The organism is Tardiphaga sp. OK245, from assembly GCF_900108575.1.
GTDB classification, from domain to species: Bacteria; Pseudomonadota; Alphaproteobacteria; order Rhizobiales; family Xanthobacteraceae; genus Tardiphaga; species Tardiphaga robiniae.
On record NZ_FNWZ01000006.1, the window covers coordinates 53,446 to 245,230 of the forward strand.

The 191,785-nt window shown below is 62.1% G+C and carries 190 protein-coding genes, 1 tRNA gene and 3 pseudogenes (1 of these 194 cut by a window edge); 115 read left to right on the forward strand and 79 right to left on the reverse strand.

Features of this window, described 5'->3' with window-relative positions:
• On the forward strand, window positions 1-329 hold the 3' end of the coding sequence (locus tag BLW80_RS26705) for a DnaJ domain-containing protein (RefSeq protein ID WP_093761279.1). Its footprint begins 397 nt before the window's first position; only the last 329 of its 726 coding nucleotides appear in the window; its start codon lies beyond the left edge, outside the window; it ends in the stop codon at window positions 327-329.
• Between the two features lie 217 nt (window positions 330-546).
• Here the strand turns inward: BLW80_RS26705 and BLW80_RS26710 are convergent, their stop codons facing one another.
• Window positions 547-2,370 carry a D-alanyl-D-alanine carboxypeptidase gene (locus tag BLW80_RS26710; protein WP_093761281.1) on the reverse strand — a complete coding sequence of 608 codons (1,824 nt, stop codon included), beginning with the start codon at window positions 2,368-2,370 and terminating at the stop codon, window positions 547-549.
• 398 nt (window positions 2,371-2,768) lie between these two features.
• Between BLW80_RS26710 and BLW80_RS26715 the strand changes: the two genes are divergently transcribed.
• Entirely contained in the window at window positions 2,769-3,104 is a 336-nt protein-coding gene (locus BLW80_RS26715) for a phasin family protein (protein WP_093761283.1), read from the forward strand.
• 71 nt (window positions 3,105-3,175) lie between these two features.
• Here the strand turns inward: BLW80_RS26715 and BLW80_RS26720 are convergent, their stop codons facing one another.
• On the reverse strand, window positions 3,176-4,543 hold the full coding sequence (locus BLW80_RS26720) for a TadE/TadG family type IV pilus assembly protein (RefSeq protein WP_093761285.1): 1,368 nt from the start codon (window positions 4,541-4,543) through the stop codon (window positions 3,176-3,178).
• A gap of 522 nt (window positions 4,544-5,065) precedes the next feature.
• On the opposite strand from BLW80_RS26720, the gene clpS reads away from it, so the two are divergent.
• Both clpS and clpA read left to right on the forward strand, forming a co-directional pair.
• The gene (gene clpS / locus BLW80_RS26725) at window positions 5,066-5,398 is read left to right on the forward strand and encodes an ATP-dependent Clp protease adapter ClpS (RefSeq protein ID WP_068734422.1); all 333 of its coding nucleotides are present in this window, start codon (window positions 5,066-5,068) and stop codon (window positions 5,396-5,398) included.
• 252 nt (window positions 5,399-5,650) lie between these two features.
• Window positions 5,651-8,050 carry an ATP-dependent Clp protease ATP-binding subunit ClpA gene (clpA, locus tag BLW80_RS26730; RefSeq protein ID WP_089263729.1) on the forward strand — a complete coding sequence of 800 codons (2,400 nt, stop codon included), beginning with the start codon at window positions 5,651-5,653 and terminating at the stop codon, window positions 8,048-8,050.
• A 213-nt stretch (window positions 8,051-8,263) separates the two neighbouring features.
• On the opposite strand, the gene BLW80_RS26735 is transcribed toward clpA, so the two are convergent.
• Window positions 8,264-8,614, reverse strand: coding sequence for a PilZ domain-containing protein (locus BLW80_RS26735; RefSeq protein WP_068734400.1), 351 nt, complete (start codon window positions 8,612-8,614; stop codon window positions 8,264-8,266).
• Window positions 8,615-8,753: 139 nt separating this feature from the next.
• The gene (locus tag BLW80_RS26740; protein ID WP_093761287.1) at window positions 8,754-9,689 is read right to left on the reverse strand and encodes a glycine/sarcosine/betaine reductase selenoprotein B family protein; all 936 of its coding nucleotides are present in this window, start codon (window positions 9,687-9,689) and stop codon (window positions 8,754-8,756) included.
• A gap of 89 nt (window positions 9,690-9,778) precedes the next feature.
• Between BLW80_RS26740 and BLW80_RS26745 the strand changes: the two genes are divergently transcribed.
• The 5 genes from BLW80_RS26745 to tsaA all read left to right on the forward strand — a co-directional run bounded on the left by BLW80_RS26745 (window position 9,779) and on the right by tsaA (window position 13,513).
• Window positions 9,779-10,750, forward strand: coding sequence for a lytic transglycosylase domain-containing protein (locus BLW80_RS26745; RefSeq protein WP_093761289.1), 972 nt, complete (start codon window positions 9,779-9,781; stop codon window positions 10,748-10,750).
• 91 nt (window positions 10,751-10,841) lie between these two features.
• A complete protein-coding gene (locus BLW80_RS26750) occupies window positions 10,842-11,576 on the forward strand; it encodes an AzlC family ABC transporter permease (RefSeq protein ID WP_170849813.1) in 735 nt (244 codons plus the stop codon).
• The gene (locus BLW80_RS26755; protein ID WP_093761293.1) at window positions 11,573-11,917 is read left to right on the forward strand and encodes an AzlD domain-containing protein; all 345 of its coding nucleotides are present in this window, start codon (window positions 11,573-11,575) and stop codon (window positions 11,915-11,917) included. Before BLW80_RS26750 ends, BLW80_RS26755 begins: the two co-directional genes overlap by 4 nt.
• Before the next feature lie 91 nt (window positions 11,918-12,008).
• Window positions 12,009-12,995: a Bug family tripartite tricarboxylate transporter substrate binding protein gene (locus BLW80_RS26760; protein ID WP_244528457.1), complete on the forward strand. Its 987-nt coding sequence runs from the start codon at window positions 12,009-12,011 to the stop codon at window positions 12,993-12,995.
• Window positions 12,996-13,021: 26 nt separating this feature from the next.
• Window positions 13,022-13,513: a tRNA (N6-threonylcarbamoyladenosine(37)-N6)-methyltransferase TrmO gene (tsaA, locus tag BLW80_RS26765; protein ID WP_092144388.1), complete on the forward strand. Its 492-nt coding sequence runs from the start codon at window positions 13,022-13,024 to the stop codon at window positions 13,511-13,513.
• Between the two features lie 60 nt (window positions 13,514-13,573).
• On the opposite strand, the gene BLW80_RS26770 is transcribed toward tsaA, so the two are convergent.
• The 4 genes from BLW80_RS26770 to BLW80_RS26785 form a co-directional block, all read right to left on the reverse strand.
• Entirely contained in the window at window positions 13,574-14,002 is a 429-nt protein-coding gene (locus BLW80_RS26770; RefSeq protein WP_089263737.1) for an HIT family protein, read from the reverse strand.
• A 59-nt stretch (window positions 14,003-14,061) separates the two neighbouring features.
• Window positions 14,062-15,297 (reverse strand): GNAT family N-acetyltransferase, encoded by a 1,236-nt coding sequence (locus tag BLW80_RS26775; protein WP_170849814.1) that lies wholly within the window; start codon window positions 15,295-15,297, stop codon window positions 14,062-14,064.
• Window positions 15,298-15,399: 102 nt separating this feature from the next.
• A complete protein-coding gene (locus BLW80_RS26780) occupies window positions 15,400-16,146 on the reverse strand; it encodes a glycerophosphodiester phosphodiesterase (protein WP_093761297.1) in 747 nt (248 codons plus the stop codon).
• A gap of 78 nt (window positions 16,147-16,224) precedes the next feature.
• A complete protein-coding gene (locus BLW80_RS26785; protein ID WP_089263740.1) occupies window positions 16,225-16,692 on the reverse strand; it encodes a RidA family protein in 468 nt (155 codons plus the stop codon).
• A 252-nt stretch (window positions 16,693-16,944) separates the two neighbouring features.
• On the opposite strand from BLW80_RS26785, the gene BLW80_RS26790 reads away from it, so the two are divergent.
• Window positions 16,945-17,820: a cell envelope integrity EipB family protein gene (locus BLW80_RS26790; RefSeq protein ID WP_093761299.1), complete on the forward strand. Its 876-nt coding sequence runs from the start codon at window positions 16,945-16,947 to the stop codon at window positions 17,818-17,820.
• A gap of 191 nt (window positions 17,821-18,011) precedes the next feature.
• Here the strand turns inward: BLW80_RS26790 and BLW80_RS26795 are convergent, their stop codons facing one another.
• Window positions 18,012-19,391 carry a malonyl-CoA decarboxylase gene (locus BLW80_RS26795; RefSeq protein WP_093761301.1) on the reverse strand — a complete coding sequence of 460 codons (1,380 nt, stop codon included), beginning with the start codon at window positions 19,389-19,391 and terminating at the stop codon, window positions 18,012-18,014.
• Window positions 19,392-19,565: 174 nt separating this feature from the next.
• Here BLW80_RS26795 and BLW80_RS26800 point away from each other — a divergent pair, with 174 nt between their 5' ends.
• Window positions 19,566-20,552, forward strand: a complete 987-nt coding sequence (locus BLW80_RS26800) for an ABC transporter substrate-binding protein (RefSeq protein WP_068732554.1) — start codon at window positions 19,566-19,568, stop codon at window positions 20,550-20,552.
• 190 nt (window positions 20,553-20,742) lie between these two features.
• Here BLW80_RS26800 and BLW80_RS26805 read toward each other — a convergent pair whose 3' ends face one another.
• Window positions 20,743-21,744, reverse strand: a complete 1,002-nt coding sequence (locus BLW80_RS26805; RefSeq protein WP_093761303.1) for a flavin reductase — start codon at window positions 21,742-21,744, stop codon at window positions 20,743-20,745.
• Window positions 21,745-21,884: 140 nt separating this feature from the next.
• Here BLW80_RS26805 and BLW80_RS26810 point away from each other — a divergent pair, with 140 nt between their 5' ends.
• Complete coding sequence (locus BLW80_RS26810) at window positions 21,885-22,931, forward strand: 2,5-dihydroxypyridine 5,6-dioxygenase NicX family protein (protein WP_093761305.1); 1,047 nt, start codon at window positions 21,885-21,887, stop codon at window positions 22,929-22,931.
• Between the two features lie 28 nt (window positions 22,932-22,959).
• On the opposite strand, the gene BLW80_RS26815 is transcribed toward BLW80_RS26810, so the two are convergent.
• The 6 genes from BLW80_RS26815 to BLW80_RS26840 all read right to left on the reverse strand — a co-directional run bounded on the left by BLW80_RS26815 (window position 22,960) and on the right by BLW80_RS26840 (window position 30,036).
• Window positions 22,960-26,115, reverse strand: a complete 3,156-nt coding sequence (locus BLW80_RS26815; protein ID WP_093761307.1) for an efflux RND transporter permease subunit — start codon at window positions 26,113-26,115, stop codon at window positions 22,960-22,962.
• The gene (locus BLW80_RS26820; RefSeq protein ID WP_093761309.1) at window positions 26,112-27,527 is read right to left on the reverse strand and encodes an efflux RND transporter periplasmic adaptor subunit; all 1,416 of its coding nucleotides are present in this window, start codon (window positions 27,525-27,527) and stop codon (window positions 26,112-26,114) included. Before BLW80_RS26820 ends, BLW80_RS26815 begins: the two co-directional genes overlap by 4 nt.
• Complete coding sequence (locus BLW80_RS26825; RefSeq protein ID WP_093761311.1) at window positions 27,524-27,931, reverse strand: FixH family protein; 408 nt, start codon at window positions 27,929-27,931, stop codon at window positions 27,524-27,526. Before BLW80_RS26825 ends, BLW80_RS26820 begins: the two co-directional genes overlap by 4 nt.
• Before the next feature lie 94 nt (window positions 27,932-28,025).
• Entirely contained in the window at window positions 28,026-28,379 is a 354-nt protein-coding gene (locus BLW80_RS26830; protein ID WP_093761313.1) for a hypothetical protein, read from the reverse strand.
• A 71-nt stretch (window positions 28,380-28,450) separates the two neighbouring features.
• A complete protein-coding gene (locus BLW80_RS26835; protein WP_093761315.1) occupies window positions 28,451-29,746 on the reverse strand; it encodes a DNA polymerase IV in 1,296 nt (431 codons plus the stop codon).
• Window positions 29,743-30,036 carry a DUF3572 domain-containing protein gene (locus BLW80_RS26840; protein WP_089263750.1) on the reverse strand — a complete coding sequence of 98 codons (294 nt, stop codon included), beginning with the start codon at window positions 30,034-30,036 and terminating at the stop codon, window positions 29,743-29,745. The genes BLW80_RS26835 and BLW80_RS26840 overlap by 4 nt, the downstream gene beginning before the upstream one ends.
• A gap of 221 nt (window positions 30,037-30,257) precedes the next feature.
• Between BLW80_RS26840 and BLW80_RS26845 the strand changes: the two genes are divergently transcribed.
• Window positions 30,258-30,623: a response regulator gene (locus BLW80_RS26845; RefSeq protein ID WP_068732379.1), complete on the forward strand. Its 366-nt coding sequence runs from the start codon at window positions 30,258-30,260 to the stop codon at window positions 30,621-30,623.
• A 10-nt stretch (window positions 30,624-30,633) separates the two neighbouring features.
• Window positions 30,634-32,007, forward strand: a complete 1,374-nt coding sequence (locus tag BLW80_RS26850) for a PleD family two-component system response regulator (protein ID WP_089263751.1) — start codon at window positions 30,634-30,636, stop codon at window positions 32,005-32,007.
• Between the two features lie 7 nt (window positions 32,008-32,014).
• On the opposite strand, the gene BLW80_RS26855 is transcribed toward BLW80_RS26850, so the two are convergent.
• The 5 genes from BLW80_RS26855 to BLW80_RS26875 form a co-directional block, all read right to left on the reverse strand.
• Window positions 32,015-32,788, reverse strand: coding sequence for an MBT domain-containing protein (locus BLW80_RS26855; protein WP_093761317.1), 774 nt, complete (start codon window positions 32,786-32,788; stop codon window positions 32,015-32,017).
• Window positions 32,789-33,026: 238 nt separating this feature from the next.
• Window positions 33,027-33,194: a 50S ribosomal protein L33 gene (gene rpmG / locus BLW80_RS26860; RefSeq protein ID WP_068732385.1), complete on the reverse strand. Its 168-nt coding sequence runs from the start codon at window positions 33,192-33,194 to the stop codon at window positions 33,027-33,029.
• 186 nt (window positions 33,195-33,380) lie between these two features.
• On the reverse strand, window positions 33,381-33,905 hold the full coding sequence (locus BLW80_RS26865; protein ID WP_093761319.1) for a GNAT family N-acetyltransferase: 525 nt from the start codon (window positions 33,903-33,905) through the stop codon (window positions 33,381-33,383).
• 69 nt (window positions 33,906-33,974) lie between these two features.
• Window positions 33,975-35,306 (reverse strand): LLM class flavin-dependent oxidoreductase, encoded by a 1,332-nt coding sequence (locus BLW80_RS26870; protein WP_093761321.1) that lies wholly within the window; start codon window positions 35,304-35,306, stop codon window positions 33,975-33,977.
• Between the two features lie 123 nt (window positions 35,307-35,429).
• Window positions 35,430-36,317, reverse strand: coding sequence for an SDR family NAD(P)-dependent oxidoreductase (locus tag BLW80_RS26875; RefSeq protein WP_170849815.1), 888 nt, complete (start codon window positions 36,315-36,317; stop codon window positions 35,430-35,432).
• A gap of 124 nt (window positions 36,318-36,441) precedes the next feature.
• Here BLW80_RS26875 and BLW80_RS26880 point away from each other — a divergent pair, with 124 nt between their 5' ends.
• On the forward strand, window positions 36,442-37,035 hold the full coding sequence (locus BLW80_RS26880) for a TetR/AcrR family transcriptional regulator (RefSeq protein ID WP_210185358.1): 594 nt from the start codon (window positions 36,442-36,444) through the stop codon (window positions 37,033-37,035).
• A gap of 5 nt (window positions 37,036-37,040) precedes the next feature.
• Here BLW80_RS26880 and BLW80_RS26885 read toward each other — a convergent pair whose 3' ends face one another.
• Entirely contained in the window at window positions 37,041-37,955 is a 915-nt protein-coding gene (locus BLW80_RS26885) for a LysR family transcriptional regulator (protein WP_093761325.1), read from the reverse strand.
• Window positions 37,956-38,072: 117 nt separating this feature from the next.
• Here BLW80_RS26885 and BLW80_RS26890 point away from each other — a divergent pair, with 117 nt between their 5' ends.
• Window positions 38,073-38,810, forward strand: coding sequence for an SDR family oxidoreductase (locus tag BLW80_RS26890; RefSeq protein WP_089264610.1), 738 nt, complete (start codon window positions 38,073-38,075; stop codon window positions 38,808-38,810).
• A 51-nt stretch (window positions 38,811-38,861) separates the two neighbouring features.
• Here the strand turns inward: BLW80_RS26890 and BLW80_RS26895 are convergent, their stop codons facing one another.
• The 5 genes from BLW80_RS26895 to topA all read right to left on the reverse strand — a co-directional run bounded on the left by BLW80_RS26895 (window position 38,862) and on the right by topA (window position 45,578).
• Entirely contained in the window at window positions 38,862-39,089 is a 228-nt protein-coding gene (locus BLW80_RS26895; protein WP_092144352.1) for a hypothetical protein, read from the reverse strand.
• A 117-nt stretch (window positions 39,090-39,206) separates the two neighbouring features.
• A complete protein-coding gene (locus tag BLW80_RS26900) occupies window positions 39,207-39,944 on the reverse strand; it encodes an NUDIX hydrolase (protein WP_093761328.1) in 738 nt (245 codons plus the stop codon).
• Window positions 39,945-39,998: 54 nt separating this feature from the next.
• Entirely contained in the window at window positions 39,999-40,421 is a 423-nt protein-coding gene (locus tag BLW80_RS26905; protein ID WP_089263757.1) for a DUF983 domain-containing protein, read from the reverse strand.
• A 4-nt stretch (window positions 40,422-40,425) separates the two neighbouring features.
• Window positions 40,426-42,822 (reverse strand): ribonuclease R, encoded by a 2,397-nt coding sequence (rnr, locus tag BLW80_RS26910; protein ID WP_093761330.1) that lies wholly within the window; start codon window positions 42,820-42,822, stop codon window positions 40,426-40,428.
• Between the two features lie 11 nt (window positions 42,823-42,833).
• Window positions 42,834-45,578, reverse strand: a complete 2,745-nt coding sequence (gene topA / locus BLW80_RS26915; protein WP_089263759.1) for a type I DNA topoisomerase — start codon at window positions 45,576-45,578, stop codon at window positions 42,834-42,836.
• A gap of 232 nt (window positions 45,579-45,810) precedes the next feature.
• Between topA and BLW80_RS26920 the strand changes: the two genes are divergently transcribed.
• A complete protein-coding gene (locus BLW80_RS26920; protein WP_244528458.1) occupies window positions 45,811-46,017 on the forward strand; it encodes a hypothetical protein in 207 nt (68 codons plus the stop codon).
• Here the strand turns inward: BLW80_RS26920 and BLW80_RS26925 are convergent.
• A complete protein-coding gene (locus tag BLW80_RS26925) occupies window positions 46,006-46,455 on the reverse strand; it encodes a winged helix-turn-helix transcriptional regulator (RefSeq protein WP_093761332.1) in 450 nt (149 codons plus the stop codon). The two genes, BLW80_RS26920 and BLW80_RS26925, sit on opposite strands and share 12 nt — an antisense overlap.
• 126 nt (window positions 46,456-46,581) lie before the next feature.
• Between BLW80_RS26925 and BLW80_RS26930 the strand changes: the two genes are divergently transcribed.
• Entirely contained in the window at window positions 46,582-47,355 is a 774-nt protein-coding gene (locus tag BLW80_RS26930; RefSeq protein WP_093761334.1) for a glucose 1-dehydrogenase, read from the forward strand.
• 149 nt (window positions 47,356-47,504) lie between these two features.
• A complete protein-coding gene (locus BLW80_RS30535; RefSeq protein ID WP_170849816.1) occupies window positions 47,505-47,660 on the forward strand; it encodes a hypothetical protein in 156 nt (51 codons plus the stop codon).
• A gap of 71 nt (window positions 47,661-47,731) precedes the next feature.
• Here the strand turns inward: BLW80_RS30535 and BLW80_RS26935 are convergent, their stop codons facing one another.
• On the reverse strand, window positions 47,732-48,340 hold the full coding sequence (locus BLW80_RS26935; RefSeq protein ID WP_093761336.1) for an FMN-dependent NADH-azoreductase: 609 nt from the start codon (window positions 48,338-48,340) through the stop codon (window positions 47,732-47,734).
• A gap of 97 nt (window positions 48,341-48,437) precedes the next feature.
• Between BLW80_RS26935 and BLW80_RS26940 the strand changes: the two genes are divergently transcribed.
• Complete coding sequence (locus BLW80_RS26940) at window positions 48,438-48,818, forward strand: winged helix-turn-helix transcriptional regulator (protein ID WP_244528459.1); 381 nt, start codon at window positions 48,438-48,440, stop codon at window positions 48,816-48,818.
• A gap of 4 nt (window positions 48,819-48,822) precedes the next feature.
• Here the strand turns inward: BLW80_RS26940 and dprA are convergent, their stop codons facing one another.
• The gene (dprA, locus tag BLW80_RS26945; RefSeq protein WP_093761340.1) at window positions 48,823-49,941 is read right to left on the reverse strand and encodes a DNA-processing protein DprA; all 1,119 of its coding nucleotides are present in this window, start codon (window positions 49,939-49,941) and stop codon (window positions 48,823-48,825) included.
• Between the two features lie 108 nt (window positions 49,942-50,049).
• Between dprA and BLW80_RS26950 the strand changes: the two genes are divergently transcribed.
• Entirely contained in the window at window positions 50,050-50,514 is a 465-nt protein-coding gene (locus tag BLW80_RS26950; RefSeq protein WP_081421847.1) for a hypothetical protein, read from the forward strand.
• A 28-nt stretch (window positions 50,515-50,542) separates the two neighbouring features.
• Here BLW80_RS26950 and BLW80_RS26955 read toward each other — a convergent pair whose 3' ends face one another.
• The 5 genes from BLW80_RS26955 to BLW80_RS26975 form a co-directional block, all read right to left on the reverse strand.
• The gene (locus BLW80_RS26955; protein WP_093761342.1) at window positions 50,543-51,739 is read right to left on the reverse strand and encodes a carboxymuconolactone decarboxylase family protein; all 1,197 of its coding nucleotides are present in this window, start codon (window positions 51,737-51,739) and stop codon (window positions 50,543-50,545) included.
• 151 nt (window positions 51,740-51,890) lie between these two features.
• A complete protein-coding gene (locus BLW80_RS26960; protein WP_093761344.1) occupies window positions 51,891-52,322 on the reverse strand; it encodes a MerR family transcriptional regulator in 432 nt (143 codons plus the stop codon).
• Window positions 52,323-52,535: 213 nt separating this feature from the next.
• Complete coding sequence (plsY, locus tag BLW80_RS26965; protein ID WP_093761346.1) at window positions 52,536-53,126, reverse strand: glycerol-3-phosphate 1-O-acyltransferase PlsY; 591 nt, start codon at window positions 53,124-53,126, stop codon at window positions 52,536-52,538.
• A 58-nt stretch (window positions 53,127-53,184) separates the two neighbouring features.
• On the reverse strand, window positions 53,185-54,486 hold the full coding sequence (locus BLW80_RS26970) for a dihydroorotase (protein ID WP_093761348.1): 1,302 nt from the start codon (window positions 54,484-54,486) through the stop codon (window positions 53,185-53,187).
• A 5-nt stretch (window positions 54,487-54,491) separates the two neighbouring features.
• Entirely contained in the window at window positions 54,492-55,445 is a 954-nt protein-coding gene (locus BLW80_RS26975; RefSeq protein ID WP_089263769.1) for an aspartate carbamoyltransferase catalytic subunit, read from the reverse strand.
• A 148-nt stretch (window positions 55,446-55,593) separates the two neighbouring features.
• Between BLW80_RS26975 and BLW80_RS26980 the strand changes: the two genes are divergently transcribed.
• The 3 genes from BLW80_RS26980 (at window position 55,594) to BLW80_RS26990 (ending at window position 58,871) form a co-directional block, all read left to right on the forward strand.
• A complete protein-coding gene (locus BLW80_RS26980) occupies window positions 55,594-56,367 on the forward strand; it encodes a M15 family metallopeptidase (RefSeq protein WP_244528460.1) in 774 nt (257 codons plus the stop codon).
• Window positions 56,368-56,433: 66 nt separating this feature from the next.
• Window positions 56,434-58,080, forward strand: a complete 1,647-nt coding sequence (locus BLW80_RS26985) for an acyl-CoA dehydrogenase family protein (RefSeq protein WP_093761350.1) — start codon at window positions 56,434-56,436, stop codon at window positions 58,078-58,080.
• Complete coding sequence (locus tag BLW80_RS26990) at window positions 58,077-58,871, forward strand: CPBP family intramembrane glutamic endopeptidase (RefSeq protein WP_244528461.1); 795 nt, start codon at window positions 58,077-58,079, stop codon at window positions 58,869-58,871. Before BLW80_RS26985 ends, BLW80_RS26990 begins: the two co-directional genes overlap by 4 nt.
• 62 nt (window positions 58,872-58,933) lie before the next feature.
• On the opposite strand, the gene BLW80_RS26995 is transcribed toward BLW80_RS26990, so the two are convergent.
• The 3 genes from BLW80_RS26995 to BLW80_RS27005 are packed head-to-tail and all read right to left on the reverse strand — an operon-like array spanning window position 58,934 to window position 60,961.
• On the reverse strand, window positions 58,934-59,860 hold the full coding sequence (locus BLW80_RS26995) for an AEC family transporter (RefSeq protein WP_093761352.1): 927 nt from the start codon (window positions 59,858-59,860) through the stop codon (window positions 58,934-58,936).
• 4 nt (window positions 59,861-59,864) lie between these two features.
• Complete coding sequence (gene ruvX / locus BLW80_RS27000; RefSeq protein ID WP_170849818.1) at window positions 59,865-60,356, reverse strand: Holliday junction resolvase RuvX; 492 nt, start codon at window positions 60,354-60,356, stop codon at window positions 59,865-59,867.
• A gap of 47 nt (window positions 60,357-60,403) precedes the next feature.
• Complete coding sequence (locus BLW80_RS27005; protein ID WP_093761356.1) at window positions 60,404-60,961, reverse strand: GNAT family N-acetyltransferase; 558 nt, start codon at window positions 60,959-60,961, stop codon at window positions 60,404-60,406.
• 80 nt (window positions 60,962-61,041) lie between these two features.
• On the opposite strand from BLW80_RS27005, the gene BLW80_RS27010 reads away from it, so the two are divergent.
• The 7 genes from BLW80_RS27010 (at window position 61,042) to BLW80_RS27040 (ending at window position 67,387) form a co-directional block, all read left to right on the forward strand.
• The gene (locus BLW80_RS27010) at window positions 61,042-61,266 is read left to right on the forward strand and encodes a hypothetical protein (protein WP_093761358.1); all 225 of its coding nucleotides are present in this window, start codon (window positions 61,042-61,044) and stop codon (window positions 61,264-61,266) included.
• Window positions 61,267-61,413: 147 nt separating this feature from the next.
• The gene (locus tag BLW80_RS27015) at window positions 61,414-62,490 is read left to right on the forward strand and encodes an NAD(P)H-dependent flavin oxidoreductase (protein WP_093761360.1); all 1,077 of its coding nucleotides are present in this window, start codon (window positions 61,414-61,416) and stop codon (window positions 62,488-62,490) included.
• A 90-nt stretch (window positions 62,491-62,580) separates the two neighbouring features.
• Window positions 62,581-62,868, forward strand: a complete 288-nt coding sequence (gatC, locus tag BLW80_RS27020) for an Asp-tRNA(Asn)/Glu-tRNA(Gln) amidotransferase subunit GatC (RefSeq protein ID WP_093761362.1) — start codon at window positions 62,581-62,583, stop codon at window positions 62,866-62,868.
• Between the two features lie 31 nt (window positions 62,869-62,899).
• On the forward strand, window positions 62,900-63,133 hold the full coding sequence (locus BLW80_RS27025; protein WP_068732436.1) for a hypothetical protein: 234 nt from the start codon (window positions 62,900-62,902) through the stop codon (window positions 63,131-63,133).
• On the forward strand, window positions 63,134-64,612 hold the full coding sequence (gene gatA, locus BLW80_RS27030) for an Asp-tRNA(Asn)/Glu-tRNA(Gln) amidotransferase subunit GatA (RefSeq protein ID WP_093761364.1): 1,479 nt from the start codon (window positions 63,134-63,136) through the stop codon (window positions 64,610-64,612).
• A gap of 87 nt (window positions 64,613-64,699) precedes the next feature.
• Window positions 64,700-65,797 carry a sensor histidine kinase gene (locus tag BLW80_RS27035; protein ID WP_093761366.1) on the forward strand — a complete coding sequence of 366 codons (1,098 nt, stop codon included), beginning with the start codon at window positions 64,700-64,702 and terminating at the stop codon, window positions 65,795-65,797.
• 201 nt (window positions 65,798-65,998) lie between these two features.
• A complete protein-coding gene (locus BLW80_RS27040) occupies window positions 65,999-67,387 on the forward strand; it encodes a patatin-like phospholipase family protein (protein ID WP_170849819.1) in 1,389 nt (462 codons plus the stop codon).
• Window positions 67,388-67,449: 62 nt separating this feature from the next.
• On the opposite strand, the gene BLW80_RS27045 is transcribed toward BLW80_RS27040, so the two are convergent.
• Window positions 67,450-68,334, reverse strand: coding sequence for an aliphatic sulfonate ABC transporter substrate-binding protein (locus BLW80_RS27045; protein WP_093761368.1), 885 nt, complete (start codon window positions 68,332-68,334; stop codon window positions 67,450-67,452).
• 127 nt (window positions 68,335-68,461) lie between these two features.
• On the opposite strand from BLW80_RS27045, the gene BLW80_RS27050 reads away from it, so the two are divergent.
• The 6 genes from BLW80_RS27050 (at window position 68,462) to BLW80_RS27075 (ending at window position 75,525) form a co-directional block, all read left to right on the forward strand.
• Complete coding sequence (locus BLW80_RS27050; RefSeq protein ID WP_170849820.1) at window positions 68,462-69,520, forward strand: ABC transporter substrate-binding protein; 1,059 nt, start codon at window positions 68,462-68,464, stop codon at window positions 69,518-69,520.
• 15 nt (window positions 69,521-69,535) lie between these two features.
• Window positions 69,536-70,654, forward strand: a complete 1,119-nt coding sequence (locus BLW80_RS27055) for an LLM class flavin-dependent oxidoreductase (protein WP_093761370.1) — start codon at window positions 69,536-69,538, stop codon at window positions 70,652-70,654.
• Between the two features lie 2 nt (window positions 70,655-70,656).
• Complete coding sequence (locus BLW80_RS27060; RefSeq protein ID WP_093761372.1) at window positions 70,657-71,625, forward strand: aliphatic sulfonate ABC transporter substrate-binding protein; 969 nt, start codon at window positions 70,657-70,659, stop codon at window positions 71,623-71,625.
• Window positions 71,626-71,720: 95 nt separating this feature from the next.
• A complete protein-coding gene (gatB, locus tag BLW80_RS27065) occupies window positions 71,721-73,205 on the forward strand; it encodes an Asp-tRNA(Asn)/Glu-tRNA(Gln) amidotransferase subunit GatB (RefSeq protein WP_093761374.1) in 1,485 nt (494 codons plus the stop codon).
• A 1,092-nt stretch (window positions 73,206-74,297) separates the two neighbouring features.
• The gene (locus tag BLW80_RS27070) at window positions 74,298-74,915 is read left to right on the forward strand and encodes a GNAT family N-acetyltransferase (protein ID WP_093761376.1); all 618 of its coding nucleotides are present in this window, start codon (window positions 74,298-74,300) and stop codon (window positions 74,913-74,915) included.
• A gap of 340 nt (window positions 74,916-75,255) precedes the next feature.
• Complete coding sequence (locus BLW80_RS27075; protein WP_068732448.1) at window positions 75,256-75,525, forward strand: hypothetical protein; 270 nt, start codon at window positions 75,256-75,258, stop codon at window positions 75,523-75,525.
• Between the two features lie 165 nt (window positions 75,526-75,690).
• On the opposite strand, the gene BLW80_RS27080 is transcribed toward BLW80_RS27075, so the two are convergent.
• Window positions 75,691-76,083 carry an AprI/Inh family metalloprotease inhibitor gene (locus tag BLW80_RS27080; RefSeq protein WP_093761378.1) on the reverse strand — a complete coding sequence of 131 codons (393 nt, stop codon included), beginning with the start codon at window positions 76,081-76,083 and terminating at the stop codon, window positions 75,691-75,693.
• 153 nt (window positions 76,084-76,236) lie between these two features.
• Between BLW80_RS27080 and BLW80_RS27085 the strand changes: the two genes are divergently transcribed.
• Window positions 76,237-76,545, forward strand: coding sequence for a hypothetical protein (locus BLW80_RS27085; protein WP_139285958.1), 309 nt, complete (start codon window positions 76,237-76,239; stop codon window positions 76,543-76,545).
• Window positions 76,546-76,742: 197 nt separating this feature from the next.
• Here BLW80_RS27085 and BLW80_RS30540 read toward each other — a convergent pair whose 3' ends face one another.
• Window positions 76,743-77,066: a DUF4145 domain-containing protein gene (locus tag BLW80_RS30540; protein WP_170849821.1), complete on the reverse strand. Its 324-nt coding sequence runs from the start codon at window positions 77,064-77,066 to the stop codon at window positions 76,743-76,745.
• Between the two features lie 459 nt (window positions 77,067-77,525).
• Window positions 77,526-77,616, reverse strand: a tRNA-Ser gene (locus tag BLW80_RS27095).
• Window positions 77,617-78,288: 672 nt separating this feature from the next.
• Between BLW80_RS27095 and BLW80_RS27100 the strand changes: the two genes are divergently transcribed.
• Complete coding sequence (locus tag BLW80_RS27100; RefSeq protein ID WP_093761384.1) at window positions 78,289-79,815, forward strand: porin; 1,527 nt, start codon at window positions 78,289-78,291, stop codon at window positions 79,813-79,815.
• A gap of 173 nt (window positions 79,816-79,988) precedes the next feature.
• Here BLW80_RS27100 and BLW80_RS27105 read toward each other — a convergent pair whose 3' ends face one another.
• Window positions 79,989-82,148, reverse strand: coding sequence for a lytic transglycosylase domain-containing protein (locus tag BLW80_RS27105; RefSeq protein WP_441232211.1), 2,160 nt, complete (start codon window positions 82,146-82,148; stop codon window positions 79,989-79,991).
• Between the two features lie 336 nt (window positions 82,149-82,484).
• On the opposite strand from BLW80_RS27105, the gene dapA reads away from it, so the two are divergent.
• The 4 genes from dapA (at window position 82,485) to BLW80_RS27125 (ending at window position 85,051) form a co-directional block, all read left to right on the forward strand.
• The gene (dapA, locus tag BLW80_RS27110; protein ID WP_093761388.1) at window positions 82,485-83,378 is read left to right on the forward strand and encodes a 4-hydroxy-tetrahydrodipicolinate synthase; all 894 of its coding nucleotides are present in this window, start codon (window positions 82,485-82,487) and stop codon (window positions 83,376-83,378) included.
• Window positions 83,379-83,481: 103 nt separating this feature from the next.
• Window positions 83,482-83,898 (forward strand): large conductance mechanosensitive channel protein MscL, encoded by a 417-nt coding sequence (gene mscL / locus BLW80_RS27115; protein WP_089263809.1) that lies wholly within the window; start codon window positions 83,482-83,484, stop codon window positions 83,896-83,898.
• Window positions 83,899-83,963: 65 nt separating this feature from the next.
• Window positions 83,964-84,437, forward strand: a complete 474-nt coding sequence (gene smpB, locus BLW80_RS27120; protein ID WP_068732465.1) for an SsrA-binding protein SmpB — start codon at window positions 83,964-83,966, stop codon at window positions 84,435-84,437.
• A gap of 38 nt (window positions 84,438-84,475) precedes the next feature.
• The gene (locus tag BLW80_RS27125) at window positions 84,476-85,051 is read left to right on the forward strand and encodes a peroxiredoxin (protein ID WP_093761390.1); all 576 of its coding nucleotides are present in this window, start codon (window positions 84,476-84,478) and stop codon (window positions 85,049-85,051) included.
• A gap of 6 nt (window positions 85,052-85,057) precedes the next feature.
• Here BLW80_RS27125 and BLW80_RS27130 read toward each other — a convergent pair whose 3' ends face one another.
• On the reverse strand, window positions 85,058-85,942 hold the full coding sequence (locus BLW80_RS27130) for an NmrA family NAD(P)-binding protein (protein WP_093761392.1): 885 nt from the start codon (window positions 85,940-85,942) through the stop codon (window positions 85,058-85,060).
• 110 nt (window positions 85,943-86,052) lie between these two features.
• On the opposite strand from BLW80_RS27130, the gene BLW80_RS27135 reads away from it, so the two are divergent.
• Window positions 86,053-86,946, forward strand: coding sequence for a LysR family transcriptional regulator (locus BLW80_RS27135; protein ID WP_093761394.1), 894 nt, complete (start codon window positions 86,053-86,055; stop codon window positions 86,944-86,946).
• A 1-nt stretch (window position 86,947) separates the two neighbouring features.
• On the opposite strand, the gene BLW80_RS27140 is transcribed toward BLW80_RS27135, so the two are convergent.
• Together BLW80_RS27140 and BLW80_RS27145 are read right to left on the reverse strand one after the other, a co-directional pair.
• Window positions 86,948-87,655 (reverse strand): uracil-DNA glycosylase, encoded by a 708-nt coding sequence (locus tag BLW80_RS27140; RefSeq protein WP_093761396.1) that lies wholly within the window; start codon window positions 87,653-87,655, stop codon window positions 86,948-86,950.
• Window positions 87,636-88,262 carry a LabA-like NYN domain-containing protein gene (locus tag BLW80_RS27145; RefSeq protein WP_068732474.1) on the reverse strand — a complete coding sequence of 209 codons (627 nt, stop codon included), beginning with the start codon at window positions 88,260-88,262 and terminating at the stop codon, window positions 87,636-87,638. Before BLW80_RS27145 ends, BLW80_RS27140 begins: the two co-directional genes overlap by 20 nt.
• Before the next feature lie 369 nt (window positions 88,263-88,631).
• On the opposite strand from BLW80_RS27145, the gene rpoZ reads away from it, so the two are divergent.
• The 16 genes from rpoZ (at window position 88,632) to parC (ending at window position 103,851) form a co-directional block, all read left to right on the forward strand.
• Window positions 88,632-89,024 carry a DNA-directed RNA polymerase subunit omega gene (rpoZ, locus tag BLW80_RS27150; protein WP_068732476.1) on the forward strand — a complete coding sequence of 131 codons (393 nt, stop codon included), beginning with the start codon at window positions 88,632-88,634 and terminating at the stop codon, window positions 89,022-89,024.
• A gap of 153 nt (window positions 89,025-89,177) precedes the next feature.
• Window positions 89,178-91,499, forward strand: a complete 2,322-nt coding sequence (locus BLW80_RS27155) for a RelA/SpoT family protein (RefSeq protein ID WP_093761398.1) — start codon at window positions 89,178-89,180, stop codon at window positions 91,497-91,499.
• A 32-nt stretch (window positions 91,500-91,531) separates the two neighbouring features.
• Window positions 91,532-92,296, forward strand: coding sequence for a pyridoxine 5'-phosphate synthase (locus BLW80_RS27160; protein WP_089263815.1), 765 nt, complete (start codon window positions 91,532-91,534; stop codon window positions 92,294-92,296).
• On the forward strand, window positions 92,293-92,712 hold the full coding sequence (gene acpS, locus BLW80_RS27165) for a holo-ACP synthase (RefSeq protein ID WP_093761400.1): 420 nt from the start codon (window positions 92,293-92,295) through the stop codon (window positions 92,710-92,712). The genes BLW80_RS27160 and acpS overlap by 4 nt, the downstream gene beginning before the upstream one ends.
• A gap of 285 nt (window positions 92,713-92,997) precedes the next feature.
• Window positions 92,998-93,756, forward strand: coding sequence for a signal peptidase I (gene lepB / locus BLW80_RS27170; protein WP_089264616.1), 759 nt, complete (start codon window positions 92,998-93,000; stop codon window positions 93,754-93,756).
• Complete coding sequence (rnc, locus tag BLW80_RS27175; protein WP_089263817.1) at window positions 93,753-94,574, forward strand: ribonuclease III; 822 nt, start codon at window positions 93,753-93,755, stop codon at window positions 94,572-94,574. Before lepB ends, rnc begins: the two co-directional genes overlap by 4 nt.
• On the forward strand, window positions 94,564-95,517 hold the full coding sequence (gene era, locus BLW80_RS27180) for a GTPase Era (RefSeq protein WP_089263818.1): 954 nt from the start codon (window positions 94,564-94,566) through the stop codon (window positions 95,515-95,517). Before rnc ends, era begins: the two co-directional genes overlap by 11 nt.
• Before the next feature lie 33 nt (window positions 95,518-95,550).
• Window positions 95,551-95,943 carry a hypothetical protein gene (locus BLW80_RS27185; protein ID WP_089263819.1) on the forward strand — a complete coding sequence of 131 codons (393 nt, stop codon included), beginning with the start codon at window positions 95,551-95,553 and terminating at the stop codon, window positions 95,941-95,943.
• Between the two features lie 44 nt (window positions 95,944-95,987).
• On the forward strand, window positions 95,988-96,737 hold the full coding sequence (gene recO, locus BLW80_RS27190) for a DNA repair protein RecO (protein WP_093761402.1): 750 nt from the start codon (window positions 95,988-95,990) through the stop codon (window positions 96,735-96,737).
• Window positions 96,738-96,818: 81 nt separating this feature from the next.
• Window positions 96,819-97,307: a hypothetical protein gene (locus tag BLW80_RS27195; protein ID WP_093761404.1), complete on the forward strand. Its 489-nt coding sequence runs from the start codon at window positions 96,819-96,821 to the stop codon at window positions 97,305-97,307.
• Window positions 97,308-97,384: 77 nt separating this feature from the next.
• Window positions 97,385-97,678 carry a hypothetical protein gene (locus tag BLW80_RS27200; RefSeq protein ID WP_093761406.1) on the forward strand — a complete coding sequence of 98 codons (294 nt, stop codon included), beginning with the start codon at window positions 97,385-97,387 and terminating at the stop codon, window positions 97,676-97,678.
• A gap of 9 nt (window positions 97,679-97,687) precedes the next feature.
• Window positions 97,688-99,154 (forward strand): TolC family protein, encoded by a 1,467-nt coding sequence (locus tag BLW80_RS27205; RefSeq protein ID WP_093761408.1) that lies wholly within the window; start codon window positions 97,688-97,690, stop codon window positions 99,152-99,154.
• A gap of 13 nt (window positions 99,155-99,167) precedes the next feature.
• On the forward strand, window positions 99,168-100,553 hold the full coding sequence (locus BLW80_RS27210) for a multicopper oxidase family protein (protein ID WP_093761553.1): 1,386 nt from the start codon (window positions 99,168-99,170) through the stop codon (window positions 100,551-100,553).
• A 53-nt stretch (window positions 100,554-100,606) separates the two neighbouring features.
• On the forward strand, window positions 100,607-101,068 hold the full coding sequence (locus tag BLW80_RS27215) for a cupredoxin domain-containing protein (RefSeq protein WP_093761410.1): 462 nt from the start codon (window positions 100,607-100,609) through the stop codon (window positions 101,066-101,068).
• 39 nt (window positions 101,069-101,107) lie between these two features.
• Window positions 101,108-101,410: a copper-binding protein gene (locus tag BLW80_RS27220; RefSeq protein ID WP_093761412.1), complete on the forward strand. Its 303-nt coding sequence runs from the start codon at window positions 101,108-101,110 to the stop codon at window positions 101,408-101,410.
• Between the two features lie 182 nt (window positions 101,411-101,592).
• On the forward strand, window positions 101,593-103,851 hold the full coding sequence (gene parC / locus BLW80_RS27225) for a DNA topoisomerase IV subunit A (RefSeq protein ID WP_093761414.1): 2,259 nt from the start codon (window positions 101,593-101,595) through the stop codon (window positions 103,849-103,851).
• Window positions 103,852-103,927: 76 nt separating this feature from the next.
• On the opposite strand, the gene BLW80_RS27230 is transcribed toward parC, so the two are convergent.
• Entirely contained in the window at window positions 103,928-105,229 is a 1,302-nt protein-coding gene (locus BLW80_RS27230; protein WP_093761416.1) for a hemolysin family protein, read from the reverse strand.
• Between the two features lie 328 nt (window positions 105,230-105,557).
• Here BLW80_RS27230 and BLW80_RS27235 point away from each other — a divergent pair, with 328 nt between their 5' ends.
• The 5 genes from BLW80_RS27235 (at window position 105,558) to BLW80_RS27255 (ending at window position 114,080) form a co-directional block, all read left to right on the forward strand.
• Complete coding sequence (locus tag BLW80_RS27235; RefSeq protein WP_170849822.1) at window positions 105,558-106,916, forward strand: DUF4403 family protein; 1,359 nt, start codon at window positions 105,558-105,560, stop codon at window positions 106,914-106,916.
• A gap of 56 nt (window positions 106,917-106,972) precedes the next feature.
• Window positions 106,973-108,151 carry an alpha/beta fold hydrolase gene (locus BLW80_RS27240; RefSeq protein WP_093761420.1) on the forward strand — a complete coding sequence of 393 codons (1,179 nt, stop codon included), beginning with the start codon at window positions 106,973-106,975 and terminating at the stop codon, window positions 108,149-108,151.
• Between the two features lie 302 nt (window positions 108,152-108,453).
• Window positions 108,454-109,602 carry an efflux RND transporter periplasmic adaptor subunit gene (locus tag BLW80_RS27245; RefSeq protein ID WP_502688639.1) on the forward strand — a complete coding sequence of 383 codons (1,149 nt, stop codon included), beginning with the start codon at window positions 108,454-108,456 and terminating at the stop codon, window positions 109,600-109,602.
• A complete protein-coding gene (locus BLW80_RS27250) occupies window positions 109,599-112,766 on the forward strand; it encodes an efflux RND transporter permease subunit (protein ID WP_093761422.1) in 3,168 nt (1,055 codons plus the stop codon). The genes BLW80_RS27245 and BLW80_RS27250 overlap by 4 nt, the downstream gene beginning before the upstream one ends.
• 51 nt (window positions 112,767-112,817) lie before the next feature.
• On the forward strand, window positions 112,818-114,080 hold the full coding sequence (locus tag BLW80_RS27255) for an adenylate/guanylate cyclase domain-containing protein (protein WP_093761424.1): 1,263 nt from the start codon (window positions 112,818-112,820) through the stop codon (window positions 114,078-114,080).
• On the opposite strand, the gene BLW80_RS27260 is transcribed toward BLW80_RS27255, so the two are convergent.
• The 5 genes from BLW80_RS27260 to BLW80_RS27280 all read right to left on the reverse strand — a co-directional run bounded on the left by BLW80_RS27260 (window position 114,077) and on the right by BLW80_RS27280 (window position 120,670).
• Window positions 114,077-115,303, reverse strand: a complete 1,227-nt coding sequence (locus BLW80_RS27260) for a multidrug effflux MFS transporter (protein ID WP_093761426.1) — start codon at window positions 115,301-115,303, stop codon at window positions 114,077-114,079. The genes BLW80_RS27255 and BLW80_RS27260 overlap by 4 nt on opposite strands.
• A 122-nt stretch (window positions 115,304-115,425) precedes the next feature.
• Window positions 115,426-117,282 carry a TRAP transporter large permease gene (locus BLW80_RS27265; protein WP_093761428.1) on the reverse strand — a complete coding sequence of 619 codons (1,857 nt, stop codon included), beginning with the start codon at window positions 117,280-117,282 and terminating at the stop codon, window positions 115,426-115,428.
• Complete coding sequence (locus BLW80_RS27270) at window positions 117,279-117,947, reverse strand: TRAP transporter small permease subunit (protein WP_093761430.1); 669 nt, start codon at window positions 117,945-117,947, stop codon at window positions 117,279-117,281. Before BLW80_RS27270 ends, BLW80_RS27265 begins: the two co-directional genes overlap by 4 nt.
• Window positions 117,948-118,078: 131 nt before the next feature.
• On the reverse strand, window positions 118,079-119,212 hold the full coding sequence (locus BLW80_RS27275) for a TRAP transporter substrate-binding protein (RefSeq protein WP_093761432.1): 1,134 nt from the start codon (window positions 119,210-119,212) through the stop codon (window positions 118,079-118,081).
• Window positions 119,213-119,410: 198 nt separating this feature from the next.
• Window positions 119,411-120,670 carry an MFS transporter gene (locus tag BLW80_RS27280; protein WP_093761434.1) on the reverse strand — a complete coding sequence of 420 codons (1,260 nt, stop codon included), beginning with the start codon at window positions 120,668-120,670 and terminating at the stop codon, window positions 119,411-119,413.
• 154 nt (window positions 120,671-120,824) lie between these two features.
• Between BLW80_RS27280 and BLW80_RS27285 the strand changes: the two genes are divergently transcribed.
• Entirely contained in the window at window positions 120,825-122,219 is a 1,395-nt protein-coding gene (locus BLW80_RS27285; protein ID WP_093761436.1) for an Nramp family divalent metal transporter, read from the forward strand.
• A gap of 348 nt (window positions 122,220-122,567) precedes the next feature.
• Here the strand turns inward: BLW80_RS27285 and BLW80_RS27295 are convergent, their stop codons facing one another.
• The gene (locus BLW80_RS27295; RefSeq protein WP_089263840.1) at window positions 122,568-123,248 is read right to left on the reverse strand and encodes a peroxiredoxin-like family protein; all 681 of its coding nucleotides are present in this window, start codon (window positions 123,246-123,248) and stop codon (window positions 122,568-122,570) included.
• 19 nt (window positions 123,249-123,267) lie between these two features.
• Window positions 123,268-126,594, reverse strand: a complete 3,327-nt coding sequence (locus tag BLW80_RS27300; RefSeq protein ID WP_093761438.1) for an adenylate/guanylate cyclase domain-containing protein — start codon at window positions 126,592-126,594, stop codon at window positions 123,268-123,270.
• A 340-nt stretch (window positions 126,595-126,934) separates the two neighbouring features.
• Between BLW80_RS27300 and BLW80_RS27305 the strand changes: the two are divergent.
• A pseudogene (locus BLW80_RS27305) lies at window positions 126,935-127,394 on the forward strand (divalent metal cation transporter); the annotation flags it as partial.
• 59 nt (window positions 127,395-127,453) lie between these two features.
• On the opposite strand, the gene BLW80_RS27310 reads toward BLW80_RS27305, so the two are convergent.
• From BLW80_RS27310 to hemB, 3 genes are all read right to left on the reverse strand, one after another.
• Complete coding sequence (locus BLW80_RS27310; protein ID WP_089263842.1) at window positions 127,454-128,230, reverse strand: arginyltransferase; 777 nt, start codon at window positions 128,228-128,230, stop codon at window positions 127,454-127,456.
• Window positions 128,231-128,329: 99 nt separating this feature from the next.
• Window positions 128,330-128,911 carry an RDD family protein gene (locus BLW80_RS27315; RefSeq protein WP_093761440.1) on the reverse strand — a complete coding sequence of 194 codons (582 nt, stop codon included), beginning with the start codon at window positions 128,909-128,911 and terminating at the stop codon, window positions 128,330-128,332.
• A 143-nt stretch (window positions 128,912-129,054) separates the two neighbouring features.
• The gene (hemB, locus tag BLW80_RS27320; RefSeq protein WP_093761442.1) at window positions 129,055-130,116 is read right to left on the reverse strand and encodes a porphobilinogen synthase; all 1,062 of its coding nucleotides are present in this window, start codon (window positions 130,114-130,116) and stop codon (window positions 129,055-129,057) included.
• Between the two features lie 230 nt (window positions 130,117-130,346).
• Here hemB and BLW80_RS27325 point away from each other — a divergent pair, with 230 nt between their 5' ends.
• The 6 genes from BLW80_RS27325 to BLW80_RS27350 all read left to right on the forward strand — a co-directional run bounded on the left by BLW80_RS27325 (window position 130,347) and on the right by BLW80_RS27350 (window position 134,545).
• Window positions 130,347-130,826, forward strand: a complete 480-nt coding sequence (locus BLW80_RS27325) for a DUF6163 family protein (protein ID WP_089263845.1) — start codon at window positions 130,347-130,349, stop codon at window positions 130,824-130,826.
• A 55-nt stretch (window positions 130,827-130,881) separates the two neighbouring features.
• Complete coding sequence (locus BLW80_RS27330; RefSeq protein ID WP_093761444.1) at window positions 130,882-132,447, forward strand: AMP-binding protein; 1,566 nt, start codon at window positions 130,882-130,884, stop codon at window positions 132,445-132,447.
• Window positions 132,448-132,786: 339 nt separating this feature from the next.
• Entirely contained in the window at window positions 132,787-133,299 is a 513-nt protein-coding gene (ldtR, locus tag BLW80_RS27335) for a transcriptional regulator LdtR (protein ID WP_068732529.1), read from the forward strand.
• A gap of 201 nt (window positions 133,300-133,500) precedes the next feature.
• Window positions 133,501-133,857: a hypothetical protein gene (locus BLW80_RS27340; protein WP_093761446.1), complete on the forward strand. Its 357-nt coding sequence runs from the start codon at window positions 133,501-133,503 to the stop codon at window positions 133,855-133,857.
• A gap of 200 nt (window positions 133,858-134,057) precedes the next feature.
• Entirely contained in the window at window positions 134,058-134,288 is a 231-nt protein-coding gene (locus BLW80_RS27345) for a hypothetical protein (protein WP_093761448.1), read from the forward strand.
• Between the two features lie 35 nt (window positions 134,289-134,323).
• A complete protein-coding gene (locus BLW80_RS27350; protein ID WP_068732570.1) occupies window positions 134,324-134,545 on the forward strand; it encodes a hypothetical protein in 222 nt (73 codons plus the stop codon).
• Between the two features lie 923 nt (window positions 134,546-135,468).
• Here the strand turns inward: BLW80_RS27350 and BLW80_RS27355 are convergent.
• Window positions 135,469-135,837, reverse strand: coding sequence for a nuclear transport factor 2 family protein (locus BLW80_RS27355; RefSeq protein ID WP_093761450.1), 369 nt, complete (start codon window positions 135,835-135,837; stop codon window positions 135,469-135,471).
• A 220-nt stretch (window positions 135,838-136,057) separates the two neighbouring features.
• Between BLW80_RS27355 and BLW80_RS27360 the strand changes: the two genes are divergently transcribed.
• From BLW80_RS27360 to BLW80_RS27415, 12 genes are all read left to right on the forward strand, one after another.
• Window positions 136,058-136,684, forward strand: coding sequence for a glutathione S-transferase family protein (locus BLW80_RS27360; RefSeq protein WP_093761452.1), 627 nt, complete (start codon window positions 136,058-136,060; stop codon window positions 136,682-136,684).
• A gap of 54 nt (window positions 136,685-136,738) precedes the next feature.
• Window positions 136,739-136,999: a BrnT family toxin gene (locus BLW80_RS27365; RefSeq protein ID WP_093761454.1), complete on the forward strand. Its 261-nt coding sequence runs from the start codon at window positions 136,739-136,741 to the stop codon at window positions 136,997-136,999.
• The gene (locus tag BLW80_RS27370) at window positions 136,989-137,273 is read left to right on the forward strand and encodes a BrnA antitoxin family protein (RefSeq protein ID WP_093761456.1); all 285 of its coding nucleotides are present in this window, start codon (window positions 136,989-136,991) and stop codon (window positions 137,271-137,273) included. The genes BLW80_RS27365 and BLW80_RS27370 overlap by 11 nt, the downstream gene beginning before the upstream one ends.
• A 202-nt stretch (window positions 137,274-137,475) precedes the next feature.
• Window positions 137,476-138,777: a serine hydroxymethyltransferase gene (glyA, locus tag BLW80_RS27375; RefSeq protein WP_089263852.1), complete on the forward strand. Its 1,302-nt coding sequence runs from the start codon at window positions 137,476-137,478 to the stop codon at window positions 138,775-138,777.
• A 72-nt stretch (window positions 138,778-138,849) separates the two neighbouring features.
• Window positions 138,850-139,332, forward strand: a complete 483-nt coding sequence (gene nrdR / locus BLW80_RS27380; protein ID WP_068732542.1) for a transcriptional regulator NrdR — start codon at window positions 138,850-138,852, stop codon at window positions 139,330-139,332.
• A complete protein-coding gene (ribD, locus tag BLW80_RS27385; protein WP_093761458.1) occupies window positions 139,329-140,483 on the forward strand; it encodes a bifunctional diaminohydroxyphosphoribosylaminopyrimidine deaminase/5-amino-6-(5-phosphoribosylamino)uracil reductase RibD in 1,155 nt (384 codons plus the stop codon). Before nrdR ends, ribD begins: the two co-directional genes overlap by 4 nt.
• Window positions 140,483-141,097, forward strand: coding sequence for a riboflavin synthase (locus BLW80_RS27390; RefSeq protein ID WP_093761460.1), 615 nt, complete (start codon window positions 140,483-140,485; stop codon window positions 141,095-141,097). Before ribD ends, BLW80_RS27390 begins: the two co-directional genes overlap by 1 nt.
• 211 nt (window positions 141,098-141,308) lie before the next feature.
• On the forward strand, window positions 141,309-141,800 hold the full coding sequence (ribH, locus tag BLW80_RS27395; protein WP_089263855.1) for a 6,7-dimethyl-8-ribityllumazine synthase: 492 nt from the start codon (window positions 141,309-141,311) through the stop codon (window positions 141,798-141,800).
• A gap of 4 nt (window positions 141,801-141,804) precedes the next feature.
• Window positions 141,805-142,347, forward strand: coding sequence for a transcription antitermination factor NusB (nusB, locus tag BLW80_RS27400; RefSeq protein ID WP_093761462.1), 543 nt, complete (start codon window positions 141,805-141,807; stop codon window positions 142,345-142,347).
• 2 nt (window positions 142,348-142,349) lie between these two features.
• A complete protein-coding gene (gene thiL / locus BLW80_RS27405; protein WP_093761464.1) occupies window positions 142,350-143,348 on the forward strand; it encodes a thiamine-phosphate kinase in 999 nt (332 codons plus the stop codon).
• A gap of 400 nt (window positions 143,349-143,748) precedes the next feature.
• Window positions 143,749-145,869, forward strand: coding sequence for a sodium-translocating pyrophosphatase (locus tag BLW80_RS27410; RefSeq protein WP_093761466.1), 2,121 nt, complete (start codon window positions 143,749-143,751; stop codon window positions 145,867-145,869).
• A gap of 80 nt (window positions 145,870-145,949) precedes the next feature.
• Window positions 145,950-146,393 (forward strand): hypothetical protein, encoded by a 444-nt coding sequence (locus BLW80_RS27415; RefSeq protein ID WP_244528463.1) that lies wholly within the window; start codon window positions 145,950-145,952, stop codon window positions 146,391-146,393.
• 88 nt (window positions 146,394-146,481) lie between these two features.
• Here the strand turns inward: BLW80_RS27415 and BLW80_RS27420 are convergent, their stop codons facing one another.
• Window positions 146,482-148,854 carry a xanthine dehydrogenase family protein molybdopterin-binding subunit gene (locus BLW80_RS27420; RefSeq protein WP_093761468.1) on the reverse strand — a complete coding sequence of 791 codons (2,373 nt, stop codon included), beginning with the start codon at window positions 148,852-148,854 and terminating at the stop codon, window positions 146,482-146,484.
• A gap of 217 nt (window positions 148,855-149,071) precedes the next feature.
• Between BLW80_RS27420 and BLW80_RS27425 the strand changes: the two genes are divergently transcribed.
• Together BLW80_RS27425 and BLW80_RS27430 are read left to right on the forward strand one after the other, a co-directional pair.
• Window positions 149,072-150,136 (forward strand): Ppx/GppA phosphatase family protein, encoded by a 1,065-nt coding sequence (locus BLW80_RS27425; protein WP_093761470.1) that lies wholly within the window; start codon window positions 149,072-149,074, stop codon window positions 150,134-150,136.
• A 90-nt stretch (window positions 150,137-150,226) separates the two neighbouring features.
• A complete protein-coding gene (locus BLW80_RS27430; protein ID WP_068730972.1) occupies window positions 150,227-150,937 on the forward strand; it encodes an RlmE family RNA methyltransferase in 711 nt (236 codons plus the stop codon).
• Between the two features lie 21 nt (window positions 150,938-150,958).
• On the opposite strand, the gene BLW80_RS27435 is transcribed toward BLW80_RS27430, so the two are convergent.
• The 4 genes from BLW80_RS27435 to BLW80_RS27450 all read right to left on the reverse strand — a co-directional run bounded on the left by BLW80_RS27435 (window position 150,959) and on the right by BLW80_RS27450 (window position 154,375).
• Window positions 150,959-151,825: a DMT family transporter gene (locus BLW80_RS27435; RefSeq protein ID WP_093761559.1), complete on the reverse strand. Its 867-nt coding sequence runs from the start codon at window positions 151,823-151,825 to the stop codon at window positions 150,959-150,961.
• A gap of 66 nt (window positions 151,826-151,891) precedes the next feature.
• Complete coding sequence (locus tag BLW80_RS27440; protein ID WP_244528464.1) at window positions 151,892-152,428, reverse strand: TetR/AcrR family transcriptional regulator; 537 nt, start codon at window positions 152,426-152,428, stop codon at window positions 151,892-151,894.
• Window positions 152,429-152,632: 204 nt separating this feature from the next.
• A complete protein-coding gene (locus tag BLW80_RS27445; protein ID WP_093761472.1) occupies window positions 152,633-152,896 on the reverse strand; it encodes a hypothetical protein in 264 nt (87 codons plus the stop codon).
• 3 nt (window positions 152,897-152,899) lie between these two features.
• A complete protein-coding gene (locus BLW80_RS27450) occupies window positions 152,900-154,375 on the reverse strand; it encodes an MFS transporter (protein ID WP_093761474.1) in 1,476 nt (491 codons plus the stop codon).
• Between the two features lie 310 nt (window positions 154,376-154,685).
• On the opposite strand from BLW80_RS27450, the gene guaB reads away from it, so the two are divergent.
• The 3 genes from guaB to curA all read left to right on the forward strand — a co-directional run bounded on the left by guaB (window position 154,686) and on the right by curA (window position 158,156).
• Window positions 154,686-156,173, forward strand: coding sequence for an IMP dehydrogenase (gene guaB, locus BLW80_RS27455; RefSeq protein WP_089263865.1), 1,488 nt, complete (start codon window positions 154,686-154,688; stop codon window positions 156,171-156,173).
• Between the two features lie 246 nt (window positions 156,174-156,419).
• Entirely contained in the window at window positions 156,420-157,046 is a 627-nt protein-coding gene (locus BLW80_RS27460) for a hypothetical protein (protein WP_093761476.1), read from the forward strand.
• Between the two features lie 87 nt (window positions 157,047-157,133).
• Entirely contained in the window at window positions 157,134-158,156 is a 1,023-nt protein-coding gene (gene curA, locus BLW80_RS27465; RefSeq protein WP_093761564.1) for an NADPH-dependent curcumin/dihydrocurcumin reductase, read from the forward strand.
• A gap of 24 nt (window positions 158,157-158,180) precedes the next feature.
• Here curA and BLW80_RS30975 read toward each other — a convergent pair whose 3' ends face one another.
• From BLW80_RS30975 to BLW80_RS27475, 3 genes and pseudogenes are all read right to left on the reverse strand, one after another.
• The gene (locus BLW80_RS30975; protein ID WP_349633313.1) at window positions 158,181-158,393 is read right to left on the reverse strand and encodes a hypothetical protein; all 213 of its coding nucleotides are present in this window, start codon (window positions 158,391-158,393) and stop codon (window positions 158,181-158,183) included.
• A gap of 74 nt (window positions 158,394-158,467) precedes the next feature.
• Window positions 158,468-159,064: pseudogene (locus BLW80_RS27470) on the reverse strand (metallophosphoesterase family protein); the annotation flags it as partial.
• A gap of 37 nt (window positions 159,065-159,101) precedes the next feature.
• A complete protein-coding gene (locus tag BLW80_RS27475; RefSeq protein ID WP_244528465.1) occupies window positions 159,102-159,755 on the reverse strand; it encodes an acriflavin resistance protein in 654 nt (217 codons plus the stop codon).
• A gap of 208 nt (window positions 159,756-159,963) precedes the next feature.
• Here BLW80_RS27475 and BLW80_RS27480 point away from each other — a divergent pair, with 208 nt between their 5' ends.
• From BLW80_RS27480 to BLW80_RS27500, 5 genes are all read left to right on the forward strand, one after another.
• A complete protein-coding gene (locus tag BLW80_RS27480; RefSeq protein WP_093761480.1) occupies window positions 159,964-160,314 on the forward strand; it encodes a hypothetical protein in 351 nt (116 codons plus the stop codon).
• Between the two features lie 40 nt (window positions 160,315-160,354).
• Window positions 160,355-161,662 (forward strand): RsmB/NOP family class I SAM-dependent RNA methyltransferase, encoded by a 1,308-nt coding sequence (locus BLW80_RS27485; RefSeq protein ID WP_093761482.1) that lies wholly within the window; start codon window positions 160,355-160,357, stop codon window positions 161,660-161,662.
• A gap of 172 nt (window positions 161,663-161,834) precedes the next feature.
• A complete protein-coding gene (guaA, locus tag BLW80_RS27490) occupies window positions 161,835-163,442 on the forward strand; it encodes a glutamine-hydrolyzing GMP synthase (protein ID WP_093761484.1) in 1,608 nt (535 codons plus the stop codon).
• Between the two features lie 39 nt (window positions 163,443-163,481).
• Window positions 163,482-164,069 (forward strand): hypothetical protein, encoded by a 588-nt coding sequence (locus BLW80_RS27495; protein WP_093761486.1) that lies wholly within the window; start codon window positions 163,482-163,484, stop codon window positions 164,067-164,069.
• Window positions 164,070-164,108: 39 nt separating this feature from the next.
• Window positions 164,109-164,801, forward strand: a complete 693-nt coding sequence (locus BLW80_RS27500; RefSeq protein ID WP_093761488.1) for a hypothetical protein — start codon at window positions 164,109-164,111, stop codon at window positions 164,799-164,801.
• A 204-nt stretch (window positions 164,802-165,005) separates the two neighbouring features.
• On the opposite strand, the gene BLW80_RS27505 is transcribed toward BLW80_RS27500, so the two are convergent.
• Both BLW80_RS27505 and BLW80_RS27510 read right to left on the reverse strand, forming a co-directional pair.
• Window positions 165,006-165,605, reverse strand: coding sequence for an NADPH-dependent F420 reductase (locus tag BLW80_RS27505; RefSeq protein WP_170849824.1), 600 nt, complete (start codon window positions 165,603-165,605; stop codon window positions 165,006-165,008).
• 108 nt (window positions 165,606-165,713) lie between these two features.
• Window positions 165,714-166,448 carry an SDR family NAD(P)-dependent oxidoreductase gene (locus BLW80_RS27510; protein WP_093761492.1) on the reverse strand — a complete coding sequence of 245 codons (735 nt, stop codon included), beginning with the start codon at window positions 166,446-166,448 and terminating at the stop codon, window positions 165,714-165,716.
• 274 nt (window positions 166,449-166,722) lie between these two features.
• Between BLW80_RS27510 and BLW80_RS27515 the strand changes: the two genes are divergently transcribed.
• The 3 genes and pseudogenes from BLW80_RS27515 to BLW80_RS31040 all read left to right on the forward strand — a co-directional run.
• The gene (locus BLW80_RS27515) at window positions 166,723-167,619 is read left to right on the forward strand and encodes a LysR family transcriptional regulator (RefSeq protein WP_093761494.1); all 897 of its coding nucleotides are present in this window, start codon (window positions 166,723-166,725) and stop codon (window positions 167,617-167,619) included.
• 312 nt (window positions 167,620-167,931) lie between these two features.
• On the forward strand, window positions 167,932-170,718 hold the full coding sequence (locus tag BLW80_RS27520) for a bifunctional aconitate hydratase 2/2-methylisocitrate dehydratase (RefSeq protein ID WP_093761566.1): 2,787 nt from the start codon (window positions 167,932-167,934) through the stop codon (window positions 170,716-170,718).
• A 76-nt stretch (window positions 170,719-170,794) separates the two neighbouring features.
• A pseudogene (locus BLW80_RS31040) lies at window positions 170,795-170,857 on the forward strand (GMP synthase (glutamine-hydrolyzing)); the annotation flags it as partial.
• Between the two features lie 2 nt (window positions 170,858-170,859).
• Here the strand turns inward: BLW80_RS31040 and BLW80_RS27530 are convergent.
• Complete coding sequence (locus BLW80_RS27530; protein WP_093761496.1) at window positions 170,860-171,705, reverse strand: toll/interleukin-1 receptor domain-containing protein; 846 nt, start codon at window positions 171,703-171,705, stop codon at window positions 170,860-170,862.
• Window positions 171,706-172,042: 337 nt separating this feature from the next.
• A complete protein-coding gene (locus tag BLW80_RS27535; protein ID WP_093761498.1) occupies window positions 172,043-172,696 on the reverse strand; it encodes a glutathione S-transferase family protein in 654 nt (217 codons plus the stop codon).
• A gap of 371 nt (window positions 172,697-173,067) precedes the next feature.
• Between BLW80_RS27535 and BLW80_RS27540 the strand changes: the two genes are divergently transcribed.
• The 9 genes from BLW80_RS27540 to BLW80_RS27580 all read left to right on the forward strand — a co-directional run bounded on the left by BLW80_RS27540 (window position 173,068) and on the right by BLW80_RS27580 (window position 179,227).
• Window positions 173,068-174,321 (forward strand): serine hydrolase domain-containing protein, encoded by a 1,254-nt coding sequence (locus BLW80_RS27540; protein ID WP_093761500.1) that lies wholly within the window; start codon window positions 173,068-173,070, stop codon window positions 174,319-174,321.
• A 121-nt stretch (window positions 174,322-174,442) separates the two neighbouring features.
• Window positions 174,443-175,087: a hypothetical protein gene (locus BLW80_RS30645; RefSeq protein ID WP_210185359.1), complete on the forward strand. Its 645-nt coding sequence runs from the start codon at window positions 174,443-174,445 to the stop codon at window positions 175,085-175,087.
• 107 nt (window positions 175,088-175,194) lie between these two features.
• Window positions 175,195-176,352 (forward strand): substrate-binding protein, encoded by a 1,158-nt coding sequence (locus BLW80_RS27550; RefSeq protein ID WP_170849825.1) that lies wholly within the window; start codon window positions 175,195-175,197, stop codon window positions 176,350-176,352.
• Between the two features lie 91 nt (window positions 176,353-176,443).
• On the forward strand, window positions 176,444-176,788 hold the full coding sequence (locus BLW80_RS27555; RefSeq protein WP_089263881.1) for a Lin0512 family protein: 345 nt from the start codon (window positions 176,444-176,446) through the stop codon (window positions 176,786-176,788).
• Window positions 176,789-176,918: 130 nt separating this feature from the next.
• Entirely contained in the window at window positions 176,919-177,242 is a 324-nt protein-coding gene (locus BLW80_RS27560) for an ArsR/SmtB family transcription factor (RefSeq protein ID WP_093761570.1), read from the forward strand.
• Window positions 177,239-177,649, forward strand: coding sequence for an SRPBCC family protein (locus BLW80_RS27565; protein WP_093761504.1), 411 nt, complete (start codon window positions 177,239-177,241; stop codon window positions 177,647-177,649). Before BLW80_RS27560 ends, BLW80_RS27565 begins: the two co-directional genes overlap by 4 nt.
• 56 nt (window positions 177,650-177,705) lie before the next feature.
• Window positions 177,706-177,933 (forward strand): hypothetical protein, encoded by a 228-nt coding sequence (locus tag BLW80_RS27570; protein WP_093761506.1) that lies wholly within the window; start codon window positions 177,706-177,708, stop codon window positions 177,931-177,933.
• 12 nt (window positions 177,934-177,945) lie between these two features.
• Window positions 177,946-178,605: a TenA family protein gene (locus BLW80_RS27575; RefSeq protein WP_170849826.1), complete on the forward strand. Its 660-nt coding sequence runs from the start codon at window positions 177,946-177,948 to the stop codon at window positions 178,603-178,605.
• A gap of 22 nt (window positions 178,606-178,627) precedes the next feature.
• Window positions 178,628-179,227: a YdeI/OmpD-associated family protein gene (locus BLW80_RS27580; protein WP_093761510.1), complete on the forward strand. Its 600-nt coding sequence runs from the start codon at window positions 178,628-178,630 to the stop codon at window positions 179,225-179,227.
• A 21-nt stretch (window positions 179,228-179,248) separates the two neighbouring features.
• On the opposite strand, the gene BLW80_RS27585 is transcribed toward BLW80_RS27580, so the two are convergent.
• Both BLW80_RS27585 and BLW80_RS27590 read right to left on the reverse strand, forming a co-directional pair.
• The gene (locus BLW80_RS27585) at window positions 179,249-179,887 is read right to left on the reverse strand and encodes a Vgb family protein (RefSeq protein WP_093761512.1); all 639 of its coding nucleotides are present in this window, start codon (window positions 179,885-179,887) and stop codon (window positions 179,249-179,251) included.
• A gap of 30 nt (window positions 179,888-179,917) precedes the next feature.
• A complete protein-coding gene (locus BLW80_RS27590) occupies window positions 179,918-181,138 on the reverse strand; it encodes a winged helix-turn-helix domain-containing protein (protein WP_093761514.1) in 1,221 nt (406 codons plus the stop codon).
• A gap of 122 nt (window positions 181,139-181,260) precedes the next feature.
• On the opposite strand from BLW80_RS27590, the gene BLW80_RS27595 reads away from it, so the two are divergent.
• Together BLW80_RS27595 and BLW80_RS27600 are read left to right on the forward strand one after the other, a co-directional pair.
• Window positions 181,261-182,010 carry a DUF899 domain-containing protein gene (locus BLW80_RS27595; protein WP_093761572.1) on the forward strand — a complete coding sequence of 250 codons (750 nt, stop codon included), beginning with the start codon at window positions 181,261-181,263 and terminating at the stop codon, window positions 182,008-182,010.
• Window positions 182,003-182,296 carry a hypothetical protein gene (locus BLW80_RS27600; protein WP_502688640.1) on the forward strand — a complete coding sequence of 98 codons (294 nt, stop codon included), beginning with the start codon at window positions 182,003-182,005 and terminating at the stop codon, window positions 182,294-182,296. The genes BLW80_RS27595 and BLW80_RS27600 overlap by 8 nt, the downstream gene beginning before the upstream one ends.
• A 15-nt stretch (window positions 182,297-182,311) precedes the next feature.
• On the opposite strand, the gene BLW80_RS27605 is transcribed toward BLW80_RS27600, so the two are convergent.
• Together BLW80_RS27605 and BLW80_RS27610 are read right to left on the reverse strand one after the other, a co-directional pair.
• Window positions 182,312-182,809 (reverse strand): peptide deformylase, encoded by a 498-nt coding sequence (locus BLW80_RS27605; protein ID WP_093761516.1) that lies wholly within the window; start codon window positions 182,807-182,809, stop codon window positions 182,312-182,314.
• Window positions 182,806-184,386 carry a winged helix-turn-helix domain-containing tetratricopeptide repeat protein gene (locus BLW80_RS27610; RefSeq protein ID WP_093761518.1) on the reverse strand — a complete coding sequence of 527 codons (1,581 nt, stop codon included), beginning with the start codon at window positions 184,384-184,386 and terminating at the stop codon, window positions 182,806-182,808. The genes BLW80_RS27605 and BLW80_RS27610 overlap by 4 nt, the downstream gene beginning before the upstream one ends.
• Before the next feature lie 255 nt (window positions 184,387-184,641).
• Here BLW80_RS27610 and BLW80_RS27615 point away from each other — a divergent pair, with 255 nt between their 5' ends.
• Window positions 184,642-185,646 (forward strand): alpha/beta fold hydrolase, encoded by a 1,005-nt coding sequence (locus tag BLW80_RS27615; RefSeq protein ID WP_244528472.1) that lies wholly within the window; start codon window positions 184,642-184,644, stop codon window positions 185,644-185,646.
• Window positions 185,647-185,658: 12 nt separating this feature from the next.
• Window positions 185,659-186,165, forward strand: coding sequence for a cytochrome P460 family protein (locus BLW80_RS27620; RefSeq protein WP_093761520.1), 507 nt, complete (start codon window positions 185,659-185,661; stop codon window positions 186,163-186,165).
• Window positions 186,166-186,174: 9 nt separating this feature from the next.
• On the opposite strand, the gene BLW80_RS27625 is transcribed toward BLW80_RS27620, so the two are convergent.
• The gene (locus tag BLW80_RS27625; protein ID WP_093761522.1) at window positions 186,175-186,837 is read right to left on the reverse strand and encodes an HD domain-containing protein; all 663 of its coding nucleotides are present in this window, start codon (window positions 186,835-186,837) and stop codon (window positions 186,175-186,177) included.
• 140 nt (window positions 186,838-186,977) lie between these two features.
• Between BLW80_RS27625 and BLW80_RS30105 the strand changes: the two genes are divergently transcribed.
• Window positions 186,978-187,706, forward strand: coding sequence for an SIR2 family protein (locus BLW80_RS30105; RefSeq protein WP_139285960.1), 729 nt, complete (start codon window positions 186,978-186,980; stop codon window positions 187,704-187,706).
• A 239-nt stretch (window positions 187,707-187,945) separates the two neighbouring features.
• Here BLW80_RS30105 and BLW80_RS27635 read toward each other — a convergent pair whose 3' ends face one another.
• The 3 genes from BLW80_RS27635 to BLW80_RS27640 all read right to left on the reverse strand — a co-directional run bounded on the left by BLW80_RS27635 (window position 187,946) and on the right by BLW80_RS27640 (window position 189,221).
• Window positions 187,946-188,494, reverse strand: a complete 549-nt coding sequence (locus BLW80_RS27635) for a disulfide bond formation protein B (protein ID WP_093761526.1) — start codon at window positions 188,492-188,494, stop codon at window positions 187,946-187,948.
• A gap of 7 nt (window positions 188,495-188,501) precedes the next feature.
• Window positions 188,502-188,660, reverse strand: a complete 159-nt coding sequence (locus BLW80_RS30545) for a DUF5993 family protein (protein WP_170849827.1) — start codon at window positions 188,658-188,660, stop codon at window positions 188,502-188,504.
• A 72-nt stretch (window positions 188,661-188,732) separates the two neighbouring features.
• A complete protein-coding gene (locus BLW80_RS27640) occupies window positions 188,733-189,221 on the reverse strand; it encodes a MarR family winged helix-turn-helix transcriptional regulator (protein WP_420878644.1) in 489 nt (162 codons plus the stop codon).
• Between the two features lie 165 nt (window positions 189,222-189,386).
• On the opposite strand from BLW80_RS27640, the gene BLW80_RS27645 reads away from it, so the two are divergent.
• Both BLW80_RS27645 and BLW80_RS27650 read left to right on the forward strand, forming a co-directional pair.
• Window positions 189,387-189,962 carry a DUF308 domain-containing protein gene (locus tag BLW80_RS27645; RefSeq protein ID WP_093761580.1) on the forward strand — a complete coding sequence of 192 codons (576 nt, stop codon included), beginning with the start codon at window positions 189,387-189,389 and terminating at the stop codon, window positions 189,960-189,962.
• Window positions 189,963-190,105: 143 nt separating this feature from the next.
• Window positions 190,106-190,453, forward strand: coding sequence for an ArsC family reductase (locus tag BLW80_RS27650; protein WP_093761528.1), 348 nt, complete (start codon window positions 190,106-190,108; stop codon window positions 190,451-190,453).
• A 3-nt stretch (window positions 190,454-190,456) separates the two neighbouring features.
• Here BLW80_RS27650 and BLW80_RS27655 read toward each other — a convergent pair whose 3' ends face one another.
• The gene (locus BLW80_RS27655; protein WP_093761530.1) at window positions 190,457-191,059 is read right to left on the reverse strand and encodes a PAS domain-containing protein; all 603 of its coding nucleotides are present in this window, start codon (window positions 191,057-191,059) and stop codon (window positions 190,457-190,459) included.
• Between the two features lie 403 nt (window positions 191,060-191,462).
• Here BLW80_RS27655 and BLW80_RS27660 point away from each other — a divergent pair.
• Window positions 191,463-191,785 (forward strand): ATP-binding cassette domain-containing protein (locus BLW80_RS27660; protein ID WP_139285961.1); only part of this gene is annotated, 323 nt, incomplete at its 3' end.

A 191,785-nucleotide genomic window follows, 5' to 3' on the forward strand; every position in this document is an offset into this window, starting at 1 on the left:
TGCCGCAACTGGCGGCGATGATGGCCGGCTTCGATGCGGAGAGCGTGGCGCTACTTGAAAGTTATCTTGACCGCCGGTTTCCCGCTTGGCGTCAGAACGCGCAGGGCGATACGGCAGGGCGGCACGACCGCGCGGCGTCTGGCAGTAAAATGACGGAAGAGGAGGCTTATCAGATCCTTGGCGTGAAGCCGGGTGCGACCCGCGACGAGATCAGCCGCGCGCACCGATCCCTCATGAAGAAACTGCATCCCGACCAGGGGGGCTCGACGTACCTGGCGGCCCGTGTCAACGAGGCCAAGGACACTCTGCTTCGCACGCATCGTAGCTAACTCCAGCACGCTTTTACGCTACAACTGCGAGCAGCTTCCGTTTCTCTGAGAACGCCCCGTCGCCCGCCGTTGCCCGGCGTGGTCGATCAATCCCCTGTCTGAATTTGTACCGGCTAAGTCTTGACGAGAAGTTGTCGCCACGGGGATTTATGGTGACCAAAAGCAAAATGGCCGGGACAATGTCCCGGCCATTTGCGTATCTGACGGTATCAGTCGATCAGTTCTTGATGGTGATGCAGGAGATCTCGGAACGCTTCAGCGTCTTGCAGACGGCTTCGGCTTTTTCGCGGTCGAGGCCGGCGAAGCGGGCACGGTAGAGTTTCCTGTCGCCCTTGCCGACGACGGCTTCAGTGAACGGGTCGGCCTTGCCGAGCAGGCCGCGGGCCTGTTCACGCGCGGCGTCGAGGCGGATCCGTGCTTCGCTCTCGCTCTCGAGGGCACCGACCTGAATGATCCAGCCGGTGTGGATCGCGGCGGGTTTGATGGCGCCGCCCTGTTGTACCGTCTGCGGAGCGGGAGCCTGAGGGGCTGGCACGTTACGCGGGGCAGGGTCGGCATAGGCCATCTGGGTGCCGCTCTGAGCGCTTCCCTGGGCCGGCAAGACGCCGAGAAGCCCATTGCCGGTCCCGAAGCCCGCCGGCTGGCGCGGCATCTCCGAGCGGGCATAGAGCGAATTGGTGGTCTCGGGCGAGCGGGCGGTGGGCTCAGAGCGCGCCGTGATGGCATTGGTGGCGGCCGGAGGGGCGGGCTGCTCGCCGCCGGCGGAGGCCAGCTTGTACTGGCCGGACTTGACCTGAACGGTACGGACCCGAACCGGCTTCATCGGCTCTGACGAGCCTGGAATGGTCGAGATGGGCTCGGACTGGATGACGCCGCTGTTGAGCGGGCCGGGCTCGGGCTTGCGGGCCTGCGGCATCGGCGCTGCCGGGGGCAGCGCTGCGGTGGCGGCGGCGAAGACCGATGGGCGCGCCGCTGGCGCAGCGGGACGAGCCGGCGGTTCGGAGATCGGTTCAGCGGCGACCGGCGTTGCAGCAGCCACCTGGATGGCGCCGTTGACCTGTTTGGTGTCGATCGGACGCGCCTGGGCCTCGGCTTCGGCGACCTCGGTTGCGGATTCGGATGGATTGCGCTCGGTGATCGCGGCCACGGTACGGCGGGTGGCACCCTTGTCCAGGTTCTCGGCGAGCAGGTTGCGCATGGCGGCGTCACGGGCGCCGCCGCTGCGGCCGCCGAGTACGACGCCGACCAGATGGCGGTTGCCGCGCTTCATCGACGAGACGAGGTTGAAGCCGGAGGCGCGGGTATAACCGGTCTTGATGCCGTCGACGCCTTCGACACTACCGACCAGGCGGTTGTGGTTGCGGATGTTGCGGCCGCGATAGTTGAAGGAGGCGGTGGCAAAGTAGCGGTAGTAGCGCGGGAAGCGATCCTGGATGGCGCGGCCGAGTACCGACTGGTCGCGCGCGGTGGTCACCTGCGCATCGTCAGGGAGGCCGGAGGCATTGCGATACACCGTGCGGCTCATGCCGAGCGCGCGGGCCTTCTTGGTCATCAGCTTGGCGAAATCGTCTTCATCGCCGGCAATGGCCTCGGCGATCACAACGGCGGCGTCGTTGGCGGAGCGGGTCACCAGCGCCTTGATGGCATCTTCGACACGCAACGTCTGACCGGGGCGCAGGCCCAGTTTGGTCGGAGCCTGCACGGAGGCGTGCTGCGAGACGTCCATTTCGCTGTCCAGCGTGAGCTTGCCGGATTCCAGCTTCTCGAACAGCATGTACAGCGTCATGATCTTGGTCAGCGACGCCGGATGCCGCGAGCCATCGGGATTGTTGGACGAAAGGACCGCACCGGAATTGCCGTCGACGATGATCGAGGAGAACGCGGGATTGTAACTGGAGACGCGCGCGACGTGGCTTCGCGATTTATGTCGCCGGCGGGCATCCGCACTGTCAGTCGTAAAGATGACCGCGATGCTGAGAGTTGCCAGCCCAAGAGCGCACACCCGCAAGGTGCGCGACGAAGCAAACGTTGTGCGAAGCATGGACTTCCCCGTCAGATCAGTCTCATTCCCCGGATCGTGAGGCTAAATTATGCCCAACAACCGGGGATGTGTCTCAGTTTTAAGCGTCAGCCTGAGCGGTTCTCTCGGCGGGATGGCAGAAGCATACGCGGCCATTCTGGCTAAGAGTATGTACTCATGCAGTTTTTGGGCTTTTTGGCCCCAACGCACCAATGCAAGAAATCAGGGTAGGTCCGGCGAGTTTCCAAAAGGTTAAGCAACCCTTGCCAGTTACCCGTGCATTTATCGCCAATGGTAAAAATTGTGCATCGCACAGGATTCTTGACGTCATTGTGCACCGCACGATAGATGGGCAGGTCAGATCAGACCGGGGTCCACCCGGCCGCGGCTGACCCGTCCAATCCGGGAAAGGATTTGCAGTGATCAAGGTCGAAGACATCCAGCAGTACGGCAAGGAGCAGTTCGAGAGTGCAGTCGCATCGGCGGCCACGCTTCAGAACGGTGCACAGGCTATCGCTGTCGCGGTTGGCGACTACACCAAGAAGTCGTTCGAGGACAGCAATGCCTTCGTGACCAAGCTGTCCGGCGTGCAGTCGCTCGACAAGGTGCTCGAAGTGCAGACCGAATACGCCAAGTCGGCCTATGAATCCTTCGTCGCTGAATCGCACAAGATCAGCGAACTCTATGTCGATCTCGCCAAGCAGGCCTACAAGCCGTTCGAAGGCTTCGTCGCCAGGATGACCCCGGCGCGCTAAGCGATCCGGTTTTCAAACAAAACGCCCGGCCTGATGGCCGGGCGTTTTTGTTTGAAGGTGTCGCCGCCGCTTTACTTTGACACGCGCAATGCGTTGAGCGAGTTGCCGATTGCCTTGAAGGCGTCGGCGATGCCGGCGTTGGTGCTTGTAGGAAAGAAATTGCCGGGATCGGCGCAGGATTTCAGAACTGCGGACTCCGGATCGCCGCCCGTGTTGACCTGGATCGTATAGATCACGGTGTCCTGCTTGTTGGTCACCGGGTTCAGCTTTTTGATATTGGCACACAGTAACTTCTGTCGATCGTCAACCAGTGTCGACCAATTGGCGCCGTCACCGTACCATCGGTCCTTGGTATTCATGCCGTCCGACAAGATGATAAGTGCATCTGTGTATTTGTAGTTCGAATCCTTGGCCGGTGCCGGGAATGGATCGCTACCGATCTGTAAGGTGCGCCAGGCCCAGGCCATGCCGATCGGCTGGTTGGTGCCGCCATTCGCCGACAGGGCATCGATCTTGCCTGTCAGCGTCTTAACGTTGTCAGCACCATAAGCCGATGTCATCCCAAGAATGGCTGAGGGGCATGCATTGTACTGGTAGGCCGGATAACGTGCTGTGCCCGACGGGGCTTCGTTGGTGGTGTCGTAAGGCTGATCACGGTCAGTGACGCAGCCATTCCAGGCGTTCTTGTTGGAGCTCGCGTTCCAGGTTTGGCCAGCCGCTTGGCACTCGGCTTTGGTGTCGTAGTACGGATAGCTGCAGGATCCATATTCGTCCCATTTGAGCCAGGTCGCGTTCTTGTTCGACGCGCCGACATTGACCATCTGCGCAAACGGGATGATCGAGATATAGGTGTCCTCGGTCATACGCGAGTTGGCGCTCAGCGTCTTGATGAGACCCGTTGCTGCGTCCTGCATCGCCTTCAATTTGCCGGTCCCCATACCCATCGACCCGGTGACGTCGAGCGCCATGGCGACGCGCATGCGCGTCGAGCCCCAGGTCGTGGTCGAGCCGCTGCCGATCCCCAGTTGCGGGAGGCCGACCATCTTCATGAAATCGGTTGCGACGGCGCCGGAGCCGTTGACCGTGACCGTGGAGCCGTCCTTGGTGTTGGTCGTGTAGCTCGCCGTCACCGTGATCTGGCCGGCATTCGTGTTGGTGTACAGCGCGTTGAAATAGGCCTTCGCCTTGTCGGTGACATCGGTCGCCGACATGGTCGGATTGGCGGACAGGTCCTTCGAAACCATCAAGGCTGCAGAGTCGAGCGCCGCTTGCATCGCCGAGCGGGCCGCGTTGGCACGGGAGTAGTCGACGGCGGCGCCCACGAAGCCGAGCAGGGGCACCAGAGCGACGGCGAAGGTCATCGCGATATTGCCGCCATCGTGGCGTGCAAATCGGGATGCGATGCGCTTCGCCTGGCTCAAAATCGATTGAATAAACATCGTGACCGCCAATCGTGGGTTTCTGGCGGCCATGTCGACGCCTGCGGCTAAACAGGTGGTAAAGGTGTCCTCAGAAAATAGGTAAAAGGCCAACTATTGGCGTGCCGCTGCGTCAGCGCCCGGTATTATCGTGAACGACGGTTAAATGGCTCGTTTGCTTATCCGGTCAAATCGAGCACGATCGGTTAACCCCTGACCGGACCGGGGGCCATCAGGCGGGGCGCGGCGAGCCATTCCAGGTGCTTGCAGTGTGCTTGCGAGAACGGCCACAGGAACCCATATTGGCTCCATCGGTCCTGTAACGGACAGCGTCGCACCCATGCGGCGACCCGGGGCGCCTCTGTGCCCGAGGCGTCCGGCAGCACGTCGTGGCTGGGGACGCTGTCAATTCGGGGCTGGCCAATATCGGCTAGGGACTTTTATACAGGCGCTATGTTCCAGAAACCTTCGAAATTCATGCCTGACGGCATCCTGATGCCTGTGGCCGGCGCCCTCGACGATCGCCGCCGGCGGCCGCGTGGCATGGCAGAGGACGACAACCGGTCCAATGCGCCCGGTGGGCCGGCCACCTCGGTCATCACCAAGGTCAAACCGAAGACCAAGCGTCCCAACCTCTATCGCGTGCTGATCCTCAACGACGATTACACGCCGATGGAATTCGTCGTCCATGTGCTGGAAAAGTTCTTCCAGAAGGACGCCGAGGCGGCGACGCAGATCATGCTCCACGTTCATCATCACGGGATCGGGGAATGCGGCGTTTTCACCTATGAGATCGCCGAAACCAAAGTGACGCAGGTGATGGATTTTGCGCGCAAGCACCAGCACCCTTTGCAATGCGTGATGGAAAAGAAGTAGCCTCTCGTGAATTCCCGGAAACTGGGAACGGGTCTTGCATTGAACTGATGTGAGTCGAACGCGGTCGTTCGGCTGCGTCAACAGCGCATGTGACAATGCGCTGGAATGAACAGACGTGCTCTGCGGACGCGTCACAACAAGCAGCGGGAACCAGCCTTTCACCACGATCAGACATCACTATATGTGAGAAAGGTTCTTGTTGCCTGACCCGGCAACGACGATCATGATGGTGGGGGCCAACGAGGACGCGGAATGCCAACTTTTTCTCAAAGCCTTGAACAATCGCTGCATCGGGCGCTCTCGATTGCGAACGAGCGGCACCACCAATATGCGACGCTGGAGCATCTCCTGCTGTCGCTGGTGGATGACAGCGACGCAGCGGCAGTGATGCGGGCGTGCAGCGTCGATCTCGACAAGCTGCGCGGCAGTCTGGTCAATTATCTCGAAACCGAATTCGAAAACCTGGTGACGGATGGCGCAGATGACGCCAAGCCGACCGCCGGTTTCCAGCGCGTGATTCAGCGCGCCGTCATTCATGTGCAGTCGTCGGGTCGCGAAGAAGTGACCGGCGCCAATGTGTTGATCGCGATCTTCGCCGAGCGCGAAAGCCATGCCGCGTATTTCCTGCAGGAGCAGGACATGACGCGTTACGACGCGGTGAATTACATCAGCCACGGCATTGCCAAGCGGCCGGGCGTTTCCGAGGCGCGGCCGGTGCGCGGCGTTGACGAAGAGACCGAGACCAAAAACGGCGACGACGCCAAGAAGAAGGGTGAGGCGCTCGATACCTATTGCGTCAATCTCAACAAGAAGGCGCGTGACGGCAAGATCGATCCGGTGATCGGGCGTACGGCCGAGATCAACCGTGCGATCCAGGTCCTGTGCCGCCGTCAGAAGAACAATCCGCTGTTCGTCGGCGAAGCCGGCGTCGGCAAGACGGCGATTGCCGAAGGTCTGGCCAAGCGCATCGTGGACAGCGACGTGCCGGAAGTGCTGTCCGCGGCCACCGTGTTCTCGCTGGACATGGGCACGCTGCTGGCCGGCACGCGCTATCGCGGTGACTTCGAGGAACGCCTGAAGCAGGTGCTCAAGGAGCTCGAAGCGCATCCGAATGCGATCCTGTTCATCGACGAAATCCATACGGTGATCGGCGCCGGCGCCACCTCGGGCGGCGCGATGGATGCTTCGAATCTGCTCAAGCCCGCGCTGGCTTCGGGGGCGATCCGTTGCATGGGCTCGACCACCTACAAGGAATATCGCCAGCACTTCGAGAAGGACCGCGCATTGGTGCGCCGGTTCCAGAAGATCGACGTCAACGAACCGACTGTTGAAGATGCGATCTCGATCCTGAAGGGCCTCAAGCCGTATTTCGAGGATTACCACAAGCTCAAATACACCAACGAGGCCATCGAGGCGGCGGTGCAGCTCTCGTCGCGCTACATCCACGACCGCAAGCTGCCGGACAAGGCGATCGACGTGATCGACGAGTCGGGTGCGGCGCAGATGCTGGTGGCCGAGAGCAAGCGCAAGAAGACAATCGGCATCAAGGAAATCGAGACCACGATCGCGACCATGGCGCGGATCCCGCCCAAGAGCGTGTCGAAGGACGATGCCGAGGTGCTGCGGCATCTTGAGTCGACTTTGAAGCGCGTGGTGTTCGGGCAGGACAAGGCGATCGAAGCCTTGGCGGCATCGATCAAGCTGGCGCGTGCCGGCTTGCGCGAGCCGGAGAAGCCGATTGGCAGCTACCTGTTCTCGGGCCCCACCGGCGTCGGCAAGACCGAAGTGGCGAAGCAGCTGGCGTCGTCGCTGGGTGTCGAGCTGATTCGGTTCGACATGTCCGAATATATGGAGCGGCACACCGTGTCGCGCCTGATCGGCGCGCCTCCCGGCTATGTTGGCTTCGATCAGGGCGGTCTGCTCACCGATGGCGTGGACCAGCATCCGCATTGCGTGGTGCTGCTCGACGAAATCGAGAAGGCGCATCCGGATCTGTACAACGTGCTGCTGCAGGTGATGGATCACGGCCGGCTGACCGACCATAACGGCAAGCAGGTCTCGTTCCGCAACGTGATCCTGATCATGACAACCAATGCCGGCGCCGCCGACATGGCACGTGCGGCCTTCGGCTTCACCCGCGGCAAGCGGGAAGGCGAGGATCAGGAGGCGATCAACCGGCAGTTCGCGCCGGAATTCCGCAACCGCCTCGATGCGGTCGTGTCCTTCGCACATCTGAATTCGGATGTGATCGGCATGGTGGTGGAGAAGTTCGTGCTGCAGCTGGAAGCCCAGCTCGCAGATCGCGACGTCACCATCGAACTGTCCGATCCCGCCAAGGCCTGGCTGATCCAGCACGGCTATGACGAGCAGATGGGTGCGCGCCCGATGGGCCGCGTGATCCAGGAGCACATCAAGAAGCCGCTGGCCGACGAACTGCTGTTCGGCAAGCTCAAGAATGGCGGCCATGTCCGCGTCATCCTGAAGAAGGACGAGGCGGTGCTCGGTGTCGAGCAGGAAAGCATCGGCTTCGAATTCGTCGACGGTCCCGTGACACCGAAGCCGGAGAAGCTGCCGGCGAAGCGCGGCGCGGCGAAGAAGCCGAAGTCGGGTAAGGGCTCGGGTTCGGCCAAGGGACCGCTGGAGAAGGCGTAAGCCATCGGGCAATTGAACAAATGAAAACGGCCGGTGAGAAATCACCGGCCGTTTTTGTTTTGGGGGATACGCTCTCTGTCCTCATGGTGAGGAGGCGCCTCTTCGGCGCCGTCTCGAACCATGAATGCATATGCACCCATCCTTCGAGACGCGCGCAAGCGCGCTCCTCAGGATGAGGGCTGAGTTTGCGGTTTTGTTATTTGGCCAAACGCCTTACTGCCCCAGCAGTTTCTGAATCTGCTTTTGCAATTCGCGCTTTTTCTTCTCGCTCTTGCGCAGGCGCTCTTCGATGTCGGAGCTTTCCTTGCTCTCCACCGGCGGATCGGTGAAGGCGACGCCGACGATGTTGTCGCGCCACCAGACGATCCTGGCGAGGAACGAACGGCCCTTTCGCGCGATGTTGAGCGTCAGCTCATCCTTTGGCAGTCGCGCGCCGCTGCCAAATTCGATGCGGGCGCCGTCTTCGGAAATGTCGCGCACGACACATTCCTTGGCCTTCTGGTCCTTGGACGCGACAGCACCGTAGATCACCTTGTCCCTGACGTTCTTGCGCCGCTCGTCCATGTCCTGAGGTCCCCTGATGTTGCAGGCGGGACTGTACGCAGTTCCATCCGGCGGGGAAGGCTCTCGCGCGGATTGAGCGGATTTAACGTAAACCAAAGTTAAGGGCGATCGCCGAAAGACGGGGTGATCGGCCTCGGGCTCAGGCCGCCGTCTCGCGCAATCCGCGGGCAATGTCCTTCTGCTTGTCGAACTCGGCCCGTCGGCGCGCCAGTTCCTCGGCGCTGAGCAGGGCGACATTATTGTAGTCGCGCTTCCAGACCGCGTCCCTTGCCCAGCGCTGCGGCGATTGCAGGGTGGTCTGCGGACCCACGGCGGATTCCAGCAGGCGCAGGGCCAATTCCAGGGTTTGCGCCTGCGAGGCCTTGTCATGCGGCTTGCCGGCGGAATTGCCGAGCGGGAAGTCGCTGAACAGGAAACGGGGCACGGCAGCGTGTTCGACGATGTCCTTGGCGCAGCCCGCTACCACAGTGGAGATGCCGTTGGCCTCCAGTTCGCGGGCGACGAGACTGATGGTCTGGTGGCAGACCGGGCAATTCGGCGCCAGGACGGCGACATCAACACCATCGGCTTTGGCGCGCTTGACGATCTCCGGCGCATCGGTCTCAAGGGTCACGCGATGGCTGCGATTGGTTGGCGCGCCATAGAAGCGCGGCGCGACACTACCGATGCGGCCAGATGCGGCGAGTGTGCGCAGCGCGGGCAGGGGAAACCAAGTGCCGCTGTCGTCCGCCCTCGTGTGCACGCGATCATAGGCGATGTGCGAGATGCGCAGGTCATGATCGACCGACGTATCGCCGTCATAGACCTGATAGAACTTGGCGCCGCCGTTATAGAGCGCGCCCGGACCCTGATCGCCCTTGGCGGGATCGAAGGGGGCTGCGGTGGTGACGATGGCGACGCGCGACTGCGCCAGCGGCTTCTTCAGCGGCTGGAACGGCGCGTCGATGTGATGGGCCCAGCGATAGGGAACATCATAGCCGATCGCCTGATAATAGGCGCGGGTGCGGGCCATATACTGGATCGGAACATCGTCGTCGCTGGCAAAGCCGGATGTGTCGTCGCGCGCGTCGGCCATTGTTTGCACTCCCGCTTTTGCCGTCTTTCATTCATAGCTAGCTGCTGGGGTCCCGCTGTCAAGGCGCGGGGAATCCGCGTGGATCAGGCATGGCGTTCGGAAGCATCATCGGCCGGATAATTTGCCTCGCGGCGCTGTTGCTTGCGCCGGTCGCGGGCGTGCGCGCCGAAGAGCTGCCGGTCAGCGAATTGGCGAAGCCCGGCGCGGACCGGATGATACCAATGGCGGCGCCGTCGAAGCCAAATCTGGCACGTGACAGTGACGCACGCGAGTCGATGTGTCTGATGATCGAGTCCGCAGCGCGGGCCAACGACCTGCCGCTGGAATTCTTTGCCCGTGTGATCTGGCAGGAGAGCCGGTTTCAGCCCGATGCCGTGGGTCCCGTGACGCGCAATGGCCAGCGCGCGCAGGGCATTGCGCAATTCATGCCGGGCACGGCCAATGAGCGGCGTCTGCTCGATCCGTTCGATCCGGTGCAGGCGCTGCCGAAATCGGCGGAGTTTCTCAGCGAGCTGCGCAACCAGTTCGGCAATCTCGGCCTCGCGGCTGCGGCCTATAATGCAGGACCGCGCCGCGTGCAGGACTGGCTCGACGGCAAGGGATACATGCCCGGTGAGACCCGCAACTACGTCTCCGCGATCACCGGGGCGACGGTCGAGGACTGGCAGGCTGCGGGCCGCAACGGCAGGACGCCGCCGCGTGCCGCGACGTCGAGCTGCCGCGAACTGATGGCGCTGCTGCAGCGCGCGCCCAATCCCTTCGTCACGCAACTGGAAGCGCGCGTGAAGCTCGGCGAAGCACGGCCATGGGGTGTGCAACTGGCGGCAGGCTTCAATCGTGATCGTGCTCTGATGTCCTATGCGCGCGTGATGCTGCGCTTGCGCACGGTGGTCGGCGAACGCGATCCCAACCTGCTGAGTTCGCTGTTCCGAAGCCGTGGTACGCGAACCTTCTACCAGGTGCGGATCGGGACCGACACGCGTGACGAGGCCAACGATCTCTGCGGCAAGATCCGCCGGGCCGGGCAGGGCTGTCTGGTGCTGCGCAACGGCAGAGCGTGACTGCTGGCACCCCATGCATTGGCGCCTCTTGACGCCGGCGGCTTTCGGCAGCCTATGGCACGTCGGATCAACCAAGAAGAAACAAACACACGTGTCGCTTCCTGCACTGGATTCACCGAGATGGCAGGGCAGTGCGGCGGCCTTCCTTTACGGCATGCGGTCGATCACCACGACCATCCTGACGCTGGTACTGTTCGCGACCTATATCGGCATCGGCGCGCTGGCTCATGACACGCATTTCAGCCTGTTCTGGGCGCTGGCCAGCACATTGTTCGTCTGGGCCGGTCCCGCACAGATTATTCTTCTCGTCGCGCTCGGCTCCGGCGCCACGGTGATCCAGGCGGCGCTCGCGGTGACCGTAAGCGCGATCCGTCTGTTTCCCATGGTGGTGTCGGTGCTACCGATGCTGCGCATGCCGGATACCAAAAAGCGGCAATTGATCCTGCCATCGCATTTCATCGCAGTGACGCTGTGGGTGGAGTGTTTCCGGTTGATGCCGCTGGTCCCGCGCGAGCGGCGCATCGCCTTCGTCAACGGGCTCGGCCTCGGACTTGTGTTGTCTTCGCTGACCGCGACGTTCATTGGCTATCACCTCGCGGCCAACCTGCCGCCGCTGTTCGGCGCGGCGATCCTTTTGCTGACGCCGCTGGCATTTCTGCTGTCGACGGCGCGCAACTGCAAGCAGCTCGCCGATATCGTGGCGCTCGTGCTCGGTCTCGCGCTGTTTCCTGTCGTGTCGCTCTTCAACACCGGCGTCGACATCCTGATATCGGGCGTCTCCGCCGGGACGATCGCCTATGGCGTGCATCGCTGGAGGCGGCGATGAGCGACTTCATCGGCGACTGGCATGCGCTCGTCGTACTGCTGCTGGCGGGTTTTCTGCCCAATGAAGTCTGGCGCATGCTTGGCCTGTGGCTCGGCGGCGGTGTCGATGAAGAGTCCGAGATACTGATCTGGGTGAGGGCCGTGGCCACCGCGATCCTCGCCGGCGTCATTGCGCAGATTCTGGTCGTGCCGCCCGGCGCATTGGCGAGCGTTCCGCCGCCGCTGCGCTATGGTGCGGTCGCTGTCGGACTTGTCGTCTTTGTCGCTTTCCGGCGCTCGATCTTTCTCGGCGTCGCGTGCGGCGAGCTGGTGATGGTCACCGGCAAATACATCCTCGGTTGATAGACGACAGTGTCAGGCTGTATCGGCCTTGTATGACTGCGTGAACGCGATAGTCTTCGCCCAACTTAAAAACAATGCGTTGGGAGACGATATGAGATTTCGCGTGCATTCCGCCCTCGTGTCCGGCCTTGTCATCGCGGCGATGGCCGTCACTGCGCCGCTTGCCCGCGCGGCGGAATATCCGACGCGTGTGATCAAACTCGTTGTGCCCTATGCGGCAGGAGGCCCCACCGATGTGCTTGCGCGTCTGGTGGCGGATTATCTCGGGCGCGATCTGAAGCAGACGACCATCGTCGAGAACAAGCCGGGCGCACAAGGCGCCATCGCGGCCGAAGCGGTCGCGCGTGCAGAACCCGATGGCTACACGCTGTTTGTCACGGCTGCATCCATCATGGTGCTTAACCCGCTGCTCTACAAAAAGCTGTCCTACGATCCGCAGAAGGATTTGCGGATGCTGACGGTGGTGACCGATCTGCCTGTGGTGATGGAAGTGCATCCCTCCGTGCCGGCCAAGACGGTGAAGGAGTTCGTGGCTTACGCGAAGGCCAATCCGGGCAAGCTGAATTTTGGTTCGGCCGGCACCGGCGGCACCATTCATCTCGCCGGCGAAATGTTCAAGCAGATCGCTGGCGTCGACATGACCCATGTGCCTTACAAGGGCGCAGGTCCCGCGCTGACCGATCTGCTCTCCGGCAATATCCAGGTGATGTTCGATACGCTCTCCACCGCGCTGCCGCCCGTGAAGGCCGGGTTGCTGCGCCCGCTTGGCGTCAGTTCGAAAGAACGTAGTCCCGATCTGCCTGACGTGCCGACCGTCATCGAGAGCGGCTATCCTGACTATCAGGTCGGCGTCTGGTTCGGTCTGGCGGGGTCGTCGAAACTGCCGGACGATGTCGTGAAGACGGTGATGGCCAGCATGGACCGCGCCTTGAACGACACTGCGTTCCGCGCATCGCTGGAAAAGATCGGCTTCCCCGTACTGCGACCGAAGACGGTCAAGGAGATCAACGAATTCGTTGACGAAGACCGGGCGCGGTGGTCGAAGGTGATCAAGGCGCAGGGTATCTCGCTGGATTGATCGACAGGATGCAAGAACGGTGACCAATGGTTCGTGAGAGTGAAATCCGCGCCGGCGAACTCGCCGTCGATGCACCGAAGCCGAACCATGCGGGCCTCGTCTATATCGGACGCATCCGCACGCCCTGGACGTCGCGGCTGGAAACGCCGCGGCAGGGTCGCCATGACGGTCCGGTGTGCCGGCTCGAAATCTTCGAGCCGTGGGTGCCGGGGCTGAAGGACCTCGACCTCTACAAGCATCTCGAAGTGATCTACTGGCTGCATCTGTCGCGCCGCGACCTCGTACTGCAGAGCCCGAAGAACGACGGCAATGCGCGCGGCATCTTCTCGTTGCGGACGCCGGTGCGGCCGAACCCGCTCGGCACGTCCATGGTCAAGCTGGTGGGGATCGAGGGATCGACCGTGCTAGTGCGCGGGCTCGATTGCCTCGACGAGACGCCGCTGCTGGACGTGAAACCCGATCGCTGCGAATTCACGCCGCTGGCGCCGCCGCAGCCGGGCGATTTCCAGACGGAATAGGGGACGTTACCTCTCCCCGCGCAGAGCGGAGAGAGAGAGAGTGCACGGCCGGTGCGTAGCCTATAGCGCCGCCAGTGCCGCGATCAGCTTCGTCGCGTTGTCTTCCAGCACCTTCGGATCTTCCTTGCGCGACGCCGGCGGCAGCAGGCCGACATTGTCGTGGCGCGGCATCACATGCATGTGCAGGTGAAACACTACCTGGCCGCCGGCGGCCTCGGAATATTGTGCGACGGTCATGCCGTCGGCCTTGAAGGCCTGTTTGCAGGCGGCGGCGATCTTGTGGGCGGCGCGGATGACATGGGCGTAGTCGTCCGGCGTGATGTCGAAGATGTTGCGCGCGGGCGCCTTGGGGATCACCAGCGTATGGCCCGGGGAGCGCGGCATGATGTCGAGGAACGCCAGCACGTGGTCGTTCTCATAGACCTTGTAGCAGGGGAATTCGCCGCGCAGGATCTTGGCGAAGATGTTGTTCGGGTCATACGCGGTCATGGAATCCTCCGGAGAATTTGGGCGACTGTCGCCGCCAGAGGGGAGCCGGTCAAGACGGCTTAATCCTGCTCGTCGCTCTTCCTGAACGGGCCGGCCTCGGTCAATTCGCGGACGGCCTCCGCGACATATTCACGCTCGCGCTGAAGATATTCGCCGACCGCCTGACGCAGTCCGCGATCGGCGATGTAATGCGCCGAATAGGTGGTCTGCGGCAGATAGCCCCGTGCGATCTTGTGTTCGCCCTGGGCGCCGGCCTCGACACGCTTCAGCCCGCGGCGGATGGCGAAGTCGATGGCCTGATAATAGCAGACCTCGAAATGCAGGAACGGGTGATGTTCGATGGCGCCCCAGTGACGACCGAACAGCGTGTCCGAGCCGATGAAGTTGATGGCACCCGCGATCCACTTGCCGTCGCGTTTGGCCATGATCAGCACGACGTCATCGCTCATGCTGTCGCCAATCAACTTGTAGAACTCGCGCGTGAGATACGGCCGGCCCCACTTGCGCGAGCCGGTTTCCATGTAGAAGGCGAAAAACGCGTCCCACGCTTCTTCGGTAATGTCGCTGCCGGTGAGGGGATGGATGGTGATGCCAGCGGCCAGCGCATCGCGGCGCTCGCGCTTGATCGCCTTGCGATGGCGCGAATTCAGCGTCGCCAGGAAATCGTCGAAACTGTTGTAGCCGTCATTGTGAAAATGAAACTGCTGGTCGGTCCGCTGCAGGAAGCCGCGCGCGGCGAGAAATTGCCATTCGCTTTCGCGCGCGAAAGTGACATGGACAGACGATGCATCGGTGGCCTCGCAGAGACCGACGAGACCGCCGGCCAGCGCCGCGCCGACGCGTTCCACATCGACGCCGTCGCGGATCAGCAGGCGCGGGCCGGTGGCGGGCGTGAACGGAACCGAGGCCTGCAGCTTCGGGTAATACTGCCCGCCGGCACGCTCATAGGCATCGGCCCAGCCGCGGTCGAACACGTATTCGCCCTGCGAGTGCGATTTCAGATAACAGGGCACGACACCGACGATGCGGCCATCACTCTTGGCGATCAGATGGCGCGGTCCCCAGCCGGTGCGGGCGCAGGCCGAATTCGACTTCTCGACGGCCGTGAAAAAGGCATGGGACACGAACGGGTTGTAATTGGCTTTCGAGGCGCAACCATTGGCCGCTGGGGCCAGCGTATCGAGGCTCTCAATGCCACCGAGATCGGCATGACCGGTGGCGCAGGCATCCCAGTCCGTGGCCGGAATCTGGCTGATGGACGCCACTGCTTCGAGCGTAATTTCCGATGACGTCATCAATCACTTGAACCGGTCATATGCGATCAACCGTCGCGGTGACCGCTCCTAAGATTGTGCATCGCGCCGGACACTTCAAGTCCCGGCCGCAACGCCTTCAGTTTACGGCACAAAGCCCTCGAAGGTCATCTGGTCGGCATAGCGGGCGGTGATGGCGCGCTGTTCCGGCGTGCGCACGGTCCAGGTCAGGAGCGCGCAGCCGAACAGGTTGCGGGCGATCCAGGGCGCCGGGGCCGGCAGTTCCTTGACCCAGTAGGAGACGAAATGGGGGCGGGTGCGGAAGGCATGGCGGAGATGGCGCATGCCGTCGCGCTGGGCCTGCGTCAGTGTCAGCCACTCGCCGTCGTCATAGCTGCGCTGGGCGGTGATGCCGCGCGGGATCTCGGGGGCGATCTCGCGCATCGCGAGAACCTGATCGGGATCGAACGACATCCAGGCAACCGGCCCGCGATAGGTTTTGAGAATCTCGGCGACGCGGGTGACCAGTTTGCGGTTGCCGTCGAAATGGCTCTTGATCTCGATCACGAGCCCGACGCGGCCATCGATCAGAGCGAGCAGATCGCCGAGCGACATCATGCGCTCAGGCGTGTCCTTGAAGGCTATTTGCTTGAGTTCGGTGGAGGTCTTCGCGAGCAGGGGACCGGAGCCTTCGGTCAGGCGTCCCAACTCATCGTCATGATGCACCATCGCCTCGCCATCGGCGGTGAGTTGCACATCGGTCTCGATGCTGAAATTGCCTGATATGGCGGCGTGCATGGCGCCGGGCATGTTCTCGATAATGCCGCGGGTGCGATCGTGCAGGCCACGATGCGCGACCGGCCGGGCGATAAGCCAGTCAGGTGCGCGCATCGGGATTGTCCTGAATCAGAGCGTTTTCAAGCGAAGTGGATACCGGTTCGCGTGAAGAAAACGCGTCAAAACGAAAAGCTAGATGACTTCGAACACCGCATCGATCTCGACCGCGCAATCGGCGGGCAGCGAGGCGACGCCGACAGCGGCGCGGGAGTGCCGGCCCTTGTCGCCGAAGGCGGCGACCATCAGGTCCGATGCGCCATTGATGATTTTCGGCGCGTCAATGAAATCGGGCGTCGAATTGACGAAGCCGCCGAGACGGACGACGCGGGCCACCTTGTCGAGATCGCCGAGCGCAGCCTTGACCTGGGCCAGGATATTGATGGCGCAGCCGCGCGCGGCATTGACGCCCTGTTCGAGCGTGACGCCGGCGCCGAGCTTGCCCTTGGCGATCAGCTGGCCGTCGGCGCCCATGCAGATCTGACCGGAGACGAACAGCAGATTGCCCGTGCGGACGAAGCCGACATAGTTCGCTACCGGGCTCACCGGCTCGTGAAGCTTGACCCCCAGATCCGCAAGTTTCTGCTCGACCGTTCCTGCCATCGTGATTCCCCAAACAATTGATGATGTGCCTGAACAAAAGTCCCCAAAGGGTTCAGGCACTGTCTGTTTCACCCATACCGCGTCGCCGCGCAAGTGACGATCCGGCGACACCGGGTCGCCGCTGCAACTGTGCGGATTTAGCAAGATTCGCTGCAGAATATGGCATTTCCGCAGTGCGAATCCGGCGTGGCCGTAGTTGCGACGCAATAGGACGCTCTCTATTGTTGTAGTTCCAGAATCCAGGGAAAACCCATGCGCCGCATTTCCTCCGTTTCGCGCCTCCAGGCCGCTTCGCTGGCACTGACCATTGCGACCTTCGTAGCGCCGGTGTCGGCATTCGCGGCTCCGCCTGCTGCGGGCACGCCGTTCGTCGCGCATCAGGCGCTGTATGAGCTGAAGCTGTTGAAGTCGCGGGGCAATGCCAGCGTCAACAGCGCCAGCGGCCGCATCCTCTATAATTTTACCGGCAGTGCCTGCGAAGGCTACACGTCGGACTTCCGTCAGGTCTCGGAGCTGAACAGCGGCGAGGACAAGACCACGCTGAGCGATCTGCGCTCCACCAGCTGGGAAGCCGGCGACGGCAAGAGCTATCGCTTCAAGATCGACACCCGGATGAATGACGGTGATGCCAGCGCCGTCGACGGCATGGCGGAGCGCGAGGGCGATCACGTCACCGTCAAGCTGAAGCAGCCGGTGGCGAAGACCTTCACGCTGGAGGGCTCCACGGTGTTTCCGACCGAGCAGATCCATCGCATCATTGCCGCCGCACGCGAAGGCAAGTCGGTGCTGGAACTGAATGTCTATGACGGGTCGGATACAGGCGAGAAAGTCTACAGCACGCTCACGGTGATCGGGCAGGCGATCCCCGGGGATCGCAAGGTCAGCGAACCCGATCCTTCGACGGGCGATGACGGGATGAAGAAGCTGACGCGCTGGCCGGTCACCGTCAGCTATTACGACAAATCGGCCAAATCCTCCGACGGCGGCGAGCAGACGCCGGTCTATGCGATGTCGTTCGAACTCTATGAGAACGGCGTCTCGCGGTCGCTGATGCTGGACTACAATGACTTCGTCATCGGCGGCGCCATGAGCAAGTTCAATGTGAAGGACAGCAAGCCTTGTAAGTGAGGGATGCCCCTCGCCCCGCCGGGCGAAGCTTTGCTTTGCAAGGCGGGGAGAGGGTGACGCGGACGAAGTCCGCGACGGGTGAGGGGGACTCTCCGAGAGCTGAGCAGGTGGAGAGTCCCCCTCACCCGACTTCCACGCGCTTCGCGCGATTCAGTCGACCTCTCCCCGCAAGCGGGGAGAGGTGAAGTTCGTCACTCCGCCCGCGACAGCCGCATGCTGTCCAGCAAACGCAGGCCACCGCCGCTTTCACTCTTCAGCAGCTTCTTCACCGCGCTCGATGCCGCGATCTCATAATGGTCGGCATAGGCTTCGTGGTTCTTCTCGATATCGTCGAGACGATACAGATAGTTCACCATCAGACTGGCGGACTCGCGCAGGCCCTTGGCTGAGGTGTCGCCGAGCCAGTCGATGCGCTCGAGCCGTGCGCCGTTGCCGAGATGGAAGCGGGCAACGGAATCGATCGGACCGCCGCGCGGGCTCTTGGCTCTCAGGAAGTAATGCGCGGCGAGCTGCTCCATTACGGGCTTGAGCTGCGCCGTCAGCGCTGTGTCGTTGACCCATAGCGGATCGGCGAGCATATCGACCAGCGCCTGGTCTTCATTGGACAGGTTGAGGTCATCGGCCTTCTTGAGCCACTTCATGAAACCCGGCACCGGTGACAGCGTCACGAACGTATCGAGCTTCGGCAATTCGCGGCGCAGTTCCTCGACCACCTGCTTGATCAGGAAGTTGCCGAACGAAATACCGCCGAGACCGCGCTGGCAGTTGGAGATCGAATAGAACACCGCGGTGCGTGCGCGCTCGATCGGCACCGGCTGGCGATCGACGGCGAGCAGCGGCGCGATGGCGCCCGGAATGGTTTCGGTGAGGGCGACCTCGACGAAGATCAGCGGTTCATCGACAAGGGCCGGGTGGAAGAACGCGTAGCAGCGGCGATCCACGGGATCGATGCGGCGGCGCAGATCGTCCCAGTCGTGGATCTCATGCACCGCTTCATATTTGATGACTTTTTCGAGCACATTGGCGGGCGTGGACCAGTCGATCTTGCGCAGCACCAGAAATCCCCTGTTGAACCAGGATGCCAAGAGATGAACGACGTCGCGATCGACGGCGTTGAGGTCTTTGTTACCATTCTTCAGATCGAGAAGATCTTCACGCATCTTCACGAGTTCGCTGGTCGCGTTCGGCGCGCGGTTCAGCCGGCGAAACAGCTCCTGCCGCTGTGGCTCGGATGCGAAATGCAATTCGCCGGAGACGTCGCCGGTCGGCTTGGCACGCCATGCTTCGATGGCCTTCTCAAGCTTGTCACGATCGGGACCGTAATTCTGTGCGAGGTTCTCGAAGAAGGTGAGACGACCGGCCTCGTCGAGACTCTTGTAGCGATCGAGCACGCCGCGCGCGAGGACCGTGCCGGACGCTTCGCCGCGTCCTGACAACAGCTCCGTACAGAGTTCGATCAAATCCGATGCGTTCTGTTTGGGATCGACAGATGCGGGACCGAGCCGCAGCAGAGTGCGTCCGCGTTCCGAGATGGATGCGAGGAGATCGGAGAAGAAGGAGTCATTGCTCATGGTGAATCAATTCCCGGGCTGGCAGTCCAACCAGTCTGCTTCAATATAGCCCATAGCGAGGCATATTGCGCGATCATTTGAAGCATGAAACAATTGTGAGTGGGGAGCGCTTCGGCAAGAGAATTGCATTCGTTTCTGACTGCGGCCGGATCGCTGAAAACAGAGGAATTCAGGATGAAGCGGATCGCATCGAAGCGTGGCGTTGTGGCGGCTCTGGCACTCGGAGCGTTGCTGAGCAGTGGCTCGGCATTTGCCCAACAAACCATCAAGGTTGGCTGGACCATCCCGGCCGAAGAATCCAAATACTGGATGATGAAGCGTCCGCAGGAATTCGCGGATCTCGGCAAGAAATACAATATCGAGTGGGTGCAGTTTCAGGGCACCGCGCCGATGACGCAGGCACTCGCGGCCGGCGCGCTGGATTGCGCGACGCAATCGGTGCTGGCACTGGCGCAGGGCGTGCAGAGCGGCAACCTCAAGGCTTCGATCGTTGCGCAGCACGTGTTCGAAAAACCGGGCAGCTTCTCGGTCTATTGGGCGGTAAAGGACGACTCGCCGATCAAGACCATCGCCGACCTCAAGGGGAAGACGATGTCGATCAACACGCTCGGCTCCGGCATCTATGGCCCGATGGCGATCTTGCTGAAGCAGGCCGGCCTCGATCCGGCCAAGGACGTCAAGCTGGTTGAAGTCGGCTTCGCGCTCTCGGAAGAAGCGCTGCGTTCGGGCCGTGTCGACTCCGCCGTGATGAACCAGCCGTTTGCTGCGCGCATGGAAGCCAAGGGCGGTACCCGCAAGCTGTTCTCGCTGTCGCAGCAGCAGGATGGCATCGTGCACATCCTCGAAGCCTGCCGTGCCGACTTCATCGAGAAGAATCCGGAACTGGCCAGGATGTATGTGCGCGATCTGACGCTGGGCATGCAGAAGGCGCTAGCCAACCGCGACGAAACCCTGAAGGTCGTCAACGAAGTGATGAAGGCGCCGATCCCGGTGCTGGAAACCTACCTGTTGAAGGATAACGACTTCGCACGCGACCCCGGCGCCGCGCCGAATTTCGATGCGATTCAGAAGATGCTCGACACCTATGTCGAGTCCGGAATGCTGCCGAAGAAGCTCGACGTCTCCGAGCTGAAGGGCAAGGTCGTCGCGCCGATCAAGTAACGGCGAGCTGCATCAGTGACTACGTCATGGCCGGGCTTGCCCCGGCCATTTTCGTTTCGCGCCCCTCTATCAGCCGTCATTGCGAGGAGCCTTTGCGACGAAGCAATCCAGTTCTTCCTTCGCTTGTGGCTTTCTGGATTGCCGCGTCGCTTCGCTCCTCGCAATGACGGCCGAGAGGGCGTAGCTTCTACTACTCGCTCGTCGCGTCCGACATGCCGCTGTCGATCAGGAGATCCAGCGTGTATTTGATCGTTGCGCGTTCGTCGTCGCTGAAGCGCTTCAGCAGTTCCGCCTCATGTTCGAGCGCGGCCTTCTGCACGGGCTTGACGCGCGCGCGGCCCTTTGCGGTCAGGTAGAGCGTGACGCGGCGCCGATCGTTCGAGGTGCTCTTGCGCTTGAGCAGATCGTCGCGCTCCATGCGGTCGAGCACTTTCGTCAGGCCGGGTTGCTTCATCAAAGCCATTGCGGCGAGCTCGCCAACCGAGAGCCCTTCGACATCGGCAAGGCAGGCCAGCACGCGCCATTCCGGCACCGTGAGGTCCCATTCCTTCAACCGCGCGTGAAACGAGCTGGATACGTTGAAGCTGGCGCGCGCCAGCAGATAGGACAGGTAGCTGCGTGCAAAACTGTTGCTGGCCAGGGCCGGCGCACGTGGCTGTGCCTTGTCAATGCGGCGCAGTTGTCCGGAGTGGAAGACGAGGGGGTCGTGATTGCGCTCGACGAAGTGCACGACTTCACCGACCAGGATCGTGTGGTCGCCGCCGGGATAGCGCGCCCAGGTCTTGCATTCGAAGATCGGTGCGAGGCCTTCGATCAGCGGTGCGCCGCTGATGCCCGGCGCATGGGCGATATCAGCAAACTTGTCGGAGCCGCGACGGCCGAAACGCATCGCGAGCTCGCCATGATCGGCGCCGAGAAAATGAATGGCGAAAGCGTCGGCTTCGACGAAGGGATCGTGGCTCGGTGAAGATTTCGCGACGCTCCACAGCACCAGCGGCGGATCGAGCGACACCGACGAGAAGGAGTTCGCGGTCATGCCCACGGGATGATCGCCATTGGTGGCGGTGACCACGGTGACGCCGGTCGGAAACTGGCCCAGCGCCTGACGGAAGGTGGCGGGGTTGACCGCCTGCGCCTTGTCCACGAGCTTGTCGTCCGCGACCTTGTCCTGCGCCGTCTTGTCAAACGCCATGGAATTCGCCGCTCCGCGACATCCGCGACTGCCCAAAATACAGCGCCGGATTGTCCTTCAAGATTAAAAATATTCCTTTTCATATAACATGACCGCGCCTATCATCCAACCATAATCGCTTTAAAACACGGAGAAACGGCATGCTGGCGGATCGCATCGAGGCGAAATGGATCGACGCATTCTGCGAGATCTTCGAACGCTGCGCGGTCGAGCCCGGCGACACTGCCGCCATCCTCTCCGAGACGCAATCGCGCGCGCTGAATGTGCACATTGCCGAATTGGCATTGCTCCGCATGGGCGCGCGGCCGTTCCACGTCGTGGTGCCGACGCCGCGCAACAAGCAGGTCGTGCCAATCCGCTCCACCGGCGCGTCCGAAGCGATCCAGCAGCTCGGGCCGGTGGTGTCAGCATTGCAGCAGGCGGGTTTCGTCGTCGACTGCACCATCGAAGGCCTGATGCATGCCAAGGAAACACCGGAGATACTGAAGGCCGGCGCGCGCATTCTCGTGATTTCCAACGAGCATCCGGAAGCGCTTGAGCGCATGGTGCCGGACTCGGCGCTCGAAAAGCGCGTGCGCGCGGCGGCGAAGATGCTGCGCGGCACGAAGCACATGAAGGTGACCTCGAAGGCGGGCACCGATCTGGACGTCAACATGGAAGGCGCAGCCACCGTCGGCGTCTGGGGCTGGACCGACAAGCCGGGCACGCTGGCACATTGGCCGGGCGGCATCGTCGTGAGCTTCCCGAAGAGCAAGACCATCAACGGCACAGTGGTGATGGATGCGGGCGATATCAATCTGACCTTCAAGCGCTATCTGACGTCGCCGGTGAAGATGTTGTTCAAGGACGACTATCTCACCGAGCTCACGGGCGAGGGCGCCGATGCCGAGATGATGAAGCGCTATCTCGCGGCGTGGGGCGACCGCGAAGCCTATGCCGTGTCGCATGTGGGCTGGGGCATGAATCCCAATGCGCGTTACGAGGCGCTGCAGATGTATGACCAGCGCGATACCAACGGCACGGAAATCCGCGCGGTGGCCGGCAACTTCCTGTTCTCGACCGGTGCCAATGAATTCGCGGGCCGTTACACCGCGGGGCATTTCGATCTGCCGATCTTCAAGACCACAATCACGCTCGACGGCGTGGATGTGATCAAGGACGGCGTCGTGCAGGACGTGTTCGGCTGAGTCCGAACACGTCGCTCCAAGCTCCGGGCTATCTGGTTACGGGCACGATCTCTTCTGCCGAGATCAAGCCAGCCTGAGGCAGCCGATAGCCCTTAACAATTGCATAGATCGCGGGGATCACAATCAACGTCAGCAGCGTCGACGAGATCATGCCGCCGATCATCGGCACCGCAATGCGCTGCATGATCTCCGAGCCCGTGCCGGTGCTCCACATGATCGGCAGCAGGCCCGCCATGATGGCGACCACCGTCATCATCTTGGGACGCACGCGTTCGACCGCTCCCTCCATGATGGCATCGTACAGGTCGTTGCGCGTCAGCGGCCGTCCTTCAATGTCCCGTCGCGCCTGGATCGCGGTCAATGCCTGATTCAAATAGATCAGCATCACCACGCCGGTCTCGGCGGCAACGCCGGCCAGCGCAATGAAACCGACCACGACTGCAACCGACAGGTTGAAGCCGAGCCACCACATCAGCCAAAGGCCGCCGACCAGCGCGAACGGCAGCGACAGCATGACGATCATCGTTTCGGTGATCGACCGGAAGTTCAGGTACAGCAGCAGAAAGATGATCAACAGCGTTACCGGCACGACGATCTTCAGGCGCGCCGTCGCACGTTCGAGATATTCGTACTGGCCGCTCCACATGACGTAGTAGCCGGGCGGAAATTGAATGCTCGCCTGGACCGCGCGCTGCGCGTCGGCCACGTAGCCGCCGAGATCGCGGTCGCGGATATCGACATAGATGTAGGTGGCCAACTGTCCGTTCTCCGTCCGGATCGACGTCGGCCCTCTTGCCAGCGCAATCTTGGCCACTTCGCCGAGCGGGACCGCGCCACCTCCGGGCATCGGCACCAACACGTCGCTGGCGATGGCCTGCGGGCTGTCTCTGAGGTCGCGGGGGTACCGCATGTTGACGGTGAAGCGTTGCCGGCCTTCCACGGTCGTCGTTACCGTCTGGCCGCCGAGCGCGGTTCCGATCACGTCCTGGACGTCCTGGATCATGATGCCGTAGCGCGCCAATGCCTCACGATCCGGGGTCACATCGAGGTAGTAGCCGCCGATGCCGCGCTCGGCATAGGCCGACGACGTGCCCGGTACCGCCTTGAGCACCTGCTCGATTTGCCTGGCAAGCTGGTCGATCTCGACAAGGTCGGTGCCGATCACCTTCACGCCGATGGGTGTGCGGATGCCGGTCGACAACATGTCGATGCGGGCCTTGATCGGCATGGTCCAGGCATTCGACACGCCCGGAAACTGCAGAGCCTTGTCCATCTCGGCGATCAGTCCATCGACTGTGAGACCGGGTCGCCACTCTTCCTTCGGTTTGAGGTTGATGATTGTCTCGAACATTTCGGAGGGCGCCGGATCAGTCGCCGTGGCAGCGCGCCCCGCCTTGCCATAGACCGAAGCCACCTCCGGAAACGACCGAATGATCCTGTCCTGTAGCTGCAGCAGTTCTCCGGCCTTGGTGACGGAGATACCTGGCAGCGTCGTCGGCATGTACATGAGCGTGCCCTCGTTCAGACTGGGCATGAACTCGGTCCCGAGCTGACGGGCCGGCCAGATACTCGCCGCGAGAACGGCGACTGCGAGCAGGACGACCAGCGTCTTCGCGCGCATCACAACATTGATGACAGGCCGGTAGACCCAGATCAGGAAGCGGTTGATCGGATTCTTGTGTTCCGGAACGATCCGGCCGCGAACGAAGATGATCATCAGGGCCGGGACCAGCGTCACCGACAGGATGGCGGCGGCTGCCATCGAAAACGTCTTGGTGAACGCCAGAGGGCTGAACAGCCGTCCTTCCTGGGATTCCAGCGTGAAGATCGGCATGAACGACACGGTGATGATCAACAGGCTGAAGAATAGCGCCGGGCCGACTTCTGAGGCTGCCTCGATCAGGACCTCGACGCGCGACTTGCCGGGATCCGCGCGTTCGAGATGTTTGTGGGCGTTCTCGATCATGACGATGGCGGCATCGACCATGGCGCCGATGGCGATCGCGATGCCGCCGAGACTCATGATGTTGGAACCAAGACCGAGCAACTTCATGGCGCCGAACGCCATCAGCACGCCGACCGGCAGCATCAGGATCGCGACCAGCGCGCTGCGGACATGCAGCAGGAACAAAATGCAGACGAGGGCGACGACCACGCTTTCTTCGAACAACGTGTGCTTGAGCGTCGCAATGGCGGCGTTGATCAGGTTCGAGCGGTCGTAAACCGGAACGATCTCGACGGAGTTCGGCAGACTGCTGGCGATTTCCGTGAAGCGCTTCTTAACGTTCTCGATGACGTCGAGCGCGTTGACACCGAAGCGCTGCAGTACGATGCCGCTGGCGACTTCGCCTTCGCCGTTCAGTTCGGTGATGCCGCGTCGCTCGTCGGGGCCCAGTTCGACGCGCGCGACATCGCGGAGCAGGACGGGTGTGCCGTTGTTGGTCTTGAGCACGACATTGCCGAGGTCGTTGATCGACTTCAGATAGCCCTTGCCGCGGATGACATATTCGAATTCCGACAGCTCCACCGTGCGACCGCCGACATCGGCGTTGCTGGCGCGGATGGCATCCCGCATCTTCTGCATGGTGATGCCGAGGTCGCGCATCCGAAGCGGGTCGAGCACGACGTTATATTGCTTGACGAAGCCACCGACGCTGGCGACTTCGGCGACGCCTTCGGCTTTGGCGAGCGCAAACTTCAAATTCCAGTCCTGGATCGCCCGTGTGTCGGCAAGGTTCAATTCCTTGGACATGATCGCGTACTGGTAGACCCAGCCGACGCCGGTGGCGTCGGGGCCCATCGTCGGCGTGACGCCGGTGGGCAGGCGGGACGTGGCTCCGTTCAGGAATTCGAGAACGCGCGACCGGGCCCAGTAGATGTCGGTCCCGTCTTCGAAGATGACATAGACGAACGACACGCCGAAGAACGAGAATCCGCGCACCACTTTCGACTTCGGCACCGTGAGCATTGCCGTTGTCAGCGGATAAGTGACCTGATCCTCGATCACCTGCGGCGCCTGGCCGGGATACTCCGTATAGACGATAACCTGCGTGTCGGAGAGATCGGGGATGGCGTCGAGCGGCAGATGCGCCAGCGCATAGATGCCAGCGGCTGCGGCGAACCCCGTGCCGAACAACACCAGCAGCAGATTGCGCGCCGACCATGCGATGATGCGGGCGATCATTGTGGGCTCCTCGCTTCGGAAAAGCCCTTCAGCGCGGCCTTCAGATTGCTTTCTGCATCGATCAGGAAATTGGCCGAAATGACGACTGGTTCGCCGTCTGCGACTCCTTCGCGGATTTCGACGTAGCCGTCGCCGCGACGGCCGAGGTCGACGCCGCGTGGTTCGAAGCGGCCCTGTCCTTTGTCAATGAGCACCGATTGCCGGGTGCCGGTGTCGATCACGGCGCTCTCCGGGACGGACACGACCGGATCCGCATTTCCGGTCTCGATCAAAGCGTCGATATACATGTCCGGTAGCAGAGCGAGATCGGTGTTCGTGAGTTCGATACGGACGCGTGTCGTCCGGGTCTCGCGATTGACCTGCGGGTAGATCACGTTGATCTTGCCGGCAAACTGCCTGCCGGAGAGGCTACGCGTCCGGACGTTCACCGGCTGTCCGACGGCGATGGCTCCAAGATCGCGCTCTGCGACATCGACCATCGCCCAGACGAGCGACGTGTCGGCGATACGAAAGAGGATGTCGCCGGGTTGCGCCCGCATCCCTTCGATGGCGTTGCGCTCAAGCACGATGCCGTCCCGCGGTGCGGCCCATGCGATGGAGATCGGGACGATGCGGCTCTTCTCGATTTCGGCAATCACCGTGTCCGGAACGTCGAGATTCATGATCCGTTGACGCGACCCGCGCCCATACAGTCCGTCGCCGCCCGTCGTCTTCGACGTGATGGTGGCGACGTATTCCGCCGCAGCGGACGAGACCGCGGGGCTGTAGATATCCATCAAGGGCTGCCCGCTGCGGACCTTCGTGCCGGTGGTGACATCGGCAATCTTCTGCACCCAGCTTTCCGCGCGCATCGAGATCACGGAGATGCGCCGCTCGTCGAGCTGGATCGTGCCGGGTGCGCGGATCTGCGTCCGGATCACGCGCCTGGTGGCTGGCTCAGACTTCACGCCCGTGCGCTGTATCTTGCCCGGAGAGAGCTTGACCGATCCATCGTCGGAATCGTCGCCGTCGAAGACCGGGATGTAATCCATCCCCATGGAGTCCTTCTTCGGCGTTGGCGACGCGTCAGGAAGTCCCATCGGATTGCGGTAATACTTGATCTTGCGGCTCGTGTCGGTGCCAGCCGACGCTGGCTCCGAAATCGGCATGGTCTCCGTGAGGTCTTCGAAGCTGACGTCGGCCCCGGCGGGCACGGCGCGGTAGTCGCGACCTGACGCCGTTTTCTTCGGCGTCGACGAGTATGCGGGCTTCCCGTCCGGATCTTGATAGTAGATGGGCGCGCCGGCTTCCTGCGCATCGGCGGGGGTGACTACGGCGAGGGCGTGCGTCAACGGTCGCTGCGCGATGATGAATCCGCCTCCGGCCGCCGCGATGAACGCGGCGGCCGTGCCAGCTAAAACGGCGCGGTTCATTTCTGCGCCGTGATGACGAGCTTGTTCTCGACGGAGCCGGTTTCTCCCTGCACCTTGGCGCCCAGAGAAAGCTGCCAGCGACCGGCCATTCCGAAAGTGGCCTTGAACTTGTAGGTGCCGGGCTCGGCCCCCGATACTGGCGTGACCTTGGTGGCCATCTCCTGCATGCCGTCAGGAGCCATGTCGAGACGGGTTGCAAAAATAACGGCATCCGGCACGGGCTTGCCGGTCTTGGTGTTCATCAAGCGGACGGTGATGATCTTGTCGGGACCGGCCTGAACGGACTGATCGACGAGCTCGAACGTGTAGTCCTTGATGTCAGCCAGTGCAGCCGTGCTTGCGCTGCCCAAAGCGACAGCGAGCAACGCAGCCCGGAAGGCGCGCGGGGAGTTAGACCTTTTCATGGTTTGGTATCCTCGATTGAATCTGATGTGCCGCGAACGGCATGCGTCATCCGCGCGCCTGGAGGCACGCGGCAGCGACGGCGCTCAGCGCCGCTCAGATCGAAGTGCGAGGAGGGTGGTCTGGAGGCGGGCGGTTGACGCCATCGGTCAGCGCGTCATTCAGCACCGAGTGGTACGTTCGGACGGCGTGGCGAACCGTCATGGGTGGCGCCAGGGAGGGCCCCGCCTGGGCGGTCTTCAATATACAAATCGCGAGAAGGGGACAGTCCTGGCAATCCTTACTCTTCTGTTCGGATGGGCAGCAGGGCATGTCTCCAGACATCGCCGACATGTCGGTCATCGTGGCCGACGGACCGTTGGCAGTCGCCGGAGTCACCATTGGCGCCACCGACAGGCCGATGGTCACGAAGATCGCCAGAAAGAGTTTCAGGAGTCGACGAAGATCCATATTCGACCATCTCACGGCCACCACAGCGTGGGAAGCCCGGGCACATCACAAGTTCGCAATCCCTATGGGGATTATGTCCTTGGCTTCTCCGGCCCGTCATAGGCGATGCCGCGGATCACCGCGGCACTGCCGAACTTCTTGCGGAGATCGTCCATCGCGCGTTCGGCATGCGATGAACGACGGTCGAGCATGTTGTCGTCGCCGGCCTCGTTGCCGGGCTTGAGCGCGCTGACGCCAGTGCCGATCAGGCGAAAGGCCGTGCCGTCGATCTCCTTTGCCAGCATCTCGCGACTGATATCGAAGATACGCGCCGCCATCTGCGTCGGCGACTGGATCGACTGCGAGCGGGTGCGCTGGCGGAAATCCGCGGTCTTGAGTTTCAGTGTGACTGTGGTGCCGGACAATTCGCTGCTCTTCAGCCGCGACGAGACCTTCTCCGACAATCGCCACAGGATCTTTTCCAGCGTGGCGTAGTCGCGGATGTCCTCATTGAATGTCGTTTCGTTGGAAATCGTCTTGGCGCCGCGATCTGCGACGACAAGGCGGTCATCGATGCCGCGGGCGAGGCGCCACAGCCTGCGGCCTTCGCCGCCGAACTGTTTCATGAGGTCGGTCTCGTCGGCCTTCTGGATATCGCTGATCTTGCGGAAGCCACGCTGCGAGAGCTTCTCGGCCGTCGCGGGGCCGACGCCGAAGATGAAGCTGACGGGCCGATCCGCGAGCATGGCCACAGCGTCTTCCTGATCGAGCGTGGCGAAACCGCGCGGCTTGTCGAGATCGCTGGCGATCTTGGCGAGGAATTTGTTGACCGACAGGCCGACCGAAACCGTGATGCCGACAGTGCGTTCGATATCGGCGGCGAATTTCGCCAGCACCTTGGCGGGAATCATGCCGTGGACGCGCTGCGTGCCCGACAGGTCGAGGAAGGCTTCGTCGATCGACAATGGTTCGACCAGCGGCGTCAGCGCCTGCATGGCATGGCGGACCTCGCGGCCGACGCGGACATATTTCGCCATGTCAGGCCGCACCACGACGGCGTCGGGGCAGAGATCGAGCGCCTTGAACATGGGCATCGCCGAGCGCACGCCAAAGGTGCGCGCGATGTAGCAGGCCGCGGACACCACGCCACGCTTGCCGCCGCCGATGATGACGGGGCGATCGACGATGTCGGGATTGTCGCGCTTCTCGACGGTGGCGTAGAACGCATCGCAGTCGATATGTGCCAGCGTCAGCGACGGCAGCGCGTGGTGTCGCACCAGGCGGGGCGACCCGCATGACGTGCAGCGCTTGACGCGTGCATCCAGATCGACAAGGCAATCCCGGCAGAAGCAGCGCGGTCCGCTCAGCTCTGCCGGAGAGGGGCTCACGTAAAGTCCTGCCCGCGGGGATCGAGCGCCTGCCGCGCGGCGGCGATGGTGGTCGGATCCAGTTGCGACGACGCCGAAAACGCCTTCACGGTCTCGTCGTCGCGCAGCACGAAATCGAGCACGCTGACGAGGAACTGTGGATCCTTGGCAGCCGAGCGGAGAGTCTCCGGACCGATTCCACTCTCGGACAGGAACAGGCCCAGCCGCTCAGGTTCCCCGGCAACGAAGGACAGCGCCTGAATCGCAACGATTTCAGCAACTTCGCTGGGGTGGCGCTGGGGTTTTTTCATCACGCGTGTTTGCCTTTCCGTAACTTATCGTCTCTATTTTAAATCATCATGCCCGAGTCACCGGGGCGATTCCAGTTGCAGGGATATGCGCGGTACACGGGCACTTCGGCGGGTGGCCGAAGTGAATTTGGAAGTTCGCTTCGAACATCACATTGGCCGGTGACGCAGGGCAATCATGCTCCGCGAAACAAGAACGCTCGGGTTCTGGATTGGAGGGCGGGATGGCAAAAACCGTCCTGATCGTGGAGGACAACGAGCTCAACATGAAGCTCTTCCGTGACCTGCTGGAAGCCCATGGCTATCAGACTGTCGGCACGAGCAATGGCTATGAAGCGCTCGATCTTGTCCGCTCGCTCCGCCCCGATCTCATCCTCATGGATATTCAGCTACCGCAGGTCTCCGGTCTCGAAGTGACCGGCTGGATCAAGAAGGATCCTGCGATCAGCATGATCCCCGTCGTCGCCGTCACAGCCTTCGCCATGAAGGGCGACGAAGAACGTATCCGCGAAGGCGGCTGCGAAGCCTATTTGTCAAAGCCCATTTCGGTCGGAAAATTTATCGAAACCGTGCGTCGGTTCATCGGTTAGGGAGTTCCCTATGTCAGCGCGTATTCTTGTCGTCGATGACATCCCCGCCAACGTGAAGCTTCTGGAAGCCCGTCTCTCGGCGGAGTATTTCGACGTCATCACCGCGTCCAACGGCGCACAGGCGCTGGAAGTCTGCGCGCGTTCCGAATGCGATCTGATCCTGCTCGACGTCATGATGCCCGACATGGACGGCTTCGAAGTCTGCCGTCGCCTGAAAGCCAATCCGAAGACGCATTTCATTCCGGTGGTGATGGTCACCGCGCTGGATTCACCGTCGGATCGCGTGCGCGGTCTGGAAGCCGGCGCCGACGACTTTCTTACCAAGCCCGTCGCCGATGCCGTGCTGGTGGCGCGCGTGCGCTCGCTGACGCGTCTGAAGATGATGACCGATGAGCTGCGCATGCGCGCCATCACCTCGCTGGAAATCGGCGTGCAGGCGCCCGAGCGCAGCGCCGTGTCTGATCTGGGTGTGGGTGGACGCATCCTGCTGGTTGACGATCGTCCGTCATCCTATGAGCGGCTGGCACCTGTCCTGTCGGCCGAACACACCGTCGATGTCGAACCCAATCCGACCGAGGCGCTGTTTCATGCCGCCGAGGGCAATTACGATCTGCTCATTGTCTCGCTGAGCCTCGAGAATTACGACGGATTGCGGCTGTGCAGCCAGGCGCGTTCGCTGGAGCGCACGCGGCAGATTCCGATTCTCGCGATTGCTGATGCCGATAACAATCCGCGGCTGTTGCGTGGTCTCGAGATCGGCGTCAACGACTACCTGATGCGCCCGGTGGACAAGAACGAGCTGCTGGCCCGCGCCCGCACGCAGGTCCGCCGTCGCCGTTACACCGATCATCTGCGCGACAACGTTCAGCACTCCATCGAAGCCGCGATCACCGACGGTCTGACCGGACTGCACAACCGCCGCTACATGGAAAGCCATCTGGAGACGCTGGCAGAGCAGGCGGCCACCCGCGGCAAGCCGCTGGCGCTGATGATGCTCGACATCGACTTCTTCAAGTCGATCAATGACAATCATGGCCATGATTGCGGTGACGACGTGCTGCGCGAATTCGCCGTGCGCATTCGCAAGTCGATCCGGGGCATCGATCTGGCCTGTCGTTACGGCGGCGAGGAATTCGTCATCGTCATGCCCGAGACAGACATGCACGTCGCCAGTATGGTGGCCGAGCGTCTGCGTCGTTCGATCGCCGGCGAACCGTTCTCCATCGACAAGGGCAATAAGCGTATCGAGGTCACGATCTCGATCGGGTTGTCGACGCTGGAGAAGAAGGGCGAGCCCGTCGCCGACGTACTCAAGCGTGCCGACGTGGCGCTGTACCGCGCCAAGCACGACGGTCGCAACCGCGTGGTCGCTGCGGCCGCTTAAGTTATTATCAGAGACGTGTTCTGGCCGATGGTTGCGACCATCGCGACGGCGGCGCGATGGGGCGTGATCCCGTATCGAAGGTCTGCGTGACCTGCCGGGCCGCACAGTAAGCCGGGCGCGTCATGCGTGCGCGCAGATAGGCGTCGGCTTCTTTCGTCGGCAATTCTTTATCGATCACAAGTTTGTCGAGCGCGCAGGCGAGAGCATCCGCGCCCGGCTTGGTGCCGGTGGCGTCGCAGGTCCAGCCGCTCAGGAATACAGCTCTGGTATCGAAGCGCGAGCTGAAGGCGAGGCACTGTTTCCAGCGGCCATCGGTCTCGACGCGCGTTTCGACGGCATGGACAGGGCCGTAGCGCGTTTCGAGATCGAAGTGCGTGGAGAGCGTCTGGAAGCGCATGTTGCGCAAAAGCTTTGTTTCGCGCGGTTCGAAAGTCGGCCGCGTCTGGAGGCCGCCCGGGGGCGGGAATGCGATCGCCACGGTGAGATCGATCCCGCGATGATCCAGTGTCCCGTATTGCATGACCTCAACACGGCCAAGCAGTCCACTGATGATGATATCGGAGCTGACGGGTAACCGTGTGAAGCTGCCGTCAGTGATCCTGAAAGCTGGCTTGTCCTGGACCACCTGGACGCGATTGCCCCAGAGCCAGATCACCCCGAAGGCGATGAGCCCGAACACAATCATTCCGAAAAAATAGAATGCGTAGCGGACGAAGACGCCCGCCAGAGACACCGCAGACGTGAACTGGCCAGCCGTCGTGTCTGAATCGCGGAAAGACAAGGGGTGCTCCCGATGCAAATCAATTGCGTCGAATGATACCGACTTGTCGGACGAAATGACGTGAATACCGTTTCAATCACAGGCTTCATGCCCGCCATAGTTGTGGCAGGGTAAATGCGATACTGCGCGCATCGCTAAAATTGAAACGATTGAGCCGGGCTTCTTGCGAGGAGAGGTTAAAAGAAAACGGGACCCGAAAGGGCCCCGTTCAAAATCCGTCAGCAGCTGTATTCAGCGCTTACTTGATCTTGGCTTCCTTGAATTCAACGTGCTTGCGCGCGACCGGGTCGTACTTCTTCTTGACCATCTTGTCGGTCATGGTGCGCGAATTCTTCTTGGCGGTGTAGTAGAAGCCGGTGTCCGCGGTGGAAACGAGCTTGACCTTGATGGTGACCGCTTTGGCCATGGCAGAACCTCTGAATGTCGGGAATCGGGTGACAGCCAGAGAACTGGCCGTGTTGGGGCGCAACCTAGCCCCGAACGCCCCAAAGTCAAGGTTTTCTGGGTGGAAAAACCACTCCAATTCAGGCTGGTATCCCGGAAAGAGCCGGTTTTCAGGCTACGGCTGGCCTGAATCTCCGGTCAATCGACATCAGAGCGTCTTGTAGAAAAAGCTGGCCCCATCCCGGGTGCTATTGTCCGGGTTGGTGGCGTAGCCGGGAACTTCGCCGAATTTGGTCCAGCCGAGCCTGGCGTAGAGCCGTTCGCCGGCGCCGCCTGTGGCAGTATCCAGTGTCAGCAGCGTATGGCCGATCCGCTGCGCTTCGTGTTCCGCCGCCAACAGCAGCGCGGCGCCCAGTCCCTGACATCGCGCACGGCGGTGCACCAGCATCTTGGCGATGTCCGCGCGGAAGGCCTGATTCTCCTGTGGTGCCGGGATCAATTGCACGGTCCCGTCGATGCGATCCCCGGCCTCTGCCGTAAAGATCAATCGCTCGCCGCGGGTGTGGCTCGCGAGCGTACCGTCCCACCACGCCTCGGCCTTTGCGCGAGTCATCGGCCAGACAAAATTGACCGAGGCCCCGCCTTCGACCGAGTCGACGAGAAGATCGATGAGGCTATCGCGTCTGGCCCACGCCTCGTGCGGCGTGAGGAGATGGATGGCATGCGCACTCATGGATTTGTCCGGGTGGGATCGCAGCATAACAGGCGGAAGCAGTAGCTGATGCGATCCCCCACAGCGGAGTCAAGTCGCGGGAGGGAAGAACCGATTTTCGGGCCGCGGGAGCCCTAGGTTCTCTCTGAGCGTCTTCCCCTCATACTCGGTGCGGAAAATACCCCGTCGCTGCAGTTCCGGAATAACCCGGTCGACGAAGTCGTTCAGCCCCTCCGGCAGATACGGGAACATGATGTTGAAGCCGTCTGAGGCCTCGGTTTCCAGCCATTCCTGCATCTGGTCGGCGATGGTCTGGGGCGTGCCGACGAAGGCGGAGCCGCCATAGCCGCCGAGCCGCTGGGCGAGCTGGCGGACAGTCAGGTTCTCGCGCTTCGCGAGGGCGATCACGCGCTCGCGGCCGCTCTTGCTGGCATTGGTCTCCGGGATCTCGGGCAGCGGGCCATCGGGATCGAAGCCGGAAGCATCGGTGCCGAGATTGATCGAAAGCGAGGCGATGGCATTGGCGTAATGCACCTTGCTGTCGAGCAGCGCGCGTTTCTCTTTGGCTTCCTCGACGCTGTCGCCGACCACCACGAAGGCGCCGGGCAGGATCTTGAGATGATCGCGGTTGCGGCCGAGCTTTTCCATGCGGCCCTTGATGTCCGCATAGAGCTTCTGCGCATCGCTGATCGCCCCGCCGCCGGTGAACACCGCTTCTGCGGTTTCGGCGGCAAGCTGCTTGCCGTCTTCCGATGCGCCGGCCTGCACGATCACCGGCCATCCCTGCACGGGCCGGGCAATATTCAGCGGGCCGCGGACCGAGAGATACGGGCCCTTGTGATCGAGCACATGCATCTTCTCGGGATCTATGAAGATGCCGGTCTCGACATTGCGGATGAAGGCATCGTCGGCGAAGGAATCCCACAGGCCGGTGACGACGTCGTAGAACTCGCGCGCGCGCTTGTAGCGCTCGGCATGCTCCATGTGATCGTCCAGGCCGAAGTTGAGCGCGGCATCAGGATTCGACGTTGTCACGATATTCCAGCCGGCGCGTCCGCCCGAGATGTGATCGAGCGAGGCAAAGCGGCGGGCGACGTGATAGGGCGCGTCAAAGGTGGTGGAGCCGGTGGCGACGAGGCCGATATTGTCGGTGACGGCGGCCAGCGCCGAGAGCAGCGTGAACGGCTCGAACGACGTCACCGTGTGGCTGCGCTTCAGCGCCTCGACGGGCATGTTCAGCACGGCGAGATGATCGGCCATGAAGAAAGCGTCGAACTTGCCGGCCTCGAGCTTGCGGATCATCTGCTTGAGGAAGGGAAAGTTGAAATTGGCGTCGGGCACGGCACCCGGATAGCGCCATGCGCCGGTGTGGATGCTGATCGGGCGCATGAAGGCCCCGAGCTTCAACTGACGCTTCGCCATCTTCAATTTCCCCGCCGTGATCGTGGGAAACACATAGGCACGTGGAGGCGGAAAGCCACCACGTGCCTTGAGAAGATTATTGCGATTTTTGTCTGATCGGTAGTTTGGTTTGAATGTAGTTGGTTACGCGGGAGTGGCGCGAGACACCAGGGTTTCCGAGGCGCGCAGGAAGGCGTCGGCGTAGGACGTGTTCAACAATTTTGGTGTCGGCAGGATCGCATCGCCTTTGTTGTTGAACATCGCTCCGCTGTGCCCTTCGATATCGGGTGTCACGAAAAGCGGCGTCAGACGATCTGCGTACGTCTCGGGGCTTGCGGTCATGAACTGCGTGGCCCATTCCATTACCCGGAGCAAAAGCGAATTCGAGCCGAAAAGATTACTGCGAATACTGGTTTTGACGAATCCGGGGTTGAGACCGAAGAACGTGACGCCGGGAAACCGTTTGGCCGAGTCCAGAACCAGCAACTCATTGCCAGCAACCGTGTTCATGTGGGCTGCCCACCGACTGTATGATTTATCACTGTTCAGATCATCGCTGCTGCCGGTCTGGCCGGTACCGGGAAATCCCATCACGAACACGCGAGGCTTCATCCGGCCGGTTGGCCGATCTCGCCCGAGGCGCGCGGCGATCTCGCGGAGGATCACCAGTCTGCTCAGGTAGCTGACGGCCATGTCTCGCTCGATACCCTCCTGAGTTTCTTGCCGTTTGGGGCCTGCCATGATTCCGGTCGTGAAGATGACGAGATCGAGCGTCCCGGCAGGCATTTCCCTGCTGACGCGCTTGGCTTCGCTCATCAGACTCAGGTCGGCTTTGACAAAGTCGATCCCGGTGACCCCCACATCGCGGAAGGTCTGACCATAGACGGTCACCCGAGCGCCGCGGGAGGCCAGTTTATGCGATAGGGCGCGGCCGATACCTCCCGTGCCACCGATAACGGCAACCTTGAGCCCTGCGAGATCGAGGTTTGAGACGTCGGTGCGGCGCCATTTCACATTCTTGTCTGTCTTCACGGACTTGGTCCTTTTCCTGTGAGCCCCTTTGCGCTTACACAACGGCATCAAGGCATCATATATTTCTTTCTGGAAAGAAATATATGTGCATCATCAGGCTGGCGTCAAGGCGGATAGGCGAAAAATGGGACGGCGTCAGGAAGTCTCCAACGAACGGATTCTTGAAGTTGCGAGGCGCTGCTTCCTGCTGCGTGGAGCGGGGGTCTCGGCGGTCGAGATCGCGGGCGAACTGGGGGTAAGCCACACGACAATCTTCAACCGCTTTGGTTCGAAGGAAGCTCTGATGATCGCGGCGCTCGGCGTCCCCGATCAGATCGAATGGGCGTCGGTGTTGGAAAAAGGTCCAGATAATCGGCCGGTATTTGAACAGCTCGTCCAGCACGGGAAGGTGGTGGCAGCCTATTTCCAGAATCTGCAGGCGGGGCTGGCTGTCCTGCACGCGGCTGGAATACCGAACGATAAGATTTTCCCTGACCAGACGGCGGACTCAGCTCCAGCCAAGGCGTTCATGGCGCTGGTCGCGTGGTTGCGTGTGGCCCAGAGCCAGGGACGGATCGGCAAGTGCGATGTTGAAACGCTGGCGTCGACGATCCTCGGCGCGCTCTACAACTGGGCGCAGACCGCCAGTGTCTGTGGTCACTCGACAACGCGCGATGACAGCGAGAGTCACGTCGAACGATTCATCGAGCTGTTGTGGAACGGCATTGGTGTTGAGTAATGCATTCACCCCCTTCGCGGATTCAGCGTCGGGTCCATCGCAAATTGCGTTTCCAGGTAGTCGATCATGGCGCGGGTCTTCTGCGGCACGAAGCGGCGCGAGGGATAGACCGCGCTGATCGGCACCGGTTTCGGTTCGAAGGCTTCGAGCAACACTATGAGACGACCGGTCTCGATCTCATCCCTGAAATGCCAGATCGGCACAAACCCGATACCGAGGCCGGACATCACGGCTTCGCGAATGCCTTCCGAACTCTGGGTGCGCACCGGTCCCGTGGCTTCGATAGCGATCGGGCCGTCCGGACTTTCGAAGCGCCAGGTTACGCCGCCCGTGAAGCGCGTATAGGGGATGCAATCATGCCCGATGAGATCGTTCGGATGCGCAGGCAGCGTCTTGCCGCGCAGATAGGACGGCGACGCCACGAGGATGCGGCGTGTCACGCCGATCTTCCTGGCGATCAGGTTTGGGTCGGTCACGACGCCGGAACGGATCGCGAGATCGATGCCGTCCTCGACCAGATCGCTGAAGCCGTCACTCATCACGAGGTCGACACTGACGTCGGGGTAGCGCGCCAGAAAGCCCTTCAGATGCGGGATCACCCGCAGCCGTCCGAACACCACCGGGAGGGCCAGTTGCAACGTGCCTGATGGTCTGGCCCGGCGGCGTCCCACCGCGCCCTCGGCCTCGGCAACGGCTTCCAGCGCCAGTTTGGCGCGCTCGTAGAAACTGCGGCCGTCATCGGTGAGCGTCAGCTTGCGCGTGGTGCGGGTGAACAACCGGGTGCCGAGATGGTCTTCCAGCGTTGCCACCTGGCGGCTGACGGTCGGCTGGCTGGAATTCTGCTCCTCAGCCACACGGGTGAATGAGCCCGCTTCGACGACACGGATGAAAGCCTGGAAAAGGGCGACGGTATCGGTCATTCATCCAAAATACGGATAAATAATATCCGATCAAGCCCATAACCGCTAGAGAGCGAATGGACGATGTTCTCCATGTCGGACGGCGATGGCGCCGCCCCAGATCAAATGGAGAGCATCATGACCCGCAAACTCGAAGGCAAAATCGCAGTCGTCACCGGTGGCAGCGCCGGCATCGGTCTGGCCGCCGCGCAGCGTTTTATCGACGAAGGCGCTACCGTGTTCATCACCGGCCGCCGGCAGGCCGAACTCGATGCCGCCGTGAAGCAGCTCGGACCGAAGGCCGTCGGCGTGCAGGCGGACGCTGCCAAGCTCGCCGATCTCGCGCATCTGTTCGATACGGTGAAGGCTGCCAAGGGCAAGATCGACGTGCTGTTCGCCAATGCCGGCGGCTATGAATTAAGCGCGTTCGGCCAGATCACCGAAGACGTCTATGACAAGATGTTCGACATCAACGTGAAGGGCGTTTTGTTCACGGTGCAGCAGGCATTGCCGCTGCTGTCCGACGGCGCCTCGGTGGTTCTCACCGGCTCAGTGTCGGGATCGAAGGGCATGGAGTCCTTCAGCGTCTACAACGCCACCAAGGCAGCGATCCGCTCGTTCGCGCGCAGCTGGACCTCGGACCTCAAGGCGCGCAAAATTCGCGTGAATGTCGTCAGCCCCGGACCGATCCAGACCCCCGGCCTCGACGTCTTCGCCAATGACGATGTGAAGGGCTACCTCAAGACCATCGTGCCGCTCGGCCGTCTCGGTACCGCGGACGAAGTCGCGAAGGCGGTTCTGTTCCTGGCATCGGATGACTCCAGCTTCGTCGCCGGCGCAGAATTGTTCGTCGACGGTGGTCTCGCTCAGATCTGACGATGGGCTTGGCAGAGCAGGAAGGCGCCGCGTATGCGGCGTCTTCTCGTGTCAGAAACTGTGCATGTGTGCGCTGGCGCGATACTCGCTCGCCATCAGCTCTTCGTTTTCAGCAACCTGAATCCACGAGATGGCGAGTTGTAGCAATGCACGAATTTTGCGTGGGTCAGCTTCCACGCTGGCGCGCTGGCTGAGTGCCGACGCCTTGCGACGATATTCCAGTGACGCGCGCGTAAATGTCGAAGACTCGACCTGCGGCGTCCAATTCATCTGTCCCATAACTGGGAATTCCTGTGAGCAAGACAACGGTAGCTTACCGTGCCTCACCAGTTATCCCACTACGGAAACAGTTAGAATTAGAATAGATCGAAAAGCGAGACCTCTTACTTGATTAACTCAGCTATCGCTGGGCAGCATGTCGAGTTGCATCTTGCCGCTGTACCAATGGAAGAAGGGCAGCGGCGCGTCGTGACGGAGCGGGCCGGTGGCGAGACGCTGCTGCAATTGATTGAGCACGTTCTTCGTCATTGCGTGCGCGTCGGCAAGATGTGCGGAGCCGAGTTCGACCCAGACCAGTTCCACCAGTTCGGCATCGGCATGCACGACGCCCTCGACGCGATGCGCGATCGACGATGCATCTGCTGTGAAGAAACGCGTATCGAAGCGCTTGATACGGCCGGGTGGTGTGATGGCGCGCGCAATCAGAAACAGGCCCGAGGGATCGGGCAGGAGACCCGCATCGCTAAAAGCTTCCCATACGCCGGGGAGCTTCTTGGTCGCGCCGTCAACCTTGCGGCCGAGGCAGAGGCCGGTTTCTTCGCAGGCTTCGCGGATCGCAGCGACAGCGAGCGAACGCGCGCGCGACGGCGGCGTCTTCGGGCTGCCTTTCATCAGGTTGGCTTCAAGCTCCGGCGGCAAAGGTGCAGCCACCGGAATCTTGTTGTCGGTGGTGTCGACACTACCGCCGGGGAACACGAACTTGCCTGGCATGAACACGACCTTGTCGTGACGCTTGCCGACAAGCACTTTCGGAATCGGGCCGGAGCGATCGACCAGCATCAGGGTCGCAGCGTCGCGCGGACGCTTATAGGGATGGTGGTCGGCTTCCTTGCCGATCTCGACTGCGTCGCTCATTCCGTCTCCTGAAATTCTTCTTATTACGTGCTGTTCAAGGGGACGGAGAACGTATCAGTCAGCCGGGCCGTCGCCAAATCCATGCATGCGGAATGCCCACTGCAGTCCCACCACGGCGCCTTTGACCGGCTGCAGCAGCAACAACGACGCGATCAGCGTGATCGGCAGGTAGATCGCAAGTTGCAGCGCGACCGATGGCGAGTAGTTGGTCTCGATCCACAATGCGATCGGCACGACGATGTGACCCACGATGACGATCACGAGATAGGCGGGAAGATCATCGGCGCGGTGCGCGGAGAAATCCTGTCCGCACTTGTCGCAGTGATCTGCGGTTTTCAGGAAGGCGCGAAACATCTTGCCTTCGCCGCAGTTCGGGCAGCGACAGGCGAAGCCGCGCTTCATTGCGGTCCACACATTGCGTTTGGCGGAGGAATCCAGCGTCGCGCTCCAGATCTTCGGTGTGGTCAATGTCATCATGACGTTACCCCTTTTTCGGCTTGCCGGGGTTACCACCGGCGCGAGCCTTGTCAGCTTTGGCCGCCTGCCGCGCGTTGCGACCGGGTTTGGCCTTCTTGGGCGCCTTGAGCTTCTTCGACGATTTGAACTTCGTCGCACCAGAAGGCTTGGCACCCGGATGACGCGGCCGGTCTGCAGCGTCATTGCTGCGGGCATGTTCGCGTCGGCGGTTCCGTGGGGCGGTATTGCCCTCGGAGAGCATTTCGAACCGCAAGGCACCTGCAACGGGGGCTGCCTCGACCAGACGGACATCGACGACGTCACCCAACCGATGCATGGCACCACTGCGTGTACCGACGAGGGCGTGGCGAGCTTCGTCATAGTTGAAGTATTCGGTGCCCAACGTGCGGATCGGGATCAGGCCATCGGCGCCGGTCTCGGTCAATCGGACAAAGAGTCCAGCCCTGGTGACACCGGAGATCCGGCCGCGGAAGGTAGCGCCGATCTTGTCGGCCAAAAAGTGCGCAATCAGCCGGTCGGACGTCTCGCGCTCGGCCTTCATGGCCCGGCGTTCGGTGGCCGAAATCTGCGCCGAGATTTCGCTCAGCGTTTCCACGGTTTCGGTCTCGGGTAGCGCGCCTTCGCCGAGCCCGAGCGCACGGATCAATGCGCGATGCACGATCAGATCTGCGTATCGCCTGATAGGTGAGGTAAAATGCGCGTAGCGGCGCAGGTTCAGACCGAAATGTCCGTAATTCTCGGCGGCATATTCCGCCTGGGCTTGCGAGCGCAAAACCACTTCATTCACCAGCGGTTCGGAATCCTGACCTTTGACCTGTGACAGCACCCGGTTGAATACCGATGGCCGCAATGCGCCCGCTTTGGCGAACGGCATGTCGAGGGTCTTGAGGAATTCCTGCAGGTTGTGAACCTTCTCCACCGAAGGCTCATCATGTACCCGATAGATAAGCGGCAGAGCCTTCTTTTCAAGCGTTTCGGCTGCGGCGACGTTGGCCAGGATCATGAACTCTTCGATGAGCTTATGCGCGTCGAGCCGCTCCGGTACGATGACGCGATCGACGGTGCCGTCCTTCTTCAGCAGGATTTTTCGCTCTGGGATGTCGAGATCGAGCGGATCGCGTTCGTCGCGCGCGAGCTTGACCTGCGCATAGGCCGCATAGAGCGGCTTCAGGATCGGTTCGAGCAGCGGGCCGGTAGTATCGTCGGGATGGCCATCGATGGCGGCTTGCGCCTGTGCGTAATTCAGCTTGGCCGCCGAGCGCATCAGGATGCGATGGAACGTGTGTGACTTCTTGCGGCCATCGACACCGATCACCATGCGCACCGCAAGGGCGCCGCGCGGTTCGCCCGGCACCAGCGAACACAGGTCGTTGGAGATGCGCTCCGGCAGCATCGGTACGACGCGATCGGGGAAGTAGACGGAGTTGCCGCGGATCAGCGCATCGCGATCCAGCGCAGAGCCGGGGCGCACATAGAAAGCGACATCGGCGATCGCGACGCTGACAATGTATCCGCCTGTATTGTTCGGATCGGAATCGAGCTCCGCGTAAACGGCGTCGTCATGATCCTTGGCGTCCGGCGGATCGATGGTGACCAGCGGCACGTCGCGCCAGTCTTCACGCCCCTGCAATGTCGCAGGCTGCGCGGCTTCCGCTTCCTTCAGCGCATCGCGGGAGAACGCCTGCGGGATATCGTGGGAATGGATCGCGATCAGGCTGACCGCCTTCTCGGAGGAGAGTGAACCGAGCCGTTCCTTCACCTTGCCGGAGCCGAGGCCATAGCCACGGGTGCGAATGAGATCGACGCTGACGAGATCGCCGTCCTCGGCGCCGTTGGCATCGGATGCCGCGATGTTGAGTTCGCGCCCGGCCTGCTTCTTGTCGACCGGGATCAATCGTCCGCCGCCATTCGGCAGCGCGCGATAGATGCCGAGCAGGCGCGTGCGGGCACCTTCGAGCACCCGCACGACGCGGCCCTGATAGCTGGCTAACTCGCCATCGTTCTCGATCTTCTCGATGCGCAACAATGCGCGGTCACCAACACCTGCCGCGGTGCCGGGCAGGGGACGGCGTGGCGTGTGAATGCGAATTTTTGGCACCGTGCCGTCTGCCTCGTCCCATTCGACGGGCGTGGCGATCAACTCGCCATCGGCATCCCTGGAGGTGATGTCGACCAGCACTGTCGATGGCAGCGCTGCGGGCTCGCGCACGCTGCGGCCTTTCTTGGCGATGGCGCCTTCGTCGGCGAGTTCGCGCAGCATGCGCTTGAGCTCGACACGGGCGGCGTTCTTCAGTCCGAATTCACGCGCGATCTCGCGGGTGCCGATCTTGCCGGGATACGCGCGAACGAACGCGACGATGGCATCCCTGGTTGGAAAGCTGCTGTCACGTTTCTTGTTCACAATTATCCGTTCTAGCCAGCGCTTTTCTTTGCGACCGTTTTCGCGGCCTTCTTCTTGGCAGGCGATGTCTTCGCCTTCACCGGCGCGCGCGCCTTGCTGGCGGCAGCCGTTTCAGCCTTTGGCTTTGCCGCGGCTTTCTTCGCAACGGCCTTCTTGGCCGCCGGCTTCTTCTCGGCCGCGTCGGCCTTCTTGGCGACGGCCTTCTTCGCCGGTGCTTTCTTGGCGCCGCGCTTCGGCTTGATGCCGCCCTTGGCCACACGCTCGTCGATCAGCGCGATGGCCTCTTCGAGCGTGATCGTCTCCTGCGTCTTGTCGCTCGGGATCGTTGCATTGACGCCGCCCGCGGTGACATAGGCGCCGTAACGCCCGCCCTTCACGGCGACGCCGCCGAGGGTCGGATGGTCGCCGAGCGGCTTGCCGGGATCGGCGCCGAAGCGGCGGCCTGATGGCCCCTTGGCGATCTTCTCGGCGATCAGCGTGACCGCGCGGTTGAGGCCGATATCAAACACCTCGTCGCCGGCTTCGAGGCTGGCATAGGTCTTCTCATGCTTCACGAATGGCCCGAAGCGGCCGAGGCCTGCGGTGATCGGCTCGCCGGTCTCCGGATGCTTGCCGATCTCGCGCGGCAGCGACAGGAGCTTGAGTGCCAGATCGAGTTCGACATCGCTGGGCGACGTGTTCTTCGGAATGCCGGCGCGCTTCGGCTTCTCGCCTTCTTCGTAATCCTTGGCGTCGCCGAGCTGGATGTAGGGCCCGAAACGTCCGGCCTTCACCGCGACTTCGAGACCTGACACCGGATCGGGGCCGAGCACGCGATCGGCGTTGGCGCCGCTATCGGCGGCGAGCGGACGCGTGTAGCGGCATTCCGGATAATTCGTGCAGCCGACGAAGGCGCCGAACTTGCCGGCCTTCAGATTGAGACGACCGGTGCCGCAGGTCGGGCACTGGCGCGGATCGCCGCCATCTTCGCGCGGGGCGTAGATGTGCGGGCCGAGCATCTCGTCGAGCGCGTCGAGCACCTGCGCCACGCGCAGATCCTTGATCTCGTTCACGGCGCCGATGAAGTCGGTCCAGAAATCCTTGAGCACCTGCTGCCAGGAAATCTCGTTGTTGGAGATCCTGTCGAGATTCTCTTCCAGCGCCGCGGTGAAATCGTATTCCACATATTTGGCGAAGAAGTTTTCGAGGAAGGCGACGACGACGCGGCCCTTGTCCTCGCCGTACAGGCGCTTCTTTTCGAGACGAACGTAACCGCGATCCTTCAGCACCTGCAGGATCGATGCATAGGTCGAGGGGCGGCCGATGCCGAGCTCTTCCATGCGCTTGACCAGCGAGGCTTCCGAGAAGCGCGGCGGCGGTTCGGTGAAATGCTGGGTAACCGCGAGGTTTTCTTTCTTCAGCGCTTCACCCTCGCTCATGGCGGGCAGGCGGCGTGAATCTTCATCCTCGGCGTCGTCGTCCTTGCCTTCCTGATAGACGGCAAGGAAACCATCGAACTTCACGACCTGACCGGTGGCGCGCAATTCGAGCAGGCGCGATCCTGCCTTGGCAGCGATATCGACGGTGGTGCGCTCCATCTCGGCGGATTCCATCTGGCTGGCGATGGTGCGCATCCAGATCAATTCATAAAGCCGCGACTGATCGCTATCGAGACGGCCGCGCAGGCTCGCCGGGCGACGCGACATATCGGTCGGACGGATCGCTTCGTGCGCTTCCTGCGCGTTCTTGGCCTTGCTCGTATATTGCCGCGCGGCGTCCGGCACATACTGCTTGCCGTAGTCTTCGCCGATGACGGAGCGAGCCTGCGTGATGGCGGAGGGGTCGATCTGCACGCCGTCGGTTCGCATATAGGTGATGAGACCGGTGGTCTCGCCGCCGATGTCGATGCCTTCATACAGACGCTGCGCGATGCGCATGGTGTGCGCCGGCGCGAAGCCGAGCTTGCGGCTGGCTTCCTGCTGCAGCGTGGAGGTCGTGAACGGCGCCTGCGGATTGCGGCGTGCGGGCTTGGCATCGACGGTGGAGACCGTGAAGTTGGCGGCTTCGATGGCCTTCTTGAAGTCTTCGGCTTCCGCACCGGTGCCGATATCAAGACGCTGGATCTTCTTGCCGTCAGCGCCGACCAAGCGGGCTTCGAAACTCTCGCCGCGCGGCGTCGCCAGCGTGGTCACCAGCGACCAGTATTCGCGCGGGATGAACTTCTCGATTTCCTGCTCGCGGTCGCAGACCAGGCGCAGCGCGACCGATTGCACGCGGCCCGCGGAGCGGGCGCCGGGCAGCTTGCGCCACAGCACAGGAGAAAGCGTAAAGCCCACCAGATAATCGAGTGCACGGCGCGCCATATAGGCGTCGACCAGTGCGCCATCGATCTCGCGCGGGTTCTTCATCGCGTCGGTGACGGCCTGCTTGGTGATCGCGTTGAACACCACGCGTTCGATTTTCTGGTCCTTCAGCGCGCGCTTCTGCTTGAGGACTTCGAGCACGTGCCAGGAGATCGCTTCGCCTTCGCGATCAGGGTCGGTCGCGAGAATGAGCTTGTCGGCGCCTTTGACGGCCTTGGCGATGTCGTTCAGTCGGCTGGCGGCCTTGGGGTCGATTTCCCAGATCATCTGGAAATTGGCATCGGGATCGACCGATCCGTTCTTGGCCGGGAGGTCGCGGACATGGCCGAACGACGCCAGGACCTCATAGTCCTTGCCCAGATACTTGTTGATCGTCTTGGCCTTTGAAGGCGACTCGACAATGACGAGATTCATGTGATTCCAATAACTTACAGGGGGAATCCGGCTTGGGTCTGCGAGAGTCGCGCCAGCCGTTTCGCGGCGAACATGGGTGCGAAGGGGTCCCGTGTCAAATCGTGAGTTGTTGATGGCCGCGTCTGTTGGTTCCCAATAACTTACCAAGGGTTGTAAAATACAACCATTAGGGGTATGATTTGATGCTTCTTTGGTGCTGATTTCGCCCGGACTGCCCGGGTAGGGAATGCCTATGACACCGCCCATTCCGGACGATCAGGCGCAGGGCGATGGCGGGCCCGAGGAGGCGGCTCTTTATATAAAGAGTGCGGTCCGCGATCTGTCGCGGATGGCGCGCCGCCATCGCCACGACATGCTCGCTTACCTGCTCGACATGGCGCATCTCGAAACCGAGGAGATCCTGCGGCTGCAAGGACTGCGCAAGCCCTCAGGCAGTTGAGGGCACAATCGTGGTGTCGCCATAGCCGAGCAGCCTGCCGTCGGCCGCATGCAGTTCCAGCTTCTTGATCTGCTTGCCACTCTTGCGATCGACCATGATGGTCGTCGGTTCGCCGGGCTTGAACGCATAATCCTCGCCCCACTGGCGCAGCGCCACCATGATTGGATGAACCGCCTGGCCTTTCGGGGTCAGGACATAGTCCTGATATGCGCTGCCGTCGGCTGCCGGCTCCAGTTTCAGGATGCCGTCCTCCACGAGGGCTTTCAGCCTGACGGCGAGAATGTTCTTCGCCAGTCCGAGACTCTTCTGGAATTCGCCGAAGCGCCGCGCGCCCAGCATGGCATCGCGGATGATCATCATCGTCCAGCAGTCGCCGATCACCTCCATGGATCGGGCGACCGGGCAGGTGGAGTCCTTGAGACTGGTGCGTTTGGCCATGCGACTTTCCAGCGGCGGGAAAAAGAAATGCAGTGATTAGCGGACATCTGGTTGCATTATGAAACCATCCACTCTAAATGTCCATGTGGTTTTAAAAAGCAACCACTTGATCATCAGGAGATCACCATGCGTTTGGCGAACAAGACGGCGCTCATCACGGGCGGCAATAGCGGTATTGGACTGACCACGGCGAAGCTCTTCGTCGCTGAGGGCGCCAAGGTGGCCATCACCGGTCGCGACAAGGCGAGGCTCGACGCGGCGGTGGCTGAACTCGGCCCGAATGCGATCGGCATCGTTGCTGATGCGACTGACATTGCTGCCACCGAGAATGCCGTGGCCAAAGCTGTCGAGAAATTCGGCAAGCTCGACATCGTATTCGCCAATGCAGGCATCAGCGCGCATACGCCGGTGGGCGGCACTGCGCTCGATGTGTTCGAGTCCGTCTTGAAGACCAACATCACCGCGGTATTCTTCACCGTGCAGGCAGCCGTCGCGCATCTCAACGATGGCGCGTCTATCATTCTCAACGGTTCGGTGATCTCCGTGCTCGGAAATCCCGGCTATGCAGCCTATGCCGCGAGCAAGGCCGGCGTGCGCGCGATGGCCCGCGTGATGGCGTCCGAGCTGTCGCCGCGCAATATCCGCGTAAACGTGGTCTCGCCCGGTGGCACGACGACACCGATCTGGGATCGCACCGCGCCGACGCCGGAAGCCAAGGTAGCGCTGGAGGCCAGGATTTCGCAGACCATTCCGCTCGGCCGCTTCGGCAAGCCTGAAGAGGTCGCCAAGACGGTGCTGTTTCTGGCATCCGACGATTCATCGAACGTGCAGGGGGCGGAGATCTTTGTCGATGGCGGCGTCACGTCATCGCCAGCCGGCGCGCCGGCGTTTCGTGGCTGATCGCTGATCAAACAGTGCAAGAGTGCCGGCGTTCTCGAACGCGTTCGAGGTACGTCGGTATCTCTTGAAGATAATGTTTGGATGCGCTGAACCATTGCGGCTGCCGGTCAGACATTTGAAGCGGGCTGGAGCGACGCACAGGAGGCCACATGACCAAAGTCGCGCGCATCTCCGAACCTGCGGTCATTTCTGCACGTACCGAAAGTCACCCACTCGCTACGGTCGCACTGTTTAGCGCAATCGGCCTGTTGATCTCGTTGAGCGTTTTGTTGCTCGATAAATATGTGCCGGGTGAGTGGTTCTGAGGTCTCGCTTCCCGACGAGCAAGGCCGCTTGAACCGGCAGGCCGGTTCAAGCTCGCTATGGGAGTGTTGGGTTAAGCTGCGTGCAGATCCGTCGCTGCCTGCAAGGCACCGGCAACGGCTTTCTCGCGTAGCTCCGGTCCCATCATGATGCCGTCGGCGGCGATGAATTCGAGATTGGTGACGCCGATGAAGCCGAACACCCAGCGCAGATAGGTTTCGAGATGTTCGCCGGCAGCCGTCGGCATGTCCGCGCCGTAGAAGCCGCCGCGTGAAATGGCGACGATGACGCGCTTGCTGCCCGCGAGGCCTTCGGCACCCTGGTCGCCGTATTTGAACGTCTTGCCGGCGACGAGGATGCGATCAATCCACGCCTTGAGCTGGCTCGGAATGGTGAAGTTGTACATTGGTGCGCCGATCACCACGATATCGGCAGCAAGAAACTCCTCCAGCACGGCACTACCGGCGGCGAGATCGGGCTGAAGCGCCGCATCGGGCGCTGCGCCCTGCGCGACGGCGAGATGGGAGCCGGACAGATGCGCCAGCGGCGTGGTGGTGAGATCGCGATAGGTGGTCTCAAGGCCAGGATTGGCCTTGGCCAGCCGGTCGGTAATGGCGGCGGAAACCTGCCGGCTGACGGAGTGGGGGCCGAGAACGCTGGAATCGATATGGAGCAGTTTCATGTGGTCACCTCATGGTATAGGTTTGTAACTGACGCTACATGAGTGACTGGCTGAAACCGCACAAGAAGGCACAATTTTGAAACCCGAGCACAAAAAGGTGCCTGCTTTGCCGGCGATTCCGCATCAGGAGAGCGACTGTCGCGGCGTCGCCTCGGTGCTGGCGCGGGTCGGCGACAAGTGGAGCGTGCTGGTGATCATGCTGCTCGGCGACGGTCCACGGCGCTTCAACGAGTTGAAACGGATGGTCGGCGGCATCTCGCAGCGGATGCTGACCCTGACGCTGCGCGGGCTCGAACGCGACGGTCTGGTGACGCGTACCGTGTTTCCTACCGTGCCCCCGCGTGTGGACTATGAACTCACGGATCTCGGCCGAGGCCTAAGCGATCCGGTCATAAAGCTCGGCGAATGGGCGCAGCAACATCTGCCCGATATCGACACGGCGCGGAAAAACTTCGACGGGCGCAATTCGGAGGACTGAGTCCTCAGATCATCGACACCAGCCCGCCGCCATGACGCTCAAGCCGTCCGGCAAGCTCGAGCTCCAGCAGCACGATGCGGACGGTGGCGGCCGACGCGCCGGCGAGGCGGATGAGGTCGTCGATGCCGACCGGGCTTGGACCGAGCAATGCGATCACGCGTGCGCGGTCGCTGCTGTCTGGTTCATCGAATGACGTGACGTCGTCAGGTTCACGGCTCGGCAATTCGATCGGCCGCTCCATGATCGGCGCGACCGCATTGATCACATCGGAGGCTTCGGTCACCAGCGCTGCGCCTTGCTTGATGAGGTCGTTGGTGCCGGCGGCGCGGGGATCGAGCGGCGAGCCCGGCACGGCGAACACTTCGCGCCCCTGTTCTGCGGCCATCCGCGCCGTGATCAGCGAGCCCGAGCGATGCGCCGCTTCGATCACGACGACGCCGAGCGCTGCACCCGAAATCAGGCGATTGCGACGGGGGAAATCGCGAGCACGTGGGACATGGCCGAGCGGCATCTCGGAAATCGCGCCGCCGTTGTCCAGCAGGGCGAACAGCAGGCCCTCGTGTTCGGGCGGATAGATCTTGTCATGACCGCCAGCCAGCACAGCCACGGTGCCGCCATTCAGGCTGGCGCGATGCGCGGCCTGATCAACGCCGCGTGCGAGGCCCGACACGATCACGAAACCGGCATCGCCGAGATCGCGCGCCAGTCTCTCCGCGAACTTCAGTCCCGCGCCGGACGCATTGCGCGAGCCGACGATGGCGATCATCGGCCGCATCAGCGCATCCACTTTGCCGCGGATGCCGAGCAGCGGCGGTGCATCGTCGATCCCCGCCAATCGCGGCGGGTAGCCGGGCTCACCGGGCGCGATCAGCGCGACATCCATCTTGCGTCCGAGGTCGAGTTCACGCTGTGCGTCGTCGGCGCTGCAGATCCGGCCGGCGCGGGCAGCGCCGCCGCGGCGCGCCAGATCGGGCAGTCGCTCCAGCGCGGCGCGTGCGCTGCCGAAATGGTTGATCAGCGATCGAAAAGTACGCGGCCCCACATTGTCGCTGCGGATCAGCCGCAACCAATCGAGCCGCTGAGCGTCGGTAAGCTGTGTGCCGCCCTGTGAGATGCTGTCCAAGCCATGCTCCCCCGGTGGAGAGTGTCTATCAACTTAAGGATGCATTCAATTGACATTCGCACTTAAGGTGCGAGAGTAGAGGTGAGCCCTGATGGCTTGTGTTCAGTGATGGCAATGCTTTGGGACGTGAACAACTTCCAGCGGATCGGTGCATCGAGCAACGCCGCCGTTGGGCGTGAGTTCGAGGAAGCGGCGCAGATCTTCTTTCATTCCGAGGGCGTGCAGCTTGCGCGCAATTTCGTCGTACCCGTCGGCCACCGGCTACAGAAGAACAAGCGCTTCGATCTCGGCAGCGCCAGCCCGCGCATCCTGGTGGAGTGCAAGTCCTACACTTGGACAGTGTCCGGCAATCGGCCGAGCGCCAAGATCCGCGGCATGAACGAAGCCATGCTGCTGTTCGGTGCGGCGCCGCGCGACTATCGGAAGATTCTGTTCGTGCTCAAACATCTTCACCCGCATTCGAAGGTGAGTCTGATCTCGCACTATATCAAGAACAACGGTCACCTGATCAGCCGCGGTGTCGAGATCTGGGAGTTCGATCTCGACGCGAAGCAGGGCGCGCGGGTGTTTTAAACTGACACTGACGCCGGGTTGGCCGCGGCTAGCTTCGTTTGCCGAATTCCTCAGCCGCGATCCGGACCGCCTGTTGGACGGCAGGATAGCCGCTATAGGGTGCTAGGTTGAGCAATGTCTCCAGAATTTCGTCTCGGCTGGCTCCCACATTCAGGGCGGCATTGATGTGCACGCGAAGCGGTGTCTCGGCGGTCTTCGATCCGACGGCGGCGAGGGCTGCGCAGGCGGTTAGCTCTCGCGTCCTGGCGTCAATCCCCGTGCGCGAAAAGATCTCGCCATAGGAGTGTTCGACAATCATTCGCCCGAGGTCAGGGGCGATATCGTCAAAGCTTCGGACTACGGCATCTCCGGATGCGCCCGAGGTCTTTCCGAGCGCCGCGCGTCCGCGCTCCAATCGCATCTGCCGGGTTTCGGCATTGGCCGGGCGGAACGATATTGGCTGGCTTGCGGCGGTGTCGCCAAAGGCTTCCTTGGCAACCGCAAAGGCATTCAAGGCGCACGGAAAGCCGCGATAGACGCTAACCTGCATCAAAAGTTCGACCACTTCGTCTCGCGTTATGCCTAGGGCTAGTGCGCCTTGGATGTGCTGGCGAAGGGCAGCTGCATGATTGCCACCTGCCGCCAGCATGGCGACGATCACAAGCGCCTTGGCCTTGAAATCCAGACCCTGTCGGGAAAGTGCTTCGCCGAAAGCGAACTCGACCGAGAGCCGCGCCAGATCGGGCGAGGCTTTTTCAAACTCGCCGAAATATGCCTGCATGTCGCCGCCGGTGAGGCGGCTTGCAGCTTCGCTGCCGTTCTGCGCACGTCCGGTTCCATCCTCCGTGGCGGGCTCGACCGGCACAAAAGCGAGCTTTCGTTCGGCGAAAATGCTGCGCAACAGTCCGACCGCATTGATGGTCGGAGGAAAACCGAGCAAGGCGACGGAGACGAACATCAGTTCGATGAGGACGCGCGGCTCGCCGCCGACATTGAGATAGCCCGCCATATGATACTTCAGTTGCGGCTGGGCACTCCCATCGGCGAGCAGCATTGCCGCCGTACAAAGTTGTCGCAGCGGAAGCGCGAGCCCGGGGCGAGACAGCACGTCGCCATACGGATACTCAACAGTGAAGCGCGCGAGATCCGCAGATACTTCCGCCAGGCTGTTGACGGGGCCGTTGAAATTCTCGCCGCCGACCTTGCGCAGTATGTCGAGGCCGCGTGCGAATCGCTCATTGCCCATTGCTGTTGTTCCTGCATTGGCTTCTTGCGCGCGAACGGCCAACGAAGCCCCCGCTGCGCCGAGTGCTGTGAGAAAGTTGCGGCGGGAGGCAATTTTGTCCGGCGGACTGTCCTCGCTGGCGGGGGCGTCCGCGTTCTCCTGCGGGTTGATCTCAACCTTTAAGGGGGCGCGCGAGCGTTTCGCGGATGTGCCGTGTCTGGTGATCCGTGGCAGCGTCATTGTCCTTCTCCACCGTGTTCAAGCCGGAATAGCCGGCGATTTTGGTGTCGAGGACGGCAAGGCAGTCATGAAGTTCGGCCAGACGAGCACGGACATTGGTCCGATGCTGCTCGAGGATGAGCCGGCGGTCTTCCGTGGTTTGCGAACCTCGCTCGCGCAGCTGAGCGTATCGCAGCATGTCGCGGATCGGCATCCCGGTCGTCCTGAGACGTCCGAGAAAGGCAATCCACACCAAGATGGAAGCGTCATATTCGCGTTGACGGGAGGCATTGCGCGGTGCGCCAGGAAGCAGCCCGATCCGCTCGTAATAGCGGATCGTGTGTGCTGACAAGCCGGCGCGCTTTGCGAGTTCTCCGATTTTCATGGTCTGTCTTCTCGTCACGACGCTGACCTTGCTACAGGTTAGAGTGCGCTCTAAGTCAACAGCAAATACTTCTTCGCTCGGAGCTGACGAAGCGGCATTCGCATGCAGTTATCGGCATCAAAAGCGGTGATGCCGGATCGGGATCAGGTCGTGCAGGCAGCACGGTCGTGAAGGATATCGACCGTTCGCGATCACGAACATAGGCAGCCTGACTCAATTTTTCGCGCCGATCTTGCCTTCGGTGCCGTTCAGCAGTCGCTTGATGTTCTCGCGGTGCATGAACCACAGCAGGAGCGTCAGCACGGTGGCCAGCACGGCGAGCTGTGGCGCCTTGGCCCACCACAGGAAGATCGGCGTGACGGCACTGGCGGTCAGGGCCGAGAATGACGAGTAGCGCGAGGTGAAAGCGCAGGCGAGCCAGGCGAGGCAGAACACGATGGCGGCCGGCCAGTACAGGCCGAACATGATGCCGATATAGACGGCGACGCCCTTGCCGCCCTTGAAGCCGAGCCAGACCGGGAAAAGGTGCCCAAGGAAAGCGAAGAGACCGGCGATCATGGCCGGGACAGGACCGCCGACGCTGCCGGCGATGATCACGGCGACGGTGCCCTTGAGGGCGTCGAGCAGCAGCGTCGCCGCTGCGAGGCCCTTGCGGCCGGTGCGCAGCACGTTGGTGGCGCCGATATTGCCCGAGCCGATGGTGCGGATGTCCTGCGTGCCGGCGAGCTTGGTCAGCACCAGTCCGAACGGGACGGAACCGAGGAAATAACCGAGCGCGGCAGCGAATATGTAGAGAACGATCATCGGACCTCTATTCTAAGACGCGCTTCGCACTTTCGTGCTCGCAGACGCGCTTATCGCGTCAGACGTGCTCGTAAACAGTGCGTCCGCCGACAATAGTGCGTGCGACGCGCCCCGTGAAGCGGGCTTCGTCGAATGGTGTATTCTTGCATTGCGATTTCAGGTCCGCGGGATCCAGCACCCACGGTACGTCGGCGTCAATGACGATGATGTCGGCGACAGCGCCGGGGCGCAGCGTGCCGCCCGGCAGGCCGAGCAGTTCGGCCGGGCGTGTCGACATCGCACGGATCAACTGGGTGAAGGTGAGTTCGCCATTGTGGATCAGCCGCAATCCCGCCGACAGCATTGTTTCGAGGCCGATGGCGCCCGGCGCGGCTTCGGCGAATGGCAGGCGCTTGGTTTCGACGTCCTGCGGATTGTGATCGGACATGATGACGTCGATCAATCCTGACGCGACGGCCTCGACCAGCGCACGGCGGTTCTCTTCGGTGCGGAGCGGCGGCGACAATTTGAGATAGGAGCGATAGGGCCCGATATCGTTTTCGTTCAGCGTCAGGTGATTGATCGATGCGGAGGCGCTGACACGCAAGCCGGCGTCGCGGGCACGCTTTAGGATCTCGATGGATTCGATGCAGGTCAGTGAGGCCGCATGGTAGCGCCCGCCGGTGAGGGCGACGAGGCGCATGTCGCGCTCCAGCATGATGGCTTCGGCGGCATTGGGAATGCCCATCAGGCCGAGCCGTGACGCGCGCTCGCCTTCATTCATCACGCCTTCGCCGACGAGGTCGGGATCCTCGGTGTAATGCACGATCAGCGCGTCGAAATCGCGCGCATAGGTCAGCGCACGGCGCATGATCTGCGCGTTGGTGATGCTCTTGTCGGCATCTGTGAAAGCGACGGCGCCGGCCGCTTTCAGCAGCCCGATCTCGGTCATCTCGTGGCCTTCGAGGCCCTTGGTCAGGGCGGCCATCGGATGGATGTTGACGATGGCGGTGTCGCGGGCGCGGCGCAGGACGAAGTCGACGGTGGCAGAATTGTCGATGGTCGGCGAGGTGTCCGGCTGGCAGATGATGGTGGTGATGCCGCCGGCTGCGGCTGCACGGCTGGCGGAGGCGAAAGTCTCGCGGTGGCTGGCGCCGGGTTCGCCGACGAAAGCGCGCATGTCGACGAGGCCGGGGGCCACGACCTTGCCGACGCAATTGATGATGTCGGTGCCTTCAGGCACACCGGCCGCGCCGATGCCACGGTGGGCATCGCGGATAACGCCGTCGGCGATCAGGACGTCACCGACGCCGTCGAGATCGCTGGATGGATCGATCAGGTGCGCATTGGCGAGGAGGATAGGGCGGCGATCTGTCAGCATGGGCATCACGCGTTCGGCAGGTTGCGCGCGAGCGCTTCGAGCACGGCCATGCGGACCGCTACGCCCATCTCGACCTGTTCGCGGATCAGCGACTGCGCGCCGTCCGCGACGAGGGAGTCGATCTCGACACCGCGGTTCATCGGGCCGGGATGCATCACCAGCGCATCGGGCTTGGCGTAAGCGAGCTTCTTCTGGTCGAGGCCGAAATACTGGAAGTATTCGGCGGACGACGGCACGAAGGAGCCGTTCATGCGCTCGCGCTGCAGCCGCAGCATCATCACGATGTCGGCGCCGTTGAGCCCTTCGCGCATGTCGCGCGCGACCTCGACGCCCATGCGCTCGATGCCCGGCGGCAGCAGCGTGGAGGGCGCGACCACGCGGACGCGCGCGCCCATGGTGTTGAGCAAGAGAATGTTGGAACGCGCGACCCGCGAATGCAGCACGTCGCCGCAGATCGCGATCACGAGACCTTCGAGGCGGCCCTTGTTGCGACGGATGGTCAATGCATCGAGCAGGGCTTGGGTCGGATGTTCATGGGCGCCGTCGCCGGCATTGATGACGGAGCCGTCGACCTTGCGCGCCAGCAGTTCGACCGCGCCGGACGCGTGATGGCGCATCACCAGAATGTCCGGATGCATCGCGTTCAGCGTCATCGCGGTGTCGATCAGCGTCTCGCCCTTCTTGATCGAGGACGATGACACCGACATGTTCATGACGTCGGCGCCGAGCCGCTTGCCGGCCAGTTCGAACGACGACTGGGTGCGCGTCGAATTCTCAAAAAACAGATTGATTTGGGTACGACCGCGCAGCGAGGAGCGCTTTTTGTCGACCTGGCGGTTCAGCTCGACATATTCCTCGGACAGGTCGAGGAGGCCGGTGATATCCGCGGCGGAAAGGCCCTCGATGCCCAGCAAATGCCGGTGTCCGAGGACGAAAGAGGATTTCGTGGCTTGGGTCATTAAAACGAAAGCTATAGGCAGTGTTGAAAAGCGGGGCAAGCGCGATTCGGCCGGTTTCGGGTTATCCCCCGGTCAGTCCAGCGGCAGGGTAAAGATGGTGAGGCCAAATTCCCGCGGAATCGCCTTGGTTGGAGCTCCGGAACCCGTCATGAGACATGCTCTAAATCAGGTGGTCGCGACGGTGTCGGCGGGGCTGTTCCTAGCCTTCGGCGCCGTGCCCGCGCATGCGCAAAACCTGCCCGATGATTTTGTGTTCCTGCGCGATATCGATCCCTCGATCCGGCAGGACATCCGCTATGCCGGCGTCAACAATTTCGTCGGCCGCAAGCTCAGCGGCTATGATAGCGCGGAATGCGTGGTGAAACGCCCGGTCGGCCTCGCGCTGCAGAAGGTGCAGCGCGAGTTGATAGCGCAAAACCTGTCGCTGAAAATGCTGGATTGCTATCGGCCGGCGCGGGCGTCGCGCGACATGGTGGCGTGGGCGCGCGATGGCAACGAGACACCTGCGCAGAAGCGTTACAATCCGTCCTTCAGCAAAGCCGATCTGTTCAGGCTCGGCTATATCGCCGAGCGCTCCGGCCATTCCACCGGTGCGGCGCTCGATCTGACGCTGGTCGATCTGCGTGCGCCTGCGTCGCCCGCATTCGATCCGAACAAGGCCTTTGCAAGCTGCATCGCGCCGGAAGCAGAGCGCGTGCCCGAGGGCAGTGTCGACATGGGCACGGGTTACGATTGCTCCGATGCCAAGGCGCATACCGGATCGCGCGCGATCTCACCCGCGCAGCGGCGCTGGCGGGATCTCCTGACGTTGGCGATGGGCAGGCAGGGCTTCGTGAATTATTCCAAGGAATGGTGGCACTTCTCGCTGCCCGGCGCAGGCGCACGCGCCTACGATTTCCCGATTGCACGGCAGGCAAGATAGCACCGTGAAATCCCGGTCGATCCGGCGTAAAATGATTCGCAATATCGCCTCAGCCGGAACTGATTCATGACCGACGCCACCTCTGCCATTCATGCGGTGCTCAACCAGTCGCCTCCCTTCGAGGACGTCAATCTGTTCGAGCTGGACCGGCCGCTCGTGGAAGCCGTTGCGATGAATGAGGGCTCGTTCGCCTATGTCGACCACGCCGAATTCGGTCAGCTCTGGGGATCGGCCGAGATGGCGCAGCGCGCGCGGCTGGCCAACGAGAATACGCCGAAGCTGCGGACTTTCGATGCACGCGGTAACCGGCGCGACGAGATTGAGTTTCATCCGGCCTATCACGAGCTGATGGCACAGAGCGTTGCAGCGGGAATTCACAATTCGACATGGACGCGTGACGGCAAGTCCGCGCGAGGCGCGTCCGAAGTGGCGCGCGCCGCAAAATTCTACATGGCCGCGCAGGTCGAGACCGGACATCTATGCCCGATCACCATGACACGGGCTGCCGTCGGCGCGCTGGCGATGCAGCCGGATGTGCTGGCGCGGGTGATGCCGGTCATCGCCAGCCGCGATTACGATCCGAGCTTTGCGCCATGGTCGGCCAAGCGTGGCATGACGCTGGGCATGGGCATGACCGAGCGGCAGGGCGGCACGGATGTGCGCAGCAACATGACGCGCGCGGTGCGCGACGGCGATGCGTATCGCATCAGCGGCCACAAATGGTTCATGTCGGCACCGATGTGCGACGCGTTTCTGGTGCTGGCGCAGGCTGATGACGGGTTGAGCTGTTTCTTCATGCCGCGGTTCCGGCCGGATGGTTCGCTCAATGCGCTGAATTTCCAGCGTCTGAAGGACAAGCTCGGCAATCGCTCCAATGCGTCGTCGGAAGTCGAGTTCAACGATGCCTATGCACTGCGCGTCGGCGACGAGGGTAAGGGCATCCGCACCATCATCCAGATGGTGCAGCTGACGCGGCAGGATTGCGCCACGGCATCGGCTGGATTGATGCGCTCGGGCCTCGTTCACGCGCTGCATCACGCCAGGCATCGCAGCGTGTTCCAGAAACATCTTGCCGATCAGCCGATGATGCAAAGCGTGCTCGCCGATATGGCGCTGCATGTGGAGGCATCGACGGCGCTGGTGATGCGGCTGTGTCGCTCCTTCGACCTGGCGGCGGAGGATACGTCCGAGGCGGCGTATATGCGTTTCCTCACGCCGGTGGTGAAGTACTGGGTCTGCAAATCGGCGCCGGGTTTCCTTTACGAGGCCATGGAATGCATGGGCGGCAACGGCTATGTCGAGGAGGGCATTCTGGCGCGGCACTATCGTGAGGCGCCGGTCAATGCGATCTGGGAAGGCTCCGGCAATGTGATGTGCCTCGATGTGCTGCGGGCGCTGTCGCGCGAAGGCGACGCATCGACCGCGGTGCTGCAGGATCTGATGCTGGAGACGCGCGGACTGCCCGGCGCGGCCGACACTGCGGCCTTTATCATTCGCACCTTGCTGCGGCCCGATAGCGAGCGTGTAGCGCGGCAAGCAGTGGAATCGCTGGCGTTGCTGGCAGCCTGCGCCGCGCTGAACATGGTACATCCGCCCCATGCCGAACTGTTTGCGCGGACACGCCTCGATGGTGCGCGCAACGCCATCTACGGCACCGCTGAATTGACCGAAGCTCAGGGTCGGGGACTGCTCGAGCGGGCGTTGCCGCAGTGAGTGCACTGGAGACGCCGATCGCTCCCGCTGTACCCTCGGATCTGCCACCCGCGATAAAGCCGCCGCGGGTCTGGAAATTCTGGGGCACGTGCCTCTGGGGTCTGTTCGCTTTTGCAGCGATGTTCGTCGGTCAATTGACCGTCGTTGCCTATTACCTGCTGATCAAGGATGCGCCACTCGATGCGACGCTGCTGATCAAGGCGATGAGCAGCGGTACGACCATCGCCGCGTCCGTTCTCATGGGGCTTCCGGCCGTGTGTCTGGCGCTGTGGCTGGCGACGCGCATGGCGCGGCAATCCTTTGCGGACTATCTGGGGCTACGCGGTACGTCCTGGAAAAACTATGTCATCGGCACGGTGGCGCTGATCGCGCTGGTGGGCGCCTGGGAGCTGGTCGCAAAAGGCATGGGGCGCGACTCCGCGCCGACTTTCATGCTGGAAGTGTTGAAGTCGGCCCGCGCCGACGGCGCGCTGTGGCTGCTCGTGATCGCGTTCTGCGTCGGCGCGCCGATGACCGAAGAGTTCTTCGCGCGAGGCTTCCTCTATCGCGGCTGGTCGGAATCGTTCTTGCGGCCGTTTGGCGCCATCGTGGCATCATCGCTGGTCTGGACGGCGATGCATCTGCAGTACGATTGGTTCTTTTTCGTCGAGATTTTCACCATCGGCCTGCTGTTCGGCTATATGCGCTATCGCAGCCACTCGACATGGCTGACGATCTTTCTGCATGGCCTCAACAATCTGGCGGCGACTGTTCAGACGCTGCTCATCGCGAACGGTGTGATATCGCCCTAGAGCATGATCCCGAAAAGTGGGAACCGGTTTTCGGGCAAGATCATGCTCAAAAAAAGAAAAACCTATTCCGCCAGCGCAATGAAGACGGGCATGGTCAGGACCGCCAGCGTGGTCTGAATGGTCAGGATCTGCGCCAGGAGGGGCGCGTCGCCGCCCATCTGCCGCGCCAGAATATAGCCGTTCGACGCCGACGGCACCGACGCGCAGCAGACGACCACCGCGAGATTGGCGCCGGACAGGCCGAAGGCGATGCCGAGGCCCATGGCGATCAGCGGCATCACGGCCAGTTTCAAGACGACCGTCAGTGCTGCAGCCATGCCGGGTCTGTGTAGGCCTTCGAGTTGAAGACCTGCGCCGACAATGAGCAGGCCCATCGCCAGAGAGCAGCGCCCGAGCGCATCGAGGAATTCGTGTGCGGGGCGCGGCACGGGCAATCCGGCTAGGTTGATCGCGAGGCCGATCACGCAGGCCCAGATCAGCGGGTTCTTGGCGATGGTCAGCAGCAGCGCTGGCCACGCCATCCGCTGCGGTGAGGCGTAATGCGCCAGCACCCAGACCGCCAGAATATTCAGCAGCGGGATCATCGCCACCATGGCGACGGAGGCCAGCGTGATGCCGAGATCGCCCCACAGATTGCCGGCGACCGATAGTGCCACGAAGGTCTGCCAACGCGTGGCGCCCTGAAACAGCGACGTAAATGCCGGCCCATCGAGGCCGATGGCCCGCGCCAGCAACGGACGCAGCGCCAGACATAGCGCAGACATCAGGATGACGGAGAGCAACAAGGCACCGCCGACACCTGCGATGGGCACCGACGCCAGATTGGCGCGCGCCAGTGTGTCGATGAGCAGGGCGGGGAACAGGACATAATAGACGAGCTGTTCCAGCCCGACCCATTCGATGTTCTGTTTCAGCAGCAGGCGCCGCAGCGCGTAGCCGAGCACGATGAGCAGGAAGACCGGGACGAGAGCGGCAAATACCGTCAGCATGGGGTCAGCGAATATCCGGCGTGCGCAGCAAGGCGGCGAGGCGATCTAGCGCGCCCTGAAGAATGAAGATCGCGGCATGTTCGTCGATGACCTTGGCGCGTTTGGCGCGGCTGACATCATTGGCGATCAGTTCGCGCTCGACCGCAGATGTGGAGAGCCGCTCGTCCCAGAAGGCGATTGGCAATTCAGTCAGTTTCGAGAAGTTGCGGGCGAAGGCGCGGGTCGATTGCGCGCGCGGTCCCTCGCTGCCGTCCATATTGATGGGAAGACCAAGGACGAAGCCGCAGATATTTCGCTCAGCGGCAAGCTTGATGAGGCGTGCGGCATCGGCCTTGAAAGCAGTTCGTTCGACAGTCTCAATGCCGGTCGCGAGACGGCGATCGGGATCGGACACCGCGACACCAATGGTCTTGGTGCCGAGATCGAGACCGATCAGTGCGCCGCGGGCGGGCAGATATGTGGCGGCTTCGACGAGGGGAAGGATGACTGCAGGCATTGTCCCGCATAACACGCGGAGCCATCAGATCAAACGCTGCGCCGCAATTATCGGAGCGGACGGCGGCTGCGCCATTCCTCGGCGGTCATTTCCCAGATTTCCGAGGGCCAACGGCCGGAGACGTAGTCGCGATCCTCGGTGGCGATCACGCGCATGCCGGACGTTTCCGAAATCCGGCGCGAAGCGGTGTTGGCGATGGCCTTGATAACGCGCAACACGGGCCGCTGCAGGGTGTCGAACCAGAATTCGGTGACGGCGTCGCTGGCCTCGGTCATCAGCCCTTGCCCGTGCCAGGCGGGATCGAGCCAGAAGCCGCGGTTGTCGTCGCCGCTGTCCCTGACATTGATCATGCCGATCAGTTGCTCCGGTGCGCTCTTCAGGCGGATCGACCAGTGCCATTCGGTGCCGCGCTCCATGCCTGGCAGCACGACATCGCGCAGGAAAGTGAAGGCGCCATCAGCCGGGTAGGGCCATGGCACGCGGCTGGCCAGGAAACGCACCACCTCTATTCGCGGGAAAAGCTTTTGCACGGCATCGGAGTCAGCCAGCACGAGTGGGCGCAGGATCAGCCTGGGCGTGGTGAGTTCGGGAATGGCAGCGGTCATCGGTCGCGTTTCACATCGGGAGCGATCTGCGGCAATGTGATATCGCCTTCGCTTCCTCGCCTGCAAGTCACGAGCCCTCCATGGATCCGCTCAGCCTGTTCGGATTGTTTGCAGTCAGCGCCATGCTGGTCTGTTACGCGCTGGAAGCGCGCAGTCCGTGGTTCACGCTGGCCTTTGCCGGCGCCTGCGGGCTCGGATCGCTCTATGGCTTCCTGCAGGGCGCCTGGCCGTTCGGGCTGGTGGAGGCGATCTGGGCCGGCGTGGCGCTGCGCAAGTGGATGCTCATCCCCCGCGCAACCGCATAGCTCACGCGGGTGCGGCCGTGTTAGCCTGAGCAAGGCTCGGCAATGATGCGCGTGCCATTTCCTCACGTTTGTCTCAAGATCGTCACTGCTTTGCCGCTGGATTCAGAGGCATTGCCGCAAGATTGTCGCAAGAATCCGGAGATCCCCATGTGGCCCGACCGCCGACTGATCGACCTTTTCGGCACCGAATTTCCCATCGTGCAGGCGCCGATGGCCGGCGTGCAGGATGCCGACATCATGATTGGCGCAGCGGAGGGCGGCGCGCTGGCCTCGTTGCCGTGCGCAATGATCTCGCCGGAGAAAGCCCGTGAGCAGATCAATATCGTGCGCCAGCGCGTCTCCGCGCCGGTCAACATGAATTACTTCTGCCATACGGCGGTGGACGCTGATCCGGCACGCGAGGCCAACTGGCGCAAGCGGCTGTCGTCCTATTACGCCGAACTCGGGCTCGATCCGAACGCAGACATCAATGCGGCCAACCGCGCGCCGTTCGATGAGGCGATGTGCGCGCTGGTGGAAGAGCTGAAGCCCGAAGTGGTCAGCTTTCACTTCGGCCTGCCGGACCCGGCGCTCTTGAAGCGCATCAAGGCAGCCGGCTGTCGGGTCATTGCCTCGGCGACCATCGTCAAGGAAGCCGTCTGGCTCGAAGAGCGCGGCGTCGACGCGGTCATCGCGCAGGGCGCGGAGGCCGGCGGTCATCGCGGCATGTTCCTGACCGAGGATATCGCAACCCAGCCCGGCCTGTTCGCGCTGCTGCCGCAGGTGGTGGATGCGGTGAAGGTGCCGGTGATCGCGGCCGGCGGTATCGCCGATGGGCGTGGCATCGCCGCAGCCTTTGTGCTCGGCGCGGCGGGTGTGCAGATCGGTACCGCCTATCTGCGTACGCCGGAATCCAAGGTCAGCGGGCCGGGTCGCGCGGCCCTGGCCGGGGCTTCGGACGCCTCCACCGTCATCACCAATGTCATGACCGGCCGTCCGGCCCGTGGTGTCGTCAACCGCGTGATGAGCGAGGTCGGGCCGGTCTCGCCCGATGCGCCGGCATTCCCGCATTCGGCGACCGCGCTGGGGCCTCTGAAAGCCGCCGCCGAGAAGCTCGGACGGACCGATTTTACCAATCTCTGGGCCGGACAGTCGGTCGGAATGGGCAGCGAACGGCCTGCGGCAGAGCTGACACGGTCGCTGGCGGCGGCCGCATTGGCGCGGATGGCTGAATTGCGGGGCTAGAGGCGCCAAACAGGCGGAGGCGTCCGCCGGTTGCGGCGCGAAACCTCCGTCTGCTATACGGCGGACAGATATTGCCCTGAGGCCTATATAATGTCCGTCGATGCTGCCACCGTTCGCCGTATCGCGCATCTCGCGCGGATCGCGGTCACAGACGCTGAAGTTCCCCATCTGCAGGGCGAGCTGAACGCGATGCTGGCCTTTGTCGAGCAGTTGCAGGAAGTGAATGTCGACGGCGTCGAGCCGATGACCTCGGTGATGCCGATGGAAATGAAGAAGCGCGCCGATGTCGTCAATGACGGCGAGATCGTCGATGCGGTGACGGCGAATGCGCCGGAGTCCGAAGATCATTTCTTCCTTGTGCCGAAAGTCGTCGAGTAATCGAGCAAGAACCGTTCGAACGGAAACCGCCATGTGCCTGCTTTGCGACGATGAAAAGTCCTATCAGCTCTATATGGACTACCTCGACGAGATGGAGCGTCAGGGGAAGGTCAAGGACGTCGATGCGGCCATGGATGCCATCCTCGACAAGGTTCAGGCCGCACAGGAGGCTGACGACAAGCTCCGCCGCAGCTCTTTCAAAAAAGATGCACCTGAAAACGACAAGACGCTCTCTCCCTTCTTTTGCAGCCCGGTCAATAAATAGATGACAGATCTGACGTCGCTGACACTCGCCGAGGCGCGTGACGGCCTTGCGACCAAATCCTTCACGTCAGTCGAACTGACCGACGCGCATCTCAAGGCGATGGAAGCCGCACGCGTGCTGAACGCCTATGTGCTGGAGACGCCGGATCAGGCGCGCGCCATGGCGCAGGCGGCCGACGCGAAACTCGCCAAAGGCGAGGGCGGCTGGCTTGGTGGCGTCCCGCTCGGCATCAAGGATCTGTTTGCGACCAAGGGCGTGCGCACAACCGCCTGTTCGAAGATCCTCGGCAATTTCGTGCCGCCTTACGAGTCGACCGTGACCGCACAGCTGTGGCGTGACGGGGCGGTGATGCTCGGCAAGCTGAACAATGATGAATTCGCCATGGGCTCGGCGAACGAGACTTCGTTCTTCGGTCCGGTGATCAATCCGTGGCGGCGCGACGGCTCCGACGTCAATCTGGTGCCTGGCGGCTCGTCCGGCGGTTCGGCTTCGGCCGTTGCCGCGGGTCTCTGCCTTGGCGCCACCGCGACGGACACCGGCGGTTCGATCCGCCAGCCCGCGGCCTTCGCCGGCATCGTCGGTATGAAGCCGACCTATGGCCGCTGCTCGCGCTGGGGCACGGTCGCTTTCGCGTCGTCACTCGATCAGGCCGGGCCGATTGCGCGCACCGTGCGCGACACCGCGATCCTGATGCGTTCGATGGCCGGCTACGATCCCAAGGATTCCACCTCGGTCGATCGCGAAGTGCCGGATTACGAGGCCGCGATCGGCAAGTCCGTCAAGGGCATGAAGATCGGCATTCCCAAGGAATATCGCATCGACGGCATGCCGGGCGAGATCGAGAAGCTCTGGTCGGAAGGCGCTGCGCAGCTCAAGGCCGCCGGTGCCGAACTCGTCGACGTGTCGTTGCCGCACACCAAATACGCGCTGCCGGCCTATTACATCGTGGCGCCCGCCGAAGCCTCGTCGAACCTCGCGCGCTATGACGGCGTGCGCTATGGCCTGCGCGTACCCGGCCGCAGCATCAGCGACATGTATGAAAATACCCGCGCCGAAGGTTTTGGCGCGGAAGTGCGCCGCCGCGTCATGATCGGAACCTATGTCCTCTCGGCCGGCTATTACGACGCTTACTATCTCCGCGCGCAAAAAGTCCGCACGCTGATCAAGCGCGACTTCGAAGAATGCTTCGCCAAGGGCATCCATGCGATCCTGACGCCGGCGACACCGTCGGCCGCCTTCGGCATTGGTGAGAAGGGCGGCGCCGATCCGATCGAGATGTATCTCAACGACATCTTCACGGTGACGGTGAACATGGCCGGCCTGCCGGGCATCGCGGTTCCCGCCGGCAAGGACGCGCAGGGATTGCCGCTCGGGCTGCAGCTGATCGGGCGTCCATTCGACGAGGAAACGCTGTTCTCGATCGGCGAAACCATCGAGCAGGCATCGGGGCGTTTCACGCCAACGAAGTGGTGGGCCTGACATCATCATCCGCGTGAAGTGTTGCGCGTTTGACATTGCGTTTTGCGGTGCACTTGGCCATGGTTTGCCCATGAGCATGGACCGTGCATGAGCACCGACGACGGGCTTCCGCCTTCCCAACAGGTCGATCAGATTCTGGGTTCCCCGAAGCTTGCGCAGGCGATCGAGAATGATCGCTACAAGCATCTGCTGGATCATGTTCCCGTTGCGCTCGCCATCTCGCGCGGATTGGGCAGCGATCAGCAGGTTGTCTATATCAACAGGGCCTTCGAGCAACTGATGGCAATGGCGCCGGCCGATGTCGAAGGCCAGAGCTGGACCTGCCTCGACGGCTTTCTCAACGAAGATAATCAGAGCCAGACACTCGGCGAAGCGATCCGCGACGGCGAGGATTTCATCGGCGTGTTCCGGCCGTCGCTACCGCTGGAACGGCTGGTGATCGTGCAGGCCTATGCCTCGGTGATCGAGAGTGACGACGGCGTCGAGAATTTCCGGATCGCCGCGCTGGTTGATGTCGGCGGCCGCGAGCGTGCGCAGATCGAGCAATTCGAGAACCAGATACGCGACCGCGACATGCTGATGCGCGAGCTGCAGCATCGGGTGAAGAACAATCTGCAACTCATCACGGCGCTGGTGCGGCTCGAAGCCCGCTCGGCCGTGGAAGGCGAGGCTGTTGCGCTTGGCCGGCTGGCGAGCCGGATCGATGCGCTGACAGTGCTGTACCGGACGCTGTCCGACGAGAATGCGACGCCCGAGATCGATCTCGGCCAGTATCTGTCGGACATCGCCAATGCCGTGATGGCTGCCAGCGCGACGGCGGATATCACGCTCGACGTGCAGGTCGGCTATTGCCCGATGTCGATCAATATCGCGATGCCGGCGGGACTGCTGGTCAACGAGATGCTGACCAATGCGCTGAAATACGCCTTCGTCGGCCGTGCCGGCGGTCAGATCAAACTGATCTGCAAGCTGGAAGGCGGCCTCGTCACGGTGGTTGTCGCCGATGACGGCATCGGCCTTGGTGAAGGACAGGACTGGCCGTCGCCGCGCAAGCTTGGGGCGCTGATCCTGCAGACGCTCAAAGAGAATGCGCCGAACGTGAAGTTCAACGCCGAGAGCATTCGCGGGCAGGGCAGCTGGTTCACGCTGGTATTCGATGCCGCGCCGGGCACGCAGCTGAACTGAGGATTGGCGCCGCGCCATTTGGCGCGCACCTTGTTTCACCATTCATTAGCCACGTTACTGGCGCGATTGGTGCCGGATCGTCAGTTTGCATCGAATTGCAATGCTTTACGGTAATATCTGATTGAGATTCCGGATTGGGGACCGTCCGGACACGGTCCGTGCCGTTTGGTGCGGCCGTCTTGTGGGATCGGTAGAGAAGTGATGAGTGCGTTGCGTTCCATCGGTGTCGTGGTCACGACCTGTGCGCTGCTGCTGGGCTGTACGTCGGTCTACAACCTTCCCGCCAACGTGCCGCTGGCCGGCGCCTCCCTCGATCCCAATCTCGACGCCGTTTTCAAGGATGCTGCCGAGCAGGACGACCTGTTGATCGGATTTTCGTTCTCAGGCGGTGGCACGCGCGCTGCGGCGTTTTCGTTCGGTGTCCTGGAAGAACTGGGCAGCATCCGCATGCGCGGTGCATCCGACACCATGCTGGAACGCATCGACTTTCTGTCCGGCGTTTCCGGCGGTTCGGTCACGGCGGCTTATTACGGTTTGAAGAAGCGCGCGGCGCTGTCGGACTTCCGTGAACGTTTCCTGCTGCAGAATGCCGAGGCCGGCCTGACGACGCAGTTGTCGCTAGGTACTATCGGCCGTGCCTTGGGCGGTGGCATCAATGACTCCAAGGGCTTCACCAGTTGGCTCGACGCCAACCTGTTCCAGAATGCGACTTTCGGCAGCCTGCGAAATAGCGGTTCTCCACGGGTCTGGATCAACGCCTCGGATATCTATAACCGCGTGCCGTTCGTGTTCGACAACACGGCCTTCGCCGCGATCTGCAGCGATCTCAGCAAGTATCCGCTGTCGGGCGCAGTGGCTGCGTCGGCCGCGGTGCCGCTCGCCTTTGCGCCGGCCGTGGTGCAGGCCTTCCCCGGCACATGCAACGAGCCGCTGCCGCCTTGGGTCGCGCGCGCAGCCGCGAACCGCAATGCGTCGCCAATGTTGAGTGCCTATTCCAAGGCAGTGATGCGTTACCGCGACGGCGCGGTGCCCTACATCAAGCTGATGGATGGCGGGCTGGTCGACAATTACGGCGTCTCTGCGCTGACCATCGTGCGCGAATCCTCCGAGACACCCTATGGCCCGATGACACCGCAGCAGGCGGTCCGGCTGCGCCGCGGGATCTTCATGGTGGTGGATTCCAAAGTCGGTCTCTCCGGCAACTGGATCAATACGGTGGAAGGGCCTGAAGGCGTCGATCTGATCAAGGCTGCGGTGGACACCACTATGGATGCGAGCATCGGCTCCAGCTACACCGCATTCGACCGAACCATGAAGGACTGGCAATCGTCGCTGATCAAGTGGCGCTGCGGCTTGTCGGCGGCAGAGCGTGCCCGTTATGGCGCGCGGCCCGGCTGGCGCTGCACCGATCTGCAGCTCTTCGTCGGCCGGCTTGGGTTCGATCAGCTAGATCCGGCGCGTGCCGCAGTGCTCGAAGCCGTTCCGACGCGTTTCCAGCTGCCGCAGGGACAGGTCGATGACTTGATCCTGGCCGGTCGCGAGACGTTGCGTGCCAGCTCCGTGTTCAGGGCCTTCGCTTCGGGGATATAGCCGGCCTCCTAACGGAATGCGACAAGCGGTTCTTACCCGTTCATGCGTTCCGGGATTGGATGTTACGCAGCGCGATCGAGATTAAGCGGGTGGCGATAGATTGCATCGCGAATATCGACCTTGCGTGGCAGCAGACCAAACCTGAAGAAAAGATCGGCTGCCTTCTGCTGCTCGGCGATGAACCTGTCGTCGACCTGATGGATGCCCCATGGGCGCTGTGCGATGTGCTTTTCCCATTCGGCGGCGTCGAGCGGCCCCCCGGCGACGCGTGCGAGGATCGCTGCAGCGTCTGCCGGATGCTGCGCAATCCAGCGATCCGTTTCGTGCAAGGCGCTCGCTACGGCCGCAATAATGTTCGGATTATCATCTGCGAAATCGCGGCGTGCGAAAAACACCGAGGGGTTGGTGACGAGATCGCCGGTGTTGGCGATGGCCCGGATCTCATCCGCGCCGCCACGAAGTCCTCCGCCTGAAACCCACGCATCGATGTCGCCAGCCAACAATGCCTGACGTGACTCCGGCTCGGTAAGATCAAGCGGCACAATATCGTTCCAGGTCAGGCTGGCACGGTCGAGCGCCGTTGCTAGCAGGGCCTGCAGCCAGGAGCCAATGCCGAGCGAGATCGTCTTTCCGGCGAGATCGGCAACCGTTTTCACCGGACTGTCCTTGCGAACATAGATGCCGCCGACTGCGCGCGCTTCTGATGCGGCGAAAGTAACGATCGGCACGCCTTTGGCCTGCGCGGCGATAGGCGGTGTCAGGCCGGTGCCGCCGATCTGGATCAGATTGGCGCCGACATATTCGACAGTGCGTGCGCCTGCCGCGATCTTCACCCATTTGACGCTTCCGCCGTGCGCCGAGATCCGTTTTTCGAGCAACCCGTTCTGGCTGAGCACAAGAAGAGACGGATTGTTGGCGTGGGCGCCAATGCGAAGAACAAATGTCATTACATCTCTCCTGATAGCAGCGTGTTCATTTCAAACTACACTTCGACGCTCTTTTTCGGTCGTTCATCCATCGATGATGGTCTATCGAAGTTTCGCAACGCGCTCGATTTACTTACAGGAGATGCCGATGACTGTAACGACGGAACGTCTGGCAACGCGTGAGTTTGAAAAATCATCCTCCGTCGATGAGCTCTGGTACACACGTTGTCCTGTGCCGACGGCGTCCGGCATAGCGCTTGATCTAGGGCTGCTGCGCGATGAATTCGCGACGTCCGGAATCGTACTTCGATCGATCCGCGATTCCGAAGATCCGCGCGTCAACATTTCGCATTTCGATCATTCGCTGCCCGGCCTGTTTCGCGAAGGCGGCAACATTCCCGCGATCTGGGCGCGGTCCGAAGGACGCGACACGGTAACCGTGGCGCTGACGTGGATAGATGAATACCAGGCCATCGTCGTTCGCGCGGATTCGGACATTCATTCTCTGGCCGACCTTCGCGGCAGAAGGATCGGTCTGCCGCGGCAAGAGGGCCAACGCGTCGATTTCGCGCGCGCCATGTCGCTACGCGGCATCGAGACCGGTCTCGGGATTGCCGGGCTGCACCTCGCGGACAGCGAACTCGTCGATATCACCAGCGATCAGCCGACATTCGCCGTGGCGGCTGGCGTCGCCAATGGCCGCTTTCACGAGCTCGAAGCCGCCGCGCTCGCGCGCGGTGAGGTCGATGCCATTTATGTGAAGGGCGCGCCGGGGCTCGGAACCGTGGGGACGCATGGACTGCGGTCGCTGATCAATCTGGCGGAGCAGGACGATCCGTTGCTGCGCGTCAACAATGGCAATCCGCGGCCGGTGACGGTCGATCGGCGCACCGCGCTCGAGCGCCCGGATCTGGTGGCACGCTATCTCGCAGTGCTGTTGCGGGCGTCGCACTGGGCACAGGGGCATCCGGCCGAGGTGTTCGACATCATCGGCAAGGAGGTCGGGCGCTCGGCCGACGAGGCGCGCGCGGCCTATGGATCGGCCGCGCCGCGAAGTTTCGGGCTCGATCTCTCGGATGTGAGGAAACGGGGCCTGGCAAGCCAGAAGGATTTCCTGCTGCGCCACGGCTTCATCGTCAGGGATTTCGACGTGGCCGGCTGGATCAACCCGGAGCCGCTCGCGCTCGCGCATGAGCTGCTCAAGTAAGGCTGGGAGGTTACGATGGAGATCTATTGGTACCTGATCCCGCAAGATGGCCCGTATCCCTGGAACGCCAAGGGCCGGCGCCCGGTCGATCATGACTATCTCGCGCAGATCGCACGCGCGGTCGATCAGCTCGGCTATACGGGCGCGCTGCTGGCGACCGGTGGCGGCGAGCATGATGCCTGGGTTCTGGGCGCGTCGCTGATCCCGCTCACCAAGCGCATGAAGTTCATCATTGCCGTGCATCCGGGCATCGTCGCGCCGCTGATGCTGGCGCAGAAGGCGGCGACCTTCGACCAGTTTTCGGACGGCCGACTGATCCTCAACATGGTCACCGGCGAGCAGCACCAGATGCCGCCTTACGGCATCGAGCTCGCTCATGACGAACGCTACGCGCTCACCGACGAATACTGGGGCCTGTATCGCCGGCTGATGACGGGCGAGGTGGTCGATTTCCAGGGCAAGTACCTGAACCTGCGCAACGCCCAACTCAAATTGCCTGCGGTGCAGAAGCCGTATCCGCCACTGTTCTTCGGCGGTTCGTCGGAGCCCGCGCTGTCCGTCGCGGCGCGCCATGCCGACACCTACCTGACATGGGGCGAGCCGCCGCCCCAGGCTGCGGAGAAGATCAAGGTGGTGCGCGAGCGTGCCAGGGCGCTCGGTCGCAACGTGAAATTCGGCATCAGGATCAATCTGATCGTCCGTGAGACGAAGCAGGAAGCGTGGGATGCCGCGCAGTGGCTGCTCGATCGCATGGACGACACTGCGGTGCAGGGCGCCCAGGCGCGCAATGCCGCCTCCGACTCCGTCGGCCAGCGCCGGATGCGAGAGATTGTCGGCACGCGGAAGCCTAAACACGCGCAGGAGCTGGAGATCTATCCGGATATCTGGGCCGGCTTCGGACTGGTGCGGAACGGGCCGGGCACCGCCATCGTCGGAGATCCGGAAACGGTCGCGGCGCGCATCCTGGAATATCGCGATGTCGGTTTCGACACTTTCATCGTCTCTGGCCAGCCTCTGCTCGAGGAAACCTACCGCGTGGCGGACCTGCTGCTGCCGCTGCTTCCTTTCGATCGTGGTGACCGGCGACAAACGGCACATCCGATCGGTCCTTTCTTCAACGCTGCACGAGGTTGACGATGTTGCGCTCTACTTTCCTGCGGGCGGCTGTCGCCGCGTTTCTGATCGGGCTTGCCTCCACGTCAGCGAGCGTGGCCGCATCTCCGGCGACGCCGGTGACAGTCCGGCTCGGCTTCCTGCGCGGACCTGAACCGCTGTCGATCAGCCGCCTGCGCGGCACGCTGGAGAAGCGTCTGGCGGCCAGGAACGTCAAGGTTGCCTGGGTCGGGCCGTTCATCGCCTATGCGCCGGCGTCGGAAGCCTTGAATGCCAATGCGATCGACATCACGATCGGAAGTTCAAGCGCGGCAATCTCGTCGCTGGTCGGCACCGCACCGATTTCGCTCTTTGCCTATCAGTGGGATGCCGGGGATTCCTCGGGCATCGTGGTGAGGAACGGGTCGGACATCAAGACCGTCGCGGATCTCGCCGGCCGCTCGGTGGCAGTCAATCGTGGCGGCACCGGCGACTATCAACTGACCAAGGCCCTGGAAAAGGCGGGTGTGCCGTCCTCGGGGGTCAAGCGCGCTTTCCTCAGCCCGGTGGATTCCGCTGCCGCCTTCGCCAACGGCCATGTGGACGCATGGTCAGCCTGGAGCATCTTCTTTCCGACCGCGCTGGTCGACGGGGATGCCCGCGTGATTGCGCAGGCGAGCGATTTCGGTTCGCAGAACGCTGTTGTCTATGTCGTGCGGACGCCGTTTGCCGCGGAGCATCCGGATATTCTGAAGGATGTCCTGGAGGATCTGCGGGAGTCGGCGCGGTGGGCTCAGCAGAATCGCGAGGAAGCCGCGCGCCTGTGGGTGCAGGAGCTGAAGCTCAGCCCCGCGGTCGCCACCCGGGTGGCAAATTACCGGAACGACGAACCCGTTCCGGTCGGCGAGAAGGAACTGGTGGCGCTGGAGAGCCTGAATGACTGGCTGGTGGGCAGCAAGCTGCTGCCGAAGCCTGCGGCAATCAAGGATCACGTCATCGCCGTGGCCCGCTGACGCTCGAAAGACCGGCCCGGTCGTGCCGTGGCAATGCTGCGGGAACGCGCGAGGAGGGGTTTTCCCGCGCCTCGTGTCGCGGTAGAAACCGCTCCATGAACGCACCTGTCAAACCTTCGAAGCTCATCAAGGGCGCCACCGGCGACTGGGAAATGGTCATCGGTCTGGAAATCCACGCCCAGGTCAATTCTCACGCCAAGCTGTTCTCCGGCTCGTCCACGGAGTTCGGCGGATCGCCGAACAGCCATGTCTCGCTGGTCGATGCGGCCATGCCGGGCATGCTGCCGGTCATCAACGAGGAATGCGTGAAGCAGGCGGTCCGTACCGGGCTCGGCCTGAAAGCGCAGATCAACCGGCGCTCGATCTTCGATCGCAAGAACTACTTCTTTCCGGACCTGCCGCAGGGCTACCAGATCAGCCAGTACAAGTCGCCGATCGTCGGCGAGGGCGAGGTCACGATCGAACTGGCCGACGGCGAGACCGCCACCGTCGGCATCGAGCGGCTACATCTGGAGCAGGACGCCGGCAAGATGCTGCACGACCAGAGCCCGACGCAGACCTTCGTCGATCTCAACCGGTCCGGCGTGGCGCTGATGGAGATCGTCTCCAAGCCCGACATGCGCTCCTCGGAACAGGCGCAGGCCCTTGTCAGCAAGCTGCGCACCATCCTGCGCTATCTCGGCACCTGCGACGGCGACATGGAGAAGGGTAATCTGCGCGCCGACTGCAACGTCTCGGTCCGCCGGCCAGGCGAACCGTTCGGCACCCGCTGCGAGATCAAGAACGTCAATTCGATCCGCTTCATCGGCCAGGCCATCGACTACGAGGCGCGGCGCCAGATCGGTATCCTCGAGGATGGCGGGGTGATCGATCAGGAGACGCGGCTCTACGACCCCAACAAGGGCGAGACGCGGTCGATGCGCTCCAAGGAAGACGCGCATGACTACCGCTATTTCCCGGATCCGGATCTGCTGCCGCTGGAATTCAGCGAAGAATACGTCGCAGCGCTGAAAGCCGAACTGCCGGAACTGCCGGACGAGAAGAAGGCGCGGTTCATCAGCGCGTTCGGCCTGTCAGCCTATGACGCCGCCGTGCTGGTGGCCGAGCGCGAGAGTGCTGAGTTCTTCGAGACGACGCTCGCCGGGCTTGCCGACAAAGCACGCGACGGCAAGCTCGCCGCCAACTGGGTGATCAATGAACTGTTCGGGCGCCTCAACAAGGAAGGCCAGGACATTGCGTCGTCGCCGGTGTCGGCGGCACAGATGGCTGCCATCATCGACCTGATCGGGGCAGGCGTGATCTCCGGCAAGATCGCCAAGGACCTGTTCGAAATCGTCTGGACGGAAGGCGGTGACCCGCGCGCGCTCGTCGAAGAGCGCGGCATGAAGCAGGTGACGGACACCGGCGCGATCGAGAAGGTGGTCGACGACATCATCGCAGCCAATCCCGACAAGGTCGCACAGGCGCAGGCCAAGCCGGCGCTGATGGGCTGGTTCGTCGGCCAGGTGATGAAATCATCTGGCGGCAAAGCCAATCCGCAGGTCGTCAACGACATCCTCAAGAGCAAACTCGGGATCTGACAATTACCCTTTCGATGACCGCGGCGCCGCCTTGAGCGGCGCCGTTTTCGTTTCAACGGACCGCGTTGGCGCGTCGTAACGTGGGCGATGAACGGTCGCGCGCGCGGAATTAGATCGCGAATCGGCATGCCGTCAGTCGACAGAAAGTGCGGTTGTGGCCAGCACCGATAAGTCGCGAACGCGTTTTCCCGAAAAATATTTTCATTGCCAAAAATACCGACTCAGAGTCCGCAGCACCTGTTTTGAGTGCCCCGACTCACGTCTGGGAGCGGCAAAAGTTTGTGTAGTTGTTTGGTAGTACGAATCGCGGGCGCTCGGAAAAAATAAGCACTTTCTGCAATCTTGACATTTGTGGACGCAGCGTTTCCGGGCGTTTCTCGCGCCGCCCCGCATGCCGGATTTCAAGTTGTGACTGAGCCCGTGGGGGAAGTGGCGCGTTGCGCTCATCAACACTTCCTTAAGCGAGAGACTGTTCTTTTGAAATCGTTGGTGTATTCGGGATGAAGTGCATTTCGATTCCCGAGTGCACGCAGCGATCAAGTCATCTCTTTATGGAGGGCAACATGGCCAAGAAAGCTACGAAGAAGGCAGTCAAGAAGACCGTCAAGAAGGCAGCGAAGAGCGCTGTGAAGAAGACCGCGAAGAAGACCAAGAAGGTCGCCAAGAAGAAGTAACTTCTTCTGCCACGATCGACGCCGGTGGCAACGCCGGCGACGTCACGAGAGCCTCGACGACAATTTGCTTCTCGAAGCGGATATTGATCGCAGCTCTGGTCGACGAAAGAGGGTGTCGGCGAGACATCAGGTCAAACGGCTGGACCGTCACTCCGGGGCAGGGCTTGCTCTTCCCGCGAGCCGGTCCGGCAAAGAAGCCGGTCATTCCGTGATTGGCGTTCTTTATTCGGTGCGGATCATTGGTCCGCAGTTTCATCGGTGGCTCCGGCCACATGAGATATGATCCTGACGTGTTGCCGACGCCCTCGTTTTTTTGCCGGTGCGGTTCATCCCCGGCGCTTAGAATTTCCCAATCCCGAAAATCTTTCGTTTGCTCAAGGCGATAACGGTGCGCCGGCGCTTCTGCTAGAGTGTGCCGATGCTGCTGTTTCGCCCTTTTGAACCCCGGGACCTTGCGGCGCTCCATGCGATATCGCTGGCCACCGGCCATGCGGGTGGTGATGCGTCCCATCTCTACGAGGACGGCCATCTCGTCGGCCACATCTACTCAGCCCCGTACGCCTCGCTCCAGGCGGATCTTGCCTTTGTCGTGGAGGATGAAGACGGCGTTGGTGGTTTTGTCGTGGGCACGATCGATACGGTGCTCTGGGAAAACCGGCTTGAGCAGGTTTGGTGGCCAAGTCTGCGCCGACGATACGCCTATCCCAGCAGCGCGCCGGAAGCCTGGACGACCGACGAGCGGCGCCATGCCATGATCCATCATCCGGAGCACGCGCCAGCTGATGTTGTGCGCGACTATCCAGCGCATGTTCATCTCAACCTCCTGCCGCGACTGCAGCACCGGGGCGTGGGCGTCAGGTTGCTCGCCGTATGGCTGGAGCTCGCAAGCGCACGGGATGCCAAGGGCATTCATGTGGGGGTGAATCACGCGAATGCGGCAGCGCTGATATTTTGGAAGCGACAAGGATTTCTGCCATTGGCCACGGCGAGCGAGACGTCACGCACCATCTGGATGGGGCGTCGCATCACTGGCTAGCGGTCTTTATTGGCTGGAGCAGGTGCCTGCCTGTTCGCAGCTCCTAACGTCCATTGTTATCGGCGCTGTTGCGATGGTTACGGCATCCCAAAACAGCAGGGTAAACCGAATTCCGCGAAAATGCAGAAAAGCCGCATAAATACTGGGTTTCTGGCCGCGTACAGGCCGATTCCGGCTTCGGCTCTTCAGATTTCGTTCATCCCGATACTTAAACTGCTCTTCAAATTTGATTGGTCATATTGATCCCAACAAGCCGGCAAACGGCGGTTGGGATTGCATCAAATAACGGACAGGAGCCGCGCTCGGTTGGGGGCGGCAAAAGCAAAAAAAGGAATGACCGATGTTTCAGGGGCAGATCGATTTTGAAGCTGCGATGCCGATCGCAGAGACCGCCATCCAGGACGTGCTGTTCGAGCGCGGTCTGTACTGGGCGTCGGGCCGTTCGGGGATCGTTGACCTCGTCGCCGCGCACAAGTGGTTCAACCTCGCTGCCCTCAAGGGCCGGGTCGATGCCATCCCGATGCGCCGCGAAGTCGCCGAGATGATGTCGGATGTCGAGATCGCCGCCGCGCAGCGCGATGCCCGCGCCTGGCTGTCGACGGTTCACTAGAGCCTTTTCGGTTCTGATAGAATCAGAACCGAGGCTCTGGCTGTTTGTTGAGACGCGTTTTCTTGATGCGAACCGGTACCCACTTCGCTCGAAAACGCTTTAATCCGACTGCGTGTTTTCACGGTGGTTCGGCAGGCGCGCACGTCGGGGCAGCGCGATGAGCCGCTACTTCTTGACGATGGTGAAGATGCCGTCGGTCTCCGGTTCCGCCACATAGCGGTTTTCCGGCGTCGAGAAGCGGATGCGCAGTTTGCGGGTCGCGTCGGCAAAGCCGATCGTCCATCCCTCATAGAGCCGCCACGCCGCGATCTCGTCCATGACGGGGAACGTCCTGGCGCAGTCCTTGGCGATGTCGATCTGTGAGCCGCCGATGGTGCTCTCGCTCTTCAGCACCACACGGCAGCGTTTCTTGCCCTTGGCGTCCTGGAGCTCCCAGGCTCCGTAGATATCCTTGAGCATCGCCGGATCGACCTCCTTGAGATCCATCAGCTTAAGGGTTTGCCCCGATGCGGCAGATGAGATCGTCATCGCGACGGCAATCACGGCAGCCCATTTCATATCGCGCACTCCCTCGCATACGTCCAAATGTACCGTAGCCACGTCACGGCCTTGTTACGAGTGTCACGGTTGTAACCGGCATGTACGCCCCAATGTCTGTCACGTCGCTTGCACAACGAGGCCGAGAGGCCGCACCACAAAAAGGACAATGCCATGTCGACGAAGAAACTCACGCTTCCATCGATCATCCGCGCCAGCGGCCTCGCGAGTCTGGTAGTTATTGCCGCTGGCGCAGCCCAGCCTGCAGTTGCTGCATCGGCGCCCGCATATCCGCAATCGATTAGCGCGCCCGCTGCTGTCACATCCACCGATATCAGTGCGGCACGCAAGAACCGGCAGGTGAGGCGCACATCTCCGCGTGATGCCTTTGGCAGCTATGTTGGCGGGGCAGGCGGGGTATCGCAGTCCTATCCCGGCTACGGCTATGGCGTTGGAGACAATTCGCGGAACCAGACTTGGTAGGTCCGTCATCCAAGACGTGACGACTCGGCGGCGACCGCGAGTGTCGTCCTGCGAGGGTGTGCATGCTGTCGTGGAAGGTGATGGCGGAGAGGCGTCCGGAAGCCTTCTTTGGGGATTGCCGGGCATCATTCGCTTAAGCGGAGAGTTTGAGTACCGCTAGCAGGTAGAGACTCGCCGGAGCGACCCGGCGGGTTTTCCTACTTTGAGGGAGGCTTGCCGCCGGCTTTTAGCTTTGCATCAAGACCAGCTTTCTTCGCTGCTGCTTCTGCGGGACCTACATAAAAATGATCGAACATTTCTTCGATCGTTTCGAGGCACCATTCCGCCTCGTGTGGATCTACGTCGATGATCTGGAGCGTCGTCTTGTCGTCTATGGGATGAGCACTGAAATTCCCGAAGTTGCGGATCGCATCGACCGTCTGCCGCAGCTTCCGGGGGAGCGCCTTCAATGGATCGGTCTCTTTGAGTAGCAGATCGATCTCTCGCGCGAGATCTCGATCTTTGTAGCCGTGATCGTGCATCGTGTTTTGCAGAGAGGGCGGCCGATGCCTTCGGACTAATCGGTAGTACGTTGCATGCCTCGGCATAGTCAGCGGCGATTGGTTTTGGAACGACGCCCGGTACAGGTCCGCGATTTGCACCGATTGGAACGATACGCCGCCATGGCATGGCGTAGATGCTGGACAGCGCATCGCGTATAGATAGTTCAATGGTCACCTTGCCGCAGTCGGCACCGGGTCAAATAGCGGATCGGAGTGTCCACCTTTGGTTTTCGTTGCCTCCCGGCACCAATAAATGTCTTCCGTTTCGGCTAACGGGAGCTTCGATCCAATTATCGTGAAAATTGATCGTGCAAAACGGGCACTTCATAGTGCGGCTCTCCCACAAGACCTGTCACCGTTATCTTTTGGGGCACAGGTTGGGGCAGGGAGCCCATGGATGCGTTTTTCTTAATGATATCAGGTGTTTGATTAAAATAATGGCGGAGCCGGAGGGATTCGAACCCTCGATACCCTTGAGAGGTATGCCGCTTTAGCAAAGCGGTGCCTTCAGCCACTCGGCCACAGCTCCATCATTGCTGCATATGCCCGACACCGTCGCGAGCCGCAAGCGCCAGATCGCAGTCTGCAGCGCATGTTCCCAAAAATCGGACGCATCCGATGTGGGTGTGTCTTTATAATCTCTAGATGCCGCGTCCGCCTGTGGTGTATTTGCTGCCGGGAAATGGGTCCCGAGGCTGTTTATCGATTGCCATCCGCCGTTCCGCGCTTGCCGGAATTTATCGCTCCAGCAGATGCGAGACGATTCGGGCGAGGGACCAGGAAAGCCAGCCAGATACATCGAATGCGAGTGTGAATGTGTTTCTGCTCGTTACGGGATGGGTCGGTGCCTTGAAATGCGGCGTTGGAAATTCTGATGTTAAAACAATTGCTTGCGAAGAATACCCATTCACGAGTCCGTGTGATTTAAGCAACACAGCCCGGGAAACGGCCGAATGGAGGCCGCTTTGAGGCGTTCCATTGTTGCGGAGCGAGAAACCTTAGGAGATGGTCTCGGTGCGACGGAGGGGGGCATCCCGAGGTCGTCCCGTAAGGTGGTTCGTCCTGAACCTCGTCGGCACGCTTTGTGCGACGGGTTTTGAGATTCGGAGCGTTTGCGGGTTGTCAGGGATTAAGGGGACTTGTCTTCAGGGTGGCCTCCACCCCGTTGCAGAACCTTCCCTAAAGCAACTTGGAGGTTTACATGAAGACGATTAAGGGCCTTATTCTCGGCTCGACGGCAGCTCTGCTCGCCGTTGGCGGAGCTCAGGCAGCCGATCTTCCCGTCAAGGCCAAAGCGGTCGAATACGTGAAGATCTGCTCCCTCTACGGCGCGGGTTTCTACTACATCCCGGGCACCGACACCTGCATCAAGATCGGCGGCGCGATCCGTTTGGACACCTCGTTCAACGCAGCAGCTTACGATACCCCGTTCTGGCAGGGTGGCGCTGGTGGCAATAATCTTTGGACCAAGGATTATTTCATCACCCGCGAACGTATCAACCTGACCACAGATACCCGCACTGCCACCGAATACGGTGTCCTTCGTACCTACGCGAACATGCAGTTCGACTTCTCGCAGAACCGTGAATCGATCGCTGGCGGCTTCACCGAAGTCGACTACGCTTTCATCCAGTTCGCCGGCTTCACCTTCGGTAAGGCCGTCTCGCAGTTCGATCCGCAGTGGGCCCTCAACAAGCCTTACATCTCGTCGGGCTTCATGGCTGGTTCGAACAACACGACCGGTATCCCGCAGATCGCCTACACCGCTTCGTTCGGTAACGGCGTGTCGGCGACGATCTCGCTCGAAAACGCTTCGGCCTACCGCAACGCCGGCCTCTGGAATACCAATTCTTTCATCACCGGACCGGGCGCGAGCACGTTCACGGGGGCGTTCTACGGCACGACCTCGAACACGTTCCTCGGCAATGCCTACGGCGGCAACCACATTCCTGACGTCGTCGGCAACATCCGCCTCGACCAGGCTTGGGGCACGCTGCACTTCGGCGCTGCGATGCACACTGCTACCCCGGGCTTCTACGGCGCGAACGAAGCTACCGGTCACGCTGACGACAAGTACGGTTTCGCAGTCAACGGTGCGGTTGAATTCAAGAACCTGCCCACCGGCGCTGGTGACACTCTGAAGCTCGAAGCAACCTACGCAAAGGGCGCAGCGAAGTACGCGATCGCTGGCGGCACCACCGATACCTCGGGCGGCGGTCGTTTCGCGAAGGTCGACGGCAACACGATCGGCTTCGGCTACGTTCTCGATGGCGTCTACACCACCAATGGCCAGATCATCCAGAGCGAAGCCTGGTCGGTCGCCGGCTTCTACGAGCACTACTGGAACCCGGCATGGCGCACGTCGCTGTTCGGCAGCTACAGCAGCATCTCGTACGGTGACGGCAATGCTCTGATGCTCGCCGCATTCCAGGGCCTCACCACGGGTGGCCCGGGCACCAGCAGCTCGTCGGCTGCAGCATCTCGCGCTGGCACCTTCGCCGGCACCGGCAACTTCGACTTCGCCGTGGCCCAGATCGGTACCCGTACCGCCTGGACCCCTGTCAAGAACCTGACCCTGTCGGCTGAATTCACCTACAGCCGCCTCGAGCAGAACCTCAACGGCACCTACACCGTGACGAGCATGTCCGGCAAGCCGGCTGGTACGGTCCTGAACACGAGCAACCAGAACCTCTACAACGGTTCGGTGCAGATCCTGCGCTCGTTCTAATATCGACTGCCTCACGGCAATCGCTATCTGAAACAATGACCCCCGGCAGGAAACTGCCGGGGGTTTTTGCTTGCGTGATCGATCGCTGTGCCAAGGCGCAGGAGGGGTTTCGCTTCGACGCTTAGGCGTCTGCGGTCTACCCATCCGACATATTCGCACTGTCCTGGTTGACGCTATTCGACGCTGCTGCTGGCACCGCGATGCAGATCGGCCTCGATCTGCAGCCGTGAGCCACCGCCGAAGCGGGCGCGATAAACCTGCAGATTTTCCATAATGCGCTGGACGTAGTTGCGCGTTTCCGAGAACGGAATCGACTCGACCCAGTCGACCGGATCGACCTTGGGGTCACGTGGATCACCGTAGCGTTCGATCCATTTGCGCACGCTACCGCGCCCGGCGTTGTAGCCGGCAAAGGTCATGATGTAGGAGCCGCGATAGTCTTCGAGCAGGCCACCGAGTTCGGCGGCGCCCAGCGTCGCATTGTAGACCGAATCGCCCTTGAGGCGTGAGAGGTCATAGGTGCCGCCGTGCCGCTTGGTGACGTATTGCGCCGCGCTCGGCGTCACCTGCATCAGACCATAGGCCTGGGCCGGCGACACGACGGCCGGATTGAAGGCGCTTTCCTGCCGTGCGATCGCATAGACCACGGCAGACTCGACTTCGGGCCCGATCGGGCGGTAGCTCGGAATGCCCGTTGTCGGATAGGCATAGTGATCGAACGGCAGGCCGCGATTGAGCGCCGCCTTGCCGACCAGCAATGTGCCGCGGGCATCCTTGTTCTGTTGCGCCAGCTCGGCAAGGCCGAGCACCGCTTCTGGATCGCCGTTCTCGCCGACATCGGCGAAGATCGGGATGGCGACTTCGCGCTCGTCCATAGCGTAGAGCAGTTGCACCGCGCGAACGATTTCCAGTCGATCGAGCCCGCGCGCGCGGGCGGTCAACGCGCCGCTGATGTCGAGCTGCTGCAGGCCAAGCTTCGCGCGGGCGAGCTGGCCGTAATAGCTGGTGGATTGCTCTGCTGCGCGCGTGTAGGCGGCACGCGCTTCCTGGCTGCGGCCTGCGGCTTCCGCAGCACGGCCCTGCCAGTAACCGGCGCGGGCGAGGGCTGTCGGATTGACGCTGCCGACGCCGATACGTGCGAAGTGCTGAGCGGCAGTTGCGGGATCTTTCAGGAAGCGCAGCGCGATCCAGCCGGCGGTGAACTCCTGCTCGGTCTTGTAGATGTCGCGCGCCGGCAGGGCAGCATCGCGTGCTACGAGATAGGCCGAGCGATGTTCGCCGACGTCGAGTAACTTGCGCGCCGTGAGACGTCGCTCGATCCACCATTCGTCGAGATTGTGCAGGCGCTGCGGTTCGCGCGGCGCTGCAATCATCAGCCGCGCTGCTTCGCCGAATTTCTCCTCGCGGCGCAGCTGCTGAATGTGGCTGAAGATGTAGCCGGGGTCGCTATGCAGCTCGGACGGTACTGCAGCGAGCAGCGCGTTGGCGTTCGATGCCTTCTTGGTGACGCCGATGCGCGCCCGCGCGAGCGCCATCTGCGCGCCGCCGAGGCGCTTGGCAGAGCGCAGCGCGGCATCTGAATCGCTGCCATAGAGCAGCATGTCCATGCGCGCCTTGTGATCGCCGGGTGTGATCAGCGGACCGAACATGTCGATGGCCATGTTCTCGGTATCGCCCGATAACGGATCGCTGCGCCATGCATCACGGATCAGCCGCTCCGCGCCGGCGCGGTCGCCGCGCGCGAGGAGCGACTTGGCCAGAGCGAATTTGCCCTTGGCGGAAATCGGCTTCTCGCTCTCGAAATAGGACTGGATCGCGGAGTCGTCGCGCTTGTCGTCCCACAGCGCCGCTTCGATGCGGCGTCGCAGGAAGGTCTGCGATGGCCAGCTCGGATTGGCGGCGACGAAAGCGCGGTAGCGCTCGACCGAAGCGCCATTGTCATCGCTGCGCAGATAGATCCATTCGCCGAGCTTGCGCGCCACCGGATCGCCAATCGTTTGCACGACCTGCGCGGCTTCCGACCCCTTGCGCTTGCGGATCAGCTCGATGACGTTTTCAAGCGTTTCGGCATCCGCCTGTGGGGTGGATGTTGTTGCCGCCACCGCGGCGCGGGCGATCGGCTTCTTGGCAGCAGGTGGAATTGCCGCATGCTGGCGTGTGGCGGGCTGGATTACGGGAGCCGGACTCGCAGCATCCGGCGCGAGCGGCTTCGCCGGGGTCGCCACGGCCGTGGGGGCCTGTGCGGCACTGCGCGCAATGGGGCGCGCTTTCGGCAATGGAACCTTGGTGGCCGCCCAGGCCTCGACGGCCAGCACCGATACTCCGACCGCCAGCGCCAGACCGGAGCCCAAGGCTGTCCGTTGCAAGGCCGTCCGCCGCGCAGTCGAGGTGAGGAGCAGGTGCTTCACGGCGTTCCCTCGCGGCGAATCAGACAATCGCACGCATTCCCATGATGTATTTGATTGAAACGGTGACCAAATCGTCAATTTCTGTAACCGCTTGCTCCTCTCTGCCCGGCCACGGCGGCGAAATCACGGCCAAACAGCCGGTAAACCGCGCTGAAACCGCTTCGGGCGGTCTTTCGCCGCAGCCACAGACTCGGTAAGACTTGCTGTTCAATCAATCGGTTCAAGCAGACGGCTAAAGCCGCATCGCGTTCGGAGCAGACCATGGCAGCCACCAAGACGAATTTCCGGGGGTCTTACACCGCGCTGGTCACGCCGTTCAAAGATGGCGCGCTGGACGAGGCAGGCTTTCGTGCGCTCGTCAGCTGGCAGATGGCCGAGGGCAGCAACGGCCTCGTTCCGGTTGGCACCACGGGCGAGAGCCCGACGCTGAGCCATGAAGAGCATTACAAGGTCGTCGAATGGTGCATCGACGAAGCCAAGGGCCGCGTGCCGGTGATCGCTGGCGCCGGGTCCAACTCCACCAAGGAAGCGGTGGCACTGGCGAAGCACGCCGAGAAGGCCGGCGCCGATGCAGTGCTGGTGGTGACGCCGTATTACAACAAGCCCACGCAAGAGGGCATGTATCAGCACTTCAAGGCGGTGAACGACGCGATCGGCATTCCGATCATCATCTACAATATTCCGCCCCGTTCGGTGGTCGATATGTCCGTGGACACCATGGCGCGCCTTTATGAGCTGAAGAACATTGCCGGCGTGAAGGATGCCACTGCCGATCTCGCGCGTGTGTCCAAGCAGCGTCACGCGATGGGACCGGATTTCATCCAGATGTCCGGCGAAGACATGACCGCGCTGGCCTATATGGCGGCGGGTGGTCATGGCTGCATTTCGGTGACGGCGAATGTTGCGCCGAAGCTGTGTGCCGAACTGATGTCGCTGGTGCTCAAGGGCGACTATGCCGGGGCGCTCAAGGTCCAGGATCGCCTGACGCCGCTGCATGACACGATCTTCAAGGAGCCGGGCCTTGCCGGCGCCAAGCACGGCCTCGCTTTGCTGGGCCGCATCAAGGAAGAGGTACGTCTGCCGCTAATGACGGTGACGCCGCCGACCGGCAAGGTGATCCGCGACGCCATGGTCTTCGCGGGCCTCATCAACTAGGCGTCGCCTGAATCAACCGGGTGTTGGGTGACTTTGGCTGCGTCATCTCTCCTTGTTTGTAACCGCGTGCGCGTCGTTCGTTGAAAACAAAAAGGAATTGCAGATGCTGAAGGAATTTCGCGATTTCGCGATGAAGGGCAATGTGGTCGATCTCGCGGTCGGCGTGATCATCGGCGCGGCCTTCGGTGCCATCGTCTCGTCGATGGTGGCCGACGTCATCATGCCGATCATCGGTGCGATCACCGGCGGTCTCGATTTCTCGAATTACTTCACGGGTCTCTCAAAATCCGTTACGGCAACCAATCTGGCCGACGCCAAGAAGCAGGGCGCCGTGCTGGCCTGGGGCAGCTTCCTGACCCTGACGCTGAACTTCATCATTGTCGCCTTTGTCCTGTTCTTGGTGATCCGCTTCATGAACCAGCTGAAGCGCAACGATGCCGCCAAGCCGGTTGAACCGCCGAAGCCGACCCGTGAAGAAGAACTGCTGACCGAGATCCGCGACCTGCTCAAGAAGGCCTGAGCCCAAGGCTTGGGTCGGGCATTCGGGGCACCTATATTCGGTCAGCACGCTGAAAGTATTGAACGATGGCCGAAAAGAACGAACGCCCGATCAAGGTGATCGCCGAGAACCGCAAGGCGCGGTTCAACTATGCCGTCGAGGACACGGTCGAGGCGGGTATCGCCTTGACAGGCACCGAGGTGAAGTCGATCCGCAACGGCAAGAGCACCATTGCGGAATCCTACGCCGATCCGAAGGACGGCGAGATCTGGCTGATCAACTGCAACATCCCTGAATATCTGCAGGCCAACCGCTTCAACCACGAGCCGAAGCGGCCGCGCAAGCTGCTGCTGCATCGCAAGCAGATCAACAAGCTGATGGGTGCGGTAGAACGCCAGGGCATGACCCTTGTGCCGTTGAAGATGTACTTCAACGAACGCGGCCGGGTTAAGCTGCAGCTCGCGCTGGCAAAGGGCAAGCAGCTCCACGACAAGCGTGCGAGCGAGAAGGACCGCGATTGGGGTCGCGAGAAGGGGCGTTTGCTCCGCGCGAGAGGCTGAGGCTGGGCGTCGCCCGTCCCCGCAAACAAGAGGATGAGATGACGCAAGGCAACCTGCTCGAAGTCGACTGGAGTAAGATCCCGGCGCCGGAAGACGACGGCGCCGCCAATCATCTGACCGGCATGACGATCCCTCCGGTCAGCCTGCGCGCCACGAACGATACGGCGGTCACGCTGTCCGAACTCACCGGCCGCACTGTGGTGTTCGGCTATCCGCGTACAGGCGAGCCCGGTAAAATTGGGCTGGTCGATGACTGGGACATGATTCCGGGCGCGCGTGGCTGCACGCCGCAAACCTGTTCGTTCCGGGATCTGTTCGCGGAGCTGAAGGCCGCTGGTGCCAAGCATGTGTTTGGCCTGTCGACGCAGAGCAACGAATATCAGACCGAAATGGCTGGACGGCTGCATCTGCCGTTTCCGGTGTTGTCCGACGAGCAACTTGAGCTGAGCGACGCACTCAGCCTGCCGACCATGGAGGTCGCCGATCTCACGATGATCAAGCGCATGGCCATGATCATCGATGACGGCAAGATTACCCATGTGTTCTATCCGGTGTTTCCGCCGGACCGGAACGCAGGCGATGTTCTGGAATGGCTGAAGGCGAACCCGGTCTAGCCCAGGCTAGGACGAGCCTGCTTTGACGGGTGTCTCGACAACGAGCGCTTTGATCGCTTGATCGATTGTGATCGTGCCCTTGCGCGATTCCGCCTCGCGTTTGGGGAAGTCGATCCAGCCTTCGTTGAAGCCATCGAGCATCTGCATTCGCGGTGTCGGATTCGTCATGCCTTGCTCGCGAAATAGTCTGTCCCAGCCATCGCGCGCAACGATGCGAGTTTTGACGGGACCGCCGAGCGCGTTCGTGAACGCCTTGGCGATATCGTTCGGCGACACGCGGCGGGGGCCTTCGAGATCGATCACGCGATGGCCCACCCAGCTTTCGAGCAAGAGCTCTGCTGCTGTGCGGCCGACGTCTTCCGCGGAGACCATCGGGAAGGTTTTATCCAGCGGCTGGAGATAGCTCGAAATGACGCCATCCGTGCGTGCAGGTGTGACATCCCACGCCGCGTTCTCCATGAACCATGCCGCGCGCAGGAAGGTCACGGGCATCGGCAAGTCGGCGAGTGCGTGTTCCAGCAGTCCGAGCTGGTTGAGCAGGTTCGGCTGCGGCGCATCCGCTCCAATAGTTGAAAGCACAACCAGTTTCGGCGGCTGCGCCACGCGGAGTGCGGTGTGGAGGGCTTCGATCATCGCGCGGCCCTCGGTAAAACCGGGGCTCGGGTCAAATGTCGGCGGCAGCATCGCGAACGCGCCGTCGACGTTCGAGAGAGCTTTTGTTAGCGCCGAGGCATCGCGGGTGTCGGCGAGGGCGATATCCGCGCCGCGTGCTGCCCATGTCTTGCTTTTGCTGAGATCTCGAACGACGACGCGGATGGATTGATCGGCGGCAAGCAGCGTGCGGGCGACAGCGCCGCCGACTTTGCCGGTGGCTCCTGTGATGGCGAACATGGTGGCTCTCCGAATGGGTGGGAATGCCGGTGTTGTCCCATTTTTCGATATTTGACTGAAACGAGAACACGTCACATCATTGCTGACAAAACATCAGGAATGGCGTTGCGATGGACGGACGACTTTTGACCGGCGTGACCGTGCTGGATGCTGTGATCGCAAGTGGGGGCTTCTCGCGGGCGGCAGAGGCGCTGGGTATGTCGGCATCTGGCGTCAGTCACGCGATCGCGCGGCTGGAGGCCCGGCTCGGCGTAAGACTGCTGGACCGCACGACGCGTTCGATTGCGCTCACCGATGAGGGGCGCAGGTTTTACGAGCGGGTGCGGCCGTCGCTGGAGGAGATCGAGGAGGCGGCAGTCGATGCCTCCGGCGCTTCGGCTCGGGTGCGAGGGCGGCTCCGGGTCAATATCGATCCATTCTTCTCACGCCTGGTGCTGGCCGGTCATCTCGGTGGTTTTCTCGCGACATATCCTGAATTGGCACTGGAGACGATCACCCGCGAACACGTCGGCGATCTGGTGGCGGATGGTGTTGATGTGGCCGTGCGGTTCGGAGAGCCACTCGGCGCATCTCTTATCTCGCGCAAGCTTGCGGACATCCAGGTGCTGACCGTTGCGTCACCGCGCTATCTGAAACGCCATGGCCGACCGCAGGCGCCACTGGATTTGTTGAAGCACCAATGCATCGATTTTCGCGATCCGCAGACCGGTCGCCCCTACGACTGGGAGTTTCATCGCAAGGGCAAGGTCCTTCCTGTCAGGATCTCAAGCCGGCTGGTATTGAGCGATGCGGGGACCATGCTGACGGAGTGCCTGGCGGGGACGGGGATTTGCCAGGTGCTTGCCATTGCCGTGAAGGATCAACTCGCGAAAGGCAGCCTGGTCAATCTGTTTCCGGATTGGGCCGACGAGACGTTTCCGCTCTACGCGCTATATCCGTCGCGGCATCATCCGCCGGCGAAGGTGCGCGCCTTCATCGATTTTGTGTCGCGAACGGTTCGCTGACTTACTGCGCCAGATCCGCCTTCACCCGCGCAAACACTGCACGGAACATCTCGGGCGTCAGCACGCGCGTGTTCGTGTTGTATCGCGAGCAGTGATAGCTGTCGTAGAGCTTGAAGCGGCCGACATCGTGAACGGCGCCGTGCGCAAAGGGCGCTGTCACGGCGCGAATGCCGAGCGTCCTCAGCATCGTGTCATGGGCGACGCGGCCCAGCAGCACGATGGCGCGCAATCGCGGCATGGTGTCCATCGTGGCAATCAGAAACGGCCGGCAGGTGGTGATCTCGACGGGCAGGGGCTTGTTCTGTGGTGGCACGCAGCGCACGGCATTGGTGATCCGGCAATCCTGCAGCATTAGCCCGTCATCAGGACGTGCTTCATAGGTGCCGGAGGCAAAGCCGAAATCCAGCAAAGTCTCGTAGAGCAGGTCGCCGGCATAGTCGCCGGTAAAGGGACGTCCGGTACGATTGGCGCCCTGCACGCCGGGAGCGAGGCCCACGATCAGCAGTGCTGCGTCCGAGGTGCCGAAGGACGGCACAGGGCCGTTATAGCCACCAGGATCCTTCTCGCGCACCGCCATACGGTACTCGACAAGACGTGGGCAGAGGGGACAATCGCGCCCGGGGTCGATGGGAGTACCGGCGGAAATCGCGGATGCGACCACCGCCGGCTGTTGTCTGCTGAGTTGCGTCTTAGTCTTCGAAATCTTCATCGCCTCGTGGCGCCATGGTGGTCGCGCGCTGCAGGAATTGCGGCGTCTGATGACGCGGCTCGCGCGGAGCAGGGCGCTCTGCCGGATCGCGGCCAAGCTTGCTCTGCAGTTCCATGAGATCGGTAAACACGTCTGCCTGCCGGCGCAACTCGTCGGCGATCATTGGTGGCTGGCTCGAGATGGTGGACACCACGGTGACGCGGACGCCGCGACGCTGCACGGCTTCGACCAGGGAGCGGAAGTCGCCATCGCCCGAGAAAAGCACGATCTGGTCGACATGTTCGGCCAGTTCCATGGCATCGACGGCGAGCTCGATGTCCATATTCCCCTTCACCTTGCGTCGGCCGGACGCATCGATGAATTCCTTGGTGGCCTTGGTCACCACCGTATACCCGTTGTAATCGAGCCAATCGATCAGCGGGCGAATCGACGAGTATTCCTGATCCTCGATAATGGCGGTGTAATAGAAGGCCCGGACGAGGGTCCCGCGGCTCTGAAATTCCTTGAGGAGGCGCTTGTAGTCGATATCGAAACCGAGGGTCTTGGCGGTGGCGTACAGGTTGGCGCCGTCGATGAAGAGTGCGATCTTGTTAGATGTGAGGGACATCAAGTTTTCTCATGTGGTTTGTTGTTGTTAGCGTTTTTGGCGCGACTTCGTCGTTGCGCATTTGAATCACATTTGTCGTCCGCTCTTCGTCGGATCGGCTTTATTGACGCCACGCAATCAGCTGGTCTGGAACTGCCCGAATATGCCGATCCATCTTCCCTTGCAATGAAGCCTTTTGGTGTCGAGATATCCGCTTCTGGCCAGATGGTGCCACCGCTTCTGCGGTCTTTTCGAGGGTACCATAGTGCGGCAGAAAACCAAGCCAAGAAGGACGCAATTCCAAATTGGTCCTTGCGAATGCCGCAAAGCCCCTATACCTACGGGACTTAATCATCATATTCGGTCCCACAACAAACGGAGCGACATTTTATGGCGCGCGTAACCGTCGAAGATTGCATCGATAAGGTCGACAACCGGTTCGACCTGGTGTTGCTGGCAGCACACCGGGCACGAATGATTTCGTCCGGTTCACAACTTACGATTGATCGCGACAACGACAAGAATCCCGTTGTTTCGCTGCGCGAAATCGCTGATCAGACCATTTCCCCGGAAGATCTCCGTGAGGAGCTGGTCCATTCGCTGCAGAAGTTCGTGGAAGTGGACGAGCCAGAGCCGGATACGATTCCGCTGATCGGCTCCGCCGGCGCCAGCGTCGATGCCGACGATACCGAAGTGGCTGTCGAGCGCATGACCGAAGAAGAGCTCCTCAAGGGTCTCGAAGGCCTCGCTCCGCCGGAAGAGCAGCCCGAAGAAGACGAGTAAAGCGATACACACGGTCTTTTGCTTAACCGGTTTGATTATCAGTCATCACAAAGGCCCGGACATGCGTCCGGGCCTTTGCTTTTGCAGTCCGTTTCGGGGCAAACTTGAGACGAAGAATCCAGGTCGCTGCTGACCGGATCGAACGAGGCTAGGATGGCGACTTCGCGCCGTAATAAACGGCAGATGCAGGCTGCGAACGACACGGTCGCCGCGGTCTCGCCAGTTTCGCCTGAAGCGCTGTCTGCAGAGACGCCAATTCCGGCCAAGGTGCCGCGGACGTCCCGTGTCCGGATGATGCGGCAATACGATCTGGTGGACCGCGTCCGGGCCTATAATCCGAACACGGACGAGGACCTGCTCAACCGCGCGTATGTCTATGCCATGGTCGCCCATGGCGAGCAGACGCGGGCATCAGGCGACCCGTATTTCTCCCACCCGCTGGAAGTGGCGGCGATCCTCACCGACCTGAAGCTCGACGACGCCACCATCGTGGCGGCGCTGCTGCACGACACGATCGAGGATACCGAGGCCACCCGGACCGAAATCGACAAGCTGTTCGGCGCCGAAATCGGCGCGCTGGTCGAGGGCCTGACCAAGCTGAAGCGGCTCGAACTGGTGTCGCGCGAAGCCAAACAGGCCGAGAACCTGCGCAAGCTGCTGCTGGCGATCGCCGACGACGTCCGGGTCCTGCTGATCAAGCTCGCCGACCGTCTGCACAATATGCGGACGATGGAGTTCATGCCGCCGGCCTCGCGCCGCCGCATCGCCGAGGAGACCCTCGACATCTATGCGCCGCTCGCCGGACGCATGGGTATGCAGGCGATGCGCGAGGAGCTTGAGGAACTGTCGTTCAAGGTGCTCGATCCCGACGCCTACCTAGTGGTGATGCAGCGCCTGGACTCACTGACCGAGCGCAATCGCAACCTCATCGACATGATCGAGAGCCATCTCTCTACGAAGCTGGAGAAGAACGGCATCACGGCGCGGGTCACTGGCCGGCGCAAGAAGCCGTTTTCGATCTGGACCAAGATGAAGCGCAAGTCGGTCGGCTTCGAGCAGCTGTCGGACATTTACGGCTTCCGCGTCGTGCTGCAGGACATGGAGGCGTGCTACCGCGCGCTCGGCGTGGTGCACACGACCTGGCCAGTCGTGCCGGGCCGCTTCAAGGATTACATCTCGACGCCGAAGCAGAACGACTATCGCTCGATCCACACCACGGTGATCGGCCCCGGCAACCAGCGCGTCGAATTGCAGATCCGCACCGAGGACATGAACAGCATCGCCGAATACGGCATCGCAGCGCATGCGTTCTACAAGGACGGGATCGGCTCGCCGACCGAAATGCTCAAGCGCGAATCCAACGCGTTCTCGTGGCTGCGCCATACCATCGGCATTCTCTCGGAGAGCACCAATCCGGAAGAATTCCTGGAGCATACCAAGCTCGAACTGTTCCACGACCAGGTGTTCTGCTTCACGCCAAAGGGCAAGCTGATCGCGCTGCCGCGCAACGCCAATGTCGTCGACTTCGCCTATGCCGTGCATACCGACGTCGGCAACAGTGCGGTGGGTTGCAAGATCAATGGCAAATTCGCGCCGCTGTCGTCCGAGCTGCAAAATGGCGACGAAGTCGAAGTGCTGACTTCGGCCGCACAGCAGGCGCCGCCATCCGCATGGGAAGGCCTGGCGGTCACTGGCAAAGCGCGCGCTGCCATTCGCCGTGCGACGCGAACAGCGGTCCGTGATCAATATGCCAGCCTTGGCCGCCGGATCGTCGAGCGCCTGTTCGTGCGCGCCAAGATGGAATATTCGGACGACCAGTTGAAGGGCGCGCTGCCGCGTCTGGCGCGCACGTCTATCGACGATGTGATGGCCTCGGTCGGCCGCGGCGAATTGCGCGCCGCGGACGTCGCGCGTGCGATGTATCCCGACTACAAGGAAGAGCGCATCGGCCGCTTTTCGGCCAACAACAAGAAGTCGACGGCGGACAAGGTCAGAACGCCGGATGGCGCGGCACGCTTCACCTCGATCATCTCGATCGGTGGCGTCGATTCCGATCTGCCAATTAAATTCGCTCCGAACGGTGGCGCCGTGCCGGGCGACCGCATCGTCGGCATCGTTACGCCGGGCGAGGGCATCACGATCTATCCGATCCAGTCACCGGCGCTGAAGGATTTTGAGGAAGAGCCGGAGCGCTGGGTCGACGTGCGCTGGGATATCGATGAATCCTCGCCGCAGCGTTTTCCGGCGCGGCTGTTCCTGCAGAATGTCAACGAGCCCGGCAGTTTGGCGCAGATCGCTCAGGTGATCGCCGACCATGACGGCAATATCGACAATATCAGCATGCATCGACGCTCGCCCGATTTCACCGAACAGACCATCGATCTCGGTGTCTACGACCTCAAACATCTCAGCGCGATCATCAATCAGTTGCGCGCCAAGGCCGTTGTCGCCAAGGTCGAACGGGTCAATGGGTAGCGTCTTCCCTTAAGGTTTTCTGGAATTCCGTCATGTCCTCATCCTCGCTGCGCCTCGGCGTCAACATCGATCACGTCGCGACCCTGCGCAACGCGCGGGGCGGCAAGCACCCGGATCCCGTTCGTGCTGCGCTGGAAGCCATTTCGGCCGGTGCCGACGGCATCACCGCGCATCTGCGGGAGGATCGTCGCCACATCCGTGACGCCGATATGGAACGACTGAAGGCGGAGATCTCCAAGCCGCTGAATTTCGAAATGGCGGCGACGCCTGACATGGTGCGGATCGCGCTGGCGGTGAAGCCTCATGCCGTCTGTCTGGTGCCGGAGCGGCGCGAAGAATTGACGACCGAGGGCGGCCTCGACGTGGTCGGCCAGCGTGAATCGCTGGAGCCGTCGATCGCGCGCTTCACTGAAGCCGGCATACGGGTGTCGCTGTTCATAGCGGCAGATCCCAAGCAGATCGAAATGGCCGCTAAACTAAAGGCCCCCGTGATCGAACTCCACACGGGCGCCTGGTGCGACGCGATCACCGATGGCGATACCGCGAAGGCCGCTCATGAATGGCAGCGCATTGCCGCCGGCGCGAGGCTGGCGAAATCCGCAGGCCTGGAAGTACATGCCGGCCATGGTCTCGACTATGCCACCGCCGAGACGATCTCGGCGCTGCCCGAAATCATGGAGCTGAACATCGGCTACTATATGATTGGCGAGGCACTGTTCATCGGTCTGTCCGATACGGTGCGTCTGATGCGCGCGGCGATGGATCGCGGGCGGATGCAGTCCAAGGGCGCCTCATGATCATCGGCATCGGTTCCGATCTGATCGACATTACGCGCGTCGCCAAGGTGATCGAACGCCATGGCGATCGCTTCCTCGATCGCATCTTCACCGAGGCTGAGCGGGCGAGGGCGCAGCGCCGCGCGAAGAGCGAGAGGATGGTGGTGGCGACATATGCCAAGCGTTTCGCTGCCAAGGAGGCCATGTCCAAGGCGCTGGGCACCGGCATCCGTCAGGGCGTCTGGTGGCGGGATATGGGCGTCGTCAATCTGCCGGGTGGCAAACCCTCCATGAAGCTCACCGGCGGCGCGCTGGAACGCCTGCAGGCCCTGATACCGCCCGGCCACGAGGCCCAGATCGATCTGTCGATCACGGACGATTGGCCCCTGGCGCAGGCTTTCGTCATAATTTCGGCCGTCCCGTCGCCCAAGCCCTGAGGGCTGGCCGGGAGCCGCACCTGAAGCGGTGCGATCACAAGCCGGCACGTCAAACTGGCGGGAAATAGCGGCTTTTCGGGGCGGTTCATTGCACCGTTACCAACAACCGTTTAAACCTGCGAGGACACCGAACCGACGCCAATTCTCGCTGACGCCGCTCATGGCATTTGCAGGACTTTGCCGTAATTATATGAATCTAATGCATTTTTCGTGCGAGGCGCGCCGCCGCCTTGCCCCAAAATGCGCTACCAGCCGCGCGGCGACGCTGCGGGAATCGGGAAAGCGATGAGTGTGACATCCGGGACCAAGACTGAAAGCGGCGTCGGCGAGACCATCCGTGTTGTCATCAACGCACTGCTGATCGCGCTGGTGATCCGGACCTTCCTGTTCCAGCCCTTCAATATCCCGTCGGGCTCGATGAAGGCCACGCTTCTGGTCGGCGATTACCTGTTCGTCTCGAAATATTCCTACGGCTACAGCCACTATTCGATCCCGCTGTCGCCGAATATCTTCTCCGGCCGCGTCTTCGGTTCCGAGCCGTCGCGCGGTGACGTCGTAGTGTTCCGTCTGCCGAAGGACGACTCCACCGACTACATCAAGCGCGTGATCGGTCTGCCCGGTGACCGCGTCCAGATGAAAGAGGGGCTGCTCTACATCAACGAGAAGCCCGTGCAGCGCGAGCGTATGAGCGACTTCGTCGGCGAGGATCCGTGCGGCTCCGACGCCACGGCGCGCGTCAAGCGCTGGAAGGAGACGCTGCCCAATAACGTCACCTATGAGACGCTCGATTGCGTCGACAACGGCTTCTACGACAACACCAATGTCTACACCGTGCCGCCTGGCAATTTCTTCATGATGGGCGACAACCGCGACAATTCGACGGACAGCCGCGTGCTGTCGGCCGTCGGCTATGTGCCGTTCGAGAATCTCGTCGGTCGCGCGCAGATGATCTTCTTCTCGATCGCCGAAGGCGAACATGCTTGGCAGATCTGGCGCTGGCCGACCGCCGTACGCTGGAATCGAATTTTCTCTATCGTGCGATGACCGACGACTCCAACAATCCCATCGAGACCGCGCCGAAGACCGACGAAGTTAGCTCGACGACCGAGGCTACGCCGGAGACGGCTGCTGCCCGGAAGAAGAAGGCACGCGCAGCGGCGAAGGTCGCAGCAGCCGAGATCGAAACGCGCATCGGTCACAGCTTCAAGGATCCGCTGCTGCTGGCGACAGCCTTCACCCATGTGTCGGCCTTGAAGTCGCAGCGCAGCCGTACCGAGAGTTATCAGCGCCTTGAATTTCTCGGCGACCATGTGCTCGGGCTCGTGGTCTCCGACATGCTGTTTCGCGCCTTCCCGAATGCGGATGAGGGAGAACTGTCGAAGCGACTCGCCGACCTCGTCCGCAAGGAAGCATGCGCCGACGTGGCACGGTTGCTTGGCCTGCTCGAGGGGATCAAGCTTGGCACAGTGGGCGCGGGTGCCGGTCAGCGGCTGCGGAAGTCCGTGCTCGGCGATATCTGCGAAGCCGTGATCGGCGCGATCTTCCTCGATGGCGGCTATCCGGCTGCGGAAAGCTTCGTGCAGCGCAACTGGACCGAGCGCATGCGCAAGCCGGTGCGTCCGTTGCGCGATCCCAAGACGGTGCTGCAGGAATGGGCCCAGGGCCGCGGTCTGCCGACACCGGCCTATCGGGAGGTCGAACGCTCCGGTCCGCACCACGATCCGCATTTCAAGATCGAGGTGGATGTGAAGGGGTTTGCGCCGGCCGAAGGCGAGGGCGGCAGCAAGCGCGCCGCCGAGAAGGCCGCGGCGCAGGCAATGATTGCGCGTGAAGGCGTCAGCAGTGGCGGCAATGAAGGATGATGTCGTGAACGATGCTGAACCAGATCATGAGTCCGAAGGGACGCCCGTTGAAACCCGCTGCGGCTTTGTCGCACTGATCGGCGCGCCCAATGTCGGCAAGTCGACACTGGTCAATGCGCTGGTCGGCTCCAAGGTCACCATCGTGTCGCGCAAGGTGCAGACCACCCGCGCGCTGATCCGCGGCATTGTGATCGAGAACCACGCCCAGATCATTCTGGTCGATACGCCCGGCATCTTCTTGCCGAAGCGGCGCCTCGACCGGGCGATGGTCAAGACGGCATGGAGCGGTGCGCATGATGCCGACGTCGTTTGCGTGCTGCTCGATGCCAAAGCGGGCATCAACGAGGAAGCCGAGGCGATCTTCGCGCAGCTTGCGAGCGTCAATCACCCGAAGATCCTCGTGATCAACAAGGTCGATATCGTCTCCAAGGAAAAGCTGCTGAAGCTGGCGCAGATGGCCAATGAGCGGCTGAAGTTCGAAGAGACGTTCATGATCTCGGCGATGACCGGTGACGGTGTCGACGACCTGCGCCGCAGGCTCGCAGCCGACGTTCCCGCCGGCCCGTATCATTATCCCGAAGACCAGATGTCGGATGCGCCGATGCGGCATCTCGCGGCGGAAATCACCCGCGAGAAGATCTTTCGTCAGTTGCATCAGGAACTGCCGTACCAGTCGACGGTGGAGACCGATAGCTGGACCGAGCGCAAGGACAAGTCGGTGCGGATCGAGCAGACGATTTTCGTCGAGCGCGAAAGCCAACGCAAGATCGTGCTCGGCAAGGGCGGTGCGACGATCAAGCAGATCGGTGCGGACTCGCGCAGGGAACTGACCGAGATCGTGGGCGCGCCCGTGCATCTGTTCCTGTTCGTGAAGGTGCGCGAAAACTGGGGCGACGATCCGAATCGTTATCGCGAAATGGGCCTCGAATTTCCTCACGAGTGATCGAGGAGCGATGATGGAAGTGCAGCCGACAAGATGACCGCTCCCGCCAACCTTCCGAAGAACGTCTTCTATTTTGAAGTCCTGCTCTACATGTCGCTGATCCTCGACGCGCTGTCGATCGCGTTCCAGGACCGCACGCCTGACCTTGCGATGTCCGAGAGCACCATCATGGCGGCGAATCTGGTCGCCGCCTGCATGCTGTTGTTCTTCGTCTGGCTCGTGTGGCTCGCCGCCTATCGCCGCAAAGGCTGGCCGCGCTGGGTGCTGGTGGTGTCGCTGGCCTTCTCGGTATTGTCTCTGTTTCAGGTGCTTGGCCTGTACGGACTGCAGTTCGACAGTGCGATCGAGATTGTGTCCTGCATCCTGACCGGGCTCGGGCTGTATTGCGCCTTCACCGGCGACGCGAAAACGTGGTTCAAGGCCTGATCGCATTTACTGCGGCGGCTGCCGAATTCCTGTAAACTGCCCCCATGGAATGGACGGACGAGGGTATCATCCTGGGCGTGCGGCGGCATGGCGAATCCAGTGCCATCGTCGAATTGCTGACGCGTAGCCATGGTCGTCATCTCGGCCTGGTGCGCGGTGGTGCGGGATCGAAGATGCGACCGCTGCTGCAACCCGGCAATAGCGTGCAGGCGATATGGCGGGCGCGGCTGGACGAACAGCTCGGCTATTACCTGATGGAAGGCACGTTGATGCGTGCCGCGACGCTGCTGGGTTCGTCCCATGCGGTCTACGGCATCACCCATCTCGCCTCGCTGGCGCGGTTGCTGCCGGAGCGCGATCCGCATGAAGACATCTACGAGACGCTGGAGCGCATCCTGGATGACTTCGATGATGTCGGCGAAGCCGCGCTCCATGTGATCCGGTTTGAGCTGGCGATGCTGACCGAACTCGGCTTCGGCCTCGATCTGGAGAATTGCGCCGCCACCGGCGTGACCTCTGACCTGATTTACGTGTCACCCAAATCTGGCAACGCAGTGTCCCGGACCGCGGGTGAACCGTATCGCGACCGGCTGATGCGGCTGCCGTCATTCCTGCGCGAGAGTGAAGACGGCCAAAACAGCATCTCCGACCGCGACCTGCAGGACGGCTTCGACCTGACCGGGCGCTTTCTGCTCCGCAACGTGCTGGAACCGCGCGGGCAGGGCCATTCCGACGCCCGCGAAGGGTTCATCAACACGGTGACGCGGCACCTCGCGCGAATCTCATCGTCCTGAGGCAAGTTCGACATTGGCGAATGCCGGATTCGCGTCTATGTTCCGCGTGTTGACGGGTTGATAGGAAGATATCGCGTCCAGATGCTGGTTCGTCTGACCAGAGTACAGCGACTAAGAGTAGGGTGGTTCGTCGCCCTGGCCTATCTGTTGTGCGTGCTGGCGCCGACGATCTCCTTTGCCTTGCCGGGACAGCACCCGGTCGCGCCGTGCCTGACCGGCGAAAGCCATATGACCGGCATGGTTCATGTTAACAGCAGCGCGTCGGCGCACATGCATGGGGATGGTCACGCGCACGATCACTCTGTCGCGCACTCATCTCCTGCACACTCTGCAGCCGCACAGACTGATGGCGACCATGCATTGACGGCGATCGACGATGCTTCCGGTCCGCACAAGGTCCCGCACTCACCGAACGGTCCATGCTGCGGCCTGATGTGTGTCTCCGCGCTGCCGGCACCGCTGACTGACATCGTGACCCCTTCGGTGCCGACGGTCCTTCGTGTCACCGAAGGCTATCGCGCGGTCACCGACAGTGCGCCCGCCCGGCTCTACCGCCCTCCCATTTCCTGATCTGATCGTATCGACGCGGTGCCGCGCCCGTTAAGGGCACGCGCGCCTGTGATCCATCGTCATTTCAGGAAAATAACATGCTTGCGCAGTTTGGGGCGAAGCTCGCCGCCGTTTGTTCGGTGGCCGGGAAGCTATTCGATATCAGATTTGGAACCCTCGCAGCGATGACCGCTGCCAGTATGGCGCTCGGTGGCTGCATGCCAACCACCGTGCCGTTGGCTGGCGCCGACCCGGCAAATCCCGGCACCAAGGTTGCTGGTGTCGGCTATCGTTCCACGGTGGCTCCTTACAGCAGCCTTCGGCCGGTTGCCCCGTCGTCATGGCGAGAGCAGAACGACCGTGTCGCTCCTGTGCCGAAATCTGGCCGGTAGGGGCACGTCATGTTCAACAAGCATCACAAGTCGCGCACGCATGCGCGCCAGTTCGGTTCAAGGTCTGCAGCCGGCATTACGCTGCTATCGGCGCTGTTGCTGGTGGGATGTGCATCGTTTTCGCCGGATCGCGGTATGGGCGTCGTCGCCGGGGTCGCAAGCGATACCATCAACAAGGACGTGATGGCGATCCGGACGCCGGATGACGCACAACGTGCCGATGCGACCGTCAAAGCCCTGCTGCGGCGGCCATTGACAGTCGACAGCGCGGTCCAGATCGCACTGCTCAGTAATCGCGGGCTGCAGGCCGCCTATAACGAACTGGCGCTGGCTGAGACTGACCTGGTCGGCGACAGCCTGCCGCCCAATCCGACATTCTCGATCTCGCGCATTTCCGGCAACGGCGCGTTGGAAATCGAGCGACAGGTCGTCGGCGATATTCTCGCGCTGGCGACACTGCCGTTCCGCTCCGAGATCGCCCGTCAGCGATTCCAGAAGGCGCAATTGCGCGCCGCGGAAGAGACGCTGCGGCTGGCCGCTGACGTCAGACGCGCCTACTACCGCGCCGTCGCTGCCAATGAACTTGTTGGCCTGCTGACGGACGCCAAGTCGACGGCGGAAGCCACAGCGCAACTCGCGCAGAAGCTGGGCGAGACCGGATCGCTGAACAAGCTCGACCAAGCCCGCGAGCAGGTATTCTACGCGGAGACGACCGCCGATCTCGCAACGCTCCGCCAGGAGGCCACGAGTTCGCGCGAGCGTTTGATCCGTCTGCTCGGACTCTGGGACACCGATATCGGCATCAGACTGCCGCAAAAACTTCCAATACTGCCGCGCCAGCCGCTGTCGTTGCCGCGCATCGAGGTCGATGCCGTTGCACACCGCATTGACCTGCAGATCGCCCGCATTGAACTCGCTGCTCTCGCCAAGTCGCTGAACCTCACTGAAGCAAGCCGGTTCGTGACGTTGCTCGACGTCGCCGGCATCGACCGCAAGACGCGTGATCCGGAGGGGGCGCCGTTCCGCGAACGCGGCTTCGACGTGCAGTTCCAGATTCCGATCTTTGACGGTGGTGAAGTGCGCGTTCGACAGGCCGCAGAAATCTACAATCAGGCCTTCAACCTGTTGACCGAGAAGGCGGTGAATATCCGCTCCGAAGCCCGCGATGCCTTCAGGGTCTATCGCTCGACCTACGATATCGCCGGTCACTACCAGCGCGAGGTGCTGCCGCTCCGCAAGATCATCTCGGAGGAGATGCAATTGCGCTTCAGCAGCATGCAGGTCGATGTATTCGCGCTGTTGACCGAGGCCCGCCAACGCATCGCAGCTTTGCGCGCAGCCATTGAAGCCAAGCGCAATTTCTGGCTCGCGCAGTCGGAACTGCAGACCGCGATCAATGGCGGCGGCCGCAGCGAACCATCATCCGAAACAAGATCCGCGACGGCCGCGCAGGCGTCCAGTGGAGGAGGGCACTGAAATGGAGAAAACCATGTTGTCCCGGCGAAACTTTCTCGGCACAGCCACGGTGCTTGCCAGTGCGGCTGCGGTGACCGGCCGCGCCCAGGCGGCGAGTATTCCCGAAGCGCCGATGATGGACAAAGTAACGATGCAGCCGCCGCTGCATCCGCCGAGCGGGCCCGACTACAATCCGGTGGTTACGCTCAACGGCTGGACATTGCCGTGGCGTATGAATGGCGACTGGAAGGAATTCCATCTGGTCGCCGAGCCCGTCGAGCGCGAATTCGCGGACGGCATGAAAGCATATCTCTGGGGCTACAACGGCCAGTCGCCGGGGCCGACGATCGAAACTGTCGAAGGCGACAAGGTTCGCATCTTCGTTACCAACAAACTGCCGGAGCACACCACCGTGCATTGGCACGGTGTGATCCTGCCAAGTGGCATGGATGGCGTCGGCGGGCTGAGCCAGCCGCACATCAAGCCCGGCAAGACCTTCGTCTACGAATTCGAGATGAAGCACAGCGGCACGTTCATGTATCACCCGCATTCGGACGAGATGGTTCAGATGGCGATGGGCATGATGGGGATGATGGTCGTGCATCCACGCGACAACAGCTTCCGGCCCGTCGATCGCGATTTCGTCTTCATCATGAGCAGCTATCTCATCGATCCCGGCACCTATCTGCCGAAGGTCAACGAGATGACCGACTTCAATATGTGGGCGTGGAACAGCCGCGTCTTTCCCGGCATCGATCCGCTGCCGGTTCGTCTCGGCGATCGCGTGCGGATACGGGTCGGCAATCTCACCATGACCAACCATCCGATCCATCTGCATGGCCACAAGTTCGCGGTCAGCTGTACCGATGGCGGATGGGTGCCCGACAGCGCGCAATGGCCGGAAGTCACCACTGACGTGCCGGTGGGGGCGATCCGCGCATTCGATTTTGTCGCCGACAATCCCGGCGATTGGGCGTTCCACTGCCACAAGTCGCATCACACCATGAATGCGATGGGTCACGACGTCAGAAACCTGATCGGCGTCTCCAAAAAGGATCTGGCGAAGGCAGTCGGCAAGCTCGCGCCGGACGCGATGGTGATGGGATCCACCGGAGGCGCCATGGGCGAGATGGAGATGCCGGCGCCGGATAACACGCTGCCGATGATGACGGGATCAGGACAGTTCGGCCCGATCGAGATGGGCGGCATGTTCAGCATCATAAAGGTGCGGGACGGGCTCGCGCGCGACGATTACCGCGATCCCGGTCCTTACGATTTCCCGAAGGGCACGGTGGCCTATGAGATCGAGGCGCCCCCAAGCGAAGCTCCACGACAGACGGGCGTGAAGGACAAAACCATCAAAGGCCAGGGATCGAAGCCGATGGATATGAAGAAGGGCATGAAAATGAAGGGAATGTAGGGCCAGGACTGCACATCGTCATCACAGACAACAAGCAACATGGAAAAACTGAAATGAACAAGACTCAAAAATACATCGGTTGCGGCGTCATGCTGGCCGCGATGGCTTACTCGGCTGCTGCGGCAGCCCATGACAAGCATGGAGGATATTCGGCCGGCGAACCCGGCGATCCCAAGAAGCCGGCGCGAGAGATCGTCGTCAGTATGAACGAGATGGACTATTCGCCTGCGGTCATTGAGGTCAAGCGCGGCGAGCAGATTCGCTTCGTCATCCGTAACGCGGGGACAGAAGCACATGAATTCCTGCTGGCGACCACGGCAGAGAATCTGAAGCACGGCGAAGCGATGAAGAAAAATCCCGATATGGAGCATGACGAGCCCAACGGCTTGCGTCTCGCCGCCAAGAAGTCCGGAGAAATCCTGTGGAAGTTCTCGAAGGCAGGGACGTTCGAATATTCATGCCTGATCCCGACGCATCGTGAATTGGGGATGACCGGCAAGGTTATCGTGAAATAGGCCGATGCAAATAGTTCAATCTCAAGCAAGGACCGCACTATGAAGACCAATGGATTTGTCGCGCTTGTCGCGTTTGTTGCGCTCTCAATGTTCTGCGTCGCGGGTTACGCGCAGGACGCTGCGGTGCGCGGAGAAGTGAAGAAGATCGATGAAGCGGCAGGTAAGATCACGCTGAAGCACGGTCCGATCAAGAGCCTCGATATGGACGAGGGCATGACCATGGTCTTTCGCGTGAAAGACCCGGCGATGCTGAAATCGGTCAAGGTGGGCGACAAGGTGAAGTTCGACGCCGGTCGCGTCGATGGTCAGATCGTCGTGACCTCCATCCAGAAATCCAAATAGCCGCGGGAAGATGGCGTCTAGGCTGAGCCTGGAACCGCCATCTATCCCACCGCCTAATGGCTGACGAAATGACGTGGGCGGCCTCTACCCGGGGGCGAGGGCGCCCCGATATCGATGGAACTTGATCGGTGGCGTATGATTCATTTCTTGCCCGATTCGCCGGGAGGCGCTAACCCCTCGCCATGGGAAAAAGACTGATTCCGCCGGAGCCGGCTGAAATTCACGAAGTGCAGCTGCGGGACGCGCTCGAGGAGCGCTATCTCGCTTATGCGCTGTCAACGATTATGCATCGGGCGCTGCCGGATGCGCGGGACGGCTTGAAGCCGGTTCACCGCCGCATCCTCTATGGCATGCGCCTGCTGCGGCTCGATCCGGGCACGCCGTTCAAGAAATCCGCCAAGATCGTCGGCGACGTGATGGGCTCGTTCCATCCGCATGGCGACCAGTCGATCTATGACGCGTTGGTGCGCCTCGCGCAGGACTTCTCGTCACGCTATCCGCTGGTCGACGGCCAGGGCAATTTCGGCAATATCGACGGCGATAGCGCGGCAGCCTATCGTTATACCGAAGCCCGCATGACCGATGTTGCGCGGCTGCTGCTCGAAGGCATCGACGAAGACGCGGTCGAGCTGCGCCCGAATTACGACGGCCAGACCAAAGAGCCGGCCGTGCTGCCGGGTGGTTTTCCGAACCTGTTGGCCAATGGCGCGCAGGGCATCGCGGTCGGCATGGCCACCTCGATCCCGCCGCACAACGTCGCCGAGCTCTGCGACGCCGCGCTGCATCTGATCGACAAGCCCGACGCCAAATCGAAATCGCTGATGCGCTGGGTGAAGGGACCGGATTTCCCGACCGGCGGCATCATCGTCGATTCCAAGGAAAGCATTGCCGAGGCCTATATGACCGGGCGCGGCTCGTTCCGCACCCGCGCCAAGTGGCATGTAGAAGAGGGCGTCCGGGGTGCCTGGAATGTCGTGGTCACCGAGATTCCGTGGTTGGTGCAGAAGTCGCGGCTGATCGAGAAGATCGCCGAGCTCCTGAACGACAAGAAGCTGCCGCTGATCGGCGATATCCGCGACGAGTCCGCCGAAGACATTCGCGTCGTCATCGAGCCGAAGACGCGCAATGTCGATGCCGGCCTGGTAATGGAGTCGCTGTTCAAGCTTACCGAGCTCGAGAGCAAGATTCCGCTGAACCTCAACGTGCTGGTCAAGGGCCGCATCCCCAAGGTGCTCGGCCTCGCCGAGTGTCTGCGCGAATGGCTCGACCATCTGCGCGACGTACTGCTGCGCCGCTCCAACTTCCGCAAGAACCAGATCGAACATCGGCTGGAAGTGCTCGGCGGTTACCTGATCGCCTATCTCAATATCGATGAAGTCATTCGGATCATCCGCACCGAGGATGAGCCCAAGCCGGCTTTGATGAAGGCATTCAGCCTCACCGAATTGCAGGCCGAGTCGATCCTGAACATGCGGCTGCGCTCTTTGCGCAAGCTCGAAGAGTTCGAGATCAGGAAAGAAGACAAGGAGCTCCGCGCGGAGCTCAAGGGCATCAACGCGATCCTGAAGTCCGAGACCGAACAGTGGGCCAAGGTCGGCGAGCAAGTCCGCAAGGTGCGCGACATCTTCGGGCCGAAGACGCCGCTCGGCAAACGCCGCACCGTGTTCGCGGATGCGCCGGAGCACGATCTCGCAGCGCTCGAAGAGTCGCTGGTCGAGCGCGAGCCCGTTACGGTGGTGATTTCGGAGAAGGGCTGGGTCCGCACGCTGAAGGGCCAGGTCGCAGATCTCTCCAATCTGACCTTCAAGACCGACGACAAGCTCGACAAGGCGTTCTTCGCCGAGACCACGTCGAAGCTGATGCTGCTGGCCACCAATGGACGGTTCTATTCGCTCGACGTGTCGAAGCTGCCGGGCGGTCGCGGCCATGGCGAGCCGATCCGCCTGTTCATCGACATGGAAGGCGATGCCGCCATCGTTTCGATGTTCGTGCATAAGGGCGGCCGCAAGTTCCTGATTGCCAGCCATGACGGTCAGGGCTTCCTCGTCAATGAGGACGACTGCGTCGGCACCACCCGCAAGGGCAAGCAGGTGCTGAATGTCGAGATGCCGAACGAGGCGCGGGCGCTGACGGTGGTCGGCGAAGGCAGCGATCAGGTCGCTGTCATCGGCACCAACCACAAGATGGTGATCTTCCCGCTCGACCAGGTGCCGGAAATGGCGCGTGGCCGCGGCGTGCGGCTGCAAAAATACACCAGCGCAGGCCTGTCGGATGTCACCACTTTCGTAGCCAAGGAAGGCCTGACCTGGAAGGATTCCTCCGACCGCGAGCATAGCCTGACTTGGAAGGAATTGGCCGACTGGCGCGGCAACCGTGCGGACGCCGGCCGTCTCGCGACCGGGCTGCCGAAGTCGAACAAGTTCGGCCGCGTCATCGAGTAGGCATCGAGGCCCTCACTCTCTGCTTGTCGTCCTCGCGGATGCTGGGCCGACATGCAGGCATGCGGCGAATACAAGTCTAACCCAGCGCTTCTTCCTTGACGCGGCTCGCCAGCACCTTGTCGATGCGGCGGCCGTCGAGGTCCATGACCTCGAACCGCCAGGCATGCGAGACGATCTCGTCGCCGACCTCGGGAATCTTGCCGAACTCCTGCAACAGAAATCCTGCAAAGGTCTGATAGGGGCGCGACTGCGCGGGCAATTCGATGCCGAGCAGCGCGGCGAATTCCACCGCGGGCATCCAGCCGGAGATGAGGTAGGAGCCGTCCTCGCGTTTGTGGAAGGCGACCTCGGCCGGGCCTTCCTCGGTGTGAAAGGCGCCGACGATCGACTCCAGAATATCCGCTGATGTCACCACGCCCTGGAACACGCCGTATTCGTCATGCACGAGGCCGATATGGAATGGCGAGTCACGCAGGATCGCCACCACGTCGCGCGCGTCCACCGTGTCGGGAATGACCGGAGCCTCGCGCACCAGCGCACGGATGTCCGGCGTCTTGCCGCTCAAATACACATCGAGCAGATCCTTGGCCTGCACGATGCCGATGGCGGAATCGCCGTCGCCATCGAACACCGCAAAGCGCGAATGCGAGCTGCCGGCGAGTTCGGCCTGGATGGTCTCGATGGGGTCGGCAAGATCGATCATCGCCACTTCATGGCGCGGCGTCATGACGGCACCGACGGGTAGGTCGCCGAGGCGCATCACGCCTGCGATCATTTCCTTTTCGCCGGGCTCCAATACGCCGGCGGTTTCCGCTTCGGTCACGAGCGTGCGGATTTCGTCTTCGCTGACCTTCTCCTCGGCTTCACCGCGCTGGCCCAGCAGAAAAAGGATCGCCTTGCCGGAACGATCGAGCAGCCACACCAGCGGCAGTGAGATTTTTGCGAGCAGCACCATGGCCGGCGCAACGCGCACGGCCACGGCTTCGGGATCGCGCAGCGCAATCTGCTTCGGCACGAGTTCGCCGATGATGAGCGAGGCGTAAGTAATGACCGATACGACGATGCCGACGCCGAGCGTATCGGCGAGGCCTTTCGATAGGCCAAGGTCAAGCAACAGTATCGTGAGACGCTGGCCCAGCGTCGCACCGGAGAAGGCGCCTGACAATACGCCGATCAGCGTGATGCCGATCTGCACGGTGGAGAGGAACTTGCCGGGATCGGAGGCCAGCGCCAGAGCGCGGCGAGAGCCTGTCACACCTTTTTCAACCAGAGCGGCGAGGCGGGCAGGACGGGAGGATACGATCGCCAGCTCCGACATTGCGAGCAGGCCGTTGACGACGATCAGGATCGCAACGATCCCGAGTTCGAGAGATAACACGCTTTATCCTTTTGGGTGATGTGCCCTTATTGTAGTCGATCCGCTGCTCCTGCGCCATGGTCGAGCGTGCGGCGCGACACATGGGCTCACACCCCTTGAAACGGAGATAGTTCGGCTGCGCGACAGCACCATCGCATTGATGTACTTGCTGTGACAATCAGAGATGGTATTCTGAAGCCGTCGCGGATTTGTACGCATAGACAATCGATGCGGGGCGGGTGTGCCGATGATGTCCTTTAATGGTCCGCTCCGACAATTTGATCGTAATCACGCTTGTATTTCGCACATATGCTTGAGCGTAATAAGCGGCATCGTTCTGGCTGGACTAATGTCACTGTCTGCCTTGGCTGCCGACAAGCCGCCGCTTAGCCCCGATATCCTAGCTCCGACATCGACGTCCTCCAAGATCTCGGCGATCATTGAGTTCGGTCTCGCGGCTATCGATAGTGCACTGGAACGCAAGATCCCGCGCCGGCTGGCGACGTTCGAAGATGATGGGCGCAGTTGTTGGAACAGGAGAATCCTTGGCCGCGATGTGAACATCGATTGCAGCTATGAGGGAACGATCGATCGCACCGGTCCGATCTCGCTCCGTACGGAGGCTGGCAAGCTGAATGCATCGATGCCGCTGTTCGGAAGTGTCGAAGGGCAGGGCATTGGTCGCTTCGCGCGGCTGCTGCATGGTGAGGGCGAGGGCGCGATGATGGTCTATGCCAGTGCGCGGCCGCGGCTTCGACCGGACTGGTCGGTGTTGCTGGACATGAGCGAAGGCTTCCGCTGGCAGGAGCCGCCGACGTTGCAAATCCTCGGTTTCCGGATCAACTTGTCGAGGTATGTCGAGCCCAAGATCCGCGCGCAGCTGTCGCGCGTGCAGGGCGATGTAGCGAAAAACATTGCTGCGCTGAATATTAAAGCCAAGGCGACATCCGCGTGGCAGCACGCGTTTGCGACGGTGCCGATTGTCGATCAGCCAGCGATCTGGCTGCAGACGACGCCACAGAGTGTCGCTTTCTCGGGCGTGCGCGCCGAAGGCAAGGTGCTGGAAGGCTCGCTCGAGATCGCAGGCAGGACCGTTACGGGGATCGGAACGCCGCCACCGGACAATGCGCCGACACCGTTGCCGGCTCTGGGCAGCGAGGTCAGCGATCCCGGCCGTTTCGAGATCATCGTGCCAGTCACCATCGACTACGCAGCGATCAAGCAGAAAGTGCAGGACGCTATCGCCGCCAACGCGGGCGGTGGGCCGAACATCAATGGCTTCGACATTTATCCGTCGGCGGGCAAACTCGTGGTCGGCCTGCGCGTCGGTGCGTCGTCCACAGACGCTGCTGGCGAATGGATCTATCTCACCGCGACGCCAAAGGTCGACGATGCGACGCAGATGGTCGCTTTTCCGGATTTGGCATTTCAGGCGGATGCGGCGGCAGCATCATCGGACATCGCAGCGATACTCGGCAATTCGGCCTTTCTGCAACAGCTGCGACAACGCCTCAGCGTCGGCTATCAGGCCGAGCGCGATCGTTTCATCGCATCGGCGAATGCGAAGCTGACGCGGCCGCTCGCCGACGGCTTTCGGAGCGAAGGACAATTGCAGTCGGCAGGTCTCGCGAACTTGCAGCTGCTATCTGACGGACTGCGGATTAACCTGCGCGCCAACGGCCGGCTGAAGTTGCTTTACGGGCTTTGATGCCGCGAAAGCGCGTTCGTTTACAACGAGAATGCTATAAATTTGACGAGGCGCCGATGACAATCCAGCTTCAACCCGCACTTCGAATAATCGCTGCATTGGCGACTGTAGGGTTCTCATTCCTCGCACAAAGCGCCTCGGCGCAAACGCCATTCTATCAGGCCTCCGCGCAGGAACTCACCGGTTCCCCCGGCACGTTGATCCGCTCCGAGCCGATGGCTTTCGCGCCGGTGGGCGCGCAAGCCTGGCGCATCCTGTATCGATCGACCGGTCTCGAAGGCCAGCCGACTGCGGTCTCTGGTGTCGCCGTCATTCCCGCAGGCGAGCCGCCGGCCGATGGACGGCCGATCGTGGCATGGGCTCATCCGACCACAGGCGTCGTCCCGCATTGTGCACCGTCGCTGGCGCTGTTCGTGTTTCAGCAAATGATGGGCCTGCGACCACTGATCGAGCGTGGCGCGGTCGTCGTCGCGACCGATTATCCGGGACTCGGCACTGCCGGACCACACCCTTACCTTGTCGGGACCAGCGAGGGCCGCGCGGTGCTCGATTCCGTGCGCGCGGCGCGGATGTTGCCGGGCTCCGGCGGCGCCCGCAGTTTTGCAGTGTGGGGCCATTCGCAGGGGGGCCACGCCGCGCTCTACACGGGCCTGCTGGCAAAGACCTATGCGCCGGAACTCAACCTGGTCGGCGTTGCGGCGGCGGCGCCCGCCACCGACCTGATCACGTTGATGGGCGACGACTTCAAGACATCCGGTGGCAAGAATCTCACCGCGATGACCCTGTGGTCCTGGACGCGTGTCTTCGGGGCGCCGATCGACAAGGTCGTACTTGCGGCCGCTATTCCCACCGTCGACCGGCTAGCGAACGATTGCATCGAGTCGATCTTCGATATCATCGAACGCGGCGCTGCCGAGAAGACCCTCGAGCAGACGTTCCTCTCCGTGTCCAACATCGCCACGATCGACCCGTGGAAGACGTTGGCCGCGCGCAATACGCCGGGTGTTCTGCCGAAGACCATTCCGCTGTTTCTGGCGCAGGGTGCTAATGACGATCTCGTGCAGCCCGCGGTGACAAAAGCTTACTTCCAGCGCCAGTGCAAGGCCGGCAGCCGCGTCACCATGTTGCTGATGCCGAACGTCGGTCATGGCTTTGCCGGCCGCGATGCCGCCAATGACGCCGTTAACTGGATGAGCGAACGCTTTGCTGGCAATGCAGCGCCAAGCGACTGCTGAACGCCAACTCTGCGCAATATGTGATGTCGCTACGCGATGTCACCGTACACGCGTCATCATCGCGACGATGTGACCGCCGCGTGACGTTTGATAAGTCAACTATCCCGTCGGATAGGGCAGATACCTCCGCATCGCACTTGCGGCGGCGCGCCTTGATATTATTTCGCTTGATGTCGAATTGATATAGCGCATGATGCGGCGATATCGGATGTCGCCGCGGGGGTCTGGTTTTGAAGAATTCAATCGGTTTTTCTCGCGTTCTTTCTCGATTATATGACACTGGCAATGCCTTTGCGTCGTGTTTGTCGGTCGTAACGCCTGTTGTGGCTCTTCTCCTGCTCGCCGGCTGCGGCAAGAAGGAAGAGGCCGCTGCACCTCCGCCGCCACCGGTCACGGTGGCCAATCCCACCAAGAAGGTCACGACCGATTGGGATGAATTCACCGGCCGCTTCGATGCGATCGAACAGGTGCAGATCCGCGCCCGCGTAACCGGCTTCGTTACCAAGGTTGCCTTCACGGACGGCGCCGTCGTCAAGGCCGGCGATCTGCTGTACGAAATCGATCCGCGCCAGTATCAGGCTGCAGCGGAGCAGGCGCAGGGCCAGCTCGACGATGCCAAGGCCAAGGTCGTGCTGGCGGAGAAGGAGCTGGAGCGCGCCACCACGCTGATCAAGACCCAGGCGATCTCCGAGAATATCGTCGATCAACGCAGCCAGGCAATAGCTGCCGCGCAGGCAGCGACGCTGCAGGCCGAAGGTGCGCTGAAGCAAGCGCAACTCAATGTCGAATATACCAAGGTAGTCGCGCCGATCGCCGGCCGCGTCAGCCGTCATCTCGTGACAGTCGGCAACCTGGTGCAAGGCAGCGAGAGTGGCGCGACGCTGCTGACCTCGATCGTGTCGCTGAGCCCCATCTACGTCTATTTCGACACCGACGAAGCCACTTACGTCCGCAACAGCAAGCTGTGGTTTGAGGGCAAGCGGCCGAGTTCGCGCGATACGCCCAATCCCGTGCAGATCACGCTGGTCGGCGAAACCAAGCCGTCGCACGAGGGCAAGATGGACTTCCTCGATAACCGGCTCGACGTCGGCACCGGCACACTGCGCGGCCGCGCCATTGTCGATAACAAGGACCTCTCCATCCTGCCTGGCCAGTTCGCCCGGGTCCGGGTCATTGCCAGCGGCGAATATGAAGCGCTGTTGATTCCTGATGCTGCGGTCGCCAACGACCAATCACGCAAGATCGTGATGGTGGTGAAAGCCGATGACACGGTGGAGGCGCGGCCTGTGACACTTGGTCCGTTGGATGGCGGATTGCGGGTGATCAGGGAAGGGCTCAAACCCGACGATCGGGTAATCGTCGACGGGATTCAGCGCGCCCGTGTGGGCGCCAAGGTGGCGCCGAAGATGGCGGCCGCGACGCCCGCACCAGCAGCTGGCACAAAGCCATGAATCTGGGCAGCCTCTCCGTCAACCGGCCCATCCTGGCGATGGTGCTCTCCATCGTGCTCCTGATCGTCGGCGCGCTTGCTTACACGACCTTGCCGGTTGCGGAATATCCGCAGGTGGCGCCGCCGACCGTGGTCGTGACCACGCAATATCCCGGCGCATCGGCACAGACTGTGTCGGATACCGTCGCGACGCCGATCGAGCAGGAAATCAATGGCGTCGAGGACATGCTGTATATCTACAGCCAGGCCACCTCGAACGGCCAGCTCAACATCACCGTGACTTTCAAGCTCGGCACCGATCTGGATAAAGCCCAGGTGCTGGTGCAGAACCGCGTGGCCATCGCGCAGCCGCGGCTGCCGGAGGAGGTCCAGCGCAACGGCGTCGTCACCCGCAAGAACAGTCCCGACCTGATGATGGTCGTGTTCATGCTGTCGCCTAACGACACTTACGACCAGCTCTACATTTCGAATTACGCGCTGCGTCAGGTCCGCGATCCGCTCCTGCGCCTCGATGGCATCGGCGACATTACCATCTTCGGCGCGCGCGATTATTCGATGCGGCTGTGGCTGGATCCTGACAAGATTGCCACGCTGGGCATGACCGCAGGCGACGTGCTGACTGCCATCCGCGCGCAGAATTTGCAGATTGCGGGCGGCCAGGTCGCCGAGCCGCCGATTGCAGATCGCGCGTTTCAGCCTAACCTGACCTTCACCGGTCGTCTGAAGGAGCCGCGGCAGTTCGAGGACATCGTATTGAAAGCCGGCGACGATGGCCGTCTGGTGCGTCTCCGCGATGTCGCGCGCGTCGAGATAGGTGCGCTGTCGTCGACCACCAACGGCTTCCTGTTGCGCAAGGAAGCGGTGGCCATGCTGGTCTATCAGCGTCCGGGTTCCAACGCGTTGGCGACCGCGAAGAACATCGAAGAGGAGATGAAGAAGCTCAAGGCCGATTTCCCGAAGGGGCTGGACTACAATATCGGCTACAACCCGACCGAATTCATCGCCCAGTCGGTTTCGGAGCTGATCAAGACTATCTATGAAGCCATGGTGCTGGTGGTCATCGTCGTGCTGGTGTTCCTGCAGGGCTGGCGACCGGCGATCATTCCCATCATCGCGATTCCGGTGTCGCTGGTCGGCACATTCGCCGTGATGGCCGCGCTGGGCTTCTCGATCAACAACCTTACTCTGTTCGGACTTGTGCTCGCGGTGGGCATTGTCGTCGACGACGCCATCGTGGTGGTCGAGAATGTCGAGCGCCATCTCGGCGACGGCATGAGCCGGCGCGACGCCGCACTGCTGACCATGGACGAGGTCGGCGGCGCGCTGATCTCGATCGCGCTGGTGCTGTGTGCGGTCTTCGTGCCCACGGCATTTCTCGGCGGCATCTCCGGGCAGTTCTTCCAACAATTCGCCATCACGATCGCGGTCGCAACGGCGATCTCATGCTTCTGTTCGCTGACGTTGTCGCCGGCACTGGCGTCGCTGATCCTGCAGCCGCATCACGAGAAGAAACCGCCGGCGAGCTGGAATTTTCTGGCACGAGGATGGGCGGCGTTCACCGGCGTGTTCAATCGCGGTTTCGACCGCCTGTCGCATGCCTATGGCGGCCTCGCAGGCTTCGTTATCAAGCATTCAGCGCTGATGCTGATCCTGTATGTCGCCCTGATCGGCTCCGCTGGCTGGCTGCTCTACGCCACACCGCAAGGCTTCATTCCGGCGCAGGACCGTGGCTATGTCATCGTCGTTGCGCAATTGCCCGGTGCCTCATCACTGGCGCGCACGACGGCGATCGTCAAACAGATCGAAGGGATCGTGCTGGATACGCCCGGTGTCGCGCGGATGCCGGCGCTGGCCGGCCTGTCCGGCGCGACCTTCACGCAGGCCGGCAATGCGGCCGCCATGTTCCCGGTGTTCGAGAATCCGGAGGAGCGCGCCAAGAAGGGGCTGAGCGCGGGAGCCATCACGGCTGAATTGCGCAAGCGCCTCTCGGTGATCGAAGGCGCTTTCATCATCGTGCTGCCGCCACCCGCGGTGCCGGGTATCGGCACCGGCGGTGGTTTCGCCATGCGGATCGAGGATCGTCAGGGCAGGGGGCCGCAACTGCTGGCCGCGGCGACCGATGAGCTCGTGAATGCCGCGCGCCGGGCGCCGGGCCTGACGTCGGTGTTCTCGCCGTTCTCCGCCAACACGCCGCAGGTGTTCGTCGATATCGACCGCCAGAAGGCGCAGATGCTCGGCGTGCCCATGCAGAACGTGACCGAGGCGATCGAGACCTATTTCGGTTCGACCTATGTCAACGACTTCAACATTCTCGGCCGCACCTATCACGTCACCGCGCAGGCGGATTATCCGTTCCGCAAGGAAACGGCGGATTTGGCGCGGCTGCAGACCCGCAACAGCGCGGGCAACATGGTGATGCTGGGCAGTGTCGTGAATTTCAGCGACACGGCAGGTCCGGACCGCGTCGCGCGCTATAATCTCTATCCGTCGTCCGAGTTGCAAGGTGACACGCTGCCGGGCACCAGCTCGGCCACGGCGCTCACGACCATGAAGAAGCTCGCGGACGACACGCTGCCGAGCGGTTTCGCGTTTGAATGGACCGATCTGTCCTATCAGCAGTCCACCGGCGCCAATGCGGGTCTCTATATTTTCCCGATCTGCGTGCTGTTCGTGTTCCTGGTGCTGGCCGCGCAATATGGCAGCTGGACATTGCCGTTCACGATCATCCTGATCGTGCCGATGTGCCTGCTCGCGGCCACCATCGGCGTACGCATCATGGGGCAGGACATCAACATCCTCACCCAGATCGGTTTCGTCGTGCTGGTCGGCTTGGCGGCAAAGAATGCGATCCTGATCGTCGAGTTTGCCCGCGACATCGAGCAGGAAGGCCGCGACCAGCTCGAAGCCGTGATCGAGGCCTGCCGTTTGCGTATCCGCCCGATCCTGATGACGTCTTTCGCCTTCATTCTCGGCGTGCTGCCGCTGGTGATCTCGTCGGGCTCCGGCTCGGAGATGCGTCAGGCCGTCGGTGTTGCGGTGTTCTTCGGCATGATCGGCGTCACGATCTTCGGCCTCGTTTTCACGCCGGTCTTCTACATCCTGATCCGGCGCCTGTTCCCCGGCTCCGTCGAGGTTCACGCCAAGAAGCAAGGCGCGCATGGTTAAAGCGCCGCAGGATGGGTTTCGCAAAGGCTCAACCCATCCTACAAGTGTCTCATGGAAACTGCCGCACGCATTGAACTGATGAGCTGGCTGGTCGGCGAGGGTCTGACCGGCCTTCCCGAAAACGACCTGATCCGTGGCTTCTGCGAGCGCTGCCGTGCCGGCGGCATCGATGTATCCCGTGGCCTAGTCTTCATTGACACGCTACATCCGATCTTCGAGGGCCGTGGCTTCCGCTGGAACGACACGGCCAGCAACGAGAGTGACGTGTTCGAATACGGCTCGACCGAGATCGGCGAGGCTGCCGCGAACTGGCGACGATCGGTATTCTTCCACATGCTGGAAGAGGGGCACGACGAATTGCGGCTCGATCTGCACGCGCCCGGGATCGCTGACCGCTTCTCGATGGTCAGCAGCTTGCAGGAAGGCGGTCACCGCCATGGCGCCGTGTTCCTGCACAAATTCGGCGAGGCTGGCTCGATGGGGCAGATGGATTGCCTCTATTCGTATTGGGCCACGCGCCATGAAGACGGGTTCGACGAGCGCCAGATGTCGGCGCTGCGCGAACTGGTGCCGATGCTCGGTCTCGCCATCAAGTCGGGAGCCCAGATGGAGATCGCGCGCACGCTTGGCCGCGTCTATCTCGGCCGCGATGCCGCCGAACAGGTTCTGCGCGGCAAGATCGCGCGAGGCGTCACCGAGCGTATCAATGCGGTGTTGTGGTTTTCCGACCTGCGCAACTCCACGGGGATCAGCGAGGCGATCGGACCGGACGAGATCATCCCGTTCTTGAATGACTATGCCGAAGCCTCGATCGCTGCGATCCATGATGTCGGCGGCGACGTGCTCAAACTTATCGGCGACGGCATTCTGGCGATGTTCACCGGCGACGACATGGTGAAGGCGAAGCGCAACGCCTTGCGCGCCGAACATCAGTTCCGCAAGAATATCGCCAAGCTGAATGCGAAACGACTAGCGGCGAACCGGCCGGTCACGACTGCCTATGTCGGTCTGCATGAGGGCGAAGTATTCTACGGCAATATCGGCAGCGACGAGCGGCTCGATTTCACCGTGGTTGGTCCCTCGGTCAATGAGGTGAGCCGCATCGCTTCCATGTGCTCGTCGGTCGATCGGCCGCTGTTGACCTCGTCCGCGTTCCAGGCCGGGCTCGACGCGGCCGGCCGCAAATATCTGGTCTCCACGGGCCGCTACGCCTTGCGCGGTATCGGCCGTGCGCAGGATCTCTACACGCTGGATCCCGAGATCGACAGCGACGAGGTCGTGCGCGGCGGCTATGAGCGCTATCTGGCCCGTTAGCTGACCGCAGTGGCTGGCTGGCGCATCGTGTAGAGTACGATGGCGATCAGGCAGGCTGCACCGAGAACGATGCCGAGCGCCAATGCGGCCTGCGGCACGATCGTGGCTGACAGGGATACGCCGATCGCGGCCCCCATCATCTGCCAGAAGCCGAGCAGCGCCGAGGCGGCGCCGGCATGGGTGCCGAATGGCGACAGCGCCTGAGCCGTGCCGAGCGGATTGACCACGCCCATGCCCAGCAGGAACACGCAGGTCGCGGCGATGAAGGTGACGACGTTGCCGTGGAAATAGGCGGTCGCGAGCACCGCGATGCTGCCGATGAACGCGATCAGCAATCCATAGCGAATGGCCCGATCCAGCCCGAAGCGGGGAGCGAGGCGGGCGGCCAGCATGCCGGAGCCGAACACAACCAGCACGGTGCCCGCAAAGAACAGCCCGAGCGCAATCGGTGTGAAGCCGTAGCCCTCAATGAGAACGCGAGGTGCTGCGGAGAAGATCGAGAACAGTCCACCCATGATCAGGCCAACTGTGGCGGCCGGGATCAGGAAGTGGCGGTTCACCGAGAGCTTGAGATAGGTCGCGCTGACGGCGAGCGGATTGAGCGGGATACGCGTTGTGGTGTGGGTTTCGCCGAGCACCAGGATATAACTGAGAGCCGACAATACGGCGAAGGCGCCGACGAAAACAAATTCTGAACGCCATCCGAAAAAGTAATCGAGCCCGCCACCGAGCAGCGGGGAGAAGCCGGGAGCTGCGGCCTGCGCGATCATCACCAAGGTGAGTGCACGTGCCAGCGCTGCGCCGCTGAACAGGTCGCGGGCGATCGCGCGCGAGAGAACCGAGGTCGAACAGGCGCCTGCGGCCTGGATGGCGCGGCCGATCAGCAGCGAAGGAAGATCAGTCGAGACGCCACACCAGATACTGCCGATGATGAAGACAGCGAAACCGGCCAGCACCGGCATGCGACGCCCGTAACGGTCGGAGATTGGCCCGACCAGCAATTGCCCAAGCGCGAAGACCAGCAAAAACACAGTGATCGATGCCGTGACTGCGGGCGTCGTCACCTGCAACGATACCGCCATCTGTGGCAGCGATGGCAGCAGGATGTTGGTCGCCAGGGTGCCCATCGAGGCCAGCCCCGCGAGGACCGCGATCTGCGATGCGGTGGAGGATGCTTCCTGCGGCGGGGTGTCTGCCATGGCGTCTGCCGTGCGGTCGGTCATATGATCATCCTCATTTTATAAATGATGTACATCATATAATGCGGCCTGCAAAGAGCAGGGCAGTCATGCGGTATTCCGGGAGGACCACCGCTGCGTTCCCGGCGGTGGTCGAGGCTGATGGATCAGTTGCCGTACAGGTAATTCGGCAGCCACAGCGTCAGGCCGGGCCAGATATACATCAGCACCATGCAGATGATGACGATGAGCATGTAGGGCATCATGCCGGAGAAGATCTGGTTCAGCGTCACATGCGATGGCGCGACGCCTTTCAGATAGAAGGCGGACATCGCGACCGGCGGCGACAGGAAGGCGGCCTGCAGGTTGACGAAGACGAGCACGCCCCAGAGGATCGGGTCGATGCCGAAATGCTTCAGCATCGGCAGGAAGATCGGCACGAAGATCACGATGATCTCCGTCCATTCCAGCGGCCAGCCGAGGATGAAGATGATCGCCTGCGACAGGATCATGAACTGGACCGGCGTCAGGTTTAGCGACAGTACCCAGCTCTCCAGCAGCGCCTGTCCGCCGAGAATGGCGAACACCGCGGAAAAGAGCGCCGAGCCGACGAACAGCCAGCACACCATGGAGGTGGTCTTGGCGGTCAGGAATACGGCCTCCTTGGTGCGTTTCCAGTCCAGCGTGCGCGCCTGGAAGGCGAGCAGGAACGCGCCGGCGGCACCGACGGCGGCGGACTCTGTTGCCGTCGTGATGCCGAGCAGGATCACGGCCAGCACGATGGCAGTCAGGATGCCGAGCGGCATCACGGACGATGTCAGCAGCCGCAGCACCTCGAACTCCGCGGCGCCCATGGTCCAGTAGTAATAGAACAGCATCAGCGCGATGATGGCTGCCGTGAAGGCGAAGTAGGTGTAGAATTCCGGCGGCGGCCCGGCATCGACCGGCGCATTCGTCGGACTGTTTTGCAGATCGGCATTGCCCATCTGCTGGAGTACTTCCGGTTCACTCTCTTTTGCCGAGCCGGACTGGGCGGCGCCCAGCTCCTCCAGTTTTTCTTCTTCAGGTGCGACAGTGGCGCCGGACTGAACCCGCTCGGTGATCGCGGCCGGCGCGGGGGCGTCGGGCTGCGGATGGATGACGACATACCACCACGCGGCCCAGAGCGTGGTCAGCGCCAGGACCAGCGGCACCAAAGCAAAGCCGAGATTCTTCAGGATCGTCGCATAGGTGACCCGCGCGCCGTCCATGGTCAGCGCCATGGCGCGCGACGGTGCCACGGCAGCCGTCAGCAGGGCCGGCAGCATCTTGTGCGAATAGGCTTGCTGCAGATCGGCAATCCACGGCCGGACGGGCACGCGCGTTTCGCTCTCGGGCAGCTTCGGCGCGATCTTCGGGTTAATGAGCGCCCAGCCGATGATGTAGACGAGATAGAGGAAGGCCAGAAAGAAGCCCGGAAACATCGCAGCGGCATAGAGCTTCACGACAGACTGTCCGGCGACGGCGGCATAGACGATGATCATCACCGATGGCGGGATCAGGATGCCCAGCGTGCCGCCAGCCGTGATCACGCCGGACGCCAGCTTGACGTCATAGCCGGCCTTCAGCATCGGATTGAAAGCGATCACGCCCATCAGTACGACGACAGCGCCGACGAGGCCTGAGGCAATGCCCCAGAAAGTGCAGACGATCAGCGTCGCCACCGCCAGCGAGGCCGGGACGCGGCGGAAGGCCAACTGGATCGAATAGAACATCTTGTCGACCAGCGCGCCACGTTCCATCACATAGCCCATCAGCACGAAGAGCGGGATGGAGATCAGGACGTCGTTGGTCATGGCGCCATAGGTGCGCTGGACCATCAGATCGAAGATGTGGTTGTCGGCCCAGGACTCACCCGCGCGGTAATAGGCGAAGAAGCCGAAGAACATGCCGAGACCCATCAGCGTGAAGGCCGTGGGGAAGCCCAGCATGATCACGACAACGATGAGGCCGAGCATCAGGAGGCCGAGTGCAGGATCGCTCATTTTTGCGTCTCCCCGCCCATGCCGCGCTGGCGTGCGCTTTCCTCGATCTCCTGCGCCTGCGCGATGGCATTTCTGCGCACTTCATCATCGACGTATTCGCTATGGGCGAGTTGCTCCTCGACGACATCGATTTCGGACACGTCCTTGAGCCGGCTCGGCCACACGCCCGTCTTCAGGCAAATCGCGGCGCGGGCGATTTCGGCGAGGCCCTGCAGCAGCAGCAACGCGCCGGCCAGCGGGATCATCGCCTTGAAATGATAGACAGGCGGTCCGTCCGCCGTGACGTTGGAGTGCTCGCGGATACGCCAGCTGTCGCCCGCATAGTCCCAGCCCGCATAGACCAGCGCGGCAATGCCAGGCAGGAAGAACACGATGTAGAGCACGAGATCGAGCGAGGCCTGCGTGCGCGGCCGCATCGAGCTGTATAGAAAGTCGCCACGGACGTGGCCGTTCTGCGCCAGCGTATAGGCGCCGCACAGCATGAACAGGGTGCCATAGAGCATGTTCGACGCGTCGAAGATCCATGCGGTCGGCATGTTCAACATATAGCGCTTGAACACTTCGGCGCAGACGAGGCCCATCAATCCCAAGATGAGCCAGGCCGCGGCCTTGCCGGTGAATGTGCTGATACCGTCAATGGAATGCAGGAAGCGCTCGGAAGTCATGTCATTCAGGCCACTGATGCAGGAAACGTCGATGTAGATTTCGTCCGGCGCGGATGTACTGCAAGCGGCAACAGCAAGGCATCATCCGGGAGAGGGTCCCGGATGACGCGAGGCATGTGCGCCTGATGGCGTCAGGTCTTCTTCTTCGCGTTCGGGCCGAAGTAATGATTATAGGCCATGCGACGATTCACGACCGTATCCTGCTCCCACTGCGTGGCGCGCTTGGCGAAGGCCTGCTGGGATTCGGAGATTTCCTTGAAGAGAGGATTTTCGGCCGACTTCTTGGCGACGACCTCGTCATAGACTTCGAGCTGCTTCTGCAGGATCGAGTCCGGCGTCTTGTAGAACTTGACCTTGTCCTTGCTCTGCATCTCCGCATAGTCCTGCGAATAGCGGTCGATGGCCTTCCAGGACATTTCTTGACCGGCCGCATCGGCGGCGCCCGAGATGATCGCCCGCAGCTTCTCCGGCAGGGCGTCATATTTGGTCTTGTTGAACAGGATTTCGAACTGTTCGGCATTCTGGTGGTAGCTCTGCAGCATGCAGGTCTTGGAAACGTCGGGGAAACCGAGGATGCGATCCGACGAGGCGTTGTTGAATTCGGCCGCATCGAGCAGGCCGCGATCCATCGCCGAGACGATTTCGCCGCCGGGCAATGCGTTCACCGCGGCGCCCAGACCAGTGAACACGTCGATGGAGATGCCGACGGTGCGGAATTTCACACCCTTGAGATCATCGGCCTTGGTGACCGGCTTCTTGAACCAGCCGAGCGGCTGGGTCGGCATCGGCCCGTAAGGCAGCGACACCACATTCGCGCCGATCGACGCATAGAGCTTGGCCAACAGCTCCTTGCCGCCGCCGAATTTGTGCCAGGCCAGCAGCATGTTGGCATCCATCGCATAGGCCGGGCCGGAGCCCCACAGCGCCAGCGCGGTCTGCTTGCCGTAGTGATAGACCATCACGCCGTGGCCGCCGTCGAGCGTGCCTTTGGAGACCGCATCGAGCAGGCCGAAGGCCGGGACTACGGCGCCGGCCGGAAGCACCTCGATCTTGAGGTCGCCGCCGGTCATGTCGTTGACCTTCTTGGCGTAGTCGAGCGCGTATTCGTGGAAGATGTCCTTGGCCGGCCATGTGCTCTGCCAGCGCATATTGATCGGTCCCTGCGCCTGGGCGATCGCTGGTGCCATGACGCTTGCAGCCGCGCTGGCGGTGGCGACCTTCAGAAAGCGGCGCCGAGACGGAGTCCTGTCCTTGGATGAAGCCATTGTGTTCTCCCCGAATGGTCGTCCTTTTGCGGACTGACCTTGTTGATTAGTGGCAAGACAAAGGCTTGCTTGCAGCTTTGGCAAGAAGGTTCGCTTTGCTGCGACGCTTCGACGCGGCGCAACTACACTAACTATCCTTGCTGCAGCGCGGGGAGACTGTGAGCGGGTGCGAACTACAGATGAATTACGCCAAGCCTGCTAGACTTTCGTCGGAATGCGTCCGGTCCCATCGACGACCATGTCCGGCTGCCGGTCCATCGTCACTGCGGGCGAAGTCAGGATCACCACGGCCTGCCAGGCGAAGCCCGCGACGGCGAGGTAGAGGCACGCCTCCGCGTGATAGAGTCCGCCGACAACGGCAGCGATGCCGGTCCCGATCGGACGGGCGCCGTAGCTCAGGATATTGATCGCGGAGACGCGTCCGAGCAGGCTCGGCGGCGTTACGGACTGTCGCAACGTTGCCGTGGAGATCACCCACAGTATCGGGCCGACGCCGAGCAGGAAGAAGCTGAGGCCCGCCAAAGCCGGTGAAGGGATCCATGTGGTCAGTGCCATCACGACGGAGGCGACGAAGCCGGTAACGGGTCCGAGCGCGATCACGGTTCCGAACGGCAGCCGCTTCATCACGCGCGTCGCCAGCAGGGCGCCGATCACCATGCCGACGCCATACATCGCCAGTGTCACGCCGACGCCGGAGGCGGAGAGGCCGAGACGGCGAACCGCGTAAGGCACGAACACCGCCAGCACCATGAAGGACGCGGCGCTGAAGATGAACTGCGTGATGAAGACCGGCCGCAAATGCTGGTGATAACAGACGAAGGACAGGCCTTCGGCGATATCCTGCATCGGCTTGCGCTGTTGGACGGTTGCGCGCGGGGGCTCGTAGATGCCCGATAGCAAGGCGACCGCGATGATCGACAGCGCTGCGGCAAAGCCAAAGGCAGGCGCGGCACCGGTAAAACCAACGAGCGCGCCACCGATGGCTGGACCACTTGCAAAGGCCACGGTGCGGGCGAGTTCGATCCGCGCATTTGCCGCGCCCAGCAATTGCGGCACGACCAGCGATGGCACGAGCGACGGCGCGGCAACGCTGTAGACCACGGTGCCGCACACTGCGACGAAGCCGAGCAAAGCGAGCAGTGGCATCGTCAGCGCGCCAAACCAGATTAGCCACAGCGTCAGTAACAATGCGATCGCGCGCAGCGCCTCAGCTCCGGCCATCAGGGTGCGGCGCGACATGCGATCGGCGAGCAGGCCGGCGGGAATGGCAAACAGTACGAAGGGCAGGGTCAGCGCGGTCTGCAGCAATCCGGTCTGGCCTTCGCCGACACCCAGCAACAGCACGGCGACGATCGGCGCCGCCGCCAGCGCGATCTGCTCGGCCGACTGCGCCGCGAGGTTCGACCAGGCGAGGCGGTTGAAAGTGTCAGGCAGTCGATCAATGGAGGAGTGGGACATGGCGATTCCTGTCTGTGACAGCCACCATGGGGGCCGGACGAGCGCGCAGCCACCCGATTACTGAGCGCACGCCGTGACAGGGAGTGCCCACCAACCGGCTAGATGCAGTTGCAAATGAGTTGCAACAAGGGAGGGATTGCTCTATGCAGCTCTGATGGATGCACTTTCGCCGAAAACCTCGCCCGATTCGTCAACGTCTCCAATTCCCGGCAGCGTTCCAGACGCGGCCGGCTGGCGCTCCGGCCTTGGCGGGGATTTCCGGCGGAGCCTTTCGGAGGTCAATTCGTCGATCCCGGTTCCGATCGGTGGCCACTGGTTTCGCCGGCTGCTGGCATTCGCCGGACCGGGTTACATGGTCTCGGTCGGCTATATGGACCCCGGCAACTGGGCGACCGATCTCGCGGGTGGCTCGAAATTCGGCTACACGCTGCTCTCGGTGATCCTGCTGTCGAACGTGATGGCGATCCTGCTGCAGGCATTGGCCGCGCGTCTGGGAATCGTCACCGACCGCGACCTGGCGCAGGCCTGCCGCGACAGCTTTTCCCGGCCGGTCAACATCATGCTGTGGCTGGCCTGCGAGACCGCGATCATCGCCTGCGATCTGGCGGAAGTGATCGGTACCGCGATTGCGCTGCAGCTGCTGTTCGGCATTCCGCTGATCGGGGGCGCGCTCATCACTGCGCTGGATGCCTTTCTGCTGCTGTTGTTGATGAACAAGGGTTTCCGTTTTCTCGAAGCTTTCGTGATCGCGCTGCTCATCGTCATCGCGGTCTGTTTCACGGTTCAGATTGTCGCTGCGGCGCCGCCCGTGGCTGCAGTGCTGAGCGGCTTCCTGCCGTCCACCGCGATCGTGACCAATCCCGAAATGCTCTACATTGCGATCGGCATCATCGGCGCAACCGTGATGCCGCATAACCTCTATCTGCATTCGTCGATCGTGCAGACCCGTGCCTATCCGCGCACCGATGAGGGCCGCCGCGACGCGATCAAGTGGGCGACGACGGACAGCACCATCGCGCTGATGCTGGCGCTGTTCATCAACGCGGCGATCCTCATCGTCGCCGCCGCGACGTTCCATACGTCAGGTCATGCCGATGTGGCCGAGATCGGTCAGGCTTACGAGCTGTTGTCACCGTTGCTAGGCCTCGGTATCGCATCGACGCTTTTCGCGATCGCATTGCTGGCATCCGGTCTCAACTCGACGGTGACGGCGACGCTGGCCGGCCAGATCGTGATGGAAGGCTTTCTCCGGCTGCGCCTGCCGAACTGGGCGCGCCGGCTCGTGACTCGCGGCATCGCGATCATCCCGGTCGTGGTCGTCACCGCGCTCTATGGCGAACGCGGCACCGGACAACTCCTCGTCTTCAGTCAGGTCATCCTGTCGATGCAATTGCCATTTGCAGTCATCCCGCTGGTGCGGTTTGTCTCGGATCGGCGAAAGATGGGTGACTTCGTAATTTCGCGGTCGGTCGCCACGGTGGCATGGATCATCGCTGGCATCATCGTGATCCTGAACTGCAAGCTGCTTTACGACACCTTTTTCGGCTGAAGCCTTGAAATTTAAGGCAGCTGCAGATGATGCCACCAGACTTTGGTGAAGGGGACTGGCCTTCGTGGCCATGTGCGACGTAATCCTGCCGCGCTGGATTTCGCGATCTCCCGCGTGAGCTCCATGATAGTCCGGCATGCCAGCGTCAGGCTTCTGTGACGCGACATCGCCTGAGCAATGTGGCGCGTGACGACCGAATCGACCAGTTTCGACGATTGCAGACGGCACATCCTTCGATGCGGCGGCGACTGCATAGGGTCCCAGCAAAGCGTAGATGCTTCCTTCGGCGACAATATGCGTTTGCAGGCTGAGTGAATCGGCCTCCAAGGCGACGTTGAGCGAAATGCCTTAGCCTGCAACCTCGGAAGCCGCCGACATCAGCTCTCGCGGAGTGGGAGCCCCGAACATGCGATTGCCCCCCTCAGGAACTTCGGTAAAGCTCCAACGTACGATGCCCTCCCGGTCAAGCAGGAATTGGCCAAAGAGCTGACCCTGGCCGGTTGTCAGCATGTGCTCGTCGGCTTCGGTTATTTCGTAGCCGTCCTTCGTGTTGAGAAGATCGGCCGCCGCCATCGGGTTCATCGGCTCGGGCAGTTCGCCCGGCATGTCCATCCGCATGCTCATGACGGCGTTCATACCCAGCTTGCGCGGCCATTCGGTTTCGCTCTCCGTGAACTCGAGATTGGGCAAGCCAAACGCGCGGTGCGAGACGCGCTCGGGGTCGGACGCGGCGAGCAGATTGGGCAAGGGATGATACCGGAAATAGAGCCGCGCACGGTCGATAGGCGTGTTGACCACCACGAGACTCTCGACGCCTTTCTCGCGCAGGGCCGGGTCAAGTTGCGCCTGGGCCGCGAGATGGCGCCGGCAGAACGGGCAGTGCAGACCTCGAAACAAGCCGACCAGTACTGGGCTGTGGCCGCGAAAGTCATCAAGCGCGATCTTGCCGTCACGTGTGATCGCATCCAGCACAATGTTCGGTGCGCGGTCGCCCGGGTGGAGTAACCCATCGACATGATGCTCAGACATGGTCAACCTCCTCTACTTGCTAATCAAGAAATGGCAGTACGACCAGCGCTTCGGGATCAAGCCCGTGCCGGGCGCAGACATCGTGCGCCAGAGCAAAATACCGCTCGGCCTCAGGCATGTCGCCTCGATCGAGGTTCAGCGTCGCGAGACCATCATAGCATGGAAAGAGCTGCTGGGGCTCGCCCGTTTCCTGCGCCACCTCAATTGCTTCATTGTAGCAGCGGGCGGCGAGTTCCGGCTGGCCATGGCATTGATGAATTTGCCCGAGCACAATCAATGGTACAGCGAGATGTTCGCGCTGATCAAGCGAGCGGTCGAGTTCGATCGCCTTTTCGGCCGCCGGCACGCCTTCGTCGGCACACCTGTCCGTGAAGGTGCAACAGGCGACAGCGAGATTGACAAGGAGACGCGCCTGAAAACCGAGATCGCCGATCCGGCGGGCGACATCAAGACCGCGCCGGCATACTTCCATGGCTTGCGCCGGATCGACCATCGTGTAGAGCACGCCAAGATTGGTGTAGCCGCGGCAGGCTGCGCTGAGAAGGCCAGCGGCTTCGGCAACTGCGACGCTTCGCTCCACCTCGCGAACGGCCTCCTGGCTTCGGCCCAGCCGCGCCAATGCAACCCCCTTGGTATTGAGCGCCTCCGCGGTGGCGCGAGCCGCTTCTAGTCCGGCTTGCTTGTCTACCTCCGGCGGCACGGATTGAGCGTAGCCAAGCGCATCGTCTGCCCATCTCGCGGCCGCAGCATGATCGCCGATGCGAAACGCGAGGTGGCCGCGCTCCTGTAACAGGTGCGCCCACTCGATCGGCGCGTCCGTTCCTTCGAGCAACGCAGCCGCCTCGGCGTAATGCGCCTCCGCCCCGTTTCGTTTGCCGGCGTCCCACATCAAACGGCCAAGCTTGCGAAGTATCCGCGCTCCGGCGGCGCGGTCCCCGGCCGCGCGGTGGGCCTCCAATACCGTCTGGTAATGTTCGTCGGCCGTGTCACGCCGGCCCGCCGTTCCACACAGGTCGGCAATTCGTTCGTATAGCACAAGCCGTTCCGGTCCTTGATCGCCAGCGGTCAACAAGACGGCGAGGGCCTGCTGATAGAGGCGGATGGCGTCGTCGTTGGCATAGATCGCGCGTGCGCGATCGCCAGCCGCGCTCAGGTAATGTGCACCCTTCGGCTTGCTCGCGCTGAGGCAGAAATGATGTCCCAGTAGAGAGAGGTCTTCGAGCCGCTCCGGATCATCTCCGCACAGCCGCTCCAGGGCAGCACCGATCCGCCCATGCATCTCAATGCGCCGTTGCAGAAGGAGGTTTTGGTAGATCACATCCTGAAGCATGGTTTGCGTGAAACAATAGGATTGCAGCGAAATCGAATTTGCGCCCGCGATCTCCTCGATGATCTCGGCGTCGCACAGCAGTTCAAGCCCTGCCTCTACTTTCGCCGGGTCGGTCGCTGTGGCACCGAGAAGGGCCGCATCAAAGCGCGGCCCGATGACCGCTGCCTCTTGGGCCAACCTGCGCACGCCGTGTGGCAGTCGGTCCACTCGCGCGAGCAGCAACGCCTGAATGCTCGCCGGGATGTCAGCAGCCGTTTCATCAGACTTGATCTGCCAATGCGAGCCGTCACGTTCCAAAACGCCAGCTTCGATGAGACCGCGTATGATTTCTTCAACGAACAGCGGATTCCCGCTCGCGCGTTCGAGAATTCGATTGAACAGATTGCCGGATGATCCATTCCAACCGTCACCGAAGAACGCCACGAGCAGCTTTTGTCCGTCGGCGATGCCAAGGGGTGCCAGCCGCAGTGTTGTATGGCTAATTCGACTTGAGTCGAGCTGATCCATTTCAAGTGTCGGCCGGTGTGTGAACAATAGCATCAGCCGCCCGCGCTCCAGCCGATCCATCACGAACCGCAGCGCCTCAAGCGATACGGCGTCGGCCCAGTGCAGGTCCTCGACAATGATCAGGAGGGGCGATAGGGCCAGACGCCGTTCGAAGACGGTGCGGATCGCGAAAAAAATCTGCCGTCGAAGCTGTTCCGGTTCAACATGCTGCAGGGCGTCGTCGGGGTCGCAGAGACCAAGAACATAAAAATAGAGGGGCATCAGCCGCTCGACCTCTTCGGTCGCCATGCCCAGCCCCGACAACGCTTCGGCTAGCTTGGCTTGCGCCTCTGCCGCCGAAGCCTTGTGCGCGATGCCGTAGGCGCTACGCAGCACTGCGGCAAGAGTACCGTAGGATTGCTCGCCCAGCGGCGAGCAAGCGGCCCGCCGGATCGCCACGCCTGCGAAGCGATCCTCATCGCGAGCGCGGGTAACGAATTCATCCACCAGGCGCGATTTTCCGATGCCGGCTTCGCCAACCAGCCGCATCAGCTGGGCAGCTCCGCCACACGCCAGATCAAGGCACCCCATCATACGGGCCATCTCCGCGTCGCGCCCGATCAGAGGCGCGCTCAGGCCCAGTATCTCGAGTCCGCGTGCCGCACGCGGTGTCTCGAGCGGCCCCCTCAGACGATGGACCAGGACGCTGCCTGCCTTGCCGCGCAGCGCAACGTCGCCGAGCGATTCATACGAGAATGCATGCCGGGTGAGGCGGTAGGTCAGCGGTCCCACCAGCACGTCGCCCGGGGGGGCCATCGACTGCAAGCGTTGAGCGGTATTCACCGTGTCGCCGGTCACGGAATAGGATTTGGCAACGCCTGCGCCCAATCCACCCGCAACCACGTGCCCGGTGTTGATTCCGACATGAAGCATGAGCGGCAAACCGGCAGATATCTTCGAGCGTTCGCTCAAGCACGCCGTGCGCTTGATCATGTCGAGAGCCGCGCGGAGCGCCCGCTCAGGATCGTCCTCGTGCGCGGCCGGCGCACCAAACAGAGCGAGTAGCGCATCGCCAATGAATTTGTCTACGAAGCCGCCGAAATTTTGCACCGCTGCGGTCAGTTCCTCGAATAATTCGTTCTGAAACGCCTGCATGACTTCCGGGTCGAGCCGTTCGCTCATCGTGGTGAAGCCGCTGAGGTCGGCAAACAGCACCGTGATGGTGCGGCGGTTAGCTTCGCTGTCGACCTTATGGAGCGTCCGCCGGGGTGCGCGCTCGGGCTCGACAAGCATCAGCGCCGGTGAACGGGCGCCAGTCGTGACCGTCGCCGGAATTGTTGGCGATGACGGCTCCCGCTGGTTGCCGGCCTTGCGGGCGTGATCGACGCGGGCGCCGCATTTCGGGCAATACGCAAAATCCGGTGCGCACGCGTAGCCGCAACTGGGGCATGGGTCTGGCTGCTTCGCGCCGCATTTTGGGCAGAACGCAAAGCCGCTCTGAACCTCGAAACCGCAACACGAGCAGTTCATGGATCAAGACCTCGCGGAAGCCGCGATGGCACGATCTAATCCTGGACCTCGTCGAACAGGCCCTGGATCCTTGGTAACAATGGGCTTGTGGCGCCGGAAGAGCAAGCCATGGCTGCCGCCCTGCCAGCGCGCATGCGCGACCGGGATCACCGATGCCGCTGATCGGGCCTCGACTACGCGCGGCGTAGTCCTGCCGCGCTGGATTTCGCGATCTCCCGCGTGAGCTCCATGACAGTCCGGCATGCCAGCGTCAGGCTTCCATGACGCGACATCGCCAGCAATGTGGCGCGTGACGATCGGATCGACCAGTTTCGACGATTGCAGACGGCGCTCCTTCGATGCCGCGGCGTCCTTCCATACGTCAGGTCATGCCGATGTGGCCGAGATCGGTCAGGCTTACGAGCTGTTGTCGCCGTTGCTAGGCCTCGGCATCGCATCGACGCTTTTCGCGATCGCATTGCTGGCATCCGGCCTCAACTCGACGGTGACGGCAACGCTGGCCGGCCAGATCGTGATGGAGGGCTTTCTCCGGCTGCGCCTGCCGAACTGGGCGCGCCGGCTCGTGACCCGCGGCATCGCGATCGTTCCGGTCGTGGTCGTCACCGCGCTTCGTCTTCAGTCAGGTCATCCTGTCGATGCAGTTGCCATTTGCGGCCATCCCGCTGGTGCGGTTTGTCTCGGATCGGCGAAAGATGGGTGACTTCGTAATCTCGCGGTCGGTCGCCACAGCGGCATGGATCATCGCCGGCATCATCGTGATCCTGAACTGCAAGCTGTTTTACGACACTTTTTTCGGCTGAAGACCTGAAATCCAGGACGGTGGCGGATGATGCCGAAGGCGGATCGTCAGCCGGGCCAGCTAATCCTGCGGTTCGGGCATCGTCTCGCCAGTCGCGTCCACGCGCAGCCAGCCCGAGGGCGCCAGCCGCTGCTGCGGCAGGTAGCGGCCCTTGTAGTCCATCTTCTTGGAGCCTTCGATCCAGTAACCGAGATAGACGTAAGGCAGGCCGAGCCGCCTGGCGCGGGCGATGTGGTCGAGGATCATGAAGGTGCCGAGCGAACGGCTTTCCTCGCCGGGCTCGAAGAATGAGTACACCATCGACAGCCCATCGCTCAGCACGTCGGTCAGCGCGACCGCGAGCAGGTCCTCGCCGCGTCCGGTGATGCCGGTATCGGGGCCGCGGCGGCGATATTCGATGATGCGGGTTTCGACGTGGCTGTCTTCCACCATCATGGCGTAGTCGAGCACGGTCATGTCGGCCATGCCGCCATGGCGATGGCGCTGGTCGAGATAGGCGCGGAACACCGAATACTGTTCGGAGGTCGGCACCGCGCTGCGCTGCTCGCCGATCACGTCGGCATTGCGTGCCTGGATCTTGCGGAAGTTGCGCGACGGCTTGAACTCATTGGCGATGACCCGGACGGAAACACAGGCGCGGCACTGGTCGCAGGCCGGGCGATAGGCGATCGACTGGCTGCGTCGGAAGCCGCCATGGGTGAGCAGGTCGTTGAGATCGCCGGCCTTGTCGCCGACCAGATGGGTGAAAACTTTCCGTTCGTGCCGGCCCGGCAGGTAGGGGCAGGGCGACGGCGCCGTGAGGTAGAATTGCGGAGTGTCGCGGGAGTGCTGGGTCACGGGTTGCCGTCGGTCTCCGAAGCAGTTTGGCGTAGCATCGCGCCGGCCGGGCAAACGGTCAATCGCTTTGCCCAGCCAAGTTGGCGTCCTTCGCGGCTGTTAGTAGGCACGGCCGGGCGGCTGGGCGTAAGCGGCGCGGACCACGGAATTATTCACCACCACGGTTCCCAGCACGAGGTCGTGCAGCAACTGACGGCGGCCGTTGAGCAGGCCGACCACCAGCACCAGCGGCGTGAGTAGCGACACCGAGGCCCAGAACAAGACTGCGTGTGCGGCGCCAAGCACGAAGTAGCCCGGCGTGCCGCTGAAGGTGCGCATCTGCAGATCCATCATTCGCATGCCGACGGTGGCCGAATGCGGGCCACCCAGCGACATGCCGTAATAGACGACCGGCCAGATCACCGTCGCCGGCGAGATCAGCCAGAACAGCGCCCAGCCAAGGCCGAGGGTGACGACGCCAAATACTGCGATGAAGATAACGGCGAGTACGATCGGAATCGACAGCACCACGAGATCGATCAGGAAGGCGACGACGCGGCGCATCAGCACGCCGCGGAACAAATCCGGCTGCGCATAGGGATCGAAGGCATGGGCGCGGGGCGGGGTACCGGCACTGCGCCAGGTGTCGCCTTGCCAGCTTCCGTTGTTGGGGCCGCCAGCATTCGGGCCGGTATCAGACATGACGCATCCCTCCGTTTGCATCCTCACGATCCATCACATGGATATCACCAGACCGCGCAACAAGTGTGCGGAATCGTTACAGACTGTCCATGACGTAAATCAGGCGTGGATGTAAATCAGGCGAGGCTTGAGCGCGGATGCGCTCAGCGCGCAGCCTTGATGCGTTCCGCGGCATGCGGCGCGAAATAGGTCAGCACGCCATCGGCGCCTGCGCGCTTGAAGCCGAGCAGGCTTTCCATGATGGCGCGGTCGCCATCGATCCAGCCGTTGTTCGCGGCGGCCATGATCATCGCGTATTCGCCGGACACCTGATAGGCGAAGGTCGGAACCGCGAACGTGTCCTTCACGCGGCGCACAATATCCAGATAGGGCATGCCCGGCTTGACCATGACCATGTCTGCGCCTTCGGCCAGATCGAGTTCGACCTCGCGCAGCGCCTCATCGGAATTGGCGCTGTCCATCTGATAGGTACGCTTGTCGCCGGTCAGCGTCTTGGCCGAGCCAATGGCGTCGCGGAACGGGCCGTAGAAGGCCGAGGCATATTTCGCGGCATAGGCCATGATCTGCACGTCGAGGAATCCGGCGTCGTCCAGCGCCTCGCGGATCGCACCGACACGGCCGTCCATCATGTCCGATGGCGCAATGATATCGCAGCCGGCTTCGGCCTGGACCAGCGCCTGCTGGACCAGCACGGCGACGGTCTCGTCATTGAGGATCTTGCCGTTCTGGATCAACCCGTCATGGCCATGGCTGGTGAACGGGTCGAGTGCCACATCGCAGAGCACGCCGAGATCCGGGAATTCCTTCTTGATGGCGCGCACGGACTGGCAAACCAGATTGTTGGCGTTGCAGGCCTCGGTGCCCATCTCGTCGCGCAGGGACGGGTCGGTATAAGGGAACAGCGCGATGCAGGGGATGTCCAGCTTCATGGCACGCTCGGCATCGCGCACCGCCTGATCGACGCTAAGGCGCTCCACGCCGGGCATCGAGGCAATCGCGGCGCGCTGGTTGTCGCCGTCGATCACGAAGAGCGGCCAGATCAGGTCGTCGGTGGTCAGCACGTTCTCGCGGACCAGCCGGCGGGCCCATTCGGACTTGCGGTTACGGCGGGGGCGGGTGGTCAGGCCGAGGGAGGGGGCGTCATAAGCGGCCGGGCGGGGGGCGTGATCGCGCAATTCGATGGGGCGCCCGAACTTGATTGCCATAATACCGTCTCTCCCGCGGGCCTTCGTGAGGTCGAAAGCCCCTTAAATTCGACCTGTTCTAAGTCTAGCACCTTGATGTCCCGGCGTCACCGCGATCATGCACGTCATGCGCGCGTGACGTGACGGGCTGGGTCATTGATTTTGCAGGCCCAAAGGCTCACAAAAAGCCCCCATGAATCGCTCAAACCATCGCCCAAACGTCCAGTTCCCACCCGTGAGATCGCATTCGCATGTCTGAGCAGATGCCGCGCGACCTCGGGTCGAGAGACCCCACGTCGCGGGACCATGCCATGTCGGTTGCGGCGATCTCGTCCGGACGCATCGAATCTGACGAGAACATCTGGACCCGGCGCCTGGTCCTGTTCCTGCGCGTGATGGCCGTCGTCTCGATGATGCAGGGCCTTTATCACTGGGCGCAGGTCACCGGCTTTGTCGGCACCGAGGATGACGCCTTCGAGGTCCAGACCATGGGCTGGCAGACCGCCACGGTCTATTTCGCCGTCATCGAGCTGGTCAGCGCCGTCGGCCTCTGGCTCGCGACGCCGTGGGGCGCCGTCGTCTGGCTGACGACCGTGGTGTCCATGGCGGTCATCGAGCTGATGTTTCCGACCATCTATGGCGGCAATCTCCTGATCGTGGGCGTCCAGGCTGCGTTTCTCGCAGGCTACCTTGCGCTGGCATGGATGGCGGCGCGCGAGCGGCCGCCATAGGCTCAGGACGTCAAGCAGAGGCCTCGCAGAAGGCCCTGCATTCAGGGAGGCCATTTTGAACCAGCTTTATTCCGGCGGCACCGCCGGCAGCATCATTGTCAGCGCCATCGCCCGCTATGGCGACCAGCCCGCGCTCGCGGACGGCCATGTCCGCTGGAGCTACCGCGACTTCGGCGACGTGGTCGCGCGTTTCATCAGCCTGTTTCGCAGTCTCGGCCTCAGGAAGGGCGATGCGCTGTCCATTCTTTCCGGCAACCGCGCCGAGAGCTGGGCCGCGATATCAGCCGCCGCCGTGATGGGCCTGCGCTACACGCCGCTGCATCCGATGGCCGCCGAAGACGACCACGCCTTCATTCTCGAGGACGCCGAGATTTCCGCGCTGATCGTGGAGGCTGGCAAGTTCGCCGCGCGCGGCCTCGCGCTGCGCAGCCGCGTGCCGGGCCTGAAACATCTGCTGTCCTTCGGCGCGCTCGATGGCGCGCGCGATCTGCTGGCCGAACTGCCCAATGCGACGCCGGCGCCGCTGGTGGACGAGAGCAGCACCGGCGATATCTGCTGGCTGGCTTATACCGGCGGCACCACGGGTCGTTCCAAGGGCGTGATGCTGCCGCATCGCGTGCTGGTGGCGATGTCGCTCGCGATCTATGCGGACTGGGACTGGCCGGCCGATATCCGCTATCTCGCCGCGACGCCGATCAGCCACGCCGCCGGCATCACGCTGTTTCCGGTGATGCTGCGCGGCGGCTTCGCGCGGCTGGTGCAGGGCTTCGATGCGGAGACCTATTGCCGCGTGGTGCATGAGGAAAAGATTACCGCGACCTTCCTGGTGCCGACGCTGATCTATGCACTGATCGACGCGCCGGAGCTGCGCGCCAAATACGACATGTCGTCATTGCAGATGATCGTTTATGGCGCGGCGCCGATGTCGCCGGACCGATTGCGCGAGGGCGTTGGCATCTTCGGGAATGTGTTCGTGCAGCTCTACGGTCAGACCGAAGCGCCGCAGATCATCACCACCATGCGCAAGATCGATCACGACGACAGCAAGCCGGGTCGTCTCGGTTCCTGCGGCCGCGCCAATCCGATGGTCGAGGTCAAACTGTTCGATGCCGAGATGCGCGAAGTGGCGACAGGGGAGCCCGGCGAGATCTGCGTGCGCGGCTCGCTTGTGATGGATGGCTACTGGAAACGGCCGGAGGCCACCGAAGAGGCGTTCCGCGGTGGTTGGCTGCACACCGGCGATGTCGCCGTGAAGGACAGCGACGGCTTCTTCTATATCGTCGATCGCACCAAGGACATGATCATCTCCGGCGGCTTCAACATCTATCCGCGTGAAGTCGAGGATGCCTTGATGGCGCATCATGCGGTGGCGTCCGCTGCGGTCATCGGAATTCCCGATGCAAAGTGGGGCGAGGCGGTAAAGGCCTTTGTGGTGCTGAAAGCCGGCGCGAATAATTCCGTGGAGGAACTTCAGGCGCATGTGAAAGACAAACGCGGCGCGCCGTGGTCGCCGAAGACCATCGATTTCGTCAGTGAGATCCCCGTGACGGGCCTCGGCAAGATCGATCGCAAGGCATTGCGGGCGCCATATTGGGACGGGCGAACGCGCGGAGTTGCGTAAAATTGTCGAATTAATTTTCGGGGCGTTGGCGGTAAGACTTCGGTCACCCTAACGCCCCGGTTACGAACCTTACGTGAGTGTTTCGAATTTTACGGAAGCTGTTCCGCTATGCGACAGATCGGGCGGACAAAGCTGGAACATGGGCTCTGCAGCGTGAATCAAACCTTGCGAAAACCCCTTGTTTCACCGGCTTAATCTCAGATTCACTGTCTCAAATTCATGATCTCTTTATTGTCTTATTTAAGCGGTTCTTCAAACGCTCCCCCTTAAGTTGGCCCTATCAGACGGGACACAAGTTTCGTCGAATAAGTCGATAAAAACGACAACAGGGGTAGTGTCATGATGAAGACCGTTGCGACGGTGGAAAGCGTCGATCTCGTTCCGGGCCAGGCGCCGGTTCAGCCGCTTTATCTGGAAGCCTTAACGTTGGTGGAGCGTCTGCATCGCCGCCTGCTCGATGTCATCAAGGATGAATTCGATCGCCGCGGCCGCGCTGATATCAATTCGGTTCAGGCACTGCTGCTCTACAATATCGGCGACAAGGAATTGACCGCCGGCGAGCTGCGCACCCGTGGTTACTATCTCGGTTCCAACGTGTCCTATAACCTGAAGAAGCTCGTCGAACTCGGCTTCCTCGATCATCAGCGCTCACGCGTCGATCGTCGCTCGGTTCGCATTCGTCTGACGGCGCAGGGCCAGGAAATCCGCCACATCGTCGACGCGCTGTATCAGAAGCACGTCAAGACGGTCGAGCAGGTCGGCGGCATCTCCAACGAGGAATTCGCGACCCTCAACAAGTCGCTGCACCGCCTCGAGCGCTTCTGGACCGACCAGATCCTGTATCGCCTCTGAGACTTTCGACCTCCAAGTTGCCGAACCACTGCCGACGGATTGCCCTCCGAAAGCACATCGAAATGCGCGCAAGACGCATGCGACACTGAAATTGATCAAGGCGCCCTCGCAGGGCGCCTTTTTCTTTGGCGTTACGCCCATCCCACGCTTGCTGAACGAAAACAGCTCCAAGACAGACACAGAGATATTGGAGATGATTTCATGAAGCGCTCGTTGATCTTTCTGCTCCTCTTTCCTGCCGTTGCGACTGTCGCGTTCTACGCAGTGACGTACATCCTGACCGGCGCAGCGGTGGATAGCGGTACAGGGCCGGTGTTCATGTATCTCGTCTTTATTGTGCCGGGGCTCCTGGTCGCTTTGCTCGACTGGCTGATTGCCAGAACATCCATGCCTGCGGTCATGACGACGACACTTCTTGCCTACGGTCTATCGGTGTTGGTGATGGCCTTGCTTCTCGGCTCCAGCAAGCAACTCGTGGTACTCGGTCTGATCGGCGCAATTCCAGCCGCCGTGTGTTCGTGGCTGTCAAATAAGCCAGAGGAAATCGTAAATGCGTGAGCGATGCATCGCTCGTGCCAGGCCTTGATGGGTTTTGCGGAGTTTATCATCGGGCGCGCTTCGCGCGACGCCTTGGCTCTTGCCGTCCTGCGCTTCCTTGGAGGAGAGCGCTCTGTTCTGCCGCTCGCGAAATTTCCTTCGTCTCTCGTGGAACCAGTTCCATTCTCGCGGCTTATCGCTTCGTCAGAAGGGATCAAGTCATGCTGGTCGAACGCGGTCTGAAAGTGATGAATGTCGAGGCGGTGGGCGACGCCTATGCCATCGCCGCGAACTACCTGCGCAAGTCCGGCGCGATCCCCGATACTTATCTCACCAACGATCGGCTGCTCGAAATCATCGTCCGGATGTTTCATCGCGGCGAAGACAACAAGCTTCGCCTTGCGAACAAAGCGATCGCGCAATTCCAGGCTGCACGGGCTGAAGCCGCGTAGCCGGTTTTCTGATGTCCAACGGGGAAAATGACGACATGCAGATTGCCATCGACCGCATCATGCACACCTATGACCTGATGATGAGCCGCACGCAGGCGGCATCGGACGAAGCCCGCACCAAGGTTACCGATTATGTGCAGTCGCTGTTCGACGGCGGCGAGAAGGATCCGCACCGGCTGACGGTGTTCGGCTTGACCTATTTGCGTGAGCTCGATGGCAGCAACGATCCGGTGAAGGCCGGGTTTACCGGCCTTTGAGGGAGTAGGGCGCAATAGCGCTGCGTTTAAGCGCTGGCGCCCTGTCCAGGGCTTCATCAGATTCAACTGTCAAACAGCCACTGTTCTTCAGACATGCGTCATCGCCCCCATTGTTTGCGGCGCGGGGGCGCCGTCGTCTCTTGCATTCCCTGCCCCCTGTGAGAGGGCGTGCGGAACGCCAGGTGCCCGTTGCACCCGTGGGCCTGATGCGAATGCGGTCTTCCGCAATCTAGAGGGCATCAGGACTTTCGGAGGCGCCGAGCGAGTGCCCGACGTTCCGCCTGCGGTGTTTTTTCGGTTGCTTGCACATCTGCCATGGCGAACGGTCCCATCACCAAAATTAATGTCCCAGGGCGGAGGGACAGGATAGCCGCAAAGCACTTGGCCGAACGCGTTTCGATTTGGTCGTCCGTCACACTGTCCAGGGATCTTTCCATCCGAAGGTCAAACGTCTCCTTGCCAGTGGCAGTGCTGGCGCAGATCCGTCCTGCCCGAAGACAGACGTCACCCGTGAACCGCGCGACGCCGCATCTCCGGCGTCCACCGCATCCCGCCCCGCGAACGTGACGATCGCGATCGCCCCTCTCGGTGGGGCAGGACAACGGGGAATATAAACCTGATGGGGATGTTGTCAACGGAGGATAGGAAAAAATGTTTGGGCGCTGTCTTGCCGCCTCACACTGTCATTCCGGGGCGGCTGCGCGCCTTCGCGCAGGCGAACCCGGAATCCCGACATGTTTTGCGCTGAACATTCCGGGATTCCGGGTTCGCGCTCTGCCGGCTTCGCCGGCGACGCACGCCCCGGAATGACGGGTGTGGCGTCCGGCAAGCGCTAGTCGCGCGCCGGAATGACGAGCGGGACGCGATGCGCTCATCGCATATGTGCTCATCGAAGCACTGTCGTCGCGGTTCTGCTACTCGAACTATCGCTCGACAAGATGCGCGCGCGAGACTGCAGGTTCAAACCGATCGGCGAAATACTGCGTTTCGTTGGCCACCCGTCCGTCGCGGAACTCCATGATGCTCACCGCGTAAGATGGTATACCGTCATAGGTCAGGATGAATTCGGTGACCCATAATTCGCCGTTGCCGATAATCCGCCGAACCGTAAAACGTTTCTCATTTGGCTGGACAAGTCGGCTCATCTGAATGTTGTGCCGACCGCGGATGCGTTCCCCCGATTGGGGATAATAAAGCATCGCATCCTCATGGTAGATGTCATGTTCGATATCGAAATCGTTCGCGTCCGATGCAGTCCAATGACGCTCCAGGGCGGCCCGTACATCGTCCATCTCAACCTCCTGCGATAGGCCTCAGGTTGGCGGCTTGGCTTGGTGCAGAGGGGAAGGAGAGCCGAACCTCTCCACAACGACAGACAGTCGCCTTACCGGCAAACTAGCATGGAAAAGCTCGCGAAGATTTTCTTGTTCGCTGTTCGCGCGATAATCCTCGAAGACTTCTCTCACGCCGACGGTCTACAGATCGGGCCGGGGACAACACAAGGACACGCCCATGCTCACGCTTCATCATCTCAACGACTCCCGCTCGCAGCGGATCATCTGGCTGCTGGAAGAACTCGGCGCGCCCTATGATCTGACAACCTATCAGCGCGATGCGCAGACGCGGCTCGCGCCGCCGGAATTGGAGGCGGTGCATCCGCTCGGCAAGTCGCCTGTCATCGTCGACGGCGATGTGACCATCGCGGAATCCGCGGCGGTCGTCGACTACGTCATCCGCCGCTACGGCAAGGGCGCGATGCGGCCGGCGGAGGGCACTCCGGAGTACGAGGCCTATCTTGAATGGCTGCATTATGCCGAGGGTTCGGCGATGTTGCCGCTGATGCTCAATCTCTACGTGTCTCGCCTAAAGGAGGCCGGCGCGCCGCTACAGCCGCGGATCGACAGCGAAATGGCCCGGCATCTCGGTCATGCCGACCGGGCGCTGCAGGGCCGTGCGTTCTTCGTTGGCGACAGCCTGACCGGCGCGGATATCCAGATGAGTTTCGTCGCCGAGGTCGCCGGCAGCTTCGACCGGCTCAAGGCCTATCCCGATCTGGCCGCCTGGATCGGCCGGATGCATGCCCGCCCGGCGTTCCAGCGCAGCGTGGAGAAGGGCGGGGTATACCGGCTGGCGAAATAGGAACGGAGCGCTTCGGACGTTGACCGATGATTATAATGTAGCTACATTATAGTCATGAAAATCCTCTGGGACGAGCCGAAGCGTCTCGCCAACCTGGACAAGCACGGGTTGGATTTCGCGGATCTCGATGAGGCCTTTTTCGAAAGCGCTCTGGTTCTGCCGTCACAGGTGAAAGCGAAACGTTGGATTGGCATCGGCCGGAATATCCGCGGCGTCATTGTGGTGGTGTTCGTGGTTCTCGGAAAAGAGGCCTTGAGCGTGATTAGCATGCGTCCCGCCAGTAAGAATGAGAGGAGGCTCTACAATGACCGTTAAAAAGCGGGGTTATGGCACCAAAGATATGCGGGAGGTCAGCGACACCCCGGAATTGACGAAGGAGGACTTTGCCAAGGCTAAGCCCTTTGCCGAAGCCTTGCCGGATTTGGCCAAATCGATCCGCAAAGGGCGCGGTCCCAATAAGGCGCCGACCAAGACGCTCGTCTCGCTGCGACTGAGTCCGGACGTCCTGACCCATTTCAAGTCTAAGGGGCCGGGCTGGCAATCGAAGATCGACGAGGTTCTGCGCAAGGCGGCGGGCGTCAAGCGATAGGGGCGGTATCGCCGTTTACTTCGGGCGGTAGGCAATCGGCATGTGCAATCGCCGCATTTACGCCACTGCCTAAATATCGCGCCCTGAGGCGCAAAACCTTGGCCCCGCCAGCCAGATATGGTATTCGGGGCACCGTTTCCTGATCGCCACTCGTGACCGTCCGCACGCCGAAAGAAGGCCGCGGCGGTGGAGATATTGCCCTATGACCACTTCGGCCAAAACCGGCTCCGCGCCCGACTCGTTCTTCTCCGCCACGCTTGCTCAGGCCGATCCCGAGATTGCCGAGGCGATCAAGGGTGAACTCGGTCGCCAGCGCCACGAGATCGAGCTGATCGCGTCGGAAAACATCGTCAGCCGCGCCGTGATGGAAGCCCAGGGCTCGGTGATGACCAACAAATATGCCGAGGGCTATCCGGGCGCGCGCTATTATGGCGGCTGCGAATTCGTCGATATCGCTGAGAACCTCGCCATCGAACGGGCCAAGAAGCTGTTCGGCGCCCAGTTCGCCAATGTGCAGCCGAATTCCGGCAGCCAGATGAACCAGGCGGTGTTCCTGGCGCTGCTGCAGCCGGGCGATACCTTCATGGGTCTCGACCTCGCAGCCGGCGGCCATCTCACCCACGGCTCGCCCGTCAACATGTCCGGCAAGTGGTTCAAGCCGGTGCACTACACCGTGCGCAAGGACGACCAGATCCTCGACATGGATGCGATCGCCAAGCAGGCGGAAGAGGTGAAGCCGAAGCTGATCATCGCCGGCGGCTCGGCCTATTCGCGCTCGTGGGACTTCAAGCGCTTCCGCGAGATCGCCGATAGCGTCGGCGCCTATCTTCTGGTCGACATGGCGCATTTCGCAGGCCTCGTTGCCGGTGGCGTCCATGCCTCGCCGGTGCCGTATGCCCATGTCACCACGACGACCACGCACAAGTCGCTGCGCGGCCCGCGCGGCGGCCTGATCCTCACCAATGACGAGGCGCTGCACAAGAAGCTGAACTCGGCGATCTTCCCGGGTCTGCAGGGCGGCCCGCTGATGCATGTCATCGCGGCGAAAGCCGTGGCCTTCAAGGAAGCGCTGCAGCCGGACTTCAAGGTCTATGCCAAGAACGTTGTCGAGAATGCCAAGGCGCTGGCCGAAACGCTTCGTGCGCAGGGCTACGACATTGTCTCGGGCGGCACCGATAACCACCTGATGCTCGTCGACCTCAGGCCGAAGGGCCTGAAGGGCAACGTCTCGGAGAAGGCACTGGTCCGCGCCGGCATCACCTGCAACAAGAACGGCGTGCCGTTCGATCCGGAAAAGCCGTGGATCACCTCGGGCATCCGTCTCGGCACGCCCGCCGCCACCACGCGCGGTTTCGGCATTGCCGAATTCAAGGCAACCGGCGAGATGATTGCCGAAGTGCTGAGCGCGGTGGCGCAGTCCGGCGACGGCAGTGCGCCGCTGGTCGAAGCGGCCGTGAAGGAGAAGGTCAAGGCGCTGACGGATCGTTTCCCGATCTATCAGTAAGGCCTGCTACGAGGCGGAGACCTGCGCGGTCAGAAGGTCGCGCAGGAACGAGTGTCTGGAAGGTTCTCTGGAATGCGCTGTCCGAACTGCAATAGCCTCGATACGCAGGTGAAGGACTCGCGTCCCGCGGAAGATTCCGCCGTGATCCGCAGGCGGCGCGTCTGCGTCACCTGCAACTTCCGCTTCACCACCTTCGAGCGCGTGCAACTGCGCGAACTCACGGTGATCAAGCGCAATGGCCGCCGCGTGCCGTTCGACCGCGACAAGCTGGTCCGCTCGCTGTCGATCAGCCTGCGCAAGCGCCCGGTCGATCCGGAGCGCGTCGAGACCATGGTGTCGGCCATCGTGCGCGAGCTGGAAAGCGGCGGCGAGGCGGAGATTTCGTCGGAGACCATCGGCGAGATCGTGATGGAGCATCTGCGCGGGCTCGATGACGTCGCCTATGTGCGCTTCGCCTCGGTCTATCGCAATTTTCGCGAGGCCAAGGACTTCGAGGCGGTGCTCGGCGAATTGCATGCCGACGACGACGGCCGGCCGGTGGTCGTCCGAAAATGATCTTCCGTATCCTGGAAGATCAATACGCTCAAGAATCTGCCGACGCGAAAGCCGCTGACCTGCGCTTCATGCAGCTGGCGCTGACGCTTGGCCGGCGCGGGCAAGGCCGGACATGGCCCAATCCCGCGGTCGGCGCGGTCATCGTGAAGGACGGTGTCATCCTCGGCCGTGGCTGGACCCAGCCCGGCGGCCGTCCCCATGCCGAGCCTGTCGCTCTGGCGCAGGCCGGCGAAGCCGCACGCGGTGCCACGCTCTATGTGACGCTGGAGCCATGCTCACATTTCGGCAAGTCGCCGCCTTGCGCGGATGCGATCGTCGCTGCGGGCATCGCGCGCGTCGTTGCGGCGATTGAAGATCCCAACCCGGACGTGGCGGGGCAGGGCCATGCGCGGCTGCGGGCGGCGGGCATCAGGGTCGATGTCGGGCTCTGTGCCGAACAGGCCGCACGCGATCACGCCGGGCATTTTCGGCGTATCCGCGACAAGCGCCCGCATGTCGTGCTGAAGCTCGCGGTGTCGCCGGACGACAAGATCGCGGCAGCCGGTCACAAGCCTGTCGCCGTCACCGGCGAGATGGTGCGATCGCGCGTGCATCTCTTGCGGGCGCAATGCGACGCCGTGCTGGTCGGTATGGGCACCGTCATCGCTGACGATCCTGAACTGACCTGTCGCTTGCCGGGCATGATGCAGCGCTCGCCGGTGCGCGTGGTGCTGGATCGCGCGCTACGCATTTCCGGTAACAGCAGACTGGTGCATTCCGCGCGTACGACGCCGCTGTGGGTGATGACCTCCAGCCTGTCGGAAGCGCCCGCCGCGATGGCGCTGGGCGCTGCCGGCACGCAGGTGCTGCGCGTGCCGACTACGACCTCGCCGCCGCCGGGGCTGGATTTGCTCGCCGTGCTGCATAGCTTGTCGGAGAAGGGAATTACGAAGCTGCTGGTGGAAGGCGGATCGAAAGTTGCGGCGTCTTTCGTGGCGGCGGGACTGGTCGACGAGGTCTGGCTGTTTCGCGGGCCGAAGGAGATCGGCGAGGGTGGCATCGCCGCGCTGGATGCATTGCCGCTATCGGCGATCACCGGGTCGCCGGATTTCGTGCAGCGTGCTAGCGAGACGATCGAGAACGACACTCTGACCATCTACGAAAGAAGCTAATGTTCACCGGCATTGTCACCGACATCGGCGAGATCGAGAGCCTTACGCAAGTGGCGCAGGGCCAGCTGCACCGGCTGCGCATTCTCTGTGACTACGACCAGACCACCATCGCCGATGGCGCCTCGATTGCCTGCAATGGTGTCTGCCTCACAGTGGTTGGCTCCGGCGTGGCGAATGGCAAAACCTGGTTCGACGTTGACGCTGCCGCCGAGACGCTGGGCATGACCACGGCGAAGCACTGGAAGCTGGGCACCCGCCTCAATCTCGAACGCGCGCTGAAGATCGGCGACGAGCTTGGCGGCCATATCGTCGCCGGCCATGCTGACGGCATCGCCACCATCGTATCGCGCGAGAACCTGCCGGACATGGCGCGGATTACCTTCCGCACCACGCGCGAACTGGCGCGTTTCATCGCCACCAAGGGCTCCATCACGCTGGATGGCGTGTCGCTGACGGTGAATACCGTCGATGACGTGCAGTTCGCGGTGCTGATCATTCCGCACACGCTGAGCGTCACCACGCTGGGCAAGGCGTGGGAAGCAGGCGCCGAGGTCAATATCGAGGTCGACCTGATGGCCCGCTATGCGGCGCGGCTGAGCGAAATGCCGGTTTAAGGCTCCGACCTCTCGGCCGTCATGGCCGGGCTTGTCCCGGCTATCCACGTCTTCGTGCTCGGCCAAGACGTGGATACCCGGCATGCGCCGGGCATGACGGCGCTAAATTGCCAAGTATTGCCCTTGGCTTCACTGCCCGCGACGACTACAAACACGCGTTGTTGACAATCTTCATTCTTGGAGATGTTCAACGTTTTTAACAGGTTGAGATATGGCAGACGCGCGACGCGCTCATTTGCAGGACCAGACCGACATCACCGGCGCGCGCGTCCTGATCGTCGAGGCGCGGTTCTATGACGACATTCAGGATGCGCTGCTGGAAGGCGCGATCGTCGAGCTGAAGGCAGCCGGCGTCACCCATGACGTGTTGACGGTGCCCGGCGCGCTGGAAATTCCTTCGACCATCGCGATTGCGGTCGATGCTGCCGCGAAAAGCGGCAAGCCTTATGAAGCGGCAATCGCGCTCGGCTGCGTGGTACGTGGCGAGACGTTCCATTTTGAGATCGTCTCGATGGAGTCGTCGCGCGGGCTGATGGATCTGTCCGTCGATCTGCGGCTGCCCCTCGGCAACGGGATCATCACGGTGGATACCGACGAGCAGGCCTGGGCGCGCGCGCGCGCCGGCGAATTGAACAAGGGCGGCGATGCGGCCCGTGCGGCACTGTCCGTGCTGCGCATCAAGCGCCGTCTGGCGAAGGCTTGAGCCGATGTCTGAGAAGAAAACGGCTGACAAGAAATCGTCCGACAAGAAAGCCGACCTCAAGAAGCCGGTCCCCAAGGGTGATCGCAAGGCTAACCGGCGCGGCGCCGCGCGTCTCGCCGCCGTGCAGGCGCTATATCAGATGGATGTCGGCGGCGCGGGCATCAACGACGTCTTCGCCGAGTTCGAGAGCTTCTGGCTCGGCAGCGAGATCGAGGGCGACCAGTATCTCCCGGCCGAGGAGGCGTTCTTCCGCGACATCGTGTCCGGCGTGGTGCGCGACCAGAACAAGCTCGATCCGCTGATCGACGACGCGCTCTCCAGGGGCTGGCCGCTGCAGCGGATCGAGGCGATCCTGCGCGCGGTGATGCGCGCCGGCGCCTATGAGCTGGAACACCGCAAGGACATTCCCGGCCGCGTCGTGGTGTCAGAATATGTCGACGTCGCGCATGCCTTCGTCGAAGGCGACGAGACCGGCATGGTGAATGCGGTGCTCGACCAGATTGCCCGGCAATTTCGCGCGGAAGAGTTTTCGCGCGCGGGACACTGATCATGTCAGCCGGGTCCAACGCATCCGGCGAAGACACCCTGATCGCGCGCTACTTCAAGCCGCTTGCGACTGATCCCGGCGCGTTCGGGCTGACCGACGACGCCGCGGTGCTCAAGGCTGACGGCGAGGATATCGTCGTCAACACCGATGCCATCGTCGAAGGCGTGCACTTTCTTCCCGATGATCCCCCGGACACCATCGCGCGCAAGGCGCTGCGGGTGAACCTGTCAGACCTCGCCGCCAAGGGCGCGCTGCCGGTCGGCTTTGTGCTGACGCTGGCGCTGCGGACACATGATGAGGCGTGGCTGGCGGAGTTCGCGCGGGGTCTCGGCGAAGACATCGCAACATTCGGCTGCGTATTGCTCGGCGGCGATACGGTCTCGACGCCGGGGCCGCTGATGGTCTCAGTCACCGCCTTCGGACGCGTTCCGGTGGGCAAGATGGTCCGCCGCCACGGCGCGGCGGTGGGGGACCGCGTGGTCGTGAGTGGCACGATCGGCGATGCCGCGCTTGGCCTTGCGGCGCTGAAAGGCGGCGCGGTCGCGACGGCGCTGGCCGGTGACAGTGACGCGCATGACGCGCTCGTGGCACGCTATCGCGTGCCGCTGCCACGCAATGCGCTGGCATCGGCGGTGCGCGATTTCGCGACGGCGTCGATGGATGTCTCCGACGGATTGGCCGGCGATCTCGCCAAGCTCTGTGCGGTGTCGGGCGTCTCTGCCGTCATCGATGCATCGGCTATTCCGCTGTCGGATCCGGCGGCAGCACTGCTGGACCGCGGTGTGATCGGTCTCGAAACGGTCGTTGCCGGCGGCGACGACTACGAAGTCCTCTGCACCATACCTGAGAATCGCACGACCGGTTTCGTGCAGGCCGCGCACCAGGCGGGCGTGCGGGTCGCGGTCATCGGGACGATTGTTGCAGGTGCGTCATCGCCGCGCTTCGTCGATCCGGCGGGCAGGGACATCGTGTTGAAGCGCCTGTCCTACAGCCACTTCTGACTAGCCTCACTGTTCCGGCAAGCGCGGACCTAACATCTCCCCGCATCTTGCGCGGGGAGAGGTCGCCGCGTCTTCGCGGCGGGTGAGGGGCGGGGAAGGATGCGTACATCCGGCACGTCGTCTCAGTTCGCGATCCGTTGGATCTGGATGGTGAGGGGCCGCTGCCATGCCCTCACCCGAAACCCGCGCTTTGCGCGGCTTTCGACCTCTCCCCGCGCAAGATGCGGGGAGAGGTTAAGAGCCCCTCCAAAAATCCTGCATTAGCCCATTGGCAGCGTTGCACGGCGATACCGATTTTGCCATGCTCATCAAACGAGAGGCCGTCCTCACGTGCTGGGCAGGCCTCCTTTTTATGCGCCAACTAACAAGGCGCCGGGCAGGAAGGACTGAGGCAGATTCCATGACAGCATTGTGGGTGATCGTGCTCTGCGGGGCACTGTCGATCGTGTACGCGATCTGGGCGACGAGTTCTGTGTTGAAGGCCGATGCGGGTAACGCACGGATGCAGGAAATAGCAGAGGCTGTGCGGGAGGGCGCACAGGCCTATCTGAAGCGACAATATCTCACCATCGGCATCGTCGGCGTCGTGATCTTCGCGCTGCTGGCTTACTTCCTCGGCATGCTCGTGGCCTTCGGCTTCTTGATCGGTGCCGTGCTGTCGGGCGCAGCCGGCTTCATCGGCATGAACGTCTCGGTGCGCGCCAATGTCCGCACTGCGCAGGCGGCGACGATCTCGCTGGCCGGCGGCCTCGAACTCGCCTTCAAGGCTGGTGCCATCACCGGCATGCTGGTGGCGGGTCTGGCGCTGCTCGGTGTCACCATCTACTTCGCTTATCTCACGCACGCCCTGGGCCTCGCTGCCAACAGCCGCACCGTGATCGATGCGCTGGTGGCGCTCGGCTTCGGCGCGTCGCTGATCTCGATCTTCGCGCGTCTCGGCGGCGGCATCTTCACCAAGGGCGCTGACGTCGGCGGCGATCTCGTCGGCAAGGTTGAAGCCGGCATTCCCGAAGACGATCCACGCAACCCGGCAACGATCGCCGACAACGTCGGCGACAATGTCGGCGACTGCGCCGGCATGGCCGCCGACTTGTTCGAGACCTATGCGGTGACCGCGGTCGCCACCATGGTTCTGGCCGCGATCTTCTTCGCGAGTTCGCCATTGCTGGTCAACATGATGACGTTGCCGCTCGCCATTGGCGGCATCTGCATCCTGACCTCGATTGCCGGCACGTTCTTCGTCAAGCTCGGTGCCAGCCAGTCGATCATGGGTGCGCTGTACAAGGGCTTGATCGCCACCGGTGTGTTATCACTGTTCGGCGTTGCCGCCGTGATCTACTGGCTGATCGGTTTCGGTCCGCTGGCAGGCGTGAAGTATACGGGTCTGGCGCTGTTCGAATGCGGCGTCGCCGGCCTCGTTGTCACGGCGCTGATCATCGTGATCACCGAATACTACACCGGCACCGACTATCGGCCGGTGAAGTCCATCGCGCAGTCGTCGGTCACCGGCCACGGCACCAATGTGATCCAGGGTCTCGCGATCTCGATGGAGTCGACAGCGGGTCCTGCGATCGTCATCATCGCCGGCATTCTCGTCACCTACAGCCTCGCGGGCCTGTTCGGTATCGCGATTGCCACCACGACGATGCTGGCGCTGGCCGGCATGATCGTGGCGCTCGACGCCTTCGGTCCTGTCACCGACAATGCCGGCGGCATTGCCGAAATGGCCGGATTGCCGAAGGAGGTCCGCAAGGCCACCGACGCGCTCGACGCGGTGGGCAACACCACCAAGGCGGTCACCAAGGGCTATGCCATTGGCTCGGCTGGCCTCGGCGCACTGGTGCTGTTCGCGGCTTACAATGAAGACCTCAAATTCTTCATCGCCAATGCCGCGAAGTATCCGTACTTCAAGGATGTGCTGCCGGACTTCTCGCTGAACAATCCCTATGTGGTGGTCGGCCTGCTGTTCGGCGGTCTGCTGCCATACCTGTTCGGTGCGATGGGCATGACGGCCGTGGGCCGTGCGGCCAGCGCCATCGTCGAGGAAGTGCGTCGTCAGTTCCGCGAGAAGCCGGGCATCATGCAGGGCACCGACAAGCCGGATTACGGCCGCGCGGTGGATCTGCTGACCAAGGCCGCGATCAAGGAAATGATCATCCCGTCGCTGCTTCCGGTGCTGTCGCCCATCGTGGTGTACTTCATCATCTACGCCATTGCGGGGGGCGGCGCAGTCGGCAAGTCGGCGGCATTCTCGGCGGTCGGCGCCATGCTGCTCGGCGTGATCGTCACGGGTCTGTTCGTGGCGATCTCCATGACCTCAGGCGGCGGCGCCTGGGACAATGCCAAGAAGTATATCGAGGACGGCCACTTCGGCGGCAAGGGCTCCGATGCCCATAAGGCCGCGGTGACCGGCGACACCGTCGGCGATCCCTACAAGGACACGGCGGGCCCCGCGGTGAACCCGATGATCAAGATCACCAACATCGTGGCGCTGTTGTTGCTGGCGATCCTGGCGCACTAGACGGCCGAGAGCACGAATGCAAAAATCCCGCGGCGCAAGCCGCGGGATTTTTCGTTGTTCGTTTGATCAGGTAGGACCACATGCAGCCGTTGCCCCATGGTCGGGTTCGTTTTCGTCACAGTCTCGTAGCCATCGGACTGTTTGTGGCCTGCAGCGCACCGGCCTTGGCCGCCGAGCAATGCCCGGTCTCCGAGGCTGCGATCTCGAAAGCCGGCGGTCTCCACCAGGCGATCATCGCCGCGATGAAGACCGAGTTCAGCTGCGAAGGCGCATACCGGATTCTCGAACTCTGCCAGCTTGGTTCGTCCGGTGATAATGCATTCTCCAGCATCGTGCTGTCGAAATGTGAACCGCGCTTTCTCCCCAAGGCGCTCCCCGCGACCAAGGCCGCCTATGAAAAGGCGCGTGCGAAATGCGACAAGATCGCAGAGAAGAACGAGGGCTCGATGTATCAGAGCCAGGCCGCGATCTGCATTGCGCGCTCCGGGCGGGATTTCGCGCGGAAATACGGGACGAAGAGCTAGGGGTCCTGTCGGCCACGGCGCGTTAGCGTAGACGACACAGAAAAGCCCCGCGATGTGATCGCGGGGCTTTTTGTTGAGTTGGTCGGGCTTACGCCGCCTTGCTCTGCTTGCCGTCCTGGATGGCGCGCCAGATGCGCTCGGAGGTCAGCGGCATGTCGATATGCGTGACGCCGTAGTCACTGAGCGCATCGACCACCGCATTGACGATGGTGCAGAGCGAGCCGGCGCAGCCGGCTTCGCCGCAGCCTTTGGTACCCAGCGGGTTGGTCGTCGCCGGCGAGGGATGATCGCCGACCAGCATCAGCGGAATGTCGCCGGCGCGGGGCATCGCATAGTCCATGAAAGAGCCGGTGATCGGCTGGCCCGACGCGTCGTAGCTGACTTTTTCCATCAGCGCCTGGCCGATGCCCTGAGCCACGCCGCCATGCAACTGGCCGGCGACGATCATCGGATTGACGATGGTGCCGAAGTCGTTGACCGCCGCGTAATTGACGATGGTCAGCACACCGGTGTCGGGATCGATCTCGACTTCGGCGACATGACAGCCGTTCGGGAACGTCGAGGGCACGTCCGATGAGGTGTGGTCGACATCGAGCGAGGAGGGCACGCCGTCCGGCATCTTGCCCTCGCGCACACGCTGCGACAGTTCCATGATGTCGATGGACCGGTCGGTGCCGGCAATCGTAAAGCGGCCGGCCTTGAACTCGATATCGGCTTCCGATGCTTCCATCAGATGCGCCGCGGCAGCCTTGCCCTTGGCGATGACGAGATCGGAGGCCTCGACAATGGCCTGGCCCGATGCGGTGATCGAACGCGAGCCGCCGGTGCCGTTGCCCATGCGGACGAGATCGCTGTCGTTCTGCTCGAGCCGGATGGCATCGAACGGCACGCCGAGCTGCGCCGATAGCACCTGCGCGAAGGGGGTAGCGTGGCCCTGGCCATAATCCAGTGTGCCGGTGGTCAGCGTCACGGTGCCGTCTTCGCCGAAGGTCAGTTTGCCGAGTTCGCCGGATGGGGGCGCGGTGACTTCGAGATAGGAGCCGACGGCGATGCCGCGGAGCTTGCCGTTCTTGCGGCTATCTTTCTTGCGCCTGGCGAAGCCGGCGTGGTCGGAGATCTCCAGCGCCTTGTCGAACACGCCCTGGAAATTGCCGCTGTCATAGGTGACGCCGGACGCGGCCGCGAAGGGCAGCTGCGACGGCTTGATGAAGTTGCGCTTGCGCAGCGTGAAGCGATCGATGCCCATCTCGTCGGCAGCGCGGTCGATCAGCCTCTCCATGAAGTAGTTGGCTTCGGGGCGCCCGGCGCCGCGATAGGCGCCCATCAGCGTGGTGTTGGTGAGCACGCATTTGATGTCCACCGACAGCAGCGGCGTCTTGTAGACGCTGGCGAGGTTCTTGCCGGTGTTGAGCGACAGCGGGCTCGGCGACACGCCGGTGATATAGGCGCCGAGATTGCCGTAGCCTTTCAGGCGCACCGCGAGGAACTTGCCGTCCTTGTCGAGGGCGAGTTCGGCATGGATATCCTGGGCGCGGCCGTGGCTGTCGGACAGGAAGCTGGAGGAGCGCTCGTCGAGCCACTTCACCGGCTTGCCCAGTTCCTTCGCCGCATGCAGCAGGCAGATATATTCGGGATAGCTGATGTTCTTCATGCCGAACGATCCGCCGACATTGCCGGTGAGGATGCGGACCTTGTCGGGCGCGACGTTGAGCTGCTTCGCCAGCGTATTGCGATTGCCGGCGACGCCCTGGGTCGGCACCTGGATCACGTAGCGGCCGCCGGATTTTTCGTAAGTGGCGAGCGCGCAGCGCGGCTCCATCGACACCACCGCGACACGGGTGTTCTCGATGTCGAGTTTGGTGACATGCGCGGCGGATGCAAAGGCGGCCTCGACGGCGGCCGTGTCGCCATAGTGATAGTTTAGCGCGACATTGTTCGGGATGTGGTCGTAGAGAACAGGCGCGCCGGGCTTCGTCGCGGCTTCGCAATCGGTGACGGCGGGCAGGGCGTCGATGTCGAGCACGACGGCTTCGGCGGCGTCGCGCGCCTGCGCGACTGTTTCAGCCACCACGAAGGCGACGGGGTCGCCGACATAGCGCACCTTGTCGGTCATCAAAGCATGGCGATTGGTCTGGAACAGCGGGGTGCCGTCCTGGCTCTTGAGCGGCAGGCCGCAGGTGAAGGGGCCGTAATTGGCGGCTTCGAGATCCCGTCCGGTCCAGACGCCGCGCACGCCGGGCATGGCCTTGGCAGCCTCGGTATCGATGCCGCGGATCACGCCATGGGCATGGGGACTGCGGACAATCCAGGCATAGAGCTGGCCGGGCAGGTTGATGTCGTCGGTATATTTGCCCTTGCCGCGGACGAGGGTGTCGTCCTCCTTGCGGCGGACAGGCTGGCCGACCCCGTATTTCTGCATGGCGATGGCGTTGTCGACGGGCGAGCCGGTAAAATCTTGCATGATGAATCCATCAAATGTGGATGATTCCAGGATTTGGCGCGGGGGCGCGCCCCTGTAGGTCCCTGAGATAAGGCAGCGTGACCTGTACGACAACGGACGATTGGGCATGGGGGTGCGCCAAGGTTGCGCTGATCCTGTGCCCTGCTAAACTTTCCGTGAAAGATATTTCCAAGAAGGTTTCCACGCCGGCCGGAACGGTCGCGGAAAGACAGATTGAATGGATGATGACACGCGGCTTCGCGGCGGCCATGGGCCGGGCGAGGGTGTGCAGGGATTGGTTGCGGCATTGGCCGACGGCGGGCGCGAAGCCGCATGCGCCAACACCTATGCCGCGCTCGATCTCGGAACCAATAATTGCCGTCTCCTGATCGCCTGTCCCACGGGCGACAGTTTTCGCGTGGTCGATTCGTTTTCACGGATCATCCGGCTGGGCGAGGGCGTCTCGACATCCGGCGTGATCAGCGACGCCGCGATTGCCCGGGCGATTTCGGCGCTCAGCATCTGCCGTGACAAGATCCGCGCGCGGGACGCACAGCGGCTGCGGCTGATCGCAACCGAGGCCTGCCGCGCGGCCTCGAATTCGGACGCGTTTCTCGACCAGGTGGCGCGCGAAACCGGCATCACGCTGGAGATCATCGATCGCGAGACCGAAGCGGCGCTGGCTGTGATTGGCTGCTCGCCGCTGATCGATCCGCAGGGCCGCGGTGCCATCCTGTTCGATATCGGCGGCGGCTCGTCGGAACTGGTGCGCATCGAGCGTGATCCCACGGATCCCAAGGGCAAACCGCTGATCAAGGCGTGGATGTCGATCCCGCTCGGCGTGGTGACGCTGGCCGAGAAATTCGGCGGCAAGCACGTGACCCGGGACAGCTACACGCAGATGATTGCGGAGGTCGCCCGGCACGTGGCGCCGTTCGCCGCCGAACATGCCGGCGATCTCGACGGCATGCATATGCTGGGCACCTCGGGCACAGTGACCACGCTGGCCGGCGTCTATCAGGGGCTGGCGCGCTACGATCGCCGCCGCATCGACGGCATCTGGCTCAGCAATGCCGAGCTCGACGAGACCATCTCCAGGCTGCTCGACATGACCTATGCGGAACGCGCCGCCAATCAATGCATCGGCCCGGACCGTGCCGATCTGGTGCTGTGCGGCTGTGCCATTCTGGACGCCATCCGCAATGCGTTCCCGCTGCCGCGGCTGCGTGTGGCGGATCGGGGGCTGCGCGAGGGCATGCTGGTGGAAATGATGCGCGAGGATGGCGCGATCCGTGCCTCCTGAGCCTGATTTTCCCGATTCAGGGCGAATATTCGGGTTTCCCGCCATGCCGTGCTAAGGGAAACGCGAATAGCTGAAAGCAAGCACGAGACCATGGCCAAAGACACCACCGGACGCCTGCGGATCCAGGTCAAGAGCGCCGGCAGAATGAAACTGTCGTCGAAGCTCTGGCTCGACCGCCAGCTCAATGACCCCTATGTGCAGCAGGCCAAGAAGGACGGCCTGCGGTCGCGCGCGGCCTACAAGATCATCGAAATCGACGATAAGTACCGCTTCTTGAAGCCCGGCCTGTCCGTGGTCGATCTCGGCGCTGCGCCTGGCGGCTGGAGCCAGATCGCGGCGCGGCGCGTCGGCTCGGCCGAGGGCAAGGGGCAAGTGGTGGCCATCGATCTCCTGGAAATGCCGGAGATCGTCGGCGTGACCTTCGCCCAGATGGACTTTCTCGACAATGATGCGCCCGACAGATTGAAGGCGATGATGGGCGGTCTCGCCGACGTGGTGATGTCCGACATGGCGGCAAACACCACCGGCCATCGCAAGACCGATCAGCTGCGCATCGTTGGCCTCGTCGAGGATGCTGCGGCCTTCGCCGCCGACGTGCTCAAGCCCGGCGGGACTTTCGTTGCGAAGGTGTTCCAAAGCGGCGCGGATGCCACGCTGATGACGCAGCTGAAGCGCGACTTCGCGACGGTGAAACATGTGAAACCGGCCGCGAGCCGCAAGGACTCGTCGGAGCGCTATGTGCTGGCGATGGGGTTTCGCGGCGTGGCAGGTGATCACCGGCTCGGTGAGCACGACAACTAGGTCGTGAACGCATACGCGACTCTAAGTCCGATTTGGTAGAGCGCTCGATCTCACTTGTGTGATGGCAACACCGGAGATGGCGAGCAGCGCCCCGACAATCAACGTTGGAGTGATATGCTCGTCAAGGAACAGCACGCTTGAAATCAGGGCAAAGACCGGAAGAAGCAAACCGAATGGCGCCACGCGGCCCATGGTGCAGCGAGCGATGAGCCAGAACCAAAGGCCAAATCCAACAATTCCTCCGATGAAAACGGTGTAGGCGAGCGCGAGCCAACCACGTTCATCCGCCGTGACGAGGGACGTCAATTGTCCATCTTCAAGGACAAACGACATCAGCATCACCTGCGGCACCGTGAAGAGAGAGGACCACCCCGTCAACATCAAGGGGTCAAAGGGTCCGTGCCGCTTCGTTAAGACGTTGGCGACCGCGAAGGCGAGTGCTGCCCCGACCACCAGCAGAATCGGAATAGCGTTTGCAGACAGACCAGGCCCCGCTGCAAGCACGACCACGCCGAGAAATGCCAGCAACACCCCACTAGACGTTATGAGAGACGGTCTCTCCGCGAGCAGCGGCCAAGCCAAGAGGATGGTGAAGGGCGTGGCGAGTTGATATGCGACGGCCGTAATACTTCCGGAGCCGAGCCCGAGGCCGACATAGAAGAGGCCGAAGTTCAGCCCACCAAGAAAGACCGAGATAGCGGCGACAGGGCTGAGCTCCTGACGTGCAGGCTTTTTGACGAGCGGAACGAGCAGCAATGCCATAGCCAGAAAGCGCAGGCCAAGGAAGAAGAGTGGCGGAAATTCCACAATGCCCACCTTGATGACCACGAACTGATAACCCCAAAGCAAGGGCACCATCACCGCGCAGACAATCTGGATGAGCGACATGACACTTTCCATTCAAGACTGTTCAGTCCAGATATAGGTGCGTTCAACTAGCAGCGCCTTGACGCGTTACCTGCTGAAGCGTTCGAGAAGAGCGTCAACGGTGGCTTGCGATGTGCTTCGTGTCGGACGCGTTTTACCTACGACACGCAGCCCCTCGACGAAGCAGACCAGCAGTCGCGCCGCGCTTGCAGGCTCGACACCATGAGCCAACTCGCCTGCGGCCTTCGCGCGCAACAGCGCATTGGCTACTTTGGTCTCCATAGCTTTGAAAAAGCCGCCGATACGGCGATCGACTTCCGGGTCGCGGCCACCCAACTCCATGGCTGTCGCGACCAGCAGGCATCCGCGGCGACCATTGGCGCCACTCGTCCGATCGACGTAACCCGCAAGGTAGGCCCGTAGGCCAGCTACTGGCGTGCCACGCGGGTCGAGTTCGATGTCCATCCGTAGCAGGGCGTCGCCAATGTAGCGATCGAGCGCACGCAGGAAGAGTCCGCGCTTGTCACCGAAGGCGGCGTAGAGACTGCCACGCGAGAGGTTCGTCGCTTGAAGAAGGTCCGGAAGCGCCGTGGCATGATAGCCGCGCGACCAGAACACGTTCATGGCGCGCTCGATAGCAGCTTCCGTGTCGAAGCCTCGGGGGCGGCCGCGCGGCAACCGCACAGGGGGATGATGTTTCATTAGTGATATATGGACCGATTGGTCATTAATTGCAAATGACAGCTTAAGGTGATGGGCGCGGGGAGTTTATGACAGGGCGCGCTTTGGGCGATCTGTCGGCTCTCGTCATCTTACGGGTCGGATGATTTACTTCGCGCTCTCGCATTTCGGCGACAGCATCGGCACGTTCGGCCATGACCAGTTTCGCCAGGATCCATCACGCTCGACGCAGGCCGGCGGTGTTTTAGCGGCAGCCGGATCGGTCTGTTCTTTGGCGTCCTGCGCGGTCACCTGCTCAACGGGCGCAGATTTCGGCGGAAATCGCCTGTTCACATAGTCGAACGACATGACGCCAGCGATGATCGTGAGGACGATCGTGGCGAGACCTATGGCCCATTGCGAGCGCGTCACAACTCACCCCAGCTTCTGATCCCTTGCATCTGCGGTGCCTTCGCTGGCCGCCTTGACTGCGGCTTTTGCCTCGCCCTTGCGGCTGGCGATATCGATTACCTTGCGGCCGGAGATTTCGTGGCCGGCGTCGTCCGGCATCTGCCAGAAGAACCAGGCCGAGGCTGCCGAGATCACGGACACCACGAGGAAGGCCGGTGCAAAATCGGCGGCCGACAATTCGGTCATGCCGCGCATCAGCATGGTGGATTCCACAGAGAATGCACCGATCGCGACGCCGGCGGAGATCGACAGCTGCTGGTTGACGCTGACCAGCGTGGTGGCGCGGCTCATCTGTGCCGTCTCCACCTCGGCATAGGCAACCGTGTTGATCGCGGTGAATTCGAGCGAGCGGAAGAAGCCGCCGACCACCAGGATAATCAGGATCAGCATCAGCGGCGTGGTCACCGTGAACAGCGCACAGGCGGCGAGGAATACCGAACTCACCACGGCGTTGACGGTCATCACATTGCGGAAGCCGAAGGCGCGGATAATGCGCGCCGCAAGCGTCTTCATGCCCATGGCGCCCACCGCCGAGCCGAAGGTCACCATGCCCGACTGGAACGGCGACAGGCCGAAGCCGACCTGCATCAATAGCGGCAGCAGGAACGGCAACGCGCCGATGCCGAGCCTGAACAGGAAGCCGCCGATGATGGCGGCGCGCAATGTCACCAGCCGCATCAGCGAGAAGTCCAGCACGGGGGACGCCGTGCGCCGGGCGTGGATCACGTAGAGGGTCATGGACACCGTGCCGATGCCGACCAGTGCGGCGACGATCGGCCATGGCAGCAGATTGAGGCCCGCGACCGAGAGGCCGAAGGCAATGCCGGCGAGGCCGACGCCGGCCAGCACCAGACCCAGCAGATCGAAGCGCTCCGGATCCTCCGAGCGGATCGGATCGATGAAGCGCAACGCAAGATAGATGCCGAGGCAGCCGATCGGGATATTGATCAGGAAGATCCAGTGCCACGAGAAGTAGGTGGTGATGAAACCGCCCAGCGGCGGTCCGATCACCGGGCCGATCAGCGCCGGCACCGTCATCCACGCCATGGCACTGACGAGCGCGCTTTTGTCGATGGAGCGCAGCAGCACGAGGCGTCCCACCGGCGTCATCATGGCGCCGCCGAGGCCCTGGATGATACGGGCGATGACGAAATGCGTGACCGATTGCGACAACGCGCAGCCGATCGAGCCGACCATGAACACGCCGATGGCGATCGAGAACACCGCGCGTGCGCCGAACCGGTCGGCGGTCCAGCCGGAGGCCGGAATGAACACCGCGAGCGAGAGCAGGTAGGAGGTGATCGCCAGCTTCAGCGTCAGCGGACTGGTGCCGATATCGGCGGCAATCGCCGGCAGCGAGGTCGCGATCACCGTGGAGTCCATGTTCTCCATGAACAAGGCGGAGGCGACGATGAGCGGGATCAGGCGTTCTTTATTCATGAAATTATTGATGATTCTTACGAGTGCCCAAGCTGCGGGCGCTTTAACATCCTGCCGGGGCGTGGGCTATTGCGAGAGGCCGAATACCTCCTAAATCATCCGTGACTGCGCCCGCCCGGCTGAAGGCCGAAAACGCCTAAAATCCCTGTGCATGGCAGCCAAACGCTTTGATTTCGCGCAGCAGCATGCTATCGACCACCGCCAATCCTACTTATGGGTTCAGATTCGACGACGGTGTCCTGCGCCGCCGTCGAATTGGTGCATCCAGAGGTTTCTACCGCGATCCCGAGGTCGCCGCATGGAGTTGGCAATGGCAGTCGTTCAGAAGATCCGCGAAGCGTACACGTTCGATGACGTTCTGCTGAAGCCCGGCCTGTCGGACATCCTGCCTTCCGACGCCGATATCCGCTCCCACGCCACCCGTGCCATTCCGCTCAATATTCCGATCATCGCCTCGGCGATGGATACCGTCACCGAGGCCCGCATGGCGATTGCCATGGCGCAGGCCGGCGGCCTCGGCGTGATCCACCGCAACTTCGATCCGGAAGGCCAGGCTGCCCAGGTGCGCCAGGTCAAGAAGTACGAGTCCGGCATGGTGGTAAATCCGCTCACCATCGGCCCCGATGCCAAGCTGGCCGAAGCGCTGGCGCTGATGAGCGAGCACGGCTTCTCCGGCATTCCCGTCGTCACCGGTGCGAGCAAGGACGTCCCCGGCAAGCTGGTCGGCATTCTCACCAACCGCGACGTGCGCTTCGCCAGCAATCCGAACCAGAAAATTTCCGAACTGATGACGCACGAGAATCTCGTGACCGTGCGCGAAGGCGTCAGCCAGGACGAAGCCAAGCGCATGCTGCACAAGCATCGCATCGAGAAGCTGCTCGTCGTCGACGATCAGTATCGCTGTGTCGGCCTGATCACCGTGAAGGACATGGACAAGGCCGTCGCGCATCCCCTTGCCAGCAAGGACGCGCAGGGACGTCTGCGTGTAGCTGCCGCAACCACCGTGGGCGAGGGCGGTTTCGAGCGCACCGAACGTCTGATCGATGCGGGCGTCGATGTGGTCGTCGTTGACACCGCGCATGGTCATTCGATGCGCGTGCTGGAAGCCGTGACGCGCATCAAGAAGATTTCGAACTCCGTGCAGGTGATCGCCGGCAACATCGCCACCACCGAAGGCGCGCAGGCGCTGATCGATGCGGGCGCCGATGCGATCAAGGTCGGTATTGGCCCGGGCTCGATCTGCACCACGCGCATCGTCGCCGGCGTCGGCGTGCCGCAGCTCACCGCGATCATGGATGCGGTGGAAGCCGCGAAGAAGCACAACATTCCGATCATTGCCGACGGCGGCATTAAATTCTCGGGCGATCTCGCCAAGGCGCTCGCTGCCGGCGCCGACATCGCCATGGTCGGCTCGCTGCTTGCGGGCACCGACGAGACCCCCGGCGAAGTGTTCCTGTGGCAGGGCCGTTCCTACAAGGCCTATCGCGGCATGGGTTCGGTGGGCGCCATGGCCCGCGGTTCGGCGGATCGCTACTTCCAGCAGGACATCAAGGACACGCTGAAACTGGTGCCGGAAGGCATCGAGGGCCAGGTGCCCTATAAGGGCCCGGTGGCCAATGTGATGCATCAGCTCGCCGGTGGCCTGCGCGCCGCCATGGGCTATGTCGGTGCCAAGACGCTGACCGAATTCCACGACAAGGCGGAATTCGTCCGCATCACCAGCGCCGGACTGCGCGAAAGTCACGTGCATGACGTGACGATTACCCGCGAAAGCCCGAACTATCCGGGCGGAGCTTAACTATACCGGGCACTATTGCGGTGCCGCATAGGCATCGCCGCCTAAATTGAGCCCCACAGATCGGCGAAAACGCGCTATTGTTCGCGCGTCACGTGCGCTGTCGGCTATGGATGTCCCGTTATGGATTTCCAGGGCCGGACGAACCCGGCCGCGGAGCTTGGCTCCGTGTCGCGTTGTGATGCTCATTTTCGACAATGACCTCGTCACGCGTCGAAGTAACACCCGCAGAAAAGAACGTTGGATACTATGGCCATTGAATGGACGGACGAACGCATTGCGGCTCTCGACACCGCGCAACTGAAAAACCTGCGTGAGAACGCCACACGCCGCGAGGTCACGGCGCTGGTCGAGCTTTGCACCACCGAGCTCGCCAAGCGTAATGCCGACAAGCCGCGCAGGATCGGCCAGCCGCGCAGCGAGGCCAAGCAGTTCGAGCATGACATGTCGGCGGAGCTCGCCACGGTCGGCAAGGCGATGGCCGAGAAATACGATCTCTCTGAAGCGACCGCCAAGGCGAAGTCCGAAGGCGTGAAGGGCTTCAAGGCGCACAAGCTGCTCGGCTCCGATGGCCATGCCAAGCTCGGCGGCATGCAGCGCGACGGCTCGGTCGCAGTAGATCGCTACATCTCCTATCGTCGCGGCACCGATATCGCGTCGCTCAGCGTGTTCCTGCTCAAGGACCAGCCGATCGAGGCGCATGAATTTCAGGTCATCGCGCCGCTGACGATGCTCGACGGCGGCAAGCCCGTGGCTGAAATCCGTCCGACGGCAACGCCGGCGCAGAAGCAGTCGGCCGATGGCGGTCTGTCCTTCAAGGATCTCGACAGCGCAGCTGCAGCATTCGACAAGGTGCTGGCGAAGATCACTGCCTGATATTTGCCGGTTTACGTTTTGAATGCGGCGCGCGATCATCGCGCGCCGCATTTTTTTGCGATCAAGAAAGAGAAACGGAGAAGTCCCATGTCAGCAGCCAAACGCGTCGTTCTCGCATCGCGCCCGCACGGTGAGCCCGGCCCATCGAATTTCCGTATCGAGGATTATGCGGTGCCGACGCCGGGTGAGGGCGAAGTGCTGCTGCGCACGATCTGGCTGTCGCTCGATCCCTATATGCGCGGCCGCATGAATGACGGTCCCTCCTACGCGGCACCTGTGCCGGTGGATGGCGTGATGGAAGGCGGCACGGTTTGCGAGGTGGTCGCCTCGAACAATCCGGGCTTTGTGAAGGGCGATATCGTGCTGGCCCATGCCGGCTGGCAGACCCATGCGATCTCCGACGGCAAAGGCCTGCGCAAACTCGATCCGAAGCTGGCACCGATCTCGACGGCCGTCGGCATTCTTGGGATGCCGGGCATGACCGCCTATACCGGCCTGCTTGCCATTGGAAATCCGCAGGCCGGCGAAACTGTGGTCGTTGCCGCGGCGTCAGGTGCCGTGGGCTCTGCAGTTGGCCAGATCGCGAAGATCAAGGGCGCGCGTGCCATCGGCATCGCGGGCGGTGCCGACAAGTGCCGCTATGTGAAGGAGGAGCTCGGCTTCGACGAATGCCTCGATCATCGCGATCCGGATTTTCCGGCGAAGCTGAAGGCTGCATGCCCGGGCGGCATCGATGTGTATTTCGAGAATGTCGGCGGCGCGGTGTTCGAGGCAGTGTTTCCGCTGCTGAATTTCTTCGCACGCATTCCGGTATGCGGGCTGATCGCGCAATATAACGACACTACGTCGGAAGCACCGAAATGGGCCGGCGCGATGATGCGCAATGTCCTCACCAAGCGTCTCAACATTCGCGGCTTCATCGTGCGCGACTTCGCCTCGATGCATGGCGACTTCCTGCGCGACATGTCGCAATGGGTGCGCGAGGGCAAGGTGAAGTACAAGGAGCATGTCACCGAAGGTCTCGACAACGCGCCGACGGCGTTCATGGGGCTGCTGAAGGGCGCGAATTTCGGCAAGCAGCTCGTGCGCGTCGGCGCCGACAAAGCGTAAGGCGAATACGCCTTCAGGCTGTCATCACTGCTGGCGCACCGTGCCGTCCGCATTGATGACGGTGAACAGATCGATGTCGGTCTGGCCCGGCGCGCGGCGGTGGCGAACTTCAAAGCCGTCGGGCTGGAAACTGTATTCCACGAGCCCGACTTCCTTGAGCCGATCGTCTCCTGCTTGTCCTCGGGACGAATGATGAAACTGCTCGATGGCGCCCAGACATGCCTGACGCCGCGCCATATGTAGTCGCGCCGCTGGTGCACATGACCACAGGCGACGAGCCGCAGATCGACAGGGTCAAGCAGATCGATGAGACGACGGCGCGCCGGCATCGGGACATAGCGGATCGACGTCGCGGCCAGTTCCGGATCGTCCGGGGCATTCAGAAATAGCGGTTTGTGGATGAACAGCGCCAGCGGTCGTCCGTTCAGGCCCGCCAGTTGCGAGGCGAGCCAGTCGAACTGCTCCTCTTCGCAGGCGAGCCCGCTATTCATGATCAACGAGTTCAGACCGATGAAACACCAGCCAGCCGCGTTGAAGCGCCAGTGATCGTGTCCAAAGACCGACACGAATGCCTGCCGGTTCTGCTCGGAAATCAGCTGGCTTGGCGGCGGGGCGACCAGAGTCGGGTTGTCGCCGATGTCGTGATTGCCCGGCAGATAGCGGCAGGCGACGGGAAGGGCGTCATGCTGTGACCTGGCGAAGGCGAGGTCATCGGGATGGCCCGGGCCATCGAAGGCAAGGTCGCCACTATTGATGACGAGGTCAGGCTTTGCCGCGTCGATGAACGCGCAGACGCGCTGGAAATTTGCGACGAATTGCGGAAAGCCCGCGCTAAGATGCGTATCGGTGATCTGGATCAGGCGGAATTCGGACATGGCTGGAACTCCTCTGGCGGGGAGTGTAGCCATCTCGGATGTCAGTCAGATGGCTCGGGCGACCGAAAGGTTAGATCACGCGATATCTGATCGCATAGCCGTCGTTGGCGCGGGCCGTCTTGCCTGCACGGGCTGAGGCGCTCACTTGATCGACCAGATGCCACGGGCTGAATTCGGTGGAGTGGCTCGGGCTTGCGGCCAGACGCAGTTTGAAGATCAGCGGTGCTTCGCCGGGCACATTCACGATCATCACACGCTGCGCGGTGCGAAATTTCAGCGGCACCGTACCCCTGAGAATGCTCTCGCCCTTGTTCGTGAAAGTCGGGCCTTCGCTGATGGCGGCGAGGGCCTGGTTGCGGTCGGTATGCAATTCGATCTGCGTGGCTTCCGCGATGATCTTCGCCGCGACCGCGTCGGGCAGGCGGATTTCGAATTCGACAGCGGGCCTAGTCGGATTGATGCCGAGATAGCCTAGTGCCGTGTGGCGCATATCGGTGGCGGCGAAGACCAGCAGGCCCAGCACGGCCAGCGCCGCGACGCCGTGGTGGACCACGTCATGGACCGAGCGATACCGGGCTCGGAAATAGAGATTCAGCAGGATGGCCACCGCGAGCGCTGCGGCGGCGCCAGCCAGGGTGGACATCATGAGGCCGGCCCAGCTGTCCGGGTCGCCGGGCGTCAGCACCGCAAAGAGGGTATCGAGATAGGCCATGGCAGGGCTCACGGGCAGCTCTTGAGGCTGGCGCGCCGCCGGGCAGCGCCTGCAAATGGGTGTCGAGGGCGGCCCAGCCGGTTCAATGGAACCCGTGATGGAGCCGGCATGGAACTCATATGGAACTCTTGGGCCGGTTAATCGTCATGTTCCAAGGGGCGGGTCTGTAGCGCGAGCGGGGTGCCGCGCGGCTCTGAATCCCCGGGCTGAGGAAATTTCAATGTCGATTCAATGGGTTTTGTTGCCGGTCTTTGTGCTGGTGGCGATTACGCTGGGCATGTTCTTCTGGACCGGCCGGCGCGGCGGCCTGCTGAGCCGCAAGGATACCAGCGACCTGCCGAATACCGCTCCGCAGCTCGACCTGCTGTTCTATGCGCTGATCGCCATCGGCCTGCCGCTCCGCAAGATCGATCTGGTGCTGGTCTGCCTGTCCTGGATCTTCGTCATCGCCCGCTTCGTGGGCGCCGGGTTCATTGCCAATAGCCGGGGATCGCAGGCCTGGCTCGCCAGCGCGCTTGTGTTGTTGGCGATGTGGTTCTACTTCGCGCTACGGATGCTTCTTCTGATCTGATCGGGGGCGGTGTCGCGCCTCTCTCCGTCGAAAGATTGCCATGACTCCCGCCGCCCGCCTCTCCGCCGCGATCGAAGTGATCGAGGCTATCGACACCCAGCGTGTCCCCGCCGCCAAGGCGCTGAAGGAATGGGGCACCGCGCACCGCTTCGCCGGCTCCGGCGATCGGGCCGGGATTTCCGGGCTGGTCTGGGATGTGCTGCGGCGGCGCGCCTCCAGCGCCTGGATCATGGACGACGACACGTCGCGGGCGCGGCTGCTCGGCATGCTCAAGGCCGAGCGCAGGATGGATGTCGATACGATTGCCGCGCTCTGTGACGGCAGCGGTTTTGCGCCGGAGCCGCTGTCTGACGCGGAGCGTTCGGCTCTGGCGTCGCGCACGGTGGCGGATGCACCGGCGCATATCGCCGGCGATTATCCGGAATGGCTCGATGGCCAGCTGGCCGATGTATTTGGCGACGATCGCGTGGCGGAAGCCACCGCCATGGCCAGCCGTGCGCCGCTGGACCTGCGCGTCAACACGCTGAAGGCCAAGCGCGACAAGGTGCTGGGCTCGCTGCGCCATCTCGGCGCCACCGAGACGCCGTGGTCGCCTTTGGGGCTGCGCATCGAGCTCGGTGCCGATGCGCGCAATCCCGGCATCCATGCCGAGGAGGATTTCATCAAGGGCGGCATCGAGGTGCAGGACGAGGGCTCGCAGCTCGCGGCCCTGCTGTCCGGCGCCAAGCCCGGCGAGCAGGTCATCGATCTCTGCGCCGGCGCCGGCGGCAAGACGCTGGCGCTGGCGGCGATGATGCAGGGCAAGGGCCGGCTGATCGCCACCGATGCCGACAAGCGCCAGCTCGCGCCTATCCACGAGCGGCTGTCGCGTGCCGGTATCCACAATGCCGATATCCGCACCCCGAAGGGCCCGGACGACACGCTCAGCGACATCCACAACTCCGCGGACCTCGTGCTGATCGACGCGCCATGCACCGGCACCGGCACCTGGCGTCGCAATCCCGACGCCAAATGGCGGATGCGGCCGGGCGCCCTCGAAGTCCGGATCAAGGACCAGGCCGAGGTCCTGGACCGCGCCGTCGCGCTAGTGAAGCCGGGCGGCCGGATCGCCTATGTGACCTGTTCGGTACTTCCGCAGGAAAACCGCGACCAGATCCGCGCCTTTACCGCCCGCCAGCCGGAGTTTTCGGTGGTGCCGCCGGCGCAGGTGATGTCGGTGCTGTGGGACAAGGCCGAGGATTTCGCCGCCGCGACGTATCAGAGCCCGGAAGGCCTGCTGATGACCCCGCGCCGGACCGGAACGGACGGGTTTTTCGTGTCGGTGATGAAGCGCCAGCCGGTAGGCTGAGACCCCTCCGCCGTCATTGCGAGCGCAGCGAAGCAATCCAGAAGGCCACAAGCGAAGACTGGATTGCTTCGTCGCAAGGGCTCCTCGCAATGACGGGGATAGGCCGGTGCAGGGCTGCCATGACAGCCTTTTCAGCCTTGCGACCCCGCCGTGAGTCGCGTAATTCCTCGCTATGACAGCCCCCAGCAAAACCTCCGTTTCGCCCGCCGATCCGTCACCCCATGTGGCCGCGGCGCATGACAAGATTCTGATCGTCGATTTCGGCTCTCAGGTGACGCAGCTGATCGCGCGGCGCGTCCGCGAGGAGGGCGTCTATTCGGAAATCGTGCCGTTCAACAAGGCGGAGGCTGCCTTCGCCGAAATGAAGCCGAAGGCCGTGATCCTATCCGGCGGTCCTGCCTCGGTGCTCGACGACAACGCGCCCGCGGCGCCACTGTCGATCCTCACCGCAGGCGTGCCGGTGCTGGGCATCTGCTACGGCGAACAGACCATGGCGCAGCAGCTCGGCGGCACCGTCGAAGCCGGCCATCACCGCGAATTCGGCCGCGCCGCTATCGAGATCACCGACACCTGCGCGTTGTTCGACGGGGTGTGGGAAGTGGGTGGCAAATACGATGTCTGGATGAGCCATGGCGACCGCGTCACCAAAATGCCCGACGGTTTTCGCGCGGTCGCGAAAGCGCCGGGCTCGCCAATCTCGATCATCGCCGACGATGTCAGAAAATTCTACGCGATGCAGTTTCATCCCGAAGTGGCGCACACGCCCGATGGCGCGAAACTGATCCGCAACTTTGTGCGCAACATCGCCGGCTTCACCGGCGACTGGACCATGCGCGCGTTCCGCGAGGAAGCCATCGAGAAGATCCGCGCCCAGGTCGGCAAGGGCAAGGTGATCTGCGGCCTGTCCGGCGGCGTCGATAGTGCGGTGGCCGCTGTGCTGATCCACGAAGCGATCGGCGACCAGCTCACTTGCGTGTTCGTCGATCACGGCATGCTGCGCAAGGACGAGGCCAAGACCGTCGTCGACCTGTTCCGGCACCACTACAACATCCCACTGGTGCATGTGGATGCGTCGAAGACGTTCCTCGGCGAGCTCGAAGGCGTCACCGATCCCGAAGTGAAGCGCAAGACCATCGGCCGTCTGTTCATCGACGTGTTCGACACTGAGGCCAAGAAGATCGGCGGCGCGGATTTCCTGGCGCAGGGCACGCTGTATCCCGACGTGATCGAGAGCGTGTCCTTCACCGGCGGACCTTCAGTGACCATCAAGTCGCATCACAATGTCGGCGGCCTTCCGGCGCGCATGAACATGAAGCTGGTCGAGCCACTGCGCGAACTGTTCAAGGACGAGGTGCGCGATCTCGGCCGCGAACTCGGCCTGCCGGACATCTTTGTCGGCCGTCATCCATTCCCGGGCCCGGGCCTCGCGATCCGCTGCCCCGGCGAGATCACGCGCGAGAAGCTCGACATCCTCCGCGAAGCCGACGCCGTCTATATCGACCAGATCCGCAAGGCCGATCTCTACGACACCATCTGGCAGGCCTTCGCTGTCCTATTGCCGGTGAAGACCGTCGGCGTCATGGGCGACGGCCGCACCTATGAATACGTCGTCGGCCTGCGCGCCGTGACCTCCACCGACGGCATGACCGCCGACTTCTACGCCTTCGACATGAAATTCCTCGGCGAGACCGCAACGCGGATCATCAACGAGGTGAAGGGCGTGAATCGGGTGGTGTATGATATCACCAGCAAGCCGCCGGGGACGATCGAGTGGGAATAGGGGGAATTTCCAACATAAGTTGCTGAGTAGGGATACTGAATGGGGCAAGCGAAGATTCGAAGGGAGGCCCTCAGACTGGAGCTCCTCAGCAAATGTAGCGAATGGGATTTCCCTGCCTCAGCTTGGGAAGCGGATCTCTGTAGTGAGTTGCGGGAGCAAGATGTTCTATTAGTTCCCAGAGCCTCAGCTGAACAATTGGCGTGGGCTCGTATGCCTGCCAATCAGTGTCACGCCAACGCGCGTTGGTACGAGAAGAATGATCCAACTGGAAATGCGCGAGCAGTCGTTGGTTGGTGGGTGCAATGGCCCAACTTCGTATTGCACTCGATCATAGAAACCAAAGGCCAATTGATCTGCATTACTCCCTCGTCGATCAAGGAAATGAAGATTCCTTTTATCCGTGACCCTAAGATCAGTTGGGTAGAAGATGGCGACGTCTACTCGGCCATCAGAAATGACCACGTGATTGGGCACGGCGTCAGAATGTTTCCCGCATATACAGCGGCGCAAACTGCAGTTTTTCGCGATAGGTTGTTGGCGGGCATTGATCCATTCATCGCTACCTACTTCACAGATCAAGAACTAGAAGATTTGAAGGAACGATATATTACAGCGCGAGAACAATAGCGTAATGTATTTGCGAAAACAGGAATTGCCGGGGTCCGCATGCAAAGCAAGATTCTACGCGACCGAGGCGCAGTTGCTGTTTTTGTTGTTGGTTTCGCGATCGTGATGCTCCCGGCGGTTATTGCGAGCATCATTATCTATCGAGAAGGTTTCGGCACGAATGGGGCTGCTTGGGTTCAAGCCGCTGGGTCAATTGCCGCCATAGTCGGTGCCGTTTTGCTCTTCCGAAGCGAGACTGCTCGACGACGACGTGAGCGGCGAGCACTAGGCGAAGAAACGGCATGGGCCGTTAGGTTTGCATTGACGAACGCTCAGCTTGAGGCCCGCATGATCGCGGCAGAGCTATTTGACAAGGACGCTACACCCGAAGAAAGCCCCAGACGCCATTGGCATCTTCGAATCCAAAATTGCCGAAACGTGTTGGATGTATTCTCCAGACGAACCGATCATATCCATCCGATACTAAATCATGTGGCGAGCAATGGAGTACTATTATTAAGCGAGTTGGATTTTGACGCTCGAAAAGCGTTGGATTCTATAGAACGTGGTGATCGTCCGTCGATTGATATTGCAGGAGATATTCTCCGTTATGAGAGCCATTTCGAACAATTAATCCAATTGTTAGATGCGAGAATGCGAGGGGTGGTACAAGCCTTGGACGAAAACGGTGACATCCTTCCCGTGAGCCGACTTGATATTTGGAAGGTCCGCTATCCTTCAAAAGCTGATTAAGAGGATAGGCGAGAAAATTGAGGAATAGCATAGCGTATTTCGCCGCGCTGTTGGGCGTCTCCGCGCTCTTTGAACGGCGCCCATACGCCGTCAGGCCCACCCCAATCTTCGCGACTTTGTGGCCTTCAAATATTCGGTCGCGCGCTGCTCGAAGACGTTAGCGCGCGACCGGGTCTCGGCGTCGATCACACGTTCGTAGATCGATCACTGCTCCTTCTTGAAAAAATCCTGGAAGATGAGCTGGCCCCAGGTGCGGCCGCGTGCGTGCACCAGCGCGCCACCTTCGTTGAGCTTTCCCAGCTTGACGGGTGCGAAGCCGAGTTGCTTGGCCAGGGCCGCCACGGGAGCGATCGCGTCCTCGTCGTCAGCAGACAGAAAGACGACCCGATGCCCGCTCGCGACGATCGGATCGGTAGCCAGAGTGGCTGCGCCCAGGTGATTGAAACCTTTCACGAGTTTGGCGCCGGTGAATGCCTTCGCGACGACGGCGGAGCCCGGGAGACCGTCCGGCTCATCGGGGCCCGGAAACAGGTTCATCGCGTCGATGACCGTCTTGCCGTCCCAGCTCGGCAGGATCTTCGCAACCTCGCGATGCTCGCCGAAAGGGACCGCCAGGATGATGGTGTCGGCCTCGAGCGCATCCCGCAGCGACCTGGCGACGACCGTGGGTCCGATCGCCCGGGCCTGTTGCGCCAATGCCTCGGGGGGCCGACGGCTCGCGACGGTCACGTCGATGTTTTTGCGGGCGAAGGCGTGGGCGAGGGCCTGGCCTATCTTGCCGAATCCTATAATTGCGTAGCTCATCATCTTCTCCGATTTGTTTTGATATTGATTCACGGCCTTCGAGAGCGCCGGGTTATTCGGTCCGCGGTGGCGCCCGCGTAGAGGTCCTGCGGTGAACGAGGTGCGATTTCAGATCGCCGAGAAGCCGCCGTCGACAGACAACTCCAGCCCATTCACGAAGCTTGAATCGTCTGACGCAAGAAACAGTGCGACCGCCGCAATTTCCTCAGGGCGACCCATCGTTCCCCGCGGGATCAGGGATTCGAACATCTGCTTCGCCTCCGGGGTGAGAACCTGGTCCTGCATCGGTGTGGCGATCGGTCCCGGGTGCAGCACGTTCACCCGGATATTCCTGCTCTTGAGTTCGTTGAGCCATCCGCGTGCGAATGCGTGCAGCGTCGCCTTGCTCGCCGCATACACGCTGTAACCGGGAAAACCTTTGAGCGAAGCAACTGACCCGGTCATGAAGATTGATCCGCCATCGTTGAACAGCGGCAGAGCCTTCTGAACAGTAAAGAGCGTGCCGCGCGCGTTCAGGCCGAAGGTCGCATCGAAATGCTGCTCGGTAATTTCGCCCAGTGGGACGGCTTCGCCCGTGCCGGCGCTCGCGTACAGGACGTCGATCCTGCCCTTTTCCCGCTTGACCGTATCGAACAGGCGGTCGAGGTCGTCGAGATTGGCCGCGTCGCCGCGCACGCCGGTCACATTCCGGCCAATCAGCTTGATGGCCTCGTCGAGCGCCTCCTGCCTCCGGCCCGTGATGAATACATAGGCGCCTTCTTCAACGAACCGCTTGGCGCTCGCCAGCGCCATGCCGCTCGATCCGCCCGTGATGACTGCAACCTTGCCTTCAAGCTTTCCCATGACTTTTCCTTCAGACTCCGTGTTTGGTCGTTCGGGGATGCCCCCGAGAACCTCGAGATGGGTCTGCCGGCGTCAGGCTTTGAGTGCGGAGGTGCGCACATCGGTGGTGCGAAATTGATCCGGCTGGACGAACGACCCCAGCCGCGACCATCGGTGTCCGCCGTTCGGAATTGGGTCGCGCTTGCCGGAACAGGCTATGAGAACCGCCCGTACCGCTGTTCGATGTGTTAGATACGGGCTTTGGAAGGCGCGCCGCGCGGTGCGAGATTGCACCATGATCGACTGGGATGACGTTCGCTACTTTCTTGCCGTCGCGCGCGGAGGCTCGGTGCGGGCTGCCGCCGAGCGCCTCGGGGTGAACCACGCGACCGTGTTGCGACGCATCGGACAGCTCGAGGCACGCCTCGGGGTGCAAATGTTCGAAAAGCTGCCTTCGGGCTACCGCCTGACGACTGCGGGCGAGGAGGTTCTCGAGTTCGCGGACCAGATGGAAGCGTCGTCGCATTTGCTGGAGACGCGCATCTTCGGTCGCGACCAGAGCGCGCGCGGGCTTTTGCGGGTGACGCTTCCACCGTTCCTCGCGACACACCTGCTCATGCCGGATCTCGCCGATTTCGCGCGTATGCATCCGGACATCGAGATGGAAATCATGTCGACCGGCGAGGTGGCAAATCTGACCAACCGGGAGGCCGACGTGGCGATCCGCATTGTCGCCAACCGCAAGACTCTGCCGCTCAATCTTCACGGCCTGAAGGGACCGGAGCTGTTCAGCGGTGTCTACATGTCTCGCGATCGACTAGCCGCGTGGCGTGCGGGCACGCCTGATCCCATCCGGTGGATCGTCATAGACAATCATGGACTCCCGGCCTGGGCGCGCGAGGGAGAGGTTCACACCACGGGAGTTCCGTTCAGGACCCCGGACGCCGAGACGCAGATCGTTGCTGTACGGCAAGGGATCGGGATGACAAAACTGCCGTGCTTCGTCGGAGATGCTGACGCTCTATTGGTGAGGGTGCCGGGCACCGACCTGCCCATGCATGGGACGCTCTGGCTTCTCACGCAGGGGGAAACACGCAAGACGAAGCGCGTGCGGCTCTTTACTGAGTTCGTATCCGGAAGGCTCGCCGCGTACGCGCCGCTGCTCGCGGGACTGTCCGTATCGCGCGACTGACGCGCGGCGGGTCGCCGACCACCAATTTGCTGACGGTGGCGGGTCAGACCGACCTTTCGGACGTGTCTTCGGAGAGTTTTTTTGCGACAGGTCGGGTGAGAACCAGCATTTCAGCCCGGCAAGCATGCCTGCCGTAATGTTTTGACCGTTGAACGCTGAATTTAAAGGGCTATTTTTACTGCAATGCAGTATCTTGTCAGTCGGTCGCGATTGACGTACTCGAAGCCGAATTCGCCTTTAGACCGGTTTTAACAATAACGGTTGGTGGCGCTGCGTTTCCAGCGTCAACCACCTCATGACGTTGGGATGACGATGAGCCTCTATTCAGATTACCTCGCTGAAATCGAAAGCAGAAAAGCTCAAGGCCTCGCTCCCAAACCGATCGACGACGGCGCACTCACCGGCGAAATCATCGCCCTGATCAAGGACACCGGCAGCGAATACCGCGCCGACGCCCTGAAATTCTTCATCTACAACACCCTGCCGGGCACCACGAGCGCCGCAGGCGTCAAGGCCGCCTTCCTGAAGGAGATTATCCTCGGTGAGGCGATCGTCCCGGAAATCACGCCGACCTTCGCGCTGGAACTGCTGTCGCACATGAAGGGCGGCCCCTCGATCGGCGTGTTGCTCGACGTCACACTCGGCAGTGATGCCGGGCTGGCGAAGCAGGCCGGTGAAGTTCTGAAGACCCAGTTCTTCCTCTACGACGCCGACATGTTCCGGCTGCGCGATGCCTTCAAGGCGGGCAATGCCGTCGCCAAGGGCGTGCTGGAGAGCTATGCCAAGGCCGAGTTCTTCACCAAGCTTCCTGACGTCGCGGACGAGATCAAGGTCGTGACCTACGTCGCCGCCGAAGGCGATATCTCGACCGACCTGCTGTCGCCCGGCAACCAGGCGCATTCGCGTTCGGACCGTGAGCTGCACGGCCAGTGCATGATGACGCCGCAGGCGCAGCAGGAAATCGTGGCGCTGCAGAAGCAGCATCCCGACAAGCGCGTGATGATGATCGCCGAAAAGGGCACGATGGGCGTGGGCTCGTCGCGCATGTCCGGTGTGAACAACGTGGCGCTGTGGACCGGCAAGCCGGCCAGCCCCTATGTGCCCTTCGTCAACTTCGCCCCGGTCGTCGCCGGCACCAACGGCATCTCGCCGATCTTCGCGACGACGGTGGACGTGACCGGCGGCATCGGCGTCAATCTCAAGAACTGGGTCAAGAAACTCGACGCGGACGGCAAGCCGATCCTGAACAACGACGGAAACCCGGTCCTCGAGCAGAAATTTGCGGTCGACACCGGCACCGTCCTGACGCTCGATGCCAAGGGCAAGAAGCTGCGCGACGAAAACGGCAAGGAACTGGTCGACGTCGCTGCCGCCTTCACGCCGCAGAAGATGGAGTTCATGAAGGCCGGCAGCTCCTATGCCATCGTGTTCGGCAAGAAGCTGCAGACCTTTGCCGCCGAAACGCTCGGCGTTGAGCCGACCCCGGTTTTCGCTCCGAACAAGGAGATCTCGGTCGAAGGCCAGGGCCTGACCGCGGTCGAGAAGATCTTCAACCGCAACGCCGTGGGTGTGCTCGGCGGCAAGGTCTTGCATGCGGGCTCGGACGTGCGCGTCAAGGTCAACATCGTCGGCTCGCAGGATACCACTGGCCTGATGACGGCGCAGGAGCTGGAAGCGATGGCGGCCACCGTCATCTCGCCGATCGTCGACGGCGCCTATCAGTCGGGCTGCCACACGGCATCGGTGTGGGACAAGAAGGCGCAGGTCAACATTCCGAAGCTGATGAGCTTCATGAACAATTTCGGCGTGATCACCGCGCGCGATCCCAAGGGTAGCTATCATGCGATGACCGATGTCATCCACAAGGTGCTGAACGACATCACCGTGGATGACTGGGCGATCATCATCGGCGGCGACAGCCACACCCGCATGTCCAAGGGCGTCGCCTTCGGTGCCGACTCCGGCACTGTGGCGCTGGCGCTGGCGACCGGCGAGGCGACCATGCCGATCCCGCAATCGGTCAAGGTGACCTTCAAGGGCGCGATGCAGCCGCATATGGACTTCCGCGACGTGGTCCATGCGACCCAGGCGCAGATGCTCAAGCAATGCGGCGACAATGTTTTCCAGGGCCGGATCATCGAGGTCCATCTCGGCACGCTGCTCGCCGACCAGGCCTTCACCTTTACCGACTGGACGGCCGAGATGAAGGCCAAGGCGTCGATCTGCATCTCGCAGGACGACACGCTGATCGAGTCGCTCGAGATCGCGAAATCGCGCATCCAGATCATGATCGACAAGGGCATGGACAATGCCGCGGGCACGCTGAAGGGCCTGATCGCCAAGGCCGATGCGCGCATCGCCGAGATCCGTTCGGGCGAGAAGCCGGCACTGACGCCGGACGCCAATGCGAAATACTTCGCCGAAGTCGTCGTCGATCTCGATATCATCGACGAGCCGATGATCGCCGATCCCGACGTCAACAACGCCGATGTGTCCAGGCGCTACACCCACGACACGATCCGTCCGATTTCTTATTACGGCGGCACCAAGAAGGTGGACCTCGGCTTCGTGGGCTCGTGCATGGTGCACAAGGGCGACATGAAGATCGTCGCCCAGATGCTCAAGAACATCGAGAAGGCCGAAGGCAAAGTTGCGTTCAACGCGCCGCTGGTCGTCGCCGCCCCAACCTACAACATCATCGACGAGCTGAAGGCCGAAGGGGATTGGGAAATCCTGCAGAAGTATTCCGGCTTCGAATTCGATGATGTGAAGCCGAAGACATCGAACCGCACCACCTACGAGAACATCCTGTATCTCGAGCGCCCGGGCTGCAACCTGTGCATGGGCAACCAGGAAAAGGCGGAGAAGGGCGACACCGTTCTGGCGACCTCAACCCGCCTGTTCCAGGGCCGCGTCGTGGAAGACACCGCCGAGAAGAAGGGTGAATCGCTGCTGGCCTCGACCCCGGTCGTGGTGCTGTCGGCGATCCTTGGTCGCACGCCGAGCGCCGAGGAATACAAAGCCGCGGTCGAAGGCATCGACCTGACCAAGTTCGCACCGCCCAAGATCGGTGCGATGGGCGCCTCCGTCCACTACTAGGATGGAGAGCGAGAGCTGTTAAAAAATTGGCGCGGCAGGTGAACATCTGCCGCGCCGCGGGGCTGGTACGCGAGCGGGCATCAATCGCGTGGTGTATGACATCACGAGCAAGCCGCCGGGGACGATCGAGTGGGAGTGACGCTACTTCAGGGCGTTGTAAATTTCCTTGTACCCATCGTGATAGCTTTTCGTGAAATCCGCGTACTTAATGTCCGCCAGTATCGGCGGGATGTCGCATTTTTCGAGTAGAGCAGGCGGGATTTTGATATCAGTTCCGGAAAGCTGCCGCGCAAGGAACGACTGCCATTCCTTTAGAGCCCACATCGAATCAACGGATTTTCTAGATAAAAATGCGATCATTGTTTGAGATGACGCCAATCCAGACGATATTTTTGAAACTATTGAATCGCCAACTCGAATTTTATTTTCGTCTAGCCAGCATTTCACACCTACATGCATTAAATCGTCGTGCACCATTCGGACCCAACCTTTGTCGGCCGATGCGTGGCAAAGAAAGACTTCCTTCGATCCGTCGAGTTGTCCGAACTCGCCGAACATTCGTCCTTCAAACAAGCTGTCCTCGATCATCGATTTTTCGGCCCAAAGTGAGTGAAGCGAGCGGGCATCTACGTCCCACCGTCCATACAACGCTATATCCGTAAGCACTTTATCGATTTCTTCCTTTCGATTCAGAAGGTCGCCCAACGTCGGCTCTCTCAAGAGCTTTAGTTGGATGTCATATGTGCCGAGAAAACTTAGAGGATGGCCAATGTAACATATGGCAGTTTTCTCGGTTGCATCGTCGTCGTAGTATAGCACGCGCCCTTTGTGTTTTCCGCCGAACACAAAGACGGGCCCATATTCAAGTTCATGCATAGACATCTCGCGCGGTTTGTACTCGCAATCTTTGATGAAGACTCTCACGATGCTTATGTTCTGTCTATGGTCTCTGGCGAAGGTCGATATCGAGATAGAAGCTGCGGTCATGCTTTTCGCTCTTGCGAGCTAAGCTTCACCAATCACCCACTTGGCTGGCAGGTAGGTGGGTAGAAATTTAGTCTGCCAGACGCGTTTCGCTGGAGCTTTACGTTTCGCTATTGCGCAACGTCTAGCTGCTCCCCATCCCGGACTAGAAGTGGCAACGTTTGGCGTGTTTCCAGAAGGAATGGTGATCCGCGACGGCATCGCGATGCTGCATAAAGGCAGCTGATTTACGAGCGCTATGCCGGCGCTCTGAGCCGCACAAGCCGCATCTCGCGATGTCGGTGACCAAGTTCTTCACCAATCGCTGACGGCAAGATCGATCCGCAGGCGCCGAGGCCCTTTACTCGCCGGTCGGTGGCTTGCCGGTGAAGATCGCCAGTTGATCGGCGAAGGCGCGCTTGTAGGCGGGCCGCGCTTCGCCACGGGCGATGTAGGCGCAGAGGTTCGGATAGTCCTCCAGTAGTCCCGACCCGTTCAATCTGCGCAGCACCGTCACCATCAGCAGGTCGCCGGCGCTGAACCTGCCGTCGAGCCAGTCGGCGTCACCAAGGCGGATGGACAGGTCTGCCAGTCGGGCGCGAACGCGATCGTCGAGGATCGGCAGGCGCGTCGCGTACCAGGTCTTGTCGCGCTCCGTGAGCGTGGCGGCTCCGCGTTCCACGATCGGCGGCTCCACGGTGCTGAGCGCGGCGAACATCCAGGCGATCGCGCGCGCCCGGGCATTCGCATCGTCTGGCAGTAGGCCCGGATGGCGTTCCGCGATATGGAAGACGATCGCCCCCGACTCGAACAGCATGAGATCGCCGTCTTCGTAGGTCGGGATCTGTCCGAAGGGATGAAGCCTGCGATGCGCGGGTTCTTTCATCTCAGCGAACGACAGCAGACGGACGTCGTAAGGCTGGCCCACCTCTTCGAGCGCCCAGCGAACGCTCATGTCACGCGCCAATCCCCTTCCGCGATCGGGAGACCGTTCGAAGGCGCTAATCGTGGGCATTGTTTCTCTCCACCTGGGTGTTTCACATCCCTAGGACGAACAACCGGCGCGTCTCCCGACAGCCGATTTCGATTTTTGGCCGCGGAATTTCGCGGGCCGAACCTGTCATCGGGCCCCGCCGGACTACGGATATTCTTCGAAACCGAGAGCATTGACCATTGAGCGAGCTGCTAACTTAGAGATGAAATTACGGAACGTCACACGCTCGATTCAGAATGATCAAAGATGAGATGGCTGTTCGAGTGAAGGACGGTCGCCTGCAGCGGTCGCCAGACGACATGCGACTGATCAATGCACCCCCGCTCAAACGCGGGATGTGCGTCATTCTCCGCGATGTTACGACTGGCTCACCATCCTCCCGGAGAGCCTTCATGTCCGACGCGCCTGCACCGAGCCAAGCCCCCACCGCCGCCGAGACCGATCCGAACACGCTCGGCTTCATGCAAGGCTTTCCGCCGCCGCAGGACAAGCTCATCACCTTTCACGACGGCTCGTTCCGCAACTTTCCCGAGCTGCGCTGGGCCTGGAGCAATGTCCGCCAGCTCGTGCCAACGGTGAATGTCTGGCGCGGCGCGGGCGGCGCTTCGGTGTTGCCGCGCGCGGAGCGCGATATCGGCGGCATCACGTCGACCACCATGGACGGCCGGTCGATGACCTTCGCACGGATGTTCGACGAGACCTATGCCGACGGCATTGCCGTGCTGCACAAGGGCAAACTCATTTACGAGCGTTATGCCGGCGCGCTGAAGCCGCACAAGCCGCATATTGCGATGTCGGTGACCAAGTCGTTTACCGGCACGCTGGCCGGAATTCTGGTGGCCGAAGGCAAGATCGATCCGCAGGCGCCGGTGACCGATTATGTGCCGGAGTTGAAGGCCACGGCCTTCGGCGATGCTGATGTGCATGAGGTCATGGATATGACCACGGGGCTCAAATACACCGAGGTCTATACCGACAAGAATTCCGATGTGTGGGGACTGCGACGTGCCAATGGCATGGCGCCGATCCCGCCGGACTATGAAGGCGCAAGCGACATCTTCGCCTTTCTCTGCACGCAGCAGAAGCAGGGCGAGCATGGCAAGGCCTTCGCCTACAAGACCGTCAACACCGACGTGCTGGCCTGGATCGTCCGCCGTGCCAGCGGCATGACGCTGTCCGATCTGTTGTCGGAACGCATCTGGGCGCCGATGGGTGCGGAGGAGGACGCGCATTATCACGTCGACCGCATCGGCACTGAGAGCGGTGGCGGCGGGCTGTCGACGACGCTGCGCGATCTCGCGCGCTTCGGCGAGGTGATGCGCAATCACGGGCGCTTCAATGGCCGCCAGATCGTGCCTAGCGCAGTGGTCGAGGACATCGAACGCGGCGCCGATCCCGCCAAGTTCAAGCCGGCCGGCTACACCACGCTGCCTGGCGCGTCCTATCGCAACCAGTGGTGGGTGACCCATAATGAACACGGCGCCTATATGGCACGCGGCGTCTACGGGCAGGGGCTCTATATCGATCCGAAGGCCGAGATGGTGATCGCGCGCTACGCGTCGCATCCGGTCGCCGGCAATGCCGCCAACGATCCGGTGACGCTGCCGGCCTATATGGCGCTGGCGAAGGAACTGATGGCGGGCTGACCATCAGGGTTCGTGGAACCCGGGGGAACCCGGTCGGGAACCTTGGGGCAGGTTGGGCGTATGCTTGGCGGCCGACATCTTCCGTCGGCGCCAGGCGGACCCCTCCAGAATGATAAAACCCTTGTCCATCACTCCGTGGCTGCGCTGCTGGTGTGCGGCGCTGTTGATGTCATGCACCGTCGTCGCAACGGCGCCTCTGTATGCGCAGGAGCGGGCGTCTGGCGCGCGGGCTGCCCGCAGCAATCCGGCTGTCGCCACTGACGGTGCGACGCTGATTCATGGCAATTACTGCGGTGCCGGCAACCGGCCGGGCAAGCCACCCATCGATGCCCTCGATCTTGCCTGCATGAATCACGATGCCTGCACGCCGGCGAGCGGCATTCCTAACTGCGACTGCAACGCCAGGCTTCGCGACGAAGCGGCCGCAGTGGCAGGGGACCCCCGACAAGCGCCGGAGCTCCAGAGTCTGGCGGCATTGACCTCAGCGGCTGCGGCCGTGATGCTCTGCAAGCCGATGATCGATGCCGCAGTCCCTCCGGTGGTTGCTCCTGTCCCTGTGGCTCGGGACGCTCCTGCAGCAGGTGCGCCAGTGGCAATCACGCCGGCTCCTGTTGCTGGAGCACCTGTGTCGATTGTCCCTGATAGTGTCGCGCCCGTGGCTGCCGCTCCCGTAACGGACGTAACTGAAACCCCGCTGCCTGTCGCGCCAGTCACTGACGCTCCCGCGCCTGCCGTACCCGTGCCCAGGTCGACCGCGTTGCCCTGAGCAGACAGAGCCCTGATCGGCTCTTGCGCGCTGCGATCTTTCCGGGGCAATCATGAGTGCGAGTCCAGATGCGCCGACAGCGCAGCTCATGGCAGAGGGAAGCGCGCATGAAATTACTTGTCGCACGAGTCATGACGCTCGCATTCCTGCTGGGGCCTTTGGCGCTTGGCTCCGCAGCGCTGACGGCGGATCCCATCCGTGTCGGCGCGGTGCTGCCGTTTTCCGGCGGTGTCGAACTTTATGGTGAGCAAGCAAAACTCGGGCTCGATCTCGCTGCCAGGGAGATCAACGCGTTGGGTGGCATTCTCGGCAGGCCGCTCGAGATCATCTATGTCGATGACAAGACCCGGCCGGCCTCCGCCGAGAGCGCGATGCGGTCGGTGATCGACAGCGGCGTCGTGGCGGTTGTCGGCCCTGTTACCTCGGCCAACTTCAATGCGATCAGGCCGCTTGCCGAGAGCACGAAGACGCCGCTGCTTTATGCCACCAATTTCGAAGGCGGCACATGCAGCCGCTACATCTTCTCGTTCAGCACGGTGCCGAACCAGGATCTCGGCCAGTTGCTGCCCTATGTGAACGAGGCTGTCGGCAACACCTACTTCCTGCTCGGCGCCGATCGCGTCTGGCCGCACCAGATGTTCGACATTGCCAAGCCGCTGATCGAGAAGCTCGGCGGCACCATCGTCGGCACGCAATATACGCAGGGGACCGAGACGGACTTCACGCCGCTAATCAAGCAGGTGGCGGCGGCCAAACCGAAGGTGCTGCTGTTCGCGCTGAAGGGTGACGGCATCGATTTCATCCGGCAGGCCGATGATCAGGGCTTGTTCAAGGAGACCACGGTTGCATTCCTGGGATTGTCCGAGATCGATCTCGGCATCTTCAAGGGCAAGGGCCAGAACATGATCACCGTCGTGCCGTCGCTGGCGACCAGCGATGCGCCGGAGATGAAGGCGTTCGTCGCCAGGGTGCGGGCCTCAGCCGGCAATGACGTGCTGGTGTCGAACTATGTCATGACCCACTACAACACGCTGATCGCGCTCAAGGCTGCGATCGAGAAGGCAGGCCGTGTCGACAAGGAAGCGATCGTGGATGCACTGGCAGGGCTCACCATCCCGTCGCCGACTGGAACGGTCACCATCGATGCGAACCACTATGCGACCATGAGCATGTTCATCGCCAAGACGCAGGGCAGTGAATTGGTCACCGTCCGTGCGCTCGGCAGAATTCCGCCGCAGCCGGGTTGCACATTGGCTGGTCGCTGATTGCAACTGGCGAGCAGACGGCTGGTGTAAGTCGCGCGAGATTTCTTAACTCGGCATCGACACAATTCTGGATGAGTGAAGAGGACAACGAATGGCACGTGTGCGCTGTATCACCGAGATGGGTATGGGCGTCGACGTCCACGGTCGCGATGCCACCAAGGCTGCCAAGCGCGCGGTGTCGGATGCGATCCGCCATTCCAGCGTTGGCTTCTTCCGGATGGTCGGCAAGACGCCGCATGACATGTTCGTCGATGTGACCGTCGCGGTGCCGAATCCGGACGACGTCGACACGGCGGCGGTCGCGAAGGAATTACCTTACGGTACCGTGACCGTGACCGCGGTCAAAGGCGGCCTCGACATTCCAGCCGAGAGCGGCGGCGACGGCATTCTCATTGCCAATGCGGCGGTGATCGTGAGCCTCGACGACGGCAAGTAGAGGAAACTTGCCTCAGGCGACGATCTCGCTTCCGCGATCTCGAGAACTCCCTCCGGTCCTTTTCACGCTTGACTAATCCATAACTCACTGGTTATTGATCTGATCGATAACTGACGGGTTATGGATGGCGATGCCGAACACCTTCGATGTGCTCTTCAAGACGCTCGCCGATCCGACCCGGCGCGCGATCTTCGAGCGACTTTGTCGTGAGGGGGAGCAGACCGTCGCGGCACTGACCGCGCAAGCCGGGGTTTCGCAGCCGGCGGTCTCCAAACATCTCGGCGTGCTGAAGCAGGCGGGGCTGGTGCTCGATCGTCAGAGCGGCCGTCAGACACATTATCGATCGCAACCGGCGGCCCTGGCGCCGCTGCTCGACTGGACCAGCCAGATGGCCGGGTTCTGGGAGAGCCGGTTCGACGATCTCGAACAACTGCTGAAGAGGATGGACAATTGACCAATACTGCAGCCGAAACACGTTCCGTCGTCGTCGAGCGGGAATTTGGCCACGCGCCGGAAAAGCTCTGGCGCGCGCTGACCCAGCCGCATCTGATTGCCGAGTGGCTGATGAAAAACGATTTCCAGCCCGTCCTCGGGCACCGTTTTGATCTGAGCGCAAACTGGGGCGTGGTCGCTTGCCGGGTCACGGAAGTCGAGCCGAACCAAAAGCTCGCTTACACGTGGGAGGCCCTGGGTCTCGAGAGTGTCGTAACCTGGACGCTTACGCCTTCGAACAACGGGACACTGCTGCGGATGGAGCAGATCGGCTTCCGGCCGGATCAGGAGCAGGCCTATCAGGGCGCCAAGTTCGGATGGCCGCGCTTCCTGGCGTCGATGGAGCAGCTTCTGGCGCGACTGGACTGAATTCGGCCGACGCAGAATCTCACGCAACTTCCGCATTGCACTGAGGGTTACTCAACATGAACCTATGGATCAGATACGCACACCGCTGGCTGTCGCTGGCCTTTACCTTGACGGTCATCGCCAATTTCGCTGTCCGCGGATTTGGCGAGCCTCCAGCCTGGGTGACCTTCTCGCCGTTGCCACCGCTGTTTCTGTTGATGTTCAGCGGTCTCTATATGTTCGTGCTGCCCTATGCCGCAAAGTGGCGTAGAGCAACGCAGGGCAGTGGACGGATGAACGCGTGAATTGGAATGCGCATGGATATTTTTGATCGTCTCAAATCCGCTGCGGCCGATGACTGGTCCAGCTATGTCGATCATAGTTTCGTCCGACAGCTCGGCGCCGGCACGCTGCCAGAACCCGCGTTTCGCACCTATCTGGTGCAAGACTATCTGTTCTTGATCCAGTTCGCGCGCGCCTATGCGCTGGCGACGTACAAGAGCCGCTCGCTTGACGACATGAAGGCGGCCCAAGGCGGACTTGCGGCCATTCTCGGCGAGATGGAGCTTCACATAAAACTGTGCGGGAGGTGGGGATTGTCGCCGGCCGATATCGAGGCTGCGCCCGAGCTGCAGGCGACGGTGGCCTATACGCGCTTCGTGCTGGATTGCGGCGCCGCCGGCGATCTGCTCGACCTGCATGTGGCGCTGGCGCCCTGCGTGATCGGTTATGCCGAGATCGGCAAGAAGCTTGCGCCGGGTGGTGCCGACGCGCTCGGCAATCATCCGTATCGCGAATGGATCGGCGAATATGCCGGCGACGCCTATCAGGATATCGCGGTGAAAGCACGCCGCCATCTCGACGATCTCGCCGCGCGTGCGATGACCGAGCGGCGCTTTACGGAGCTCGCAAAACTGTTTGGCCAGGCATCAAAGCTGGAAGCCGATTTCTGGCAGATGGGGCTGGACGCGCGCTAGCGTGCGGCGGTGAGGGCAGAGCATGGCACCCGTCGAGGTCGATCCCGCGAATGTGCGCGAGTTCAAGAACGCTGACACCTTCTATAAATGGCTCGGCAAGAACCACGACAAGGCCGGTGAGATCTGGATCAAGGTTCACAAACTGAAGTCCGGCCTTCCATCGATCACGCCGAAGGAGGCGATCGATGTTGTGCTGTGCTGGGGCTGGATCGACGGTATCCGCAAGGGGCTGGACGAGACCAGCTTTCTGCAACGCTATTCGCCGCGCGGCAAAAAGAGCGTGTGGAGCAAGATCAATGTCGACAATGTTGCGCGCCTCGTCGCAGAGGAGCGCATGACCGAGCACGGCCTTGTCCATGTCGAGGCGGCGAAGGCCGATGGCCGCTGGGATCGCGCCTATGGCAGCGGCAAGGACATGGCGATCCCCGCCGATCTGCAGGAAGCGATCGATGCCGAACCGAAAGCCCGTGCGATGCTGGCCAAGCTCAGCGCCCAGAACCGCTTCTCACTGGCATTTCGGGTGCACAACATGAAGACCGAAGCCGGCCGCAAGAAGCGGATTGCGGCCTTCGTCGAGATGCTCAAGAAGGGCGAGACGATCTATCCGCAAACCAGAAAGTGAAGTGGCGTCACTCGTTGCTTTTCACTTCCGCTTCGGCCGCCTGATCGCGCGTACCTTGCCGCTGGCTCCGCCGCCGGCGAAGAACTGATCGGCACCATCTGACTCGAGGCCGGAGACGCCGCTGCCTGCCGGCAGTGCGAGCTTCTCAAGCGCTTCGCCGGTTTGCGGATCGATGCGCCTGATGTCGCTCTCGTCGTTTTCCCAGGTGCCGTGCCAGAGTTCGCCGTCGACCCAGGTGACGCCGGTGACGAAGCGGTTGCTCTCGATGGTGCGCAGAATCTTTCCAGTGTCGGGATCGATCTGGTGAATCTTGCGCTCGCGATATTGTCCCACCCACAGCGTGCCTTCGGCCCAGGCCATGCCGGAGTCGGCACCGCCGCCGGGCGCAGGGATGGTATTCAGCACGCGGCCGGTCGCCGGATCGATCTTCTGGATTCGGTCCTCGGCGATCTGGAACAGATGCTTGCCGTCGAATGCCGTGCCGGCATGAGCGGCGACGTCGATGGAGCGCACCGTCTTGCCGCTTGCGGGATCGAGTGCGTGGAGTTTGTCGCCGGATGCGAACCAGACCTGCGTGCCGTCATAGGTGACGCCGTGCACGCCGTCGACACCCTCGAAGGGGCCATATTCGCGGATGATTTCGGCTGCTGAGTTGGTCATGTAACTCTCCCTGATGATGTGACGATGACCCTAGTGATCCGGCAGCGGCGGCGGGAGTAACAACATCGTCGCGAGTCCTGGCAGGGATGGCGACGTCCAGCGGCGTGCTCGACCGCGACCGAGCGGCTGCACCTTATTCTCCACCGCCAGTTCGTCGAGTGCCCGCTGAACGCTGCGCTGGCTGGTGCCGAGCGCCAGCGCCAATGCAGAGCTCGACCAGGCTTCTCCATCGGCAAGAAGTGCGAGCACTGCGGCGTGTTCTTCCTCGACGGGCCGCGCCAGCACGATGACGTCGCGGGCGCGGCGCAGTACCAGCGCAAAACCGGGCTTGGTCGCGTTCACCTCGGCCAGCGGCGCAAGCAGTTTGCGCAGTCGTCCCATCTCGACGCGGAGCCGCGCGCGATGGGAGTCATCGGCATGTCTGGCGCGGAATGCGCGCGCCAGCAGCGTTTCGCGCGAAACATCCGCAGGCCATGCTTCGCCGAGTGCGCGGGCGAGGGCGAACAGGACGGGCCGGGTCGCCAGCGACAGCTCTGTTTTCTGACAGCGGATGACATGCCGGCACGCATCGATGACGATGGCTTTCGAATTCTGCAGCGCCTCGACATCGTCGAGCAGCAACACGCGTTGGCCGCCGCGTGCGATCAGACGCGCAGCGGGAGCATCGAGAAGTCGGGACGCCATGTCGACCTCGGCAGTGAGTGCCGGGATTGCAGCGAGCTTGGCGGCGCGCTGCGCGTCGGCAAGGGCGGCGCGGGACTTTTTCGCCTGCAGGCGGCGCATCGCGATGCCGGCTACGACCAGCGCGTGCGCCGTACGCAAGGCGGGTGGCAGAGGCGCGGGATCGAGCGCGCCGAGCTTTCGCTCGGCTTCGTCGAGACGTCCGATCAGGAGAAGGCGCCTGACGTCGAGATAGCCGCCATAGGCCGCATTCACATGGTCGCCATGGGCGTCGAGTGTCAGCCGTGCGGCGTCGAGCGTCTTGCTGGGCCAGTTCAGATCGCGCGAGACGAGGGCGATCTCGGCCTCGGCGACGATGCACCGCGCACGCGCCACGGGTTCCTTCGCACCGAAGGCGCGCGCGGCCCGTTTCACGAGATCCTTCGCGCGTGCGAAATCGCCGAGCTGAGCCATTGCGATGCCGCGCAGCGCGAGTGCCGGCGCGTCATCACGCAATGCAACACGCTTCAACGCACCCAGCGGATCACCCGCCGCCAGCGCATGACCTGCGGCGGTGATCAGGGAGTCCATTCAAATCCCGCCACACTTGTCACTCCCACCCGTCCATTGCCGGATCCTAATCTACCTCACGACGATCAACCGGCAAGTCGTGTCGGCAGCGCATGACGATGGACGAAAGTGGAGAGAAGACCATGACGGCACCGATGAAAACACCACCGATTGTGTCACCGCAGGCATGGGAGGCAGCGCGAACGGACATGCTCGTGAAGGAGAAGGCTGTGATGCGGGCGCGCGACGCGCTCGCTGCTGAGCGCCGGCGGATGCCGTGGATGGAAGTGAATAAGGCGTATGCGTTCGAGGGGCCTGGCGGAATGGTCAGCCTGCGCGATCTGTTCGCCGGCCGCCGTCAGTTGATCGTCTACCGCGCCTTCTTCGAGCCCGGCGTGTTCGGCTGGCCCGATCATGCCTGCCGCGGCTGTTCACTGGGTGCCGACCAGGTCGCCCACCTTGCGCATCTGAATGCCCGCGATACCACGCTCGTCTATGCCTCGCGGGCACCGCAGGCGGATATCGCGCGTTTGAAGGCGCGGATGGGCTGGGAGATGCCCTGGCTCACCATCACGGACAGTTTCGACGCCGACTTCGGTGTCGACGAGTGGCACGGGCATAACGTGTTCTTCCGTGACGGCGACCGCGTGTTCCGCACCTATTTCATCAACAGCCGCGGCGACGAGGCGATGGGGACCACCTGGAGCTATCTCGACGCGACGCCGCTCGGCCGCCAGGAGATCTGGGAGGATTCGCCCGAAGGCTATCCGCAGACTCCGACCTACAAATGGTGGAACTGGCACGACAACTATGTCGCCGGCGCCGCACCCGACAAGAAATGGGTCGAGGTCTCGGATGCCGGCGAGGCGACATTCCGGAAGACCGATGAGTAGCGTCCTCAACGATGTCATGGATCGTGCGAAGGCCTATCGCTGGAAAATGGGTGGTCTTGCGCCGGCCGCCGACTGGTTATGCCTTGCGGCCGCACCGGCCTTCGCATTGATGGCGCTGCTGACGGGTGTGCTCGATGGCAGTTCGCCGGACCTGCTCTGTTCAACGTCGCGCTCATCACCGTGGAGTGGAATGGCGGTGATGTACGCCCTGATGAGTTTGTTCCATACCGTGCCTTGGCTCAGGCTGATATCCGGCCGATACCGCCAATCGCAGTGGCGGACGTGACGGTTGTCGCGCGCTTCAGGCGCGCGACAACTTCTCGAACCGCTTGATCAGCCGCTCGCGCTTGAGGCGCGACAGGCGCTGGATCCAGAACATGCCGTTGAGCTGGTCGATCTCGTGCTGGTGGCAAACCGCACGCAGGCCGTCGGACTCTTCGAGCTGCGTATTGCCGTCGAGATCCTGATAGCTGATCCGTACGCGGGCGTGGCGCTGGATGTCGTCAGTCACGCCAGGCATCGAGACACTGTCTTCCTGATGCATGATCAGTTCGGGCGAGGCCCATGCGATCTCCGGATTGACGTAGGTGTGGGCGCCATTGACGGGATCGAGATCGAGCACGACCACGCGCAGCAGCACGCCGATATGCGGCGCGGTGATGCCGATGCCGGGAGCGGCACGCATGGTGTCGCGCAGATCGTCGGCGAGAGCGCGCAGCGCATCGTCGAATACCGTGACAGGTGCGGCCGGCTGCGCGAGGCGCGGATCGGGATAGCGGACGAGCGGGCGGACGGTCATTCCGGCAGCCCAGCCGCTTTCAGGGCGGCGGCATAGGTTTGCGCCATTGACTCCACGGGGACGGGGATGCGCGCAAAGAAAGCGGAGACCGTCAGCTCCGGTTCGATCGTAAGCAGCTCCTCGACCACCTGTGCGGCGCGTTCGTGCGCGTCGGTTTTGACGAGCGCCACGGCGAGCGCGCGGAGTGCGACGGCGAAGCGGCGGTTCTGCAGCAGCGCCTTATCGGCCCAGTTGATCGCTTCGGGATAGTTCTCGTCGATGATCGCGGCGATGGCCAGCGCACCGGAGACGAACCAGCCGTGCGGATCCAGCGGGTTCAAACGTCGTGCGCGGTCGAGCAGAGCGCGGCCGGCCTGCTGCTGTCCGCGCATGGTCTCGATCCATCCGGCCAGTGCGAGTGCAGTGGCGGAGTTTGGATTGATCGCGAGCGAGCGGCTGAACAATTCGATGGCCGCGTCCTTCGCCGTCTGTGGCTCGGCGAGATTCCAGATCGCAAACGCGGCCATCCAGAGGATTTGCGGATCGTTCGGCATCCGCTCGATGGCGCGATGCGCCAGCGCCAGGCCTTCGCTGCGATGGGCGTCGTCTGGGCTGATCCAGCCCTGGAAATGTCGCTGCGCATGGCAATAGGCCGCTGCTGCCATCGCGGGCGCGTAAGTCGGATCGAGCGCCAGCGCCTGATGCAGGCAATCCAGCGCCGCGGTCATGCTTTCGGGCGTGAAATCGTGTTGGTAGCCGGAGGCGCGCAGCAGCAGGTCATAGGCATCGGGCTTGTTCGGACGGCTGTGCTTGCGCCGTTCGATCTCGGCGATGCGCAGCGTGGGCTCGATGGCGGCGACGGCGCGTTCGGTGATGCGGTCCTGCAGGTCGAACACGTCGCTGCGGTCGCCATCGAACTTGTCGGCCCATAGATGCGCGCCGGAACGGGCGTCGATCAATTGCGCGATGATGCGCAGCCGCTCGCCGGCACGGCGGACGCTGCCTTCGAGCACGTAGTTGACGCCAAGCGTGCGGCCGACCTCGCGGATGTCGACCGGCTTGGACTTGTAGGTGAAGGACGAGTTGCGTGCGATCACGAACAGCCCGCTGCAGCGCGACAGCGCCGTGATGATCTCTTCGGCAATGCCGTCGCCGAAATAATCCTGCTCGGGGTCCGCGCTCATATTGTTGAAGGGCAGCACCGCGATCGATAGCCCTTCGGGGTCGGCGGCTTCGGGCAGGAGTTCCGTTGCGGGCGCGGTCACCACGAGCGGAGAGGGGCTGTGGGTCTGTTCGATGACCTCGCCGACGAAGCGAAACCCCTTCCGCGGCAAAGTGCGGATCAGCCGCTGCTGCTCGCCATTGTCGCCGATGGCCGTGCGGGCCGCGTTGACCCGGCTGCTGAGCGTCGCCTCGGACACGATGCGGCCGTGCCAGACTTGGGCCAGCAGATCGTCACGGCTGACGACCTTGTCGCGGGCGCGGATCAGGAATTCCAGCACATCGAACACCTGCGGCTCCACCGCCACCGTGTCCGTGCCCCGCCGTAGCTCCCGCCGGTCAGTGTCGAGGATGAATTCGTCGAACCGGAACAGCAAGATAGGGGGTCCAATACCTGTTGTCGCGCCAAGGCCTTGTGCGCAGGAGCGTCCCCTAGCACACCCCGTCTCAACGATAAATCATGGCCTTCTCAAGAGAAAATCGGAGAAATCTTCAAGCGAGGATGCCGGTACCGCGGCATGGTCCGCACATCGACGGCCTCAACCGTCATTGCCCGGAGGACCTGCACCATGACGAATGACAAGCGCGACACCAGCCACTTCAACCGCCGCAGCCTGCTGGGCGCGGCGCTCATGGGCGTCGCCGCGGCTCAGTTCGGCGGCATCGGCTCCGCCGCGGCGCAGGCCGCCAAGGCCGGCAAGCAGCTCCCGGCCATCAAGCGCGGCACGCATACGTCGTTCAAGCCGCTGAAGCAGATCAATGCCGGCGACCTCAGCGTCGCCTATGCCGAGGACGGCCCGGCCAACGGCCCCGTTGTGCTGCTGCTGCACGGCTGGCCCTATGACATCTACAGCTACGTGGATGTCGCGCCGCTGCTGGCCTCGGCCGGCTACCGCGTCATCATCCCGTATCTGCGCGGCTATGGCGGGACGCGCTTCCTGTCCGACGCGACGGTGCGCAATGGCCAGCCGGCAGCGCTCGCCACCGACATCGTCGCGTTCATGGACGCCCTGAAGATCGAGAAGGCGGTGGTCGGCGGCTACGACTGGGGTGGCCGCACCGCCGACATTCTGGCTGCGATCTGGCCCGAGCGCGTCAAGGCGCTGGTCGCCGTCAGCGGCTACCTAATCGGCAGCCAGGAGGGCAACCGCATGCCGCTGCCGCCGAAGGCTGAACTGGAATGGTGGTACCAGTTCTACTTCACCACGGAGCGCGGCCGGCTGGGCTACGACAAGTACCGGCACGACTTCGCCAAGCTGATCTGGAAGCTGGCCTCGCCGAAGTGGAATTTCGACGACGCCACCTATGACCGCTCGGCCAAGGCGTTCGAGAATCCCGATCACGTCGCCATTACCATCCACAACTATCGCTGGCGGCTCGAACTCGCACAGGGCGAGGCGAAATATGATGAGCTGGAGAAGCGGCTGGCGCAGGGGCCGGTGATTGCGGTGCCGACCATCACCATGGAAGGCGACGCCAATGGCGCGCCGCATCCCGATCCCAAGGCCTATGCGAAGAAGTTCACCGGCAAGTACGAGCATCGCACGGTGAATGGTGGCATCGGTCACAACCTGCCGCAGGAAGCACCGCGTGAATTCGCCCAGGCCATCATCGACGCCGACGCGATGGCACGCTGAGGGAGATCCGCGATGCGATGGATTCTTGCAGCGAGCCTCGCGGCAGGCGTGGTGTCATCCGTGGTGGTGGCGGCCTTTGCCGCCAACACGGTCAGTCCCGCCAACCTGTCGCCGATCTACGGCGTCGGGCTTCCCGATGGCTACCGCAAATGGGAGCTGATCGCGCCGGCGCAGGAGGCCGAGCCTCTGAATGAATTGCGCGCCGTGGTCGGCAACGACATCGCCGTCAAAGCCTATCGGGATGGCAAGCTGCCTTTTCCTGATGGCACGGTGCTGGTGAAGCTCGCCTGGAAGCACACCCAATCGCCTGAATTCGAAGCCGCCTCGATCCCCGGTGCCGCCACAACGGTTCAGGTGATGGTGAAGGATTCGAAGAAGTATGCCGCGTCAGGCGGCTGGGGCTTCGGCCGCTTCATCGACGGCAAGCCGGTGGATCAGGCACAGCATGAAACCTGCTTTGCGTGTCACGAGACACGCGTGAAGGAGCGGGATTACGTGTTCACGAAGTGGGCGCCGTAAGCGCCCACTTCACGAGACGCCGACCTCGGCCAGAAACGCCGTCAGGAAAGCCTCGGTCCGCGCGTGGCGTTCCTGCGCCATGCGTCGGCCGGTGGTGGTGTTGAAGCCGTCCGCGAGCGTCAGCAGTTTGGCCGGCAGGTGGTCGATCGCAAAATTGCGATCGTCAAAGGCGCGACGGCGTGCAGCGGGATCCTCGGGATCGTACAGCAGGGACTGCATCCGCCCGGCGGTGTAGAAGCAGCGCGCGATGCCGATGGCGCCGATAGCATCCAGCCGGTCGGCATCCTGCAGGATCTGCGCCTCGATCGTCTCGGGCGTGATCTTGGCCGAGAAACTATGCGCCGCGATGGCGTGGGCAACGCGCTCGAGCCGCTCGGTCGTCCAGCCAAACGGGGCGAGCAGGGTCACCGCGTGTTCGGCAGCGAGGCGCGAGGCACTGGCGCGGAGCGGTGAGCTCTTCTCGACGGCGACGCAGTCGTGCAGCAGCGTCGCCGCTGCCAGAATTTCGGGATCGCCGCCTTCGGCTTGCTGGATGATGCGGACGTTCAACCAGACGCGCGCCAGATGCGCGACGTCATGCGAGCCATCGTCGGTCTCGATGTGATGCAGAAGTGAAGAGGCCAGCGTTTCGAACGGAGCGAAGGCGGCAGCGATACCGGTGATCTCAGTCATGGCGTCGTTGTTAGATTGGCCGCCGGGCGTTGCCAAGCGTGTTTTGATGTCATTAGATTCGGATTGCGAACGGGTAGAACTCAGGCGGCAAGGCTGAGTGTGTATGCCGTTTTATCGCCGAAGCAGCATCATGAGGAATTGTGGCCAATAACCCCGTCAACAGCCTTAGCGCCTTGCTTGAGCAGAGCAGCGATAATTTGGCTCTGATCATCGGAAACGGCATCCACCGATACGTAGAATCGAAACGTGTAAATTCCTGGGATCAGCTGCTCGTCGAGATTGCTCAAGAGTGCTCGCCCGGGCTTGTCGAGGTACCACATGGCACGACGCTTACAGAATTTTATGATGTGCTGGAGCTCTTGTCTGGGAGTAAGATCGGTGTTCTGCAGGAGCAATTTTGTGCGCTCCTGGACGGTTGGGATGTACTCCCACATCACCGGAAGATCATGAACTGGGCAGTACGACACTGTACTCCAGTGCTCACGACGAACTTCGATCAAGTGTTGAGCGATGCCGTCAATGCACAGTTTTGGCGTCCGCAAAATCCGAAATTTACGAGTTACTACCCGTGGGAGTGTCACTTTAGCCAAACAGCTATCACTGATCCGTGCGCTTCTTTCGGCGTTTGGCACATTAACGGGATGGTAAAATACAAGCGAAGCATTCGCTTGGGACTTAGCCACTATATGGGGTCGGTTCAGCGAGCCCGGACTTGGCTTCATCGCAGCGGCGCCGCCCCTCTCTTTGGAGCAAAGGATCGTCGCATTTGGGCAGGTGCGAATACCTGGATTCATGTTGTATTCAATAGGTCCTTGCTCATCTTTGGTTTGGCTCTTGAAGAAAACGAAGTCTTCTCCGCTGGCTTCTGATTGAGCGTGCCAAGTACTTCAAGAAATTTCGCGAGCGCTTTCATCCAGCTTGGTATGTTTACAAAAACGACATGTCTGACGACAGGCAGGCCGGAAAGCTCTTTTTCTTGGAGTCGATGGGAGTCAACTGTATCGCGGTTCAGACGTTCGGAGAGATCTACGACAATGCAGGTTGGTTGTCCTGACGTGCCAGCTCAACGCATTTGTAATGTCGCTCGCACCCGCGGGGAACGACGCCGCTATCGCTTCAACAGCTCATACACCTTCGGATCGTCCGCGCAGGCCTTGAAGCCGCATTCGAGCAAGGTCGAGGCGACGTTCGCAGCCGTCAGGCCGATCACGAGCCAGACGGCAACATGCGCGATCACGCTGGGCGCGGAGTAAGCAGCGGGATCCTTCTCGAATTGCCGGTCGAACAGCAGCACTAGCGACAACAGAACGATGGCTGCGATGAAGCCGATCAGTGCCCAAGTGTAATAGTGATAGCCGAACAGCGCGGTGCCGAAGCCGGGATCGCCGGGCATGATGTGCAGCAACACCTGCCGGGTCGAGACGGTGGCGCCGACGACGGCTGCAAGCAGTGACAGCGCGTAATGGCTGGCGCGCGGGCCGAAGCGAATGTTGAGGATCGGGCCGATGGCCAGCAGCGCAAACATGATCCGCTGCAGCAGGCATAGCGGGCAGGGCAGTTCGCCCAAAATGAACTGCGCAGCAAAGGCGGCCGCCAGCAGCGCGGCGAGGGCGTAGAGTGCGAGGACGTTGAGGGCGATAGCGCGATGTGAGGTCATGATGGCCTCAGAACGACAGTTTCAGCGCGTCGGTGGCGTGGTGCAGGAAGGTCGCCACGCAGGCGATCAGCACCACGGCGAACAGCGACAGCGAGAGCGTGCGGCTGCGATACCATGCGACGAGCATGGTGATGGCGATTGCCAGGAAAAGTGCGGTGAACTCCATGGTCGCTCCGGCGCTGAATGTGTCCGGTATCTTACGACAGATTCGCTGGCGCCCTGTCGCGTGTCATCTGCGTCAGTCGGCACTCTCCGCCACGGTCGCACCTGTCTTGCCGGTGTAGTTGGTCACGGCATCCCGAAAGGCATGGACCTCGCTGTTCAGGGCGATCAGCCGTTCCGGCGTCATGCCGGCCGCGGCGAACAACGTCTCGCCGAGGCAGCGTGCCTTCTCGCGCAGCGCCGTGCCTTTGGCCGTGAGGCTGACGACGACCTGCCGCTCGTCTTCCGGATTTCGCCTGCGCGCGACGAAGCCGGCCTGCTCGAGCCGCTTCACCAGCGGCGTGACCGTGCTCGATTCCAGCGCCAGCCGGTCGGCGATGCCGCCGACGCTCTGTGCGCCGCCCTCCCACAATGTGCTCAGCACGAGATATTGCGGGTAGGTGATCTCGAGCGCGTCGAGCAGCGGCTTGTAGGCGCGGCCGATGGCCATGCTGGCGCTGTAGAGCGAAAAACAGAGCTGGTGATCCAGCGGAATGTCGGCGGGCACCACGGCAACTCTCCTCACGTCGATATCACAATAATGTATATCGCGATAAATAAATATGGACAAGGCGGCCTGCTCAAGCCAATAAACATATCGCGATATTAGTTATCGCAATATGTAATTTGACCAAGGTTCTTCCGCCAGCCCGGTGGAGAGCGCCCGGTCCAAGCTTCGATGGAGACCAGCATGACCGTCCCACAGGGAACCGCCAGCCTGCCGGCCGTAGCGAGCGGAGACCTCGCACGTTATTACCTCGTCCGCGGCATCGTCGCGGCGGCCTGGGTGGCAGCCGCCTTCACCGTTGGCGTCTCGTCGCCCGGGGCCGCCGCCATCCTACTGGTCAGCTATCCCGCCTGGGATGCACTTGCGAACTGGTTCGATGCCCAGGGCAGCGGCGGCTTGCTGGCCAATCCCTCGCAGGCGCTGAATGTGGGGGTGAGCCTCATTGCCGCACTGGCCGTGGCCATCGCCTTGCGCACGGGGATGAATGCCGTACTCGCGGTGTTCGGCGTCTGGGCGGCATTGGCGGGCCTCGCGCAACTCGTGACCGGCGTTCGACGCTGGCGCGCATTCGGTGCGCAGTGGGCGATGATCCTGAGCGGCGCGCAGTCAACCGCGGCCGGCCTGTTCTTTGTCAAGCAGGCGGGCGGCGCCACAGTGCCGACGATCGTGGATATCGCGCCCTATGCCGGTTTCGGCGCCTTCTATTTCCTGGTGTCGGCGCTGTGGTTGATCTTCGCGAACCGCAGGCGTCCGGCCTGAGATCTGAGGACAAACCGATGATGCCGACCCCAGCATCATCGGCCGCCTCTGTGGATGATCGCGGATTTGCTGTCAGCCGCTGCTGCCTGATCTGCTAGTCAGGTCAGAACGACGATCACTCTTGGCAGGCACGGCGAGATCTCATGGCCATCACCATCTACGGCATCAAGAATTGCGACACGATGAAGAAGGCACGCGCCTGGCTCGATAGCCACGATGTCGCCTACAGCTTCCATGACTACAAGGCCGAGGGGATCGACAAGGCGCGGCTGCAGCGCTGGGCCAAGGAGGTCGGCTGGGAGACGCTGCTCAATCGCGCCGGCACCACGTTTCGCAAGCTCGATGACGCTGCCAAGGAAGGTCTGAACGAGAGCAAGGCAATCGCGCTGATGCTCGAGCAGCCCTCGATGATCAAGCGGCCTGTGCTCGATCTTGGCGGCAAGCTTGTGGTTGGCTTCAAGCCGGAGATTTACGCAAAAGACGTAAAATAGCGATCAGTCGATCTCGACGACGTCGCCGGCTGCGAGCCGGTGCGGCGCACGATAGGACAGGCTGCGATCGATCACCGCGCTGAGTTTCGGCACCGGCACGGTGTGATGGCCGCGCATCAGATTTTTGATTTCGAATCCACCGTCCTCGCTGATCGTCTTGAGCGACGCGATGATATGGGTGACGCCATCGCCTGATGAGAACGGCATCAGCATCCGCTCATAGGCGACAAGACGTCCGTTGACATCGTCGATCATCGAGACGGTGTAAGTCGGCAACTCGCGTGCGATACATTCATGATAGGCCGGCAGCACGACAGGACCGAGGATCGGGCCGAGATAGTCGTCGAGATAGCGGCCCTTGCCGGTGGTACCATAGGCGCTCGCCATGCGGGTGCCGTTACTGTCGATGATGAGCCGCGGCGGTGCGGTGCTGTGATCAACAATGTAGTCGACGAGATCGGGACGTTCGTCGTCCATCCGATCCGGGCGATAGTTTGTGATATCGGGCAGGGCCTGTTGCGGCGCATAGAGGCGTAGCCAGCAGTTCAGCAGATCGCGCTGCCGAATGGACTTCACCACGGACGCGTCGGCGCTCTGGAAGTCCACGGCAATGATCCCCCTGATATCGATCGAGGGTAGTATGAGTACAGCGAGCAAATAATCAATGAACGCGGGAAGTCGCCTCGCAATACAATTAACGAGCGATTTTCAAAGCTCCTTGCGGCGCAAACAGGTGACGCGTTCTGCGCGGTAGACCGGTCGCAGGCGGACTCTGCTTTCCGCATGCGCAGGGGGCTAACTGCCTACGACTAAGGGCGAAGTCGGTGCGACAGGCAGTCCACCCAATTCTGCCGCATTGCACCTTGCGTTCGCCGTCGCGTTGACGGCATATTCGCGCCACTCGATGTGGCCGCGCGGGGATGACTTTCAGTTTCCCTGAAATGTGGCTGCGCAAAAAGTTGGCCACTGGCGGAGACACACGCCGGGAAGGTCGATGGGGGAAATTTGCTTGACCGATGAGTTCATTCTCGAAACCAACGGATTGACCAAGGAATTTGCGGGCTTTTTCGCAGTCCGCGATGTCAGTCTCAAAGTTCGCCGCGGTACCATTCACGCATTGATCGGCCCTAACGGGGCCGGCAAGACGACGTGTTTCAATCTGCTGACCAAGTTCATGCAGCCGTCCGCCGGCCAGATTTTCTACAAGGGCAAGGACATCACCGCGACGGCGCCCGCCGACGTGGCGCGCCTTGGCCTCGTACGTTCGTTCCAGATTTCCGCGGTGTTTCCGCATCTGACGGCGCTGGAAAATGTCCGTGTTGCACTGCAGCG

Coding starts and splice junctions, on each gene's coding strand:
- BLW80_RS26710 (WP_093761281.1), bottom strand. CDS start 2,370: ATGCTTCGCACAACGTTTGCTTCGTCGCGCACCTTGCGGGTGTGCGCT.
- BLW80_RS26720 (WP_093761285.1), bottom strand. CDS start 4,543: ATGTTTATTCAATCGATTTTGAGCCAGGCGAAGCGCATCGCATCCCGA.
- clpS (WP_068734422.1), top strand. CDS start 5,066: ATGGCAGAGGACGACAACCGGTCCAATGCGCCCGGTGGGCCGGCCACC.
- clpA (WP_089263729.1), top strand. CDS start 5,651: ATGCCAACTTTTTCTCAAAGCCTTGAACAATCGCTGCATCGGGCGCTC.
- BLW80_RS26735 (WP_068734400.1), bottom strand. CDS start 8,614: ATGGACGAGCGGCGCAAGAACGTCAGGGACAAGGTGATCTACGGTGCT.
- BLW80_RS26740 (WP_093761287.1), bottom strand. CDS start 9,689: ATGGCCGACGCGCGCGACGACACATCCGGCTTTGCCAGCGACGACGAT.
- BLW80_RS26745 (WP_093761289.1), top strand. CDS start 9,779: ATGGCGTTCGGAAGCATCATCGGCCGGATAATTTGCCTCGCGGCGCTG.
- BLW80_RS26755 (WP_093761293.1), top strand. CDS start 11,573: ATGAGCGACTTCATCGGCGACTGGCATGCGCTCGTCGTACTGCTGCTG.
- BLW80_RS26760 (WP_244528457.1), top strand. CDS start 12,009: ATGAGATTTCGCGTGCATTCCGCCCTCGTGTCCGGCCTTGTCATCGCG.
- tsaA (WP_092144388.1), top strand. CDS start 13,022: ATGGTTCGTGAGAGTGAAATCCGCGCCGGCGAACTCGCCGTCGATGCA.
- BLW80_RS26770 (WP_089263737.1), bottom strand. CDS start 14,002: ATGACCGCGTATGACCCGAACAACATCTTCGCCAAGATCCTGCGCGGC.
- BLW80_RS26775 (WP_170849814.1), bottom strand. CDS start 15,297: ATGACGTCATCGGAAATTACGCTCGAAGCAGTGGCGTCCATCAGCCAG.
- BLW80_RS26780 (WP_093761297.1), bottom strand. CDS start 16,146: ATGCGCGCACCTGACTGGCTTATCGCCCGGCCGGTCGCGCATCGTGGC.
- BLW80_RS26785 (WP_089263740.1), bottom strand. CDS start 16,692: ATGGCAGGAACGGTCGAGCAGAAACTTGCGGATCTGGGGGTCAAGCTT.
- BLW80_RS26790 (WP_093761299.1), top strand. CDS start 16,945: ATGCGCCGCATTTCCTCCGTTTCGCGCCTCCAGGCCGCTTCGCTGGCA.
- BLW80_RS26795 (WP_093761301.1), bottom strand. CDS start 19,391: ATGAGCAATGACTCCTTCTTCTCCGATCTCCTCGCATCCATCTCGGAA.
- BLW80_RS26800 (WP_068732554.1), top strand. CDS start 19,566: ATGAAGCGGATCGCATCGAAGCGTGGCGTTGTGGCGGCTCTGGCACTC.
- BLW80_RS26805 (WP_093761303.1), bottom strand. CDS start 21,744: ATGGCGTTTGACAAGACGGCGCAGGACAAGGTCGCGGACGACAAGCTC.
- BLW80_RS26810 (WP_093761305.1), top strand. CDS start 21,885: ATGCTGGCGGATCGCATCGAGGCGAAATGGATCGACGCATTCTGCGAG.
- BLW80_RS26815 (WP_093761307.1), bottom strand. CDS start 26,115: ATGATCGCCCGCATCATCGCATGGTCGGCGCGCAATCTGCTGCTGGTG.
- BLW80_RS26820 (WP_093761309.1), bottom strand. CDS start 27,527: ATGAACCGCGCCGTTTTAGCTGGCACGGCCGCCGCGTTCATCGCGGCG.
- BLW80_RS26825 (WP_093761311.1), bottom strand. CDS start 27,931: ATGAAAAGGTCTAACTCCCCGCGCGCCTTCCGGGCTGCGTTGCTCGCT.
- BLW80_RS26830 (WP_093761313.1), bottom strand. CDS start 28,379: ATGGATCTTCGTCGACTCCTGAAACTCTTTCTGGCGATCTTCGTGACC.
- BLW80_RS26840 (WP_089263750.1), bottom strand. CDS start 30,036: ATGAAAAAACCCCAGCGCCACCCCAGCGAAGTTGCTGAAATCGTTGCG.
- BLW80_RS26845 (WP_068732379.1), top strand. CDS start 30,258: ATGGCAAAAACCGTCCTGATCGTGGAGGACAACGAGCTCAACATGAAG.
- BLW80_RS26850 (WP_089263751.1), top strand. CDS start 30,634: ATGTCAGCGCGTATTCTTGTCGTCGATGACATCCCCGCCAACGTGAAG.
- rpmG (WP_068732385.1), bottom strand. CDS start 33,194: ATGGCCAAAGCGGTCACCATCAAGGTCAAGCTCGTTTCCACCGCGGAC.
- BLW80_RS26865 (WP_093761319.1), bottom strand. CDS start 33,905: ATGAGTGCGCATGCCATCCATCTCCTCACGCCGCACGAGGCGTGGGCC.
- BLW80_RS26870 (WP_093761321.1), bottom strand. CDS start 35,306: ATGGCGAAGCGTCAGTTGAAGCTCGGGGCCTTCATGCGCCCGATCAGC.
- BLW80_RS26880 (WP_210185358.1), top strand. CDS start 36,442: ATGGGACGGCGTCAGGAAGTCTCCAACGAACGGATTCTTGAAGTTGCG.
- BLW80_RS26885 (WP_093761325.1), bottom strand. CDS start 37,955: ATGACCGATACCGTCGCCCTTTTCCAGGCTTTCATCCGTGTCGTCGAA.
- BLW80_RS26890 (WP_089264610.1), top strand. CDS start 38,073: ATGACCCGCAAACTCGAAGGCAAAATCGCAGTCGTCACCGGTGGCAGC.
- BLW80_RS26895 (WP_092144352.1), bottom strand. CDS start 39,089: ATGGGACAGATGAATTGGACGCCGCAGGTCGAGTCTTCGACATTTACG.
- BLW80_RS26900 (WP_093761328.1), bottom strand. CDS start 39,944: ATGAGCGACGCAGTCGAGATCGGCAAGGAAGCCGACCACCATCCCTAT.
- BLW80_RS26905 (WP_089263757.1), bottom strand. CDS start 40,421: ATGATGACATTGACCACACCGAAGATCTGGAGCGCGACGCTGGATTCC.
- topA (WP_089263759.1), bottom strand. CDS start 45,578: ATGAATCTCGTCATTGTCGAGTCGCCTTCAAAGGCCAAGACGATCAAC.
- BLW80_RS26920 (WP_244528458.1), top strand. CDS start 45,811: ATGACACCGCCCATTCCGGACGATCAGGCGCAGGGCGATGGCGGGCCC.
- BLW80_RS26925 (WP_093761332.1), bottom strand. CDS start 46,455: ATGGCCAAACGCACCAGTCTCAAGGACTCCACCTGCCCGGTCGCCCGA.
- BLW80_RS26930 (WP_093761334.1), top strand. CDS start 46,582: ATGCGTTTGGCGAACAAGACGGCGCTCATCACGGGCGGCAATAGCGGT.
- BLW80_RS30535 (WP_170849816.1), top strand. CDS start 47,505: ATGACCAAAGTCGCGCGCATCTCCGAACCTGCGGTCATTTCTGCACGT.
- BLW80_RS26935 (WP_093761336.1), bottom strand. CDS start 48,340: ATGAAACTGCTCCATATCGATTCCAGCGTTCTCGGCCCCCACTCCGTC.
- BLW80_RS26950 (WP_081421847.1), top strand. CDS start 50,050: ATGGCAATGCTTTGGGACGTGAACAACTTCCAGCGGATCGGTGCATCG.
- BLW80_RS26955 (WP_093761342.1), bottom strand. CDS start 51,739: ATGGGCAATGAGCGATTCGCACGCGGCCTCGACATACTGCGCAAGGTC.
- BLW80_RS26960 (WP_093761344.1), bottom strand. CDS start 52,322: ATGAAAATCGGAGAACTCGCAAAGCGCGCCGGCTTGTCAGCACACACG.
- plsY (WP_093761346.1), bottom strand. CDS start 53,126: ATGATCGTTCTCTACATATTCGCTGCCGCGCTCGGTTATTTCCTCGGT.
- BLW80_RS26970 (WP_093761348.1), bottom strand. CDS start 54,486: ATGCTGACAGATCGCCGCCCTATCCTCCTCGCCAATGCGCACCTGATC.
- BLW80_RS26975 (WP_089263769.1), bottom strand. CDS start 55,445: ATGACCCAAGCCACGAAATCCTCTTTCGTCCTCGGACACCGGCATTTG.
- BLW80_RS26980 (WP_244528460.1), top strand. CDS start 55,594: ATGAGACATGCTCTAAATCAGGTGGTCGCGACGGTGTCGGCGGGGCTG.
- BLW80_RS26985 (WP_093761350.1), top strand. CDS start 56,434: ATGACCGACGCCACCTCTGCCATTCATGCGGTGCTCAACCAGTCGCCT.
- BLW80_RS26995 (WP_093761352.1), bottom strand. CDS start 59,860: ATGCTGACGGTATTTGCCGCTCTCGTCCCGGTCTTCCTGCTCATCGTG.
- ruvX (WP_170849818.1), bottom strand. CDS start 60,356: ATGCCTGCAGTCATCCTTCCCCTCGTCGAAGCCGCCACATATCTGCCC.
- BLW80_RS27005 (WP_093761356.1), bottom strand. CDS start 60,961: ATGACCGCTGCCATTCCCGAACTCACCACGCCCAGGCTGATCCTGCGC.
- BLW80_RS27010 (WP_093761358.1), top strand. CDS start 61,042: ATGGATCCGCTCAGCCTGTTCGGATTGTTTGCAGTCAGCGCCATGCTG.
- BLW80_RS27015 (WP_093761360.1), top strand. CDS start 61,414: ATGTGGCCCGACCGCCGACTGATCGACCTTTTCGGCACCGAATTTCCC.
- gatC (WP_093761362.1), top strand. CDS start 62,581: ATGTCCGTCGATGCTGCCACCGTTCGCCGTATCGCGCATCTCGCGCGG.
- BLW80_RS27025 (WP_068732436.1), top strand. CDS start 62,900: ATGTGCCTGCTTTGCGACGATGAAAAGTCCTATCAGCTCTATATGGAC.
- gatA (WP_093761364.1), top strand. CDS start 63,134: ATGACAGATCTGACGTCGCTGACACTCGCCGAGGCGCGTGACGGCCTT.
- BLW80_RS27035 (WP_093761366.1), top strand. CDS start 64,700: ATGAGCACCGACGACGGGCTTCCGCCTTCCCAACAGGTCGATCAGATT.
- BLW80_RS27040 (WP_170849819.1), top strand. CDS start 65,999: ATGAGTGCGTTGCGTTCCATCGGTGTCGTGGTCACGACCTGTGCGCTG.
- BLW80_RS27045 (WP_093761368.1), bottom strand. CDS start 68,334: ATGACATTTGTTCTTCGCATTGGCGCCCACGCCAACAATCCGTCTCTT.
- BLW80_RS27050 (WP_170849820.1), top strand. CDS start 68,462: ATGACTGTAACGACGGAACGTCTGGCAACGCGTGAGTTTGAAAAATCA.
- BLW80_RS27055 (WP_093761370.1), top strand. CDS start 69,536: ATGGAGATCTATTGGTACCTGATCCCGCAAGATGGCCCGTATCCCTGG.
- BLW80_RS27060 (WP_093761372.1), top strand. CDS start 70,657: ATGTTGCGCTCTACTTTCCTGCGGGCGGCTGTCGCCGCGTTTCTGATC.
- gatB (WP_093761374.1), top strand. CDS start 71,721: ATGAACGCACCTGTCAAACCTTCGAAGCTCATCAAGGGCGCCACCGGC.
- BLW80_RS27070 (WP_093761376.1), top strand. CDS start 74,298: ATGCTGCTGTTTCGCCCTTTTGAACCCCGGGACCTTGCGGCGCTCCAT.
- BLW80_RS27075 (WP_068732448.1), top strand. CDS start 75,256: ATGTTTCAGGGGCAGATCGATTTTGAAGCTGCGATGCCGATCGCAGAG.
- BLW80_RS27080 (WP_093761378.1), bottom strand. CDS start 76,083: ATGAAATGGGCTGCCGTGATTGCCGTCGCGATGACGATCTCATCTGCC.
- BLW80_RS27085 (WP_139285958.1), top strand. CDS start 76,237: ATGTCGACGAAGAAACTCACGCTTCCATCGATCATCCGCGCCAGCGGC.
- BLW80_RS30540 (WP_170849821.1), bottom strand. CDS start 77,066: ATGCACGATCACGGCTACAAAGATCGAGATCTCGCGCGAGAGATCGAT.
- BLW80_RS27100 (WP_093761384.1), top strand. CDS start 78,289: ATGAAGACGATTAAGGGCCTTATTCTCGGCTCGACGGCAGCTCTGCTC.
- dapA (WP_093761388.1), top strand. CDS start 82,485: ATGGCAGCCACCAAGACGAATTTCCGGGGGTCTTACACCGCGCTGGTC.
- mscL (WP_089263809.1), top strand. CDS start 83,482: ATGCTGAAGGAATTTCGCGATTTCGCGATGAAGGGCAATGTGGTCGAT.
- smpB (WP_068732465.1), top strand. CDS start 83,964: ATGGCCGAAAAGAACGAACGCCCGATCAAGGTGATCGCCGAGAACCGC.
- BLW80_RS27125 (WP_093761390.1), top strand. CDS start 84,476: ATGACGCAAGGCAACCTGCTCGAAGTCGACTGGAGTAAGATCCCGGCG.
- BLW80_RS27130 (WP_093761392.1), bottom strand. CDS start 85,942: ATGTTCGCCATCACAGGAGCCACCGGCAAAGTCGGCGGCGCTGTCGCC.
- BLW80_RS27135 (WP_093761394.1), top strand. CDS start 86,053: ATGGACGGACGACTTTTGACCGGCGTGACCGTGCTGGATGCTGTGATC.
- BLW80_RS27140 (WP_093761396.1), bottom strand. CDS start 87,655: ATGAAGATTTCGAAGACTAAGACGCAACTCAGCAGACAACAGCCGGCG.
- BLW80_RS27145 (WP_068732474.1), bottom strand. CDS start 88,262: ATGTCCCTCACATCTAACAAGATCGCACTCTTCATCGACGGCGCCAAC.
- rpoZ (WP_068732476.1), top strand. CDS start 88,632: ATGGCGCGCGTAACCGTCGAAGATTGCATCGATAAGGTCGACAACCGG.
- BLW80_RS27155 (WP_093761398.1), top strand. CDS start 89,178: ATGGCGACTTCGCGCCGTAATAAACGGCAGATGCAGGCTGCGAACGAC.
- BLW80_RS27160 (WP_089263815.1), top strand. CDS start 91,532: ATGTCCTCATCCTCGCTGCGCCTCGGCGTCAACATCGATCACGTCGCG.
- acpS (WP_093761400.1), top strand. CDS start 92,293: ATGATCATCGGCATCGGTTCCGATCTGATCGACATTACGCGCGTCGCC.
- lepB (WP_089264616.1), top strand. CDS start 92,998: ATGAGTGTGACATCCGGGACCAAGACTGAAAGCGGCGTCGGCGAGACC.
- rnc (WP_089263817.1), top strand. CDS start 93,753: ATGACCGACGACTCCAACAATCCCATCGAGACCGCGCCGAAGACCGAC.
- era (WP_089263818.1), top strand. CDS start 94,564: ATGAAGGATGATGTCGTGAACGATGCTGAACCAGATCATGAGTCCGAA.
- BLW80_RS27185 (WP_089263819.1), top strand. CDS start 95,551: ATGACCGCTCCCGCCAACCTTCCGAAGAACGTCTTCTATTTTGAAGTC.
- recO (WP_093761402.1), top strand. CDS start 95,988: ATGGAATGGACGGACGAGGGTATCATCCTGGGCGTGCGGCGGCATGGC.
- BLW80_RS27195 (WP_093761404.1), top strand. CDS start 96,819: ATGCTGGTTCGTCTGACCAGAGTACAGCGACTAAGAGTAGGGTGGTTC.
- BLW80_RS27200 (WP_093761406.1), top strand. CDS start 97,385: ATGCTTGCGCAGTTTGGGGCGAAGCTCGCCGCCGTTTGTTCGGTGGCC.
- BLW80_RS27205 (WP_093761408.1), top strand. CDS start 97,688: ATGTTCAACAAGCATCACAAGTCGCGCACGCATGCGCGCCAGTTCGGT.
- BLW80_RS27210 (WP_093761553.1), top strand. CDS start 99,168: ATGTTGTCCCGGCGAAACTTTCTCGGCACAGCCACGGTGCTTGCCAGT.
- BLW80_RS27215 (WP_093761410.1), top strand. CDS start 100,607: ATGAACAAGACTCAAAAATACATCGGTTGCGGCGTCATGCTGGCCGCG.
- BLW80_RS27220 (WP_093761412.1), top strand. CDS start 101,108: ATGAAGACCAATGGATTTGTCGCGCTTGTCGCGTTTGTTGCGCTCTCA.
- parC (WP_093761414.1), top strand. CDS start 101,593: ATGGGAAAAAGACTGATTCCGCCGGAGCCGGCTGAAATTCACGAAGTG.
- BLW80_RS27235 (WP_170849822.1), top strand. CDS start 105,558: ATGTCACTGTCTGCCTTGGCTGCCGACAAGCCGCCGCTTAGCCCCGAT.
- BLW80_RS27240 (WP_093761420.1), top strand. CDS start 106,973: ATGACAATCCAGCTTCAACCCGCACTTCGAATAATCGCTGCATTGGCG.
- BLW80_RS27250 (WP_093761422.1), top strand. CDS start 109,599: ATGAATCTGGGCAGCCTCTCCGTCAACCGGCCCATCCTGGCGATGGTG.
- BLW80_RS27255 (WP_093761424.1), top strand. CDS start 112,818: ATGGAAACTGCCGCACGCATTGAACTGATGAGCTGGCTGGTCGGCGAG.
- BLW80_RS27260 (WP_093761426.1), bottom strand. CDS start 115,303: ATGACCGACCGCACGGCAGACGCCATGGCAGACACCCCGCCGCAGGAA.
- BLW80_RS27265 (WP_093761428.1), bottom strand. CDS start 117,282: ATGAGCGATCCTGCACTCGGCCTCCTGATGCTCGGCCTCATCGTTGTC.
- BLW80_RS27270 (WP_093761430.1), bottom strand. CDS start 117,947: ATGACTTCCGAGCGCTTCCTGCATTCCATTGACGGTATCAGCACATTC.
- BLW80_RS27275 (WP_093761432.1), bottom strand. CDS start 119,212: ATGGCTTCATCCAAGGACAGGACTCCGTCTCGGCGCCGCTTTCTGAAG.
- BLW80_RS27280 (WP_093761434.1), bottom strand. CDS start 120,670: ATGTCCCACTCCTCCATTGATCGACTGCCTGACACTTTCAACCGCCTC.
- BLW80_RS27285 (WP_093761436.1), top strand. CDS start 120,825: ATGGATGCACTTTCGCCGAAAACCTCGCCCGATTCGTCAACGTCTCCA.
- BLW80_RS27295 (WP_089263840.1), bottom strand. CDS start 123,248: ATGTCTGAGCATCATGTCGATGGGTTACTCCACCCGGGCGACCGCGCA.
- BLW80_RS27300 (WP_093761438.1), bottom strand. CDS start 126,594: ATGAACTGCTCGTGTTGCGGTTTCGAGGTTCAGAGCGGCTTTGCGTTC.
- BLW80_RS27315 (WP_093761440.1), bottom strand. CDS start 128,911: ATGTCTGATACCGGCCCGAATGCTGGCGGCCCCAACAACGGAAGCTGG.
- hemB (WP_093761442.1), bottom strand. CDS start 130,116: ATGGCAATCAAGTTCGGGCGCCCCATCGAATTGCGCGATCACGCCCCC.
- BLW80_RS27325 (WP_089263845.1), top strand. CDS start 130,347: ATGTCTGAGCAGATGCCGCGCGACCTCGGGTCGAGAGACCCCACGTCG.
- ldtR (WP_068732529.1), top strand. CDS start 132,787: ATGATGAAGACCGTTGCGACGGTGGAAAGCGTCGATCTCGTTCCGGGC.
- BLW80_RS27340 (WP_093761446.1), top strand. CDS start 133,501: ATGAAGCGCTCGTTGATCTTTCTGCTCCTCTTTCCTGCCGTTGCGACT.
- BLW80_RS27345 (WP_093761448.1), top strand. CDS start 134,058: ATGCTGGTCGAACGCGGTCTGAAAGTGATGAATGTCGAGGCGGTGGGC.
- BLW80_RS27350 (WP_068732570.1), top strand. CDS start 134,324: ATGCAGATTGCCATCGACCGCATCATGCACACCTATGACCTGATGATG.
- BLW80_RS27355 (WP_093761450.1), bottom strand. CDS start 135,837: ATGGACGATGTACGGGCCGCCCTGGAGCGTCATTGGACTGCATCGGAC.
- BLW80_RS27360 (WP_093761452.1), top strand. CDS start 136,058: ATGCTCACGCTTCATCATCTCAACGACTCCCGCTCGCAGCGGATCATC.
- BLW80_RS27365 (WP_093761454.1), top strand. CDS start 136,739: ATGAAAATCCTCTGGGACGAGCCGAAGCGTCTCGCCAACCTGGACAAG.
- BLW80_RS27370 (WP_093761456.1), top strand. CDS start 136,989: ATGACCGTTAAAAAGCGGGGTTATGGCACCAAAGATATGCGGGAGGTC.
- glyA (WP_089263852.1), top strand. CDS start 137,476: ATGACCACTTCGGCCAAAACCGGCTCCGCGCCCGACTCGTTCTTCTCC.
- nrdR (WP_068732542.1), top strand. CDS start 138,850: ATGCGCTGTCCGAACTGCAATAGCCTCGATACGCAGGTGAAGGACTCG.
- ribD (WP_093761458.1), top strand. CDS start 139,329: ATGATCTTCCGTATCCTGGAAGATCAATACGCTCAAGAATCTGCCGAC.
- BLW80_RS27390 (WP_093761460.1), top strand. CDS start 140,483: ATGTTCACCGGCATTGTCACCGACATCGGCGAGATCGAGAGCCTTACG.
- ribH (WP_089263855.1), top strand. CDS start 141,309: ATGGCAGACGCGCGACGCGCTCATTTGCAGGACCAGACCGACATCACC.
- nusB (WP_093761462.1), top strand. CDS start 141,805: ATGTCTGAGAAGAAAACGGCTGACAAGAAATCGTCCGACAAGAAAGCC.
- thiL (WP_093761464.1), top strand. CDS start 142,350: ATGTCAGCCGGGTCCAACGCATCCGGCGAAGACACCCTGATCGCGCGC.
- BLW80_RS27410 (WP_093761466.1), top strand. CDS start 143,749: ATGACAGCATTGTGGGTGATCGTGCTCTGCGGGGCACTGTCGATCGTG.
- BLW80_RS27415 (WP_244528463.1), top strand. CDS start 145,950: ATGCAGCCGTTGCCCCATGGTCGGGTTCGTTTTCGTCACAGTCTCGTA.
- BLW80_RS27420 (WP_093761468.1), bottom strand. CDS start 148,854: ATGCAAGATTTTACCGGCTCGCCCGTCGACAACGCCATCGCCATGCAG.
- BLW80_RS27425 (WP_093761470.1), top strand. CDS start 149,072: ATGGATGATGACACGCGGCTTCGCGGCGGCCATGGGCCGGGCGAGGGT.
- BLW80_RS27430 (WP_068730972.1), top strand. CDS start 150,227: ATGGCCAAAGACACCACCGGACGCCTGCGGATCCAGGTCAAGAGCGCC.
- BLW80_RS27435 (WP_093761559.1), bottom strand. CDS start 151,825: ATGTCGCTCATCCAGATTGTCTGCGCGGTGATGGTGCCCTTGCTTTGG.
- BLW80_RS27440 (WP_244528464.1), bottom strand. CDS start 152,428: ATGAACGTGTTCTGGTCGCGCGGCTATCATGCCACGGCGCTTCCGGAC.
- BLW80_RS27450 (WP_093761474.1), bottom strand. CDS start 154,375: ATGAATAAAGAACGCCTGATCCCGCTCATCGTCGCCTCCGCCTTGTTC.
- guaB (WP_089263865.1), top strand. CDS start 154,686: ATGGCAGTCGTTCAGAAGATCCGCGAAGCGTACACGTTCGATGACGTT.
- BLW80_RS27460 (WP_093761476.1), top strand. CDS start 156,420: ATGGCCATTGAATGGACGGACGAACGCATTGCGGCTCTCGACACCGCG.
- curA (WP_093761564.1), top strand. CDS start 157,134: ATGTCAGCAGCCAAACGCGTCGTTCTCGCATCGCGCCCGCACGGTGAG.
- BLW80_RS30975 (WP_349633313.1), bottom strand. CDS start 158,393: ATGGCGCGGCGTCAGGCATGTCTGGGCGCCATCGAGCAGTTTCATCAT.
- BLW80_RS27480 (WP_093761480.1), top strand. CDS start 159,964: ATGTCGATTCAATGGGTTTTGTTGCCGGTCTTTGTGCTGGTGGCGATT.
- BLW80_RS27485 (WP_093761482.1), top strand. CDS start 160,355: ATGACTCCCGCCGCCCGCCTCTCCGCCGCGATCGAAGTGATCGAGGCT.
- guaA (WP_093761484.1), top strand. CDS start 161,835: ATGACAGCCCCCAGCAAAACCTCCGTTTCGCCCGCCGATCCGTCACCC.
- BLW80_RS27495 (WP_093761486.1), top strand. CDS start 163,482: ATGGGGCAAGCGAAGATTCGAAGGGAGGCCCTCAGACTGGAGCTCCTC.
- BLW80_RS27500 (WP_093761488.1), top strand. CDS start 164,109: ATGCAAAGCAAGATTCTACGCGACCGAGGCGCAGTTGCTGTTTTTGTT.
- BLW80_RS27505 (WP_170849824.1), bottom strand. CDS start 165,605: ATGAGCTACGCAATTATAGGATTCGGCAAGATAGGCCAGGCCCTCGCC.
- BLW80_RS27510 (WP_093761492.1), bottom strand. CDS start 166,448: ATGGGAAAGCTTGAAGGCAAGGTTGCAGTCATCACGGGCGGATCGAGC.
- BLW80_RS27515 (WP_093761494.1), top strand. CDS start 166,723: ATGATCGACTGGGATGACGTTCGCTACTTTCTTGCCGTCGCGCGCGGA.
- BLW80_RS27520 (WP_093761566.1), top strand. CDS start 167,932: ATGAGCCTCTATTCAGATTACCTCGCTGAAATCGAAAGCAGAAAAGCT.
- BLW80_RS27530 (WP_093761496.1), bottom strand. CDS start 171,705: ATGACCGCAGCTTCTATCTCGATATCGACCTTCGCCAGAGACCATAGA.
- BLW80_RS27535 (WP_093761498.1), bottom strand. CDS start 172,696: ATGCCCACGATTAGCGCCTTCGAACGGTCTCCCGATCGCGGAAGGGGA.
- BLW80_RS27540 (WP_093761500.1), top strand. CDS start 173,068: ATGTCCGACGCGCCTGCACCGAGCCAAGCCCCCACCGCCGCCGAGACC.
- BLW80_RS27550 (WP_170849825.1), top strand. CDS start 175,195: ATGAAATTACTTGTCGCACGAGTCATGACGCTCGCATTCCTGCTGGGG.
- BLW80_RS27555 (WP_089263881.1), top strand. CDS start 176,444: ATGGCACGTGTGCGCTGTATCACCGAGATGGGTATGGGCGTCGACGTC.
- BLW80_RS27560 (WP_093761570.1), top strand. CDS start 176,919: ATGCCGAACACCTTCGATGTGCTCTTCAAGACGCTCGCCGATCCGACC.
- BLW80_RS27570 (WP_093761506.1), top strand. CDS start 177,706: ATGAACCTATGGATCAGATACGCACACCGCTGGCTGTCGCTGGCCTTT.
- BLW80_RS27575 (WP_170849826.1), top strand. CDS start 177,946: ATGGATATTTTTGATCGTCTCAAATCCGCTGCGGCCGATGACTGGTCC.
- BLW80_RS27580 (WP_093761510.1), top strand. CDS start 178,628: ATGGCACCCGTCGAGGTCGATCCCGCGAATGTGCGCGAGTTCAAGAAC.
- BLW80_RS27585 (WP_093761512.1), bottom strand. CDS start 179,887: ATGACCAACTCAGCAGCCGAAATCATCCGCGAATATGGCCCCTTCGAG.
- BLW80_RS27590 (WP_093761514.1), bottom strand. CDS start 181,138: ATGGACTCCCTGATCACCGCCGCAGGTCATGCGCTGGCGGCGGGTGAT.
- BLW80_RS27595 (WP_093761572.1), top strand. CDS start 181,261: ATGACGGCACCGATGAAAACACCACCGATTGTGTCACCGCAGGCATGG.
- BLW80_RS27600 (WP_502688640.1), top strand. CDS start 182,003: ATGAGTAGCGTCCTCAACGATGTCATGGATCGTGCGAAGGCCTATCGC.
- BLW80_RS27605 (WP_093761516.1), bottom strand. CDS start 182,809: ATGACCGTCCGCCCGCTCGTCCGCTATCCCGATCCGCGCCTCGCGCAG.
- BLW80_RS27615 (WP_244528472.1), top strand. CDS start 184,642: ATGGGCGTCGCCGCGGCTCAGTTCGGCGGCATCGGCTCCGCCGCGGCG.
- BLW80_RS27620 (WP_093761520.1), top strand. CDS start 185,659: ATGCGATGGATTCTTGCAGCGAGCCTCGCGGCAGGCGTGGTGTCATCC.
- BLW80_RS27625 (WP_093761522.1), bottom strand. CDS start 186,837: ATGACTGAGATCACCGGTATCGCTGCCGCCTTCGCTCCGTTCGAAACG.
- BLW80_RS27635 (WP_093761526.1), bottom strand. CDS start 188,494: ATGACCTCACATCGCGCTATCGCCCTCAACGTCCTCGCACTCTACGCC.
- BLW80_RS30545 (WP_170849827.1), bottom strand. CDS start 188,660: ATGGAGTTCACCGCACTTTTCCTGGCAATCGCCATCACCATGCTCGTC.
- BLW80_RS27645 (WP_093761580.1), top strand. CDS start 189,387: ATGACCGTCCCACAGGGAACCGCCAGCCTGCCGGCCGTAGCGAGCGGA.
- BLW80_RS27650 (WP_093761528.1), top strand. CDS start 190,106: ATGGCCATCACCATCTACGGCATCAAGAATTGCGACACGATGAAGAAG.